This window comes from Janthinobacterium aestuarii (assembly GCF_046113285.1).
Classification (GTDB): domain Bacteria; phylum Pseudomonadota; class Gammaproteobacteria; order Burkholderiales; family Burkholderiaceae_D; genus Janthinobacterium.
On the sequence record NZ_CP142524.1, the window covers coordinates 57,672 to 288,357 of the forward strand.

Genomic DNA, 230,686 nt, shown 5'->3' on the forward strand with positions numbered 1-230,686 from the left:
AGGGCGATGCGGTCGGGGCTGGCGTTGATCACCTTGCGCAAGGTTTCCGTCATCGTGTCCAGGTTTTGCTTGGGCAGGCCGTAGATCAGGTCGATGCTGATCGAGCGGAAACCGGCGTCGCGCGCCGCCTGCATGATGGCCACCGTTTCCGCTTCCGGCTGGATGCGGTTGACGGCTTTTTGCACGTCCGCGTCGAAATCCTGCACGCCCAGGCTGATGCGATTAAAGCCTTGCGCGCGCAGGGAAAACACGCGCTCGCGCGACACGGTGCGCGGGTCGATTTCGATCGAATATTCGCCGTCTTCATCGGCAGCGAACTCGAAATGCTGGCGCAGGTGCGCCATCAGCTCGTCCATCTGCTTTTCGCTCAGGTAGGTGGGCGTGCCGCCGCCGAAGTGCAATTGCTCGATCTGGTTCATGCCGGCAAACAGCTTGCCCTGCATGGCGATTTCCTGTTTCAGGTAGCTGAGGTAGGTGGCGGCCTTGCTGCGGTCTTTCGTGATGATCTTGTTGCAGGCGCAGTAGTAGCAAAGGGTGTCGCAGAACGGCACGTGCACGTACAGCGACAGCGGACGGCGGCCGCCGCGCATGCGCAGGGCGGCCAGCGCTTCGAGGAAATTGCCGTAGCCAAAGTCGGCACTGAAACGGTCGGCGGTCGGATACGACGTGTAGCGGGGGCCGGACTGGCTCATCTTGCCGATGATGACCGGGTCGAATTCGACGACGGCGTCCAGGTCGGCGGAAGCACTGCTGAGGAGTGTAGGCATGATGTGTTTTGATGTCTTGAAAGGTTTAGGCGGCCAGGCGTTTCATGGCGGGTTTGCCGGCGTTCGCGGCGCCGCCCTTGCCGCCGGGCATGGCGACGCGGCGCGGTGGCGGCATCTTGCCGAAATTGAACAGGCTCACGGCTTGCGACAGGCTGGCTGCTTCTTCCGCCAGGCGCGTGGCGGCCGCGGCGGCTTCTTCCACCAGGGCCGCGTTCTGCTGCGTCACCTGGTCCATGTGGGCGATGGCCTGGTTGACCTGGTCGACGCCGATGCTCTGCTCGCGCGAGGCGATGGAAATTTCCTGCATGATGGCCGTCACCTGCTTGACGGAGCTGACCACCTGCTCCATGGTGGCGCCCGCGCGGTTCACCTGCAGCATGCCGGCGCCCACCTTGCCGACGGAAATTTCGATCAGTTGCTTGATGTCCTTGGCCGCCACGGACGAGCGCTGCGCCAGGTTGCGCACTTCGCCCGCCACCACGGCAAAGCCCCTGCCCTGCTCGCCGGCGCGCGCCGCTTCCACGGCCGCGTTCAGGGCCAGGATGTTGGTCTGGAAGGCGATGCCTTCGATCAGGCCGATGATGTCGACGATCTTCTTTGACGAGGTGTTGATGTCGTCCATGGTGGTGATCACTTCGGAAACGATCTCGCCGCCCTGCACCGCCACTTTCGAGGCGGCCACGGCCAGTTCATTCGCCTGCACCGAGTTGTCCGCGTTCTGTTTCACGGTCGACGAGAATTCCTCGATGCTCGACGCCGTCTCTTCCAGGCTGGCCGCCTGCGATTCCGTACGGCCCGACAGGTCCATATTGCCGACGGCGATTTGCTTGGTGGCCACGGCCATGGTTTCCACGTTGATGCGCACGTCGCGGATGGTGGCGATCAGGTTGCTGTTCATCTGTTGCAGGGCGCGCAGCAGCTGGCCCATTTCATCCGTGCTGTCCGTTTCAAAACTGCCCGACAGGTCGCCGGCGGCAATGGCCCGCGCGCCGTTCAGGGCCTTGCCCAGCGGCTTGAGCACGGACATGCGCAAGGTGTACCAGAGGAAGACGTTGATCAGGAAACCGAACAGGGTGGCGCCGAAGATGGCGTAATTGGTGATCTTGCCGCCGCTGGCGAACAGGCTGATGATGCACACCAGCAGCTGCAGGCAGTTGACGATGGAGGTGGCGGCCCAGATGCGCAGGTTGAGCGACATGTGCGTCAGGTTGTGCAGCAGGTGCGCCAGGCCCGGGCGCACGATCTGGCCATGCTTGATGACGATGTTGCCGCCTTCCTTGTTGCGGATGGCCGCGTAGGCTTCCTCGGCCGCCTTGACCTGGTCCTTGTCTGCCTTCACGCGCACCGACATGTAGCCGATGGTCTTGCCCGCTTCGCGGATGGGCGTGACATTGGCGCGCACCCAGTAAAAATCGCCGTTCTTGCAGCGGTTCTTGACCAGGCCCGTCCAAGGTGTGCCGGCCTGGATCGACGCCCACAGGTCGGCAAACGCCTCGGCCGGCATGTCCGGGTGGCGCACGATGTTCTGGGGCGAACCGAGCAGCTCTGCCTCGCTGAAGCCGCTGACCTGGCTGAAGTACGGATTCACGTAGACGATATTGCCGTTCATATCCGTTTTCGACACGATGGCCTGGTCGTCCTGGACGAGGACTTCACGGTTAGTCACTGGCAAATTTTGTCGCATGGTCGCGGCTTCCTGGTCGGTTAAATGAGCAATTGGTAAGTAAGACTTGCACGATTGCAAGAATGGAGATCAGTGTAAGGAGTCGCCTGCGCAAATTTATTGATGTAGATCAAAATCCTCCAGATTGGCTCGGGTAATTTGCCGCAGCTCTCAAGCCAGTCCCATTTCGTCCCGGCAGCTTTCCGTTTATAGTGCCAAATTGGCTATTTCTTTTGCTAATTGGCACTATTTGCCTTGGCGGCTTTCTTTGGATTCAGGAGACCCATGGGTTTATTCGATTTTTTCCGCAGCCCTCCCTCGCGCGATGCCTTTGCGCAGCTCGTCCTGCGGCAGATCGTCCAGGATGGCCTGGCATCCGACAGCCGCTATGAACGGGAACAGTTTCGCATCGTGTCGGGCAGCGACGACGGGCATGTTTTCAATCTGGACAATGCCTACCGCGACTATTGCGCCGCGCCGCGCAAGCAGCGTGCACACGTCGTGCAGCACTACCTGAGCATCTACTCGGCTCCCGGCGTGCCATCCAGCTTTGCCGACGCCCGCGCCAGCCTGATGCCCGTACTGCGCAGCCGCCGGCAGGGCGACCATCTGCGCCTGCTGGCGCAGACCGAGCCGCAGCGTCCTGCATTTGCCACGGCCTGCCAGGACTTCAGCGAGGATGCGGTCGTCATGCTGGCCTACGATACGGAAGCGAATATGGCCACCATCGGCCAGGCTACGCTGGCGCAGTGGGGCGTGACGTTCGAACAGGCGCTGGCGGCGGCCATGGACAATTTGCGTGACCGCACGGCGCACAGTTTCGTCGCGTTGGGCAACGGCTTGCTGCTGGGCGACTGGAACGACGCCTATGATTCTTCGCGCCTGTTGCTGCCGGACTTGCTGTACCGCGCCTGCGAAGGCGGCGAACCGCTGGTGATGGTGCCCACGCGCGGCCGCTTCCTGCTGGCGTCGTCGCACCATGCGGCAGGACAGCTGGCCATGGTGGCTCTGGCCGACCAACTGGCGCGCGACGAGGGGCGGCAGGTCTCGACCGCCCTGTATGGCGTGCGGGACGGGAAAATCGTCGCCTGCGAACCGGCCGATGCGGCCGTCGCCACGGCGCTGCGGCGTTTCCAGACGATCGTGCGCGCCGATCTCTACAACCAACAGAAGGAAGAGTGGGAGCAACTCAACACGAGCACGGGCGAAGATGTCTTCGTCGCCAGCTGCCTGCTGATCGAACGGCAGCCGGGCGAGCGCGTCGTTTCCGTGAGCAGCTGGGCCCGCGACGTGCATACCTTGCTGCCGCGCACCGATGTCGTGGCGCTCGAGGTGCGCGACGAGCATGGCGAGCGCAGCGGCAGCAAGCTGCTGGCGTGGGACGAGGCGCAAGCCATCGGCGGCGGCCTGATGGAGCAAATCGATTGCTACCCGGTGCGCTACCGCGTGCGCGCGTTTCCCGATGCGCAGTGCGTGGCGGCGGCGCCGGCCTGCGAGCTCTGAAGCCTGGCCGCTAATCCACGCCCGCCGTCAGCGGCCGCAAGCCGCCCACGGCGTAGCCTTGCGCATAGTCGATGCCCAGCTCGCGGATGACGGCCAGGGTGGCTTCGTCTTCCACGTATTCGGCCACCGTTTGCAGGCCCATCACGTGGCCCACTTCATTGATGGCCTTGACCATGGCGCGGTTGATGGCGTTGGTGGCGATGTCGCGCACGAAGACGCCGTCGATCTTCAGATAGTCGACGGGCAGGGCCTTCAGGTAGCCGAATGAGGAAAAGCCGCTGCCGAAGTCGTCGAGCGAGAAGCGGCAGCCCATGGCCTTGAGCTGGCGCATGAATACTTGCGCCTTGGGCAGGTTGGCGATGACGGCCGTTTCCGTGATTTCAAAACAGATTTGCTCGGGCGCAATCGCGAATTGCACGAACTGCTCGGTAATGTAGTCGTGCAAGCCCGTGTCAGCCAGCGACATGCCCGACAGGTTGACGGAATACAGGGCCGGTGCGCGGCGCCGGCTTTCGGCCAGCGCCTCGAGCGGCGGCAGGCTGTCGCGCACGCTTTCGATATGCGCGCAGACGGCGCGGATGACCCAGCGGTCGATGGGCAGCATCATGTCGTAGCGTTCGGCGGCGGGAATGAAGGCGCCGGGCAGTATCAGGTCGCCCTTGCTGTTGCGGATACGGATCAGCACTTCGTCGTGGTGTTCCTCGCGGTCGTGCAGGTGCACGATGGGCATGGCGTACAGGCGGAAATAATCGTGTGCGAACGCTTCGTTCAGACGCGAAATCCACAGCATTTCGCCGTGCCGCTGCGCCAGCATGACGTCCGATTCCTGGTAGACATGGATGCGGTTGCGGCCCTGCTCCTTGGCCAGGTAGCACGCCTGGTCGGCAGCGCTCAGCAGCTCGCTCATGGACTTGCTGTCCTGGTTGATTTCCACGATGCCGATGCTCACGCCCAGCTCGAAGCTGCGGTTATCCCAGGCGAAGCGGAAATCGCGGATGGACTGGCGCAGCTGTTCGCCGATCTGCCGCGCGTGATCGAGCGGGCAGTGGGGCAGCAGCACGCCCAGTTCGTCGCCGCCCAGGCGCGCCAGGATGTCGCTGTCGCGCATGCGCCCCTGCAGCATCTTGGCCAGCAGCTGCAGCAGCACGTCGCCGGCGCCGTGGCCGCAGGTGTCGTTGATGACCTTGAACTGGTCCAGATCCAGGTACAGCAGCGCATGTGTGTGGCCGTCCTGCTTGGCCGTGTGCAGGGTGCCGGCCACCAGATGTTCGAATTCGCGCCGGTTGATCAGGCCCGTCAGGGCGTCGTGCGTGGCTTGCCACGACAGCTGCTGGCTCAGCTTGCGTTCGTGGCTGACGTCGCGAAACACGACGACGGCACCGAGGACCTCGCCGTCGCGCGACCAGATGGGCGCGGCCGAGTCTTCCACGGCGATATGCCGCCCTTCGCGCGTGACCAGCTGCGCATGCGTGGAAATGCCGATGGCCTGGCGCTGGCGCAAGCACTTGATGGCCACGTGTTCGAGCGGCGCACCCGTGTGTTCATCGACGAGCTTGAGGGTTTCCCAGATGTCCAGGCCCTGCGCCAGCTCGTTGCTCCAGCCCGTCAATTGCTCGGCCACCCGGTTCAGGTAGCGCGTCTTGCCCTGAGGATCGGTGGTGATGACGCCATCGCCGATGGAGCTGAGCGTCACTTCGGCCAGTTCCTTGCTTTCGGCGATCAGAAGTTCGCGCTCCATGTGCTCGGTGATATCCCAGATGATGCCCAGGGTGCGTTCGGGATGCCCGTCGGCATCCATGAAAATTTGCGCCTTGGCCGCCAGCCAATGTTCGCTGCCGTCGGGCCAGACGACGCGGTATTGCAGGGCGTAGCCTTCGCGCCGGCGCACGCCGTCCTGCAGCACGGTCATGACCTTGTCGCGGTCGCTGGCGCGCACGCAGTCGAGAAAGGCGCGAAATGGCTGCGTCAGCGCGCGTTCTTCCAGGCCCAGCAAGGCAGCGCCCTTGGCCGACCAGCTGACCGTGCCGTCGATGACCTGGCCATCGACGATGCGCGAATCCCAGATGGCCATGTGCGCCGCCTCCAGTGCCATCTGCAAACGTTTCTGCTGGTCGCCCATCATCCCCTCCCGACATGGATACGGAGATAGACGGGGCGGTGGCGTTTAAGTTCCCGGCACGTCCTGCGGCGCGAGCGGCGTGGCGCGCGCCACGTCGCGCACGTTCTTTTGCACGGCCACGGCGGCGAAAAGGCTGAGTAAAAACGCCATGGCATAGAACCCTTTTTCGCTGTTTTGCAGGGTGGCGTTCCACAGGCCCACCGTCAGCAGCAGCAAGGCCAGCAGCACGGAAATCCAGCACAGGCCAAAGTAAATCCCCGTCACGGCGATGCCTTCGGCGCGGTCGCGCACGGATTTCTGCAGCGAGATGGCGGCGAACAGGCCGTACACGAGAATCGTGAAGTAATAGCCCTTCTCGTTGAGGGCCATGCTGGCGTTCCACAGGCCGGACAGGTAAGTGACGATGCCGATCAGCAATGCCGCCCAGGAAGCGCCGATAAAGGCGCTGCTGGGGCGTGGGGCGGGGGAAGTCTGCATAAGGTCTCCATGGGCAGCGGGCGCCGCCGGCATGGCCGGGGCGGCAGGCACGGATGCGCCTGCCGCCTCATCAGACCAGAAAGTTTATTTGCTTGGCTTGATCATGCGCAACAAAGCGGACACGGCGGTGACGCCGGCCAGCACCAGGCCGCCGGCGATCAGGCCGGCCACCGCATTGATCAGGCTGGGCGTGACGGCGGCCAGCACGGGGCCGATGCCGGCCACGCTGCCCACCGCTTCTTCCGCATGGTGCAGCATGGCGCTGGCCCACGGCCAGCCGTGCGTCAGGATGCCGCCGCCGACCATGAACATGGCCAGCGTGCCCACGACGGACAGGAATTTCATCAGTTTCGGCGCCGCCGACACGAGCATGCGGCCCAAGCCGCGCACGCCATCCATCAGCGCGCCGGCACCCTTGCGCGCGGACAAATAAAAGCCCGCGTCATCGAGCTTGACGATGCCGGCCACCAGGCCGTACACGCCCACCGTCATGATGATGGCAATGCCGATGACGACGGCCACCTGCTCGGCAAAGGTGGCCGCGGCCACAGTGCCCAGCGCGATGACGATGATTTCCGCCGATAAAATAAAATCGGTGCGGATGGCGCCCTTGATCTTGTCCTTTTCCAGGGCGACGAGGTCGACCTGCGGGTCGCGCAGCGCCTGCGCCAGCTCGGCCTTGTGGCTGTCGTCCGGATGCAGGTATTTATGGGCAATCTTTTCGAAGCCCTCGAAGCACAGATAGGCGCCGCCCACCATCAGCAATGGCGTGATGGCCCACGGCGCAAACGCGCTGATGGCCAGCGCGGCGGGCACGAGGATGGCCTTGTTCTTCAGCGAACCGACGGCGACGGCCCAGACGACGGGCAGTTCGCGTTCGGCGCGCACGCCGGCCACTTGCTGCGCGTTCAGGGCCAGGTCGTCGCCGAGCACGCCGGCCGTCTTCTTGGCGGCCACCTTGGTCATCAGGGAAACGTCATCGAGGATGCTGGCGATGTCGTCAAGCAGGGCCAGCAGGCTGGAGCCGGCCATCTCAGCGCGCTCCCATGGCGGTGGCAGGGAGTCGTGGAGCGAAGAAAGTGTTGTTTTTCATGATGTTATTCTTGGTTGTACGGCAAGGAAGTGTGTGACTGCGATCTTACCTCAGGGCGGGCCGGCAAGGCCGCACTGCGCGGGTTAAAATTGCTCATCATCACCATTTTTGGGACACCGCATGCACTTCGCCACCTGGATCACGTTTGTCATCGCCGCTTCCATCATCGCCGTCTCGCCCGGCTCGGGCGCCGTGCTGTCGATGTCGCACGGCCTGTCGTACGGGGTCAGAAAGGCCAGCGCGACGATTCTGGGCCTGCAGCTGGGGCTGCTGGTGGTGCTGGGCATCGCCGGCGCCGGCGTCGGTTCCCTGCTGCTGGCCTCGGAAGTGGCGTTCAATATCGTCAAGACGGTGGGCGCCCTGTACCTGATCTATTTGGGCCTGTCGCAATGGCGCGCCAAGGTGGCCGTCACGGGCGACCTGCATGCCGACGCCGTGGTGCCTTCCATGGGCCGGCGCGTGCTGACGGGCTTTCTGACCAACGTGACTAACCCGAAAGGCATCATTTTCATGGTGGCGGTGTTGCCGCAATTTATCAGCCCGGCAGCGCCGCTGCTGCCGCAGCTGCTGATCCTGGCCGTCACCATGTGTACGATCGATCAGATCGTCATGCACAGCTACGCCTTCCTGGCTTCCTCGATGCAGCGCTTTTTCCGCGATGCGCGCGCCGTGAAAAAGCAGAACCGCTTCTTTGGCGGCTTGCTGATAGCCGTCGGCGCGGCCCTGTTCTTCGTCAAGCGGGGCAGCCAGGCGGCAACCTGAACGAAGTCAATATGCAAACATTTGTAAGCCCGCTTGCGAGGTCCGTCGAATGCGGATGTAATCGGTGGCAATCATCCCTGTAAGTCCTGCCTGGAGCGCTGCCATGCGTCCGACCCTGACCCTCCCCTTCCTGCGCACCGTGTGCGCCGCGCTGCTGTCGTCGGCGTGCGCCTTCGCCCTGGCGCAGGACCCGCCCGCCCGCGTGGGCCGCATTTCCACCGTCGAAGGGCAAGTGCTGGTGCGCGCCGGCGATGGCGACGCGCAAAACGCCCTCTTGAACTGGCCCGTCACGACGGATAACCGCTTGAGCACCCTGCGCGGTGCGCTGGCCGAATTTCGCGTGGGGGCGGCCGCCGTGCGCCTCGATGGCGATTCCGAGCTGGAAGTGAGCGAACTCGATGACGACAGTTTCAAGCTGCACCTCAGCTATGGCACGGTCAGCGTGCGCGTGCGCAACCCGGACGCGCTGCGCGGCTTCGAGCTGACCACGGCCCAGGCCCGCGTGATCCTGACCCAGCCGGGCTGGGTGCGCATCGAGGCGGGGCGCCAGCCCGGCACCAGCGTCGTCAGCGTGCTCGACGGCGCGGCCGATGTGGATGGCGCGACGGGCAGCGTGACCTTGCGTGCCGGCAAGCGCGCCGAGTTGACGGACGAAGAATTGCGCACGGGCGCGGTGCAGCGCGTGGCGTTCGACCACTGGCCCGAAGCCTTGCCCGCCGCCGCGCCGGCCTTGCGCTATGTCACGGACGATACCACCGGCTATGAAGAGCTGGACCGCTACGGCGCCTGGCAGGAAGACGCGCAATACGGGCCCCTGTGGCTGCCGAGCAGCGTGCCGGCCGGCTGGGCACCGTACAGCGACGGGCGCTGGACGTGGATCGCGCCGTGGGGCTGGACCTGGGTCGACAATGCGCCGTGGGGCTATGCGCCCTCGCACTACGGCCGCTGGGTGCTGCTGGGCCACCGCTGGGGCTGGGCGCCGGGCCGCGAGCGCGTGCGCGCGCCCTGGGCGCCGGCCCTGGTGGGCTGGGTCGGCGGCAACCATTGGCAGCAGCACGGCCAGCGGCCGGGGCCCGGTATCGGCTGGTTCCCCCTGTCGCCGCACGACCGCTACGTGCCCGGCTACCGCGCCAGCGCGGACTATGAACGCCGCATCAACCGCGTGGCCGAGGGGCGCCGTTTCGTGGCGGGCGAACGCGAACGGCGCGAAGGCATGACCATGCTGCCGGGCGAGCGTTTTGGCGCCTCGCGCACGGTCGACGTGCCGCGCCGCAACCGCACCACCATGCCGCCGCCCGTCATGCAAAGCTTGCCGCTGAGCACGGCGCCCGCGCCGGCCGGCAACTGGCAGCGTCCCGTTGAGGCGCCGCGCGGCGACCGGGAGCCCCGGCGCGACTGGGGCAGCCGCCCTGGCCGCCTGCAGACGGACGACGGCCAGACGCACCTGGCGCCGCATCCGATGCAGCCGAACCGCCCGCCCGTGCCGGCCCAGCCGCAGCAGCCCCCCATGCCGGCGCAGCCCGTGATGCCGGCGATGCCGGTCTTGCCACCGGTGCATGACCATGTGGCCCGTCCCGGCTGGCGTGGCGAGGAGCGGCCCCGCGCCGACTGGCCCCGCGCCGAGCGTGGCCCCCGCCGCGAGGTGCTGCAGACGGCGCCGCCGCCCTCCCTGCCTGCGCCGCCGCCCGTGGCACAGCCGCGCCCTGCGCCGCCGATGCCGGCCCCTGCCGCCCGTCCGCCCCAGGAAGCGCGCAGCGCCGAGCGTCCCAATCCGCCCCGTGAACGCAACATTGAGCGCAACAACGAGCGCGGCGGTCCCGGCCGCAATGGCCGGATGCAGGAAGCGGAGCGCTGACGGCCGTGCCGTCTGTCGCGCCGTATCGACGTTCAAGCCGCGAAATGCGCAGTTCGTCACATACCGGAGGTAAAGCTGCCGTGGTTTGGCTACAGTACGGCCACTGCTTATCCTCCAAGTGACAGCATCGACTTTTCCGGCTATTTTGTCCAAACGAAATAGTTTTCGCCAGCTTACCCAGCTGGCTTTTTTTTTCCGCGCCCCTGGGGCCATGGCGGCCGGCGCAGGCGCTGCCAAAGTTGGCTACAATACGCCTTTATGCAGCCGCCGCGCGATAAGCGCTGCCTGTTCTGACCGGCACTGATTGGATTTCCCATGCAAACCACCCCACCGACCGAAGTGACGATTCCTCCCAGCGAATCGCTGATCGAATATCCGAGCGACTTTCCCATCAAGATCATGGGCCCGACGCATGTCGATTTCGCGCCGACCATGCTCGAGCTGGTCATCAGCCACGATCCGACCTTCCATGCGGGCCGCATGGAAGAGCGTCCATCGGGCAAGGGCAATTACACGGGCCTGACCGTGACCGTGCGCGCCATCAGCCGCGAGCAGCTCGACGCCCTGTACATGGCGCTGTCGGGCCACCCGATGGTCAAGATCGTCATGTAAGGCTGGCTGCCGCCACGCTGGCCCGGCTCTTCGTGAGCAGCCAGACGGCGGCAAAGGCGCCGCTGGCCGCCGCCGTCACCCACAGCAGCGGTTTTTCGCTGCCGTCCGTGATGGCGGCGATGACGGCGCCGCAGGCGGCCGTGATGGCCATCTGCACGAAGAAGAACAGGCCCGAGGCGCTGCCCGCCTGGGCGCCATACGGCTGCAGCACGGCCAGCTGGCAGGCGGGAATCGCCATGCCTACCGACACCATCACCAGCAGCATGGGCGCCACCAGCGACGCCACATGCTGCGGCGCCAACGTACCCGCCAGCAACAGGCTGGCCGCCCCCGCCACATTCAGCAGCACAGCCACGCCCAGCATGTGATCGGCGCCCAGGCGCGGTCCCAGCGCGCGGAACAGGCTCGACCCCGCGATATAGCCGCTCACCGTCAGCCCGAACACCAGCGCATACGCGCCAGGCGACAGGTGCATGCCCCTTTGCAGCAGCACGGACGATTCCGCGATGAAGGGGAAATACGTGCAATACACGCAGCCGATGGCCAGCGCATAGCGCAGGAAATATCTGTCGCCCAGCAGGCGGTAGTACAGCGCCAGGGTATTGCCCTGTGGTACGACGCTGGCCGGCTTGGTTTCCGGCACCCAGGCGGCGATCAGCCACAGCGACAGCGCACCCAGCAGGCACAGCACGCCAAATACGGCGCGCCAGCCGAATGCCGCGTCGAGCACGCTGCCGGCCAGCGGCGCCAGGATCGGCGACAAACCCATCGCCATCGATATTCTGCCCAGCATGCGCGCCTGCGTGGCGGGGTCGAAGCGGTCGCGCACCATGACCCGGCCGATGATGGTGCCGCTGCAGCCGCCGAACGCCTGCAGCACGCGTGCGGCGATCAGCACGTGCACATCGCTGGTGAAGGTGCAGACGATGCTGGCGAGCACAAAAATGCCCGTGCCGGCCAGCAGCACGGGTCGGCGTCCGTAGCGGTCGGCCAGCGGTCCGCAGGCGAGCATCGAGGCGGCGGAGCCGGCCATGAACAGGCTCAGGGTCAGTTGTAACTGGGCATCGCTGGCATGCAGGGCATCGGCCATGGCCGGCAGCGAAGGGAGATAGATGTCGATGCTGATGCGCGACAGGCAGACCAGCAGCAGCACGATGCCGCCCCAGGCCCATAAAGCGATGTGTTTCTGCATTGTTTTATACGATCCTTGCAAACGTGCGCCCCGCTGGCGCACCGGAACGATGAGAGTAGGTTGGTTGTGGTGTAATGCGAAGTGCCACTCATCAGAAAACTCATTGGACCACTTGGACGATCATCATGCCGCGAGGAAAATCACCGCACGCCCTGGACTTGCCTCGTCCCACCAGCTGGCTCGACAAGGCAGGCGTCAACAAGCAGGATGGCGCGTATGAAGCGCTGCGCTCGGCCATCCTGACGAAGATGCTGCCGGCGGGCAGCCGGCTGCCATCGAGCCGCACCCTGGCCGAACGGTGGGAGTTGTCGCGCGGCACCATCGAAACCGTGTTCGACCGCCTGCACGCGGAAGCGTATGTGACGCGCGTGCCCGGTTCCGGCACGCGCGTGTGCGCCGTGGTGCCGGAGCGCTTTTTGATGGCAGGATTTGCAGATACCGCCCCGGCCGCGCCGGCCAGCGTGCCCGCGCCCGCGTCGGACACGGGTGTGCGCGACGGCTTGCCCTTCGTGGCGCGGCGCGCCGACGCCAGCCTGTTTCCCATGGCAGCCTGGTCCAAGTGCGCCACGCGGGCGCTGGCGGCCGCCACGCCGGAGCAGCTGTGCAGCGCCGATCCGGCCGGCTTGCCCCAGCTGCGCCAGCAGATTGCCGACTTCCTCGCCAAGTACCGCGGCATCCGCTGCGACCCGCAAGATATCGTTGTCACGACCGGCATCCGCCACGCGATCGACTTGCTGGCGCGCGGCATCGTGCGCGATGGCGACAAGGTGTGCCTGGAAGAACCGGGGTACCCGGCCGCGCGCGCCCTGTTTGCCCTGGCCGGCGCCGTGCCCGTGGATATTGCCGTCGACGCCGAGGGCATCGATTGCGCCGCCCTGGCCGCGCACACGGACGCCTGCCTCGCGTACGTGACGCCGGCGCACCAGTCGCCGCTGGGCGTGACCATGTCCGTCACGCGCCGCCTGGCCTTGCTGGAATGGGCGAACGACAGCGGCGCCTGGGTGGTGGAAGACGATTACGACAGCGAATTCAATTACCACAGCGCGCCGCTGGCGGCCCTGAAGGCACTGGACCAGTACCAGCGCGTGATTTATTGCGGCAGTTTCAACAAGACCCTGTTTGCCGGCCTGCGCGTGGGCTTCATGGTGCTGCCGCCCGCCTTGCGCCCGCAGCTGCTGCGCATCGTGCAATTGACGGGCAGGTCCGTGGGCGTGACGGAACAGCTGGCGCTGGCCGCCTGGATGGAAGAAGGCGCCTTCGTGCGCCATCTGCGCCAGGCCAGGCTGGCCTACAAGGAGCGGCGCGACCTGCTGCTGGCCTGCCTCGAGCAGACGGCCCCCGGGCGTTACACGATTTCCGGCCAGCAGGCGGGCTTTCATTGCGTGCTGTGGCTGCCGCCCGATGGCGATGAACGGGCCTTTTGCGCGCGCGCGGCGCAGGAGGGTCTGGCGCTGCAGCCGCTCGGCGATTTTTGCCACAGCGCCAGGCTGGCGCCGGCCGTGCTGCTCGGTTACACGGCCTTGAGCCTGGCCCAGGTGCGCTACGCTGCACAAAAATTGGGCAGCTTGCTGCTGCCTTCTGGCAACGACGAGGCGCCCTTGGCTGAATGAAACGGCGGCCTGGCTTATAATCACGGCTTCGCCGCAGCGTCCGCAGGGCGCCGGCAGCTGATTACAGAATCTGTCATGACCACCACCCGCACCGAAACGGCGCTGATCCGCGAGCTGGGCCGCGTCGATTACGAGCCGACCTTTGCCGCCATGCGCGCCTTTACCGATGCGCGCACGACGGACACGCGCGACGAACTGTGGATCGTCGAACATCCGCCCGTATTTACTTTGGGCCTGGCGGCCGACCGCGGCCATCTGCTGGCCGGCGCCGAGAGTGTGCCCGTGGTGCAGACGGACCGGGGCGGCGAAGTGACGTTCCACGGCCCCGGCCAGGTGGTGATTTACCTGCTGATGGACTTGCGCCGCAACAAGCCGGGCGGCAAGCTGTATGCGCGCCAGTTCGTGCATAAAATCGAGCAAGCCATCATCAACGTGCTGGCGGCGTATAATCTCGCTGGCGAGCGCATCGATGGCGCGCCTGGCATCTATATTGCTGGCGGACCAGACAAGGGTGCGAAGATCGCCGCGCTGGGCTTGAAAGTGCGCGGCAACGGTTGCACCTACCATGGCGTATCGCTCAACGTGGCGATGGACCTGGCGCCGTTTTCCTGGATTAACCCTTGCGGCTATTCCGGCCTGAAGACGGCGGACATGCGCAGCATGGGCGTCGTGGCGCCGCTGGCCGAGGTGCAGCGGGCCCTGGCCCAGGAATTGACCGTATTACTCGATGTAAGCGAAGTAAACAGCGCCGCAGGCGCGCCTCAGGCAGCGGATGCCTGAGCAAACAAACCAACATGCCCGTCAAGGGCTTGCAGCCATGACTTCTGAGACCATTTCCAGCACCGCCCCCGCCGCTCCCGCCTACAACCCGAGCGAAAAGCAAAAAGGCGCCAGCAAGACTTCGCGCATCCCGATCAAGATCGTCCCGATCGAGCAGATCGAGCGCCTGAAAAAGCCGGACTGGATCCGCGTCAAGGCCGCTTCGGCTTCGACCCGTTTCTATGAAATCAAGGATGTGTTGCGCGAAAACAAGCTCGTGACCGTGTGCGAGGAAGCCAGCTGCCCGAACATCGGCGAGTGCTTCGGCAAGGGCACGGCCACCTTCATGATCATGGGCGACAAGTGCACGCGCCGCTGCCCGTTCTGCGACGTCGGCCATGGCCGTCCGGACCCGCTGGACAAGGAAGAGCCGGCCAACCTGTCGAAAACCATCGCCAAGCTGCGCCTGAACTACGTCGTCATCACCTCCGTCGACCGCGATGACTTGCGCGACGGCGGCGCCGGCCATTTCGTCGAGTGCATCCAGCAAACGCGCGCCCTGTCGCCGAACACCCGCATCGAAGTGCTGGTGCCCGACTTCCGTGGCCGCCTGGAAAAAGCCCTGGATCTGTTCAAGGATGGTTTGCCTGACGTCATGAACCACAACCTGGAAACGGCACCGCGCCTGTACAAGGAAGCACGTCCCGGCTCCGACTACATGCACTCGCTGAAACTGCTGAAGGATTTCAAGGCCATGTACCCGGACGTCAAAACCAAGTCCGGCATCATGGTGGGCCTGGGCGAGACGGACGAGGAAATCCTGCAAGTCATGCGCGACATGCGCGAGCACGACATCGACATGCTGACCATCGGCCAGTACCTGGCGCCATCGAACAGCCACCTGCCCGTGCGCCGTTACGTGCACCCGGACGTCTTCAAAATGTTCGAAGAGGAAGCCTATAAAATGGGCTTCACCCACGCCGCCGTGGGCGCCATGGTGCGCAGCTCGTACCACGCGGATGAACAGGCGCACAGCGCCGGCGTGGAATCGGCGCTGAATTTCTAAGCAGCTTGCGCCACATCAAAGCCGCCCGCGATAGCGTGGCGGCTTTTTTTTGCCTGATTGAGGTGATGTACAATATCCTGTACAATTATTGGCATGTACTTTCCATGGAGTGGTGGCACCGCATGAATATCCTGACTTTCAGCGAGGCGCGCGCGGGCCTGAAAAGCGTGATGGACGACGTCTGCAACGACCATACGCCTACGGTGATCACGCGCGTGAATGGCGAACATGTGGTGATGCTGTCCTTGTCGGACTACAACAGCATCGAGGAAACCCTGTATTTGCTGGGCACGGCAAAGAATGCCAGCCGGCTGATGGCGTCCGTGGCGCAGATCAAGGCGGGCAAGGCGCAGCCACGGGCATTGGCGCGGCATGAAAAACCGGAAGACTGAAAACAAGCAGCAGGCGCGCGCCGCCGTGCTGGCCTGGACCGATCATGCCTGGGAGGATTATCTGTTCTGGCAAGAGAACGACTTGAAAATCCTGCAAAAAATCAACGACTTGCTCGATGCATGCCTGGCCGATCCGTTCAAGGGCACGGGCAAGCCGGAACCGCTGAAAGGCGACCTGACGGGTTTCTGGTCGCGCCGCATCGACCGCCAGCACCGGCTCGTGTATCTGCCCGACGCGGGCTGCATCTACGTGGCGGCCTGCCGTTATCACTATGACGACAAATAGGCATTGCCCAGCCGTACCGTAACGCGGTACCGGACGTGACGCGGCTATACTGATCAATGATGTTTTAAAAACATGATTGACGGGGGAGCCATGGACGTACGCATCGACGCATCGTGGAAGGCGCGGCTGGAGGGGGAGTTTGCCCAGCCCTACTGGGAGCGCCTGGCCGCCTTCGTCAAGGCCGAATATGCGGCGGGGCCGTGTTGTCCTCCCGGTAAACTCATTTTTCGCGCCTTCGACCTGACGCCGTTCGGGCAAGTCAAGGTGGTGATCCTGGGGCAAGACCCGTATCACACGCCCGGTGCCGCCATGGGGCTGTGCTTTTCGATTCCCGAAGGCACGCCGCCGCAGCCGAGCCTGCAGAATATCTTCAAGGAATTACACAGCGACATGGGCGTGGCGCGCACGCGCACGGATTTGTCCGACTGGGCCGAGCAAGGCGTGTTCCTGCTCAACAGCGTGCTGACGGTGCGCGCCGGGGCGGCCGGTTCGCATGCAGCCAAGGGGTGGGAAAAGCTGACGGACAGCGCCATCGGCCACCTGTCCGCCGAGCGCGAACACCTTGTGTTCATCCTGTGGGGCGGCTATGCGCAAGCCAAGCGCACTTTGATCGACCCCGGCAAGCACCTGGTGCTGGCAGCGCCCCATCCATCTCCCTTGTCGGCCAGCAAAGGTTTCTTTGGCAGCAAGCCGTTCAGCCAGGCAAATGCGTATCTGCAGGCGCATCATCATGCCGAAATCAAATGGGGCAATGAGTAATGGTGACATTTTGTCTCCAATAAGGGTTGCTTTGTCCCCATCATGTACTATGCTCATTGGGATACCCGACGACACCCGAACAAACCCGACGACACGAGCTAAATAATGAGTGTGACTGAAGAACGCGGCCGTATTACGGCCAGGGTTTCCGGCTCAATTGCCGAGAAACTTCAAGAAGCGGCTGAGCTGACCGGCGCTACCTTGAATCAATTCCTCGTGCAAGCTGCATTGGAAAAGGCGGAAATGATCATCGATCGCGAATACCTGATCCGCTATTCCCGTCGTGACGCCGCCATGATGATCGATTTGCTGGAAAACCCGCAGGGGCCGAATGCGGCTTTGACGAAGGCTTTTGAAAATTATGCACAGAAAGTAGAGAATGGCGTACTTCGTGACAGCACTGAAAGCAATACATGATGTAACAAGGTTTCATTGCGGCACACCGGTATTGGATACGTGGTTGCAGACAATAGCAAGGCAGCATCAGCGGCATGGCGCATCGCGAACGTTCGCGCTGGTCGATGAAACTGATCCTACGGAAATTATTGGCTATTTTTCACTGGCGATTCGTACCATGACCCCCAAGGAGGCTATTCCCATCGCCATGATGAAGAAGTTGCCCAGCAACGTACCCGGCTTTACCTTGGCGCGGCTTGCTGTCGCGCAGCGGCATCAGCGTCGCGGCTTTGGCCGATTGCTGCTGGTAGCGGCCATGAAGCGTGTGCAATCGGTCGCAGCGGAGGTGGGCGGTTTTGCCCTGTTTGTCGATGCCAAAGAGCCGCAAGGCACGCAATTTTATCAACAGTATGGTTTTACGCCCCTCCCCGATGATCCGCTGACCATGCTGCTACCAATCGCCGATATTCCCCATTAAAACAGCATCCCGATAGACGCCACGAGATCGTTTCTTAACGGCAACCGACAGCGGCAGGCGTTGCTCCCTGCCGCTGTCTTCGCGCGTAACGGTGGTAACGGTTAAAAACTGGTGGACAGGCCGGCGTAGATGCTGCGGCGGGCGCCATACTGCGGCGCTCCCACGCCCACGCCGGAACCGTCGCGCAGCAAATACGACTTGTCGAACAGGTTGATCAGGGCCAGCCGTCCTTCCACCTTGCCCACCGGCGTGTTCTTCCACGTGTGCGTGAGCGCCGTGTTGACGGTGAAGTAACTCGGCAAATGGCCGGAATTCGGTGCGCCGCCCTCCGGCGTCATGCGCAGGCCGCTGCCGTAGAGGAAGTCAGCGCTCACTTGCGAATCGCCGAAGTGATAATGGCCGCCGCCCGACAGCGTGTATTTCTGGTCATGATCGAGGTAGACATAGTGGCTGCTGATGTAGTTCAACTCATCGGCGCCAAACAGGGCTTGCCCCGAATTGATGTTGCGGCCCTGCGCCTTTTGCGTGCTGGCGTTGAGGAACAGGCCCCAGTTTTTCTCGCTGTAGATGGCGGACAGCTCCAGGCCCTTGGCGTAGCCGTCCGCATAGTTGAACGGCGTCAGGATCAACGCCTGGCCGAACTGGCCTTCGTCGAGCAGGTTGTTGATCTTTTTATAGTACACATCGGCCGTCACGGTCAGCTTTGAATTGACCTGGTGGCTGATGCCGATATCGTAGTAATGCGTGCGCTCGGCCTTGACGTTGTCGGACCGGCCGATTTCCGGCGCATTCGTCGTGTTCGCATACAGGTCGATGCTGCCCTGGGCGGCCAGTTCCTGCGGCGGCGGCGTGAAGTAGCGCGAATAGCCGGCGTGCAGGGCCGTGCCCGGCGCGATCTGGTAGGCCAGGTTGACGCGCGGGCTCCATTGCTGTTCGCTCGTGTAGGCCGAGACCTTGTCGAAGCGGGCGCCGTAGTTCAGGGTCAGCGGCTTGCTGATGTGCCACTCATCCTGCAGGTAGACACTGGCCAGGGTGCCCGTCTTGCCGCTGTTGTCCAGAATGCTGACCGGCGTGGTGGAAGTTTGCGCGCCGTCCATGGCGGGGAAGACGGCCACCGTGTTGTCGCTCGTCGTTTTCTGGCGCGTGTAGGCCAGGCCCGCGCGCACGGTGTGGTCCTGGTGCAACTTGTAGCTGATGTCGAACTGGACACCGGAAGCGCTGTTCGCGCGGCGCGAGTCCGAGGCCACGCCGTTGTAGATCAAGTCGCCGATGGCGTCGGGCGTGAAGTGCAGTTCCGAATACTGGTGGAAGGCCGACACCTGGTAATTGACGTCGCCCAGGCTTTTTTGCAGCGACAGCACGAGAAAACGGTTCACTTCGCGCTGGTTTTCATTCAGCTGCGAGGAAGCGATGCTGGACGTGCCCGCCTGCGCATCGCTGTGGCCGGCCAAGCTGAATGCCGGCGCCTGGTCCGGGTTGTTCGGGATCTGGAAGCGGCCGTTATAGGTGCCGAACATGGCGCCCAGGCGGGTATTGTCATCGAGGAAATACGACAGGCTGCCGAACGATTTGTTCTGGCGCGTCTTGTCGTGCAGGGCGCTGCGCGTGGCTTGCGGGTTTTCCACGCCCAGTGCATTGCCCAGGTAGCTACCGGACAGGTAGTAATTGAACTTGCCCACGCTGCCGAAAAATTCGGCACTCGGCTCCACATGGTCGTGGCTGCCCACCATGATGCCGATGCGCCCGCCCGGCGTCATGCCGCCCTCCTTCGTTTCAATATCGACGATGCCGGCCGTGCGCAGGCCGAACTGGGCCGGCAAGGCGCCCGTCATGAAATCCGTCTTGTCGATCAATCGCGTGTCGATCGACTGGCCGAAGCCGCTGATGCTTTCGGGCAACTGCACGCCGTTGATGCGGTATTGTACGTTGGCATGGTCGTCGCGCACGTGCAGGGCGCCGGAGCCCTTCGAATCCTGCGACACGCCCGGCAGGCGCAGCAGCACTTCATTGAACGGCGTGTTGTCGCCCTGGCCCAGCATGTCGACCATGTGGCTGTCGATGCTGTAGATGGTGGTGCCGACTTTCGGCGACAGTTCGATGCGCGCGCTTTTCAGATGGGCGGAGGTGACTTCCACCTTTTGCATTTCCGGTGGGGCGGTATCGCTACTGGCTTCGGCAGGCTCGGCGGCATGGGCGGAAACGGTAAACAGGCTGGCAAGGGCGAGCGACAGCGCGCTCAGACGTGGAGTGTGTTGCATGGTAAACCTCGAAAATAGTCAACGCCAGGCGGCCCGGCGCGCATCAAAGCGCGGCAAGGGGCAGCCTGAAAAGGATAAAAACAGCGTGGGAACTACAGTGAGGCGGCAGGCGGGCCGCGCACGGGCGGCAGGACGAGGACGGCGACGGGCGCCAGGGTAGCGGGCGCGAGGGCCAGCAGGCGGTACGGCAGTAACTGGGCGGGCGGCTCGGCGATGGCCGGCGGCACGGCGATGTCGGCCACCTTGTCGATGACCGTGGCGCACAGCGCGCACTCTTCCGCGTCGAGCGTCGTCTTGTGCAGGTGCGAGGCGGCCGTCGACAGCAGGAACACGAGGGCCAGCGCACTGAACAGCGCCACGCACAGCTGCCACGGCGTGCGCGCGAGGGCGGACGCCGGGTAAGGCTTGCGGGATGGCTGGCGGGAAGACATGGGCGCATAGTAGCAAGAAAATCGCCGCGCTGTCAGCGCTTGTTGCTTGATTTGCGCCAGAGCGGGCTTACAAGGTGGCGCGCAGGTCGCGCGGCGACAGGCCGTAATGCTGGCGGAAACGGGCCGCGAAGCGCGATGGCGAGGCATAGCCGCAGGCGGCGGCGATGTCGCCGATGGGTAAGATGCCAGATTGTAATTCCTGCAAGGCCAGTCCCAGGCGTACGTCTTCCAGGATGGCGCGGAAATGGCGCTGTTCCAGGGCCAGCTGGCGGCGCAGGGTGGAGGCGCCCAGGTGCAGATGGCTGGCGACCTTGGCCACGCTCCAGTCGGCGCCCGGGTCCAGCAGCAGCACTTGCTGCACGCGCGCGGCCAGCGGATCGCGGCGGTCCAGCAACAGCGGGCCGCAATGGCCGCCCAGTGCCAGGGCCAGCAGCAAGCCTTCCGCCTGGTGCGCCAGCAGCGCGGGCGGTGTGCTGCTCGCCAGGCTGGCCGTCAGCTGGTCCCAGGCCAGTGCCGCGTGGGCATCGAGCGGCACGCACAGGCTGGCCGTGGCCGCCTGGCGCAGCTGGGTATCGACGAGGCCGCCATGGCGCGCGCGGAAACGGGCGATCAGGGCCGGCGAAAAACTCAGCACTTCCGCCCGGTAGCCTTGCGCGCCGGGCAGGTTGGCCACGCCCAGTTCCTGTCCGGCCGGCATCAGCACCACGTCGTGCGTGCCGGCGCGCGCCTGGCGGGCGCCCCATTCCAGCAGTTTCGTTCCTTGCCGCACGCGGCACAGGGCGCTCTGGAAGACGGGCACGCGGCGCAGGGTTTGCGCGCGGCGCGCCTCGATGGTGCCGTGGGCGATGCGCAGCTCGCTCAGGGCCACCGCTTCCATGTCATCTGCCATACAGTCCCGTCAGTTGTGCCTTGCCCAGCGCGTTGGCATTGAGCATGTAGCCGAGCATGGCGCCGCTGGCGTGCTGGTCCAGCGGCAGCTTGTCCGTTTTCAGCGCCCACACCGTGATCTGGTAGCGGTGGGCCTGGTCGCCCGGTGGCGGGCAGGCGCCGCCGTAGGCGCTGTCGCCGTAATCGTTGCGCCCTTGTACGGCGCCGGCTGGCAGGGTGGCGGTTGTCGTTCCCGCAGGCAAGGACGTGGTGCTGGTCGGCACATTGAATACGCTCCAGTGCCACCAGCCGCTGCCCGTGGGCGCGTCCGGATCGTACAGGGTGATGGCGTAGCTTTTCGTGCCGGCTGGGGCATTGCTCCACGACAATTGCGGCGACAGGTTGCCGCCCGTGCAGCCGAAGCCCTGGAACACTTGCGCGCTCGCCAGGCGCTGGCCGGGGGCGATGTCGGTGCTGGTGACCGTGAAATCGGCGGCGTGCGCGCCCAGGTGCAGAGCGAGGCCCAAGGTGGCGGCGAGGAAGCGGGAGGCGGTCATGGTTTTCCTTTCGATAAGTATAGGGGAAAGTGTATGCCGTGCAATATTTACCCGCGATGCCGATGCGCTCGCTGATGGTGCCGAAACGCTCGTTTTATCCTATTTCAGACGTTCGCATGAGCGTGTTGTGCGGTTTGCCGCTTTCTGACCGTGCATGATTTTCACTGTGGGGCTTTCATGCTATCGTTTCGCAGCCCAAATTTCCCAAAGTTTCCATGTCACAACGCTCGATCAAGTGGTTGCTCAGCAAACTGCACCTGTACGTGGGGCTGTGGTTCGGCGCCCTGTTCGTCCTGCTGGGCTTGACGGGCTCCGCCATCGCCTGGATGCCGGAAATCGACGCTTACCTGAATCCCAACTTGTTACAGGCGAGCACGCCCGCGCCCGGCCAGGTGTTCCAGGTGACGCCGCGTACGCTGCAAGCGGTGTTGGATGGGCTTACGGCCGACCCCTCCTACGGCAAGCCGAGCCAGCTCAATCCGCCTGCCGACGCGCGCGACGTGTACGTGGCCTCGTACCGCCAGCCAGGCAAGCCATCCCTCTTCAGCCAGGCCATCGTGCGCCAGGTGATGGTCGACCCCTACACCCTGCAAGTCAAAGGCGAGCGCGACTGGGGGCGCTTCGGCCTCACGCGCCCATTGCTGATGTCGGGCATGTTTCATTTGCACCGCTATGTATTGTCCGGCGACGCGGGCAAGACGATCACGGGCATTTCCGGCGTGGCCCTGCTGCTGATGGCCCTGAGCGGCATTTACCTGTGGTGGCCGCGCCTGCAGTGGACGGCGATCCGGCGCGCCTTGACCGTGTCGCATGGCGGCTCCTGGCCCCGTTTCAATTACACCTTGCACAAGGCGGCGGGCTTCTTTGCCGCGCCCGTGCTGGCCATGCTCGCCTTTTCCGGCATCTATTTCAATTTGCCGCAATTGATCGTGCCCCTGGTGGAGCTCGTGTCGACGGTGCCGGACACGGCAAAACTCAAGAATGTGCAGCAGGACGGCGCCGTGCTCGATGCAGGCCAGGCGATGGCCGCCGCGCAGCAGCTGTATCCGCAGGCACGCGTGTCGCGCATCGTGCTGCCGGCCAAGAAGGACCAGCCGTACGACGTGCGCGTGCGCCAGCCCGGCGAAATCGCCGAGGGCGACGGCGCCACGCGCATCACGCTGGACGCGCGCAGCGGCTTGCCCCTGCGCATACGCGATCCCTTGCGGGCGCCGGCCGGAGACGTTTTCCTGGGCTGGCAATTCCCCCTGCATTCGGGCCAGGCGTTTGGCGTGGCCGGGCGCGCCTTCATTACGCTGTTTGGCCTGATGCCCTTGCTGTTCCTGCTGACGGGGATGCTGGTGTGGTGGAAACGGCGGCGCGGCCGGAAATAAGCGGCGGCCAAACCGTTGCGGGGAAAGTTGCTATCATCATAGTATTTTCCGGCAGATCCGCTTTCCGGACTCACCCGCACAAGGACCAGCATGAGCAATCCCGACATCACCGTAGCAATGTTGAATGAACGCGGCACGGGCCGCCTGCCCGGCCACCTGGGTATCGTCATCACGGCCGTGGGCGACGGCCAGCTGACGGCGGAATTGCCCGTGTTGCCGCACCTGCTGGCGCCGAACGGCTACCTGCACGCGGGCAGCGTGGTGACCCTGGCCGACACGGCGTCCGGCTATGGCTGCATCGTCAACCTGCCCGAAGGCGCGACGAATTTCACCACCATCGAACTGAAATCGAACCACCTGGGCACGGCCCGCGAAGGCACGCTGATCTGCACGGCGAAAGTCGAGCACAAGGGCCGCAACACGCAAGTGTGGGATGCCGTGGTGAAAAGCAAGGAAACGGGCAAGACGATTGCCCTCTTCCGCTGCACGCAGATGATTCTGTATCCAAAGTAAGGTAAGCAACCCAAATCAACTGCCGGGGTCAGACCCGACGGGTCTGACCCCGGATTTTGCGTTAGGGTTAAATTTTTACCCAGTTACCTTTATACAAGATCGGTCCCGTCGGTCCGTCCGGATTCGGCGAACCGCCTTTCGGCTCCAGGGTGACGGCCAGCAAGGCCACGTCGTTGCCGAGGGCGCGCTGGGACAGGGCCAGTTTCACGTTGCCCTTGTCGGCGAGTAAACCCAGGGAGCGCGGGTTGCCGCTCTTCGGCACGGCCCACAGTTCCAGATCCTTATCACTTGGCACGGGCGCGTTGGCCACCATGCGCACCTCGAGCGCGCCGTGGCGGCTGTCGGCCGTCAGCAGCAATGCCGTTTGCGCCTTCTCGTCCGTCAGGCTGGCGACATAGCTGATCTGCGGCGCGTCCATCACGCGCGTGGCCACGACGATCACCAGCAGCGCGGCGATGGCACTCGACGCCATGCCCAGACCACGCCAGAACGACAGCGAATCGCGGAACAAGAACCAGCCGCCCTGCGGCTTCAGGTGCAGGCGCTGCTCGATCTGCTGCCACACGCGCTTGGGCGGCGCCACGGGCGTGGCGAATTCGGCCATCGGTTCCAGGCGCTGGCGCCATTCGGCCGTGATATTGCGCAAATCGGCGTCGTTGTGCAGCCAGCCTTCGAAACGCCGCCGCGCGCCCCCTTTCAGGGTGCCCAGCACGTATTCGGACGCCAGTTTCTGGCGCAGCGCGTCATTGCCGCGGATATTCATGATGCCTCCCGTTTCGCCAGGCACGTGCGCAGCCGTTCCAGGCTGCGGCGTATCCACGTCTTCACGGTGCCGATCGGCAGCGACATCTGCTGCGCCACTTCGCTGTGCGACAGATCGTGATAGAACGCCAGGGCGACCACCTGCCGGTGCAGCCCTTCCAGGGCGGACATGCAAAACGCCAGCGCCTTGGCATCACCGCTCATCTGCAGCGATTCGATCGGCGTGGCCTGGGGGTCCCGGAGTGCATTCATGACTTCGCTATCAAACTGTTCGGCATCGATTTCCACGGTATCGTCGCTGCGCCGCAGCACATCGAACGCCTTGTTGCGCACGATGGTGGCCATCCAGGTCATCGGCGCGGCCAGATGGCTCTGGTAAGCGGCGGCGTTGTTCCAGATGGCGACAAAACCCTCTTGCAAGGCTTCTTCTGCGAGCTCTTGCTTATGCAATATACGCAGCGCGAAGCCAAACAGTTTCGATGAGGTGGAGTTATATAGCTGGCGGAACGCCGTGGCGTCCTTGTTCCCGGTGGCAAGCAGCCAGGTTTTCAGTTGCTGCGGGTCGAGCGATTGAGCGGCTGGGGACACGGCTGGCCTTCACAAGGTGAATGGGATCACGCCTGGGAAGGTTATAACAGATTGACAACGCTTGGCAACAGGGTTTTGTGCCGTGTTATCCCGCGATGGCCGTTTCGAGCAACTTATGCAGTTCGGCAAATTCCGGCTTGCCCACGTAGCGCTTGAGGATCTTGCCCTGCTTGTCGAGCACGAAGGTGGTGGGCGTGAGGGCCACGTCGCCGTAGGCCTTGGCCGCTTCGCCCGTCACGTCGAGCGCCACCTTGAACGGCAGCTGGCGCGTTTCGGCGAAGTTCAGCACGTAGTTGGCCGGATCGTATTTCATGGCCACGGCCACGAACTCCAGGCCCTGCCCCTTGTACTTGTTGTAGGTGTCGATCATGTCCGGCATTTCCGCCACGCAGGTGGTGCACGAAGTGGCCCAGAAATTGACCATCACCACCTTGCCGCGCAGGCTGGCCGAGGTAATTTTCTCGCCATGGATGCCGTGGAAGGTCACGTCCGGCGCGCGTTGCCTGTCATTGAGCGACAGATAGCCGGCCGCCGCCACGCCCGCCACGAACACGGCGATGAGGGCTGGCTTGATCCAGGACTTGCTTGCGGAGGGCGAAGTGGACATGGCAAAGTTTCACTAATGTAGAGCAACGATGCGGCCATTATAGACGCATCGTCAGTCTGGCGCCGTAGGTCAAACGGCGGAGGCGTTTATTGCTGGACCGTATCGCTGACCGTGCTGGTCGTGCGCTGCTGCGGCGGATCGGGCTGCAATTGCTTCAGTTCCGCTTCCGAAATGTAGTCGAACAGCTTGACCACTTTCTGCACGCCGCCCACGCCGCGTGCCACGTCGGCCGCGACCGTGCCTTCGCGCTGGGTCACGCGGCCCATCAGGAAGACGGTGCCGTTTTCCGTGACGACCTTGAACGAGGCGGCCGAGATGGTTTTCATGTCGACCAGGCTGGCCTTGACCTTGGTGGTGATCAGCGCGTCGTTCGAGCGCGAGGTATAGCTGGCCGGTCCGGCGATGATCAATTCATTGGCCACCGATTCCACGCCTTCGATATTGCGCACTTCGCGCTCGACGGCATTTTTCATCGCCTCGTCGCGCACTTCGCCCGTCAGCAGGACGCGGCGGTTGAAGCTGGTGACATTCACGTGGCCCGCATCGCCGACGATGGACGGGATGCGCGCCTCGCCCTTGACGGCGATCGACTTGTCTTCGGTCTGGGCGCCCAGGGTGCGGCGGTCCGCCGCGGCAACGCCGCCCATCACCGCGCCGCCGACCATCAGTTCGATGCAGCCGGTGAGCGAGGTGAGCATGGCGCCGCACAGCAGTGCGGTGGCCAGCGGGCGTTGTACGCGTTTCCAGCCTGGGCCAGTACCGAATTTAGTCATTCACGTCTCCTCCGAATAGCGCGACGTCGATGCCGTCGCAGATGCAATGTATGGTGGTCAGGTGGACTTCCTGGATGCGCGCCGTGCGCTCGGCCGGCACGCAGATATGCACGTCGGCGTCCGTCAGCATCTTGCCGATGGCGCCGCCGTCCTTGCCCGTCAGCGCCACGACGCGCATTTCGCGCTCGAGCGCCGCTTCCACGGCGGCCATCACGTTGGCCGAATTGCCCGACGTGGAGATGGCCAGCAGGATGTCGCCGGCCTGGCCGAAGGCCTGCACCTGCTTCGAGAAGATCTCGCGGTAGCTGTAGTCGTTCGCCACGGCCGTCAGGATCGACGTATCCGTCGTCAGCGCCAGGGCCGGCAGCGGAAAGCGCTCGCGTTCGAAGCGTCCGACCAGCTCGGCCGCGAAATGCTGGCAATCGGCGGCGGAACCGCCGTTGCCGCAGGCGAGGATCTTGTTGCCGTTGGACAATGCATAAAACATCAGGTCGATCGCCTGCGCAATGGGTTGCGCCAGTACGGTGGCGGCCTGGATCTTGAGTTCGGCACTTTCGTGGAAGTGCGAGAGGATGCGTTGATTATTCATAGTCTGCCGATTATAGTGCAGGCGCGCGGCATGGCGGACAAGCACTGTTAAAAATGCTTACATATCGAGGATGTTCTTCAGCCAGCTGATGCGCCCGCCATCGATGGCCAGCGCGTCGAAGCGGCATGGCGGCACGGTTTTTTGTCCCAGCAGCCAGGTTTGCGCGGCCACCACCATGCGCCGCTGCTTGGCGGGCGTGATGCTGGCCAGGGCACCGCCGAAGGCCGCACTGCTGCGCAGCCGCACTTCGACGAAGACGACGGACGGCCCATCGCGCATGATCAGGTCCAGTTCGCCGCCCTTGCACAGATAATTGCGTTCCAGCAGCACCAAGCCTTGCAGCAACAGATACGCGAGCGCATCGTCTTCCCCCTGCCGTCCCCGTTCCCGTTTGTTCCAGAAGGGCGGCATGGCGGTGTCCTTATTGTACCGGCGGCATGGTGGCAGGTGTCGGCGGAGCCGGTGGCCAGGTGCCCAGCACGCCCTGCTGGTAGGTGGCGGCCTGTTCCGTGCGTTCGAACACGCTTTGATCATTCTCAAAGCGCACGGCCAGGCGGCCCGTCACGCCGTCGAGCGTGAATGGCGCGTTTGGCCGCAGCGCCACTTCGCGCGCCACGCGGAAGGCGTCGATGCCCAGCGCGTACAGGCGTTCCATGTCGGCCGTCAGGCGGGCGTCGGCCGGTTGCGGCGGTTGCGGATACACCATCACTTGCGGATGGTCGCGCCGCACCTGCCATGGCAGGTCCAGCAGGCGCGCGCCGTCGAGTTCGGGGCCGCTGGCGCCGCGCCCGGCGCCGGGGTTCAGTGACGAGGTGCCATACAGGGGCAGGTCGCTGCCGATGGCCACGCGCAGCTGGCGCGCCTGGTCGGCGTCGAGCGCGGCAAACAGCAGGCCCGGCGGCGTGGCGGCCAGGCGCGCGCGCAGCTGCACCAGCTCCGCATCGCTCAGGTAGCCATTCGTGGCCGTCAAGTCCATCGCATCGACCTTGCCGCCCTGGCGCAGCCATTCCTGCTTGAAGGCGGCGCTGATGCGGCGCTGCGAAGGCGAACCGGCCGACAGGATCAGCGCGCTGGCGCCCGGCTGTTCGCTGGCGGCCCAGGCGGCGACCTGGCGCGCTTCCGCCTCGATCGACAGGCCCATCACCAGCAGCTTGGCCGGCAGGCGCGCCTCGCCGCGGTTGTCCGGGTGGTTCAGGGCGATCGTTGGTTTACGCACCAGGTCGCTGTTCGCCACGGCCGTGACGGCCGAGCGCGACAACGGTCCGACGACGACGTCCTGTTCTTCCTGTGCCTGCGCAAATTTGTTCAGCACGTCGGTGCTGCCGTCGCCCGTGTCGATCACCGTCACTTCGAAGCCGCTGCGGTCGCGCTCATACGCGGCCATGAAACCGGCGCGCAGCAGTTCGGCGGCCGGGCCCAGGGACGCCGAGCGCAGCGGCAGCAGCAGGCCGATGTGGTGCAGATTGCCGTCGGACGGCGCCGGTGCCGTGGCGGCCGGCATGTCCTGCGGCGTGCCCGTTGCCGGCTTGGTGGCGGTGGGCGCCAGCGGCGCGCCGCTGCCGTCGTACGCGGTAATATCGGGCACGGCCACGGCAAACGTGACCGGTTCGGGCGCGGGCGGCTTGGGCGGCACGGGAGGCGGCAGCGGCTTCGGTGGCGGCAGCGCCCTTGTGTTAGATTCAATAGGCGCGCACAATTGCCCGGGCGCGTCGCAAGGCGTGCTGCAAGCGCTCAGCATGCCGGTCGCGGCACAAACAAGCAGTAACTTCACACTATTAGCAAGCATTCAACCTCCAAAATGACCGTACAAGAAATCAGTTCCATCGCCAGCCTGCCCATCATGACAGAGGCGGCGCACCAGGTCTATCCTATCGCAACATTGTATATAGTGGCCACGCCCATCGGTAATGTGACCGATATCAGCCTGCGCGCGCTGCACTTGCTGAGCCTTGCCGATGCCGTCGCCTGTGAAGATACGCGCAACACGGCGCACCTGCTGACGCGCTTCGGCTTGAACAAGCCATTGATTGCGGCGCATCAACATAATGAGCGCGAAGTGGCGCAGACCCTGATCGCGCGCCTGCAGGCGGGCGAGCGCATCGCCCTCGTTTCCGACGCCGGCACGCCCGCCGTGTCCGACCCCGGCGCGCGCATCGTCGACGCCGTGCGCGCGGCGGGACTGCGCGTGCTGCCCCTGCCCGGCCCGTCGGCGGCGATCACCGCCATCTCCGCCAGCGGCTTGTTGAATGACCAGTTCTACTTTGTCGGCTTCCTGCCAGCCAAGGCCAAGCAGCGCGAAAACATCTTGCACAGCCTGCGCGGCGTGACGGCGACCATGGTGTTCTATGAAGCGCCGCACCGCATCCTCGATTGCGCCACGGCCCTGGTGGAAGCGTTCGAGCCGACGCGCCAGGTGGTGTTCGCGCGCGAACTGACGAAACTGTTCGAGGAAATCCACCGCTGCCCCCTGTCGGAAGCGGAAAGCTGGATCCGTGCCGACGCGCACCGCGAAAAGGGAGAGTTCGTCGTCCTGCTGGAAGGCGCCACGCAAGCGCAGGACGCGGAAGACGTGGAAGCGGAACGCATCCTCAATATCCTGTTGGCCGAATGCAGCGTCAAGCAGGCGGCGAATCTGACGGCGCAAATCACGGGCCGCAAGAAAAACGCCCTGTATGAGCGGGCGTTGCAGTTGAAGGGGCAGGAATAAGGCGATTAGCTTGGCGGCTGGACATTGAGTGCACTTGCCGCCGCGAGCAATTGTTCCACATGCTCGATCAACTCGTCGACAAAGCCCTGCGTGACATCCAGCTCGCCCTCGTATTCGGCCAGGTTGCGCTTCTTGTGGGCCTGATTGAATAGCAGCCATTGCTGTGGCGTGAAACTCAGCGTGTGTTCCAGGCTTTGAAAGACGAGATAGCGGTTGTCGCTGCGATAACCATGTTGACGCAGCGCAGACAAGGCGGCAGCATGCGCGGCGTTACACGCGAGGTCGAAGCGGCTTTCCAGCGACAGTATCGGCTGCCTGACATCGTGCAGGCGCACGGTGGCCGAGCGCAGCAAGCCCGGCCGTTCGCGTGCGTCCGGTGGCTCAGCCTTGAGCTGGCCGATGCGCGCCAGGTTTGCCAGCGCCTGTGAGCTTGAGGAGGTCATCATTGGCCCCTTTGACAAAAATTTTGGGCTGTTCGAGGACGCGCACGGCGAACGACTTGCCGTCGTCTATTCTTTGCCGCCATTCTTCATGTGTGTACAAGGTGGGGTTGATGCTGCGCCCCAGTTGCTGCTGCGCTGGCTGCAGCGCTGCCAGCAACTGGGCATTCGATGCCATGTTGCCGATGACCATCAGGTCGATGTCGCTGTGCGCCTGTTCCGTGCCCTTGGCCATCGAACCGTACACAAACGCCAGGTCGACTTCCTGCCAATACGGTTGCAGGGCCACGCGCAGCACATCGGCGACGCCAAAGGTTTTCAGCACGATGCTGCGCAGCTCGTCGAAGATCGGCGCATCATGATTTGCCTGGTAATGCTTCTGGTTGCCCACTTTCTTGACGGTCACCAGGGCCGATTTCACCAGCTTGGCCAGTTCGCGTTGCACGGCGCCCGAGCCGATGGCCGCGAAGGCGATGATTTCATTCGCATAGAAAGAGCGCTGCGCCTGGCCAAAGAGCAAAGCCAGCACGCGTTGCTGTGTTTTGGAAAACAATGTGTCTGCATATATACCCATATTGGGTATGTTAATACCCAATATGGGTATAGTCAAGCAAGCCCTCACCACTTGCAACCGCTATCCTTCTTGTCGAGCAACATCAGCACGGGCGCCAGCAAGCCTGCGCCGGAATAGGCGGTGCGGCAATCGCCGCGCTTGCCTTGGGCGATGTCGCGCGCCAGCTGGGTTTCCGTTTGCAGCGGTTTGTCGGGGATTTGCCCCACGGCCGTGCCCACCTTTGACGGGTCGCGTTCGCCCGCCATCTTGCGCGCCGTCTTCCTGGCCGCTTCCATGTCGAACTTTGGCGTTTCCGCAGTTTCTTGCCTGAAGGTGTCGGGACTGGCCGCCGGCGTGGCTGGTGAGGCCGGTACGACCGTGATGGCTTGCGGGCTCGATGCTGGCGCCGTGGGCGCCGCCGGCGTTTCCCGGGCCGTGGCGAGTTTCGGCTTGCTGATGGGTTTTGGTTCGCGCTTCGGCTTGACGACTTCGACCGGCGGCGGGGGCGGCTTGGCCGCCAGCGGACGTATCCACACGGCGATCGATTCCACGCGCGGGGCCGTGTCTGGTGGAACAGATGGTTGCACGTGGCGCCACAGAGTGATCAATGCGCCATGCAGCAGCAAGGACACGGCGATGCCCAGCACGATGCCGCGGCGGTTCGGCACGGGCTGGCCGCCGCCGCTTCTTTCTATCCTGAACTCCATTGCCGTCGTCGCCTTCATGTCTGATCGGGAAAACTTGCAAACCCAGTGTCGCATACTTCAATCGTTTTGAAAAATACATGAGTCGCAGTGCCGCGCGTAAATAATTTACACAGAGTTTCACCTGACCCTTGACCGAAGTCGATACGGCCTGTATTATCTTGGTCTTCGGAGTGTGGCGCAGCCCGGTAGCGCACCTGGTTTGGGACCAGGGGGTCCAAGGTTCGAATCCTTGTACTCCGACCAAATTTGTAGAAAAAAACCCAAGAGTTTCGGCTCTTGGGTTTTTTTCGTCTGTACGGTTCGGGTAGGTCGACGTAGGTCGGATTAGCGCGCAAGCGCGTAATCCGACAACACCAGGATCATGGCCAACATTGTTGTCGGGTTACGCGCTACGCGCTAACCCGACCTACGCCGCGAGGCGTTTCGCCGCCAATGCATTGCCCGCTCGGCTGGAACCCTTGCGCCCCAGCTGCTGCGCAATGAACTGGCCCGCATCGACCACCAGGTCCAGGTCGATGCCGGTGGCAATGCCCAGTCCCTGCATCATGTACAGCACGTCTTCTGTTGCCACGTTGCCGGTGGCGCCCTTGGCGTAGGGGCAGCCGCCCAGGCCCGATACCGACGAATGATAGATCGCGATGCCCGTTTCCAGGCTGGCGTAGATGTTCGCCAGCGCCTGGCCGTAGGTGTCGTGGAAGTGGCCGGACAGGCCGCCCACGTGGAAAGCCGCGATGGCGCGCTGCATCACCGCCTGCGTCTTTCTCGGCGTGGCCACGCCGATGGTGTCGGCGATGTCGATCTCGTCGCAACCGAGGTCGCGCATGCGGCCCACCACGTCGGCCACGGCGTCGAGCGGCACGTCTCCCTGGTAGGGGCAGCCGAAGGCGCAGCTGATGCTGCCGCGCAGGCGCAGGCCGTGTTCCTTGGCCGCTTTCGCCACGCCTTCGAAGCGGGCGATCGATTCGGCGATCGAGCAGTTGATGTTCTTTTGCGAGAACGCCTCCGATGCCGAGCCGAAAATCACCACTTCATCGGCTTTTGCCGCCAAGGCGGCATCGAAACCCTGCATGTTCGGCGTCAGCGCCGAATAAATGGTGCCCGGGCGGCGCGCGATTCTCTCCATCACTTCCGCGCTGGTGGCCATCTGCGGCACCCATTTCGGCGAAACGAAGGACGCCGCCTCGATATTGGCGAAGCCGGCCAGGGTCAGGCGGTCGACCAGCTCGATTTTGACGGCGGCGCTGATGGTGTCTTTCTCGTTTTGCAGGCCGTCGCGCGGCCCCACTTCGACGATCTTGACCTGCTTGGGCAAACTGGTAGTAGGGTTCATCTCAATATCCTTGCAAACGGTTGACGATGCCGGCGACCACGTCTCCGGCGTGCAGGCGGCGCATCTTGGCGGCGATCTGCGCCACGCTTTCGCGGCGCAGGGTGGCGGCCGAAATATGCGGCGTGATGGTGATGCGCGGTTCTTGCCAGAACGGGTGCTGCTGCGGCAGCGGCTCGTTGCGGAACACGTCGAGGGTCGCCCCGGCGATATGCCCGGAGCGGATCAGGGTCAGCAGATCCGGTTCGGCCAGATGCGCGCCGCGCGCCACGTTGATGATGTAGGCGCCTGGCAGCAGCATCGACAGGCGCGCGCGGTCGAGCAGGTTGTGTGTGTCCGGCGTGAGCGGCAGCATGCACACGAGCACGCGCGTGCCGTGCAAGAAGGCTTCCAGCCCTTCCTCGCCCGCAAAGCATGCGACGCCATCGACGTGCTTGCGGCTGCGGCTCCAGCCCCGCAGGGGGAATTCGAACTGCGCCAGCGCTTGCAGCACGCGCGTGCCCAGCACGCCCATGCCCAGCACGCCGACGGGAAAATCCAGCTTGTCGAAGGCGGGCAGCGGCTGCCAGATGCCGGCGCGGCCCTGCGCCTCGTAATCGTCGAAACGGCGGAAGTGGCGCAGCACGGCGTGGCTCACATACTCGGCCATCTGCACGCCCATGCCCGCGTCGTCGAGGCGTACCAGCGGTACGTGGGCCGGCAGCGCATCGCCGAATTTCAACAGCGCGTCGACGCCGGCGCCCGTGTTGAAGATGGCTTTGACGTTGGCCAGCTCGGGCAGCATGGCGGCGGGCGGCTGCCACACGACGGCGTAGTCGCACGGTGGAGCCGCCTCGCCTTCGCGCCAGAAGTGGATGTCAGCTTCGGGCAGCAAGTCTTTAAAATCGGCGATCCACGCCGCTTCCTTGCCATCCGAACGTTGTAACAGGATGCGCATGTGCTTACCTTTATGCGGCAGCCTTGAAGGCCAGCAGCGGCGCGCCATCGGCCACCTGGTCGCCGACCGCATACAGCACGTCTTCCACCAGGCCGTCGTGCGGCGCGGCGATCGTGTGCTCCATCTTCATCGCTTCCATGATGACCAGCGGTTCGCCCTTCTTGACGTCTTGTCCTTTGTTCACCAGCACGGCGACGACCTTGCCCGGCATGGGCGCCGTCAGGCGGCCGCCCTCCGCTTCCACTTCGCCCGCATGCGCCATCGGGTCGCTGTAGTGCAGCGTATAGTGCAAGCCGCTGGTGAATACGTGGAACTGCTCGCCGTCGCGCAGCACCGTGCCGTGCACGGCACGCTCGCCCAGCTTGATGTGCAGCTCGTTGCCTGTGCGCGCCGTCAAGCTCAGGGGCTGGCCGTTGAACAGCCAGCCATCGGTCTTGTAGGCGATGCGCGCGGCATAGGTTTTGTCGTCGCTGGCCAGTGCGAATTCATCGGCGAACGACAGGCTGCGCCCCAGAGTGCTGTTGAGGCGCCAACCCAGGGCGTTGCCCCACGGGTCGGCGCGGTTGGCCGACTGCGCTTCGGCGGCCGTTTTTTCTTCCAGCAGCAGGGCGACGGATGCCAGCGCCAGGGCCGTGTCGGGTGCCGGCTGCAGGGCGGGGAACAGCGACGCCTGATTGCGCTCGATCAAACCCGTATCGAGGTCCGCGCTGGCAAACGCCTGGCCTTCGACCAGGCGCTTCAGGAAGGCGATATTGCTGGCCAGGCCGACGATCTGGTAGTCGGACAGCGCCTGCGCCATGCGCGCCAGCGCTTCGCGGCGGTCCGCGCCCCAGACGATCAGCTTGGCGATCATCGGGTCGTAGAACGGCGAGATGGCGTCGCCTTCGCGCACGCCCGAATCGATGCGCACGGCGGCGGGCACCAGCGTGCCGCCCAGTTCGAACGTCACGGCCGATGGCGACTGCATGTGGCGCACGGTGCCGATCGACGGCAAAAAGCCCTTTTCCGGGTTTTCCGCGTAGATGCGCGCCTCGATGGCGTGGCCGTGGATCGTCAATTCATTCTGTTTTTTCGGCAGCGGCTCGCCAAAGGCGACGCGCAATTGCCATTCCACCAGGTCGGTGCCGGTGATCATTTCCGTCACCGGGTGTTCCACCTGCAGGCGCGTGTTCATCTCCATGAAGTAGAACGAGCCATCCTGGTTGGCGATGAATTCCACCGTGCCCGCACCCACGTAGCCGACGGCCTTGGCGGCGGCGACGGCCGCCTCGCCCATGGCCGCGCGGCGGTCAGCCGGCATGCCCGGCGCCGGCGCTTCTTCCAGCACCTTCTGGTGACGGCGCTGCACCGAGCAATCGCGCTCGAACAGGTAGATGCAGTTGCCGAGCGTGTCGGCAAACACCTGGATTTCGATATGGCGCGGACGCGACAGGTATTTCTCGGCCAGCACATTGTCGTCGCCGAAAGAGCTGATCGCTTCGCGCTTGCACGAGGCCAGCGCGGCCTTGAAGTCGGCGCTGTTGTCGATGACGCGCATGCCCTTGCCGCCGCCGCCGGCCGAAGCCTTCAGCAGCACGGGATAGCCGATCTTGTCGGCCTGGTCGTGCAGGAAGTCCGCATCCTGATTCTCGCCGTGGTAGCCGGGCACCAGCGGCACGTTGGCTTTTTCCATCAGCGACTTGGCGGCTGATTTTGAGCCCATGGCGCGCATGGCGGATGCCGGCGGGCCGATGAAGACCAGGCCCGCCGCGTGGCAGGCGTCGGCGAAGTCGGCGTTCTCGGACAAAAAGCCGTAGCCGGGGTGGATCGCCTGCGCACCCGTGGCCAGGGCCACGGCGATGATCTTGTCGCCGCACAGATAGCTTTCCTTGGCCGGCGCGGGGCCGATCAGCACCGCTTCGTCGCAGACGGCGACGTGCTTGGCGTTGGCGTCCGCTTCCGAATACACGGCGACGGTCTGGATGCCCATGCGGCGCGCGGTAGCGGCGACACGGCAAGCGATTTCGCCGCGGTTGGCGATCAGGATTTTAGTGAACATGGTCTCTCTCTATTCTCTCAAAAAGGGGCAGCTGTCTCTTGTCATGGACGTTGTGTGCTGGCGTGTCGGCTTACGCGCTTTGCGCTAAGCCGACCTACGCATTGGTGAGGCGGTATTCGCAGGTCGGGTTAGCCGGCACGGCGTAACCCGACAGGGCTGGATCAGCAGCCGCACTTCTCTTTCTGTACCGATTCCAACATGGCGCCGCGCGTCTGCAAGCCCAGTTTATTCAACAAGACGCGGTCGTCTTCCGCTTCCGGGTTGTCGGTGGTGAGCAGCTTGTCGCCGTAGAAGATGGAGTTGGCGCCGGCCAGGAAGCACATCGCCTGCACGGCTTCGCCCATCTGGCGGCGGCCGGCCGACAGACGCACGCGCGCTTTCGGCATGGTGATGCGGGCCACGGCGATCGTGCGCACGAATTCGAACGGGTCCAGCGCTTCCAGGCCGAACAAAGGCGTGCCTTCCACCTGCACCAGGTGGTTGACGGGCACCGATTCCGGATACGGATTCAGGTTCGCCAGCTGAGCGATCAGGCCCGCGCGCTGCAGACGCGTCTCGCCCATGCCGACGATGCCGCCGCAGCACACTTTCAAGCCAGCTTCGCGCACGCGGCCCAAGGTATCGAGGCGGTCCTGGTATTCGCGCGTCGAGATGACGTTGTCGTAGAACTCGGGCGCCGTATCGAGGTTATGGTTGTAGAAGTCCAGGCCCGCGTTTTTCAGGCGGTCCGCTTGTCCTTCTTCCAGCATGCCCAGGGTGGCGCAGGTTTCCAGGCCCAGCGCTTTCACTTTGCTGACCATCTCTTCGACTTTGTCCATGTCGCGATCCTTCGGGCCGCGCCAGGCGGCGCCCATGCAGAAGCGCGTGGCGCCGTTGGCTTTCGCCTGGCGGGCCGCGTCGAGCACCGTGTCGATGTCGAGGATTTTCTTCGCTTCGACGCCCGTGTCGTAGCGGGCCGCCTGCGGGCAGTAGCCGCAGTCTTCCTCGCAGCCGCCGGTCTTGATCGACAACAGGGTCGCCAGTTCCACGTCGCCGTCGGGGAAGTTGACGCGGTGGGTTTGCTGGGCCTTGAACATCAAGTCATTGAATGGCAGGTCGAACAGGGCCAGCACGTCGGCGACGGGCCAGGTGGCCGCTTCCGGCACGGTGATGCGCGCCGCTGGGCGGTGCAGTTCGACGGTTTTTGCTGCTTCTTGGACGTGAGACATGTGATTCCTTCGTTTCTATTTTTGAATGCGTTTAAGTGTTGGGATGCTGCGCCGGCCAGTTGGGCAAGCCGGTGAAATCGAGATACGCCGCCGCCGCTTCCGCCGTGGGTTGCGCCAGGCGCGGCACCCTGCCCAGCAGCGGCGCCGGGATGCGCTCGATCAGCGCATCGATATTTTCGTCGAGGAAGCGCATTTCCACTTCCAAGGTGTTGGCGACCCAGCCGATCACCGTCAGGCCGCGCGCCTCGATGGCTTCCACCGTCAGCAAGGCCTGGCTGATGCAGCCCAGACGCATGCCGACCACGAGGATCACGGGCAGGTCGAGCTGCTGCGCCAGGTCGGCCGAGTCGAAACCTGGCGACAGCGGCACGCGGAATCCGCCCACGCCTTCGACCACGACCGCGTCCGAGGCGGCGGCGATTTCCAGGTAGGCGGCCAGGATGGGTACGGACTCGATGCTCACGCCTTCCAGCGCGGCGGCGATGTGCGGCGCGGCCGGTTCCTTCAGCATGTAGGGCGTGGTCAGGCTGCGCAGCATGGTGACGTTGCCGGCGGCGATCAGGCTGTCGGCGTCTTCATTATGCAGCTCGCCGTCGCGCATCTCGGCGCCGGCGGCCACGGGCTTCATGCCGCAGGCGCGCACGCCGCGCGCCACCAGCGCGTGCAGCAGGGCCGACGACGTCAATGTCTTGCCGATTTCCGTGTCGGTGCCGGTGACGAAACAGGCAAAGCGCGAGGGCAGGCCGATGGCTGCCGGCGCCGGCTGCACGGCCGGCGCCAGGTCCGCCAGCACTTCCGCCACGATAGGGTCATCAAGGCTCATGGCGAGTCCTTTCCAGGGTGTTGACTGCGTTGATCAATTGCGCCACTTCCTGCGCCGTATGGCCGGCCGACAGGGTCACGCGCAGGCGCGCCGTACCCGCTGGCACGGTGGGCGGGCGGATGGCGCCGACCCACAGGCCTTGCTTATAGAGTTGGGCGGCGATGTCCAGCATGTCCGCATTGTCGCCGATGATGACGGGCTGGATGGCGGAGAGCGATGGCAAGGCTTGCCAGCGCTGCAGCTGCAAGCCCTCGTTCCACTGCGCCACCAGCGCGGCCAGGTGCATCCGGCGTTGTTTTCCTTCTTCACCGGCGATGATGTCCAGGCTGGCCAGCAGCGCATGCGCGAGCGCGGGCGCGGCGGCCGTGGTGAAGATGTAGGGGCGGGCCTTCTGGATCAGCGTCTCGATCACGGCCTCATGCGCGCAAACGAAGGCGCCGCCCACGCCGGCCGATTTGCCCAGGGTGCCCACGTAGACCAGATACGGCGAATGCAGGTCGAAGTATTCCAGCGCGCCGCGGCCATTCTCGCCCAGCGCGCCGAAGCCGTGCGCGTCGTCGACCACCAGCCAGGCGCCATACTGCTCGCACAGGGCCAGCAGCGCGGGCAGCGGCGCCAGGTCGCCATCCATGCTGAAGACGCTGTCGGTGACGACGATTTTCGTTTTGGCTTTGCTTTCCGCCAGCAGGGCCGCCAAGGCGTCGAGATCCGCATGCGGATACACGCGCGTCTTGACGCGGGACAAACGCGTGCCGTCGATCAGCGAAGCGTGGTTCAGCGCTTCCGAGAAGATCTCGGCTTCGGCATCACCGGCCGCCAGGGCCGTCAGCACGGCTAAATTGGCCATGTAGCCGGTACAGAAATACAACGCGCGCGCCTGTTCCAGGTTGGCGCCGACAAACGCGGCCAGGCGCTCTTCCAGCTGTGCGTGGGCGCGGCTGTGGCCACTGATCAGGTGCGACGCGCCGCTGCCGGCGCCATACAGGTCGGCGCCCTCTTTCAGGGCATCGACGATGCGCGGATGCGCGGCCAGGCCCAGGTAGTCATTGCTGCAAAAGGCCAGCATGGCGCGCCCGTCCACCGTCAGGCGTGGCGCGCACGGCGTGTCGACGGTGCGGCGGCGGCGGATCAGGCTGCGCTCCTCCAGTCCTTGCAACTGCTGTTGTAATCGCGCGATCAGTTCCATCTCAGGCCCCGATCACATGATTGAAGACGGCCAGCGTCTGCTGGCCCAGGCCCGCGATTTCCTCGTCGTCGAGGATGTACGGCGGCATCAGGTAGACGGTGGAACCGATGGGGCGCATCAGCAGTTCGTGTTCCAGCGCCGTGCTGAAGAAGCGGCGCGAAAAGTCGGGCGCCGCATCGACCGCGTCAAACGCCCAGATCATGCCCTGCTGGCGGAAGTGTTTGACTTTTTCATGCTGCACCAGTGGCGCCAGGGCGCGCGTGATTTTCTCGGCGCGCACCCGGTTGCCTGCCAGCACATCGTCTTCCTCGAAAATCGACAGGGTCGCCAGCGCCGCGCGGCAGGCCAGCGGATTGCCCGTGTACGAGTGCGAATGCAGGAAACCGCGGCGCACGTCGGTGCTGTAGAACGCCTGATAAATATCTTCGCGCGTCATCACGAGGGACAGCGGCAGATAGCCGCCGCTGATGCCCTTCGACAGGCAGACGAAATCGGGCCAGATGCCGGCCTGTTCACAAGCAAAGAAGGTGCCCGTGCGCCCGCAGCCGACGGCGATTTCGTCGAGGATCAGATGGACTTGATAACGGTCGCACAGGTCGCGCACCAGCGACAGGTACAGCGGGTCGTGCATGGCCATGCCGGTGGCGCACTGCACCAGCGGCTCGATGATGATGGCGGCGATCTTGTCCGCTTTTTGCTGGAACAGCTGTTCGACTTCGGCGGCGGCGCGGCGGGCCACGTCCTGGGCGGACTCGCCCTCGGCCGCCTGGCGGAAGTCGGGCGACGTCACCGTCTGCGAGGCACGCAGCAGGGGGCCGTAGGCATCCTTGAACAGTGCCACGTCCGTAACGGCCAGGGCGCCGATGGTTTCGCCGTGGTAGCTGCCCTTCAAACAGACGAATTCCTGCTTTTCACCCTTGTCGCTGTTGCGCCAGGCGTGAAAACTCATTTTCAGGGCGATTTCCACGGCCGAGGCGCCATCGGACGCATAAAAACTGTGGCCAAGCACGCCGCCCGTCAAGGCGGAGAGCTTTTCCGACAGTTCGATCACCGGTTCATGCGTGAAACCGGCCAGCATCGCGTGTTCCAGGCGGTCCAGTTGATCCTTGAGTTCCGCATTGATGCGCGGGTTGGCATGGCCGAACAGGTTCACCCACCAGGAGCTGATGGCGTCCAGGTAGCGTCGGCCCTCGTGGTCATACAGCCAGGCGCCGCGGCCATGGCTGACGGGGATGAGGGGAACCGTCTCGTGATGCTGCATTTGCGTGCACGGATGCCACACGCTGCGCAGACTGCGTTCGACCCAGCCCGATTGTTTTTCTGCTTTCAAAACTGCTCCAATGATTTTCTTAGTCCATGAGCTTTGGACTATTAACTAGCCCATGAGCCAACCCGGCTTGCGCTTGTCGAGGAACGATTGCACGCCTTCGCGTCCCTGCTCCGAGGCGCGGATCTGCGCGATGCGCTCGGCGGTGTCCGCCAACAGCGCGTCATCGACGGGTTGGCCAACGATCTCGCGCACCAGCGTTTTCGCTTGCGCCACAGCGTGCGGGCTGTTGCCCGTCAGGGCTTTCAGTACCTCGGCGGTTTTCGCGTCCAGCGCGCTTGCCTCGACTACCTCGTGGGCAAAGCCGATGCGCAGCGCTTCCCGGGCGGAGAATCGCTCCGCCGTCAGGAAATAGCGGCGTGCCGCGTTTTCGCCCATGGCCTTGATGACATACGGTGAAATAGTGGCCGGGATCAGTCCCAGCCGCACTTCGCTCAGGCAGAAATGCACGTCTTCCGCAACCAGAATGATATCGCATGCGGCGACGAGGCCCATGCCGCCCGCATAGCAGTCGCCCTGGATCTTCGCCACCACGGGTTTCGGACACAGGTAAATCGTGCGCAGCATCTGCGCCAGCTGCAGCGCGTCGGCCTGGTTTTCGGCATGCGTATAGCCGGCCATTTTCTTCATCCAGTTCAGGTCCGCACCGGCGCAAAAGGCGGCGCCGTTCGCGGCCAGCACGATGGCGCGCACCATGTCGCTGCGCCCCAGCCCCTCGAAGGCGCGCGCCAGTTCGGCAATCGTCGTCTCGTTGAAGGCGTTGCGCACATCGGGGCGGTTCAGGGTCACGGTGGCGACATTGCCCTCGATGACCAGCTTTAAGGTTTCAAATTCCATGCTTTTCTCTCCCTTACATGCGGAATACGCCGAACTTCGTGTCCGGAATTTCCGCGTTCAAGGCGGCCGACAGGCCCAGGCCCAGCACCATGCGGGTATCGGCCGGGTCGATCACGCCATCGTCCCACAGGCGCGCGGTGGCGTAATACGGGTGGCCCTGGTGTTCGTATTGATCCTTGATCGGCTGCTTGAAGGCCGCTTCCTCGTCCGCGCTCCATGCGCCGCCCTTGCCTTCGATGCCGTCGCGCTTGACCGTGGCCAGCACGGAAGCGGCCTGGTCGCCGCCCATGACGGAAATGCGCGCATTGGGCCACATCCACATGAAACGGGGAGAGAACGCGCGGCCGCACATGCCGTAGTTGCCGGCGCCGAAGCTGCCGCCGATGATCACCGTGAATTTCGGCACGGCGGCCGTGGCCACGGCGGTGACCATCTTGGCGCCATTGCGGGCGATGCCCTCGTTTTCGTATTTGCGGCCCACCATGAAGCCCGTGATATTTTGCAAAAATACCAGCGGGATCTTGCGCTGGCAGCACAATTCGATGAAATGCGTGCCTTTCAAGGCCGATTCCGAGAACAAGATGCCGTTATTGGCGATGATGCCGACTTTGACGCCATAGATGTGCGCGAAGCCGCAGATCAGGGTGGTGCCGTAGCGCGCCTTGAATTCGTCGAAGTCGCTGCCGTCGACGATGCGCGCGATCACCTCGCGCACGTCGAACGGTTTGCGCGTATCGACGGGGATCACGCCATACAGTTCCTGCGTCGGGTATTTGGGTTCGACGGACTCGCGCAGCGCCATCTGCTGCGGTTTTTTACGGTTCAGGTTCGAGACGATGGTGCGCGCCAGCGACAGCGCATGCAGATCGTTCTGCGCCAGGTGGTCGACCACGCCGGACAGGCGCGTATGCACGTCGCCGCCGCCCAGGTCTTCGGCCGTCACCACTTCGCCCGTGGCAGCCTTCACCAGCGGCGGGCCGCCGAGGAAAATCGTGCCCTGCTCCTTGACGATGATCGACTCGTCGCTCATGGCCGGCACATACGCGCCGCCCGCCGTGCAAGAGCCCATCACGACGGCGATCTGCGGGATGCCCTTGGCGGACAAATTCGCCTGGTTATAGAAAATGCGGCCGAAATGGTCGCGGTCGGGGAAGACGTCGTCCTGGTTCGGCAGGTTGGCACCGCCCGAATCGACCAGGTAGATGCACGGCAGGTTGTTCTGGTCGGCGATTTCCTGGGCGCGCAAATGCTTTTTCACCGTCATCGGGTAGTAGGTGCCGCCCTTGACGGTAGCGTCGTTACACACGATGACGCATTCCTGGCCCGAGACGCGGCCGATGCCCGTGATGATGCCGGCGCTAGGGGCCGCATCGACGCCCTTGGCGTCCTGGTACATGGCGTAGGCCGCCATCTGGGAAAACTCGAGGAAGGGCGTGCCGGGATCGAGCAGCATCTGGACTCTGTCGCGCGGCAGCAGTTTTCCGCGCGCCAGGTGCTTGGCGGCCGCCGCTTCGCCGCCGCCGGCCGCGATTTTCTCGACCTTGTCGCGCAGATCGTCGACGATGGCTTGCATGGCCGCGGCATTGGCCTTGAAATCTTCACTGCGCGGATTGAGTTTGCTTTCGATGTGCGGCATTGCGGTTCCTTTTTATGATCGCCCGGTCTCTCGGGTCGCGCTATTCGGGAAAACTGCCGTCGAGATAAAACCAGCGCAGGGCACCACCGCCCTCGCCCGCCTCGCGCACGAAGCGGCTTACCTCATGCAGGCGGTGCGCGCGGCCGTTGACCTTGTAGCGGGCCACGAATTCGACGGTATCGCGGTGTATCTCTTCGGCTTGATCTGCTGATTCTGCTTTACGTTGACGTAAACGTAAAGCAGATTTTACCTCAAGTCCCAGCCAGTGGACTTTTTCTTCTTCGGCAAACAAGGCGTCGGCCGGACGGGTGCTGGCGTGCCAGGTGGCGCGCAGATACGCTTCGTCGCGCAAGGTGAACGCCGTGTAGCGCGAACGCATCAGGGCTTCGGCCGTGGGCGGCAAGGCATCGCCCGCGATATACGGGCCGCAGCAGCTGGCGTAGGAGGCGCCGCCGCAGGGGCAGGCGGACAATTTCGAAGGTGTGGGCATGCGCTGACGATATGCAACAGAAAAGAGGGAACAGGAAAGTTCCACAATTATCCGCCATAACGGCGGCGCCGGTCGCCGTTGCTGCCGCTGCGCCTACTTTTGCGGCGCGAGGAAGTCCAGCGCGAACGGCGGCGCCTTGCCGGCCATGAGATCGGCCAGGATGCGCGCCGTGCCGGCGGCAAAGGTAAAGCCCAGCGGGCCATGGCCCACGTTGAGCCACAGGTTGCCCACTTTGCTGGCGCCCACCAGCGGCGCGCTGTTCGGCGTGGCGGGGCGCAGGCCGGCCCAGGCCGTGGCCTGGTCGTAATCGGCGCCGTGCGGCATGGCTTCGCGCGCCAGCCGCGTCAGGCCGGCGATGCGGTTCCAATCGATGCTGTTGTCGGCGCCCACCATGTCGACCATGGCGGCCACGCGCAGGTCGCCGCCTATGCGCGCATACAGCACCTTGCGCTCGAAATCCGTGATGCTGATCTCGGGCGCCCGGTGCTGCGCGCGGATGGGCGCCGTCAGGCTGTAGCCTTTCAGCGGATACAGGGGCAGGTAGATGCCGGCCGTGGCGGCCAGGTCACGGCTCTGGATGCCGGCCGCCAGCACATAGTGATCTGCCTGCAACAGGCCCAGGCTGGTGTCGACGCCCGTGATCCTGCCCTTGTGCGTGAGGAGACGGCGCGCCTCGCCTTTCAAGATGAGCGAACAGTTCGGATGCTGCAATAAACGCGTTTCCAGGGCCAGGCAAAAGGCGTGGCAATCGGCCACTGCCTCGCCCTCGGTAAAGATGCCGCCCGCCAGCGCGCCCTGCAGGGCGGCCAGCGCCGGTTCGCGCTGCACGGCTTCCTGCGGCGACAAGACGATGCGCGCCTCTTCCGATTCGGGCCGCGCCACGGCACGCTGGAAGATGGCGGGCGAGCGGTAGACGATAAGTTTGCCCGCATCGCGCCAGGCATACGCCTCGGGCGGCACCGTCAGTTCCAGCTGCGCCATGCCGGCGCGGCTCCATTCCCCCAGCTGCAGCAGCTTGGCCGTCGTGCGGGCATTGCTGGCGCTGTTGCAATTACGCAAGAAACTGGCCAGCCAGCGCCATTGGCGCCAGTCCGCTTCGGGACGGAAGCGCAGCGGACCGTCTTTCTGCAGCAGCCATTGCAGGGCTTTGAAGGGCACGCCCGCGTCCGCCAGCGGGGCTACATAGCGATAGCTGAGCTGGCCGCCATTGCGGTAGCTGGCGGCGATCGCCACCTGTTCATTGCGTTCGAGTACCGTGACCTTGTAGCCGGCCTCGGCCAGCCACCAGGCCGATGTCAGACCGACGACGCCGCCGCCGATGATGATGACGTGTTGCTGCATGTTGCCTCGCTGCGTTGCGCTCCCATGGTGCGGGAGCATTCGATGAGAGCTTAGAGGCTGGCCATCACGGGAGCCAATGAAACATCATGGTGCAGCCATAACTTTCAGGAATGCACTGTTTTTGTGCAAATTATTCATTATTGCCAATCGCACCACGATACAAGGTGGTGAGTATCAATTCCTCGCTGCGCCCCATGGCGGAATACGCGCCCGGATAACGCTCGGGATCGCTGCCCGTACCGCCCACCAGCATCACCATGCCATTCCTGTGCTTGAAATCGAGCACGAAGGCGGAGACGAGGCCATACGCGTCGCCCAGGTGGCCCACGGCGGAGAAGCTGGCGCCCTCGACCAGGCCGTTGCCCTGCCCCGCCACGGCATCGAACTGCTGGTTGCCCAGGCCCCAGGCGCGGTACAAGCCCCGTTCGCTGTTGCCATTGCTGCCGTCCTGCGCCAGCTGCCATTGCCGGCCAAACATCAGGGCGATGCTGGCTGGCTGCAATAGTTGTTTGCCCTCATGGCGGCCACCGTCGAGCAGCATCTGCATGACGGTGCCCAGTCCCGCGGCGGAGATGCGCAAGCCGCCCGTGGGACTAAAGACGGTGGCGTTGCTGCCGATCACATAACGCGCGATGCCGGCAGGCGGATGCTGGTCAAAATCGTCGGCTTGCGCGATCCAGGGGCCGTGCGGCCGCCACTCTTCCGTCTCCAGCGTGCGCTTGCGGTACAGGGTGGCTGTGTCCGCCAGCTCTGCCTGAGAGAATGCCGCCGGATGGTAGCCGCCGCGCAACTGCAGGGGATCGAGCAGCAGGCGCCGCATCAGCAAGTCGAAGCGCTCGCCCGTGACTTGCTCCATCACCGTGCCGATCACGCCCCAGTTCAGGTTGGAATACGTAAAGTAGCGGCCGGGTGCCGCGCTGGAATCCCACATCGCGTCGCCGCCGGCCGTAAACACGTCACGCAGGCTGCGTTCCGGCCCCCAGGCATAGCCGCCCGCGTCGCGCAGCGAGGAAGTGTGACTGAGCAGGCTGCGCAAGGTCACGGGCCGCTGGGGAAAGTGCGGGTTGCGCAGGGAAAAGCCTAAATAAATGCCCACGTCCTGGTCCAGGCTCAGCTTGCCCTGCTCGAGCAAGCGCATCAGGCCCAGGGTCGTCATCATCTTCGATACGGAAGCGATGCGGAACAGGGTGTCCGGTGTTACCGGTAAATGATCCGCCGGGGTGGCGCCGATCTGCCGGTAGCCAAATTGCTGCGCATATGACACCTTGCCGTGGCGGATGGCCAGCACGGACAGGCTGGCCAGCGGGTGTGCCGGGTCGTCGACGATGGCGGACAGGGCCGCATCAAGCGCGCGCTGCCGTGCAGTGGGCGCGAGCTTGTCGGCGCCGCCACCCAGCGGTGCGGCCAGCGCGCTCCAGGTCGTGCCCAGCAGCAGCAAGCCCAGTAAGCCCGTCATTTTGTTGATCATGCTTTCCCTGTTTGACATCGTGTGGATGGCCCTCAGCATAGGGCGGGAAAGTCTTCGAGGCCAATGAAAATTGCTTATTTATCTATAATGCAAAGCTATAGCCACGGTAAAACATTGTTTTTTTAAGTGTATAACCGTTATTTATGGTCATTTTCCATTTATTCATGGGCGGACGGGATACGCGCAAGCGCCATCGCTATTACACTAGGAGGACAAGGAGAACTGTATGAGCCAGACCAGCGTAGAACTCAAGGTCGATTTAAATGACAATTCGCCTTTATATATGCAGATCGCCCGCAAGCTGAGCGATGACGTACGCAACGGCCGCTACCAGGTAGACCAGGCCCTGCCCTCTGAACGTACCCTGTCCGAACTGCTCGACGTATCGCGCGTGACTGCCCGCAAGGCCATCGACCAGCTCGTCGAGCAAGGCCTCGTGGTGCGCCGCCGTGGCTCGGGCAATTATATTGCCCCGCGCATCGAACAGCCGCTGTCGAACCTGTCGAGCTTTTCCGAACAGCTGCAGCAGCGCGGCTACCGTCCTGGTTCGCGCTGGCTCAAGCGCGATGTCGTCATCGCCAGCAGCGATGAACAGCTGAGCCTGGGCCTGGCGCAGAACACGAAAGTGGCGCGCCTGGAACGCTTGCGCCTGGCCGACGACGTGGTGATGGCGTATGAAGTGAGCGTCTTGCCGTTCAGCGTGGTGTCGGACCCGGGCGCCGTGGGCGACTCGCTGTATGCATACCTGAGCAACATCAAGAAGGCCCCCGTGCGCGCCCTGCAGCATATCCGCGCCATGAATGCGACGGCCGAGCTGGCCAAGCAGCTGGGCATCCCCGATGGCCAGGCCGTGCTGTTCATCACGCGCATCGCCTACCTGGAAACGGGCGAGGCGGTGGAACTAACGCATTCGTATTGCCGCAGCGACCATTACGACTTCGTGGCCGAGATGCGCCGCGCGCCGTAATAAGGCGGCCGCCACGATCCGCGTGCACCCATAAACTCCCGTTATGCCCGCCCGCCATCCTTTCATGGCTGATCTTGCTCGTTGGTATTAAACTGGTTTCACCTTCAACCATGTTCTGAAATCATGTTGAAAACTGAAACCCCGAGCCGGCGGCATCCGGATCTGGACCTGTATCCGGTGGAGCAACTGGTGGCGGCGCTGGTCGACGACCAGTTCTGGGCCGTCGAAGCCGTGCGGCTGGCCTCGCCGCAAATCGGGGCCGCCATCGCGGCCGCCCTGCCCCGCATCGCGGCCGGCGGACGCTTGCTGTACGTGGGCGCCGGTACGTCGGGACGTCTGGGCGTGCTCGACAGCGTTGAATTGACGCCCACGTTTTCCTGGCCGCCCGAGCGGGCCGTCGCCATTCTGGCCGGCGGCGCGGGCGCCATGTTCACGGCCGTGGAGGGGGCGGAAGATGATGTACAGCAAGGCGAACGCGATGTGCTGGCCCTGTTGCCGCAAGAAAATGATGTCGTGATCCTGCTGGCCGCCTCCGGCGCCACGCCGTACGTGCTGGGCGCCCTGCTGGCCGCGCGCAAGGCGGGCGCCTTGACGATCGGCATTGCCAACAATGTGGACGCCCCCGTGGCGCACGAGGCGCAATGCGGCATCGTGCTCGACACGGGCACGGAAGTCATTTCCGGCAGCACGCGTCTGAAAGCGGGTACGGCGCAAAAAATCACCCTGAACACGATTTCCAGCGCCCTGATGGTCGGTTTGCACAAAACTTACGGAAACTTGATGGTAGACTTGAAGCCGACCAACGCCAAGCTGATCTGGCGGGCCGTGCGTCTGACCATGCATGCCACCGGCGCCAGCGAGGTGCAGGCCAGGACCGTGCTGGAGCAATGCCACTATCACGTCAAGGTGGCGATTGTTGCCTTGATCAAAAAAATCAACACAAACCAGGCACAGGCATTGTTGGCCGGCGCGGGCGGCAGTGTGCGGGCGGCACTGGCGGCGTGATCCGATGGCGCGGCATTCTTCTGTCTGGGAGACCAAGAAGGATGTATGGAGCTAGTGAAACAACCCGCCCCGGCGCGTAAAAATAATCCGTGGCTGTGGATCCCTTCCCTGTATTTCGGCCAGGGCATCCCCTACGTAGTGGTCATGACCTTGTCCGTGATCATGTACAAGAATTACGGCTTTTCCAATACGGATATCGCGCTGTACACGAGCTGGCTGTACTTGCCCTGGGTCATCAAGCCCTTGTGGTCGCCCTTCATCGATATGTACCGCACCAAGCGTTTCTGGATCGTCGGCCTGCAGCTGGTGATCGGCGCCGCGCTGGCGCTGGTGGCCTTGACGACGTCCTTGCCCCACTTTTTCCAGATCAGTTTGGCCATCTTCTGGCTGATGGCCTTCAGTTCCGCCACGCATGATATCGCCGCCGACGGCTTTTATATGCTGGGCCTGGAAGAGCACCAGCAGGCGGCCTTCGTCGGCGTGCGCAGCACGTTTTACCGCCTGGCGATGATCGCCGGCCAGGGCGGCCTCGTGTATCTGGCCGGCTATCTGACGCATGCGACGGGCAATGTGCAGCTGGCCTGGTCCGTCGTGTTCGCGATTCTGGCGGGCCTGTTCATCGCCCTCTTCCTGTACCACTATTTTATCTTGCCGAAACCCAAGGACGACCGCCCCAGCATCCAGGACGCCGGCATTTCTCCGTTGCAAGAGTTCATCGCCACCTTTGCGGCCTTCTTCAAGAAGAAGGATATTGTCGTCATCCTCGGCTTTTTGCTGCTGTTCCGCCTCGGCGAAGCGCAACTGCTCAAATTGGCCGCGCCCTTCCTGCTCGACCCCGTCGCCAAGGGCGGCCTGGGCCTCACGACGGAACAGGTGGGCCTCGTCTACGGCACCATCGGCGTGATCGCCCTGACCCTGGGCGGCTTGCTGGGAGGCTTCATCATTTCCCGCTTCGGCTTGAAGCGTTGCCTGTGGATCATGGTGCTGTCCGTGCACTTGCCCGACCTGGTGTTTGTCTACCTGGCCAGCGCCTTGCCCAGCAACATTTATGTGATCGCGGGGGGCATTGCGTTGGAGCAATTCGGTTATGGCTTTGGTTTCGCCTCGTACATGTTGTACATGATCATGGTCTCCGATGGCGCGCATAAAACGGCCCATTACGCCATTTGCACGGGCTTCATGGCCCTGGGCATGATGTTGCCGGGCATGGCCAGCGGCTGGATCCAGCAAATGCTCGGCTACCAGCACTTCTTCATCTGGGTCTGCATCGCCACGATTCCCGCTTTCATCATGGCCGCGCTGGTCAAGATCGATCCTGAATTCGGCAAGAAGGCCGAGGCCTGATTCTTTTGAACCGTGCGCCCGCAAGGATGGCGGGCGCACAGTAAAATGCCCGCACCGATAGACCTGCGCTTTACCACTGCAAGGAATTGTTTTGTTGTCTACTTTCAAAAAACGCCTGGGCGCCACGGCCGGCGTGCTGGCCGCCTTGGCCACCGCCACATTGCTCAGCAGCTGTACCAGCACCAGAATGCCGTCCGCAGTGACGCCAGGCGAAGCGGGCTTGCCGGCCGTGCCGCCCGTGCAGCACATCACGGGCGAAGTGCCGCCGCCGGCGCCGCGCGAATTCCGCGCCGCCTGGGTCTCGACGGTGGCCAATATCGACTGGCCCAGCCGCAGCAATTTGCCTGTCGCCAAGCAGCAAGCCGAAGCGATCGCCATCCTCGACCGCGCCAAGTCCTTGAATCTGAACGCGATTGTGCTGCAGGTGCGCCCCAGCGCCGACACGATTTACCCCTCGCAACTGGAGCCATGGTCGGAATATCTGACGGGCAAGCAAGGCCAGCCGCCATTGCCCATGTATGACCCGCTGGCCTTCTGGGTGGCGCAGGCGCATGCGCGCGGCCTGGAATTGCACGCCTGGTTCAACCCGTACCGGGCTCGTCACGCGACGGCCAAGTCGCCGCTGGCGCGCGACAGTTTCGCGTCCACCAACCCCGCGTCCGTCAAGCAATACGGCCGCTACCTGTGGATGGACCCGGGCGATGCGGCCGCTTCGAAGCACACGACGGACGTGGTGCTGGACGTGGTGCGCCGCTACGATATCGATGGCGTGCACATCGACGATTACTTTTATCCATACCCGATCGACGCGCCTGGCGCCGGTGCGGGAGCCGAGACGGCCGCGCTGGACGCGGGCAATGGCGGCGCCAAGCGCGAACTGCCCTTCCCCGATGAGCCTTCCTGGCAGCAATATCTGCTGGCCGGCGGCGATCTCGACCGCGCTTCCTGGCGCCGCCAGAACGTCAACCAGCTGATCGAAGCTTTATATACCGGCATCCACCGCGAAAAGAGCTGGGTGCGTTTCGGCATCAGCCCGTTCGGCATAGGCCGTCCCGACCGCCGCCCTGCCGGCATCGTCGGCTTCAGCCAGTACGATAAATTGTATGCGGATGCGGAACTATGGCTGGCCAAGGGCTGGCTCGATTATCTGTCGCCGCAGCTGTACTGGCCCGTGGCGCAGGCGCCGCAAGCGTTTGGCGTGCTGCTCGACTACTGGCTGGCGCAAAATCCGTATGGCCGCCACGTGTGGCCCGGTTTATATACGAGCCGCATCGACAATTCCGCCAAGTCCTTCACGCCGCAAGAGATCATCAAGCAGATCGAAGTGACGCGCACGCGCCCCGGCGCGAATGGCCAAGTGCATTTCAGCATGGTGCCCCTGATGCAGAACCGCAAGGGTGTCAGCGAGCAACTCAAGGCGAGCGTGTATCAAAGCCCGGCCCTGATCCCCGCCACGCCATGGCTGGGCAAGGAAGCGCCGGGCACGCCGGTGCTGGCTTTGCGCCGCGATTCCAGCAGCCTGAACGTCAAATTGACGTCGGGCGGCGGCAAACCCGTGGCGCAATACGCCGTCTGGGCCCGCTACGGCGAAGACTGGCGTTTCACCGTGGTCACTGGCGTGCAGGCTGAACTGACCCTGGTTGATGATGCCATCGGTAAAGTCAATGCGGTGGTGGTCAGCGCCGTGGACCGCCTCGGCAATGAAAGCCCTCGCGTCACCGTGCGCGCACCGTTTACGGCCCCTGCCAAGTAATTGTTGAGCGTTCACCGCTAGTCCATAACCTGTAGGCATGAAACATGCGCAAGCTTTCATGCCTGCAAGCTTCGCTTGGCTTTACACTCATGCCATGATTTCCTTCCCTGCAACCAATACTGATACTGCCGTGCTCGGGCTGGGCATCGACGCGGGCGGCACGCAGACGCGCTGGGCCTTGGCCACCGCCGACGGCGCCATCGTGGCCGACGGCGCAGTCGAAGGCTTGTCTGCCTTGCAAATGGGCAGCGATGCGGGCCGCGCCGCCGTGCACGCCACGTTTGCCCGGCTGTGCCAGGCCGTGCTGGCCGTCGGCCAACCGCGTGCCGTGGTGGCGGGCTTGACGGGTTTTGGCGGCGACGATGTTGTGCTGGCGCAAACCTTGGCCAGCCTGCTGGTGCTGGATGCCGCTGACGTCAGCCTGGGCAACGACATTGAAATCGCCTATCGCGACAGTTTTGAACCTGGCGAAGGTTATCTGGTCTACGCTGGCACGGGTTCGATCGCCGCCTGGATCGATGTGGATGGCGGCTTTCACCGCGCGGGCGGGCGCGGCGTGCTGCTCGACGATGGCGGCGGCGGCTACTGGATCGCGCGCGAAGCCTTGCGTCACATCTGGCGCCGCGAAGACGAGGCGCCCGGCAGCTGGCACAGTTCGCCTATGGCCGAAGCCGTATTTGCGCAACTGGGCGGCAGCGACTGGTCGCTGTCGCGCGCCTTCATGTATGGCCAGGACCGGGGCGCCATCGGCCGGCTGGCGCTGGCCGTGGCCGCCAGTGCAGATGCCGACCCGCTGGCGCTGGACATCTTGCAGCGCGCGGGACAGGAACTGGCGCGATTGGCGCTGGCGCTGACGGCGCGCTACGGTCCCCGTCCCGTGGTGCTGGCAGGGCGCGCGGCGCAATTGCACCCGGCCATCGCGGCTGCCATGCGCGCCGCTTTGCCTGTATCGTTGATGATGGAGCAAAAAGTTGCCCGTTCGCATGAGGCCGCGGCCAAGCTGGCGGCCAGGACGGCGAGCCAGCGTATTGTCAAGTACTGACTATTTTATTAACCCGAACACGGATCTTTCATGAAAAAAATCGCCCTCGCCCTGCTGGTGGCACTGCTTTCCGCGTGTACCACGCCCGCGCCGCACCTCGACCATAGCTTGACGGCGCGCAGCCAGAGCCCGCGCGTGAAATTCATCGTCATCCATTACACGGTCAGCGACCTGCCCCGTTCGATCAAGATCCTGACGGAACAAGTAGTCAGCAGCCATTATTTGCTGACGGACACGGATAAGCCGAAGTTTTACGTGCTGGTCGACGAATCGCGCCAGGCCAATCACGCGGGTGTGAGTAACTGGAAGACTTATACACAGTTAAATGTCAGCTCGATCGGCATCGAGATCGTCAACCCTGGCTACAAGGACACGCCGGAAGGCCGCCTCTGGTATCCCTTCCCCCAGGCACAGATCGATGAACTGATTCCGCTGTTGAAAGATATCCAGGCCCGCTACAACATCGCGCCGGAAAATATCCTGGGCCACAACGAAATCGCCCCGCAGCGCAAGCAGGACCCGGGTCCGTTGTTTCCATGGCGCCAGCTGGCCGATGCGGGCCTGATCGTCTGGCCCGATGCCAACCGCGTGGCCGCGCAGCGCCTCATTTTTGAGCAGCAAGTACCTGATGCCGTCTGGTTCCAGAAAAAGCTGGCCCAGCACGGCTATGCGACGCCAAATACGGGCATATTCGATGAAGCGACGCGCAATGTGCTGATCGCCTTCCAGATGAAGTACCGCAATACGCGCTTTGACGGCATGCCCGACGGCGAGACGGCAGCCCTGCTGGAAGTGCTGACGACGCCGGCCACAGCTGTTGCAACAAAGTAGCATGGCCGTTCCAGCCCATGACTTTTTCTTATATGCTGAACATTACGGCCCAGGCGGCCACGGCAAGGTAAAGGAATAGCTCATGCGGCTGCGTCATATCGAAGTGTTTCACGCCATCATGCAAGTTGGCACCATCAGCGGCGCCGCCCAGGTCCTGCATATCTCGCAGCCGGCTGTGACCAAGGTCTTGCAGCATTGCGAGTTGCAACTGGGCATGCCGCTGTTCGAGCGCGTGCGGGGCAAGCTGTACCCGAAGCCCGAGGCGCACCGTTTGTTTGTCGAGACGGAAAAGCTCAACCGCGATTTATTGGGCATCCGCCGTCTGGCGGCCAGCCTGAAGGGCCACGCGGTGGAAACCATCCGTTTGGTGTCCACGCCGACGCTTGCCATCAGCGTCTTACCGTTTGCCATGACGGAGTGGCGGCGCGACTTTCCTCACACGCGTTGCCAACTGGCTACCCACCACACGGGCGAGATCGTCAATACCCTGCGCCTCGGTGAAGCGGACCTGGCCGTATCGCTGCAAGACCCGCGCCATCCGGGCATCGTGGCCGAGCCCATTGCGCAGGGTGTCATGACGGTCATCGCCCCGTCCGGCACCTGGCATGCGGCCGATTGCGGCACGCCTTTGACGGCGCATGGCCTGAACGGCGAGCTGATCGGCCATGCGGACAACGATCCGCTGGGCGAACTGGTGGTGGCCGCCTGCGAGGCGCAGGATATCCATCCCGTGTTTTCCACCGTGGTGCAGACGTATCAAATCGCCCGTTCCCTCGTGGAAGCGGGCGCCGGCATGGCCGTGGTCGACCCGTTTACGGCGGCGTCCGGCTCGCCCGAGCGGCTGCAGCGCCGTCCCTGGGCGCCCACCATTCCGATCCAACTGTATTTATTGACGGCGAGCCACTCGCCGCTGTCGCATGGCGCGCGGCGCCTGGCCGACAGCATTGGCGTGGCGGCGCGCAACTGCCTGGAAAGAGGAGTCTGATGTCTGTTGCAAGTTTGCAATTGGAAGCGGTCGGCAGCGACCCGCAATTTCGCCACCTGAGCAGCATCGCCGGCATCGGCGTCGACTTGCGCTATGCCACGCCCGACAATTTCGTCGGCCGCGACTTATACAGCCCCATCGATTGCGCCTGGCTGCACCGCGACGCCGCCGCCGCGCTGGAGCAGGCCGTGGCCTGGCTGGCCGCGCATCGCCCCGATCATCATCTCTTGGTGCTCGACGCCCTGCGCCCGCAGCGGGTGCAGCAGCAATTGTGGGATGCGCTGCAGGGAACGGAGTTACTTGGCTACATCGCCGAGCCGTCGCGCGGCTCCATCCACTCGTTCGGCATGGCGCTCGACATCACCATCGTCGGCCCGGACGGCCGGGAATTGGACATGGGCACGGGTTTTGATGATCTGAGTGAGCGCTCGCATCCTGCGCTGGAGCTTGTCTTGCTGGAAAAGGGGGAAATTACCGAGGAGCAAGTGGCGCACCGCCGCTTGTTGCGCGACGCCATGTTCCAGGCGGGCTTTTTTGGCATCAACAGCGAATGGTGGCATTTCGATTGCGGCGACCGGGTGCTGGTGCGCCAGACCTACACCCGGGTACTCTGATTAGAAGACCTTTAATCCCTTCAGCATCACGATCAGGATCAGCACGGGCGAGACAAAGCGCAGCAGGAACAGCAGCACGTGCGCCAGAGTTTGATTTTGCAACTGGCCATGATTGCTGATCGCCTCGATGAAATGCTGCTTGCCCCAGGCCCAGCCTGTAAACAAGGCAATCGCGATGCCACCCACGGGCAGGAAGATATTCGACGAGACGAAGTCGAACAGATCAAACATATTCAAATTGAATAGCTTGAAGTCCGCCAGGGTGCTGTTGCTGAGCGCGCACACGGAACCGAGCACGGCCAGCAGAAGCATGGTCACGATGGTGGACTTGGTGCGCGTCCAGCCGAAGCGTTCATGGAAAATCACCACGGGCACTTCCATCAGCGACAGCATCGCCCCCGTGGCAGCCACGGCGGCCAGGATGAAGAACACCACCATCAGCACTTGTCCCATGGGAATTTGCGAAAACACGGCCGGAATCGTGATGAACACCAGCGACGGTCCCGCGCTGGGGGCGAAACCAAACGTGAACACGGCGGGGAAGATGGCGATACCGGCCAGCATCGATACACCGAGGTCGGCCGCCATCACCCGCAAAGTGGTGACGGGGATATTCTGGTCATCGCGGAAATAGCTGCCGTAGGTCATCATCGTACCCATGCCGACGGATAATTTAAAGAAGGCTAGGCCCATGGCCGTCAGCACGACGGAAGCCGTCAGCTTGGAAAAATCAGGGCGGAACAGGAAAGCCAAGCCTTCGCCCGCCTTATCGAGCGACAGGCTCACCGCGCACAGCAACAGTAACAGCAGGAACAGCAGCGGCATCAGCTTCTTGGCGATCGCCTCGATGCCCTTGGTCACGCCCAGCATCAATATGCCGCCGATAAACAGCAGCACGCCCCATTGCCAGAACAGCGATTGCAAAGGATTGCTGATCAGCGAGGCGAAGGCCGCTTCCGTCACCAGTTTGTCGCTGCTCAAGATGGAGCCGTCGATGGCCTTGGCGATGTACGCAAATACCCAGCCCACGACTTCCGAATAAAACGCGACGATCAGGAAGGCGGCGACCATGCCGATAAAGCCGACCAGCCACCAGGGCTTGCCCTTCGGTGCCAGCTGTTCCATGGTGGAGATGGGATTGACTTTGGCGCGGCGCCCCAGGGTGATTTCCGCGATCATCACGGGCAGGCCTACCAATAAGGTGGCGAGCAGATAGATGAGCAGGAAGCCGGCGCCGCCATTGGCGCCTGTCAGATAGGGGAACTTCCAGATATTGCCGAGACCGACTGCGGAACCGAGGGTGGCGGCGAGCACGCCGAAGCCAGTGGTAAAGCCAGCTCGTTTCAGGGTCAGGCCTGATCCTTGAGCTTGTTGTTTCATGGTGAATCTTCTATGGTTCTATATATAGACAAGCGCCGTTTGGCGCGGAGGGGGCGAAATTGTAGCAGTTGGCCGCAAAAGCCCCGGAAAAGCCTTGCTTCCGCTGGGGCGCTTTGCTATAGTTCGCCTCCCCAATGAGACGCAGTCAAATGCGGCACTTGAGGATCACCGGAAACGGCGATGAGCAGGAAAAGAAGGAGTTGACGGATGTAGTGAAATGCTTCATACTCTTCCTTCTTCGCAGCTGACAAACACAACGCTTTGTCGATGGCGCGAAAGTAGCACCGAATACAGTTCTTTAACAATTAACAGTCGATAAGTGTGGGCATTTGATGCAAGTGCAGCGTCAATCTTCGGATTGGCGTCTAACTTAAAATATCAAATGTTCACAAGAAATAATGAAATAGGCGCTACGCAAGTAGTGGCCTGTCAGTTTTTTGAGTGAGCGACCCGTCAGCAATGACGGTGCCAATAAAATGGCAAAGTAACAGAGATTAAACTGAAGAGTTTGATCCTGGCTCAGATTGAACGCTGGCGGCATGCCTTACACATGCAAGTCGAACGGCAGCACGGAGCTTGCTCTGGTGGCGAGTGGCGAACGGGTGAGTAATATATCGGAACGTACCCTGGAGTGGGGGATAACGTAGCGAAAGTTACGCTAATACCGCATACGATCTACGGATGAAAGTGGGGGATCGCAAGACCTCATGCTCGTGGAGCGGCCGATATCTGATTAGCTAGTTGGTAGGGTAAAAGCCTACCAAGGCATCGATCAGTAGCTGGTCTGAGAGGACGACCAGCCACACTGGAACTGAGACACGGTCCAGACTCCTACGGGAGGCAGCAGTGGGGAATTTTGGACAATGGGCGAAAGCCTGATCCAGCAATGCCGCGTGAGTGAAGAAGGCCTTCGGGTTGTAAAGCTCTTTTGTCAGGGAAGAAACGGTGAGAGCTAATATCTCTTGCTAATGACGGTACCTGAAGAATAAGCACCGGCTAACTACGTGCCAGCAGCCGCGGTAATACGTAGGGTGCAAGCGTTAATCGGAATTACTGGGCGTAAAGCGTGCGCAGGCGGTTTTGTAAGTCTGATGTGAAATCCCCGGGCTCAACCTGGGAATTGCATTGGAGACTGCAAGGCTAGAATCTGGCAGAGGGGGGTAGAATTCCACGTGTAGCAGTGAAATGCGTAGATATGTGGAGGAACACCGATGGCGAAGGCAGCCCCCTGGGTCAAGATTGACGCTCATGCACGAAAGCGTGGGGAGCAAACAGGATTAGATACCCTGGTAGTCCACGCCCTAAACGATGTCTACTAGTTGTCGGGTCTTAATTGACTTGGTAACGCAGCTAACGCGTGAAGTAGACCGCCTGGGGAGTACGGTCGCAAGATTAAAACTCAAAGGAATTGACGGGGACCCGCACAAGCGGTGGATGATGTGGATTAATTCGATGCAACGCGAAAAACCTTACCTACCCTTGACATGGCTGGAATCCCCGAGAGATTGGGGAGTGCTCGAAAGAGAACCAGTACACAGGTGCTGCATGGCTGTCGTCAGCTCGTGTCGTGAGATGTTGGGTTAAGTCCCGCAACGAGCGCAACCCTTGTCATTAGTTGCTACGAAAGGGCACTCTAATGAGACTGCCGGTGACAAACCGGAGGAAGGTGGGGATGACGTCAAGTCCTCATGGCCCTTATGGGTAGGGCTTCACACGTCATACAATGGTACATACAGAGCGCCGCCAACCCGCGAGGGGGAGCTAATCGCAGAAAGTGTATCGTAGTCCGGATTGTAGTCTGCAACTCGACTGCATGAAGTTGGAATCGCTAGTAATCGCGGATCAGCATGTCGCGGTGAATACGTTCCCGGGTCTTGTACACACCGCCCGTCACACCATGGGAGCGGGTTTTACCAGAAGTAGGTAGCTTAACCGTAAGGAGGGCGCTTACCACGGTAGGATTCGTGACTGGGGTGAAGTCGTAACAAGGTAGCCGTATCGGAAGGTGCGGCTGGATCACCTCCTTTCTAGAGTTTGCACGAATCATGTAAATGATTCACGCATCAAATGTTCACACTTATCGGCTGTTAATAAAGAAGAACAGCATTTGGGGCTGTAGCTCAGCTGGTTAGAGCACCGTGTTGATAACGCGGGGGTCGTTGGTTCGAGTCCAACCAGCCCTACCAGTTTCTGTAGTCTGGAAATACCCATAGGGGGATTAGCTCAGCTGGGAGAGCACCTGCTTTGCAAGCAGGGGGTCGTCGGTTCGATCCCGTCATCCTCCACCAAAAGTTCAAACGTAAATCAGCGCAGATGGCGCCGGGATTTAGGTTTGGTCTTTTCGAGATCAAGTGCTGTATGTTCTTTAACAATCTGGAAGAAGTAAAGATTATTTATTGATCGGTTTGCCGTAAAACGCAGATCGATGGGTAATGATTGTATGTATCAACAAACAAGCAACAACGTTGTACTTTCTTATCCCTGTAGCGCTCTTTTCGTTTGAAAGAATGAAGAGGCTAACGTTATAGGGACAAGCGAATAAGTGCACATGGTGGATGCCTTGGCGATTACAGGCGATGAAGGACGTAGTAGCTTGCGATAAGCTGCGGGGAGTGAGCAAACACACTTTGATCCGCAGATTTCCGAATGGGGCAACCCACCCTTTTAGGGTATTGCATACTGAATACATAGGTATGCAAGGCGAACGCGGCGAACTGAAACATCTAAGTAGCTGCAGGAAAAGAAATCAACCGAGATTCCCAAAGTAGCGGCGAGCGAAATGGGAAGAGCCTGTACGTGATAGTCGGACCGATAACAGAATCCTCTGGAAATAGGAGCCATAGTGGGTGATAGCCCCGTATGTGAAATCGGACCGGTGGTACTAAGCGTACGACAAGTAGGGCGGGACACGTGACATCCTGTCTGAATATGGGGGGACCATCCTCCAAGGCTAAATACTCGTAATCGACCGATAGTGAACCAGTACCGTGAGGGAAAGGCGAAAAGAACCCCGGAAGGGGAGTGAAATAGATCCTGAAACCGTGTGCATACAAACAGTAGGAGCGGACTTGTTCCGTGACTGCGTACCTTTTGTATAATGGGTCAGCGACTTACATTCAGTGGCAAGGTTAACCAGATAGGGAAGCCGTAGAGAAATCGAGTCCGAATAGGGCGATCAGTCGCTGGGTGTAGACCCGAAACCAAGTGATCTACTCATGGCCAGGATGAAGGTGCGGTAACACGCCCTGGAGGTCCGAACCCACTAATGTTGAAAAATTAGGGGATGAGCTGTGGGTAGGGGTGAAAGGCTAAACAAACTTGGAAATAGCTGGTTCTCTCCGAAAACTATTTAGGTAGTGCCTCAAGTATCACCATCGGGGGTAGAGCACTGTTATGGCTAGGGGGTCATTGCGACTTACCAAACCATTGCAAACTCCGAATACCGATGAGTGCGAGCTTGGGAGACAGACGTCGGGTGCTAACGTCCGGCGTCAAGAGGGAAACAACCCAGACCGCCAGCTAAGGTCCCAAAGATTGGCTAAGTGGAAAACGAAGTGGGAAGGCTAAAACAGTCAGGATGTTGGCTTAGAAGCAGCCATCATTTAAAGAAAGCGTAATAGCTCACTGATCGAGTCGTCCTGCGCGGAAGATGTAACGGGGCTAAGCCAGTCACCGAAGCTGCGGATATCCTTTATTGGATATGGTAGGAGAGCGTTCTGTAAGCCTGCGAAGGTGTCTTGTAAAGGATGCTGGAGGTATCAGAAGTGCGAATGCTGACATGAGTAGCGATAATGGGGGTGAAAAGCCTCCACGCCGTAAGCCCAAGGTTTCCTGTTCAACGTTCATCGGAGCAGGGTGAGTCGGCCCCTAAGGCGAGGCAGAGATGCGTAGCTGATGGGAAGCAGGTTAATATTCCTGCACCGTCGTATGATGCGATGGGGGGACGGATCGCGGAAGGTTGTCTGACTGTTGGAATAGTCAGTTTCTGCTTCATAGAAGGCGCTTAGGCAAATCCGGGTGCGGAATTCAAGGGAGTGGGACGAGTGAATTTATTCACGAAGCAATCGGAAGTGGTTCCAAGAAAAGCCTCTAAGCTTCAGTCATACGAGACCGTACCGCAAACCGACACAGGTGGGCGAGATGAGTATTCTAAGGCGCTTGAGAGAACTCGGGAGAAGGAACTCGGCAAATTGGTACCGTAACTTCGGGAAAAGGTACGCCCCGGTAGCTTGACTGGTTTACTCCAGAAGGGTGAAAGGGTTGCAATAAACTGGTGGCTGCGACTGTTTAATAAAAACACAGCACTCTGCAAACACGAAAGTGGACGTATAGGGTGTGACGCCTGCCCGGTGCTGGAAGATTAAATGATGGGGTGCAAGCTCTTGATTGAAGTCCCAGTAAACGGCGGCCGTAACTATAACGGTCCTAAGGTAGCGAAATTCCTTGTCGGGTAAGTTCCGACCTGCACGAATGGCGTAACGATGGCCACACTGTCTCCTCCCGAGACTCAGCGAAGTTGAAATGTTTGTGATGATGCAATCTACCCGCGGCTAGACGGAAAGACCCCATGAACCTTTACTGTAGCTTTGCATTGGACTTTGAACCAATCTGTGTAGGATAGGTGGGAGGCTTTGAAGCGGGGACGCTAGTTCTCGTGGAGCCAACCTTGAAATACCACCCTGGTTTGTTTGAGGTTCTAACCTTGGTCCGTTATCCGGATCGGGGACAGTGCATGGTAGGCAGTTTGACTGGGGCGGTCTCCTCCTAAAGTGTAACGGAGGAGTTCGAAGGTACGCTAGATACGGTCGGACATCGTGTTGATAGTGCAATGGCATAAGCGTGCTTAACTGCGAGACTGACAAGTCGAGCAGGTACGAAAGTAGGACATAGTGATCCGGTGGTTCTGTATGGAAGGGCCATCGCTCAACGGATAAAAGGTACTCTGGGGATAACAGGCTGATTCCTCCCAAGAGTTCATATCGACGGGGGAGTTTGGCACCTCGATGTCGGCTCATCACATCCTGGGGCTGTAGCCGGTCCCAAGGGTATGGCTGTTCGCCATTTAAAGTGGTACGTGAGCTGGGTTTAAAACGTCGTGAGACAGTTTGGTCCCTATCTGCCGTGGGCGTTGGAAATTTGAAGGGGGCTGCTCCTAGTACGAGAGGACCGGAGTGGACGAACCTCTGGTGTACCGGTTGTCACGCCAGTGGCATTGCCGGGTAGCTAAGTTCGGAAGAGATAACCGCTGAAAGCATCTAAGCGGGAAACTTGCCTTGAGATGAGATTTCCCAGAGCCTTGAGCTCTTTGAAGGGTCGTTCGAGACCAGGACGTTGATAGGCTGGGTGTGGAAGTGCAGTAATGCATTAAGCTAACCAGTACTAATTGCCCGTACGGCTTGTCCCTATAACCTTAGCAGGTACAGAGGATAAGACGGTACAACGTTGCGTGTGTGTTGATACACCAATTCATTACCCCGATCTTTGCTTCTTCCAGATTCATGGCCTTGTCGTCCAACAGGAGACAAATGCCGGTACAAGTTATGCCTGATGACCATAGCAAGTTGGTCCCACCCCTTCCCATCCCGAACAGGACCGTGAAACAACTTTGCGCCGATGATAGTGCTGCAACCAGTGTGAAAGTAGGTTATCGTCAGGCTTGTTATTCGCAGTAAGAGTAAAACCCCGCCGGACTCCGGTGGGGTTTTTTTTCGTCTGGTGGTTTTGCGGGGCGCCGCGGGTGGTTGTCGGCTTACGCTGCGCTAAGCCGGCCTGCGCCGACCGACATCGACCAAGTCGGGTGGGCTGGATAAGCGTAGTGTTGTCGGATGACGGCCTGCGGCCTGATCCGACCTACGCTCATGTAAAGTTCAGTAGATACTGTTATCCCCGTCAAGCGGCGTGCAAGGCCGGATCAAATATTTTTCCCGACCTGAGCACGCCGAATGCCACGTGCACCAGCTTGCGCATCATGGCGCCGATGATCAGCTTGGGCGCTTTGCCGGCGTCACGCAGACGCTGACCGAAGCGCTTGCCCCAAGGCGTCTTATGCACTGCCACCATGGCCGGCATGTACAGTGCCTTGCGCAGGAAACTGTGGCCGACCTTCGACATGCGTGGCTTGCCACGCACGCTGGAACCTGACTCGTGCTGGCGCGGATCGAGGCCCGCAAACGCCACCGCCTGCTTGGCGCTGTCGAAGCGCTCAGGATTGGCGTAGTAGGACAGCAGCACGGGAATCGTGCGCTCGCCCAGGCCAGGGATGCTATCGAGCAATTCGCGCTTGCCGCGTAAATCCGGGTCGTCATCGATATGACGGCGGATCGCCAGGATCAGCGCCTTGATCTCGGCGTCGAGCCAGGCAATATGATCCTCGATACCCTGGCGTACCGCCGCGCGCGCCACTTCAAGCCGGTTGCTTTCCTGCTGGCGCATCGCTTGCAAGGCATCGAGGCGCAGCACCAGCGCGCGCAGCGATTGCTCGGCCGGCGATGGCGCCTGCCAGGGCTCTGGCTGGCGTTCATGGGCGAAGTCGGCGATCAGCTGTGCGTCGACCTTGTCGGTCTTGGTGCGCACCAGGCGTGAAGCGCTGAAGGCCTTGATCTGGGCTGGATTGATGACACTGACCACCATGCCAAGTCCAGCGAGATATTCGGCAACCCCTTCCCAATACGTGCCCGTCGCTTCCATGCACACCCTGGGGCTGCCGGCAGCATGCTTCAGCAGCCATGCGTGGAGCGCGGTGAATCCTTGACGGTTGTTCTCGACAACCTTGTTACGATGCTTGCCGTTGGGCAGGCGCAGCGCGCAGTCGAGCTTGGCCTTGGCAACGTCGATTCCTAAATTAAACATGCTGTGGTCCTCTTGCGATCTACCTTGCAAATGCGGGCTAACCGGCATGCCGGTGCCAAAGATACTGTCCGATCTTGACATGGAGGATGGGTAACTGGTGCGAGATCTACGGAGCTGGCTCGGGGCCTAAGGGCGGATACGGCATCCAGTTACCCGGTCTTGATATGCCTACCAAGATTTTGACAGCGGTCGATACCGTTCGCAATACCACGAACGGCATGAGGGGAATAATACAAGGTCGGATTAGCGTAGCGTAATCCGACAACAATGCCAGCCGATCAATTCGACCCTACGACCAGCCCTGGTGCAGTTGCCTGGCCGGCGCCACCCAATGCAGATGCAATGAATATGCCGCTTAATGCACCTGTAGAAACAGCTAGCCGGGTATTCCGAATGTAATTATCTGGTCGATTTGATGTTGATATAGCATTGAATAATGATAGTTCACACTTTCTTAGAATAAACCTTGCTGCCTTCGCATAGCTTTGCTATAGTTCGCCTCCCCAATGAGACGCTGCAGTTTGCGAAACAACGGGATCACTGGAAACGGTGAGGGTAGTAAAAAGAAGGTTGACGGATTTAGCGAAATGCTTCATACTCTTCCTTCTTCGCAGCTGACAAACACAACGCTTTGTCGATAGCGCGAAAGCAGTAACCGAATACAGTTCTTTAACAATTAACAGTCGATAAGTGTGGGCATTTGATGTCAGTGCAGCAGTGATCTTCGGATCGCTGTAAAACTTAAAATATCAAATGTTCACAAGAAATAATGAAATAGGATACTTCTTCGGAAGTAGCCTGTCAGTTTTTTGAGTGAGCAAATCTTTGGCAATGCCAAAGATTTGGATGGTAGTGATACTGTCCGACCTGTCAGAAATGACATTAAACAGAGATTAAACTGAAGAGTTTGATCCTGGCTCAGATTGAACGCTGGCGGCATGCCTTACACATGCAAGTCGAACGGCAGCACGGAGCTTGCTCTGGTGGCGAGTGGCGAACGGGTGAGTAATATATCGGAACGTACCCTGGAGTGGGGGATAACGTAGCGAAAGTTACGCTAATACCGCATACGATCTACGGATGAAAGTGGGGGATCGCAAGACCTCATGCTCGTGGAGCGGCCGATATCTGATTAGCTAGTTGGTAGGGTAAAAGCCTACCAAGGCATCGATCAGTAGCTGGTCTGAGAGGACGACCAGCCACACTGGAACTGAGACACGGTCCAGACTCCTACGGGAGGCAGCAGTGGGGAATTTTGGACAATGGGCGAAAGCCTGATCCAGCAATGCCGCGTGAGTGAAGAAGGCCTTCGGGTTGTAAAGCTCTTTTGTCAGGGAAGAAACGGTGAGAGCTAATATCTCTTGCTAATGACGGTACCTGAAGAATAAGCACCGGCTAACTACGTGCCAGCAGCCGCGGTAATACGTAGGGTGCAAGCGTTAATCGGAATTACTGGGCGTAAAGCGTGCGCAGGCGGTTTTGTAAGTCTGATGTGAAATCCCCGGGCTCAACCTGGGAATTGCATTGGAGACTGCAAGGCTAGAATCTGGCAGAGGGGGGTAGAATTCCACGTGTAGCAGTGAAATGCGTAGATATGTGGAGGAACACCGATGGCGAAGGCAGCCCCCTGGGTCAAGATTGACGCTCATGCACGAAAGCGTGGGGAGCAAACAGGATTAGATACCCTGGTAGTCCACGCCCTAAACGATGTCTACTAGTTGTCGGGTCTTAATTGACTTGGTAACGCAGCTAACGCGTGAAGTAGACCGCCTGGGGAGTACGGTCGCAAGATTAAAACTCAAAGGAATTGACGGGGACCCGCACAAGCGGTGGATGATGTGGATTAATTCGATGCAACGCGAAAAACCTTACCTACCCTTGACATGGCTGGAATCCCCGAGAGATCGGGGAGTGCTCGAAAGAGAACCAGTACACAGGTGCTGCATGGCTGTCGTCAGCTCGTGTCGTGAGATGTTGGGTTAAGTCCCGCAACGAGCGCAACCCTTGTCATTAGTTGCTACGAAAGGGCACTCTAATGAGACTGCCGGTGACAAACCGGAGGAAGGTGGGGATGACGTCAAGTCCTCATGGCCCTTATGGGTAGGGCTTCACACGTCATACAATGGTACATACAGAGCGCCGCCAACCCGCGAGGGGGAGCTAATCGCAGAAAGTGTATCGTAGTCCGGATTGTAGTCTGCAACTCGACTGCATGAAGTTGGAATCGCTAGTAATCGCGGATCAGCATGTCGCGGTGAATACGTTCCCGGGTCTTGTACACACCGCCCGTCACACCATGGGAGCGGGTTTTACCAGAAGTAGGTAGCTTAACCGCAAGGAGGGCGCTTACCACGGTAGGATTCGTGACTGGGGTGAAGTCGTAACAAGGTAGCCGTATCGGAAGGTGCGGCTGGATCACCTCCTTTCTAGAGTTTGCACGAATCATGTAAATGATTCACGCATCAAATGTTCACACTTATCGGCTGTTAGTAAAAGAAGAAACAGTAGTCGTAGAAGTTCCGCGTTGGGGCTGTAGCTCAGCTGGTTAGAGCACCGTGTTGATAACGCGGGGGTCGTTGGTTCGAGTCCAACCAGCCCTACCAGTAAGACCCGAGTCGTAGAAATATCCTGGGGGATTAGCTCAGCTGGGAGAGCACCTGCTTTGCAAGCAGGGGGTCGTCGGTTCGATCCCGTCATCCTCCACCAAGTACTTTGAAAGTGCAAACGTAAGCCAGTCAATAAGACTTGGGTTTAGGTTTGATCTTTTAGCGATCAAAGCTGTTTCGTTCTTTAACAATCTGGAAGAAGTAAAGATTATTTATTGATCGGTTTGCCGTAACAAGCGAATCGATGGGTAATGATTGTATGTATCAACAAACAAGCAACAACGTTGTACTTTCTTATCCCTGTAGCGCTCTTTGATTACCTGGTAATCAGAGGCTAACGTTATAGGGACAAGCGAATAAGTGCACATGGTGGATGCCTTGGCGATTACAGGCGATGAAGGACGTAGTAGCTTGCGATAAGCTGCGGGGAGTGAGCAAACACACTTTGATCCGCAGATTTCCGAATGGGGCAACCCACCCTTTTAGGGTATTGCATACTGAATACATAGGTATGCAAGGCGAACGCGGCGAACTGAAACATCTAAGTAGCTGCAGGAAAAGAAATCAACCGAGATTCCCAAAGTAGCGGCGAGCGAAATGGGAAGAGCCTGTACGTGATAGTCGGACCGATAACAGAATCCTCTGGAAATAGGAGCCATAGTGGGTGATAGCCCCGTATGTGAAATCGGACCGGTGGTACTAAGCGTACGACAAGTAGGGCGGGACACGTGACATCCTGTCTGAATATGGGGGGACCATCCTCCAAGGCTAAATACTCGTAATCGACCGATAGTGAACCAGTACCGTGAGGGAAAGGCGAAAAGAACCCCGGAAGGGGAGTGAAATAGATCCTGAAACCGTGTGCATACAAACAGTAGGAGCGGACTTGTTCCGTGACTGCGTACCTTTTGTATAATGGGTCAGCGACTTACATTCAGTGGCAAGGTTAACCGCATAGGGAAGCCGTAGAGAAATCGAGTCCGAATAGGGCGATCAGTCGCTGGGTGTAGACCCGAAACCAAGTGATCTACTCATGGCCAGGATGAAGGTGCGGTAACACGCCCTGGAGGTCCGAACCCACTAATGTTGAAAAATTAGGGGATGAGCTGTGGGTAGGGGTGAAAGGCTAAACAAACTTGGAAATAGCTGGTTCTCTCCGAAAACTATTTAGGTAGTGCCTCAAGTATCACCATCGGGGGTAGAGCACTGTTATGGCTAGGGGGTCATTGCGACTTACCAAACCATTGCAAACTCCGAATACCGATGAGTGCGAGCTTGGGAGACAGACGTCGGGTGCTAACGTCCGGCGTCAAGAGGGAAACAACCCAGACCGCCAGCTAAGGTCCCAAAGATTGGCTAAGTGGAAAACGAAGTGGGAAGGCTAAAACAGTCAGGATGTTGGCTTAGAAGCAGCCATCATTTAAAGAAAGCGTAATAGCTCACTGATCGAGTCGTCCTGCGCGGAAGATGTAACGGGGCTAAGCCAGTCACCGAAGCTGCGGATATTGTTCTGTGATTTATCACAGATATATATGGTAGGAGAGCGTTCTGTAAGCCTGCGAAGGTGTCTTGTAAAGGATGCTGGAGGTATCAGAAGTGCGAATGCTGACATGAGTAGCGATAATGGGGGTGAAAAGCCTCCACGCCGTAAGCCCAAGGTTTCCTGTTCAACGTTCATCGGAGCAGGGTGAGTCGGCCCCTAAGGCGAGGCAGAGATGCGTAGCTGATGGGAAGCAGGTTAATATTCCTGCACCGTCGTATGATGCGATGGGGGGACGGATCGCGGAAGGTTGTCCAACTGTTGGAATAGTTGGTTTTTGGCTCATAGAAGGCGCTTAGGCAAATCCGGGCGCGCAATTCAAGGGGTTGAGACGAGTGAATTTATTCACGAAGCAATCGGAAGTGGTTCCAAGAAAAGCCTCTAAGCTTCAGTCATACGAGACCGTACCGCAAACCGACACAGGTGGGCGAGATGAGTATTCTAAGGCGCTTGAGAGAACTCGGGAGAAGGAACTCGGCAAATTGGTACCGTAACTTCGGGAAAAGGTACGCCCCGGTAGCTTGACTGGTTTACTCCAGAAGGGTGAAAGGGTTGCAATAAACTGGTGGCTGCGACTGTTTAATAAAAACACAGCACTCTGCAAACACGAAAGTGGACGTATAGGGTGTGACGCCTGCCCGGTGCTGGAAGATTAAATGATGGGGTGCAAGCTCTTGATTGAAGTCCCAGTAAACGGCGGCCGTAACTATAACGGTCCTAAGGTAGCGAAATTCCTTGTCGGGTAAGTTCCGACCTGCACGAATGGCGTAACGATGGCCACACTGTCTCCTCCCGAGACTCAGCGAAGTTGAAATGTTTGTGATGATGCAATCTACCCGCGGCTAGACGGAAAGACCCCATGAACCTTTACTGTAGCTTTGCATTGGACTTTGAACCAATCTGTGTAGGATAGGTGGGAGGCTTTGAAGCGAGGACGCTAGTTCTCGTGGAGCCAACCTTGAAATACCACCCTGGTTTGTTTGAGGTTCTAACCTTGGTCCGTTATCCGGATCGGGGACAGTGCATGGTAGGCAGTTTGACTGGGGCGGTCTCCTCCTAAAGTGTAACGGAGGAGTTCGAAGGTACGCTAGATACGGTCGGACATCGTGTTGATAGTGCAATGGCATAAGCGTGCTTAACTGCGAGACTGACAAGTCGAGCAGGTACGAAAGTAGGACATAGTGATCCGGTGGTTCTGTATGGAAGGGCCATCGCTCAACGGATAAAAGGTACTCTGGGGATAACAGGCTGATTCCTCCCAAGAGTTCATATCGACGGGGGAGTTTGGCACCTCGATGTCGGCTCATCACATCCTGGGGCTGTAGCCGGTCCCAAGGGTATGGCTGTTCGCCATTTAAAGTGGTACGTGAGCTGGGTTTAAAACGTCGTGAGACAGTTTGGTCCCTATCTGCCGTGGGCGTTGGAAATTTGAAGGGGGCTGCTCCTAGTACGAGAGGACCGGAGTGGACGAACCTCTGGTGTACCGGTTGTCACGCCAGTGGCATTGCCGGGTAGCTAAGTTCGGAAGAGATAACCGCTGAAAGCATCTAAGCGGGAAACTTGCCTTGAGATGAGATTTCCCAGAGCCTTGAGCTCTTTGAAGGGTCGTTCGAGACCAGGACGTTGATAGGCTGGGTGTGGAAGTGCAGTAATGCATTAAGCTAACCAGTACTAATTGCCCGTACGGCTTGTCCCTATAACCTTAGCAGGTACAGAGGATAAGACGGTACAACGTTGCGTGTGTGTTGATACACCAATTCATTACCCCGATCTTTGCTTCTTCCAGATTCATGGCTTTGTCGTCCAACAGGAGACAAATGCCGGTACAAGTTATGCCTGATGACCATAGCAAGTTGGTCCCACCCCTTCCCATCCCGAACAGGACCGTGAAACAACTTTGCGCCGATGATAGTGCTGCAACCAGTGTGAAAGTAGGTTATCGTCAGGCTTGTTATTCGCAGTAAGAGAAAAACCCCGCCGGACTCCGGTGGGGTTTTTTTTCGTCTGGCGATTCCTCGCCACTCCTCCTCTTTTCAGCTACCCCCCTGCTACTTTGTGCATAAAATGCAACAGCTTTCAGTATTTATATAAGTGCTTATGTAAATGCTGTTACTATCGCTACATGAAACAAGGACTCGGAACACAACTACGCCACCTGATCGAACTGCTGGACGGCGCCGTCCAGCAAGCCTACGCGGACGCGGGCCTCGATTACCGGCCGCGCTACACGCCCGTGATGCGGGTGCTGGCGCAACAGCAGAGCGCGACCATCGGCCAGTTGGCCGAGCTGGCGGGCATCACGCAGCCGGCCGTCACCCAAACGGTGGCATTGATGAAAAAGGAAGGCTTGCTGCTGGTGGCAGCCGGTGGCGAGGATGGCCGCCAGCGTGTGGTACGCCTGAGCAGCCAGGGCGAGGCCTTGCTGCCCCATCTGCAGAGGTGCTGGCAGGCGACCAAGTGTGCTGCCGACAGCCTGGATGCGGAATTGGCATTTCCTTTATCCACATGCCTGGCGCAAGCCATCACGATGCTGGAACAGCGCTCATTTGGCGAGCGTATCCGCGATACAAGCAAGCAGCTAAAAACAACGCCCTGAAAACTATCTGAGGAAAGCGACGATGGACAATACCCTGAGCATGGCAACAAAAAAATCCCCTCTGGCCCGCCTGATGGCCTATCCCCTGGTGCAGATTGTGCTGGGCATGGTCCTTACCTTTGCCGGGATACCGCTGGTAATGGGCACCGCTTCCCAACTGGTGGAAAAGCCCTACCGCATCCTGTGGCCGCAGTTGCTGGCGGCGCTGCTCGTGTGGTGCGGCTACCGTTTCTATGTGCGGTGCATCGAGAAGCGCCAGCCGGCCGAATTGGCAATGCCGGGCATGGCGCGTGAACTGGGACGCGGATTGCTGCTCGGCGCCGGACTGGTCTTTCTCACCTTTGTCGTGCTGGCAGCGCTGGGCGTATATCAGTTTAGCGGCGTCAACGCCCCGAGCTTCATGTTGCTGCTGCCGCTGGCGGAACTCGTGCTGGTCGGCATGGCCGAGGAGATGATGTTTCGCGGCATCCTGTTCGGCGTGACGGCACGTGCGCTGGGCAGCAAGGCCGCCATCGTGATTTCATCGCTGGTGTTCGCCCTGGCCCATTTGCCCAATGCCGGTTTTTCGCTGCTGGCCATCGCCGCGATTGTCACCTATGGCGTGCTGCAGGCCGCACTGTACATGCGGACGCGCCGCCTGTGGGTGTGCATCGGCACGCATGTCGGCTGGAATTACTGTGTCAGCCAAGTGTTTTCCTCGACGGTATCGGGCCACGCGGCCACGGACGGCCTGCTGCGCGGCGAACTGGCGGGCAATGTCATGCTGACGGGCGGCGCCTTCGGTGTGGAAGCGTCGCTGGTGACGATCCTGCTAATCGGCGCTGTCGCCGCGTATGTGCTGCGCCTGGCGTTTGCCAGCGCACCACGCTAGGCCGCTACCGGCCTTATTGGCCGGCCACCACCGGCACGGCGCCGCTCCTGGCCACCCACTCGATCAGCGCATCGACGGCGGCGCGGCCATTGCCATTGCCCACCAAGTCGCTATTGATCATGGCGACCACCACGCACTGTTGATTATTCGCATCGGGCACGTAACCGGCGATGGCCACCACATTCTTTAATGTCCCCGTCTTGATGCGGGCCCGCGCGGCGGCCGGGCTGTTCAGCAGGCGCTTGCGCATGGTGCCGTCCAGCGCCACGATGGGCAGGCTGGATTGGAACTCGGGCGCCCACGGGCTTTGCTGCATCGCCTGCAGCACGCCGGCCATTTGCGCTGGCGCAATGCGTCCCGTGCGCGACAAGCCGGAACCGTTGTCGACCAGCATGCCCTGGGTATCGATATTGTGCCGCTGAAACCATTCCTGGATCACTTGCCGTGCCCGGCTGGCCGTGTCTTCCGGCGCAGCCATGGCGACGGGGCGGCTGCCTAGCCAGCCATCGCTTTGCAAGCTGCCCAAGCTGAGGAACAGGGTGCGGGCCAGGGTGTTGTCGGAGGTCTTGTTGATATCGCGCAAAACTTCCGGCAGGGCGCGCGCCACGTGGTCGGCCAGCATGCGCGTGCCGACCGGTTCGGCCGTCGGCGGCAAGCCCGTCAACGGCGCTTCGCGCACCGTGCCCGTGATCGTGCCGCCCAGGCGTTTCCAGGTGGCACGGAACAAGCGGTCCGCATAATCGTTGCGATCAAGCACATTGATGCTGGTGGCCTTGCTGCAATTTTGCGGGAAAGTACCGTGCAGTATCACTTGCAGTTTGCCGTTGGCATCGCGCCGGTATTCTGGCGGACGCCAGCCGTCCTCCCATCGCGCGCAACTGCCCTTGACCAGTTTCATGTCGCTCGTGATGCTGACGTTCTCGAGCGCCGGCTGCATCAGGATGCTCAATTGCCGGTCCGTCGAGTTCATATTGATATCGAGCAAATTGGTGTTCAATAACAAGGCATCGGGGATGACGTTGTAGCGGAACTCGGCCGACTCGTCGAACGGCGGCGCGCCGATGTCGGGCCGGGCCGGCTGGAACAGCTGGCGGTCCAGGATCAGGTCGCCCTTGATTTTCACGATGCCCTGGTTGCGCAGGGTTTGCAGCATGTGCGCCAGCACGTCCGCGTTGAAATCCGTGTCGGCGCCGCCGCGCAGGATCAGGTCGCCCTTCAGCACGCCATTGATGACGTCGGCGCTGGTGCGCAGCTCCGTGCGGCCGCGGAAGATGGGGCCCAGCTGTTCCAGGCCCACGGCCGTCGTCACCAGCTTCATGGTGGATGCGGGCTGCATGCTGCGCTCGGCCCCATGCGACAGCACGGTGGTGTTGCCGCGCAAGACGATGGCGCCCATGGCGTCTTCGGGGATATTCGCGCTGCGCAATAGCAGGCTGACGGATTCGGGCAATTGCGCCTGGGCATTCGACAAGCCGATGCCAGCCAGCAAGGCGGCGATGAGGATGGGACGAAACATGGCGCTCCTTAATGGAAAAAGACGTAGGCGACGAAGACAGCCGTGACCACGCCAGCCAGATCTGCGATCAGGCCGGCCGTAATGGCATAGCGCGTCTTGCGGATGCCCACCGAGCCGAAGTACAGGGCCACGATATAGAAGGTGGTGTCGGCCGAGCCCTGGAAGACGCAGGCCAGGCGGCCGACGAAGGAGTCGACGCCGTAGGTATTCATGGCGTCGATCATCATGGCTTTCGAGCCGGAACCGCTGAGTGGCTTCATCATGGCCGTCGGCAGGGCGGGCACGAAGTCCGTATTGATGCCCAGGTTGGCGAAAAACCAGTTCATGCCGCTCATCAGGAAATTGAACACGCCCGCGTTGCGGATGACGCTGATGGCCACCAGCATGCCGACCAGATAGGGAATCACGGTGATCGAGGTCTGGATGCCGCTTTTCGCCCCTTCGATGAAGGCGTCATACACGTTCACCTTCTTGCGCAGGGCGCCGATGATGAAGATGGCAATGACGCTGATCAACACCAGGTTGCTGACCACTTTCGAGACCAGCTCGATTTCCTGCTTCGTCAGGTACTGCGTGAAATACCAGATCATGGCGACGATGGCGCTCGTCATGCCGCCCATCCAGCCCAGCACAACCCTGTTGAGCAAGTTGATGCGCTGCTTGATGGATACCGTGATGATGCCGACCATGGTGGCGACATAGGTGGCGATCATGCACGGGATAAAGATGTCGGACGGATCGGCCGCGCCGAGGATCGAGCGCTGCGCCATGATGGCCAGCGGAATCAGGGTCAGGCCCGAGGTGTGCAGCACCAAAAACATGATTTGCGCATTCGTCGCCTCTTCCTTGTTCGGGTTCAAGGTTTGCAGGCTTTCCATGGCCTTTAAACCGAACGGCGTGGCCGCATTGTCCAGGCCCAGCAGGTTGGCCGAGAAATTCATCACCATGTGGCCCGTGGCCGGATGGTCTTTCGGAATTTCCGGGAAGATGCGCGAAAAGAACGGCGCGATGACTTTTGCCAGCCAGCCGACGATGCCCGCCTTTTCACCGATGTTCATGATGCCGAGCCACAAGGTCATCACGCCCGCCAGCGGCAGGGCGATATCCATCACGCCCATGCGCGCCGTTTCGAACGTGCCGTCGATGATGCGCTTGAAGATATCGGTATCGCCGAGAAACAGCCACTGCAGCACTGCGGCCAGGAAGCCAACGAGGAAAAAGCCGGACCAGATGTAATTAAGTGCCATATGCGATCAGTTCTGTATTTCGGGGAGGTGAAAAGGTGCTGCAAGCAAAGTATAGAGGCAGCCCGATACGAGTTGATGAAAGAATGCAGCAATCGCATGCCAAAAAGTTATAAGCTGGCAGCCTGTTTTCATTGGCGCCCCGTAGCTTGCCCGCGTAGTGTGGGGGATGTCTGTCGCTTATCGCTGTTCGTTACCCTTGTCTGCACTGGATCACTGATGATGTTTTTACGCAAAACCGCCTGCGCCGCCGGCCTGGCCCTGTTGACGCTGTTTACCGCGCCCGCCGAGGCCGCCACCGATGCCCGCGCGAACAAGACCCTGCACTTATTTTTAAGCACCAGCGAGACGGGCCTGGACCCGGCCGTGGCCTCGGACCTGGCCAGCCTGAATTTGATGGAAAACATTTTTGACCCCTTGCTGCGCTACGACTACCTGGCGCGCCCGGTACAGCTGCAGGGCAATACGGCGCGCGGCTTGCCGACCGTGGAAGACGGCGGCCGCATGTATACCTTTCACTTGCAGCCGGGTATTTTCTTCACCCCCGATCCCGCTTTCAAGGGCCAGCCGCGCGAAGTGACGGCGCAGGATTATGTGTACAGCCTGACGCGGCTGTATGACCCCAGCCTGAAGTCGCCGTGGCTGTTCTTGCTGGAAGACAAGCTAGTCGGCGACGCGGCCCTGAAAGCCAAATTCAGCTACGACACGCCGATCGCCGGCTTGCAGGCGCTGGACAAATACACCTTGCGCATCCGCCTGAACGCCATCGACCCGAACTTCCTGTTTTACCTGGCCATGCCGGCGACCGCCGTGGTGGCGCGCGAAGTGGCTGAAGCGTACCCGGCGGCAGGGCAGATCGGCAACCATCCCGTGGGCACGGGACCGTTCCTGGTGAAGGAATGGAAGCGCAGCGACAAGATCGTGCTGCAAGCCAACCCGACTTTCCGTCCTGCCGTGTTCCATACGGAAACCACTGCGCTGGCCGCCTTGCCGGCCGACGCGCGCGCCATCGCCGCCGCGCTGGAGGGGAAACGTTTGCCCCTGGTCGGGCGCATCGAGGTGCGGATCGTTGAGGAATATCAATCGCGCATGCTGGGATTCCTGAAAGGCGAATTCGATTACCTGGAGCAAGTGCCGGAATCGATGACGGACATGGTGCTGGAAAACGGCGCCCTGAAACCGGCATTGGCTGCCAAGGGTTTGCAGCTGACGCGCTTTCCCGTGCTGCAGACGTATTACATGTGGATGAATATGGACGATCCCGTGCTGGGCGGCATGAGCAAGGACAAGCTGGCCCTGCGGCGCGCCATCGCCCTCAGCTACAACAGCCGCGAAGACATCGCGTTATTAAAGAAAGGCCTGGCCTTGCCGGCGCAGTCGCCGCTGCCGCCCAACGTGCTCGGTTACGACAAGCATTACCGCAGCCCCGTCGGCTACGATCCGGCGCTGGCGCGCGCCCTGCTGGAGCGCTTCGGCTACAAGGCGGGGCCCGACGGTTTCCGCACGCAGCCCGACGGCACGCCCTTGATCCTCACCATGCACACGGAGCCGAGCACGGTGGGCCGGCTGCGCGATGAATTGTGGCGGCGCAACCTGAACGCCATCGGCCTGCGCGTGGAGTTTAAAAGCGACAAGAAGACGGAAATCATCAAGGCGTCGCGCCTGGGCAAGGTGCAGATGTTCGAGACCAATTGGATCGCCGACTTCCCCGATGGTGATAACTTTATGCAATTGTTGTATGGCGGCAACGTCGGCCGCGCCAACTATGCCCGCTTCAACTTGCCCGATTACAATAAACGCTATGAGGAGGCGCGCCTGCTATCCGATACGCCGCGCCGACGCAGTCTGTACTTCGACCTGTTTCAGCTGATCCACGCTTACACGCCGTGGGTGCTGCTGACGCATCCCATCTCTGCCGACCTGCAGCAACCGTGGCTAAAAAACTACAGGCGCCACCCCGTGGAATTCACGTCCTGGCGCTATCTGGACGTGGATAAAACCAAGGGCCGCCCCGCAGGCAAGTGACCACGTCGCTGAAAAGGGCATTCATTCCAAAAAGTTATGGTTAGGAAAGCATTTTTCATTGGCTGGGCCCGGACGCATCGCGCTACTCTGAAAATGAAAACAAATAAAGTAAAGCGCTGGCGTCATAAAAAAATGTACCGCGAGACAGACGCCGCGACCTTACAAAACAGCCTGGACTTGAGAACTCAAGTTTCGATTGCCCAACAAGGAGAGACCAGTGAAATTGAAGAAACTAGCGCAGTTGGTGGCATTGATGGGGGTGGTGGGGCCGGTGATGGCACAGGAAGCGGCGGAGCCAGCAATGCAACGGGTCGAAGTGACGGGCAGCAGCATCAAGCGCGTGGCCAAGGAAGGCGCGCTGCCGGTGCAAGTCATCACCTTTGACCAGATGGAAAAGCAGGGCATCACGACGGCCGAGCAACTGGTGCGCACCCTGTCGGCGAATGGCACAGGTGCCGAAAACATGACTTCGGGCAATAACGTGTTTGGCGCCGACGCCGACCGTCTTGCCGGTGGCGCCTCGTTCGCCTCGCTGCGCGGGCTGGGACCGGGCGCGACTTTGGTACTGCTGAATGGCCGCCGCGTGGCCACGCACGGTGCCAGTGGCCGTGCCGTCGACTTGAATTCCATTCCGCTGGGCGCAATTTCTCGTGTGGAAATCCTCAAGGATGGCGCCTCGGCCATCTACGGCACGGACGCCATCGGCGGCGTGATCAATTTCATTCTGAAAACCAATTACAGCGGCGTGGAAGCGTCCGTTTCCACCAACGATACGCAGGCAGGCGGCGGCGCCACGCGCCGCGCCTCGCTCCTGGCCGGCAGGGGTTCGCTGGAAGAAGACCGCTACAACATCATGGCCAGCCTGACCGTCGATAAAGCGCAACAGCTCAATGGCCGTGACCGCTCCTTCGTCAACGGCTACCAGCCGGGCCGTGGCCTGTCGCCCGACACCACGGGCACGCCATTCGCCAACCAGATGTCGGGGCCGGGCACGGCACTGCAAATCCCCAATCCTGATCCGACAAAACCAGGGACGTTTATTGGCGGTTACACCTTGCCTGGCGACCCGACGGTGTATCTGCAAGCCAATCCCCTGAGCTTCCAGGGCAAGTGCGACAGCATCGCCGGCATGTCGCAGTATCAGACGGCACTGTGGAAAGACGTGACCTCACCGCGCAGCACCACGCATTCGTGTGCGTATGATTACGGCGCCGACTATGTGCTGCAATTTCCCGTCGAGCGGGCCAATTTCCTGTCGCGTGGAACTGTCCAACTGGCGCCCGACCACCGCATGTTTGTAGAAGTGCTCGGTTCGCGCACCAAGGCCACGGCGATCCTGACGCCGATGCAGGTGCAGACGAGCATCGCCAACAAGGCCGTGTATCCGGTGGGCGGCGCGTATTACCAGGATTTATCGGCCTATATTCCCACGTTCGACAATACCAAGCCGATTGCCTACAAATGGCGCGCCAATGAGATCGGTAACCGCACGCAGGAAAACACCACCGACAATGCGCGCGTGCTGCTGGGTTTTGAAGGCAACTTCGGCAAGTGGGATTACAAGACCGGCGTTTCCTACGCACAGAGTACCACCAAGACCAAGCTGACAGATGGCTATTCCTACACGGACAAGTTATATGCGGCCTTGGGGACAGGGATCATCAATCCATGGGTGGGCGCCGGCCAGAGCCAGACGGAAGCGGCCAGGCAATTGATCGAATCGACCAAGTTCCGTGGCGACTTCCAGCATGGCAAGACGACCCTGACGCAGATCGACGGTTCCGTATCCGGCGAGCTGTTCCAACTGCCGGCTGGCGCCGTGGCGATGGCCGCCGGCTTTGATTTACGCCGCGAGGGCTACAGTTTTGGACAGGATGTCGATGCCAACCTGATTCTATTGGCGCCAGGAAATGCCGCCTTGAAGGATGTCAGTCGCAACGTCAAGGCCGTGTATGCCGAGTTGCTGGTACCCATCATGAAAGACCTGGAAATGCAGCTGGCCGTGCGTCGTGACGATTACAGCCAAGTGGGCGCCACCACGAATCCCAAGGTTGCCTTGCGTTACCAACCGGCCGAGTTCGTCCTGTTCCGCGCCTCGGCCAGCAAGGGATTCCTGGCGCCGAGTTTCGACCAGCTCTATTCAGGTGTATTGACGCAGGAATTGCCGAATGGTGTGAAAGATCCGGAAGGCTGTATCAAGCATCCCGGCGTGACCGAATACTGTTCCATTCCCCGCCTCATTTACACGACGGGCGGCAACCTGAACCTGAAGCCGGAGACGTCGAAGCAGGGCAGCGTCGGTATCGTCATCGAACCGGTGAAGGGTTACTCCGCCTCGTTCGATTACTGGGCCATCAATACCCAGGACCAGCTCCTGAAACGCACGCCGCAAGTCGTGCTGGCCAATTACCAGGCGCTGAACCAGTACATCTTCCGCAAACCCGATGGCACCATCGATTACGTGCAGGCGGGCTGGTTCAATGCGGGTGGCAGCCGCGTGCGCGGCCTGGACGTGAGCTTGCGCGGCGAAGGCAAGGTCCAGGATGCGAAATGGACTGCAACCCTGGACGGCACGTATATGGACAGCTTCAAGTTTGCCGAATACAAGGGGCAAGAATACAAGGAGCTGGTTGGCAACTTCTACACGCGTGATTTGTACTTGCGCTGGAAACACAATGCCAGCTTCAGCGTATCGCGCGGCGACTGGAGCGGTTTGCTCGTGCAGAGTTTTGCTTCCGGCTACAAGGACCAGGTACCGAATGATGGCAAGGGGACGCCGCCACCAGGTTTCAAATCCGATGTGTCCAGTTACACCACGTACAGCTTGTCGGGCACGTACACGGGCTTCAAAAATACCACCATCACAGTGGGTATCCAGAACTTGTTCGACCGCGACCCGCCATTCACTGCGCACAACGTGGATGACGTGGTGGGCGCCGGCTGGGACCCGCGCGTGGCCGACCCGCGCGGCCGCTCGCTGTCGTTCCAGCTGAAGTACAAGTTCATGTAAGGCGGTCATGCCGGCGGCGATCCCGTCGGCATGCTAACCTCGTGCGGCGGCGCCTGGCGTCGCCGTTTTTATTCCAGGAAAGGGCCGCATGTCCAGTCAGACCAATCTCAGCCGGCGCCGCTTCGGCGGCTTGCTGGCCGCCACCGTGGGGGCGGCAGGCACACCGGCGTGGGCGGCGGCCGCGCAAGGGAAGGACAAACGCATGCAACAGCACCACGCATTGATCAAACCGGCGCGCCTGCGCGACGGCGACCTGGTGGCCATCATCGCGCCGGGCGGTTTTACGGATGAGGAATCCATCGCCAAGGCCCAGCGCAATATCGAATCGCTGGGACTGCGCGCCAGTCTGGGCGCCAACATCCGCGCCGTGCACGGCAACTATGCGGGCACGGTGCAGCAACGCCTCGACGATCTGCATGCGGCGTTCGCCGATCCCGAGGTCAAGGCGGTGTGGGCCATCCGTGGCGGTTCCGGCTGCATTTCGCTGCTGGCGCTGCTCGATTACGCCTTGATCCAGCGCAATCCGAAAGTGCTGATCGGCTATTCCGACATCACGGCCCTGCATCTGGGCATCGCCAGCCAGACGGGCCTGGTGACTTTCCATGGGCCCGTGGCCTCGTCCACGTTTTCCGACTACACGGTGACGCAGCTGCGCAATGTGCTGATGACGCCGCAAGACAGCTACACGATACCGATGGCGCTGGACAACCACCGCCGCGCGCAGACGCAACCGAACTTCGCCATCCGCGCCGTGCATGGCGGCCAGGCGACGGGACGCTTGACGGGCGGCAACCTGTGCATGGTCAGCGCGCTGGCCGGCACGCCGTATGCGGCCGATTTCCGCGAGCATATCCTTTTCCTCGAAGAAATCAATGAAGTGCCGTACCGCATCGACCGCATGCTATGCCAGCTCGACTTGTCCATCGGTTTCAAGCACGCGGCGGCCTTGATGCTGGGCATCTTCGAGCATTGCGAGGCGGCCGAGGGCGACACGGCGCTGACCCTCGATGCTACCCTGGACCAGCATCTGCAGCCTTTGCGCGTGCCGGCCGTCAGCGGTTATTCGTTTGGCCACATCCGCCACCAGTTCACGCTACCGATGGGCATATTGGCGACCCTGGATGCGGACCGGCAAACCTTGACCCTGCTGGAGCCGGCCGTCTGCTAGCGTACGGTGCAGCGGGGCGATTGTCAGTATGCTAGTGTGATAAGGCGTGGCACGAGGCCGCGCCGTCTTCCTCACCGCATCCGACATGATCAACCGCCACGCCAGTACCTACATCCTCAGCCACCCGCTGGCCTTCGCGCTGCAGGTGCTCAAGGGTTTCCGCGCCAACCAGGGCTTGCTGCTGGCGGGTGCCGTCGCGTATTACTCGCTGCTGTCCATCGTGCCCCTGCTGATGCTGGTGGTGGTGGCCCTGTCGCACGTGATCGCGCAGGATGAATTGCTGCAAACAATCGGCCACTACCTGGAATGGCTGGTGCCGGGGCAATCGAAGGCCATCGTGGGCGAGATCGCGCATTTTCTCGACAACCGGGGCGTGATCGGCTGGCTCTTGCTGCTGACCATGCTCTTTTTCAGCTCGCTGGCGTTTACCGTGCTGGAAAACGCCATGAGCGTGATCTTTGTCCACCGCGTCGCCATCCGCCGCCGCCATTTCCTCATTTCCGCCGTGCTGCCGTATTGCTACATCCTGTGCCTGGGCGTGGGCATCTTGCTCATCACGCTGGTGGCGGGCAGCCTGCAGGTGATGGGCGAGGAAAGCGTGCGCTTTTTGCGTCATGACTGGGGCCTGGAAGGGGTGTCCGGCGTGCTGCTGTATCTGCTGGGGCTGGGTGGCGAAATCCTCGTGCTAAGCTCGATTTACCTGGTCATGCCGGTGGGAAGATTGTCGATCACGCATGCGCTGATCGGCGGCGTGACGGCGGCCCTGCTGTGGGAAATTGCCCGCCACGTGCTGGTCTGGTATTTTTCGACCTTGTCGCAGGTCAATGTCGTGTATGGCTCGATGACGACGGCCATCGTCGTCATGTTCAGCCTGGAAATCGGCGCCACCTTGCTGCTGCTGGGCGCGCAAGTGATTTCCGAATACGAAAGAGTGGCCCGTGGCGGCGAAGAAGACAAGCCGCTGGCGCTAAGGACTTGATTTAAGGTATGGCTTCAATCCATTGTTGCATTGCACAAAAAGCTGTGCTATACTCCGTTCAGTGATTGAGATTTGGCAACAAATTATCTCACCATCCAGTTTCAGCGCGGCGACCGACAGGTGTAATGTCGATGGCGTGACAGTGCGAAGAAATGGATTTTGTAATTCCGGATACGATGGTCGATTTTACACTTGGGGTCACCATGCAGATAGCATGGGAGTCCGAAAATCAGGAGGCACTTTGCAGATAGCACTGGCGTCCATGACACGATTAAAGCATTGGTAATACATTGGAACAAGCCCGCGTTTTAGCGGGCTTTTTTTCGTCCATCGTTGGCGTATGGGGTCAGACCCACAACAACGCTAACGCAAAGCTCCGCGCCAACGCATATGGCGGTCTGACCCCAGCTTTTGCCTGGGGTTTACAACGCCCGCGCAATCAAAATCTTCTGGATATCGCTGGTGCCCTCATAAATCTGGCACACGCGCACGTCGCGGTAGATGCGCTCGACGGGGAAATCGGACACATAACCATAGCCGCCGTGCACCTGGATGGCGTGCGAGCACACTTTTTCCGCCATTTCCGACGCAAACAGCTTGGCCATCGCCGCTTCCTTCAGGCAGGGCAAGCCCGCATCCTTCATGGCCGCCGCGTGGCGGATCAGCTGGCGTGCCGCCTCGATCTGCGTGGCCATGTCGGCCAGGCGGAATTGCACGGCCTGGTGTTCATAGATGGGTTTGCCGAAGCTTTCCCGTTCGCGCGCATAGCTCAGGGCCGCTTCATACGCGGCGCGCGCCATGCCCACGGCTTGCGAGGCGATGCCGATGCGTCCGCCTTCCAGGCCGGACAGGGCGATCTTGTAGCCTTGGCCCTCTTCGCCTATCAGATTTTCCGCGGGGATGCGGCAATTCTCGAACAGGATTTGCGCCGTGTCCGACGAATGCTGGCCCATCTTCTGTTCCAGTCCCGCCACGATGTAGCCGGGCATGTTCGTCGGCACCCAGAAGGCGCTAATGCCGCGCTTGCCGGCCGCCTTGTCGGTGACGGCCATGACGATGGCCACGTCCGCATACTTGCCGCTGGTAATGAACTGTTTCGTGCCGTTGATTACATATGCATTGCCATCGCGGGTGGCCGTGGTGCGCAGGGCGGAGGCGTCGCTGCCCGTATGCGGTTCCGTCAGGCAAAATGCACCGAGCATCGTGCCTTGCGCCAGCGGACGCAACCACTGTTCCTTTTGCGCATCATTGGCATACATCATGGCGATGCTGCACACGGGGCAATTATTTACGGAAATGATGGTCGACGTGCCGCCATCGCCGGCGGCGATTTCTTCCAGCACCAGGGCCAGCGATACGTAGTCGAGGCCGGCGCCACCGAGCGCTTCCGGCACGGCCACGCCAAAGGCGCCCAGCGCGGCCAGTTCCTGCAATTCTTCTTTCGGGAAATGATGTTCCTTGTCCCAGCGGGCCGCATTGGGCGCCAGGCGCTCGCGCGAAAAACTGCGCAGCGCTTCCTGGATCATCGATTGTTCTTCATTGAGTATCATGGGACGTCGTCTCGTTTGTTTTTATGGTGGATTCAGGGAATTACCAGGCGATGGGCTTGCCGTCGTAGTTGCGGAACACGGCCTTGTCCGTGGCCGGCAGGCTGGCCAGGGTGGCGCGGATGCCGGCGGCGCTTTCCTCGGGAGAAATATCGGCGCCGGCGCCGCCCATGTCCGTGCGTACCCAACCCGGGTGGAAAGCGACGCAGCTGACGCCTTGCGGGCCATGCACGAGGGACGTGTCGATCAGCACGGAATTCAAGGCGGCCTTGCTGGCGCGGTACAGCGAACCGCTGGGGTTGCCCCGCTCGCTCAGGGAGCCCATGTGCGAAGACAGCACGGCGAGTTTCCCCTTGGCGTTAGCCACCAGCGGCGCCAATATCGGCAGCAGCCGCATGGCCGCCAGCACGTTGGTGTGCATGACGAGGTCAAAATCGGCTTGCGCAGGAAAACCGTCGTGACGGGGGCCATACACGCCCGCGTTGAGGATGGCCACGTCGAGTTTTTCATCGTCGAGCTTCCAGCCCAGGCCGGCACAGCCTTCCACATCCGTCACGTCGAGCTGGTGCGCTTCCGCACCCAGTTGCTTGAGGGCCTCGCAGGCGTCCGGCGTGCGCGCCGTGGCGATCACTCGCCAGCCATCGTGGCGGTATTGACGGACGATTTCGTGGCCGATGCCGCGCGAGGCGCCGATGATCAATGCGGTAGGCATATGTTTTCTCCCTGAAAATAAAATGAAAGGCGCGCACCGTGAACCGCCGTGCGCGCCCGTGCTCAGGAACAGCTTATACCAGTTCGATCGCCATCGCCGTCGCTTCGCCGCCGCCGATGCACAGGGCCGCCACGCCGCGCTTGCCGCCGGTTTTCTTCAGGGCGCCCAGCAGGGTGACGATGATGCGCGCGCCCGAGGCGCCGATCGGGTGGCCCAGCGCGCACGCGCCGCCGTGGATGTTGATCTTGCTGTGCGGAATGTCGAGGTCGTGCATGGCGGCCATCGGCACGGCGGCGAACGCTTCATTGATCTCGAACAAGTCCACATTGCTGCTGCTCCAGCCCGTCTTGGCGTAGAGTTTTTTCACCGCGCCGATGGGGGCCGTGGTGAACTCGTTCGGCGCCTGCGCGTGCGTGGCGTGGCCGTGGATTTTCGCGATGACGGTGCAGCCGAGTTTTTTCGCCGTCGATTCGCGCATCAGCACGAGGGCGGCCGCGCCATCGTTGATCGACGACGACGAGGCGGCCGTGATGGTGCCATCCTTCTTGAAGGCGGCTTTCAAGGTCGGGATTTTTTCCAGGCGGGCTTTTTGCGGGCCTTCATCGATGCTGACGACGGTGTCGCCGCCGCGGCCGGAAACGGTGACTGGCACGATTTCCCATTCGAAACTGCCATCTTTGGTAGCGGCCTGCGCGCGTTTCACGGATTCGATGGCAAACGCATCCTGCGCTTCGCGCGTGAACTGGTACTGGCTGGCGCACTCTTCGGCAAACGTGCCCATCGAGCGGGCATTGCCCTTTTCGTCTCGGCTGTAGGCGTCTTCCAGGCCATCCATCATCATGTGGTCATAGATCATGCCGTGGCCGATGCGGTAGCCGCCGCGCGCCTTCGGCACCAGGTAGGGGGCGTTGGTCATCGATTCCATGCCGCCCGCCACCACCACGTCGGCGCTGCCGGCGAGCAAGGTGTCATGCGCGAACATGGTCGTCTGCATGGCCGAGCCGCACATTTTCGACAGGGTCACGGCGCCCGTGGAATCGGGCAAGCCTGCCTTGCGCAAGGCCTGGCGCGCGGGCGCCTGGCCCTGGCCAGCCATCAGGCAATTGCCGAAAAACACGTGCTCGACGGCATCCGGCGCCACGCCGGCCCGTTCGACGGCGGCGCGGATGGCCACGGCGCCCAGGTCGCTGGCGGTGACGTTGGCAAAGTCGCCCTGGAAGGCGCCCATGGGGGTGCGCGCGGCACCGACGATTACGACTGGATCATTCATGTTGGATCTCCGGTTGATGGGTGGGAAGGTGACTGCATACAAAAACGCAGGTGCTGCGGATATGGGAAGACGTCCTCGATATGGCCGTCTTCGATGCGCTGCTTGCGCGCCTGCCAGTAGGCGGCCGTCAGCAGGTCGGCATGGTGCTGTATGAAATATTTACGGATACGGGGATTGCCCAGCAGGAAGGTGCCGAATTGTTCGGGAAACACATCGTGCTTGCCGATGGGATACCACGGTTCGGCCGACATTTCTTCCTCCTCCGTGCGGGCTTGCGGGATGACGCGGAACTGGCAATCGGTGATGTACTCGATTTCATCGTAATCGTAAAAAACGACACGCTGATGACGGGTCACGCCAAAATTTTTATACAGCATGTCGCCAGGAAAAATATTCGCCGCCACCAGTTCCTTGATGGCGTTGCCATACTCGACGATGGCGTGTTCGACCAGGTCATCGCGGCCTTCCTTCTCGGCATTGCTCAGCCACATGTTCAGCGGCACCATGCGCCGCTCGATGTACAGGTGGCGGATGATGATCTGCTCGTGGTCTTCCTCGATCAGCGAGGGGGCGAACTGTTTCAGTTCGGCCAGCAGTTCCGCGGCAAAGCGGGCGCGGGGAAAGGCCACATTGGAATACTCGAGCGTGTCGGCCATGCGGCCCACGCGGTCGTGGTGCTTCACCAGCAAATACTTTTGCTGGACTTGCGCGCGCGTGGTTTCCTTGGGAGGAGGAAAGAAATCCTTGATCACCTTGAAGACATACGGAAACGACGGCAGGGCAAACACCAGCATCACGAGGCCGCGGATGCCGGGCGCGCTCTCGAAGTGGTCCGACGAGTGTTTCAAATGCTGCAGGTAGTCGCGGTAAAACAAGGTCTTGCCCTGTTTTTGCAGGCCCAGTATCGTATAAATTTCGCTGCGCGGTTTGCGCGGCAGTAAGCTGCGTAGAAATTGCACATAGGCCGACGGCACTTCCATATCCACCAGGAAGTAGGCGCGCGTAAACGAAAACAGCACGGCGATCTGCTGCTGCTCGAACAGCACCGTGTCGAGCACCAGCTTGCCGTGGCGGTTGTGCAGGATGGGCACGACGAACGGGTATTCGCGGTTGCCGTTGATGGCCTTGCCGACCAGGTAGGCGCCCTTGTTGCGGTAGAACAAACTGGTCAAGACCTGGAGCTGGTGGTTCGGCTCCAGCCGGTCGCCGCCGAACAGCTGCTGCAGGCGCGCTTCCACCTGGGCTACGTCGCGCTCCAGGTTGGCAAATGCGCAGTCCAGCTGGAAATTGCTCACCATGCGCGTCAGGGTGTCGCGCAAGCCATCCTGGCCCGGGTAATACACGCGGTAGGTGGGTGCGGGGTCTTGCGTTTCGATGTATTCCGTGGAAACGACGGGGCGCACGAAAATATAGTCGTTATTGAAATACGTGCGGTGCAGGATGTTGCAGCAGACGGAATTGAAGAAGGTTTCCGCCAGTTCCGGCTGCTTGTGTTCCGTCAGCATGCCGATGTAGTGCAGCTTGAGTTCGCGCCACACTTCGTCGCTCAACTCCGACTCTTCGTACTCATCTTCAAGCATCTGCACGCATTCCTGCACGCGCTTGTCATAGAAGTCGATGCGTTCGCGGGCCGCCGTCTGTGCCGCGCTCCAGGCGCCTTGCTCGAAATACCGCTTGGCTTGCTGGCTCGTTGCGCGGAACAGGCGGTAATGCTTGTCGAAGCCGTCGCGGATGGTGCGCGCGATATCGAATGCAATCTGGGAAGAGAGCAATTTGGGGAAGGCAATGTGCGTCATAGCTGTGCTCGCATGAATGGCTCCTCACCCAGTCGATCGCCGCGCGCCCGTGCTTACTTGGTTTCCGCAAACAGTTCGCGGCCTATCAGCATGCGGCGGATTTCGCTGGTCCCGGCGCCGATTTCGTACAGCTTGGCATCGCGCCACAGGCGGCCAGCCGGATACTCGTTGATGTAGCCGTTGCCGCCCAGCGCCTGGATCGCTTCGCCCGCCATCCAGGTCGCCTTTTCCGCACTATACAGAATGGCACCGGCCGCATCCTTGCGCAACTGGCGCACGGCTTCCGGCGTGGTGGCGCGGTCGCAAGCCTGGCCCACGGCGTAGACATAGGCCTTGCACGCCATCATGGTCGAATACATATCGGCCAGCTTACCTTGCATCAACTGGAATTCGCCGATGGGCTGGCCGAATTGCTTGCGGTCATGCACGTAGGGCACGACCAGGTCCATGCAGGCCTGCATGATGCCCAGCGGGCCGCCGGACAGCACGGTGCGCTCGAAATCGAGGCCCGACATCAGCACGTTGACGCCCTTGCCCAGGCCGCCGAGTACGTTTTCGGCCGGTACTTCGCAATCCTGGAATACCAGTTCGCCCGTGTGCGAGCCGCGCATGCCCAGCTTGTCGAGCTTTTGCGCGATGGAAAAGCCCTTGAAATTCTTTTCGATCAGGAAAGCCGTCATGCCGCGCGGACCCGCTTCCAGGTCGTTCTTTGCGTACACCACCAGCACGTCCGCATCGGGGCCGTTGGTGATCCACATCTTGGTGCCGTTCAAGACCCAGCGGTCGCCCTTGAAGTCGGCGCGCAGCTTCATGCTGACGACGTCCGAGCCCGCGTTCGGTTCCGACATGGCCAGCGCGCCGATGTGCTCGCCCGTGATCAGTTTCGGCAGGTACTTCGCCTTTTGCTCGGCCGTGCCGTTGCGCTTGATCTGGTTCACGCACAGGTTCGAGTGGGCGCCGTAGGACAGGCCGACGGAAGCCGAGGCGCGCGAGATCTCTTCCATGGCGATGATGTGCGCCAGATAGCCCATGCCGGCGCCGCCGTATTCTTCGCTGACGGTGATGCCGAGCAAGCCCATGTCGCCCATCTTGCGCCACAGGTCCATGGGGAACTGGTCGGTGCGGTCGATCTCGGCCGCGCGCGGCGCGATTTCGGCGGCGGCAAATTGTTGGATCGCTTCGCGCAGGGAGGCGATGTCGTCGCCGTGGTCAAAGGTCAAGCCTGGGAGATGGAGCATGTCGTCCTCGTCGTCGTTATAAGTGTGGCGGTCATGGGTGCCGGGTCAGTGAAGCTATGATACTCAGTTGTGACGTTTACGTAAACGTAAAGTGGCGCGCGCGGCAGGTGTGCGCCGCTTGCCTTGCTAGCTTGTTTGCGCCTTATCAAGGTTCAAGTCCGCCAGCATGCGCGCGCACGCGTCTTCATGCGCGCTGATTTCCGCCAGCGCCATTTCGATATCGATGCGCTGCTGCTCCAGGGTCTGCCGGTGCTGCGCCAGCACGCCCAGGAAGCGGTCCATCTGCGCGCGCGTGTCCTTCGGCGACTCGTACATGTCGACCAGGCTCTTGATTTCCGACAAGGCCAGGCCCAGGCGCTTGCCGCGCAGGGTCAGTTTCAGGCGGGTGCGGTCGCGCGGCGTGTAGACGCGGCTGCGGCCGCCTGCGCCTTCGCGTTTCGGGCTGAGCAAGCCCTGGTCTTCATAGAAACGGATGGCGCGCGCCGTGATGTCGAATTCCCGCGCCAGTTCGGTAATGGTATAGGTCGTCATGGGTGCGGGCGGTGTCGGTTGCATGGGTGGTCGGTCGTCAGATGGGATGCGGCGAGACAGGTGGTGGCAAAGTGCCGTTTACGTCAACGTCAATACTATTGTAGCGTGCCCTGCCCGTGCTGCAACAAAGAAAAAAGAAGGCGTAAAGGGAGAATTTGGCGAATCAGACAACAATTACTGAAAATAAATTGATTCTTCTTGCACAAACGCGCTTAAGATCGAGAGTTGGTGGCCAAGATGACACCAAAAAGAGCTTTCCTGGCATAACGGCGACATTCTTTTCGCTGCGATGGCAGTAAAATTTTTTAGGTGCAGATTCTTTCCAGTAGGCACGATCAAAAAACAACGTTTCACTATGAACACGTTGTTCATGTCGTTTCCATATTGGAAACAAAATGGCCCTTCTGAAAACTTTGTCTACAAGAAATTGTATGACATGGGCATTGCATGTATCGGTAGAGGAGGGCATTATCCGATACCGTACGTTGTAATGCCAAACCGAGGCTTTGAATCGTGCTGCAGTGCGAAAATCAAGGCTAGCCGCGAATTTGACCCGAAGCCACGCAGAATCGCAAGAGAAAATTCGGCCCACTTTTTGACCTGAAAAGCCCGGCCGGAGTGTTAATTGTTAATTGATACTCTTTTCAAATGTAACAATCTGTATGGTCATTCAAGAAACTGACTTTCATGTTACAACATGAAATAGTACACCTATGAATTCTTCTAACGAACGCGAAAGCTTCAGCCAGCGACTTCAGTTGGCTCTCAAAAACGCCCATTACTCTCCAGACAGCCCGACCAGACTGGCCCGGGAATTCAACATCCGTTTCGATGGACGCCCGATTACTGTGCATGCAGCTAGGAAATGGTTAGTAGGTGAAGCAATTCCCACGCAAGAAAAATTGCGCATGATTGCCCAATGGTTGGGCGTTCCCGCGGAATGGTTGCGTTTTGGCGGCCCGGAAAGCGCCACGCCGAATGGTGAAGCGGGCAGCGCTTTATCGCGCTTTGAGTCCGCCGATGTGAAATTAATTGCCGATTTGCAAAGATTAGATGAACATCATCGTCAAATCGCGCGAGAATTTATTCGCATGCTGGTGAGAGTCAACTACCAAAAGTAAGCATTCAGGCCCTCCCCGGCCGGCGCCGTCCGCCTTACGCTGGCGGCGCTCCCCCTGTCCTTTTATTTGCGCAAGGTCATACTGGAGACATGATTTTGCCGCACAATAAGACCTCGCATGTTGCGCTGCAGCGGAATTATTTGACAATAATCCCGTACGCAGCGGCGCAGCGGCCAATACCAGCGCATAATCACATCAGAAGCAGCCAGTTCATCCACTACGGAGCCGAGCATTTGAGCCGTCTTATGAAAAGTAACTACAGCAATACCGCGCAGCTGAAGGACTTGATGACCGTGCCCCCCATGACTGCCGCGCAACATGCGGAAGTGATGCGCAAACGGATCGCCCACCGCAGGATGGTTGAAGAAGCCAGGGATTTGAAGCAGGCCAGTGCTCATCAGTTCGACAAGAGGTGAGGGATGCCTGACCAAAGCTACTGCGCGTCGCGCTTTGCGGCCGGCGATGCTCACCGTGCTAGAGCACGGTTGCGCTTCTCGGCCACAAATCACTGCCGCTCGCTACGCTTTTGTCAGGCATCGTGACTTGGCAGGGGTTTCCCCGCCTATAAGTTGATTGCGTTGGTGATGTCAGGTTTCTGACGCTTTAAGGCCATTCCAGCGCGGTGCCAGGGCGTGCTCGATGCCGAGCAGGTCGATGACCCTCGCCACCGTATGGTCGACCATGTCCGCAATGCTGTGCGGGTGGTGATAAAAGCTCGGTAAGGGCGGGAAGATGATGCCGCCCATTTCGGTCACGGCCGTCATATTGCGCAGGTGCGCCAGGTTGAACGGCGTTTCGCGCACCATCAGGATCAGGCGCCGGCGCTCCTTGAGCACCACATCGGCGGCCCGCGTGATCAGATTATCCGACAAGCCGTGCGCGACGGCCGCCAGGGTCTTCATCGAGCACGGCGCGACGACCATGCCATCGGATTGAAACGAGCCGCTGGCGATCGACGCGCCGATGTCGCGCAGCTTGTGCACCACGTGCGCCTGCGCTTCGACGTCCTTGCGCCCCACGCCCGTTTCCTGGTGCAGGGTCAAAACAGCGGCATCGGACAGGACCAGATGCGTCTCGACGCCGGGGATGGCGCCGAGCAATTGCAGCAGCCGCAAGCCATACACGGCACCCGTGGCGCCCGTGATGGCCACGACGACACGGCGCGGCCGCTGCGTTTGGCTATCAGGCATCCAGCAGGGACTTCAGTTCGCCCGATTCAAACATTTCATTCATGATATCGGAACCACCGATGAACTCGCCTTTGACATACAGCTGCGGAATGGTCGGCCAGTTCGAGTAATCCTTGATGCCCTGGCGAACTTCCGGGTCATCCAGCACGTTGACGGTAGCGATGTTTTCCACGCCGCACGCTTTCAGGATCTGGATGGCGCGGCCGGAAAAGCCGCACTGCGGGAACTGGGCCGTGCCCTTCATGAACAGCACGACTGGCGTGTTCGTCACGGTTTCTTTGATCCAGGTTTGTACGTCGCTCATAGCTGCCTCTGATGGGTAAATAAATAGATGCCGTCATTTTATAAGAAAACGACGGCACGGGTATGCGCTCAAGTCATAAATCGGGCAAGTCAGCCACGTTGAGGCTTATAAGGTCTTGCCCAGGCAGGTCGATTGCGCCGCGCCCACGTATTTACCCCAGGCAACGACGGGTGTATAGCCGTGTTTGGCATAAAACGCCACCGCGCGGGTATTCACCACGCGGGTGGACAGGTGCAGGGCCTGATAGCCATGCCGGCGCGCCTGCGCCTCCACATGGGCCAGCAGGGCCGCGCCCACGCCTGTGCTGCCGGGGCGCGCATACATGCGCTTGAGTTCGCCTATGGAACTGTCCGGCTCGCCCAGCGGGCGCAGGGCGGCGCAGCCGAGCAGGGCGCCGCTGGCATCGCGGGCCAGGTAAAAGCCGCCGCGCGGCGTTGCCGCTTCGGCATCGAAGGAGGAACGGCCGCTGTCGCCGTTGATGCGCAGCAGCGCGTTCGACAATGCATCGAGCAGCAACTGCGCATCCGGGCTGGCGGCGTCCACCGCCAGGATGACAAGGTCATGCCCGGCGGCCATGGGCTTAACCGCGCAGCTTGGCGAAGGCGGCGGCCATGCTGCCGGCCGGCTCGGGCGCGTTGCGCGACTGCGACTGGTGCTGCGCCATGCTGCGGCGGTCGTTGCGGTCGCCACGCTGCTCGGGCTTGCTGCCCGCTTGCGGCGCGCTGTCCGTCAGGCGCATGGTCAGCGCGATGCGCTTGCGCTTCTCGTCGACTTCCAGCACTTTGACGCGCACCACTTGCCCGGCTTTCACCACCGTGTGCGGGTCCTTGACGAAGGTGTTCGACAGGGCCGAGATGTGCACGAGGCCATCCTGGTGCACGCCGATATCGACGAAGGCGCCAAAGGCGGCCACGTTGGTGACCACGCCTTCGAGAATCATGTCCGGGCGCAAGTCGCGGATTTCTTCCACGCCTTCCTTGAAGGTGGCGGTGGTAAATTCCGGACGCGGGTCGCGGCCCGGCTTTTCCAGTTCCTTCAGAATATCGGAAATGGTCGGCACGCCGAAGGTTTCATCCGCGTATTTTGCCGGGCTGAGGGTTTTCAGCAAGGCGGTCTCACCGATGACGGCCTTGATATCCTTCTTGATGTCCGCCAGAATCTTTTCCACCAGCGGATACGATTCCGGGTGGACGGCCGAGGCGTCCAGCGGGTTCTCGCCGCCCATCACGCGCAGGAAGCCCGCCGCCTGCTCGTAGGTCTTGTCGCCCAGACGCGGCACGGCCTTCAAGGCCGCGCGCGAGGTGAACGCGCCCTTCATGTCGCGGTAGGTGACGATGCTTTGCGCCACGCTGGCCGACAGGCCGGACACGCGCGCCAGCAGCGGCGCCGACGCCGTGTTGACGTCCACGCCCACGGCATTCACGCAATCTTCCACCACGGCATCGAGCGAGCGAGCCAGCTGGCTTTGACTGACGTCATGCTGGTACTGGCCCACGCCGATCGATTTCGGGTCAATCTTGACCAGCTCGGCCAGCGGGTCTTGCAGGCGGCGCGCGATCGAGACGGCGCCGCGCAGCGACACATCCATGTCCGGCAATTCCTTCGAGGCGAATTCGGACGCCGAATACACCGACGCGCCCGCTTCGGAGACGACGATCTTCGTCATCTTCGCTTCCGGATGCTGCTTGATCAAATCCTGTGCCAGTTTATCGGTTTCGCGCGAGGCCGTGCCGTTGCCGATGGAAATCAAGGACACATTGTGCTTGGCGGCCAGGCGGCCCAGGGTATGCAGCGAACCGTCCCAGTCGTTCTTCGGCTGGTGCGGATAGATCACGGCCGTGTCGACCACTTTGCCGGTGGCATCGACCACGGCGACCTTGACGCCCGTGCGCAGGCCAGGATCGAGGCCCATGGTGGCGCGCTGGCCGGCCGGCGCGGCCAGCAGCAGCGCTTTCAGATTGGTGGCGAAGACGTTGATCGCGTCGAGTTCCGAGCGTTCGCGCAGCGCGCCCATCAGTTCAGTTTCCAGGTGCATGAAGCTTTTCACGCGCCAGGTCCAGCGCGCCGTGTCCGCCAGCCACTTGTCGGCCGGACGGCCTTGCTGCTTGATGCCGAAGCGGGCGGCGATACGGCCTTCGCACGGATTGTGCGGCGCATCCCATTTCGGTTTTTCCGCTTCTGTGTCGAGGCGTAGGGTGACGTCGAGGATGCCTTCGCGGCGGCCGCGCAGCAGCGCCAGCGCGCGGTGCGATGGCACGGTGGAAATGGTTTCCGAGTAATCGAAATAATCGGCGAATTTTTCGCCTTCGTCCTGCTTGCCTTCCACCACTTTCGATTCGACGATGCCGTGTTCCTGCACGTATTCGCGCAAGGTTTGCAGCAGGGTCGCGTCTTCGGCGAAGCGTTCCATCAGAATCTGGCGCGCGCCGTCGAGGGCCGCCTTGGTGTCGGCCACGCCCGGGTTGTTGCCGTCGGCACTAGTAAACGCGTCGCGCAGGAACTTGCCCGCTTCCATTTCCGGCGTCAGTTCCGGGTTCTCCAGCAAGCCGTCGGCCAGCGGCATCAGGCCCGCTTCGATGGCGATCTGCGCCTTCGTGCGGCGCTTCTGCTTGTATGGCAAATACAGGTCTTCCAGGCGCGTCTTGTCTTCCGCGTGCATGACGGCGTCGAGCAGCTCGGGCGTCATCTTGTTCTGTTCCGTGATCGACGCCACGATGGCGGCGCGCCGCTCTTCCAGCTCGCGCAGGTAGCGCAAGCGCTCTTCGAGCAGGCGCAGCTGGATATCGTCGAGGCCGCCGGTCGCTTCCTTGCGGTAACGGGCGATGAAGGGCACGGTGGCGCCTTCGTCGAGCAGTTCGATGGCGGCGGCAACCTGCACCGGTTTGGCGGCAAGTTCAAGGGCAAGGCGTTGTTCGATAGTGGGCAGCATGGTTGTTTCCAGAGCGATCAAGCCTGGAATGATACGCAATCGGCGCGATTGCGCAATCTTGACAGCGCAAATGGACTGTGCGTTGACAAGCGCTTCAACGGGGCGGCAGCAGCGGGCTGGCGGGCGCGGGAGCCGGCGGCCTCTGCGGCGTGACGGACTTGCCAAAGGCATTGCCCATGCGGTGTTCGAGGGCGGCGCGGTTGTACAGCCCCAGCTGGTTCGATGGCCGCTGCATGATCGCTTCGGCGCCGGACAGGGCGGGCGGCGGCCGGTTCATGGTGTTGCTATTCGGCAATAATTTTTCATTCAGGCAAGACATCGATGGCGCGCGCTGGCCGTTCGCTTCCACTTCCACGCAGCCCTTTGGCGGCGCGGCGGCCTTCACGACGACGGTGTGCTCGTCCGCCTGCGCGGGCAGGGCGGCGCAGGCCAACAGCAACAGTGATAACAGGCGTGCCATGGCGGCTCCCGGAGCGGTGAATAAGCGTCCAGCATAGCAAGGTCATGTGTCGCGGCGATGACACAGAGCGGGACGCGGGCTGGCGCCATGTCATGCAGTTGTCATTTTATGAAGCTACCATCCTGCCATTCTGCAGACAACATTGCAGTCAAGACACTTCATGAGCAGGATTTTTCGTTGCGTCCCCTGGAAAATGACACTAAGCCACCGCCGCGCCGCAAGGGGCAATGCCCTGTCCGCCTGCTTGCTGATGACATTGATGACATTGATGACATTCGCGCGGCCCGCTGCCGGTGCGGATGGCGCTGATGCCAGCGCGCACTCTACCCTGCGCTTCGACTTGCCCGCCCAGCCGCTCGACGCGGCCCTGGTGGCGTTTGGCGAAGTGACCGGGTATTCCGTGCTCGTCAGCAGCCAGCTGGCGGCCGGCAGAGTGGCAGCGCCCGTGCGCGGCGACTACACGCCGGCCGAAGCGCTGCAGCGCCTGCTGGCCGGCACGCAGCTGGGCGCGCGCTTCAGCGGCAGCAATGCGTTTACCTTGCTGGCGCTGGCCGACGCCCCGGCAGCGCCGGCGCCCTTGCCGGCCCAGGCCGCTCCTGCCGCGCCACCGCTGCAGGGCTATGCGGTCATCCTGCAGCGTTCGCTCACGCGCGCCCTGTGCCGTTTGCATCCGGACGCTTTCGGCCGCTACCGCCTGGCCTTCCAGTTGTGGCTCGACGAGCGGGGCAAGGTGCGCGCCGTGCACGTGCTGGAAGCGAGCGGTGTGGAACAGCGCGACAACGCCGTAGTGCAGCGCCTGCGCAGCCTGCTGATGGACGGCGCGCCACCGGCGGGCTTGCCGCAGCCGCTGACGATCCTGTTGACGCCGCGGCCCGACCCAGCTGCCGATTGCGCGCCCTATCTGCCGGCCGGGGCGACTTGAGCATGTCGGACTTGCTGAAAGCCACCTTGCGCAAGCTGTTCCTGGAACGCTACGGACAGTTTCGCCGCCACCTGCAGCGCCGCCTGGGCTCGGAAGACCTGGCCAACGATGCGCTGCATGAAACATATTTAAGAGTGGAAAAGATGACCGCGCCCGAAGCGATCAGCTATCCGTCCGCATATCTGATGCGCATCGCCATCAACATTGCGGAAGATCAACGCCGTGACAATGCGCGCCTGCTCAGCCTTCCCGATATCGACGACTTGTACGAGATGGCCGACGAGCTGGCCGACCCGGCCCGCACCTTCAGCGCGCGCGCCGAACTGGAAGAACTGGAACGGGCCTTGCAGGAGTTGCCGAAACGCCGGCGCGCCATCGTCATCGCCGCCCGCGTCGACCAGTTGCCGCACCGCGACATCGCCGAACGCTTCGGCATTTCCGCCCGCACGGTGGAGAAGGAATTGCGCGCCGGCCTCGAACATTGCTGCGAGCGCATGGGACGCGATTTCATCCAGCGCTTCGGTCCCGGCGCGGGAAAAACGTCTAAACATCATGATTGAACAAGCGGAAGACGACATGAGTGTCATCCAGAAGGAAGCGCAGGCATGGGTCGTGCGCCTGGCCTCGGGTCAGGTCAGCGAACGCGATGCGCAAGTGTTTCACCACTGGTGCGCGCGCAGCCGCAGGCATGCCAACGCGTTTGCCGAGGCGCGCGCCGTGTGGGGCGCCATGGCGCCGGCCGCGCGCGCCGTCAAGCGGGCACAGGCGCCGGTGAATACGGCGCGGCGCGCCTGGCTGGGCGCCGGCGTGGCCGCCTCGCTGGGCTTGCTGGTGCTGCGCCCGCCGACGGACCTGTGGCCGGCCGTGGCGGGCCTGGCCGCCGACTACGCGACGGGCACGGGCGAGCAGCGCGAAGTGGCGCTCGATGGCGGCGTGCTGGTGCAGATGAATACGCAGACGCGCCTCGACGCGGCGCCCGTGCAGGACGGCGCCGCATCGCTGGTGCTGCTGGCGGGCGAGGCGGAATTCCAGGCCGGCCTGCGCGGCGCGGCGCGGGTGCGCGTGCAGGCGGGCGACGGCAGCGTGTCGGCCGGCAGCGCGCGCTTCAATATCCGCCTGTTCGGCCAGGAAGTGTGCGTGACGTGCCTGGCGGGCCGCTTGCGCGTGGCGCAGGCCGGCCACGATGCGGAACTGGCGGCGGGCCAGCAGCTGCGCTACCGGCCCGAGCATTTCGGCATTGCCCGCGCGGTGGCCAAGAGCGACGTCAGCGCGTGGCGCCACCGGCTGCTGGTTTTTAAACAAAGCACCCTGGCCGAGGTGGTGGACGAGGTGAACCGCTACCGTCCCGGCAAGCTGATCCTCAATGGCGACGCCTTGAAACAGACGCGCGTGCAAGCGAGCTTTTCGCTCGACCGCCTCGACGACGTGATCGCCCTGATCCAGGATGCGTATGGCGCGCGCGTGACGCGGCTGCCGGGCGGCATCGTGCTGTTCGGCTGAACCCCGTCTTGGCGCGCCAAGGCGGGGCGCCAATTATGACATTTTGATGACCTTTTGCAGTCCCGGACCTTGTTCCCTGTCAATGCTGCTGGAAGCCGCGAATCAGTGCCTGCCGCCCGCCCCGTGCGTGGTGCGCGCCGCCTCGCGATATCGGTCAGCAACGGAACATGAAAAGGGAATGTCGCCATGCAGCGAAGCAAGTCGGTCACGAAACACGCATCCTCCTCCGCCATGGCGGGCAACCGGACCGGTCTCCCGGTGCGTCTGAAACCGCTGGCGCTGGCCATCGCCATGCTGCTGCAGGCGGGCGGCGCGCAGGCGCAGCAGCCATTCAGCGGCGCCTGGTTCGCGGGCAAGGGTGCGCAGCAGGGCACGGCCGCCACCACGGGGCGCCTGCCGAATGGCCAGCCGGCTACCTCGCTGAACAATCCCCTGCTGCAGCAGCAAAAGGCCGAAGGCAAGCTGCAGCAATCGCTGAATAACCTGTTGCTGGCCGCGCGCGGCATCGCCGCCGAGCAGGCGGTGCAGGCGGCCGCGCGCCAGGCGGCGCTGGCGGCGGGCGGCGCGCCCGATGGCCTGGTCAAGGGCGGCTTGCAGGTCGACACGAACAGCCTGACGGCCGGCTGGCTCAATGCCCAGGGCCCCGTGCAGACCCAGGCCGACGGCAAGACCGTCGTGAAAGTCGTGCAGACGGATGACAAGGCGATACTGAACTGGGAAAGTTTTAACGTCGGCAAGAACACCAGCTTGCAATTCGACCAGAAATCGAACTGGTCCGTATTGAACCGGGTCAATGATCCGCTGGCGCGCCCCAGCCAGATCCAGGGCCAGATCAAGGCCGACGGCACGGTGATGATCGTCAACCGCAACGGCATCGTGTTTACGGGCAGCAGCCAGGTCGATACGCGCAACCTGGCGGCGGCCGCCATGGGCATGAGCGACAGCCAGTTCAAGAGCGGCCTGTACGGCAAGGCGCAGGGCACGGGCGCCGTACCGACCTTCGCGAATGACTTGCTGCTGGGCCAGAATACCTCAACGCATGGCAAGGCCGAGGCGGACGTCGTCGTCGCCGCCGGCGCGCGCATCGACACGCGCAAGCCGCAGACGGTGACGGAAGGCGGCGGCTACGTGCTGCTGGCCGGCCGCAGCGTCGACAACGCGGGTGCCATCACCACGCCGAATGGCCAGACCACCCTGGCCGCCGGCGACGCCATCATCGTGCGCCCGGGCCAGGGCACGGACAAGAACCAGTACTCGAGCACGCGCGGCAATGAAGTCGAGATGCTGCGCGTGGCGGACAGCAAGGCGGGCAGCGTCGTCAACAATGGGCTGATCCAGGCGGCCGGCGGCGACATCACGCTGAGCGGCAACACGCTGCGCCAGGATGGCGTGCTGCTGTCGAGCACCAGCGTCAACGGACGCGGCAGCATCCACCTGGCGGCGGCGGGCGAGAATGCCGGCGTCACCCTGGCGCGCGGCAGCGTCAGCGCCATTGTCATCGACGACAACGGCGCCACGGCGCTCGACGTGCAGCGCGATACCTTGCTGAAGGACACGGGCAAGGGCACGGACACGCCGCAGGACCGGCGCGACCAGTCGCTGGTGCGCATCGTCTCCGCTGGCAATGTCGAGTTCGAAGGCGATTCGCTGACCCTGGCCACGGGCGGCCAGGTGCTGGTCGACGCGGCCCGCCGCAGCCACGTGGCGCGCGACGCCGCCATCGACGTCTCGGGCGCCGTCGGCGTGAAGGTCGACATGAGCAGCAACAATGTGCTGATCAACGTGCAAGGCAACGAACAGCGCGACGCACCGGGCAGCCGCGACGCGAAATACCTGAACAACAGCGACGTGTGGGTTGACCGCCGCGACCTGGTGCTGGTGCCGGCCGGCACGAATGGCTACGCCACGGACCGCTGGTACACGGCCGGCGGCTTGCTGGAAGTGAGCGGCTACCTGAACACCAGCGGCCACGGCATCGGCGAATGGGCGGCCCAGGGCGGCACCGTCGGCTTTGGCGGCGGCGAAGTGGTGACGCAGGCCGGTTCGCGCATCAACATCGCCGGCGGCTCGCTCGACGTGCAGACGGGCATGGTCAAGCAGACGTGGCTGAAGGGCGCCGATGGCGCGATGTACAAGCTGAGCACGGCGCCCGGCGACAATTTGTACACGGGCCTGTACCGCGGCTATGAAAGCACGCATGCGCGCTGGGGCGCGAACACGACGGAAACGTACGCGAATGCCCTGATCGGCCCGCGCGAACGCCTGGAAAACGGCTATACGGTGGGCCGCGACGCGGGCCGCCTGATCGTGTCCACGGGCGCCGCCGTGCTCGAAGGCGATATCGACACCTCCGTCTTCCAGGGCGAGCGCCAGCAGCGCAAGCGCGATGACGGCATGGACAGCTACAAGCAGGCGCAGACGGCGGCGGCGCGTGCCGGTCAATTGATCGTTGGCAAAATGACGCCCGTCTTCGATCCGAAGGCGGGCCAGCTGCGCGACAGCCCGCAAGCCGTGCTGGAAAAGGTGCAAATCAGCAAGGTGGCGGGCATCGCCGATGGCCAGCTGCTGGGCGAAGCCTTGCCGGCCGCGCGCAGCAAGACCTTGCAGCTCGATGCGGACTGGCTCAACGGGCTGGAATTGGGTGCCCTGAATATCTACGCCTACGACAAGCTCGACGTCAATGCCGACGTGCGCGTGGCCGATGGCGGCGACATCGCCCTGCACGCCACCGACGTGGCCATCAAGGCGAATGTCAGCGCGCGCGGCGGCAGCATCGCCGCCGGCGACATCGTTTCGCGCTACCTGGCGGGGGCGGGCGACGTATGGGCTGAAGGCAAGCTGGTGCCGGACAACCGTCCCACGGGAACGGCCGGTGTGCGCGTGGCGCCCGGCGTGCGCCTCGATGCGCGCGGCCTGTGGAGCAACCTGGAACTCGACCCGGGCGCGGTCGCCGGTTTGCCGTATGTGAATGGCGGCAAGGTTACCCTGAAGAGCTCCGGCGGCATCGACCTGACGGGCGGCAGCGTCATCGACGTCTCGTCCGGCGCCGCCCTGATGGGCAATGGCAGCCTGCAGGGCGGGCGGGGCGGCGACATCACCCTGGCCGTCGACCTGCCGACGGAGAAAGCGCCGACGGGCGCCATGCTCAAGCTCGACGGCGAATTGCGCGGCCATGGCGTGAAGGGCGGCGGACGCCTGGTGATCGACAGCGGCGCGGCCGTCAGCATCGGCGGCAAGCTGCAGGGCGGCGACGTGCTGGCGGCGGGGACCGGCGCTGCGCCAGGCCTGCGCCTGGCCGATGAATTCCTGATCGCCCAGGGCGAGAAGATCCCCTTCGATCTTGCGCTCAGCACCAGCCTGATCAAGCCGGGCCAGGTTTTGAGCAAATCCGTGACGGCGGACGTGTCGGTGCAGAAACCGCTGGTGCTGGGAGCCGACCTGCTGGTGCCGTCAGGCGCCTATGTCGTCATCGCCGGCGGCACGTCTGTCTACCAGGGTTCCATCGTTCGCGCCGGCAGCGTGCTGACAGCCGTCAACAACCTGCCGGTCGGTTTCATGGTCTCGGCGGCGGTCTTTCCGAACGGCTTGCCGATCCCGCCGGTGACGACGCAGTATGCGGCCGGCAGCATCGCCACCGACGACCTGCGCGCGCCGCGCGGCATGCTGCTGCCGGCCGGCACGGTGCTGGGGCGCGACGTGACCGTCAAGCCGCTGCTGGCGCTGGACGCCAGCCTGTTCCAGAGCGGCTTTGCCGACTATGCCGTCACGGGCCGCGATGGCGTGGTGGTGGTCAAGGACGCGCACATCGACGTCACCATGCCCGTGCTGCGCTTTAATCCCGCCACCGGCCACACGGTGGCAGGCGGCACCGACCCGGGCGCCGCGCTGGAAGTGTGGACGCCGCCGCTGTACCAGGAGGATGCGCGCAAGGCCCGCTTGACGCAGCGTACCGGCGCCGACCTGTCGCTGACGGCCGGCAGCTCCTACGTGAAGGGCGCCCTGGCGGTGCAGGAAGGCGCCGCCATCAAGGTCGATCCGGGCCGCCAGATCAGCCTGACGGGCAATGATCAGATCACCATCGACGGCCGCCTCGACGCCTGGGGCGGCAAGATCGCCGTCCTGCCGGGCACGTTTGGCACGGGCAATGAGGTGGATGTGCCGAACGGCAAGGGACAAGCCACCTCGATCTGGATCGGTGACAAGGCCGTGCTCGACGTGGCCGGCCGCGCCACGGTCGCCACCGACATGCGCGGCGGGCGCTATGGCCGTGCCGACCAGGGCGGCAGCATCGAAATCGGCGCCCGCTACAAGGCCGATGCGGCCAGCGTCGACGCGGCCGATGCCTTTGTCGTCGTGCGTCCGGGCGCGCTGCTCGACGCCAGCGGCGCGCACGCCACGCTGGACTTGCCGCAGCAGGGCACCGTCAACGTGGCCGGCAACGGCGGTTTGATCTCGCTCAGTTCGTATAACGGCATCTTCGCCGACGGCACCCTGCGCGCGGCGGCCGGCGGCGCCGGGGCGGCCGGCGGCACCCTGGCGCTGGCGCTGGACACGCCCAATTATGGCAAGGTCAACCGCTACACCTTGCAAGGCGACAACGTGGACAACGCGGTGCGCGTGCCGCGCGAAATGCAGCTGGCGCAGGTGCAGGGCGAGAGCGCCTTGCCCGACGACTTGCGCGCCGGCCAGCAGGATGCGGCGCTGCGCTACGGCAGCGCGCGCCTGGGCGCCGACCGCGTGCAGGCCGGCGGCTTCGACAACCTGGCCCTGCACGTGAACGGCATGCTCAGCTTTGACGGCGACATCAATCTGTCGCTGGGCCAGAGCCTGCGCCTGAGCGCCTCCTCGCTGGGGCTGGCGCAGCAGCCTGTGCCCGATGGCGAGGACAAGGCGGGCAGCCTCGCCAGCCAGGTGCGCCTGGCGGCGCCGTATGTGCGCCTGGGGACGGCCGCGCGTGCGCAGAAGGATGACTACATCGTGCCCAATGCCGTGAAAGGCTCGAAGAACCTGGGCAAGGGACGCGGCATGCTGGGCGTGCCGCTGGTGGCCGAGGATTCCTTGCTGCAGATCGATGCGGGCATGCTCGACATCGCGGGCGAGGTCAACATGGGCACGCGCGGCACCATCGCGCAGAGCAGCGGCGCCGACCTGGTGGTCGAACGCGACGCCTTCGAGCAGCTGACCCTGAGCAGCCGCGGCGACATGCGCCTGTCGAACAGCGCCGCCCTGTACCAGCCCGGCAATGCCACCCTGGTCGCCGCGCAGATCTACCCGGCCACGGGCGACAGCGGCATGGTCACGGTGGGCCAGAAGAGCGGCATCGACGAGTATGGCAATATCCGCGTCACGCTCGATCCCCTGCGCACGCTCAATATCGGGCGCAGCGGCGACGGCGCCACGCCGAACCAGCCGTTCTCCGTGTTCGGCACCCTGAGCCTGGTTGCGCCCACCATCAACCAGCATGGCGTGCTGCGCGCGCCGCTGGGCCAGATCAACCTGGGCGCCGAAGGCTTTGAAGCCAATACGGGCCGCGTCAATCTGTTGCCTGGCAGCCTGACCTCGGTCAGCGCGAAAGGCTTGACGATGCCCTACGGCGGCACGCTCGATGGCTTGAGCTACCTGTATGACGGCAACGATGTCGTCTTCAAGGGCGTGGGCAACGGCCCGGAGATCGCCTTGACGGGCGCCGCCATCGACGTGCAGCAAGGCGCCGTGCTCGACATGTCGGGCGGCGGCACCTTGACGGGCGCGGCCTTCCTGGCCGGACGCGGCGGTTCCACCGACGCGCGCCTCAATCCGCTGGTACAGATGAAGCCGAATGGCGGTTTTACCTTGCCCGGCCTGAACACCAACCCCGTGTACGCCATCCTTCCCGGCGTGCAGCCGGACGTGGCGCCTTTGACGGCCGAGCAAGGCGCGGGCAAGCCCGCCGTGGGACGTCAGATCACTATCGGCGCGGGCGTGCCCGGCCTGGCGGCCGGCACCTACACCCTGCTGCCCTCGAATTTCGCCCTGCTGCCTGGTGCGTTCCGCGTGGAACTGAATGGCCTGGCCGGCGCCGTCGAGGCGGGCGGCACGGTGGCCATGCGCAATGGCTCGTATGCGACGGCGGCGCAGACGGGCGTGGCCGGCACGGCGATCCGCGACGTGGTGGCGCGCCAGGCCATCCTCACGCCGGCCGACGTGCTGCGCACCTATTCCCAATACAACGAGACGGGCTATGCCGCCTTCGCAGTGGCGCAGGCTACGCGCGACGGCGTGCCGCGCGCCGCGCTGGAGCGCGATGCCAAGGGCGTGCGCGTGCAGCTGATCGCCCCGTCCGTGCACAGCGTCAAGGACAACCATACGCCGTTGATAATGGATGGCAGCGCCCTGTACGCGCCGGCCGAGGGCGGCTTCGGCGGCTCCCTGCTGCTGGGCACGGGCAATCATGCGTCGACGCGCTACGAGGTGCTGGCCGACGGCACGGCGCCGCTGGCCGATTTCAATGGCGTCTCCGTGCATGCGTCACAGATCAATGCCTTCGGCGCCCAGCGCGTGGGCATCGGCGGCTTGCCGCGCGTGACCTACAGCGACTTTGGCACGGGCAGCAACCAGCGCGCCAATATTGCCGCCATCAAGGAATCGGCGGGCGGCATCGTGCTGCGCGACGGCGCCGTGCTGAAGGCGGCCGAAGTGTTTCTGGTGACGGCGAGAAAAGACGACGGCATCATCCTGGAGCAGGGTTCCGGCATCAATACGCTGGGCCGCGGCAAGGCGGCCTGGGATTCCCGCGACGGCTATGTGTACGAACCGATGGGCAGCGTGCTGGCCGTTTCGAACGGCTGGCTGGACATGCTGCCGGCCGCGCCGCCGTCGTCCGAATCGTATGGTCCCGGCATCATCGATATCGGCGCGTGTGCGAAGGCGGGCGGCGCCTGCGGCGGCAGCACCTCGCTGTATTCCGAGGGCACCATCGCCGCCGTGACGGAGCGCGCGTTTACCCTGCGCGACAACGTGCGCTACGGCACGCGCAACCTGGTGCTGGCGATGGGGTCGATCAATGTCGGCAGCGAGGCGTCGCTGGCCGACGCCAGCGCGCGCGGCGCCTTGCCGGACGGCCTGGCGCTGAACCAGGGCGTGCTCGACCGCCTGCTGCGCGGCGACACCAGCACGGGCGCACCGGCGCTGGAAAACCTGGGTTTGACGGCGCGCAATTCCTTCAATTTCTATGATTCGTCGCAGCTGTCGACCATCGATGCGGCCACGGGCAAGTCGTCGCTGTCGCGCCTGGTGCTCAACACGCCTGCCATCTACGGCTATGGCGGCACCGACGCGCTGGCGCGCATCCATACGGACACCCTCGTGTGGCAGGGCGCGACGAATGCGCCCGGCGCCGTCGTCGCCAATGGCCCCGGCACGGGCAGCGGCCGCCTGCAGGTCGACGCCAGGCGCATCGAATTCGGCTTCACGCCGGACAGCCGTCCCGACACCATCCACAAGCTGGACCGTCTGGTGCTGGGCTTCGGCCAGGTGGCACTGAATGCCAGCGAACAGCTGACGGCCAACAACAAGGGCAGCCTGTCCGTCTACCAGTCGCAAAGCGCGTGGGATACGGCCACCAATGGCTACCGCTACAGCGGCGGCGATTTGCTGATCAACACGCCGCTGTTGACGGGCGCGGCCGGCTCCGTCAACCGCATCACGGCGGGCGGCGCCGTCAAGGTGAGCACACCGGCCGGTGCCGCCGCCGCCACGCCGACGAATGCGGCGCTGGCCGGTGCCCTGGGCGCCGAAGTGGCCCTCAGCGGCAACAGCGTCAGCGTGGATACGGCGGTGATCTTGCCGAGCGGAAAATTGACCCTGTCGGCCGAGCGCGATGTATTGCTGGGTGACAAGGCCAAGCTGGACCTGGCTGGCCGCAAGATCGATTTCTACGACACCAGCAAGTACAGCTGGGGCGGCGACGTGATCCTCGACAGCCGCGAGGGCGATGTGCGTCAGGCGGCCGCTTCCGTGATCGACGTGTCGGCCGTGAACAACCGCGCCGGCAAGCTCAGCGTAATCGCCACGGGCGAGGCGGCCGGCACGGCCGACTTGCGCGGCAGCCTGCTGGGCGGCGCCAGCGGCAGCTATGACGCGGGCGGCACTCAGGTAGCCTACGCGGCGGGCGGCCTGGAGCTGCGCGCCCAGCATGTCGGCGATTTCGCCGGCCTGAACCAGCGCCTGAACACGGGCAAGGTATTCGGCAGCCGCGGCTTCCAGCTCAAACAGGGCAATCTGGCCATCGGCGACGAGCTCAAGGCGCGCGAAGTGAGCGTCTCCGTCGATGGCGGCAGCCTGACGGTGAACGGCCGCATCGACGCCAGCGGCGAACAGGTGGGCAGCATCCGCCTGGCCGGCCGCGACGGCGTGACCATCCAATCCGGCGCCGTGCTCGATGCGCACGGCACGGTGCTGCGCACGGACAGCTATGGCCAGGTGATCGAGGCGCCGAACCGCGCCGTGATCGAACTGGCCGCGCCTGGCGGCCGCCTGACCCTGGAAAACGGCGCGCGTTTCGACCTGCGCAGCGGTGACAAGGGCGGCAACTACGGCAGCATCGACCTGAACGCGCGCCGCCTGGGCGGCGCCACGGGCGACGACATCGACATCGACGCGGCCGGCGCGCTGAACATCGCCGGCGCGCGCACGATCAACGTCAATGCCTTCTGGCAATACAAGGATGCGCCAGCGGGCACGGGCAAGGATGCGGACGGCCGCAGCTACCAGGGCATCAACCAGGCTTACCTGAACGAGAAACACGGGGACAGCCAGGCCTTCATGGCCAATGCGCTGGCGAACGGCAACTTGATGAACAACAAGCTGCGCGGCTTGCGCGGCGACGCCAATGCTTTCCATTTGCGCCCTGGCGTCGAGATCGTCAGCGCCACGCCGGGCGGCGACCTGCATATCGATGGCGACATCGACCTGTCCGGCCACCGCTACGACGGCGTCAATCCGCTGGCGCGCCTGAGCGGCGTGTACGGCTCTGGCGAGGCCGGTGCGCTGGTGCTGCGCGCCGGCGGCAAGCTCAGCGTCTTTGGCAGCATCACCGATGGTTTCGATACCAGCGTCCTGCCCGTCACGATCGATGACAAGGGCTGGCAACTGGTGAAAGGCCGGCTGCCGTGGGGCGGCGAGGTCGTCGTGCCACAAGCGGGCCTGGTGACCCTGGCCGAAAACACCTATTTCAAATCGGGCACGAGCGTCAATTTCGCCGTGCCGATGAAAGCCATGGAGTTGCGCAGCGGTACCTTGCTGGCGGCGCGCGCCACCTTGACGGCGGAGCTGAACTTGCCTGCAGGCAGCGTGCTGGGCGGCGCCGTGCGCAATGCCGACGGCAGCGTGCTGTACGCGGCCGGCACGGTCTTGCCGAAGGCGCTGACCTTATCGAGCGGCATGCAGCTCGATGCCGGCCTGCGCCTGCCTGGCGCGGCCAAGGTGGCGGCCATGGTGTGGCCGGCGAACGTGGCCCTGCCTTTCCCGGAAGGCCGGCCGTGGGACGTGGCCGATGGCACGAATGCCGTCAATGGCGTGGTGCTGGCCTCGGCGCTGGCGCTGGACAAGGGCAGCGTGCTGCCCGCCGGCACCGTGGTCAGGCTGCCGGGCGACGTCACCATGGTGTCGCTGCGCAGCGCGGATGGCAGCGGAAGCCAGGGCCGCAACCTGGCGCTGGCGCCCATGCTGGCCCAGGGTTCGCAAGCGTGGTCGCTGCGCCTGGTGGGTGGCGCCGATACGGCGGCGGCCGACACGCGCGCGTTGAAGCCGCATGCGAAGGACGCCCATCTGATGCTGGCCGATGCGCATTACGGCTTGGGCGCGGTGACTTCCATCGTGCCGGGCACGGGTTCGCCGGCCAAATATATCTACAGCGAAGCGGCCATCGCCGAGGGCTACCCACCGGGCGCCGTCAATATCGAAGACTTTGGCAACGAGGAAATCATGCTGGAGTACTTTGCGCACTTGGTGATCAAGGTGGAGGAGGGCACGCCCCCCGTTGAGGTGATCAGCGTGGAGCCGGCGCGCCAGCCCCTGTTCAGCGTGCTGCGCACGGGCACGGGCGACCTCGATTTGCTCGCCGCGGGCGACTTCGACATGCGTTCGCTGTATGGCGTCTACACGGCGGGCACGCAGTCGGCCTCGCCGCTGGTCAATGGCAAGGATCTGTTCAACCTGCCGCGCGGCCTGAACGCCAAGGGCCAGCTGCTCGGTGCGCTGGGCACGGACTTTACGCCGTTTGTCGATGGCGGCAGCCAGAGCCTGTACCGCGCCTGGTATCCCGAGCACGGCGGCAATCTGCTGCTGCGCGCCCAGGGCGACGTCAAGGGCGATACGCTGGGCACCTCCACGCAACGCCGCGAGGATGCCATCGGCTGGCTGCGCGCGCAGCAGGACACCAGCGACATCGGCACCTGGCTGTGGCGCCAGGGCAGCGGCAGCACGGGGGGCGGCGTGCCGACGGCATGGTGGATCAATTTCGGCACCTATGTCGCGCGTCCCGAAGGCGTCGACCTGTTCTCGGGCTTGCCGGGGCTGTCGGGCTTTACGGGCATCGGCACCCTGGGCGGCGGCAATCTGCTGCTGCAGGCGGGCGGCGACGCCGGCATGCTGGCCTCGCGCGCCGATCCGGGCGGCGAGTTCGCGCCGCGCAGCCAGGGCCTGAACGTGGCCGTGGGCAGCACGGGCAGGGTGACGCCGGACGGCAAGCTGCTGCTGACGGGCGGCGGCGACCTCGATATCCGCATCGGCGGCGGGCTGAACCCCGTGGCCGAGGTGCGCAGCTTCGACCGCAACGGCGACTTCGCGAATGCCGATACGCGCTTCGAGCGCCAGTACCCCACGCTCAACAGCACCTTCACCAACCTGCGCGGCGCGCTGCGCCTGGAGGCGGGCGCCGTGGGCGGCATCGAATTGCGCTTCGACCGCGCCGATCCGACGGAATCGCGGCCGTACGAAACCTACACGGCGGGCACGGCGATCGCCAGCGGCGGGCCCATCCTGGTGCCGGGCGACAGCGGCGTGCGCATTGATGCGCGCGGCGACGTGGTGCTGGGCGGCGTGGCCGATGCGGGCCGCGTGAAGCAACTGGGCTATGGTTCGCCGTTCAGCTACCAGGGCGTGGAGCGCACGGGCGAAGGCTGGAGCTGGTTCTCGCTGTGGACGCCGGCCACGGCCATCGACCTGTTCAGCGCGGGCGGCAACCTGACGCCCACCTCGTCCTGGATCAATGCGATGGCCGGCGACAACCACGCGCCGACGGACGGGCGCTTCGTCATGCCGTCCGTGCTGCGCGCCGTGGCCGCCAGCGGCAGCTTGTACTACGGCAATGCCAGCCTGGGCAGGCTGGGTGATGGCGGCAAGGTGGACATGCCGCAAAACGGCGTGATCCTGGCGCCGTCGCCAGTGGCGCCGCAATTTGTCAGGACGGGCACGGGGCAGCTGGAAATGCTGGCCGCCGACTCCATCCATGCGGCCGGTTATCCGATCACGCCATCGGGCGCCGACCCGCGCCTGCTGCCGAATCCATTCAATCCGGGCTTCGTCGGCGCACTGGACAAGGTCTGGTTCGGCCTGCTGCCGCTGCATAACGTCAGCGCCGATGCGCTGGCGCCGGGGCCATTGAAATGGTTTGGTACGACGTCGAATGGCGCCAGCGATGCCAATCAGCAAGTGTATCCGCTGTTCAGCATGACGCCGCCGACGGTTTCCGACTATGTGCCGGCAGGCCAGATGCCTGCGCACTTCTATGCCAACAACGGCGACATCGTCGGCCTGCGCACGGGCGGCATCGTGTACCGGGCGAAGCTGAAGGGCGAAACGGGCCCGCTGGGCCTGTGGTACGAGGGCGGCGGCGCCGTGGCCGTGCGCGCCGGACGCGACATCGTCAACTCCGGCACGCCGCTGGGAACGGTCGAGAGCGTGCCGGACGGCGCGGCGGGATGGACCGGCCAGCCCTTTGCCAACAGTCCCGAGCTGCCGGAAAAGCCGGTCGTCTTCGGCAGCTCGTCGGCGCGCGGCAATCTGTTCGTGCACCGCCATGCCGATGACGTTTCCGTCGTCAGCGCCGGGCGCGACATCCGCTACAGCACCTTCTATGTGGCGGGGCCGGGCCAGCTCAATGTGAGCGCCGGGCGCGACCTGTACATGGCCGACAAGGCGGAATTGCGCAGCCTCGGCTCCATCGTCAATGTCGGCCAGGACAAGCGCGGCGATGGCGCCGGCATCAGCGTGGCCGCCGGCGTGGGCCGCAACGGTCCCGACTATGCGGCCTTCGCGGCGCGCTACCTGGACCCGGCCAAGCTGGCCGACCCAAGCAAGCCGCTGGCCGACCAGGCCGGCAGCGCCGTGTATGTCTACGGCGGCAAGCTGACCCTGGCCGACTGGCTGCGCGGCCAGTTTGCCTACAGCGGCGACGAGGCGGGCGCTGCCGCCTTCCTCGGCACGAAGCAGGCCGAGCTGGAGAAAGCCGGCCAGCAGACGGGCGGCGTGCGGCGCGACCTGGCGCGCGAATACGCGCAGGTCAGCCAGCTGCACCTGGTGAACTGGCTGACGACGCGCTTTGGCGGCGACAGCGGCCTGGGCATCCGCTACGACCCGGCCACCGATGCGCGCAGCTTCTTTGCCGCCTTGCCGAAGGAACAGCAGCAGGTGTACCTGAGCAATGTCTACTTTGCCGAGCTGAAGGCGGCCGGACGCGAGTACAACGATGCGGACGGCGCGCGCCGCGGCAGCTATCTGCGCGGCCGCGAAGCCATCGCCACCCTCTTCCCGGCGCAGGACAAGGCGGGCAAGAAGATCGAGTACCAGGGCGATCTGACGATGTTCAGCAGCGCGCTGTACACCGTCAGCGGATATGGCGGCGTGTTCACCAAGCGTCCCGTCGCGGGCGTGCGCTACCTGAGCCCGCAGGAATGGGCCGAGGCGGGCCGTCCCGACTACAACGTGCCTTACGTGACCGTCAATGATGCCGGCATCCACACGGATTTCGGCGGCGACATCGGCATCACGGTGCCGGGCGGCCGCGCGCTGATCGGCGTCGACGGCGGCTATGCGCCGGGCGAAGGCTCGGGCGTGCTGACGCAGGGAAAGGGCGACATCCAGATGTATGCGAAAGACAGCATCCTGCTGGGCCAGAGCCGCATCTTTACTACCTTCGGCGGCAACATCCTGGCCTGGTCGGCCACGGGCGACATCAACGCGGGCCGCGGCACCAAGTCCACCGTCGTCTACACGCCGCAGCGCCGCGCGTACGACAGCATCGGCCTCGTCAGCCTGTCGCCGAGCACGCCGACGACGGGCGCCGGCATCGCCACGCTCAATCCGATCCCGGAGGTGCCGCCCGGCGACATCGACCTGATCGCCCCGCTGGGCAGCATCGATGCGGGCGAGGCGGGCATCCGCGTCTCGGGCAACGTCAACCTGGCCGCCCTGCAGGTGGTGAATGCGGAAAACATCCAGGTGCAGGGCAAGTCCACGGGCGTGCCAACCGTCGCCTCGGTGAACGTGGGAGCACTGAGCAATGCCAGCGCGGCCGCGACACAGGCCGTGACGGCGGCGCAGGACGTGCTGCAGCGCGAACGGGCCGCCACGCGCCAGGCGCAGCCATCGTTGTTCACCGTGAAAGTGTTGGGTTTTGGCAACGAGCAGGCGGATGAGGGCGGCACCGGCAAGCAGCAGGGCGGCGAGCCGCACGCGTCCAGCTACCAGCCGGCCGGCGTGGTGCAGGTGCTGGGCGCGGGACCGTTGACGGCGCCGCAGCTGCAGGCGCTCACGCCGAACGAGCGGCGCGGACTGCAACCGTGAGTTTTATGAACATTTGATGACATTCGGCAGTCGCCGCGCGCGGCGGCTGTCTAGGCATCAGTAGATGAACATCAGCAACAAAAAAACGCCGGCCCAGCGCCGCAACACAGGGCAACCGTTTGATTTTAAGGTGAATGGAAGATGCGTGAAATGACAACCAAGGGCAGGGGCGTGCCGCCAGCGGCGCCTGCAACCGCCTTGACGATGCTGTGCCTGGCCATGCTGGCGCTGCCCGGCATGGCGCGCGCGCAGGATGCGGTGCCGGCGGCGGCCCCCGTGGCCGCGCCGGAACGGCAAGTGACGATCGAGGAATACCTGGTGCGCGGCAATACCGTGCTCGACGCCCGCGCCATCGAAGAGGCGGTCACGCCCTTCCTGGGGCCGGGCCGCACTTTGAAGGACGTGGAAGGGGCGCGTGACGCCCTCGTTGCTGCATATCAAGCCCGGGGCTACCAGTCCGTCTACGTGGACTTGCCGGAGCAGCAGGTGGAGCAGGGCGTGGTGGTGCTGCAGGTGAGCGAAACGAAGGTGGGGCGCTTGCGCGTGGTCGGCGCGCAATACAACTCGCCGCTCGACGTGCGCCAGCAAGTGCCGGCCCTGACGGAAGGCACGGTGCCCGACTTTACGCAGGCGCAAGTGGAACTGACGGCCCTGAACCGCGGTCCCAAGCGCCAGGTGATGCCGCTGGTCAAGCAGGGCAGCCTGCCCGGCACCATGGACGTGGACCTGAAAGTGGACGACAGCAGCCCGTGGCGCGCCAGCGTGGGCTTGAACAACGATTACAGCGCCGATACGAAGAAATTGCGTACCAGCATGTCGGTCGGCCACGACAATCTGTGGCAGCTCGGGCATAGCGCCACCATCAGCTTTTTCGGCACGCCGGGCGACCTGAACCAGACCAAGGTGTGGTCCGCCTCGTACGTGGCGCCGATCGGCACGCAGGGATGGAGCGTGGAAGCGACCGGCTACCAGTCGAACAGCAACGTGGCCAGCACGGGCGGCACCAGCGTGCTGGGCAAGGGCCATGCGCTGGGCATGAAAGTCAACTACACGGTGCCCAACAGCGGCATCTGGTGGCACAGTTTTTCTGCCGGCATCGATTTCAAGGATAACCAGGAAGCGCTCAAGCTCAATGGCACGGGCAGCAATATTCCGCTCAAGTACGTGCCCCTGAGCGTGTCGTATAACGGCTTTGCGCAGACGGAGGCGGCGACGTATGGCCTCGGCCTGTCGCTGGTGGCCGGCACGCGCGCTTCGTTTGGCTACGGCAGCGACAGCGCCGCCTACGACAACAAGCGCTACAAGGCCTCGCCCAGCTTCCTCGTCCTGAAGGGCGACGCCAACGCCACCTATACCCTGGGCAGTGGCGCGCAGCTGTACGGCAAGCTGGCGGGCCAGCTGGCCGATGCGGCGCTCGTGTCGGGCGAGCAGATGGCGGCTGGCGGCGCCAATTCCGTGCGCGGCTACCTGTCGGCCGAAGCGACGGGCGATTACGGCGTGTCCGGCACGGTCGAATGGCGCACGCCCCAGCTGACGTATTTCAGCCGCCTGGAAAATTGGCGCCTGTTCGCTTTTGCCGATGGCGCGCGCCTGCGCCTGCGCGATCCGATGATCGAGCAGAAAGACCTGTTCGGCCTGGCCTCCGTGGGCGTGGGCAGCAGCTTCCAGTTCCTGCGCTACCTGAATGGCCGCATCGACTTTTCGTATCCGCTGCGCGATGGCCCGCGCACGCACAAACACGTGCGCCGCATCAATTTCAACCTGTCGGCCAGCTACTGACGGGCCAGCTCAACAGCACTGCACTTTTTTAGACTTTTCTTCGGAGAATCACTGTCATGCAACGTTTTCTTTTTCTGCTCACGATCCTGGGCACGCTCGTTCCCGGCCTGGCGCATGCCTGGTGGCAGCCCGACTGGGCTTACCGCAAACCCGTCACCGTCGACGCCGGCCCGAAGGCGGGCGCCGTGGGCGGCGATCCCGGCCGCATCCCCGTGCTGCTGCGCTTGCATTCGGGTAACTTCAACTTCGAAGGCGTCAGCGATAACGGCGCCGACCTGCGCTTCGTGGCGGGCGACGATAAAACGGTGCTGAACCACCAGATCGAGCAATTCAATCCGCTCTTGGGCATCGCCCTGATCTGGGTCGACGTGCCGGCCCTGACGGCCGGTACGCCGCAGCAGCTGTGGATGTACTACGGCAATCCGAAGGCGCCCGCTTCCGGCAACGGCCAGCGTACGTTTGACCCCGACTACAGCCTCGTATATCACTTCAGCGAACCGGGCGTGCCCTCGCGCGACAGCACCGCCTACGGCAACCATGCCCAGACGGCCGTGCCGGCGCTCGACGGTTCCGTCATCGGCGCCGGCGCCCGCCTGGGCACCACGCCATTGATGCTGCCCGCCTCGCCATCGCTGGCGCTGGCCGCCGGCGCGCCGTTCACCTTTTCCGCCTGGGTGCGTCCGGACAGCCTGGGCGCCCAGCAAGTGCTGTATGCGCGCCGCGACGGCGCCAATGAATTGCTGATCGGCGTGGACCAGGGCGTGCCCTTCGTGCAGGTCAATGGCCAGCGCAGCAAGCCGGGCCAGCCTATCCAGGCCGCGCAATGGTCGCACCTGGCCGTCAAGGCCGACAAGAACAATGTGGCCCTGTACGTGGGCGGCCGTCCGGCCGTCTCGCTGGCCACCGCCCTGCCGGCATTCAGCACGGCCGCCTCGGTGGGTACCGACGCGCCGCCGGTCGCCGGTGGCGCCGCACTGGCCAACTTCACGGGCGCCATCGACGAGCTGCGCCTGTCGCGCACGGCCCGTCCCGACGCCCTGCTGCTGGCCGACGCCGTCTCGCAAGGCTCCGAATCGCGCCTGGCCGTGTTTGGCGCCGATGAACAACAGGCGGGCAAAAGCCATTTCGGTTTCATCATCGCCGCCATGCCGCTCGACGCGTGGATCGTCGTCGGCGTGCTGGGCCTGATGATGGTCTTGTCGTGGATCATCATGATCGGCAAGGGCCGCAGCTATGGCGCCATCTCGCGCGCCAATGCCCAGTTCATGCAGTCGTTCCACGAAGCGGCCGGCGCGCCGCTCGATCACCTGGCGCGCAACGGCAAGCTGAGCGCTTCCGTGAAGACGGATTCCTCGCTGTGGCGTCTGTATGACGTGGCCATCGACGAGATGCGCCGCCGCCACGACCGCGGCTACGACTTGAACGCCGTGTCGAACGCGACCATCGGCGCCATCCGCGCCGCCATGGATGGCGTGATGGTGCGCGAAAGCGAGCGCATGTCGAAACGCATGATCTGGCTCTCGACCACCATCGAAGGCGCGCCGTATGTCGGCCTGTTCGGTACCGTGATCGGCATCATGCTGGTGTTCGTCGTGGCGGCCATGGCGGGCGCCGTGGACATCAACTCGGTGGCCCCGGGCATGGCGGCAGCGCTGCTGTGTACGGCTGCCGGCCTGGGCGTGGCGATTCCCGCGCTGTTCGGCTACAACTGGCTGTCCTCGCGTTCGGACGCCATCGTTGCCGATATGGCCGTCTTCGTCGATGAATTCGCCACGCGTCTGGCGGAAGAGCAGGGCGACGGACGCCAGATGCGTCCCGCGCTGCATCAGGCGTGAGGGGCGCATAACCATGGCCACCTCCGCCAAGTTTACCCCCCGCAAGCGTAGCGGCGGCATCAACATCACGCCCTTCGTCGACGTGCTGCTGGTGGTGCTGGTGATCTTCATTTTGACCAGCAACGCCAGCATCCCCGGCATCAAGGTCGACCTGCCCAAGGCCAGCTCGGCCATGGCGCTGGAAAAACCGAAGACCAAGGCCATCACCATCGACAACGCGGGCCAGGTCTTCCTCGACGCCTATCCCGTCACCCTGCCCGAGCTGGAAGAGCGCTTGCGCACGGAAAAGGCGCTGACGCCCGACTTCCCCGTGATCGTGCGCGGCGACGCCGCCGTGCAATACGCGAAGGTGGTCGAAGTGCTTGACCTGCTGCGCCGCATCGACCTGAACCAGGTGGGCCTGGTGACCGGCAAGCCGGCATGAGGAGCGCAAGGTGAAGCGTGACGACATGATGAAGATGGCCGGCTCGGAATCGTCGGGCGCGGCGCAGTGGTGGCGCCGCTGGGGCGGCGTGGCCGGCGGCGCGCTGCTGGCCGCTGCGCTGGCCGCGCTGGTCTGGTATTTGCTGTCCGATACGGCGGCCACCAAGCGCGAAGTCGCGGCGCCGCCGATGCTGATGCTGCCACCGCCGCCACCGCCGCCGCCGGAACCGGAAAAATTGCCGGAACCGACACCGGACAAGGTGGTGCCGGAAGTGTCCGAGCCGGAACCGACGCCTGCCGACAAGCCCATGGATGACGCGCCGGAAAGCCCGTCGCCGGACAAGGGCGACCCCGTCACCATCGACGGCGCGGCGCAGGCCGGCAGCGACGCGTTCGGCATCCAGGCCGGGCGCGGCGGCGGCATGAGCGGTAGTGGCGGTGGCGGCGGACTCGGCGCGGGATCGTATGGCCGCTATGTCGCCAACGCGCTGCAGCTGGCGTTCGCCCGCGACCCGCGCACGCGCCAGCTGGCGTTCAGCGATATCCGCGTCGACCTGTGGCTCGATACGGAAGGCAGGGCGACGAAAGTGCAGCTGGTGCAAGGCACGGGCAATGCGCAGACGGATGAGCAGGTGCTGGCCATGGTGCGCGACTTCCGCGCCGATGAGCGGCCGCCGGCATCCCTGCGTTTCCCGGCCCGCGTATCCATTAAAGGCCGCAGGCCGTGAACACCCGACCAAACCTGCTGCGCGTTGTGATTTGCGGCCTGCGATGCTCACTGTGCATGCGCACAGCTGCGCTTCTCAGCCACAACTCACTGCCGCTCGCGACGGTTTTGTCAGGCGTTCTTTACGACATTCATTTTAATTTTTCCCGAAAGAAGCAATGAATTCCTTATTTTCTCCCCCACAGCGTGCGCGCCGTCTTCCGCTGGCGCTGGCCGCTTTCGCCCTGAGCGTGGCTGCGGGCGCGGTACAAGCGCAGGCACCGGCCGACAGCACCATGGTCAAGCTGATCCGCGGCCTGATCCAGAGCGGCGCCCTGAACAAGGATGCCGGCGAAGCCTTGCTGGCGCAGGCGCAGAGCGAAGCGCTGGCCGCGGCGCAAGCCCGTCCGGCCGCCGCACCGGCCGCCCTGGCGCAGGTGCAGCCTGGCGACGTGCGCGTGCCGTATATTTCGCAAACCGTGCGCGAGCAGATCCGCGACGAGATCAAGGGCCAGGTCATGGCCGAAGCAAAAGCGGGCGGCTGGGCGGCGCCGAATGAAACGCCGGCCTGGACCAAGCGCATCCGCCTGGAAGGCGACGTGCGCGCGCGCTACGAATCGCGCTATTACGACATGGCCAACAGCAATATCGAGATCGACTGGCGCTCGCTCAACAGCGGCAGCGGCTACGACGTCAATTCGAACAGCAACCTGGCCCTGCCGGCGTTGCTGAACACGCGCGAAGACCGCAAGCACTTGCTGCGCGCCCGTGCCCGCCTCGGTATCCTGGCCGACATTTCTGATACCACGCAAGCGGGCATCCGCCTGGCCAGCGGCAATGACGACAGCCCGGTATCGACCACGCAAACTCTCGGTGGCGGCCTGGGCAAGAAGAACATCTGGCTGGACCAGGCCTGGCTGTCCTACCAGCCCGCTTCGTGGCTGAAACTGACGGCGGGCCGCTTCGACAATCCATTCGTGTCCGGCGACGAACTGTTTTCCAGCGAACTCAATTTCGACGGCATCGCCGCCAAGGTGCAGCAGCCGGTCGGTGAGAGCAAGGACGTCACCGTGTTCGGCACCCTGGGCCTGATTCCGCTCGAGTATTCGTCCGACAATGCGCCTAGCCGCAGCCAGGCAAAAATGTCGAGCGAAAACAAATGGCTGCTCGGCGCGCAAGTGGGCGCGTCGTGGAAGATCAATAGCGACCACCAATTGCGTGGCGCCTTGGCCTATTACAACTTCCGCAACATCAGCGGCGAGTATTCGCAGCCGTGCGCGCTGTATGCGGGCGCCGATGGCTGCAGCACGGACTGGTCGCGTCCATCGAGTATGCAAAAGGGCAATAGCTTGATGTTGCTGCGCAATATCGCCCTGAATCCGCTCGATCCGGCCAACACGCCGCAGCCGCAATTCGTGGGCCTGGCGTCGAAATTCCGCCTGGCCAACCTGAATGCGCGCTGGGATAGCAAGGTCGCGGGCGGCACGGACTTGCGCATCGAAGGCGACTATGTGCGCAACATGGCCTACGACAAGAATGAAATGTGGGCGCGCGCCAAGGGCGGCATCATGAATAACTTCGGCGGCACGGGCGGCGTCTCGCAAGCCGATTTCAAGAGCGGCGGCAATGCCTACATGCTGCAGGCGACCCTGGGCAAGGCCAGCCCGGCGGCGCGCGGCGACTGGAACGTGCTGCTTGGTTACAAGCGCATCGAACCGGACGCCTTGCCTGACGCCTACAACGATTCCACCTTCCATCTGGGCGGCACGAATGCGCGCGGCTACTACCTCGGTGGCGCGTATGCGCTCGACAAGAATACCTGGCTGAACGGCCGCTGGACGTCGAGCCGCGAAGTGTTCGGTTCGGCACTGTCGATCGACACCCTGCAAATCGAATTGAACGCGCGTTTTTAAGGAGCCATGATGTTGATATCCAACAAAATGCGCCTGCCTTTATTGCTGTTGAGCTTGCTGGCCGCCGGCACCGCCCAGGCGCAGGGACAGAAGGGGCAAAGCATGGAAGAGCGTTTGCGCGCCGAGTTGCGCAATGTCACGGCGCAGCTGCAGCAGACGCGCGGCGAACTGGAAGCGCTGAAAGCCAAGGGCGTGCCGGCCGCCAAGGCGGCGCCCGCCGCCGCCGCGGCGCCTGCCAGCGATGGCGTGAAAAAGGAGCTGGCGCGCAGCCAGTCGCAGCTGGCGCAGGAACGCGCGCAGCGGGAAAAACTGGCCGCCGAGCAGCAGCGCAGCGCCGCCGCCGCACAGGAGGCAACCGCGAATTTGGCGCAGTACCGCCAGGCCGGCGAACGGCTGGCCGCCACGGGCAAGCAGATCGAAGCGGAGCGGGCGCGCCTGGACGGCGAAGTGGCGGTGCAGCGCAGTGCCCTGGCGCGCTGCGAAAGCAAGAATGCCCAGCTGTATGCGGCCGGGAAAGAGATCCTGCAAGCGTATGAAAGCCTGGACGTGCTGGACGTCATGAAAGCGCGCCAGCCGTTCGCCGCGCAAAGCCGGGTGAAACTCGAGCAAATCGCGCAGCAGTACGGCGACCAGCTGTACCAGGGCCGCTTTGATGCGCGTCAAACCGAAGCGGCAGCAACGCCGGCCGCGCCCGCGCCGGCACCCCAATAATTTTTACTTTTTGAAATGAATGGAATGACGATGGAAAACACGACTAGCTTGCTGACCACCCTGAATGCGGAACAAACGGCCGAGGCCATCAAGGCGGCCGGCTGCGCCGTCACCAGCATCGAACACGACGGTGTCGTGCGCCTGCACAGCGCCAGCCATGGCATCGGTTTCCAGGTGCTGTGGGGTAATGAAGCCGCGCCTGGCCAGTACGCGGACCTGACCCTGAGCTGCCCGCTGCGCGTGCAGGGCGGCGACTTGCCGGCCGGCTTGCTGGCCGAATGGCACCGCAGCAAGCGTTTTGCCCGCGTGGCCCAGCATGGCGATTTCGTCGTGCTGGAGATGGATGTGCTGGTCGCCGGCGGCGTCAGCAAGGAGTACCTGAATATCAATCTGCAACTGTGGACGCAGATGATGGGCCAGTTCTTCTTGTTTTTGCGCAACTTTACGCCGGCCGATACGAGCACGGCACCGGTAGTCGAGGCCGCCAGCGTGGCCGAAGAAGAAACTGTGCCGGCCTGATAAGCCCTCCACAGGCGGCGAAAAAAGGCCTATGACGGGCCTTTTTTGCCGTCAGCGGACCCCAAGTGTCGTATTAAATACTTATTTTTTAGGCATCGCGCATTAAAACTGCTCAAAGAGCGTGTGTGAATCAAGCCAGCAACGCCTGTATGGCGGATAATATTGCCTGTTGCCGATTTGGATACGACCTTTACACAAAAATGCGCCCCATGGATTTTACCCGCGAAGAAACCAGTGAAACCCCAGTTGCCCCGGCCAGCGCGCCGGGAGCGCCTTTGCCGTATGCCGTCGCCACCTGGCTGCAGCGGGTGGAGGCTGCCGCCCATCCGAAGGCCGTGCTGACGATTGCCGAGCCCGATCCCAAACTCAACCAGCACCGCCTGATCTACGTGCTGGCGCCCACCAGCGGCGGCCGCCACGTGGCCCTGTGCCTGTACAAGGCGCGGCTGCGGCCGAACGGCGATGTGGCGGCGGCGTCCCCCATCAGCGAAATCTTTTCCCTGCTGTCGGCGCCGCCCACGTTTTTGACGCCGGCCGACGAAGACCTCGTGCGTTTCTTCGTGGCCATGCGCAGCGGGCAGAATTCGCAGACGGGCAGCGCCACGGAGCCGAAGGGCAAGGTGGGTGCGGCCCTGCTGAAAATGCTGGCAGAGCAGGATAAATTGTTGTGGGCCAATTCCTGGGCCGACGTCGGCAATGGTCTCGTGTATCCATTGAAGGAAGGTCCCGTGCGTCCCGCCCGCCTGTTCTGGCGCGACGAAGGCAAGACCATGCGCCTGGGCTGGCAAGTGGACCCGCCGGAAGGCGCGAAGCACCATGGCGCCGACCAGATCGACTACATGCTGCCCACCGATCCGCCGTGGTACATCGACAATCTGTCGTGCGGCGTGCTGGAACTGAACCAGGGCGGCTCCGACATTTCCCTGGCCGACCTGCAGGCGCTGGTGGCGCAGGCGCCGCCCCTGAATGCGAACGACAAGGTGCGCGTGTCGCAACTGCTGCTGGCGCAAGGCTTGCAGCATCTGATGCCGCTGCCGCAACCGTTGCCGCAGCGCTTGCGCAAGGACGTGCCGGCGCAACCGGTGTTGCTGCTGGACAGCGCCATGCTGGCCGATGGCAGCCTGCAGCGCTGGAGCGACTTCGCCGTGCTGTCCTACGACTACGATGGCGAAAGAGTCTCGTTCGACCCGTCGCAGCGCGTGGTGCGGCAAGTGGGCGAGGTGACGGAAATTATCCAGAGAAATACGGTCGATGAAGCACGCGCGCTGGCCACCCTGGCCGAGCTGCAATTCAAGAAGCCGGGCTCCGCTCCCTTGAGCGGCTTGAAGGGCGCCTTGCTGCTGCCTTCCCAGGCGGAATGGCTGCGTTTTGCCGAGTCCGGCATCGACGCCTTGCTGGCGCAGGGCTGGATCGTGGAAAAGACGGCCAAGTACCGCTACGACGTGAGCGACGTGGGCGACTGGTACGCGGAAATCGATGACCAGGATCCGGACAGCGGCAACGCCTGGTTCGAGCTGGAACTGGGCATCGTCGTCAACCACGAGCGCGTGCCGCTGCTGCCCGTGCTGGTGCAGCTGATCCGCAACGCGCCCAACGATTTCAATCCGAAAGTCATCGAAGCACATGCGGACGATGACCAGATGCTGGCAACCTTGCCGGACGGCACGCGCGTCGCCCTGCCGTGGGGCCGCGTGCGTCCGATTTTGAACACGCTGGGCGAGCTGTATTTCAGCGACAAGATCAAGCGTGCCGTGCGCATGTCGACGCTCGATGCGGCGCGCCTGGAAGAGCTGGCGCGGGGCCTGGACATGCAGTGGACGGGCGGCGAACAGCTGCGCGCCATGGGCCGCAAGCTGAGCCAGTTCGGTTCCGTGCAAAAAGTGGCGGCGCCTGCGGGCCTGCAGGCAACCTTGCGCGATTACCAGGCCGACGGCCTGGCGTGGATGCAATTCCTGCGCGACCATGACCTGGCGGGCATCCTGGCCGATGACATGGGCCTCGGTAAAACCGTGCAAACGCTGGCGCATATCCTGGTGGAAAAGGAAGCAGGCCGCCTTACGCATCCGGCCCTCGTCATCGCACCGACGAGCTTGATGGGCAACTGGCAGGACGAGGCGGCCAAGTTCGCACCCAGCCTGAAGGTGTTGCTGCTGCAAGGCAAGGACCGCGCCCAGCAATTCGACCAGATCGACCAGTGCGACCTGGTGCTGACCACGTACGCGCTGTTGCCGCGCGACGAGGAAACCTTGCGCGAGCATGATTTCCACCTGGTCATTCTCGACGAATCGCATTACATCAAGAATACGCGCAGCAAGGCGGCGCAAAGCGCGGGCCTGCTGCGCGCGCGCCACCGCCTGTGCCTGTCCGGCACGCCGCTGGAAAATCATCTGGGCGAACTGTGGTCGCAATTCCACTTCTTGCTGCCGGGCTTGCTGGGCGACGAAAAGACCTTCAATACGCAGTTCCGCCACCCGATCGAGCGCCAGGACGATCCGCTGCGCCGCATGCTGCTGAACCGCCGCATCAAGCCCTTCCTGCTGCGCCGCACGAAGGACAATGTGGCCAAAGAGCTCCCGCCGAAGACGGAAATGGTGCGCAAGGTGGAATTGACGGGGCCGCAGCGCGATCTGTATGAAACCGTGCGTCTTGCGATGGATCAAAAGGTCCGTGAAGAAATCGACAAGAAGGGCGTGGCGCGCAGCCAGATCGTCATCCTCGAAGCGCTGCTGAAACTGCGCCAGGTCTGCTGCGACCCGCGTCTGGTGAAATCCTTGCCGGCGAAGAAGCAGTCGGCCGGTTCGGCCAAGCTGCTCGACCTGATGCAGATGGTGGAAGACTTGCTCGATGAAGGACGCAAGATCCTCGTCTTCTCGCAATTTACCAGCATGCTGGAATTGATCGAGGAAGAGCTGGAATCGCGCGACATTCCGTACGCGCTGCTGACGGGAGAAACGAAGGACCGGGGCGCGCAAGTGGCGGCCTTCCAGCAGGGCGCCGTGCCCATCTTCCTGATCAGCCTGAAAGCGGGCGGCGTGGGCCTGAACCTGACGGCGGCCGACACGGTCATCCACTACGATCCGTGGTGGAACCCGGCGGCGGAAAACCAGGCCACGGACCGCGCCTGGCGTATCGGCCAGGACAAGCCCGTGTTCGTCTACAAATTGATTGCGAAGGGCACCCTGGAAGAAAAAATCCAGCTGCTGCAGCAAAAGAAATCGGAGCTGGCGCAATCGATCCTGGCCGAAGGCGAATCGCAGAAGATGGCCCTCACGCAGGAAGACTTGCAGCAGATTTTCGCCCCGCTGGAAGATTAAGGGCAGCGCACGCTTATACTTGGCAATTCTTTCTTGCCAGGTATAACGCATGCTGCCCATTTTCCTTCTGCTGCTTGCCGGCGTCATCCTCATGGCGCTGCGCTTCGTCCAGTTGCGCCGCGCCCTGCTGCGCGCGCGCGCCGGCGAAGCGACGTTCCGCCTGCTGGCCGAACATGGGCGCGACGCGGCCTTCCTGCTCGACGCCACCACCCTCGAATTACGCTACATCAGCCCCGCGGCGCAACGCCTGACCGGTTACGACCAGGCAGCCTTGCGTGAACACGCGGCACGCCTGGCGGCGGACGTGCCGGCCCGGCTGCAGCGCTGGCGCGACGGCGACACCAGCCGTTTGACCCTGCTGCGCGAAGTGGAATTGCCGCACGCCGACGGCCGCCTGCTGGCGCTGGAAATCAGCTCGACCATCGTGCCCGCGTCGGCGAGGGAACGGGGCATCACCATCGTCGGCACGGTGCGCGACGTCAGCGCCGCCCACGCGCAGGAAGCCGAGCGGGAAAAGGAGCAGAAGCGTTTCGCCTCGATGCTGTCGCATGAATTCCGCACGCCGCTGGCCACCATCGACGGCGCCATCCAGCGCCTCGTCTCGACATCCCGAGACGCCGACGAGGCCACGCGCAAGCGCTACGTGAAAATCCAGGCGGCCGTCGACCGTTTGTTGGCCATGATCGACGACTATTTGTCGCCAGAACGCATGGCGGCCATCGGCCGCGAACGAGCGGCCGACGGCATCGCGCCGCTGGCCTTGTTGCAGCAGGCGGCCGCCACCGTGCCGGCCAGCCACCGCGTACAGCTGGAACTCGATGAAGACTTGCCGGCCCGGCTGCGTTGCGACGTGCCTGGCATGGCCCTGTGCCTGAAAATCCTGCTCGACAACGCGGTCAAGTTCAGCCCACCGGGCAGCAGCATCACCGTGTCGGGCAAGCTGGTGCCCGAAGGCGGCGTGGCGCTGTGTGTGCGCGATGCGGGGCCCGGTTTGCGGGAAGAAGAACTGGCGCAGCTGTTCGAAAAAGGTTTCCGTGGAACCGATGCGACGCATGCCGGTGCGGGCCTGGGCCTGTACATGGCGCGCGCCGTGGTGGACGTGCATGGCGGGAGTTTGCAGGGGCATAATCTGCCCGAAGGCGGGGCTATTTTCCGCATTTGGCTGCCGCTTCCTGGCTAGACTAGAAAAAAGTTGCTTCCGCTGAAGGCAACCGTGATAATTCCTTGACGTAAACCTATTGTGCCGTCCATCATGGTGCAGAAGTGAATGGCATGGTTTGCCCACGGTAGCTCACTAATGGAAGAATGGCGTTGCAATGACGAAAATACTGATCGTCGAAGACAATCTGGACTACGCCGAAGACATGGCGGAGTTTCTCGTTGAGCTCGAACACGAAGTGCATATCACCAGCTCCGCTGGCGGGATGTGGACGGCGTTGAGCCATGGCAATGTCGGGGTGGTCGTGCTGGACCTGGGCTTGCCCGATGAGGATGGCTTCAACGTCATCCCCCGCATGCGCCAGCTGTATCCGCAGATCGGTGTGCTGGTGCTGACGGGGCGTGTCGCCTTCGACAGCCGCATCCTCGGCTTGCGCCTCGGTGCCGACCACTATCTGACCAAGCCGATCAAATTCCCCGAACTGGCCGCCCACATCGAGGCGCTCGACCGCCGCGTCGGCCCGCAAGATCCCGTGCCCGAGCCGGGCAAGTGGACCTTGAAAGTAAGCGCTCGCCAACTTGAATTGATGGGCGCCGTCATCGCCCTGACGGAAAAGGAATTCAACTTCCTGCACCTGCTGACCATCAATACCCGCCCCGTGCCGCGCGACGTCATCGTGGCCGGCATGGGCGGCGAAGATCCCGATGCGGGCCGCCGCGTCGACATGCTCGTGTACCGCCTGCGCAAGAAAGCCAAGACCGGCCTGGGCCAGGACTTGCCGCTGCGCAGCGCGTATGGCGAGGGCTACAGCCTGTCGGCCAGTTTTAACCTGTCCTGACCGCCAGAGGCGGCCAGTAGCATGAAACGGCGATTCCTATCTGGCCTGTTGTTGATCGTTGCACTGGCCAGTGCCGCTCTCTGGCTGCGCAAGGAGTGGAAAATTGATAGTTGCCTCGATCATGGTGGTCGTTGGGACTACCAACTTGCCGCCTGCGAAGGTGCATAGTCTCCTGCAGGACAATTTAGGGACAGAGTCAATCGCTTTTTCCAGCATTTCAAATAAAACAGGGTCAGAGTCGCGTCCTGCGCTCGCAAGTGTGTAAAATCAAGGCCTTAGCCTTCACTTTTCGATTTTGCCATGGCCCGTTTGCCCCGCCTCATCATTCCCGCACTGCCCCATTACGTGATCCAGCGCGGCAGCAACCGCCAGAGCGTGTTCCAGGACGCAGCGGACTATGCCCAATTTCTGTCCTGGCTGAAAACGGGCGCGAAAATGTTCAAGGTGGCCATCCATGCCTACGTTTTATTGCCAGATCAGCTACATTTATTGGCGACGCCAGCCGATGCGACGGGACTGGGACAGCTGATGCAGTGGCTGGGGCGCTATTACGTGCCGTATTTCAACCAGAAATACGGCCGTGAAGGGGCGCTGTGGCAGGGACGCTACAAAACTTCCGTCATCGATCCCGACAATTTCTTCCTTACTTGCTGCCGTTACCTGGAATGCGTGCCCGTGCAAACGGGGTTGGCGGGCCAGGCGCTCGATTACAGCTGGTCCAGCTATGCCCACCATGCCGGTGTGCGGCCCGATCCCGTCATCACCGACCATGCGCTGTACTGGGCGCTGGGCAACACGCCGTTCGACCGCGAGGCGGCCTATCTGCGCCTGTTCGAGCAGGGACTGGGCAGCAGCGAGGTGAAAACCGTGGAACAGGCTGTTTTGAAGGGCTGGCCGCTTGGTTCCGACGCTTTCAAGCAGGCGCTGGAGCAGAAAATGCAGCGGCAAGTACTGCCCGCCAAGCGGGGCCGTCCCCGCAAAGTCGCGGCCGCAACGGACGCCAATTGAAAAGCATTCGCATTTAAAACAAAAAATGGTTTCTTTCTGACGTTTTATTGAAATGGCTTCGACTATGTCCCTATTAAATTTTTAGAGCGACGTAATCGAATTTAATTCGACTCCGACCCTAATTGTTCTGGTTGAGTTTTTTGTTGCGTTGCACTACTCTAGTTTTTCGATAGTCATATGCAGCGGAGAAGCCCATGAAAGCGCAAGGCCTGTACGACCCAGCCAATGAACACGATGCCTGCGGCGTCGGTTTCGTCGCCCATATCAAGGGCAACAAGACCCATTCGATCGTCGAACAGGGTTTGCTGATTCTGAAAAACCTCGATCACCGGGGCGCCGTCGGCGCCGATGCGCTGATGGGCGATGGCGCCGGCATCCTGATCCAGATTCCCGACCAGTACTACCGCGAAGAAATGGCCAAGCAGGGCGTGGAATTGCCGCCGCCTGGCGAATACGGCGTGGGCATGGTCTTCCTGCCGAAGGAACACGCGTCGCGCATCGCCTGCGAACAGGAAATCGAACGCGCCGTGCGCATCGAGGGCCAGGTCGTGCTGGGCTGGCGCAACGTGCCCATCGATACCGATATGCCGATGTCGCCCACCGTGCGCGCCAAGGAACCGGTCATCCGCCAGATCTTCATCGGCCGCGGCCCGGACATCATGGTCACCGACGCGCTCGAGCGCAAACTGTATGTGATCCGCAAATCGTCGGGCCACGCCATCCAGGCCTTGAAACTGCTGCACGGCAAGGAATTCTTCGTGCCGTCAATGTCGGCCCGTACCATCGTCTACAAAGGCTTGCTGCTGGCCGACCAGGTGGGCGTGTACTACAAGGACTTGCAGGATGCGCGCTGCATCTCGGCCCTGGCCCTGGTGCACCAGCGTTTCTCGACGAATACCTTCCCCGAATGGCCGCTGGCCCACCCGTACCGCCTGATCGCCCATAACGGCGAGATCAACACGGTGAAAGGCAACTTCAACTGGATGCGCGCGCGCGAAGGCGTGATGAAGTCGGCCGTGCTGGGCGACGACCTGCAGAAACTGTTCCCGCTGATCTATGAAGGCCAGTCCGACACGGCCTGCTTCGACAATGCGCTGGAACTGCTGCTGATGGCCGGCTATCCGATCGCCCAGGCGATGATGATGATGATTCCGGAAGCGTGGGAAAACCACACGACGATGGACGACAACCGCCGCGCCTTCTATGAATACCACGCGGCCATGATGGAACCTTGGGACGGCCCCGCCGCCATGGCATTCACGGACGGCCGCCATATCGGCGGCACGCTGGACCGCAACGGCTTGCGTCCGGCACGCTACATCGTCACGGACGACGACCTGGTGGTGATGGCGTCGGAATCGGGCGTATTGCCGATTCCCGAGTCGAAAATCATCCAGAAATGGCGCTTGCAGCCCGGTAAAATGTTCCTGATCGACCTGGAAGCGGGTCGCATCATCGACGACCAGGAACTGAAAAACACTTACGCGAACGCCAAGCCGTACAAGGCGTGGATCAACTCGGTGCGCATCAAGCTCGACGAGATCAAGCTGGCCGAAGGACAAGCGAAACAGGACCGCGCACAGGGCGAAAAAGCCCAGCCATCGTTGCTGGACCGCCAGCAGGCGTTCGGCTACACGCAGGAAGACTTGAAATTCCTCATGGCGCCGATGGCACTGGCCGGCGAAGAGGCGACGGGCTCGATGGGCAATGACTCGCCGCTGGCCGTCATGTCGAACAAGCTGAAACCGCTGTATAACTACTTCAAGCAATTGTTCGCGCAAGTGACGAATCCGCCGATCGACCCGATCCGCGAAGCGATGGTGATGTCGCTCGTGTCCTTCATCGGCCCGAAACCGAACTTGCTCGATACCAACAACGTCAACCCGCCGATGCGCCTGGAAGTGGCGCAGCCCGTGCTGGGCTTTGACGACATGGCGCGTCTGCGCAACATCAGCGCCCACACGGGCGGCAAGTTCAAGTCGTATGAACTCGATATTTGCTACCCGCTGGCCTGGGGCAAGGAAGGCGTGGAAGCGTGCCTGGCCTCGCTGTGCGCGGAAGCCGTCGATGCCGTGAAATCCGGCCACAATATTTTGATCGTCTCGGACCGCGCCATTTGCGCCGACCAGGTGGCGATCCCTGCGCTGCTGGCCACGTCCACCGTGCACCAGCACCTGGTGAGCAAGGGTTTACGGGCCTCAACCGGCCTCGTCGTGGAAACGGGTTCGGCCCGCGAAACGCACCACTTCGCCTTGCTGGCCGGCTATGGCGCGGAAGCCGTCCACCCGTATCTGGCCATGGAAACCCTGGCCGAGATGGCGCACGGCTTGCCCGGCGACTTGTCTGGCGACAAAGCCATCTATAACTACACGAAGGCGGTCGGCAAAGGCTTGATGAAGGTCATGTCGAAGATGGGCATTTCGACCTACATGTCGTACTGCGGCGCGCAAATCTTCGAAGCCATCGGCCTGAACAAGTCGCTGGTGGACAAATACTTCAAGGGCACGGCCTCGAACGTGGAAGGCATCGGCGTGTTTGAAGTGGCGGAAGAGGCGCTGCGCCTGCACGCGCTGGCCTTCGGCAACGATCCCGTGCTGGTCGATAAGCTCGACGCGGGCGGCGAGTATGCGTTCCGCGTGCGCGGCGAAGACCACATGTGGACGCCGGACGCGATTGCAAAGCTGCAGCATTCCACGCGCAGCAACAATTTCTCCAGCTATAAAGAGTACGCGCAAATCATTAACGACCAGAGCCGTCGTCACCTGACCCTGCGCGGCCTGTTCGAATTCAAGCTCGACCCGACCAAGGCGATCCCGCTCGACGAAGTGGAACCGGCCAAGGAAATCGTCAAGCGTTTCGCCACGGGCGCCATGTCGCTCGGTTCGATCAGCACGGAAGCGCACGCAACGCTGGCAGTGGCCATGAACCGCATCGGCGGCAAGTCGAACACGGGCGAGGGCGGCGAAGATCCGAACCGCTACACGCAGGAACTGAAGGGCATCCCGATCCGCCAGGGCGATACCATGGCGTCCGTCGTGGGCGCCGAGCAGATCGTCGTCGACATTCCGCTGCAGGAAGGCGATTCCATGCGCTCGCGCATCAAGCAGGTGGCGTCGGGACGTTTCGGCGTCACGGCCGCCTACCTGAACTCGGCCGACCAGATCCAGATCAAGATGGCGCAGGGCGCCAAACCGGGCGAAGGCGGCCAGTTGCCGGGCCATAAGGTGTCCGAATACATCGCCAGCCTGCGCTTTTCCGTGCCGGGCGTGGGCCTGATTTCGCCGCCGCCGCACCACGACATCTATTCGATCGAAGATCTGGCGCAGCTGATCCATGACTTGAAGAACGCCAATCCGCGCGCCTCGATTTCCGTGAAGCTGGTGTCGGAAGTGGGCATCGGCACGGTGGCCGCCGGCGTCACCAAGGCCAAGGCCGACCACGTGGTCGTCGCCGGCCACGACGGCGGCACGGGCGCCTCGCCATTGTCTTCCGTGAAACATGCGGGCACGCCGTGGGAGTTGGGTCTCGCAGAGACCCAACAAACGCTGGTCTTGAACGGCTTGCGCAGCCGCATCCGCGTGCAGGCCGACGGCCAGATGAAGACGGGCCGCGACGTGGTCATCGCCGCCCTGCTGGGCGCCGACGAGATCGGTTTCGCCACGGCGCCGCTGGTGGTCGAAGGTTGCATCATGATGCGTAAATGCCACTTGAATACGTGCCCGGTGGGCGTGGCCACGCAAGATCCCGTGCTGCGCGCCAAGTTCTCGGGCAAACCCGAGTATGTCGTCAATTACTTCTTCTTCGTTGCCGAGGAAGCCCGTCAATTGATGGCGCAGCTGGGCATCCGCACGTATGACGAGCTGATCGGCCGGGTCGACTTGCTCGACAAATCGAAGGCGATTTCGCACTGGAAGGCGCAGGGGCTGGACTTCTCGTCCATCTTCTACAAGCCGGAAACCCCGGATGGCCAGGCTTGCCGCCACGTGGAATTCCAGGACCATGCGCTGGAAAAGGCGCTCGACCACAAGCTGATCGCGCAAGCGCGCGCGGCGCTGGAAAAGGGCGAGCGCGTCTCCTTCATCTCGCCCGTGCGCAACTTGAACCGCACGGTGGGCACCATGCTGTCCGGCGAAGTGGCGAAGAAATACGGCCACGCCGGCTTGCCGGACGACACCATCCACATCCAGTTGCAAGGCACGGCGGGCCAGTCGGCCTGTGCCTTCCTGGCGCACGGCATCACGATCGACCTGGTGGGCGAGGGCAACGATTACGTCGGTAAAGGCTTGTCGGGCGGACGCATCATCGTGCGGCCCAATACCGAGTTCCGCGGCTGGGCCGTGGACAACATCATCATCGGCAACACGGTGCTGTACGGCGCCATCGCCGGCGAAGCGTTCTTCAACGGCGTGGCCGGTGAACGCTTTGCCGTGCGCAACTCGGGCGCCACCACGGTGGTCGAGGGCCTGGGCGACCATGGCTGCGAATACATGACGGGCGGCACGGTGGTGGTCTTGGGCAACACGGGACGCAACTTCGCGGCCGGCATGTCGGGCGGCATCGCCTACGTGTATGACCCTGCGGGGGACTTTGCCAGCAAGTGCAACACGGCCATGGTCAGCCTGGACAAGGTCGTGTCGGCAGCGGAACAGCATGTCGACCGCGACGCCTGGCACACGCAGCACCGCGACGGCGTACCGGAAGCGGACGAAGTCATCCTCAAGCGCCTGATCGAGCGTCACTTCAAGCACACGGGCAGCACCCGCGCCCGCGTCCTGCTCGACGACTGGGCTGCGGCGCGCGGCAAGTTCGTGAAAGTCTTCCCGAACGAATACAAGCGCGCGCTGATCGAGATGGCAGCGGACGCCGCCATGGAAGTGCAAGCCGTCGCCGCCTGAGCCAGCCAAGCTCATTGCCAAATGAATGACCAGGGAGCGGCCCGGCCGCTCCCCGCCAGCCAAATACAAAGGAAACATCGTGGGTAAAATTACCGGCTTCATGGAATTCAAGCGCCAGGACGAACACTATCTGGAGCCTGCCGCGCGTCTGAAGAACTACAAGGAATTCGTCTTGCACCTGTCGGACGCGCAAGCGACCGTGCAGGGTGCGCGCTGCATGGATTGCGGCATTCCCTTCTGCACCACGGGTTGCCCCGTGAATAATATCATTCCCGACTGGAATGACCTGGTATACCGCGGCGCCTACCGCGAAGCGCTCGATATCCTGCATTCGACGAATAACTTCCCGGAATTTACGGGCCGCATCTGCCCGGCGCCGTGCGAATCGGCCTGTACCCTGGGTATCCATGAAGATCCGGTCGGCATCAAGTCGATCGAGCATAAAATCATCGACATGGGCTGGGAGCACGGCTGGGTCACGCCGCAGCCGGCGAGTTTTAGCACCGGCAAGAAAGTGGCCATCGTCGGCTCCGGTCCTGCCGGCCTGGCGGCGGCGCAGCAGCTGGCGCGCGCCGGCCATGCCGTCACCGTGTTTGAGAAGAGCGACCGGGTCGGTGGTTTGTTGCGCTACGGCATCCCCGACTTCAAGATGGAAAAGTCGCACATCGACCTGCGCGTGAAACAGATGGAGGCCGAAGGCGTCGTGTTCCGCACCAGCGTGCTGGTCGGCAAGGATTTCCCTGCCAACGTCAACAACTGGGCCAAGGAAACCATTTTCCCGGAAGACCTGGAAAAAGAATTCGACGCCGTCATCATGGCCGGCGGCGCCGAGCAGCCGCGCGACTTGCCCGTGCCGGGCCGCGAATTGAAAGGCGTGCACTTCGCCATGGATTTCCTGCCGCTGCAAAACAAGGTCAACGCGGGCGACAAGCTCAAGGACCAGATCAAGGCGACGGGCAAGCACGTGGTGGTGATCGGCGGCGGCGACACGGGTTCCGACTGCGTGGGCACCTCGAACCGCCATGGCGCCGCCTCGGTGGCCCAGTTCGAACTGATGCCGCAGCCGCCGGAACAGGAAAACAAGCCGCTGGTCTGGCCGTACTGGCCGACCAAGCTGCGCACCTCGTCCTCGCACGAGGAAGGCTGCGAGCGCGACTGGGCCGTGGCCACCAAGCGTTTCGAAGGCAAGGGCGGCAAGGTGGAAAAGCTGATCGCCTGCAGAGTCGAATGGAAAGACGGCAAGATGAGCGAAGTGCCGAACTCGGAATTCGAGATGAAGGCGGATCTGGTCTTCCTGGCCATGGGTTTTGTTTCACCAGTACAACAAGTGTTGCAAGCGTTCGGCGTCGATACAGATGCGCGCGGCAATGTCAAGGCAACAACGGATGGCGCCGGCTGCTACCAGACCTCGGTGGCCAAGGTGTTTGCGGCCGGCGACATGCGCCGTGGCCAGTCGCTGGTGGTGTGGGCCATCCGCGAAGGGCGCCAGTGCGCGCGCGCCGTCGATGAGTTCCTGATGGGGGCATCCGTGCTGCCACGCTAATCAACGAGCAACTGTTCGTTTTTTTGACAGGGCCACGGCGCGGATTGCGGCGTGGCCCTTGTTATTTTAGTTATCAAGTGGACGGCCGTGAACGCCGGCGGATGGGGGCGCGATGCACAGGTCAAATTTCCACTACAATATCTGACTTTCGATTCATTAGTGTTGTATTCTTCCCCTTTACGGGGCTGTCCCAAGGGGTGTCTCAGCAGAGGTTGGCGTTTCTGCACTACAATACGCCATTAAAATAGTGAGCTTCGTCGTGCCAAATCTTGTTGAGATCCGTGATTTACACTTTGCCTATGGAGAACGTTCGATTTTATCGGGCCTTCAAATGGATTTCCCACGTGGAAAAGTTGTGGCCGTCATGGGTGGCTCCGGCAGTGGCAAGACGACCGTACTGCGCCTGATCGGCGGGCAGTTGCGCCCCAGTTCCGGTTCCGTGAATGTGGACGGCCAGATCGTGCATACGCTGGGAACCGACGAGCTGTATCAGCTGCGCCGCAAGATGGGCATGCTGTTCCAGCACGGCGCGCTGTTTACGGACCTGACGGCGTTCGAAAACGTGGCCTTCCCCCTGCGCGAACACACGGACTTGAATGAAGAGCTGATCCGCACCCTGGTGCTGATGAAGCTGCACGCCGTGGGTTTACGCAATGCGGCGCAATTGAAGCCGGCCGAGATTTCTGGCGGCATGGGCCGCCGCGTCGCGCTGGCGCGCGCCATCGCGCTCGACCCTGAACTGATCATGTACGACGAGCCGTTCGCCGGCCTGGACCCGATTTCCATGGGCGTGACGGCCAATTTGATCCGCAATTTGAACGATGCGCTGGGCTCCACGTCTATCCTGGTATCGCACGATGTGAAGGAGTGTTTCGCCATCGCTGATTACGTCTATTTTCTGTCATCGGGCAAAATTGTGGCGCACGGCACGCCGGCCGAGATGGCCGTGTCGACGCATCCGTACGTCAAGCAGTTCGTCAATGCCGAGGCCGATGGCCCCGTGCCGTTCCATTACCCGGGCAAGTCGCTGGCCGACGACCTGGGCCTGCATGCGGGAGCGGGCCGATGATCGCGCGTTTCCTCGCGTCGATCGGAGCATGGTTGCGCAATTCGGTACAAGACCTCGGCTTTGCCGTGCGTTCGTTCTTTATCATCATCGCCTCGTCGGGCGGCCTGTGGCGCCGTCCGCGCCTGGTGATCGAGCAACTGTTTTTTATCGGTAACCGCTCGCTGGTGATTACCGCCGTCTCCGGCCTGTTTGTCGGCATGGTGCTGGGTTTGCAAGGCTATTACACCTTGACCACGTATGGCGCCGAGCAGTCGCTGGGCTTGCTGGTGGCGCTGTCGCTGACGCGCGAACTGGGCCCTGTCGTCACGGCGCTGCTGTTCGCCGGCCGCGCCGGCACCTCGCTGACGGCGGAAATCGGCCTGATGAAGGCGGGCGAGCAACTGTCGGCCATGGAAATGATGGCCGTCAACCCGATCCAGCGCGTGCTGGCGCCCCGTTTCTGGGCCGGCGTGATCGCCATGCCGATCCTGGGCGCCATCTTCACGGCCGTCGGCATCATCGGCAGCTATCTGGTCGGCGTGGTGCTGATCGGCGTCGATGAGGGCTCGTTCTGGTCGCAGATGCAAGGCGGCGTGGATGTCTGGAAGGAAGTGGGCAACGGCACCATCAAGAGCCTGGTGTTCGGCATCGCGGTGACCTTCATTGCGCTGTTCCAGGGTTACCAGGCGCAGCCGACGCCGGAAGACGTGTCCGGCGCCACCACGCGCACGGTGGTCATTTCGTCGTTGATGGTGTGGTGGCTCGATTTCATGATGACGGCGTTGATGTTTAGCAAGTAATTGCCGATAGGCGACAAAATTATCGGCCTGGGCAGTGTTCTGCGCAGGTGGCGGCAAGTAAAAATTATTTAGGATTGTTTATGCAACGTAAATCTTTGGATGTCTGGGTCGGCTTGTTCGTCTTGCTGGGTGTGGCGGCATTGATGTTTTTGGCGCTCAAGGCCGGCAATATGAGCTCGCTGTCTTTCAGCAAGACGTATACCATTACGGCCAAGTTCGACAATATTGGCGGCCTCAAGCCGCAGGCGCCCGTCAAGGGCGCTGGCGTGGTGGTGGGGCGCGTGGCGGAGATCCGCTTTGACGACAAGACGTATCAGGCGCTGGTGAAACTCGATATCGAAGATGGCTACAAATTTCCGAAAGACAGCTCGGCCAAGATTTTGACGGCCGGTTTGCTGGGTGAGCAATATATCGGCCTGGAAGCAGGCGGCGATTTGGCGAACCTGGCAGAGGGCGACAAGATCGCCCGTACTCAATCGGCCACAGTGCTGGAAGACCTGATCAATCAGTTCATCTACAGCAAGGCAGCGGAAGGAAAGGACAGCAAATGAGCGAGTCGACCAAGAAACCCCAAGGCAGCCTGGCGCGTATCGGCCTGGCCATGGCCATCGCCGCCAGCGTGAGCGCCTGCGCCACCGGCACCAATCCGCGCGACCCGCTGGAAGGGTATAACCGCGCGATGTTCAAGTTCAACGATACCGTTGACCAGGTGGCCCTGAAACCGGTCGCCACGGCCTACAAGACGGTGACGCCGTCGTTCGTGCAAACGGGCGTGGGCAACTTCTTCGGCAACCTGGCCGATGTGTGGAGTGCCGTGAACAACTTGCTGCAAGGCAAGGGTGAAGCGGGCTTGCAAGACGTCGTGCGCGTCAGCATGAACTCGACCTTCGGCATCCTCGGCCTGATCGACATCGCGTCGCAGGCCGGCATTCCCAAGCATAACGAAGACTTTGGCCAGACCCTGGGCTGGTACGGCGTCCAGTCGGGTCCGTACGTGATGCTGCCGCTGCTGGGCCCATCGACCGTGCGCGACACGGTGGCCTTGCCGCTCGATATCGCGGGCGACCCATGGCGCTACAAGGATCCCGTCAATGTACGCAATATCGGCACGGTGACGCGCGTGGTCGACAAGCGCGCCGCGCTGCTCGACGCGACCAACCTGATGGAAGCGGCCGCGCTGGACCGTTATGAATTCATCCGCGACGGCTTCCTGCAAGCGCGTGAAAGCAAGGTTTTCGACGGCGATACGGACCGCCGCGACCGCAAAGTGCCAAAAAACGACACCAGCGATTACGAGCCGGAGTACGAGGCAAAACCGCAAGTTGCCAATGACGCGCCTGCGGCCACGGCCGCCGCCGAGGTGGCGCCAGCGGACCTCGTAACATCTGGTAGCAATACCGTTGCTTCCGAGGCCAGGCCCCAGGAGTAAACTCCCGTACAGAAACACCACGGCTGCGATCAACGCCAGCCGGTGCATAGCAACACCATGAAAGGTAGAACCATGAAATTGATGAAACAACTGCTGGCGATGGCGACCATCGCCTTTGCCACCGCCGCCCAGGCCGCTCCTGCTGTCGAAGCGCCGGACGTCTTGGTCAAGCGCATCAGCCAGGACGTGATCGACACGGCCAAGAACGACAAGGCCATCCAGGCTGGCGATATCAAGCGCGTCACCGAGTTGGTGGAAAGCAAAATCCTGCCTTACGTGGATTTCCAGCGCATGACGGCCCTGGCCGCCGGCCGCTTCTGGCGCGACGCCACGCCGGACCAGCAAAAGCAGCTGTCGGCGGAATTCCGCACCCTGCTGATCTACACGTACTCGGGCGCCCTGTCGCAGATCAAGAACGAAACCGTGGAATTCAAGCCGCTGCGCGCCGACCCGGCTGACACGGAAGTGGAAGTGCGTTCGCAGGTCAACGTGGCGCGCGGCGAACCCGTGCCCCTGAACTACCGCGTGGCGAAAACCCCGTCCGGCTGGAAGATCTATGACATCAACGTGCTGGGCGCGTGGCTGGTGGAAACGTACAAAAGCAGCTTCGCCAGCGAGATCAGCAAGGGCGGCATCGATGGCCTGATCAAGACCTTGCAGGCAAAAAACAAGGCCCTGGCCAGCCGTCCCGCTGCCAAAGCCAAATAATCGGCTATCATATAGCTCCAGACCAGCGCAGCCCGACGCCATGCCCGACTCTCTCGACACCTTGCAGTCCCTGACTTCCCTGACCGTGCACAATGCCACTTCGGCATTGGAGCAGGGTCTGGACGCCATCCGCTCGGGTCAGACCAAGTTCGACCTGCGCAACGTCAAGGCCGTCGATTCGGCCGCCGTGTCCGTCATGCTGACGTGGCAGCGCGCGGCGCAGGATGCGGGCGCCGTGCTGGAGCTGAAAAACCTGCCGAACAACCTGAAAAACCTCACCAAGCTGTATGGCGTCTGCTCGCTCGTCTCGAGCACGTTGACTGCCGACGACTGCGCCAGCGCCGGCGGCCACGCCGAACGCAGCCCGTCCGACCTGCATCATCATTGATCCTGTCCCACTCCCCGCATCAGCAGTAGCTTTCAAGCCGGCAGGCCAGCAGCGCCGCCGGATTGATCTCCAAGTGTTCCACGAATTTTCCAACTATAATTGACTGTTGCGCCGTCCTCGCCTGAAGGTGGCGCCCTGCACCGGCCTGCCGGCCTGGATGTCTCCGGCAACTGGCGCATCACACCAGACGCATTACACTTGAAACAAGCACATGACCGCAATTCAAATAACGAATGTAGAAAAGAGCTATAAATCGCTCAAGGCGCTGGGCGGCGTGTCGCTGGCCATCGAAGAAGGCGAGTTCTTTGGCCTGCTCGGTCCCAACGGCGCCGGCAAGACCACCCTCATTTCCATCATCGCCGGCCTGATACGCCCCGACGCGGGCACCGTCAAGATCCACGGCCACGACGTGGTCAAGGACTTCCGCAATGCGCGCCGCAACCTGGGCGTGGTGCCGCAGGAACTCGTGTTCGACCCGTTTTTCACCGTGCGCGAAACCTTGCGCCTGCAGTCCGGCTACTTCGGCCTGCCGAACAACGACAAGTGGATCGACGAGGTCATGGAAAACCTCGACCTGACCGGCAAGGCCGACACGAATATGCGCGCCCTGTCCGGCGGCATGAAGCGCCGCGTGCTCGTGGCCCAGGCGCTGGTGCACAAGCCGCCCGTCATCGTGCTCGATGAGCCGACGGCCGGCGTCGACGTGGAACTGCGCCAGACCCTGTGGAAGTTCATCTCGCGCCTGAACCGCGAAGGCGGCCACACGGTCGTGCTGACCACCCACTACCTGGAAGAGGCGCAAGCCATGTGCCAGCGCGTGGCCATGCTGAAAAGCGGGAAGGTGGTGGCGCTCGACACCATGTCGGCGCTGATCCGCCGCATCGCCGGCTCGCAGCTGCAGGTGCACCTGAAACACGGCAGCCTGCCGGCCGACCTGCAGCACCTGGTGCTGCACCCGGAAGAACAGCAGGCGCCGAACAAGTTCAGCTTGCGCGTCAACGAATACAGCGAAGTCGAGAAAATCCTCGCCCGCCTGCGCGAAGCGGGCGTCGAGATCGATGAAATGCAATTGCAACAAGCTGACCTGGAAGATATCTTCTTGCAGATCATGGATAAAGGTACCGTATGATTTCGACAGGATTTCGCACCCTCGTCTACAAAGAGACGCTGCGCTTCTGGAAAGTGGCGACGCAAACCGTGGCCGCACCCGTGCTCACGTCGATGCTGTACCTGCTGGTGTTCGGCCATGTGCTCGACGGCCGCGTCGAGCCGAGCCCCGGCGTCAGCTACACGGCCTTTCTGATTCCCGGCCTGGTGATGATGAGCGTGCTGCAAAACGCGTTTGCCAATTCCTCGTCCTCGCTGATCCAGTCCAAGATCACAGGCAACCTGGTGTTCGTGCTGCTCACGCCCCTGTCGCACTGGGAAATCTTCTCGGCGTATGTACTCGCTTCCGTCGCGCGCGGCCTGGCCGTGGGCTTTGGCGTGTTTGCCATCACCTGCTGGTTCGCCGACCTGTCGTTTGTCGCGCCGCTGTGGATCGTCATCTTCGCGTTTCTCGGCGCCGCCATGCTGGGCACAATGGGCCTGATCGCCGGCATCTGGGCCGAGAAATTCGACCAGCTGGCCGCCTTCCAGAACTTTTTGATCATGCCGGCCACCTTTTTGTCGGGCGTGTTCTATTCGATCCACTCGCTGCCGCCATTCTGGCAGACGGTATCGCACCTGAACCCCTTCTTCTACATGATCGACGGCTTCCGCTACGGCTTCTTCGGCGTGTCCGACGTCAGCCCGTGGCTCAGTCTTTCCATCGTCGCCGGCTTCCTCGTGATCCTGGCGCTGGCATCGATCCGCCTGCTGAAAAGCGGTTACAGATTGCGCCATTGATTACGGCACATCACATCACTACATTATTCAATATCAAGGACTTATCGTGACCACCACTCCAGAACTGATCCACGGCTACCTGTCGGCCGGCCTCGAATGCACGCACCTCGAAGTGGAAGGCGACGGCCAGCACTTCCAGGCCGTGATCGTCTCGCCCGCATTCGCCGGCAAGCGCCTGATCCAGCGCCACCAGATCGTCTACGCGGCGCTGGGCGACCGCATGCGCGAAGAAATCCACGCGCTGTCGATGAAAACCCTGACACCTGAAGAATTCCAAGGATAAGCACATGGACAAGCTCCTCATCAACGGCGGCAACCGCCTGAACGGCGACATCGCCATCTCCGGCGCGAAAAACGCCGCCCTGCCCATCCTGTGCGCGGGTCTCTTGACCGCGGGCGACCTGGACCTGACCAACGTGCCGCATCTGCACGACGTGGCCACCATGCTCAAATTGCTGGGCCAGACGGGCCTGAAAGTGCAGCAGGACGGCGACCGCGTGGTTCTCAACGGCAGCGCCATCGACACCCTGGAAGCGCCGTATGAGCTGGTGAAAACCATGCGCGCCTCGATCCTCGTGCTGGGCCCCATGCTGGCGCGCTTCGGCGAAGCCAAGGTCTCGCTGCCGGGCGGCTGCGCCATCGGTTCGCGCCCCGTCGACCAGCACATCAAGGGCCTGGAAGCGCTGGGCGCCGAGATCCGCATCGAAGCGGGCTACATCTACGCCAAGTGCGCCAAGCTCAAGGGCGCGCGCATCGTCACCGACATGATCACCGTCACCGGCACCGAAAATCTGCTGATGGCCGCGACCCTGGCCGAAGGCGAGACCATCCTGGAAAACGCCGCCTGCGAACCGGAAGTCACCGACCTGGCGCACCTGCTGGTGGCCATGGGCGCGAAGATCGACGGCATCGGCACCAGCCGTCTGGTGATCCAGGGCGTGGACGCCTTGCACGGCGCCTCGCACGCGGTGATCGCCGACCGTATCGAAACGGGTACCTTCCTGTGCGCCGTGGCGGCCACCGGCGGCGACATCACCCTGCGCAACGTGCGCACCGACATTCTCGACGCGGCGCTCGACAAGCTGCGCGCCATGGGCCTGACGATGACCTTCGGCGCCGACTGGATCCGTGCCGAGATGTCGGCCCGTCCGAACCCCGTCAGCTTCCGCACGACGGAATACCCGGGCTTCCCGACCGACATGCAGGCGCAGTTCATGGCCGTCAACACGATTGCCAATGGCGCCAGCCGCGTCACCGAGACGATTTTCGAGAACCGCTACATGCACGTGCAGGAAATGAACCGCCTGGGCGCCGACATCACCATCGAGGGCAATACGGCCATCATCGCCGGCGTCAAGCAGCTGCGCGGCGCGCCCGTGATGGCGACCGACCTGCGCGCCTCGGCCTCGCTGGTGATCGCGGCCCTGGCCGCCGACGGCGAAACGCTGATCGACCGCATCTATCACCTCGACCGCGGCTACGACCGCATGGAAGTCAAATTGTCGGCCGTCGGCGCGAACATCGTACGTATTAAATAACAAGGAACGAGCATGAACGGATCGAACAACGGCGACAGCTCCCAGCTGATCCTGGCGCTCTCGAAGGGCCGCATTTTTGAGGACACCATGCCGCTGCTGGAAGCGGCCGGCATCAAGGTGCTGGAAAACCCGGAGACTTCGCGCAAGCTGATTTTGGCCACCAACGATCCGAACGTGCGCGTCATCATCGTGCGCGCCAGCGACGTACCGACCTACGTGCAGTACGGCGCGGCCGATTTCGGCGTGGCGGGCAAGGACGTGCTGCTGGAACACGGCGGCGAAGGCCTGTACCAGCCGATCGACCTGAATATCGCTTCCTGCCGCATGTCGGTGGCGGTGCAGGCCGGTTTCGACTATGAAAAGGCCGTGCACCAGGGCGCGCGCTTGCGCGTGGCCACCAAATTCGTGCACACGGCGCGCGAGCATTTCGCCGCCAAGGGCGTGCACGTCGACCTGATCAAGCTGTATGGCTCGATGGAGCTGGCGCCGTTGGTCGGCCTGTCCGACGCGATCGTCGACCTGGTCAGCACGGGCAGCACTTTGCGGGCGAACAACCTCGTCGAGGTCGAGCACATCATGGAAATTTCGTCGCGCCTGGTGGTTAACCAGGCGGCATTAAAGCTCAAGCGCGAGCGCTTGCAGCCGATTATCGAGGCGTTTGAACGCGCCTCGCAAGCCTAGACACATTCAGTAGCAGAAAGCCGATTATGCCGATACAGATACGCAAGCTCGATTCAAGCCAGGAAGGTTTCCAACAATCGCTCGACACCTTGCTGGCGTTCGAGGCGGGCACCGATGCAGCGATTGAAACGTCGGTCGCAAAAATCCTGGCCGACGTGAAAACGCGCGGCGACGCCGCCGTCCTGGAATACACCAACCGTTTCGACCGCATCCCGCATGGCGGCGCGGCGGAAATGGCGGCCTTCGATATTTCGCAAGCCGAACTGCAGGCGGCCCTGAACGGCCTGCCGTCGGCCCAGCGCGAGGCGCTGCAGATCGCCGCCCAGCGCATCCGCGCCTTCCACGAACGCCAGCGCGAGGAATTGCGCGGTTTTACTTACACCGAGCCCGATGGCACGGTGCTGGGGCAAAAAATCACGCCGCTGGACCGGGTCGGCATCTACGTCCCGGGCGGCAAGGCCGCGTATCCGTCGTCCGTGCTGATGAACGCCATTCCCGCGCACGTGGCGGGCGTGGGCGAGATCATCATGGTGGTGCCGACGCCCGATGGCGTGAAAAACCAGATGGTGCTGGCCGCCGCCGCGATCGCGGGCGTGACGCGCGTGATCACCATCGGCGGTGCGCAAGCCGTCGGCGCGCTGGCCTACGGCACGCAGACGATTGCCGCCGTCGACAAAATCGTCGGCCCCGGCAACGCCTATGTGGCGGCCGCCAAGCGCCGCGTGTTCGGCATCGTCGGCATCGACATGATCGCGGGGCCTTCCGAAATCCTCGTGCTGTGCGACGGCACGACGGACCCGGACTGGGTCGCGATGGATCTGTTTTCGCAGGCCGAGCACGACGAACTGGCGCAGGCGATCCTGCTGTGCCCCGACGCGGCCTACATCGCGAAAGTGGAAGAGAGCATCGCCAGGCTGCTGCCGACGATGCCGCGCCAGGCCACCATCAGCACTTCGCTGGCCGACCGCGGCGCGCTGATCAAGGTGCGCAGCATGCAAGAGGCGTGCGAGATCGCCAATGCCATCGCCGCCGAGCACCTGGAAATCTCGGCGGACAACCCGCAGCAGTGGGCCGAGCAGATCCGTCACGCGGGCGCCATGTTCCTGGGCCGCTTTTCGTCCGAATCGCTGGGCGACTATTGCTGCGGTCCCAATCACGTGCTGCCGACGTCGCGCACGGCGCGCTTTTCGTCGCCGCTGGGCGTGTACGACTTCCAGAAGCGTTCGTCCATCATTCACGTCAGCGAGGCGGGCGCGCAAACCCTGGGCCGTGTCGCCGCCACCCTGGCGTATGGCGAAGGCTTGCAGGCGCACGCGCGCAGCGCCGAACTGCGTCTGAAGCCGCAGCCATGACGAATATGGCGGAGCGGCCGGACTGGGTCAACCGGGTCTATTGCGAAGATGCGCTGGCGGGGCTGGCGCGCATTCCCGATGGCTCGGTGGACCTGATCCTGACGGATCCGCCGTACAACCTGGGCAAGGATTACGGCAATGCCTCGGACCAGCAGTCGGTGGCCGACTACCTGCGCTGGACGGAACAGTGGATCGATTCGGCGCTGCCCAAGCTCAAAGCCAACGGCAGCCTGTATATCTTCCTCACCTGGCGCTATTCGCCGGAGATCTTCGTCATGCTGAAACAGCGCATGGCGATGATGAATGAAATCATCTGGGATCGCCGCGTGCCGTCCATGGGCGGCAGCGTGCGCAGCTTTTCATCGGTGCACGACACCATCGGCTTCTTCGTCAAGCGCAAGGATTACTACTTCGACCTTGACGCGGTGCGCATCGCCTACGACGCGGCCACCAAGAAGGCCCGTTCGCGCTCGATCTTCATCGGCGCCAAATGGCTGGAAGTGGGCTACAACCCGAAAGACTTGTGGAGCGTGTCGCGCCTGCACAAGGAACACCCGGAACGGGCCGACCACCCGACGCAAAAGCCGCTCGAAATCATCGAGCGCATGGTCAAGGCGTCGTGCCCGCCCGGCGGCGTGGTGCTCGACCTGTTCATGGGCAGCGGCACCACGGCCCTGGCGGCCAAGCGCTGCGGGCGCGATTTCGTCGGTTTTGAACTCAATCCCGACTACTGCGCCATCATCGAACAGCGATTGGCGGCCCTCGCGCAGGAGCTGGCCGAACCGGCCACATCGCCCGCGGCCAAGCCCGCCAAGGCGGCGAAAAAGCCGGCGGCGGTCAGAAAAACGGCTGCCGTGAAAAAGCCGCCCGCCGTGAAAAAAGCGCCGGCCCGCAAGGCGCGCAGCGCTAGCGTGCCGGAAGACGTCGTCATTTAGTCTCCATTTCATTTCATCAGGAGTGTTTGCAGCATGTCTTTCCTCGATCAGTTAATCAGCAACACCGTGCGCGCCGATGTGCGGGCCGTCAAGAGCTACCAGGTAGCCGATGCCAGCGGTTACATCAAGCTCGATGCGATGGAAAACCCGTATCCGCTGCCGCAGCATCTGCGCGAGGAACTGGGCGCGCGCCTGGCCGGCGTGGCGCTGAACCGCTATCCGCCGTCGTACGCCAGCCTGCAGGCGGCCATCTGCGCCAAACTGGGCGTGCCCGCCGGTTACGACGTCATGCTGGGCAACGGCTCCGATGAACTGATTTCCATCCTGGCCATGGCCTGCGCCCGCCAAGCGCCGGGCCAGCGCGCCGTGCTGCTGGCGCCCGTGCCGGCCTTCGTCATGTATGCGCGCTCGGCGCAGTTTGCCGGCATGGATTTTGTCGGCGTGCCGTTGAACCCGGACTTCAGCCTGGACATGCCGGCCATGCTGGCGGCCATCGAAGCGCACCGCCCGGCGCTGGTCTTCCTCGCGTATCCTAACAACCCGACGGGCAACCTGTTCGCCACTGCCGATATCGAAGGCCTCCTCGCCGCCCTGGGCGACACGGGCATCGCCGTCGTCGACGAAGCCTACGAGCCGTTCGCGCAGCGCAGCTTCATGGGCCGCCTGCCCGAATATGAAAACCTGGTGGTGATGCGCACCGTGTCGAAACTGGGCCTGGCCGGCATCCGCCTCGGCTACATGTCGGCCGCGCCGGCCTTGCTGGCGCAGTTCGAGAAAGTGCGTCCGCCGTACAATGTGAATGTGCTGACGCAGGCGGCGGCCGAATTCGCGCTCGAGCACCTCGACGTGCTCAACGCGCAGGCGGCTCTGCTCAACAGCGCGCGCGACGACCTGGCACGGCGCTTAGCGGAGCTGCCCGGCGTGACGGTATTTCCCTCGAAGGCAAATTTTCTTCTGATTCGTGTGGCAGATTCCGACGATGTTTGCGCAAAACTGCTTGCCCGCAGGGTTTTAATTAAAAATATGAGTAAAATGCATGCTGCGCTGGCCAATTGCCTGCGCATCAGCGTCAGCACCCCGGAAGAAAATTCCCTTTTTTACGATGCCTTCAAGGCATCCCTCGTTTAGCCTATCGCCAGAGCCTCCCATGAACCGCACCGCAGAAATCACGCGCAACACCAATGAGACGCAAGTTCGCGTCGCCCTCAACCTGGACGGCACGGGCCACCAAAAGCTCAATACCGGCGTGCCCTTCCTCGACCATATGCTGGACCAGATCGCCCGCCATGGCTTGATCGACCTCGATATCGAAGCGACGGGCGACGTGCATATCGACAACCACCATACGGTGGAAGACGTGGGCATCACCCTGGGCATGGCCGTGGCCAAGGCCATCGGCGACAAGAAGGGCATCCGCCGCTATGGCCACGCCTACGTGCCGCTGGACGAGGCGCTGTCGCGCGTGGTGCTCGATTTCTCGGGCCGCCCTGGCATCGAATACCACATCCCGTTTACGCGCGCCATGATCGCCGGCTTCGACGTCGACCTGACCCTGGAATTTTTCCGCGGCTTCGTCAACCACGCGGGCGTGACCTTGCATATCGACAACTTGCGCGGCACGAATGCCCACCATCAGTGCGAAACCGTGTTCAAGGCCTTTGGCCGCGCACTGCGCATGGCTGCCGAGCTCGACGAGCGCGCGGCCGGCATCATTCCATCGACCAAGGGCAGCCTGTGAGCGCCGCTCTCGCTATATTGTAGATTCCGGGATCAAACATGAATAAAATTGTGGTGGTGGATTACGGCATGGGCAATCTGCGCTCGGTGGCGCAGGCGTTGCGTGCCGTGGCGCCAGACGCCGATGTGCGCATTTCCGGTGTCGCTGCCGACATCGACAGCGCCGACCGCATCGTCTTGCCGGGCCAGGGCGCCATGCCCGACTGCATGCGCAGCCTGCGCGAATCGGGCGTATTGGAGGCGCTGCTGCGCGCCGCCGACAGCAAGCCCGTGCTGGGCGTGTGCATCGGCGAGCAAATGCTGTTCGACGGCAGCGAAGAGGGCGATGCGGCCGGCTTGGGCTTGCTGCCAGGCAAAGTCGTGCGCTTCCAGCTCGACGGCCAGGTGCAGGAAGACGGCTCGCGCTTCAAGGTGCCGCAAATGGGCTGGAACCAAGTGCGGCAAACGGCGTCCCATGTCATGTGGGATGGCATCGCTGACAATGCGTATTTTTACTTTGTGCACAGCTATTTTGCTCAACCTCAAGAGGCGGCGCACACGGTGGGCGAGACTGTCTATGGTGCGCCGTTCGCCTGCGCCGTCGCCCGTGATAATATTTTCGCGACACAGTTCCACCCTGAAAAAAGTGCTGCCGCTGGCTTGCAGCTGTACAAGAACTTCGTTCACTGGCAACCTTAACGTTGGCTTTCCGGCTTTTTTTCCGCCTCTCACTCACTTTTAAACCACACTGACCATGCTGCTCATTCCCGCCATCGACCTGAAAGACGGTCACTGCGTACGCCTGAAACAAGGCGATATGGAACTTGCCACCGTATTTTCCGAAGACCCGGCCGAGATGGCCCGCCATTGGCTGATGCAGGGCGCGCGCCGGCTGCACCTGGTCGACCTGAACGGCGCCTTTGCCGGCAAGCCGAAGAACGAAGGCGCCGTGAAAGCCATCCTGAAAGCCGTGCAGGATTTCGCCGTGGAAAACGACATCGAGGAAATCCCCGTGCAGCTGGGCGGCGGCATCCGCGACCTCGACACCATCGAGCGCTACCTCGACGCCGGCATCACCTACATCATCATCGGCACGGCGGCCGTGAAAAGCCCCGGCTTCCTGCACGACGCCTGCGGCGCCTTCCCGGGCCACATCATCGTCGGCCTCGATGCCAAGGATGGCAAAGTGGCAACCGATGGCTGGAGCAAGATGTCGGGCCACGAAGTGATCGACCTGGCGAAAAAATTCGAAGCCTACGGCGTCGAGTCGATCATCTACACGGACATCGGCCGCGACGGCATGATGGGCGGCATCAATATCGAAGCCACCGTCAAGCTGGCGCAAGCCGTCAAGATCCCCGTCATCGCCTCGGGCGGCCTGCACAATATCGGCGACGTGGAAGCGCTGTGCGCGGTCCAGGCCGAAGGCATCGAAGGCGTGATCTGCGGCCGTTCCATCTATGAAGGCACGATCGACCTGGCGCAAGCGCAGGAACGCGCCGACGAACTGACCGACGCCGCCGTTTAAGCCTGCCCGGCCGGGGCGCGCCTGCGCGTGTCCTGGCCTGGCGACAATCTGGAACCCATCATGCTTGCAAAACGTATCATCCCCTGCCTCGACGTGACCAATGGCCGCGTCGTCAAAGGCGTCAATTTCACGGAATTGCGCGACGCGGGCGATCCCGTGGAAATCGCCCGCCGCTATGACGAGCAGGGCGCCGACGAGATCACTTTCCTCGACATTACCGCTTCGAGCGACAACCGCGGCCTGATCTTCGACATCATCGAAGCGGTGGCGTCGCAAGTGTTCATTCCGCTGACCGTGGGCGGCGGCGTGCGCGTGGTGGAAGACGTACGCCGGCTGCTCAATGCGGGCGCCGACAAGGTCAGCATCAACACCTCGGCCGTGACGAACCCCCAGCTCGTGTTTGAGGCATCGCAAAAGCACGGTTCGCAATGCATCGTCGTCGCCATCGACGCCAAGCAGGTGTCGCCCGGCAAGTGGGAAGTGTTTACCCATGGCGGACGCACGGCCACGGGCCTGGACGCGTTCGAATGGGCGCGTAAAATGGAAAGCCTGGGCGCCGGTGAAATCTTGCTCACCAGCATGGACCGCGACGGCACCAAGGTGGGCTTCGACCTGGGCCTGACGCGCGGCGTGTCCGACGCCGTCAGCATTCCCGTGATCGCCTCGGGCGGCGTGGGCGGCTTGCAAGACCTGGTCGACGGCATCAAGGTGGGCCGGGCGGACGCCGTGCTGGCCGCCAGCATCTTCCACTATGGCCAGCACACGGTGCAGGAAGCCAAGCAGTTCATGGCGCAGCAGGGCATTCCCATGCGCCTGGCGTAAAGTACATACAAGCAGGATAGAAGAACATGCAAAACGGAACCATCGTAGCAAGCAATGCCAAGTGGCTGAAAAAGGTCAAATGGGACGAGCACGGCCTGGTGCCCGTGATCGCGCAGGAAGCGGGCAGCAATGACGTGCTGATGTTCGCCTGGATGAACCGCGACGCGCTGGCGCGCACGGTGGAGCTGGGCGAAGCCGTGTACTGGAGCCGTTCGCGCAAGAAACTGTGGCACAAGGGCGAAGAATCGGGCCACACGCAAAAGGTGCTGGAAATCCGCCTCGATTGCGACGAAGACGTGGTCTTGCTGAAAATCGAGCAAGCCGGCGGCATCGCCTGCCATACGGGCCGCCATTCGTGCTTCTTCCAGAAGTTCGAAGGCGACGAGAAAACGGGCGAATGGCAGATCACCGACCCCGTCCTGAAAGACCCTGAGACGATTTACGCGGAAAGCAAGAGCAAATGAGTGAAACCCTGAAGCGCCTGGCCGCCGTGATCGAATCGCGCAAGCTGGCCAATGGCGGCGACCCCGCCACCTCGTATGTCGCGCGCCTGTTTGCCAAGGGCGATGATGCCATTTTGAAAAAAATCGGCGAGGAAGCGACGGAAACGGTGATGGCCGCCAAGGATGCGCGCCGCGACAACGACCCGTCGAAGGTCTTGTACGAATGCGCCGACCTGTGGTTTCACTCGCTGGTGATGCTGGCGCAGTTCGACCTGACGCCGCAGCAGGTGCTCGACGAGCTGGCGCGCCGCGAAGGCCTGTCCGGCCTCGAGGAAAAGGCGGCGCGCAAGGACGAGCTGCGCGACGCCGGCGAAACAGACAAACACTGACCTACTGGAGCGTGCGTGGATAACTGTATTTTCTGCAAGATTGCTGCAAAACAAATTCCTTCGACCATCGTGTATGAGGATGACGACTTGCTGGCCTTCAAGGACATCAACCCGGCCGCCCCCGTGCATCTGCTGTTGATCCCGAAGCGCCACGTGGCGACCCTGTCCGATTGCGATGACAGCCATACGGAAACGCTGGGCAAGCTGCTGCGCCTGGCGCCGAAACTCGCCGCCGAATTTGGCTGCGCCGTCACCTATGACGCCGATGGCACGCCTGCCGGCGGCTTCAAGACCATGATCAACAGCGGCCCGAACGGTGGGCAAGAGGTGTATCACCTGCACATGCATGTGTACGGCGGTCCCCGTCCCTGGCGCGGCCAGCACTGATTTCGCCGTGCGCCGGGTTCGCGTGTATACTACCGGCATTGGTTGACGCTATTCGGGCACCGTCCCGCAAGGAGAATGTGATGGGTTCATTGAGTATTTGGCACTGGGTGATCGTTCTGGTTATCGTGATGCTGGTCTTCGGCACCAAGAAACTGGGCAATATCGGCGGTGATATCGGCAAGGCCGTCAAAGGCTTCAAGGATGGCGTCAAGGGCGACGATGACGCGCCGGCAGCCAATACCCCTCCTGCTGCGCCATCGCAAGTGGCCGACAAAAGCACCATCGACGTCGAAACGAAAGAGAAAAGCAAGTCCTGATAGCGTGGCGGGGCGCTTGCCTCGTCCGGTAACAGCCTTGTCCGCTTATGATCGATCTCGGTCTCTCTAAAATCGCCATCATCGGCGTGGTTGCGTTGATAGTCATCGGCCCTGAAAAGTTGCCGAGAGTGGCGCGCATGGCCGGCACCCTGTATGGCCGCGCGCAACGCTACCTGAACCAGGTGAAATCCGAAGTCTCGCGCGAAATTGAAATGGAAGAGCTGAAAAACCTGCAGAAGGAAGTGCAGGAGGCGGCCCATTCCGTCAAGCAAAGTGTGGAGAAATCCATGCATGGCGTGGAAAATTCGATTTCCGGCAACCTGGCCGAGGTGGAAAACGCCTGGCGCGGCGATTCCAGTTCGTATGAGGGGCATCACGACGCCCATGAAGCCATGCTGCGCGCCACCAACGATGACCTGGCCCGCAAGGCGCGCGAATTCCGCCGCAAGAAACTGGTGCGCAATTCCGCCATCCCTGGCTGGTACAAGCAGCGCCATGGCGGCAAGCTGCACGTGCAGTCGGCGGCCGCCCGCGTGGCGCGTTTCCGTCCGCGTGCCAGTTCCTCCTCCTTTTACTCATGAGTAGCAAATCTCCGGTGGAAGAAACCTTTATCTCGCATCTGGTCGAGCTGCGTAACCGCCTGGTCAAGGCGTCGATCGGCATCGCCGTCGTCTGCGCCGTGCTGTTTTACTGGCCCGGCCCTTCGCATATCTACGATTTCATTGCCGCGCCGATGATCGCCTCGCTGCCGGCCGGCTCGAAAATGATCGCCACCGGCGTCATCTCGCCCTTCCTCGTGCCGATGAAAGTGACGCTGGTGATCGCCTTTATCGTCGCCTTGCCCTGGGTGCTGTACCAGATGTGGGCGTTTATCGCCCCCGGCCTGTACACGCATGAAAAGCGTTTGATCGCGCCGCTGGTCATCTCCTCGTCGCTGCTGTTCATGGCCGGCGTGGCCTTCTGCTATTTCTTTGTGTTTGGCCGCGTGTTTCACTTCATCAGCGACTTTTCGCCGTCGTCGATCGCGGTGACGCCGGATATCGAAAACTACCTCGATTTCGTCATGTCGATGTGCCTGGCCTTTGGCGCCACGTTCGAAGTGCCCGTGGTGGTGGTGATCCTCGTGCGCATGGGGCTGGTTTCCATCGCGAAACTCAAGGAAGTGCGCCCCTACATCATCGTCGGCGCCTTCGTCATTGCCGCCATCGTCACGCCGCCGGACGTGGTCAGCCAGTTCTCGCTGGCCATCCCGATGTGCCTGCTGTTCGAGCTGGGCCTGCTGGTGGCGCCCATCTTCGTCAAGGCCACTCAGGCGCCGGAAGAGGCGTCCTAGACGCTTTACTATACTCGCAAGCAAAAGCCGCTGACCTCCCCCGGGAGCAGCGGCTTTTTTGTTGCCAGGAAAGTGAGTGCGCGCTTACTGCAGCATCAGTTTGCTGAGGATGCCCAGGTTGAGCAGGATCAAGGTGCTCATCATCCAGTAGACGTGTTTCATGTCGGCGCCATGGCGCAAGTCCAGGCGTTCCAGGCGGGCGTCGAATTTTTGCTCCAGGGCGTCAATTTTGGTGTCGAGCCTGAGCTCCAGCGCATCGATCTTCACCTCCAGGGCGCCCACCTTGGTATCGACGTTCTGCGACACCAGCTTGATTTCCCCCAGCAGATTGCGCTCCAGTGCCGCCAGTTCGCCATGCACGACGACGGCCGAGCCCAGTACCTCGCCCAGGGCCGTGGCATGGGCTTCCGCCTGCTGCGTGGGCACGCCCGCCGAGGCGAGGCGTTTGGCGTAATCGAGGGTGTCGAACTGGATGGGCATATGCATGGACGCTCCTGAACTCACCCTAGCAGAAAAATCGGCAATTGCCAGTGAGGAGTGCGGTGGCGCCTGCCTTCCCGTCAGCTTAATGGACAGGGACGCTGGCGGTTTGCGATGGCGCAAACGCATGCAAAAAGGGCGCCGCAGCGCCCTTTGCAAGCTGACGGCGAGCGCCGCTTAATTCATCAGTTCCTTGATGACTTTGACGGGGGCACTGCCGTAGCTGAGGAATTGCTCGTGGAAATCCTTCAGCACGAACTTGTTGCCCAGCGCCTGCTTGCGCTGTTCGCGCAAGTCCATGATTTCGCTGTAGCCGCTGAAATAGCTGGTCAGTTGCACCGAGCTCAACTGCACGCGGCGCCATTTTTCCGTCGCTTCACGCTTGGTCTGGAAGGCCTGGCGCGTCAGCAGGTCGAGCGCTTGCGCTTCCGTCATGCCCAGCACGTGCACGCTGTAGTCGAGGATGGTGTTGGTGACGCTGCGCAAGTTCCACTTCGAATACATCAGCCACATTTCCGGCGCGTTGTTGCCATAGCCCGATTCGAGCATCATGCGCTCGCCATACACGGCCCAGCCTTCGATCATGGCGCCATTGCCGAAGATCGATTTGACCAGCGACGGCGACTTGTTCGCGTACACGAGCTGCGTGTAGTGGCCGGGGATGGCTTCGTGGATGTTCAGGATCTGCAAGATCCAGTGGTTGTACTCGCGCAAGCTGCTTTCCGCCTGTTCCGGCGTTTCGCCGTCGAGCGGCGTCACGTTGTAATAGGTGCGGTCCTGCGGACGGTAGGGGCCGGGCGCCTCGATGCTGGCGCCGGCCACGCCGCGCTGGTAGGCGGGTGTTTCACGCACGACCAGAGGCTTTTTCGGGTCCATCGTCAGCAGGTTGTGGCTGGTCACCCATTCCTGCAATTCCGGGATCTGGCGGCGGATTTCCGGCACGAAGTCGGCGGGGGCCACGTGCTTGCTGGACAGCTTGTCGATCACCATGCCGATCTTCGCCGTGCGGTCCGCCGGCTTGGCCGTGCTGCCCATGGTTTTCACCCACAGCTCGTCGGACAGGCTATCCATGTGCTCGAGCAGCTTTTCGCGCGCTGCCAGGGCTTTCTGGTACATCTGCTCGGCGCTCACGCTGGCCTGGATATCGTAGGCGAATTTCTGTTCATATAAATCTTTGCCGATGCGGAAGGAGCGCGCATTGCCGTTCTGCGCCAGCGCGGCATCCTGTTCCGTCAGCCAGGCCGCATAGCCTTGCACGGCCGTGCGGGCCGCGGCGATGCGCGCGTTGTACAGCTGCTTTTCCGCCGGCGTCAGGATGGAACCCTGTGCCGTCTTGTTCAGGTCGTCAAGCACGCTGAGCACGCCGGCGCTCTGGGCGATGGCCAGCTGCGTGTGCTCGCGCGTGGGGTTGACGATGCTGGCGCGGGCGGCCGCATAGTATTGCGGCACGCTGGCGATACGCTTGAGCAAGGTGCGCAGGCGCTGCGGCTGGGCCGCGTATTCCGTGTTCAGGATGAAATCGATGGAGCCGGCCACGTTGTACTGGGCGGGATTCCATTCGAATTCGCGGAAGGTGGTCAGATACCAGCGGTCCGACTGCAATTTATTCGTCAGCAAGGCCAGGTCGGTGCGTTGCTTGTCCGACATCTTGCCGGCATTCAGCTTGCCGAATTTGCCCAGCCATTCTTCGATGAAGGCCAGCTGCTTCTGGCGGCTGGCCGCGTCGGGAATGCTCAGGTTGGCGGCGCCATCGTACTTGCCGACCGAAATCGCGCTTTCCGGGTCCAGGCGCCACAGGGCCGTGAGGAACTGGCCGCTGAGGTTATTCATGGAGCGGTCGCTGCTGTTCTCGCTGGCGACGGCCGCGACCGTCGCTGCCGTGGCCGCCGTGACGACGGCTGCTTTCTTGCCGACGGTTTTTTTCTTGCTGCTGCTGGTGCCGGCCTTGCCGCTTTTTTGCGGTTTCTTGGCGGCGCTGGCCGGTGTCAGGGTAAAAGCCATCATCAATGCGGCGAGCGCAACTTTATTTTTGATCAGCATAGTTTATCTCTTGAATATTTTGCTGTTTGTTGGTATCAGAAAATAATAAACTGATAATATAAGTAACAAACAACTATTGAAAGGTTGGCCTTGCTTGCCTGGGCGGCCCAAAGATTAGCATTAATTGCCGCCGCTGCGCAGTTTTTTGCGCCGGGAGCGCGCGGCGCTAGACGACGATGGCGCTGCCGCGCAGCAGGTCCTGGTGGCGCGCATTGATGGCCGCCACGGCATCCTTGCCGCGCGCCATGCCGGTGGCGTGGATTTCCGTTTCCTGCGTGTAGCGCTGGCTGACGCGCACCGTGTAGGACTGGAACAGCCAGCTCCAGAAGTTGGTTTCATAGACGGCTTCATCCATGTCGCGCCATTTGACGCCCGTCAGTTTCTTTTTCCACGGCAAGATGCCGGACGCCAGCCACACGCCCGCCTCGTCGTAGTACAGCTGATAGCTGCGGATGGTCAGCAGGCGGTAGCCGACGATCAGGGCCGAGCCGATCAGCACCACGAAGGCGGCACGCGCGTTGTACTTGAAGGCCAGCGGCAGGGCGGCAAAGAACAGCAGCACGGCGATGATGAAGGTGCTGACATAAGCGGTCCAGGATTTGCCGCACAAAAAGGTGGCGCGCTGGCCGGCGCTGGTGGCGATATAGTCGGTCATGGCGTGGCATCAAAACAGGGAAAAACGATCATCGCATGGAACGCGGCTTCCCCGTGCATTTTTTCAAGCTCATCGCTTCAACCCCTCCTGCAGCATGCCCAGCATGTCACTGGCCGACATGCGCGCGGCCGCATCACTGCCTTCCAGCAGACTGTCGGCCAGGTCGCGTTTGTGCTGGTGCAATTCGACGATGCCTTCCTCGATCGTGTGTTTCGCCACCAGCCGGTAAATGGTGACGGGGCGCAATTGCCCCATGCGGTGGGCGCGGTCCGAGGCCTGGTCTTCCACGGCCGGGTTCCACCACGGGTCCATGTGGATCACGTAATCGGCCGCCGTCAAGTTGATGCCCATGCCGCCCGCCTTCAGGCTGATCAGGAAGACGTCGCCATCGCCCGCCTGGAAGGCGTCGACCCGGCGCTTGCGCTCCTGCATGGGCGTGCTGCCGTCGAGATACTGATAGCTGACGCCATGCTGCTCCAGGTGCTTGCGGATGAGTGTCAAATGGTCGACGAACTGGCTGAAGACGAGCACCTTGTGGCGGTTTTCCAGCAAGCCCGAAAGCAGCTCGGCGAAGGCGGCCAGCTTGCTGCTGGCCAGGCCCAGTTCCGGCGCCACCAGTTGCGGATTGCAGCAGGCGCGGCGCAGTTTCATGATCTCGGCCAGGATCTGGATGGCCTTTTTCGAGGCCGGTCCTTCCACCATGGCCAGCTTTTCCAGCGCTTCGCGGCGCAAGGATTCGTACAGTGCCGTTTCCTGCGGCGACAATTCCACTTCCAGCACGATTTCCGTGCGTGACGGCAATTCCGACAGCACTTGCGTTTTTGTCCGGCGCAGGATGAACGGCGCGATCAGGCGGCGCAGCCGCAGGCGCGCGCCGGCCGCCGCCCGCTTGTCCTGATCCTTTTCGATCGGTCCCGCAAAGCGCAAATTGAACTGGTCCAGGGTGCCCAGCAAGCCCGGGTTAATAAAACGGAACAGATTCCACAGTTCGCCCAGGTGGTTTTCCAGCGGCGTGCCGCTGGCCACCATGCGGAAATCGCCTTGCAGGGCCATCACGGCTTGCGAACGCTTGGTGGCGCCATTCTTGATCGCCTGCGCTTCGTCGAGCACGATCGTATGCCAGCGCACGCCGGCAAACATGGTGGCTTCCTGCTGCAGCAAGCCATAGCTGGCCACCACCACGTCGAACGGCTGCAGGGTGTCGAGCATGTCGGCCCGGTCGCCGCTGCCGAACAGTTTGACGTTCAAGGTGGGCGCGAAGCGCTGCGCTTCGCTGATCCAGTTCATGCACACGGACGTGGGGGCGACGACGAGGGTGGGGCCGTTCGGCGCGCGCGCGAGGATCAGCGCCAGCGCCTGCAAAGTCTTGCCGAGTCCCATGTCGTCGGCCAGGCAGGCGCCCACGCCCCAGTGCGCCAGGCGCGCCAGCCATTGGTAGCCGGCCAGCTGGTAGTCGCGCAAGTCCGCCTGCAGGGTGCTGGGCAGCTGCGGCTGATAATCGTCGAGGGCGCGCAGGCGCAGCAGGTGTTCGCGCCACAGTTTGTCGGCCTTCACGCCGCCCGCATCGTTGGCCAGCTCTTCCAGCGCAAACGCGGCCAGCGGGTGGATGTGCACGCCATCGGGATGCGCTTCGCCATACGCAGCCAGTTCCGACAGGCGCCGGTGCAGCTCGTCGCTGAGCGCGAGGAACTGGTTGTCGCCCAGGGCCACGAAGCGGCTTTTATTGTTCTGCATCAAATCGAGCAGGGCGCGCAAATCCATCACCTTGTCTTCATCGATCTGCACTTCGCCGCTGGCGGCAAACCAGTCTTTTTCGCTCTTGATATTCAGGCGCATCTGGCCGCTGTCGATGCGCTTCGACACGCGCATGGTTTCGCCTTCGGGCCACGCCAAGACCATGCCGGCGGGGTCGAGCGCTTGCAGCTCCACCAGCAATTGCAGGCCCAGCGCTGGCTGGCCCAGCAGCCATTCGCCATGCTCTTCTTCCGCCTCTTCCAGCACCAGACATTTTCCGATCAGCTGGCGCTGCGCTTCGCGTTCCGCATTCAGGTCGCGCCGCGCTTGCACGGCACGCCCTGCCACGTCGGCAAACACGCTTTCGGCGCCGCTGCCCGGTGCGTAATAGGCGCCGTTGTCGAGCAGCGGGCGCACGAGAATTTGCATCTTCAACCCCTGCTGGTAGGGCAGCAAATGCACGTGCAGGCGGTGGTCGGCCGTGATCGCTTCCGCGTCGCCGGCGCCGCCGCCGATATCGGACTGCACGGTGACCATGGTCGAGATGGCGCCGATGGCCTGCATCACCTGTTTTTCCGCATGCAGGGGCACGGACAAGCCCAGGCCCACGATGGCGCCGATGCGCCGGTGTTCGTCGAGGATGTGCACCACGCGCAAGCGCGTCGGCGTCTCGCGCTGCACCACCACGTTGCTGCCGCTGTCGGGCAGCGGCGGCTGCATGCCCAGCCACAGTTGCCCTTCGTGCGACTTGATCAGGAGCTCGGGCGCGCCGGCGATCAGTTCCACGCGCGTGTCGGGGTGATCGAGCCAGAAGACGAGCGGGTGGCCCACCAGCAGCACGGCGGCCTTGTCCAGCTCGATTTCATAGCGCGGTGCCGACGAATAATATTGTTTGAACGGCGCGATGCTGCCGGCCGCGCGCGCGTCCTGCGGCGTGAGGAAATCGATGTCGCCCGCCTCTTCGGCCAGGCGTTTGAGGCCCATGGCGCGGCCCTTGCTCCAGCCGCCCCGCGCGTCGCGTTTCTGCTCGCGCACTTCCACGGCCGTGAGGCCGAAGCGCGGGTCGAACGCCACCAGCCACACGAGGCGCGAGACGCCGCCGACGGCTTCGGCGGGCGCGTTCTGCTGCAGGTTGATCAGCGCGCTCAGCTGGCGCTGCCACGCTTCCTGGCGCTCGAACCACGGCGCCATGTCCGTCAAGCCGTGCTGCGCCCGTTTTGCGGTGGCATAGCGCTCCTGGTCCGGCTCGCTCATCAGGCCCAGCAAGCCGGCCGCCTGCGCGGCAATCAGGTCGTAGCCGGCCGCGTCCGCTTGCTGCACCAACAGGCGCAGTTGATCCTTGCGCTCGCTCAATTGCGGCAGGGCCAGCCAGTAGTACAGCAAGGCCTGGAACAGCTGCGCCTGCAGTCCCGTTTCCCAGCTGCGCGTGGGGATCGCATCGGCTTGCAGCACGCCGGCGCGCACCAGGCGCAAGGTATTGAGTTGCTGGTAGACGATGCTGTCGTGGTTGGGCTGCGCGTGCAGCGTGATATCGAGGTAGGTCTCCGCACTTTTCAGCAGCTTGGCGTCGTTGCCGCGCAGCAAGGCCAGCACGTACAGGTGGCCGCCGATGCCCGTAAAGCACAGCTTGCGCTTGCCCGTTTCCTTGCGCAACCCTTTCAGGGCCGTTTCAAAGCCCGCCACGGCGTGCGCATGTTCGCCGCGCAACAGGGCGATGCTGCTGTCGACAAACAGTGCCTGCGGCCCCTGCTGGCCCGCCAGGTAGCGCGCGGCCGCGTCGAGTTCGCCGCACAGCAGGGCGTCTTCGGCCAAGGCCAGCGCCAGGGCGGCGCCGATATGGTCGCCGGCGGCCGCCTGGCGCGCGTGGTGCGCGCGCGCGTAGGTACGGATGGCGTGCGCCGTGGCCGGTTCGCGCGGGGCGTTGCCCAGCAGCACGGCGAGGATGTCGTCCTGCAGTTGCGGCATGACGAAAGACAGCATTTCCGGCTCGAACGGCCGGCCGAAGATCTCGATCAGCGGATGCAGCTGTTGCGCTTCATAGCACGCCATGCAGGCGGCCAGGATGGCGGCCACGTGGCGCACCTCGTCATTGCGCAAGAGGGCGATGCGCAGGCGCGCCACGCCTTGCCGGTAGCTGCGCAATTCCACATAGCCATCCCAGTTGCGCCGCACGGGGTTGATCAGCTCGATGGCCTGGCACAGGTCGCGGAACACCAGGTGCTCGATGGCGGCGCGCATGGCGGGCCAGCGCAGCTTCGCTTCGCAGGCATAGCCCCGTCCCACCACTTCGGACGCCAGCGCGTGCCGCGTCAAATGCTGCAGCATGCCCGTGACGGTGAGCAGGGCAAACGGCGTGCCGTCCGGCTCGACGACGTTGGCGCGCTGCAAGTGTTCATACACGGCATGCTTGCCCACGGGTTCGCCCGCGATGGCCAGCAAGGCCAGGATCATCTGTTCGTGCTGCTCCAGGGCGGAGAACTCGTCCAGCAGATGTTGCTCTACATTCGGTTCGCTCATGCGGGCAAGTTGGCGATATGCACGGGCGGCTCGCCGGCCGTCACGGGCAGGCCGAATACGCGCTGGTAGAAATACAGTTCCGCGTCGAGGGTGCGCACGATGTTTTCCGCCTTGCGGAAGCCGTGGCCCTCGCCTTCGAGCGGCACGTAGGCGACGGGCACGCCGCGCGCCTGCAGGGCGTCGACCATCAGCTGCGACTGCTGCGGCGGCACCACCTTGTCATCGAGGCCCTGGAAGAAGATCATCGGGCGCGACAGTTTATCCGTATGGTGGATGGGCGAGCGCTCGCGGTACAGGGCCTCGGCTTGCGGCTGGGGGGCGATCAGGTAGTCGGTGTAGCGCGATTCGAACTTGTGCGAATCGTCGTCCAGACCCTTCAGGTCGGATACGCCATAGTAGCTGGCGCCGGCCTTGAAGACGTCGTGGAAGGTCAGGGCGCACAGGGTCGTCAGGCCGCCCGCGCTGCCGCCGCGGATGATCAGGCGTTCCGGGTCGGCCAGGCCCTCGGCGGCCAGGTAGCGGGCGCCGGCGATGCAGTCTTCCACATCGACGATGCCCCATTGCCCGCGCAACGCGTCGCGGTATTCGCGGCCGAAGCCGCTGCTGCCGCCGTAGTTGACGTCGAGCACGCCGATGCCGCGGCTGGTCCAGTACTGCGTCGCCAGCTTCAAGGTATTGCTGGCCATGCTCGTGGGACCGCCATGACTGATGACGATGACGGGGGGTAATGTTCCCTGGGGCGCCTGCACGTCGTCATTTTTCGGCGGATAAAAGAAGGCGTGGGCCGTGCGGCCATTGCTGCTGGTAAAACTCAAGCTGCGCGGCACGGACAGGTACGCCAGCGCGGGCAAGGCCGTGATCGACTGCGCCAGCACTTCCAGTTCATGGTTCGACAGGTCGATGCGCGCCAGTTCCAGCGCGATGGTGGGACTGCCGCCGAGCAGCGCGACGAAGCCGGGCCCCACGCGCAGTTCGCGGATTTCCTGGTACGGGTGCGGTATCGGTTCCAGTTTGGCCGCCGTCACGTTCAGCTGCGCCAGGTAGCTGATGCCGGACTGGATATACGTGCAGACGATCTCGTCGTCGGACAGAAAACCGTACATGCTGCCGCCGAAGGTCCAGTGCGGCGTGGCAAATTCCGCTTCCATCGGGCACAGCGCCTCGATGTCGGCGCCATGCAGGCGGTACAGATTCCACCAGCCGCTGCTGTCGGAAACGAAGTGCAGCAAGCCGTTCGGCGACCATTCCGGCTGGCAAATCGACTCGCGCGCGCCGCCGGCGATCAGGCGGGGCGAACCGAGGCTGCCGTCCGCCTGCACGTCGGCCAGCCACAGTTCCGTGCCTTGCCACGGCAGGCGCGGGTGGTCCCAGCTGATCCAGGCGAGCTGGCTGCCGTCCGGCGACAAACGCGGCGCCGCATAAAAATCGTGGCCACGCGCCAGCACCGTTTCGTGCCCGTCGAAGCCGACGGCCGCCAGGCAGTTTTCCGGCTGCGCATGGCCCTCTGCCGGATGCTGTTCGCGCACGGCGATCAGGCGGGCACGGGCCGCATCGACGACGAAGTCCGCGTGGCGCGTATTGCCGCCCGTGGTGAACGCTTCGGGCGCGGCGTCGCCGGCCACGCGGTACAGGCAATTGTCGGCGAAATGCGAGAAATACACGGTATCGCCGGCCACCGCATACGCGCCGCCGCCGTATTCATGCACGCGGGTGCGCACATTGAAGGGCGCTGGCGTGAGTTCATCGACACGCGCGCCGCGCTGGCGCAGCAGGGTGTTGCGGCCCGCCTCGCTGGCGCGCCCGGCCAGCCAGAACACGTCGGCGCCATCCGCTCCCCCGAGGGCCAGCTGCGTCAGCGGCGAGGCGCCGGCGGCGACGATGGCCGCGCTGATCGGCGATGGCCAAATGCCATAAGGGGTGCTGGATGCGGTCGAGGTCATGCGGGCTCCGTGTCGTGGTGGGTAGAGGGGCCTCCAGGCGGCGTCAGGCAGCGCGGCGGCGTTCATCATCATAATGGAAGGGCAGGCACAACGAAAGTCATCGCTGTGCGTGGCAAATGCTGCAAAGCGGCACCGGAATCAATGAAATGGCGGCGATTGGATGCGATAATACCGCTTCTCCAAGCTCGATTGCCTGCCATGCCACAATTTGCTCCGCTCCAGAATGACACTTTCCTGCGCGCCCTGCTGCGCCAGCCGACCGAGCACACTCCTGTCTGGCTGATGCGCCAGGCAGGCCGCTACCTGCCCGAATACCGCGCCACGCGCGAGCGGGCCGGCTCCTTCCTGGGCCTGGCGAAGAATCCCGATTACGCAACGGAAGTGACCTTGCAGCCCCTGGAGCGTTTCCCGCTCGACGCGGCCATTTTGTTTTCCGACATCCTGACGGTGCCTGACGCCATGGGCCTGGGCCTGTATTTCGCCGATGGCGAAGGGCCGAAGTTCGAGCGCCCGCTGCGCACGGAGCAGGACGTGAAGGCCTTGCAAGTGCCGGACCTGGCGTCGCTCGACTATGTGTTCAAGGCCGTCACGCAAATCCGCACGGAACTCAATGGCCGCGTGCCGCTGATCGGTTTTTCCGGCAGCCCGTGGACCCTGGCGTGCTACATGGTGGAAGGCGGCGGCTCGAAAGAGTTCCATACCATCAAGAAGATGCTGTACAACCGCCCTGACCTGATGCACCACATCCTGGCGATCAACGCCACGTCCGTGGCGCAGTACCTGAATGCGCAAATCGACGCCGGCGCGCAAGCCGTGATGATCTTCGATTCCTGGGGCGGTGCGCTGGCCGATGGCGCCTACCAGGAATTCTCGCTGGCCTACATGCAGCAAGTGGTGGCGCAGCTGAAACGCGACAAGGATGGCGTCAAGATTCCCGCCATCGTGTTTACCAAGGGCGGCGGCCAGTGGATCGAGCAGATCGCCGACATCGGCGCCGATGCCGTGGGCCTGGACTGGACCGTCAACCTGACGCGCGCGCGCCAGCTGGTGGGCCATAAAGTGGGCTTGCAGGGCAACCTCGACCCTGCCATCCTGTTCGCCAGCCCCGAGCAGATCCGCGCCGAAGTGGCGAAAGTGCTCAACGCCTTCGGCGCGCCATCGGCTGGTACGGGCCACGTGTTCAACCTGGGACATGGCATTTCCCAGTTCACGCCGCCGGAATCCGTGGCAGCGATGGTGGAAGCCGTGCACAGCATGAGCCGCGCCATGCGCAGCGGCCAGTAAGTCGTCATTTTCCCCTGGCGCAGGGGCAGAAAAGGCAGGCTTTCCAACGGAAGCCTGCCTTTTTCTTTGCTGCGCCTTAGCAAGACATACCGACTTATGCACAATTTTTTTTGCTGCGGAAATAAGAGGCAGTGTCAAAGCCATGCCCGGGGGCGATTTGCAAGTGATTGATTATTAAGGAATAAAAAATTCATTGACTAGCGGACTTTGTTGCTATTGATAAGGTTATTCTTTCGTCCGCTTGCCTTATTCCTTCATTGTCCACAAAGTTATCAACAGATTCTGTGGATAAAATTGAAAAGTATTTTGTTAACCGATACTTAGCGCCGATGTTCAGGTTTCACCTGAAGTGCATGTTGCAGCGCATGATAATTGAACAATGTTTCGCCGTCCGTCAGGTAAAAACGAACGCTTGCCCGGCAATTGTCAATTTTGCTGCATGCCGTCCGTGTTTTTGCCGATCGGACGCCTCAAAATGGTGCCGATTTCTGTATAAATACATTACAAATGGCTCAGTTATGCACAGCGGCGGAAATGTCCTGTGGATTTGTGGCCGCCCGGGCATCAATTTTTAAGCCATTGATTTTAAATGATTAATTTTTCTTGCGTGCCGCTCTTGACGGCAGTCGAAATTTTATGTCCACATTTTTCTGAAAGTTAATTTTGCTTTGTCCACAAAGTTATCCACAGAATTTTCTTCAGGCACGAGAGTACGCCGTCCCGTCCGTCGTTAGGCGTTTGACGGATGAAACAAGTATCATGGCCCGCTGGCTTGATGCCGGACATCCCGCCGCGCCATCGCCCCTGCGGCGCGCTTTTTTATTGAGATAGGCCCTACCCCCATGTCGCAGTGCATTTTGACGTCGTGCATCCTGAAAATCGCGCTCGACACGCCCTTGAACGCCTTGTTCGACTACCGCTGGACAGCGGCGGCGGATACGGGCGCTGCCGTGCCGCTGCCGCAAGTGGGGCAGCTGGCGCTGGTGCCATTCGGCCGGCGTGAAGTGATGGGGCTGATCGTCGGCGTGTCCGACAGCACCGATGTGCCCGCCGCGAAATTGAAGGACGTGCTGGCCGTGCGCAGCCAGCTGGCGCCGCTGTCGGAACAGTGGCTGGCGCTGGCCGCCTTCGCCGCCGATTACTACCAGCGCCCGCTCGGTGAAGTGGCCTTGCCGGGTTTACCGAAGAATTTGCGCGTGCTCACCACCGTGGCGCTCGACCGCGCCATCAAGAAGCTGGGCAAGCTGGCCGACGCGCATGACGGCACGCCGCTGAACATGCCTGCGCTCAATGCTGCCCAGCAAGAGGCGGCGGACGCCATCGGCGGCGCGCAGGGTTTCAAGCCGACCCTGCTGTACGGCGTGACGGGCAGCGGCAAGACGGAAGTGTATCTGCAGGCGTGCGCCCAGGTGCTGGCGCGCGAGGACGATGCGCAAATCCTGATTTTAGTGCCGGAAATCAACCTGACGCCCCAGCTGGAAGGCAATATCCGCGCGCGTTTTCCCGGCGTCATGCTGGCCACCCTGCACAGCAGCCTGTCCGAAGGCGAGCGCATGCTGCACTGGCTGGCCGCGCACCAGGGCCAGGCGCGCATCGTGCTCGGCACGCGCTTGGCCATCCTGGCGTCCTTGCCGAAACTCAAACTGATCGTCATCGACGAAGAGCACGATCCTTCCTACAAGCAGCAGGAAGGCTTGCGTTATTCCGCGCGCGACCTGGCCGTGTGGCGCGCCTGGCAATTGCAGATTCCCATCGTGCTCGGTTCGGCCACGCCGTCGCTGGAAAGCTGGCACCACGCGCAGACGGGGCGCTACCGCAAGCTGGAATTGCGCGAGCGGGCCGTCAAAAATGCGGTCTTGCCGCGCGTCAAGATCCTCGACATGGAGCGCGACAAGCCGAAAGACGGCCTGACCTCGCATCTGGTCGCCGCATTAAAACTGCGCATGGAGCGCGGGGAGCAGTCGCTGCTGTTCCTGAACCGGCGCGGCTATTCGCCCGTGATCTGCTGCGAATCGTGCGGCTGGATCAGCAATTGCACGCGCTGCACCTCGTTCATGGTGCTGCACAAGCCCGAACACCGCTTGCGCTGCCACCATTGCAGCTTGGAATTGCGTATTCCCCGCCATTGCCCCACGTGCGGCAACGTCGACTTGCAGCCGCTGGGACGCGGCACGCAGCGTGTGGAAGAGGGCTTGCAGCAATTGTTTCCCGAGGCGCGCATTTTACGCATCGACGCCGATTCCACGCGCAAGAAGGGCAGCGCGCAGGAAGCGTTCGACACCGTGCACCGGGGCGAAGTCGATATCCTGATCGGCACGCAGATGGTGGCCAAGGGCCACGATTTCAAAAAGCTGACCCTGGTCGGCATCCTGAACCCGGACACGGCCCTGTTTTCCCAGGATTACCGGGCCAGCGAACGCCTGTTCGCCCAGCTGATGCAGGTGGCGGGCCGCGCCGGACGGGCTGCGCAGACGGAAGGTGGCAGCGTCAGTGAAGTGCTGATCCAGACGCGCTATGCGCGCCATCCGCTGTACGACGCCGTCGTCAACCACGATTACGACCATTTCGCCACGACCTTGCTGGAAGAGCGGGCGCAGGCGGCGCTGCCGCCGTATCTGTTCCAGGCCCTGCTGCGTGCCGAGGCGCCCGAGCTGGCCACGGCCATCGAATTCCTGCAGGCGGCGAAAGAGTGCATGGAACACTCGCAGGTGACCATCAACGACCCGATTCCCATGAGCATGACGCGCGTCTACAACGTGGACCGCGCCCAGCTGCTGCTGGAATCGCCTTCGCGGCCGGCCTTGCAGGCGTTTTTGAAGGAATGGTTAGCGGAGTTGCGCGCCATGAAGACGCGCGTGAAATGGTCGCTGGAAGTGGACCCGCTCGATATTTAAATTACTGCAGGTAATCGCGCGCCGATTTGACGATCTGTTCCGACAACAGCTTGGTAAACGGCGTGTCCAGCGTCCACGCGTGCCAGCTCAGCGGCACGTCCAGGGTGCTGCCCGGCAGCAGGTCGACGAGCCGGTCCGTCGCCAGCGCCTGCGCGGCCAGGCGCTGCGGCATCAGGCCGTAGGCCAGGCCATCGAGCACGCAGGCGCGGCGCGTCGCTTCGACCGGCAAGGTATGGTGCGGAAACGGTTCGCGCATGCTCAATTGTTCAGCGAGGAAACGCGCCAGCAAGCCGTGCTGGCCCACGACGGCGGGCGCCAGTTGCACCGCCTCGGCAATAAAACCGTCGCCGAACCAGTGGCCCGCAAACACGGGCGTGGCCACGCAGACATAGCGCAAGGTGCCCAGCGGCGTGACGCTGGTGGCGGCCGCCGCGTCGAGCGCCGTGCCGGATTCGGCCGCCACGCAGCCGAACACGGAGCCGTCGCGCACCATCTGCAGGGCGCTGTCGCTGTCGGCCAGGCGCACGTCGAGTTGGCAGCGCGGTGGTGCCAGCAGGGCGGACAAGGTGTCGGGGAACCACGTGGCCAGGCTGTCGGCATCGATGGCGATGGCGATTTCCGGCATGCTGACGCTGTTGCCCAGGTCGATGTCGAGCGATGCTTCCATCAGCTTGACGTTGCGGTGATGCACGATCAATCGCTGGCCCAGGCCCGTCGGCACGGCTGGCTGGCCACGGATGATCAGCAAGCGCCCGCTGGCGTCTTCCAGCGCCTTGATGCGCTGCGAGACGGCCGACTGGGTGATGCCCAGCGCCAGGGCGGCCTTGTCGAAACTGCCATGGCTGGCCACGGCGTCCAGCACGGCCAGCGCGCGATAATCGAGTGATCCCATTAGCTCAGCTTATAAATTTTAGAATTGATTAGTTATACTAATACACATATTGCAGCAAAGTAAAACCTTATTTTCGGCAAACGGGTAGTATCGAACGCTGTGAGCAATCTGACGCGGAGATAAGTAGCACGATGAAAACGATACAAGTGGATGTAGCCGTGATCGGCAGCGGCACGGCCGGCATGACGGCGCACAAGGCCGCGCGCATGCAGGGCAAGCGCGTGCTGATGATCGAAAGCGGGCCGTACGGCACGACGTGCGCGCGCGTGGGCTGCATGCCCAGCAAGCTCCTGATCGCGGCGGCCGAGGCGGCCCATGCCGTGGCTGCCGCGCCCGCTTTTGGCGTGCATCCTGGCCCCGTGCGCATCGACGGCCGGCAAGTGATGGCCAGGGTGCGCAGCGAGCGCGACCGTTTTGTCGGCTTCGTGCTCGACGGCGTCAACGCCATCCCCGAGGAAGAAAAACTGCGCGGCCACGCCCGCTTCATTGCGCCGGGCAAGCTGCAGGTCGACGAACATACGCTTGTCGAAGCGGCCAGCGTGGTGATCGCCACCGGTTCCACGCCCATCGTGCCGCCCGAGTGGCAGGCGGCGGGCGAGCGCGTCATCACGAGCGACGCCGTGTTCGAATGGACGGACTTGCCAAAGTCAGTCGCCGTGGTCGGCAGCGGCGTCATCGGTCTGGAACTGGGCCAGGCGCTGGCGCGGCTGGGCGTGCGCGTGACCTTGTTTGCGCGCGGCAATAAAGTCGCGCAGCTGACGGACCCGCTGGTGCTGCGGGAGGCCGATGCCGTGCTGGCGCGCGAACTCGATATCCGTTTCATGACCCAGGTCGCGCACATGGCAACAACGCCGGACGGCGGCGGCATCGCGCTGACCAGCCGCGATGATGCGGGTCAGGAAAAAACCGAGCAGTTCGAGTACGTGCTGGCCGCCATCGGCCGCCGTCCGAACGTGGACAAGATCGGTCTGGACACGGCGCAAATCGAGCTCGACCGCCACGGCATCCCCCTGCATGACCCGCACACCATGCAGTGCGGCACCAGCGCCATCTTCATCGCGGGCGATGCCGACAACGCCTTGCCGCTGCTGCCCGAAGCGGCCGACGAGGGCCGCATCGCGGGTGACAACGCGGCGCGCTTTCCCGACGTCAAACCGGGCTTGCGCCGCACGCCGCTGGCGATTGCTTTCACGGAGCCGCAGATCGCCACCGTGGGCGCCACCTACCAGCAATTGTGCGTCAGTCACGCGGGCCGCTTTGCCGTCGGTGCCGTGTCGTTCGGCAACCAGGGCCGCAGCCGCGTCATGCTGCAAAACCAGGGCATCTTGCGCGTGTATGCGGAATTCGGCAGCAAGCGCTTTCTCGGCGCCGAGCTGATCGGCCCACGGGCGGAACACCTGGGCCACTTGCTGGCCTGGGCATGCCAGGCGCAGCTGACGGTGCCCGCCATGCTCGACATGCCGTTTTACCACCCCGTCATCGAGGAAGGCGTGCGCACGGCCTTGCGCGAACTGGCGCTGCACCTGGAAAAAGACCCGGAACACGCACCGGGCTGCGCCGACTGCTCGCCTGGCGTCTGATGCAATTTTGATATTTATACAATTTTGTAGACAAGCGCACATGATTGCGCGATCATCGCTGCCACATTGAAATATTGATTAAAAGCAAAAAACATTTCAATTGGCACATGCCGCTGATGCCAGGATGGTAAAAACAAGCGGGTGCAGGCGATGATGGAGACGATGTGAAAATTCGGCGCATTTACGCGGGAGAACTCGCCCTGGGCGTGGCCCTGCCCTGGGACGTGCATGGCGAAACGGGCGGCTTGCTGGCCAGGCTGGGCCATGTCATCAGCAGCGAAAACCAGATCGCATTGCTGCTGGCGCGCGGCGTCATCGCCGATACCAGCGCCGACGTGCCGCGCACGGCCACGGAAGCGCCATCGGCCCTGCGCATGCTGAACCTCGTCACGGCAGGGCTGGCCCTCGTCTTGCCGGTCATCGCCGCCGGGCAGGCGGGCAGCCACCTGTCCCTGGCGCCGCTGGCGCAACTGGTGGAAGAGGCCGTTGTTCTGGATGCCGACGTGGCGCTGGCCTGCATCCTGCACAACCAGAGCGCGGGCGACTTTGCCGTGCGCCACAGCGTCGACACGGCCGTCATCACGGCCCTGCTGGCGCGCGCGCTGAAACTCGACGACGCCGTCGTGCGCAGCGTGCTGCTGGCCGCGCTGAGCATGAATGTGGGCATGCTGGAACGCCATGCGGATTTCCAGCACAAGGCGGGCCCGCTGGACGCGCAGGAACGCGCCTATTTGCGCGCCCATCCGCAAGCCGGTGTCGACTTGCTGCGCGCGGCCGGCGTCACGGATGCCGTCTGGCTGCAGGCCGTGCTGCAGCACCATGAAAATATCGATGGCAGCGGCTATCCGCTGGGCACGCAAGGCGAGGCGATCGGCATCGGCGCCCGGCTGATCATGCTGGCCGACCGCTATTGCGCGCGCGTCTCGAAGCGCAGCTACCGCCAGCCTTTGCTGCCGAACGTGGCCTTGCGTGAAATGTTGATGGCCGACAAGGCCACCCTGGATGCGCCGCTGGCGTCCCTGCTGGTGCGCGAGCTGGGCATCTACCCGGTCGGCACTTTCGTCAAATTACTCAATGGGGAAATCGGCGTCGTCACGCGCAAGGGCTTGAATGCCACCACGCCCCACGTGCAGTCGCTGGTCGGCCCCCGCGGCGCGCGCCTGGACGTGCCGCTGCGGCGCGACACGCGCGTGGACTTGCACGCCATCCGCGAAGTGCTCAGCGCGGAGCAGGCGGGACTGCAATTTCGCCCCGACCAGTTATGGGGCCGCAGCGCACGAATTTAGCGCGGGAGCTTAATTCAGCAGACCTGCATCGAGCCGTCCCTCGAGCGCCAGCTCGCGCATGATGCGCACCGTGTCGATGTCGGACTCCTTGTAGGCCGAGCGGCGGAAGTCGTCGTACAGGGCGTTGGCCGCATCGGTGGCCGCGTCGTGGCCGTCGTCGTACTGGAAGCGCACCCACAGGCTCGCTTCGTCGGGCATCTCGATGGTCATGACCAATGAAGAGGCGCTGATATCCTGTTGCGCCGGCACTTCGTAACGCACCTGCAGTTGCGGCACCAGCACCACCTTGTCGTTGATGACCAGTTCGCCATAGCGCAGGCTGCGCGCGAAACCGGCGTCGCAGCGCTCGCTGATTCGGCACTCATCGAGGTGCGGCACGAACAGCTTCGGCGACTCGGCGCGCAAGACGAGGCCGCGCCACACTTGTTCCAGGGTCAAGGTGTCGATCAGCGGATTCAACGGATCATTGATTTCAATCAGGTGTTCAAATTTCATGGGACTGCCATTCGGTAAGTGGGCGCGCACGGGCGATATAGGCGGAATGGTACTCCAGGCGTGGCATCGCCGCACGCATTGCATCGGCCAAGATGGCGGCATATGGCGATATATCAATGCCATTGCCTGTTTTTCAGGCATGGTCCGGCATGCAAATAGGCTGCGCGACGCTGTTACAATGGGCTGCTGTTCCCTGCGGAAATACCCTGATGTCCAAAGCACCACAGTTCGGTCTGAATGCGCCCCAAAGCGAAGCGGTTACCTACCTCGACGGCCCCTGCCTCGTGCTGGCGGGCGCCGGTTCGGGCAAGACGCGCGTGATCACGCAAAAGATCGCCCATCTGATCGAAGACCGGGGGTATGACCCGCGCACCATTGCCGCGCTGACCTTCACCAACAAGGCGGCGCTGGAAATGCAGGAACGCATCGCCAAATTATTGAAACAGCCGCGCCAGGCCAAGCAGTTGACGGTGTCGACCTTTCACTCGCTGGGCGTGAAAATCCTGCGCCAGGAAGCCAATGGCGTGGGCCTCAAGGATCGCTTTTCCATCATGGACAGCGACGACTGTTTTTCCCTCGTGCAAGACCTCGCCATTACCACCGATAAACAGGTGATCCGCGGCATCCAGAATGCCATGTCGCTGTGGAAAAATGGCCTGATCGATCCGGACATGGCGCTGGCGCAAGCCAAGGATGAAGATGAAGCCAACGCGGCGCGCATCTACCGCAGCTATGTGGCCACGCTCTCCGCCTACCAGGCCGTCGATTTTGACGATCTGATCCGCTTGCCCGTGGAACTGTTCCGCAACAACGGCCCTGTGCGCGACAAGTGGCAGCGCCGTTTGCGCTATCTGCTCGTCGACGAATACCAGGATACGAACACCTGCCAGTACGAACTGGTCAAATTGATGGTGACGGGCATCGGCAAGAAGCCGATGTTTACGGCCGTGGGCGACGACGACCAGGCGATCTATGCGTGGCGCGGCGCCACGGTGGAAAATTTAAAAACGCTGGAAACGGATTTCCCCGATTTGAGGGTGATCAAGCTCGAGCAGAATTACCGCTCCACCATGCGCGTGCTCAATGCGGCCAATGCCGTCATCGGCAACAACCCGAAACTGTTTGAAAAGTCGCTGTGGTCGGAACACGGCCTGGGCGAGCCGATCAAGGTGCTGGGCATGCAGACGGACGAGCAGGAGGCGGAGCAGGTCGCCATCATGATCTCGGCCGACCATTTCGAGCGCAAGAACAAATTTTCCGATTACGCGATTTTGTACCGGGGCAACCACCAGGCGCGCATCATCGAGCAGTGTCTGCGCAAGGAGCGCATCCCGTACACGATCTCGGGCGGCCAGAGTTTTTTTGATAAGGCCGAGATCAAGGACATCATCAGCTACCTGCGTTTGCTGGCCAACGAAGACGACGACCCGGCCTTCATTCGCGCCGTGACGACGCCGCGCCGTGGCGTGGGCCAGTCGACGCTGGAGGTGCTGGGCGCATTCTCGGGGCAGTGGCAGTGCTCGCTGTTCCAGGCCGTGTTCAAGGGCGGCATCGAGGCCAAGCTGACGGATCGCCAGCTGGGACCGCTGCGCGACTTCTGCAACTTCATCAACGACCTCGAGTCGCGCGCCAGCCGTCCCGGCGCTGCCGGCAGCGGCGACAACGCGGCCGAAGTGCTGGACGACATGATGAAGGAAATCCACTACGAATCGTATCTGTATGACGCCTTCGAGGAACGGCAAGCGCAAAGCAAGTGGCAGAACGTGCTCGAATTCGTCAACTGGCTCAAGGAACGGGGCAGGGGCGGCAAGGACCGCGATGGCGAAGAAAAGAACGTGCTGGAACTGACGCAGATGGTGGCCCTGATGACCATGCTCGAGGGCAAGGACGAAGAGCAGGACGCCGTGCGCATGTCCACCCTGCACGCGTCGAAAGGGCTGGAGTTTCCGCACGTATTTCTCGTTGGCGTGGAAGAGGGGATCTTGCCGCACAAGGGCGATCCTGACGCGCCGGCCGAAACCATCGCCGCGCGTATCCAGGAAGAGCGGCGGCTGATGTATGTGGGCATCACGCGCGCGCAGCGCACCTTGCACGTCACCTGGTGCAAGAAGCGCAAGCGGGCGGGCGAGCAAGTCCATTGCGACCCGTCGCGCTTCATCAAGGAAATGCAACTCGACGTGGGCGATGCGGTGCCGACGGAGGCGGAAGTGATTTCGCCGAAAGAACGCCTGGCGCGCATGAAGGCCTTGCTGGCCGCGCCGAAGGCTTAAGCAGCGTTCACGCTTCCACGGTGCTGTCGGGCGTGGTTTTGGGCACGATGGCCAGCTGCATGCCCAGCGCATCGAGCATCTTCAAAATGGTTTCAAAGCGCGGCTTGCTGCCTTCGCGCAAGGCTTTATATGCGCCTTCGCGCGTGATGTCGGCCCGGGCCGCCACCTTGCCCATGCCGTACGCGCGCACCACGTCGTTCATGGCCGACTGGAACAGTTCGGCATTGCCGGTGGCGACGATTTCGCTCATGTAGGCGGCCACGGCGGCCTTGCTGGTCAGGTGTTGCGTCGGATCAAATTTGCTCAGGCCTAAGGCTTCCAGGTCGTCGAGGTCGAAGGTGTCATGGTCGATATGTTGGTTCATTTCTTTCGTGCTCCTGTGGATGCCGCCGCCGCTTTCTTCAGGGCCGCTTGCCGGGCTTTCAAGTCCTTGAGTATCGCTTGCGCCTGTTTGATGTCGCGCTGCTGGCTCGATTTGTTGCCACCCAGCAGCAGCAAGATCAGGGTGCCCAGGTTGGTTTCGTGAAAGTACACGCGCCAGCCGGGTCCCGTCTGTAAAAAACGCAGTTCGCACACGCCTTCGCCCACTGGCCGCCAGTCGCCCTTCTTACCGTGCTGTAAGTGCTTGATGCGCGCATCGATGGCGGCCGCCGCCACATCGTGCAGGGAATCTTCCCAGCGCCGGTATTCGGCCGTCTTGCGCGTATCGATCAGCACTGGTTCTGGTGGCGCTGGTGTGTTCATTGTAATCGTTTGTTCTCATTCGTCAAGCGGCTTGAGCCCATCCAGGAAGAATAAACAGAAATCGGGGCCCGTCCGGCGGCGAATGGAGGGAGTTTGTCCTGGCTCACGCCGTTGCGGCGGTAGAATGCCGCTTTCAGTCAGGAATCACCGAGAGCACCATGGACAATGCAGAACAGATGGAAACACGTTTCGTCGATATCGAAATCAAGCTGGCGCAGCAGGAAGATCTGGTCGAGTCGCTGAACCAGATGGTGTACCAGCAGGGCAAGCGCATCGACCAGCTGGAAGCGATGCTGCACAAGCTGGGCGAGCATGTGCGCGACGGGGCGCAGCAGGCGAATGGCGGGCTGGTCAACGAACGTCCGCCGCATTATTAAATCGGCATCGTAGTGCGGGGCGCATGAAAACCGTTCATTACTGGCAGGCGCGCTACCACCGGTAGTTGCTGGTGACGCAAGTGTGTCAGGCTGTTATTATTTCAGGCTGGCCCGCGACACAATCGCGGCTCTCTTGCGTTCCTTGAAAGAAGACATGACCCGTCCTACAATGCTCGTCATCGCCGCCAGCCTGATGCTGGCGCCAGCCGCCGCCGCTTTTGCCGCCACCGCCGCTACCACCGTGCCCGCCGCTACCGCCGCCTTGCCCGCCTCGAACCCGTTTGCGCAAGCGAGCAGCCTGCCATTCCAGTATCCGCCGTTCGACAAGGTGCAGGACGCCGACTACGCGCCCGCCTTTACGGCAGGCATGGCCGCCAACCTGGCGGAAATCAACGCGATTGCGAATAACAAGAAAGCGGCCACGTTCGACAACACCATCGTCGCCATGGAACGCTCGGGCCAACTGCTGAGCCGCGTGCGCACCGTGTTTTCCGTGATGTCCGGTTCCAACACGAATGACACGATCCAGGGCCTGGAACGCGAACTGGCGCCGAAGATGGCGGCCCACAGCGACGCGATCATGCTCAACGACAAGCTTTTCCAGCGCATCGACACCCTGTACGCCAAGCGCGACAAGCTGGGTCTGGATTCGGAATCGAAACGCCTGCTGGAACGCTACCACACCGATTTTGTCCGCGCCGGCGCCAAGCTGTCGGCGGCGGACAAGGAAAAGCTGCGCGCCTACAACGGCCAGCTGGCTGCCCTGTCGACCAAGTTCGCACAAAATGTACTGAAGGAATTGAACGCTTCGGCCGTCGTCGTCGATACGCGCGAAGAACTCGACGGCCTGTCGCCGGCCGCCATCGAAGTGGCTGCCGGCCTGGCCAAGAAGCGCGGCCTCGATGGCAAATACGTGATCGCCCTCGTCAACACGACGGGCCAGGCGCCGCTGTCGCTGCTGACCAACCGCGCCGTGCGCGAACGCATCATGGCGGCATCGCAAGCGCGCGGCAGCCGTGGCGGCGAGTTCGACAACACCGAGGAAGTGCTGGCACTGGCAAAGCTGCGCGCCGAACGTGCCGCGCTGATGGGCTACCCGAACTACGCGGCCTACTCGCTGGAAGACCAGACGGCGCATGACACCACCGCCGTGAACGCCCTGCTGGGCGAGTTGGCGAAGCCGGCCGTCGTCAACGCGCGCCGCGAAGCGGACGATATCCAGAAGGTCATCGATGCAGGCAAGGGCGGCTTCAAGGTAGGCGCCGCCGACTGGGCCTTCTACAGCGACAAGGTGCGCGCCGAACGCTACAACTTCGATGAGACGCAGTTGAAACCGTACTTTGAAATGCACAGCGTGCTGACCAAGGGCGTGTTCTTTGCCGCCGGCAAGTTGTACGGCCTCACTTTCAAGCAGCGCACCGACTTGCCCGTCTACACGTCCGACATGCTGGTCTACGACGTCTTCAATGAAGACGGTACGCAACTGGCCATCTTTACGCTCGACCCTTACGCGCGCAGCAACAAGCGCGGCGGCGCCTGGGCGAATGCCTATGTGGGCCAGTCGACCTTGCTGAACCGCAAGCCGGTGATCGCGAATAATCTCAACATTCCGAAACCGGAAGCGGGCCAGCCGACCCTGATGACGTTTGACGAAGTCAACACCATGTTCCACGAATTCGGCCATGCGCTGCACGGCATGTTTTCGAACGTGAAATACCCGCGCTTTGCCGGCACCAGCGTGCCGCGCGACTTCGTCGAATACCCGTCGCAAGTCAATGAAATGTGGGCGCTGTGGCCGGAAGTGCTGCAAAACTACGCCAAGCACTACCAGACGGGCGCGGCCATTCCGGCCGAACTGCTGGCCAAGGTGACGGCGGCAGACAATTTCAACCAGGGCTATAAAACCACGGAATACCTGGCCTCGGCCCTGCTGGACCAGCGCTGGCATCAGCTGACCCCGGCACAGATCCCCACCGACGTGCTGGCGTTTGAAAAAACCGCCTTGACGGAAGCGGGCGTCGATTTCGCCCCGGCGCCGCCGCGCTACCGCACCACGTATTTCTCGCACGCGTTCGCGGGCGGCTATTCGGCCGGTTACTACGCGTATCTGTGGTCGGAAAAGCTCGATGCCGACACGGTCGAGTGGTTCAAGGAAAACGGCGGCCTGACGCGCAAGAACGGTGACTGGTTCCGCAATCAACTGCTGTCGCGCGGCGGCAGCGCCGATGCGCTCGACATCTACCGCAACTTCCGCGGCCGCGATGCGAAGATCGAGCCGCTGCTGGAACGCCGTGGCTTGAACGGCAAGTAATAGGGTGATTCCGGCGTCAAGGCCGGGTCAATGAAAAAATGGCTGCCAAGCAATTGGCGGCCATTTTTATTTGGGGATTTTGCCTGTAAACCGTGGTAAACCGCGCATTTGGCGTGCTGCACCACAGGATCGCCCATGTTGGATGACGCCTGTGTGACAGGCTGCTATGATCTGCCACTGGCCCGCGACGCGATCGCGGTTCTTCCCCGCGCTTCCTGAAAGATGTCATGATCCGTCCACAACTGCTCGTCATCGCCGCCAGCGTCATGCTGGCCCACGCCGCCCCATCCGCCATGGCCGCCGCCGCGAAATCCGCACCGGCCGTCGCCATCAGCGCCCAGAACCCCCTGCTCAAAGTGAGCCCGCTGCCGTTCCAGATGCCGCAGTTCGGCCTGATCAAGGATGGTCACTATGCGCCGGCGTTTGCCGAAGGCATGAAACGCCAGCTGGCCGAAGTCAATGCGATTGCCAACAACCGCCAGCCGGCCACGTTCGAGAACACCATCGTGGCCCTCGAGCGCACGGGACAGCTGCTGCACCGCGTGCAGAGCATCTTCAGCAACATGACCTCGACCAATACCAATGCCGTGCTGGAAGCGGTGGAAGTGGACGTGTCGCCGAAACTGGCCGCGCATGGCGACGCCATCACGCTGAACCCGAAACTGTTTGCCCGCATCGACACCCTGTACGCCAAGCGCGACAAGCTGGGCCTCGATGCCGAATCCCTGCGCCTGCTCGAGCGCTATCACACGGATTTCGTGCGCGCCGGCGCCAAGCTGTCCGATGCGGACAAGGAAAAACTGAAAGCCTATAACGCCGAGCAGGCGGGCCTGGAAACGGCCTTCGCGCAAAACGTCCTGAAGGAAACGAATGCCAAGAGCATCGTCGTCGACACCCGTGCCGAGCTGGCCGGCATGACGGACAGCGATATCGACACGGCTGCCGCGGCCGCCAAGGAACGGGGCTTGACGGGCAAGTTCGTCATCGCCCTCGTCAACACCAGCGGCCAGCCGCCGCTGGCCGTATTGACGGATCGCAAGACGCGTCAGCGCCTGATGGACGCGTCGCTGAACCGCGGCAGCCAGGGCGGCGAGTTCGACAACCGCGCCATCGTGCTGAAATTGGCCAAACTGCGCGCCGAACGGGCGACCTTGCTCGGTTACGCCAACTACGCCGCGTACTCGCTGGAAGACCAGACGGCCAAGACCACGACGGCCGTCAATACCCTGCTGTCGGAACTGGCGAAACCGGCCGTCGCGAATGCGCGCCGCGAAGCGGCCGACCTGCAGCAAGTGGTCGATGCGGAAAAGGGCGGTTTCCAGGTGGCAGCGGCCGACTGGGCCATCTACACGGACAAGCTGCGCAAGCAGCGTTTCAATTTCGATGAAAACGAGCTGAAACCGTACCTGGAACTCAACAGCGTGCTGAACAATGGCGTCTTCTTTGCCGCCAATAAGTTGTACGGCATCAGCTTCAAGGAGCGTAAGGACTTGCCGGTATACAACCCGGACGTGCGCGTCTACGACGTTCTGGATGCCAACGGCAAGCCGCTGGCCCTGTTCATCGCCGACTTCTATGCGCGCGGCAACAAGCATGGCGGCGCGTGGATGAATGAATATGTGTCGCAATCGTCACTGATGGGCACGCATCCCGTCGTCGCCAACCAGTTGAATATTCCGAAGCCGCCCGCCGGCCAGCCGACCTTATTGACGTTTGATGAAGTGACGACCATGTTCCACGAATTCGGCCATGCGCTGCACGGCATGTTTTCGAACGTGAAATACCCGCGCTTTGCCGGCACCAGCGTGCCGAGCGACTTCGTCGAGTACCCGTCGCAAGTCAATGAAATGTGGGCCGTCTGGCCGGAAGTGCTGCAAAACTATGCCAAGCACTACCAGAGCGGCGCGGCCATGCCGCAGGAATTGCTCGACAAGGTCACGGCGGCGAAGAAATTCAACCAGGGTTTCATGACGACGGAATACCTGTCGGCGGCCTTGCTGGACCAGCGCTGGCACCAGCTGGCGCCAAGCCAGATCCCGACGGACGTGCTGGCCTTTGAAGCGGCATCGTTGAAAGACGCGGGTGTCGACTACGCGCCCGTGCCGCCGCGCTACCGCACCACGTATTTCTCGCACAGCTTCTCGGGCGGCTACTCGGCCGCGTATTACGCCTACCTGTGGTCGGAAAAGCTGGACGCGGAATCGGTCAACTGGTTCAAGGAAAACGGCGGCCTGACGCGCAAGAACGGCGACTGGTTCCGCAGCAAATTGCTGTCGCGCGGCGGCAGCGTCGATGCGCTGCAGCTGTTCCGTGACTTCCGCGGCCGCGACGCCACAGTGGAACCGCTGCTGGAACGCCGGGGCTTGAACGCCAAGTAAGACGTCCTCATCAGAAGCTTGCGTTGCGTTGACATGGCGCACGCAAGCTTTCCGTGCCGGCGGCGTAGAATTGAGTAAGATGTAAACAAGAAGGCAGTTGAAAGAGTATATGAGTCAGCAAGATTTGAATGGCATTACCCTGGAAGGTATCGTGACGCGCCTGCACGCCCACTACGGCTGGGACGGCCTGGCCAAGCACATCGATATCAATTGCTTCATCAGCGATCCCAGCATCAAGTCGAGCCTGAAGTTTTTGCGCAAGACCCCGTGGGCCAGGAGCAAGGTGGAACAATTGTTCCTGGACACGCAATTTACTGACTGACAGGAAAAAACATGGATAGCAAACTCAAGGAATCGCTGCAACAGCTGCATTCGACACTGGCAAGCAGCGGTCCCGTCGATGAAGAACTGCATGGTTTGCTGCAAAAACTCGATGTCGACATCAAGTTGCTGATGGAAAAGCGCGCCGCGCAGGAGCAGGAAGAAGAGTCGACCACGTATGGATTGGCCGAGCGCAGCCAGGAATTGTCGGCCAAGTTTGCCGTCAAGCATCCGAAACTGGAGCCGGCGCTGCGCGAACTTGGCGAGATTCTTGCCAATATGGGGATCTGATGTAACCCGGGGAAAAGCTGGGGTCAGACCCCCGAAGGGTCTGACCCCAAGGGCCTTCTTTCCCCAAGTGATTGAAAAATAAACGTTTTTTGTACTGAAATCCAACAGTAAAAAGCAGGCCGTCAGGTTGGAAATGGCCAATTCCGGTACAATCCGTACCCTATGAGCTCCCCTACCAATTTATTTGCGACCGTTCCCAAGCGGTCTGCCCGCGCTGCCGTGGCGCCTTTCCTGCCGATGTCGCGTGCCGAGATGGACGCGCTGGGCTGGGACCAGTGCGACGTCATCCTCGTCACGGGCGACGCCTACATTGACCATCCGAGTTTCGGCATGGCCCTGGTCGGCCGCCTGCTCGAAGCGCAGGGTTATCGCGTCGGCATCATCAGCCAGCCCGACTGGCTGTCGGCCGACGCCTTCCGCATCCTCGGCAAGCCGCGCCTGTACTACGGCATTACCGCCGGCAACATGGATTCCATGGTCAACCAGTACACGGCCGACCGCAAGATCCGCTCCGACGACGCCTACACGGCCAATGCCGAACCGAATAAACGCCCGGACCGCGCCGTCACCGTGTACGCCCAGCGCGCGCGCGAAGCGTATTCCGACGTGCCCATCGTCATCGGCAGCATCGAAGCGTCCTTGCGCCGCATCGCCCATTACGATTACTGGTCGGACAAGGTCCGCCGTTCCGTCTTGCCCGATTCCAAGGCTGATTTGCTGATTTTCGGTAATGCCGAGCGGGCGCTGGTCGACCTGACCCATCGCCTGGCCGCCGGCGAACACATCAAGGATATCCGCGACTTGCGCGGCACGGCCTTCATGGTGCCGGCCGGCTGGCTGCCCGGCGACGACTGGGGCGTGCACAATTCCACCCGCGTCGACGTGCCCGGCAAGATCGACCCGCACTACAGCCCGTACGAGATGGTGCAGGAAGACAAGACCGCCTGCGCCACGGAAAACGCCTCCAAGTCGGCCGAAGTCATCAAGCCCATCCGCATCATGAGCCGCGAAGAGCGCCTGGCCATGGCCAAGGAAAAGCACGACAAGACGGTCGTGCGCCTGCCCGCCTACGACGTCGTCAAGGATGACCCCGTCATGTATGCGCACGCGTCGCGCGTGTTCCACCTGGAATCGAATCCCGGCAATGCGCGCGCCATGGTGCAGGCGCACGGCGAGCGCGACGTGTGGCTCAACCCGCCGCCGCTGCCGCTGGCCATGGACGAGATGGATGGCGTGTACGACATGAACTACGCGCGCGCCCCGCACCCGAGCTATGGCAAGGCGCATATCCCCGCCTGGGAAATGATCCGCTTTTCCGTCAACATCATGCGCGGCTGCTTCGGCGGCTGCACCTTCTGCTCGATCACGGAACATGAAGGCCGCATCATCCAGAGCCGTTCGGAACCGTCGATCCTGCGCGAAATCGAGCATATCCGCGATAAAACCAAAGGCTTTACGGGTACCATTTCCGATATGGGCGGCCCGACGGCGAATATGTACCGCCTGGCCTGCAAGGAAAAAGAGATCGAAGTGTCGTGCCGCCGCCTGTCCTGCGTGTACCCGTCCATCTGCGTGAACCTGGGCACGGACCACAGCAAGCTCATTTCCCTGTACCGCAAGGCGCGCGCCATTCCCGGCATCAAGAAAGTGCTGATCAGTTCGGGCTTGCGCTACGACCTGGCCGTGCGTTCGCCCGAGTACGTGAAGGAACTGGTCACGCACCATGTGGGCGGCCTGTTGAAGATCGCCCCTGAGCACACGGAAGAGGGCACCTTGTCGAAGATGATGAAGCCCGGCATCGGCGCCTACGACGAATTCAAGGAAATGTTCGACCGTTTTTCGCTGGAAGCGGGCAAGAAGCAATACCTGATCCCGTATTTCATCGCCGCCCATCCGGGCACGACGGACCTGGACATGCTGAACCTGGCCCTGTGGCTGAAGAAAAACAATTTCAAATTGGACCAGGTACAGACCTTCATGCCCACGCCGATGGCCATGGCGACCACCATGTACCACACGCGCAAGAATCCGCTGCGCAAGGTGACAGCCGACTCGGAAGTGGTGGAAACGGCGCGCAGCGGCAAGATCCGTCGCACCCATAAAGCGTTCCTGCGCTACCAGGACCCGGCCAACTGGCCGATCTTGCGCGAAGCGCTGGTCAACATGGGCCGTGGCGACTTGATCGGCAATGGCGACAAGCATCTGATCCCCGCCTGGACGTCGTCGGAATCGGGCGGCCTGGCCGCAGGCGAACGCAGCCGCCAGACGCATGGCGCCGGCACGCCGGACAAGTTCAAGGTCACGCCGGGCAAGAACCGCATCGCCCTGGGCGGCACGGCAGCGGCGCCCAAAGCGTCGGCCGCCGAGTCGAAAGTGCGTCCATCGATTCTGTCGACCATCAAGACGAAGGCCAAGCCGGCCGCCGTGCCGATGGGCCGTGGCAGCAAGCCGCCAGCCAAGGGCGGCCATGCCGCGCCGGCACGGGGTGGACGCAAGTAGATAGTCTTTGGCCCTCGGGCTTTGAAAAACCCGGCAACGCGTACTGCGTTGCCGGGTTTTTTGCTATGGGCGCACCAAGATGGGGCGGCAAACCGCCGTGGCGGCGGGATTTTTACCAATATTTAAAAATTGAATAGAGCAAAAAGCAATTTTCCCTTGTGGCAACTTGGTGTTTGAAAATATACTCGTTGGATATTTAGCCGTACGGCAACAAAGCTGCCTTTCTGGCAAGCGCCAGCGTACGCGACTCCCAGCGTTGATATGAAAAGAGATGCCAATTGAAATGCCTTTCCTGCCAAGCCGAGAATAAGCCGGGCGCCAAATTCTGTTCTTCCTGCGGCACCACGTTTGCCGCCGCCACGACCGCCGCCGCTGCCGTGCCGGGCAAATCCTGTGGCCAGTGCGGCCATGATTGCAAGCCCGATGCCAAGTTCTGCCCCAAATGCGCATTCAGCTTTGCTGTGGCGCCAGTGCTGCCGCCAGAACCTGTTGCGGCACCTGTGCCGGCGCCGATTCCCGAACCAGTGAGTGTGGTCGTTCCTGAGCCCGCTCCAGTGGCAGAAATGGTCGCGCAAGCTGTTCCGGAACCCGTTCCCGTCTTCATCCCGGAGCCGGTCGCGCCACCGCCGCCACCGCCGCCACCGCCCGTGCTGGAAAAGCGCCGTGCCGATCCTGCACCCGCACCCGCACCCGCACCCGTACTGGAACCCGCACCAGCGCCAGCTCCCGTGGCCGACACGCCAAGTGACAGCCCAGCGGCGGGCAGCCGCATGAAACTGATCGCTGCAGCCGTCGCCGCAGTAGTACTGCTGGGCGGTGCGGGCGCTTACTATTTTCTCTCAAGCAAGGCGGCTGCACCGGCGCCGGAAGCTGTTCCAGTCTTGCCCGCGCAGGCGGAACCTGCGCCTGCCGCCGAGCAGCCGCTGGCCATCAGCGACCCGGCGCTCGACGGCGCGACGGCGGCCGAGCCTGCCGTTGCGCCTGCTGCGCCCGCCCCGGCTGTCGCAGCGCCCGCCCCCGAGCCGGTGCCCGCACCCGCCCCGGCCCCGGCTGTGGAAAAACCGGCTCCCGTCGCTGAAAAGCCGGCCAAACCGGTCAAGGTGATACCGCCAGCGGCGCCTGTCAAACAGACTAGCGGCCTGGAAAGCGTGATCACGGACAGCCTGTCGGAAGCGAGCCACTGCATGAGCCAGCGCAAGTACGACTGCGCCATTGCCAATGCGAATGCCGTGTTGCGCATGGACACGGGCAACCGCCATGCGCTCGACATCAAGCGCAAGGCGAAGGAAGCGCAAGACAAGGCGCTGTCGCAAATCCAGATCGAGTAAGCCGCGCGGCTTGCCTTCCCCCTATTTTTGATCTTTCCGGAGAATAACGTGAAAAACTTGAAACAAATTGCCAAGCCCATGGTGGCGCTGCTGGTCGTGTCTTCGATGCTGGCCGGTTGCGCCGCGCCAGGCGGTCCTGGCGCCACGGGCAATACCACCACCGCCGGCACGGAAGCGGGCAGCGGCGAATGCAATACGGCCATGCTGGCCGGCATCGGCGCCGTCGTGGGCGGCTTGCTGGGCGGCGGCAACAATACCGTGCGCGGCGCGGCACTGGGCGCCAGCCTGGGCGCGCTCGCCTGCGTGGCCCTGAATTATCAAAGCCAGCAAGTCAAGACGTCGCAGCAGGTACAGGCCGACTACAAGGTGGCCAACAAGGGCAAGCTGCCCGAGCAGTCGACCCTGGTGAAGTACGAGACGGGTTTTACGCCATCGTCCGTGCGTCCGGGCCAGAAGGCGCAGACCAATTCGTATATCGAAGTGGCGGCCGGCACGCGCGATCCGAACCCGCTGGTGGAAGAGGAATTGAGCCTGTACAAGCCCAATGGTGACTTGATCAAAACCGTGCGCAAGGTGGTCAGCAGCAATAACGGCAGCGGCGCCTACAAGGGCGGCTTCTCGATTCCCATGCCTGAAGGCGTGCCGCAGGGCATTTACCCGGTACGCACGGCCCTGTACCTGAATAGCAAGCGCGTCGGCGGCCAGGACGTCAAGCTGCAGATCGTCCAGCGCCAGGCGCCTGCGTCCGACCTGCAACTGGCCCGCGCTTACTGACACTGATTGCCACGGGGCGGCCATGCCGGCCGTTCCGTTCCCCGATTTACCCCCATCCAGGCTAGACATGACCATTTCCACAGAAGCATCTAAACCTCTTCCCTTTTCCTCCGCGCTCGGTTCGCTGATCGAAGCGACCGACGCCATCAAGAATTTCCGCGCGATTGCCCTGCTGGCCCTGACCTTTATCGGCGCCGTGCTCGTCGGTGGTGTACTGACGATGCTCGCCGGCAGCATGAGCAGCGTGCTGCTGGGCTTCCTGGGCGGCCTGATGGCCTTCCTCGTGATGTTTTACGGCTCCAACGCCGTCGGCATCCTGCTGATGCGCGATGCCCAGGGCCAGCCTGGCTTGAGCCTGGTGGATGCCGTGCTCGTTTCGCTGTACACGAGCCACCGCCTGATCGCGGTCGTGTTCCTGGAATTTCTGATCGTGCTGGCGGCCATGATCGCCATCGCCATCATTTTGTTCGTCTGCAAGATCCCCGTGCTCGGTCCCGTGCTGTACACGCTGGTCTTCCCGTTGTCGGCCATTGTGCTGGGCGTGCTGGTGTTTGCGCTGTTTTACGTGATGCTGCCGCTGGCCGGCCCCGCCGCGTGGTCGGGCGCCACCGTGTTCCAGATCATTGCCCGCCTGAACCTGATCGTGCGCACCAAGCTGGTGTCGGTGATCCTGCTGGAAGTGCTGCTGTTCCTGATTACGACGTTTGTGGCGCTGCTGATCTTTGGCGTGGTCGGTACCGGCGTGTCGCTGACCAGCGGCATGTCGGCTGGCATCCTGGGCCTGGGCGGCCAGATGAATATGTATTCCCTCGCTTCGGGTCTGAGTGGCGGTTCCGGCTACATCATCGCAGCGGGTCTGGGCGGCGGCTTGCTGATGGCGGTCGCGGCTGTGGTGCCCGGCCTGATCTTTACCAAGGGCGTGTGCATCATTTACCTGAACGCCACGCGCAATGTCGATTTCAGCGCCTCGGAAGCGAGCCTGAACGACGGGCTGGCCACGGTCAAGAAGAAAGCCGAAGAAGCGCGTGAACGCGCGCGTGCCCTGGCCGAACAGGCCGCGGCACCTGCCGCACCGGCCGCTGCGTCGGTTGACAGCCTGCATTGCCCGAGCTGCAAGGCCCCGGTCGCGTCCGATGACGTGTTCTGCGGCGAATGCGCGCATAAACTCAAGTAAGGCAGACCATGGCGCAATTCTGTAAACAGTGCGGCACCGCCCACGCGCCCGACGCGCGCTTTTGCGACGAGTGCGGCAAGGCCGTCAATGCCGCGCCAGCCCCATCACCGGCACCCGCGCCGGCCGCGACACCGGCGCTGTCCGGCGTGAAGCGGCGACACGTCGTCATCGCCGGCGGCGCGCTGGCGGCGGTCATCGTGGCCGGCGGCGCCCTGGCGTGGCTGCTGGCGCCGGAAGCGGCGTCGGCCAGCAGTTTTGGCCGCGCCATCGATGCCCACCTGGCGGCCGACGAGGCGGCGCGCGACAAGCTGCTGTGCTTCACCAACTTGCCGTACCAGAAGGAAGAAATCCGCGTGGCGTCGTACGACAGTTCCACTCGACAATGGCTCGATATCCTCGTGCGTGGCGGCTTGTACAACGCGCCCGTCGAACAAAGCAGCGGCGGCTGGCTGGCGCAATCGCAATTCGTCTATGTGCTGGCCGCGCCGGGCAAGGCCGCCTTGCGCGGCGACAAGCTGTGCGTGGCCAAGGGCGTGAAAGTGGCCAAGGTCAGCGGCTACGAGCAGGTGCGCGAGATGGGCGGGCAGCCGACGGCGATGGCCACGGCCACCCTGGCGCTGAGCGATGAGGCGGCATGGCTCGTCAAGTCGCCGGACCGCGCGCAGATCCTGCAACGCTTGCCGGGCGGCGGCCTGGAAGTGCAACTGCCGCTGGCGCTGGTCGACAAGCAATGGCAAGTCACCGACCGTGCGCAACTGCACCAGGCCGCCATGGCCATGGCGGGCGCCATGCGCAATGCCTCGGGTGCGCAAGAAGCGGGCATGCTGGACAAGCTGAAAAGCCTGTTCCGCTTTGGCGGCCACCCGCTGGTGGGCAAATGGAAGGGCTCGACGGGCAAAATCCTGGAATTTACAAAGGACAGCATTATCGAGAACGGCAACGCAAGCACGGCCACGTTTGCCACCGAAGGCAATGTCGTGACGATCGTCTCGGAAGAGGGGGGCGGCATGGCCATGCAGATCAGCCTGAGCAACAGCAACAACGTGGCCACGCTCACCGTCGGCGGCATGCCGGTCGCGGTGCTGCAGCGCGTGCGCGATTAAGCGTCGGGCAGGCGGCAGCGTGCCGCCTTGCCTCATTCCCGAAGCCCGGCCCTGCCGGGCTTTTTTACGCCCGCCAGGCGCCGGTGCCTCCGTCAATTTATCTTGACATCAAGATAGTTCGCGCCCACACTGGCTTTTTATCTTGATGTCGAGATAGTACATGTCCGCCTTTTCTGTCCGCCCCGCCTGGGGCGATATTCTGCTCACGGCGCTGGCGCCCCTGATCTGGGGTTCCACGTATATCGTCACGTCCGAACTGCTGCCGCCGGACCGGCCCTTCACGGCGGCCCTGATCCGCGTGCTGCCGGCCGGCCTGCTGTTGCTGCTGATCATGCGGCGCCTGCCCGCGCGGCGCGACTGGGGCCGCGTGCTGATCCTGTCGGCGCTCAATATCGGCGTGTTCCAGGCGCTGCTGTTCGTGGCCGCCTACCGCCTGCCCGGCGGTCTGGCGGCCGTGGTGGGCGCCATCCAGCCGCTGCTGGTGATGGGTCTGGCCTGGGGCGTGGAAGGGCGCCGTCCGGCCCGCCTGGCCTTGCTTGCCAGCGTGCTGGGCGTGGCCGGCATGGCCGTTTTGTTGTTGTCGCCGCGCACGGTGTGGGAACCCGTCGGCATTGCCGCCGCGCTGGGCGGCACGGCCTGCATGGCGGCCGGCACTTACCTGACGCGGCGCTGGAAGCCGGACTTGCCCGTGCTGGCGCTGACGGGCTGGCAATTGCTGCTCGGCGGCCTGATGCTGGCGCCCGTCGCCTGGCTGGCCGACGCCCCGTTGCCGGCGCTGTCCTTGCAGCAAGTGCTGGCCTACGCCTACCTGTGCCTGGCCGGCGCGCTGCTGGCGTATGCCTTGTGGTTTCGCGGCATCGCCCGCCTGTCGCCCGTGGCCGTCTCCTCGCTGGGACTGCTCAGTCCCCTGATGGCCGTCGTGCTGGGCTGGGCCTTGCTGGGCCAGGCCATGACGGGCTGGTCGATGCTGGGCTTGCTGCTGGTACTGGCCAGCGTGCTGGCGGTGCAGTGGGCCAGCGCCCGTCCCGCAACAAACGCCTGACTTCCGCGCATTTCCCCTCGGCAGGCCGATCGCATCGGCCTGCCCGTTTCCCTCTGAGCGTCCCCTTTTTGCTGCACCGCACATACTGTTTTGCTTGCACTGATATGGGGCATTGAGGCACTATTCGCTTCGCGCAAACGTTTGCGCGCAACGAATTTCCTAAAAAGCATGCAGTACACGTGCTTGACCAACAACTCTGGAGACGCTCATGACATCCCGTATTCGCCTGAAAATGATTGCCGCCGCTGTCCTGGTATGTGCTTTGCCCGCCGTGCCGGCCATGGCGCAGACGCCTGCCAAACCGAAGGTGGCGCTGGTGATGAAGTCGCTCGCCAATGAATTTTTCCTGACCATGGAAAATGGCGCCAAGGCGCATCAGAAGGCCAATGCCGCCAAGTACGACCTGCTGTCGAACGGCATCAAGGATGAAACGGATACGTCGAGCCAGATCAAGCTGGTCGAGCAAATGATCGTCTCGCGCGTCAACGCGCTGGTGATCGCCCCGGCCGATTCGAAAGCGCTGGTGCCGGTGCTGAAAAAAGCCATCGACGCGGGCATCATCGTCGTCAATATCGACAACAAGCTCGACGAGGGCGCGCTGAAAGAGAAGGGCATCACCGTGCCGTTCGTCGGCCCGGACAACCGCAAGGGCGCCAAGGTCGTCGGCGACTTCCTGGCCAAGCAGATCAAGAAGGGCGACCCCGTCGGCATCATCGAGGGCGTGTCCACCACCTATAACGCGCAGCAGCGCACCCTGGGCTTCCAGGACGCCATGAACGCGGCCGGTGCCAAGGTCGTCAGCGTGCAGTCGGGCCAGTGGGAAATCGCCCCCGCCAATACGGTGGCCGCCGCCATGCTGAACGCCAACCCGAATATCAAGGCCTTGCTGTGCGGTAACGACAACATGGCCATCGGCGCCGTGTCCGCCATCAAGGCGGCCGGCAAGACGGGCAAAGTGCTCGTCGTCGGCTACGACAACATCAACGCCATCAAGCCGATGCTGGCCGATGGCCGCGTACTGGCTACCGCCGACCAGTTCGGTTCGCAGCAAGCCGTGTTCGGCATCGACACCGTGCTCAAAGCGCTGGCGCAGAAGAAGAAACAGGCCGATCTCGGTGGCGTCATCGAAACCAAGGTCGAACTGGTCGCCAAGGGCGCCAAGTCCTGATCGTCTGATCCCGCCGGGGCCAGCGTCCGCGTCTCTGCCTGAGGCTGCGGCGCTGGCCCCGCCGCCTTTTTCCGCGGAGTTTTATCATGCCCACCGACATCCTCCCGGCGCCATCAGCCGCCATCCCTCTATTGACCCTGGATAACATCGGCAAGTCCTATGTCGGCCCCGTGCTGGGCGGCGTGGGCCTGCGTTTCGCCCCCGGCCAGGTACTGGCGCTGACGGGAGAGAACGGTGCCGGTAAAAGCACCCTGTCGAAGATCATCTGTGGCCTGGAGCAAGCGACCACGGGCACGATGCTGCTCGACGGCAAGCCCTACCAGCCCGCCTCGCGCGGCGCAGCCGAGGCGCTGGGCATCCGCATGGTGATGCAGGAACTCAATTTGATTCCCACCCTGTCGATCGCGGAAAACCTGTACCTGAAAAACCTGCCGCAGCGCTTCGGCTTCATCGACCGCACGCGTCTCGAACGCGACGCGCGCGAACAGATGGAGAAAGTGGGCCTGGGCGGCCTCGATCCGTGGACCCTCGTGGGCGAACTGGGTATCGGCCACCAGCAGATGATCGAAATCGCGCGCAATTTAATTGGCGCCTGCCGTTTGCTGGTGTTAGATGAGCCGACGGCCATGCTGACGCACCGCGAAGTGGAATTGCTGTTCCTGCAAATCGAACGCCTGAAGGCCGACGGCGTGTGCATCATCTACATTTCCCACCGCCTGGAAGAACTCAAGCGCGTGGCCGACCGCATCGCCGTGCTGCGCGATGGCCAGCTCGTGTGCGACGACGATATCGCCGGCCACTCCGCCGCCGACCTGGTCAGCCTGATGGTGGGCCGCTCGGCCGACGATGCCGTCGACCTGAGCGGCCGCACCTTAGGGGCGCCGCTGCTGCGCGTGCGGGGCTTGGCGCGCGGCAAGGTGGTCAACCCGACATCGTTCGACTTGCGCGCCGGCGAAATCCTCGGCATCGCCGGCCTCATCGGCTCGGGCCGCACGGAATTGCTGCGTTTGATCTTCGGCGCCGACCGCGCGGACGCGGGTGACGTGTTCCTCGGCGACAGCGAAGTCCCTGCCGCCTTGCACTCGCCGCAGGCGGCCGTGCAGGCCGGCATCGCCATGATCACGGAAGACCGCAAGGGACAAGGTTTGTTGCTGCGCCAGTCGATCGCCGTCAACACGACCCTCGCCTCGCTCGACACGGTCAGTGGCGCTGGCTGGCTCAACGACGCGGCCGAAGCGACGGTGGCCGACGACTATATTCAGCGCCTGGGCATCCGTTCGCGCAACAGCGCGCAAACGGTGGCCGAGCTGTCCGGCGGCAACCAGCAAAAGGTCGTGATCGCCCGCTGGCTGTACCGCGACTGCCCCGTGATGCTGTTCGACGAGCCCACGCGCGGCATCGATATCGGCGCCAAGTTTGATATTTATCAGGTGCTGGCCGAACAGGCGCGCCAGGGCAAGGGCCTCGTCATCGTCTCGAGCGACTTGCGCGAACTGATGCTGATCTGCGACCGCATCGCCGTCATGAGCGCCGGCAGCATCGTCGACACCTTCGAGCGCGGCGCCTGGAGCCAGGACGCGCTGCTGTCGGCCGCCTTCTCCGGCTATTTGACCCCCAACTCCACTCCAGCTGCGGCCTGATCCGCCGGAAAGATTCCCATGACCACCCACTCCTCTCCTTCGTATCTGCAGCGCAGCCTGGCCGACCTGAAAAACTATGCGGGCCTGATCGGCGCTTTGCTCGCCATGTGCGTGCTGTTCTCGTTTGCCAGCGAAAACTTTTTTACTTTGGCTACCTTGAGTACCCTGTCGAACAACATCCCGACCCTGGTCGTGATGGCGGTCGGCATGACGTTCGTGCTGATCATCGGCGGCATCGATTTATCGGTCGGTTCCGTGATGGCGCTGGCCGCGTCCGTGCTGTCCTTGGCCGTCGTGCACTGGGGCTGGCCCGTGTGGAGCGCGGCCCTGCTGGGCATGTTCGTCGCCGCCCTGTGCGGCGCGACGACGGGCCTCATTTCCGTCGGCTGGCGCATCCCCTCGTTCATCGTGTCCTTGGGCGTGCTGGAAATGGCGCGCGGCATGGCGTATCAAGTGACGAACTCGCGCACGGAATACATCGGCAGCGCCGTGGACGGCATCAGCTCGCCGATTGCGTTTGGCCTGTCGCCCGCCTTCATCGCCTCGATCGCCATCGTCGTCATTGGCCACCTGGTGCTCACGCGCACGGTGCTGGGACGCCACTGGATCGGCATCGGCACGAATGAAGAAGCCGTGCGTTTGTCCGGCATCAACACAAAACCGTCGAAAGTGCTGGTCTTTGCCTTGATGGGCTTTCTTGCCGGCGTGGGCGCGCTGTTCCAGGTGTCGCGCCTGGAAGCGGCCGACCCGAACGGCGGCGTGGGCATGGAATTGCAGGTGATCGCCGCCGTCGTGATCGGCGGCACGAGCCTGATGGGCGGACGTGGTTCCGTCATCAGCACGTTTATCGGCGTATTGATCATTTCCGTGCTGGAAGCGGGCCTGGCGCAGGTGGGCGTGTCGGAACCCGTGAAACGCATCGTCACGGGCCTGGTGATCGTCGCCGCCGTGGTGCTCGACACTTACCGCCGTCGCGGCGAGCGTTCATAATACTGGCCCATGGCAACCATCAAGCAAGTGGCGCAGGCGGCGGGGGTGTCGTTTACCACCGTCTCGCACGTCCTCAACAATACCCGCCCCGTCAGCGACGAGGCGCGCCGCGCCGTGCTGGCGGCGGCGGAGGCACTGCATTACGTGCCCAGCGCGCTGGCGCGCTCCTTGCGCAGCCGCAGCACGGGCACCATCGGCCTGATCATTCCGAACAATACGAACCCGTATTTCTCGGAAGTGGCGCGCGGCATCGAGGACAGCTGCTATGCGGCCGGCTACAGCGTCATCTTGTGCAATTCCGATGACGATCCCGCCAAGCAGCGCGACTACCTGAACGTGCTGCTGACCAAGCGCTGCGACGGCCTGATTTTGTCCGCGCTGGCCGACAGCGATGGCGAATTGCTGCGCAAGATGAAAGTGCCGGCCGTGCTGCTCGACCGCGCGCCCAGCGACCTGGCCATCGATGCGGTGGCCGTCGACAACCGCGCCGGCGGAGCCCTGGCCGCGCGCCATTTGCTGGAGCTGGGGCGCCGGCGCCTTGCCTGCATCGCCGGTCCCCGCGAAGTGAGCATTTCCAATGAGCGCATCGCCGGCGCGCGCAGCGCCATGGCGGACGCGGGCGTGGTCCTGGCCGACGCCCTGTGCCGCCACAGCGATTTCACGAGCGCGGGCGGCTATGCGGCCGCGCTGGACTTGCTGGCGCTGCCGTCAGGCCAGCGTCCCGACGCCTTGTTCTGCTGCAATGATTTGATGGCTTTTGGCGCCCTGCGCGCCGCCGCCGAGCGCGGCATTGCCGTGCCGGCGGAACTGGCCGTCGTCGGCTTCGACGATATCGACCTGGCCAGCTTCGTGCATCCGGCCTTGAGCAGCGTGGCGCAGAACACGCGCGAGCTGGGCCACATCACGGCCGCCTGTCTGCTGGCGCGCATCGCCGACCCCGCCTTGCCGCGCCAGCAGCGCAGCATCGCACCCGCACTGCACGTGCGCGGCTCCAGCGTGGCCGCCACCGTACCTTCTGCTGTACCTACTTCTTCTCCTGCAACTGAACTGATGGGAATGACATCATGATCGTGGTTATCGGCAGCATCAATATGGACCTGGTCTTGCGCGTGCCGCGCATGCCCCTCCCCGGCGAAACCCTGACGGGCGGCGCATTTAGAACTATTCCTGGCGGCAAGGGCGCCAACCAGGCCGTGGCCTGCGCGCGCCTGAGCGGCAAGGTGGCGGGCGCCCAGCAAGTGGCCATGGTCGGCTGCGTGGGCGACGACGCCTTCGGCGCCACCCTGCGCGCGGCCCTCGTGGGCGACGGCATCATCGACAGCCACGTCACCACCTTGCCGGGCGTGGCGTCCGGCATCGCCTCGATCCTCGTCGACGACAACGGCCAGAACAGCATCGTGATCGCCGGCGGCGCCAACGATCTGCTCAGCCCCGCGCACATCGACGCGGCCAAAGAACTGATCGAGCAGGCGGACATCGTCGTGCTGCAGCTGGAAACGCCGATGGCCACCGTCGTGCACGCCATTAAACTGGCCCGCTCGCTGGGCAAGACCGTGGTGCTGAACCCGGCCCCGGCGGCCAGCTTGCCGCAAGGCGTGCTGGAACTGGTCGACTACCTGATTCCGAATGAAATCGAAGCGGCCATGCTGGCCGGCGTCAGCCCGGAAGGCGCGGACGCCAAGGCGCTGGCGGCCGCGCTGCAAAAGCTGGGCAGCGACAACGTCATCATCACCCTGGGTTCCAAGGGCGTGCATGCGGCCCTGTATGGCGGCGATTTCACCTTTCCGGCCGAAGCGGTGCAAGCGGTCGACACGACGGCCGCCGGCGACACCTTCATCGGCGGTTTTGTGGCGGGCCTGGCGTCCGGCATGGACGAGGCGGAAGCGATTCAACAAGGCCAGCGCGCGGCTGCCTGGAGCGTCACCAAGCCCGGCGCGCAAACCTCGATCCCCCACTTGCACGAGCTGTTCTAACGATACCACGCCCATGAAAAAATCACCGTTGCTCAATATCGCACTGTCGCAACTGATCGCGTCGCTCGGTCATGGCGACATGCTCGTCATCGGCGACGCGGGCTTGCCGTCGCAGCCGGGCGTGCCCCTGATCGACCTGGCCCTGACGCGCGGCATTCCCGGCTTCATCGATACCGTCAATACGGTGTTGAGCGAAATGCAGGTGGAATACCATTTGCTCGCCAGCGAACTGCCGCAGCATAATCCGGCCATGGCGGCCCAGGTGGCGGCCTTGTCCCTGCCCGATGCGCGCCAGGTGACGCACGAGGAGTTCAAGCAATTGAGCAAGGGCGCGCGCGCCATCGTGCGTACTGGCGAGTGCAGTCCGTATGCCAACATCATTTTGGTCGCCGGCGTCGTGTTCTAGTGCAAATAATGGCGACATTGTTTGCCAAAAACATCAACGCTATTGTTCTCACTGAAATAATTATCCAATGGCAAAAGGGGCGGCTACAATAGCCTTACCCCTGCCAGCTCGGCAGCTTCCTGTGGTGTTCCGCCATGCCGATGAAAGCCCCCGATGCTTTCCGCTTTGTCTTGCCGCTCGCCGGCAGGCTGGCGCGCGGCTGGCGCGGCCTTTTCTTCCTGCTGCTGTGTCTGGCAACACAAGCCCGGGCGCTGGAGCCCGTCTCCCTGCAGCTCAATTTCACGCACCAGTTCCAGTTCGCCGGCTATTACGCGGCCATCGAGCAGGGCTATTACCGCGAGGCGGGACTCGACGTGACGCTGCTCGAAGGCAGCGGCGCGCCGCGCGCCGAGGCGGCCGTGCTGGCGGGCCAGGCCGAATATGGCGTGGGCAACAGCACCTTGTTGCTCAGCCGCCTGGCAGGCAAGCCCGTGGTGGTGCTGGCCGTCGTGTTCCAGCATTCGCCCAGCGTGCTGTTGATGCGCCAGCAAGGCGGCGCGCCCGACGTGCGCAAGCTGGCGGGGGCGCCCGTGATGATAGGCGCGCCCGCCGACGTGGCGTCTGCATCCGATGAAGTGTCGCTGTTCCTGCGGAAAATGAGCGTCGCGCCGCAGCAGATGCGCCACTTGCCGCCCAGCTACCGGGTCGAGGATTTGATCGAGGGCAAAGTCGATGCGATTGCCGCGTATTCCACCAACGAACCGGACTATCTGGACCGGGCGGGATTTCCCTATTACCAGTTTACGCCGCGCACGGCTGGCATCGATTTCTACGGCGACAACCTGTTTACCAGCGAGCGCGAACTGCGCCGCCATCCCGAGCGCGTAAAAGCGTTCCGCGCGGCCAGTTTGCGCGGCTGGCAATACGCGATGGCGCACCGCGAGGAAATGGCGCAATTGATCCATCTCAAATACAGCCAGCGCCACGACCGCGCGCACCTGCTGTACGAGGCGCAGCAGATGGAGCTGCTGCTGCAGCCTACGCTGGTGGAGCCGGGCTACATGAATCCCCAGCGCTGGCAGCATATCGCCGATACGTATGCCGCTATGGGCGTGCTGCCGCGCAATGCCACGGACAGCCGCGCCTACCAGGGTTTTTTGTATCGCCCCGTGCCAGGCGCGGACCTGGGCTGGCTGTACCTGTCGCTGGGCGTGGCGGGCAGCCTGTTGGCCGTGTCGGCCGCCTTTCATTTCAGCAATCTGGCGCGCGAGCGCCGCCGCACCGAGGACACCATCCGGCAAGGGGAATTGCGCTTTCGCACCATGTTCGAGCAGGCGCCCATGGGCATCGCCCTGATCGATACCGTGAGCGGACAGTTTCTGGATATCAATCCGCGCTATCTGGCCATCGCCGGGCGCACGCTGGAGCACATGAAGCAGACGAGCTGGATGGAAATCAGCCATCCCGACGACGTGGCGGGCGAGCAGGCGCACGTGGCGCAGCTGCTGGCGCGGCGCATGCAGGGTTTTCGCCACGCCAAGCGCATCGTGCGTCCCGATGGCGGCGTGGTGTGGGTCGACGCCTCGGTGACGGCCATCGCCACGGCGCGCCATGGCGGCCCGCACCACCTGTGCATGCTGGAAGACGTGACGGACAAGCGGCAAACGGAAGCGCTGATCTGGCAGCAAGCCAATTTCGATACCCTGACGCAATTGCCGAACCGGCGCATGTTCCACGAGCGCCTGCGCCTGGCGCTGGCCCAGGGGCGGCGCGACGCAAGCCGCGTGGCCATCCTGTTCATCGACCTCGACCATTTCAAGGAAGTCAACGACACCCTCGGCCACCACCAGGGCGATATCTTGCTGATCGAAGCGGCGCGGCGCATCCGCGTGGGCGTGCGCGAGACGGATACGGTGGCGCGCCTGGGCGGCGATGAGTTCACGGTGATCCTGTCCGACCTCGACGACCTGCAGCAAGTCGACCGTATCGCGCGGCAAATCCTCGACGGCTTGCTGGCGCCGTTCCTGCTGGGACAGGAGCAGGCCTTCGTCTCCGCCTCGATCGGCATCACCCTGTATCCGGACGATGCGGGCACGATCGAGGACTTGCTCAAGCATGCGGACCAGGCCATGTATGTGTCGAAAGGCGCGGGGCGCAACCGCTACAGTTATTTCACGCCGGCCATGCAGGTGGCGGCCGTCAACCGCATGCGCATGGGGGCGGACTTGCGCGCGGCCCTGCACGAACAGCAGATGCAGCTGCATTACCAGCCCATCGTCGAGCTGCGTAGCGGCAAACTGGCCAAAGCGGAAGCCTTGCTGCGCTGGCACCATCCGCAGCGGGGCGTCGTGTGCCCGCCCGATTTCCTGGCGCTGGCCGAGAGCAGCGGCTTGATTGTGGAGATCGGCGACTGGGTGCTGCGCACGGCGGCCGCGCAGCTGCGGAGCTGGCGTGCCCAGGGCCAGGCCATCGGCTTGCCGGGGCTGCAGCTGTGCCTGAACCAGTCGTCACTGGAATTGCAGCGCGAAGTCGAGGCGCCCGGCACCTGGCTGCGCCAGCTGCTGGCGCTCGATGTGCCGCCTTCGGCCATCGTGCTCGACATGCGCGAAGATGTGCTTTTACCTAGCGGCAATAGCATGGCGCCACGCCTGCAGCACTTGCGCGAGGCGGGCTTGCAGATCGCCCTCGACGACTTCGGCAGCGGCCATGCCTCGCTGACGCAATTGCAGCAGTGCGGCATCGATTACCTGAAGCTCGACGGCGTGCTGGTGCGCAAGCTGGCGCCCGGCGCCAGCGAACTGGTGCTGTGCGAAGCCATCGTCACCATGGCCCACAAGCTGGGTTTGCAGGTCATCGCCGAAGGGGTGGAGACCGAAGAGCAGCGCGCACGGCTGCTGGAGATCGGCTGCGATTTTGCGCAAGGCAAGCTGTTTGCGCCGCCGCTGGCCATCGACGCGTTCGACGCGCTGCTGCACGCCCGGCGGCCTTTGCATCCTTGAAACGGGCGCGTCCGCCACCAGATTTCACGCAAGCCTGCGGGACGGGGCTCCCGGCCCGAACGGGCTTATACTCGACGGGCTGGCGCCTGCGCCCGGCATTGCTGTCACGGGTCCTGGACCTGGTGCGCAGGCAAACCTTATTCCATTCACTCAACTCGAGGTGACCTCATGGGCATTTTCAGCAATATCTATAACAAAATCTTCCACCATTCATCCGACGCTGCCCCGGCAGCCACGCCAGCCGCCGCTACCGAAGCGCCAGCGGCAGCCGCACCGGCGGCAGCGCCTGCACCGGCCGCCGCCGTGCCGGTCGTCGACGTGGAAGTGGTGCTGGTCGACCTGGCCAGCAAGAACGCGGAAAAACTCAATTGGCGCACGTCCATCGTCGACCTGATGAAACTGCTTCAACTCGACAGCAGCCTGGCCGCGCGCAAGGAACTGGCGCAAGAGCTGCATTTCACAGGCGACACCAACGATTCGGCCAGCATGAATATCTGGCTGCACCGCCAGGTGATGATCAAGCTGGCGGAAAACGGCGGCAAGGTACCAGAAGAGTTAAAGAACTAGGAATGAAACACCTGGCGGCGGCAGGGGTATCCACTGTCACCGCTATCCAATCCCGTGGGAACTGCCTATCATGGAGTTCCCATGGCGTCATGATAGCTAAAACCAATTGAAACTATTGTGACAATCAATTTTGAATATGGGTTAAAACCCCTTACACTAGAGTCTTACTGATTCACCACACGAGAGGAAATGACATGTCGCTGATCAATACCCAAGTTAAACCATTCAAGGCAACCGCATACCACAATGGCAAATTCGTCGACCTGACGGAAGCGTCGCTGAAAGGCAAGTGGTCGGTATTCGTCTTCTACCCAGCCGACTTCACCTTCGTTTGCCCAACCGAACTGGAAGATCTGGCCGATCACCACGCCGAGTTCCAGAAGCTGGGCGTCGATGTCTACGGCATCTCGACCGATACCCACTTCGCGCACAAAGCCTGGCACGACACTTCGGACGCCATCAAGAAAGTGCAATACGCACTGATCGGCGACCCGACCGGCGCCCTGTCGCGCAACTTCGAAGTCATGATCGAAGAAGAAGGCCTGGCACTGCGCGGCACCTTCGTCATCAATCCGGACGGCTTCATCAAAGTGCTGGAAGTGCATGACAACGGCATCGGCCGTGACGCATCGGAACTGTTGCGCAAAGTTAAAGCCGCCCAGTACGTGGCGAACCACCCAGGCGAAGTGTGCCCGGCAAAATGGACGGAAGGCGCCGCAACGCTGACCCCATCGCTGGACCTGGTCGGCAAGATCTAAGTCTCGATGCACGACGTAGCAAACAAGTAGTTACCGCGATGCCGGACCGGGCGTCCGGCCCGGCATTCGCCTAAATATTTGTAAAGGAAGAAAAAATCATGTTAGATGCAACCCTCAAAACCCAACTGAAATCCTACCTGGAAAAAGTGGTGTATCCGCTTGAGCTGGTCGCTTCTCTCGATGACAGCGCAAAAGCCCGCGAGATGAAGGAATTGCTCCAGGAGATAGTCCTGTTGAGCGACAAAATCACGCTGGTCGAGCGCCTTGACGCTGGCGTACGGGTTCCGTCGTTCAGCATCAACCGTACCGGCTCCGACATCGGCGTGCGTTTCGCCGGTGTGCCGCTGGGCCACGAATTTACCTCGCTGGTGCTGGCGCTGCTGCAAGTGGGCGGCCACACCATCAAGTTCGACGATGCCGTGATCGAGCAGATCCGCAACCTCGACGGCGATTACGAGTTTGAAACGTTTATTTCGCTCTCCTGCCATAACTGCCCGGAAGTGGTGCAGGCCTTGAATGCCATGGCCGTGATCAACCCGCGCATCAAGGTCACCACCATCGATGGCGGCGTGTTCCCGCAAGAAGTGGAAGAACGCCAGATCATGGCCGTGCCGATGATGTTCCTCAATGGCCAGCATTTCGGCCAGGGACGCACGAATGTCGAGGAAATCCTTGCCAAGCTCGACACCAACGCCGGCGCCCGCCAGGCGGCAGCGTTGAGCAAGAAAGACGTGTTTGACGTGCTGATCGTCGGCGGCGGCCCCGCCGGCGCGGCAGCGGCGATCTACGCTGCCCGCAAGGGCATCAACACGGGCGTGCTGGCCGAGCGTTTCGGCGGCCAGGTGCTCGATACCCTGGCGATCGAAAACTTTATTTCCGTCAAGGAAACCGATGGTCCGAAGTTCGCCGTGGCGCTGGAACAGCACGTCAAGGAATACGACGTCGACATCATGAACACGCAGCGCGCCGCGAAATTGACTCCAGGCAAGCTGATCGAGATTGAAACGGCGAATGGCGCCGTGCTGAAAGCCAAGACCGTCATCCTGGCCACCGGTGCCCGCTGGCGCGAAATCAACGTGCCGGGCGAGAAGGAATACCGCAACCACGGTGTCGCCTACTGCCCGCACTGCGATGGTCCCTTGTTCAAGGGCAAGCGCGTGGCCGTGATCGGCGGCGGCAACTCGGGCGTGGAAGCGGCGATCGACCTGGCCGGCCTCGTGAAACACGTGACCCTGATCGAGTTCGGCGCGGAACTGCGCGCCGATGCGGTGCTCCAGCGCAAGCTGCACAGCCTGCCCAATGTGACCGTGATTACGTCGGCGCAGACCACCGAGATTCACGGCGACGGCAAGATCGTCAATGGCCTCAGCTACACGGACCGCATCAGCGGCGCGTCGAACAAGGTTGAACTGGAAGGCGTCTTCGTGCAAATCGGCCTGGTGCCGAACACGGAGTGGCTCAAAGGCACGGTCGCCCTGTCGCGCCACGGCGAAATCGAAGTCGATGCCCGCGGCCAGACCTCGATCCCCGGTGTGTTCGCGGCCGGCGACGTCACCACGGTGCCGTACAAGCAGATCATCATCGCCACCGGCGAAGGCGCCAAGGCAGCTTTGTCCGCCTTTGACCACCTGATCCGCTCGGATGACGAGGAAGTGGTCGACGAGTCCGCAGCGAAAGAAGCATTGACGGCGTAACTCTTCACGCTGAAAAAAAACCGGAACGGCCGCGAGGCCCTTCCGGTTTTTTTATGCGTTAAAGAAACTTAGCTGCCCGCGTACAGGGGATTGGCGGCTACGTACACTTGAATGCCGTCGACGGCCATGTCCTTCGGCGCGATGTCGCTCAGGGCGAATGTCGCTTGATGGTTAAAAGTTTGCACGTGCCACGTAAAACGCTGGCCGGCGCGCGCGATGGTGACGGTTTCGCCGTGCGTGACGTTGATGTGGCGCGTGTCGGGCTGCAGTTCGATGCTGCGCTGGGCGGCGGCGTGGGGCGCGCTGCTGCCATAGTCGGCGGCCGTGCCCGTGGGGCCGGCGGCGAGGGCCGAAGTGGTGCAGGTGGTGATAGCGGCGCACAGGATGGCCAGGGCGCTGCGGTGGATGTTCAACATGATTTCTCCAAGAATAAGCCGGGCGCGGTGAATAACCGTGCCGTGTTGTTGTCGTGGCTGCACCGGGATCGCCGGTTTTTGCAACACGGCATCCTAAGCGGTTCTTGCTGATCTGCAAAGCTGTATTTCCTGTCTATATTTCCACCGTCGCCGCCAGCGGCACGTCCGGCGCCAGATGGCTGGTCAGCACGATGCACTGGCGCGCCAGGCGGGCCGGGTCGGCCAGTCGCTGGCGCAAGTACGCCATGGCGGCCGCGTCGAGGCCATTGAACGGCTCATCGATCAGCAGCAGGCGCACGGGCAAGGCCAGTGCCAGGGCCAGCTGCAGTTTTTTATGCTGGCCCAGGGACAGGGCGGTGATGCTTTGCTGTAAGGTCTGCAGCAGGGAAAATGCGCTCAGTTCGTCGTTCAGCAGGGCCTGGTCGCTGCCCGGGTACAGGGCCAGGTGCAGGTCGAGAAACTCGTGCACTTGCAGCCAGGGCAGGGCGGGCGCATCGCCGCCGCAATAGAAGGCCTGGGCGCGGTAGGCCAGCGGCATGAAGCCGCTGTCGATTTCGTTCAGGCGGATGGCGCCGCGCGCGGGCAGCAGGGCGCCGCCCGCCAGCTTCAGCAAGGTCGTCTTGCCGGCGCCGTTCGCGCCGCGCAGCCAGGTGACGCCGGGGCCGAATTGCCGGTTGAACCCCTGGAACACGCTGTGCGTGGGGAAGTGAAAATCGAGGTGCTCGATATACAGCACGGAAGAAGGCAGGTTCAATTCCATAATTCGCTTCCGATGGCGCTCAAGGCAAGGATGGACAGGACGACGAGGGCGACCCTGCCGCGCGCCGTCAGGCGGGGCAGGCCGACGATGGCCAGCAGGGCGACACTGGCGGTGAGGGCATACACGCTGGTGACGCGCTGTTGCAAGGCGGCGGGATCGGTGGCGTACAGCAAGACAGCACCGGCCAGCAGCACGGCGAAGGCGGGCAGCAGGCTGGCCGCGCAGGCCAGGCGCAGCAAGGGCGCGCTGGCCAGCGGCCAGGCGTTCAGCGCTGGGCGCAGCACGGCGATCTGCTCGCGCACGGCCTTGTCGCCCCGGTCCGTCACAATGACCAGGCTGGCGCTGGCCAGCAAACCGAGCAGCGGCGCGGGCAGCAGGGGCGCGCGCAGCAGCCAGGCCAGCATGCTGGCGCCCGCCGTGGCCAGCAAGACGCTTTGCTGCAGGCCGATCACATTCTCATTGCGCCAGAACGGCAGCCAGAACAGCTGGCGCCACAGGAACAGGATAGGCCAGCGGGGCCGTTGCGGCACATAGGCCGTCATCGTGGGCGGGCGCGCCCTTTGTGCGGGGCGCGGCGCGCGCAGGCGTTGCGCCACGATGAGCGTCGTCAGCAGCCAGGCCAGCAGCCAGGCACCGGCGGTGGCGGCAATGCCGGCCGCCGCAATGGGGCGCAGCCACGGCGGCGACTGCAGCAGCCAGATGCCGGCCGAGACGGCATACGCAAGGCCCAGCGGCAGCATCAGCAGGCCGGCGACGGCGATATCGGCTTGCCAGCGCAGGCGCGGCGGCAAGGGGAGCTGGCGCAGCCAGACGGCGGTACTTGCCGGCAGCAGCCGTTTGCGCAGCAGCCAGGCGGGCAGGCAAGTGAGGACCGTCTGCGTGACGATGATACTCAGTGCGGCGGGCCAGGGCTGGCTCACGGCGAGAAAGCCGGGCAGGGCGATGACGCTGAGCAGGCCCAGCAGGACGGGACCGGCCAGGAAAAAGAAGATTTCCATGGAACTCGTCAGGCTGGCGGCAAATTGCAGCAAAGCATGATGGGCCAGGCGCAGCCGCAGGGCGATATAGGGAGGAGTACTACGGGGCAAGCGCATGCGGGCAGGGGCGAAGTCAGGGTAGCGCTGATTCTAGTGCATTTGCTGTTTCAGAATGGGAAAAGCCCTTCGGTTCCAGGAACCAAAGGGCTTTTCTTTTATTGGCGGAGCGGACGGGACTCGAACCCGCGACCCCCGACGTGACAGGCCGGTATTCTAACCAACTGAACTACCACTCCAAGCTCGTATGATCTGTGTTGCTGATCCATGAAGCACTGGATAATTTTCTGTATTGGTGGTGGGTGCTGAGAGGCTCGAACTCCCGACCTACGCCTTGTAAGGGCGCCGCTCTACCAACTGAGCTAAGCACCCGCATACCCAGAAAACTATCCCGACGTTTGTCACCACGTCTGGAAGAGGCACTATTATAGGGGGCGCTTTCGTGCTTGTGCAACTATTCTTGAGGGGGAATGGCAGTTTTTTTGCTGAAAAGCGCAAAAATGTTCAGGGGAGCGGGTAATGACGTGTTTTTGGCTTCTGAAATGGGAAAAGCCCTTCGGTTCCACGAACCAAAGGGCTTTTCTTTTATTGGCGGAGCGGACGGGACTCGAACCCGCGACCCCCGACGTGACAGGCCGGTATTCTAACCAACTGAACTACCACTCCAAGCTCGTATGATCTGTGTTGCTGATCCATGAAGCACTGGACAGTTTTCTGATTTGGTGGGTGCTGAGAGGCTCGAACTCCCGACCTACGCCTTGTAAGGGCGCCGCTCTACCAACTGAGCTAAGCACCCGTTGCTTGTCTCAGAAAACCATCCCGACGTTTGTCACCACGTCTGGAAGAGGCGCTATTATAGGATGGCTAAAATCCTTCTGCAAGCGCTTTTTTCACATTATTGCGTGATGTTCCACTGCGACAGCATCCACGCCATGTTGAAGGCGTTTTCGGCGATGGCGTTGTAGCGGCCCGACGCGCCGCCGTGGCCGGCGCCCATATTCGTTTTCAGCAGCAATGGATTGCCGTCCGTCTTGTACGCGCGCAGCTTGGCCACGTATTTTGCCGGTTCCCAGTACATGACCTGGCTGTCGTTCAGGCCCGTCGTCACCAGCATGGCGGGATAATTCTTGCGCGCGATGTTGTCGTAGGGTGAGTAGCTGAGCATGTAGTCGTAGGCCGCCTTCTGGTTCGGGTCGCCCCATTCCAGGTATTCGCCCGTCGTCAGCGGCAGGCTGGCGTCCATCATGGTGTTCATCACGTCGACGAACGGTACGGCCGCGTGCACGGCGTGGAACAGCTCGGGACGCATGTTGACGACGGCGCCCATCAGCAAGCCGCCGGCGCTGCCGCCCTGGATGATCAGGCGGTTCGGGCTGGTCCATTTTTCGCGCACCAGGTAGTCGGCGCTGTCGATGAAGTCATGGAAGGTGTTTTTCTTCTTCATCAGCATGCCGTCTTCATGCCACGCTTCGCCCATGTCGGTGCCGCCGCGGATATGCGCTTGCGCATAGATGACACCGCGTTCCAGCAGGCTGATGCGGCTGATGGCAAAACTGGCTTCCGTCGAGATGCCATACGAGCCGTACGAATACAGCAGCAGCGGCGCGGAACCGTCGAGCTTGACGCCCTTCTTGTATACGACCCACAGCGGCACTTGCACGCCATCGCGCGCTGTCACCCACAGACGCTGCGTCGTGTAGCGGCTGCCGTCAAAGCCGCCGACGATTTCCTGCTGTTTCAGTACTGTGCGCTGTCCATCCTTCATGCTGACGTCGATGACGGTGGGCGGCGTAACGGGCGACTGGTAAGACATGCGAAATTGCGTGGCCGAAAACTCGGGTGTGCCGACGGACGTGGCCAGATAGACGGGGTCGTCGAACTGCACGGTTTTCCAGTTCTTTTGCGCAAAATCAAGGATGCGCGCGCGGTTCAGGGCGCGGGCCTTTTCCATCACCACCAGATAGCCCTGGAAGACGTCGATGGACTGGATCACGGCATCCTTGTTGTGCGGCACGACGGGTTTCCAATTCTTCGGCTGAGGGGCGGTGACCGGCGCGCTGACGACGCGGAAATTCTTCGCATCCTTGTTGGTCAGAATATACAGCTGGCCGTCGCGGTGCTCGACGACGTAGCGGTGGCCTTTTTCGCGTTTCAGCACGCTCTGGAAACTGCCTTCCGGCTGGCTCGTTGGCAGCAGCAGCACTTCGGTCGTATCCGTGCTGCCCGAGGTCAGCACGAAGAATTGCTTGTCATGCGTACGGTCCACGTGGATGGCGAACTGTTCCACCGGCTCGTGGTAGACCTGCTGCGGCATGCCGCCCAAGGCCAGGCGGAACAAGCGGTCAGCGCGCTTGGTGGTGGCGTCTTCCTGCGTCAGCATCAGGGTGGCGTTGTCGGCCGCCCAGGCCAGGGATGTGACGCGCGGCATGCTGTCGCCCAGCAACTTGCCCGTCTTCAAATCCTTGACATGCAGCGCGTACTGGCGGAAACCCGTCGTGTCGGTGGTGTAGGCCAGCAATTGTTCGTTCGGGCTGATGGCAAACGCGCGCACGGCAAAGAATTTGTGACCTTCGGCCAATTGATTCTGGTCCAGCAGAATTTCTTCAAACGCCAGCGCATCGTAGGCGCCGTTCTTGCCGACGGCGCGGCGGCAGTGAATCGGGTATTGCTTGCCCGCTTCCACGCGCGTGTAATAGTAGAAATTGCCCTGGCGCGCAGGCACGGACAGGTCCACTTCCTGCATGCGGCCCTTGATTTCCGCAGTCAGCTTGTCGGTCAGCGGCTGGATCGGGGCCGTGACGGCCGCCGTATAGGCGTTTTCCGCATTCAGGTAGTCGATCACGGCAGGATCGGTCTTCTTTTGCAGCCAGCGGTAGTCGTCCGTAACCACGGTGCCGTGGCGCGTTTCCTGCCAGGCCGTCTTGGCGGCGACCGGCGCGGTGGCGGCGGCATCGGCGGCCAGCGCGGATGGCGCCAGCGTGGACAGCAGGATGGATGAGCAGACGGCCAGGCGGCGCAAAGCTTGATGTGCTGTAGACAAGGCAACTCCTTTTATAGTCGTGTCAGGATTGTAATCTTGCTATTGAGAAAAGCAACTGCGGAGCGCGTGCGTTTCAACTTGCATCCATGGGCATTTCCAGCGATACTGTATATAACTACAGTATCCCGCCGCGAGGTGTCCTTGACCACATCTGCCCCTACATTGCCTGAACCGCGCCGCTGGATAGCCCATCTGGACATGGATGCCTTTTTCGCCTCCGTGGAACTGTTGAAATATCCGGAATTGCGCGGCGAAGCCGTCGTCATCGGCGGCGGGCGCTTGCAGCAACCGGTGCTGCAGGAAGACGGCACGCGGAAATTCGCGCGCATGCGCGACTACGTGGGGCGCGGCGTCGTCACCACCTCGACCTATGCGGCGCGCAAGTTTGGCGTGTTTTCCGCCATGGGCATCATGAAGGCGGCGAAACTGGCGCCCGACAGCATCCTGCTGCCGGCCGATTTCGAGGCTTACCGCGAGTATTCGGCCCGCTTCAAGCAGGCAGTGGCCCAGCTGTGCCCCATCATCCAGAACGTGGGCATCGATGAAATCTATGTCGACCTGACCGAATACGGCGAGCAGGCACCGGCCATGGCGGCGCGCCTGAAGGCGGCCGTGTTCGAGGCGACGGGCCTGTCGTGCTCGATCGGCCTTGCGCCGAACAAATTGCTGGCAAAAATCTGTTCCGATCTGGAAAAGCCCGACGGCCTGACCATTTTGTCGCCCGAGGATGTGGAAACGCAGGTCTGGCCCTTGCCGGCGAAAAAGATCAACGGCATCGGCCCGAAAGCCACGGCCAAGCTGGAAGCGCTGGGCATTATCACCATCGGCGAGCTGGCGCGGGCCGACATGGCCATGCTGCGCACGCAGTTCGGCGACCTGTACACGGGCTGGCTGCGCCAGGCGGCGCTGGGCATCGACGAGCGGCCCGTGCAGACGAGCCGGGAAACCAAGTCCGTCAGCCGCGAAACGACGTTCGAGCGCGACTTGCAGGTGGTGCGCGACCGCGCCACCCTGTCGGAAAAGCTGGAAAGCCTGTGTACGCGCGTGGCGGGCGACCTCGACAAGCAGTCGCTGGCGGGGCGCACGGTGGGCATCAAGCTGCGCTTCGAGGATTTCAGCACGGTCACGCGCGATATCACCCTGCCCAGCGCCACGGCGGACGCCGCCGCCATCCTGCGCGCCAGCCGCGACTGCTTGCGGCGCGTGCCATTTGAAAAGAAAATCCGCCTGCTGGGCGTGCGCATCTCGACCTTGTCCGATCCGGCCGTCGTGACGCGGCAGGCACCAGCCCAGGCGGAGCTGTTTCCCGCCCTGTAGCGGCGTTTCCTACAAGATACATACCGCGCCAGACGGCGCTTTTGACGGCATTTTCACGTCGAAAGTGTAGAATGGCGTTCCCCTGGCACTACTGAAACAAACGGAAGACAAAAACTATGTGGTTCAAGAATCTTCAGATTTACCGCCTGCCCGCACCGTGGGCTTACACGCCAGAACAACTGGAAGAGGCCTTGTCCTCGAACAAATTTACGCCGGCGACCAGCATGGATCTGATGCGCCAGGGCTGGGATACGCCACGCCCGAACGGCGGCCTGGTCCACGTGGTCAACAAGCAAATGCTGATCTTGCTGGGCACGGAAAAGAAACTGCTGCCGGCCACCGTCATCAACCAGGTGGCCAAGGCCCGTGCCGCCGAGATGGAAGAAGCGCAAGGCTTTGCGCCTGGTAAAAAGGCCATGAAGGAATTGAAGGAACGCGTGGCCGACGAATTGTTGCCGCGCGCCTTCAGCATCCGCAGCAACGTCTGGACGTGGATCGACCCCGTCAATGGCTGGCTGGTGGTCGATGCCGCCAGCCCGGCGAAAGCCGATGAAGTCATCAAGCTGCTGCTGAAAGCCGTCGACAAACTGCCGCTGGAAAGCCTGCGCGTGCAGCGCTCGCCCGTGGCGGTGATGACGGAGTGGCTGCAGGCGGACGACGCGCCGGCCGGTTTCACGGTCGACATGGATACGGAATTGCGCGCCACGGGCGAGAGCAAGGCCACCGTGCGCTACGTGCGCCACACCCTGGAAGCGGACGATGTGCGCCGCCACATCGCGGCCGGCAAGCAGTGCACGCGCCTGGCCATGACGTGGAACGACAAGATCTCGTTCGTGCTGACGGAGTCCTTGGCCATCAAGAGCGTCAAGCCGCTCGACGTGATCAAGGAAACGGAATCGAGCACGAAGAACGACGAAGAGCGTTTCGACGGCGACGTGATGCTGATGACGGGCGAGCTCTCCAAGCTGATGGCCGACGTGGTCGAAGCATTGGGCGGCGAAGCGACGGCGTAACAGCCGTCATGCTGGTACGAAAAGGAGCTGCGGCTCCTTTTTTTTCGCCTGTGCAATTTGCCGGCGCATAAAAAAAGCGCCTTGCACGGTGAAGTGCAAGGCGCTTTCGGACAAGCTAATTCAACACGTCAAATTAGAACTTGTAGTTGCCGGTGACGTAGAACGAACGCATCATCGGATCGGCGTAGCGTGGGTCGAAACCGATCTGGTGGCCCGACGAAGCGCGCAGCGACAGCGGCGGTGCACGGTCGAACAGGTTTTTGATGCCTGCGCGGATCGTGGTTTGCTTGTCAAAGGCGAAACGTGCTTGCCAGTCGAACGTGGTGTACGACGGTACTTGCAGGCGGAAGTTTTTCTCTTCTTTTTGGGTCGCCAGGTTGTACACGGTAGCGGGAGCATCGGTGTAGCCGTTACGGTAGTTGACCGTGACCGTGTTGCTCAGGCGGCCCGTGTCCAGGGTCGTCGTCAGCTTCATCAGGTTGCGGAACGTGACTTCGTTGGTGTCGCCGAAGAAGTTCATGTTGCTGGTGAACACATTGTCGCTACCGGCTTTGGTGTAGTTGGCGTGCAACATGTGCGTACCGCTCAATTGGGCGGTCAGCTTGCCGAAAGAAAACTTGTGGTTGGCGGACAGATCCCAGTCGATACCACGGTATTCCTTCTTGCCGATGTTGACCGACAGTTTCTTGAACGCGTAGTAAGCGATGCCGGTCGATGGTTCGATGTATTCACCGAAGCTCGATGCATACTTGACCGGATCGGCAAATGCTTGCTCTTCGGATACTTCCGACACGGCATTGCGCAATTTCACATCCCACAGGTCGGCGCCGAACGAGAATGCCGAGCTAGGCTCGACACGGAAGCCCAGGGTGAACTGCTTCGATTTTTCCGATTGCAGATCCGGGTTGCCTTGCGATACCGCGTTGTATTGCGTTGCTTCCGCGCGGCACAGTGCGTTACCTGGGTATGGGCAGTCAAATTTCTTGGCGGTAAAGCCGGCGTTGACCAGTGGCTGAGCGATGTCCAGCATGCTTGGCGCCTTGAAGCCCGTGCCGTAGGAACCGCGGATCAGCACGGTCTGTACCGGCTGCCAGCGTGCCGATACCTTGTAGGTATTGGCGCTGTCTTTTTTGCCGACAGTTTTGTTGTTCAGCTTGTCATCGATCGCCTTGACAGCATCGTAACGGCCGCCGACGGTCATTTCGAACGACTTGGTCAGCGGTGCCAGCAACTCGACGAAGGCGCCGTAGGTGTCGCGGCTCATGTCGTAGGCTGGCTTGGTGTTGAAGCTGTAGATGTCGTCGCCGGTGGCGCCTGGCGATTGCTCATACGTATAGGTGCGGTAGTCGCCGCCGATACCCAGGCTGGCCTTGCCGCCTGGCAGGCTGAACAATTCACGCGAGCCGTGCGTGTCGATGCCGCGCATCGTGGTCGATGCGGTGCGCACGGAGCCGACGAATTGCGCGCCAGCGACCTGTGCTTGCACGGATGGCTTTTGTGTCGCAGCAAAAGGATTGAAGTCCGGATTGGCCAGGATATTCTTGAATTCCTGGCTCTTCTGGTAACCGCCCGTGTAGCGCTCGTCGATCGAGTTTTGCGACCAGGTCAGGCCGCTTTCGAAGTTCCACGCGCCCAGTTCGCCTTCCACACCGACGACCATGTGTTTGGTTTCGGTGATGGTGTTGCTGGCACGCAGGCCGAAGTCGGTGCTGCGGTAGTTGGCCGTCACGGATTTGACGTCGGCACGTTGCGCTGGCGTCAGGTAGGGCGACACATAGGTGTTGTACAGCGCGCTGTCCTTGGCGATTGCGATCGGGATCGGATTGGCGGCGATACGCGCCGTCAGGTCGTAGCGCGAGTAGGCCAGTTCGGCGAATGCATTCAGGTTGTCGTTCAGCTTGTACGTCGCTTTGGAGAACAGGCTGTCGCGTTTCGATTGCGGTACGATTTCCACGGTGGAACCCGTGTCGAAGCCGCAAGCGCGTGCATTGGCGGTGGTGACGTCGAAACCTTCAGGGCAATTGCCATTTTTAGCCAGGTAAGGCGAAAACGCGGTCGATGGCGCACCGCTCTTGTAGGCAACCGTGGCGCCTGCTGGCGAAGCCGATGTGCTGGTGCGGTCCCAGATGTAGTTATTGCCGTTGCGGCTGAACGGCACGTACGAGGTAGCGGCGAACGTGCGGTCGGTGGCGCGCAGTTTCGATTGCTCGTCATGGCGGTACGACAACAGCACGTTGAAACGGTCTTCGTCCAGGTCGCCGAAACCGTAGGTGACGCTGGTGTTCCAGGCGTTGCCGCCCTTGTCTTCCGGACCGCCGTAGGTGGCTTCCAGGGTGGCGCCTTGCTGGTTTTTCTTCAGGATGAAGTTCAGTACGCCGGCGATGGCGTCCGAGCCGTACAGTGCCGAAGCGCCGTCGGTCAGGATTTCGACGCGTTCAACGGCGCTCATCGGAATGGCGTTCAGGTTGACCGTGGTGCCGGAACCTTGTGGCGCGATGCGGCGGCCGTTCAACAGCACCAGGGTGTAGGTTTCGCCGATACCGTGCAGCGAAGCACTGGTATTGCCGCCCGAGTCGGAACCGGCGGCGACGGCGCCGATGGTGAAGCCTTGCATCGCTGGCAAGGCCTGGATCAGGTCGGCAACCGAAGTGGCGCCCGATTTGGCGATCGCTTCTTGCGACAGGCGCTGTACAGGCAAGGCGCCTTCGACAGCGATACGCTTGATGCTCGAACCGGTAATTTCAACTTTTTGAATTGCTTCGTCCGCCATGGATTGGCCGGAGAACAAAACGCTGCCTGCCAGGACGGTCAGGGCCAGGCGTACGCTGCGTACGCCAATCTTTTCTTTAAATGCCATTGTAACAATTACTCCGTAGTAGTTTTAATAACGACAAGCAGTACACGAGCACCGTTCTGGTCATCGGGTAGATGCCCAGCGGTGCTCGTGTACGGTAGGCGGAACCACGTCGGTGGGAGGTGGATGACTACTTAGCGCAATATTGTTATAAATGCACTTTTGACTTGTCGAGGCAAACATTATGTCGTCTCAGCAAGAAAAAATGCACCTCAACCGTGTCGGATTTGGCAATAAATTCGAGATACTGAAGAATATTTGATTTAAATGTTAAATATAGATTTTATATTTATAAATATCTGCGTTTTTAAAAATGATCAATGGCGTTTTTTTGCAACATAAAATTATTGTATTGGCAATTCGATGTTTTGCCAGCAATAATTAGATGAAAAATGTTGTATTGCAGAATTTATGCAAAGTAAAAAAAATGTAAAAAAAAGCCCGCTGAAAGCGGGCTTGTCGAGGTGCTGCAGAGTGGAAATCAGGCGCTGTGCTTGCCTGTTTTTCTGCGGCGTGCCATGAAGCCGACCAGGCCGAGACCGGCCAGCAGCATGGCGTATGTTTCCGGTTCAGGCACTGCGGCCACCGGTGAAGCGAAAGTACCGGTAAAGGTAGAGTAATTGCCATACTGGTTGCTGGCAGATTGTGCAGTAGCGGCGCCATAGCCGAAATAGGTGCTGATGCCGACCATGTTGGCGCCGACGGCAACATTGCTCAGGGTAATGCTGAAGTTGGCGGTCGAGCCTGGCGTGTACACGGACTGCGTATATTGGCCCCACCAGGTGTAGGCCGCGTAGCCCGATGGCGCCACCAGGTTTTGCGAGCCGTCGCCGCCCAGATCGAGCTGGGCGCTGGCACCTTGCGACCAGAAGCCGGGGGCGCCGTTCAGTGGCGCAGGGGCGGTGGAACCGACCAGCGTGGCGGAGACAGGAACGAAAATCGTGAAACCGTCCAGGCCCGTCTGGCCGCCGATGCCCTGGTTATTGTTCAAGACGCTGTAATCGAAGGTCCACGTGTTCGCGCCTGCGGCCGTGGCCGATGCCGTTACCGTATATTCATTGGTGAGGCTGGTCGTCGCGTGGGCGGTGCCGCTCAGCGCAAACGCGGCGGCAATGGCGCCCAGTTGGAACAGTTGTACAGCCGATTTGCGCTTGGTCATGAGGAATTCCCGAAAAAGGGGTTAGTCGATGAGCCAAATATAGCATTGAAGCATGAAAAATAATTGTAATTATGAACAAATATATTGCTCTTTTGCTTGCAATATTTCCACGCGGGAATTAATGTGGGTATTCCTTATCCTCGTAGAAATATTGCCATGCCATTTTGTTGTTGCGCTGCGACGTTGCCGCAGTACAATTGCATCACAGCGGCTGAAACACCCCGGCGGCGCGGTTCTTTTGCACATTGTCCCATGCAAATATCTGGCCATTCATGGCCACGTAGACGCCGGCTGGCAAGGTTTGCGCCACGCCGCAGGCAAAGCCCAGGTTGAACAGGGCATCGGAGTTGTCGATTTCGTAGGGAATCATGGCGCCCGTCAAAATGACCGTTTGCTGCAGGTTCGCCGCGCCCAGCACTTGCGCCGTTTCGCGCATGGTGTCGGTGCCGTGGATGATGACGATGGCTTTTTCTTGTGCCGCGCGGCACGAGGCGAGCACGCGCTGGCGGTCCGCATCCTGCATGTCGAGCGAGTCCAGCAGTGGCAATTGCTCCAGCGCCACGGGCGCCGTCATGCGCGCGCGGGCAATCGCTGCCGGCAAATGACTGTCGGAAAAGCCCAGGGTACCGTTCAATTCGTTGTAGTGCTTGTCGAAAGTGCCGCCGGTGGCGAGTATGCGCAATGTCATGATGTGGTCACGATGTCAGTGGAGAATGACGCGCATGATATCGTGGATTGCCGCCCTTGCGTGAATGACGCTGCGGATGGGACGGCGTGCTTGCCGCCTGCGCTTGCGCCGCATCTGGAAAATTTGGCCATCTGTGAGTACACTGGTTTCTTTGTCTGCCAGCCACCCCCGACTCCGTATGAAAGCGCTCGCTCCCGGCACCGTCATTTTTCACCGCCACCGCGGTTACGGGGTGATCACGTCCGTCAATTTGCTGACGGGCTGGATCGCCGCCCGTTTCGGCAGCGAAGCGCGGACCCTGGACCTGAACCTGTCGACCGACGACGTGCAGTTTGCCGATGGCGAAGCGATCCTGTTTCGCCGCGCGCCGCCCGACCGCATGCCGCACGCGCGCCTGATGGCCATGGTGCGCGCACTGCACCAGGCCGGCTATCAAAAACTGTATCTGTATTCCTGGCCCAAGCCATCCGGGCTGCACTGGCGCTGGCATTTGTTTACGGGGCCGCGCGACTGGATGCAGCGTCCCTGGCGCGAAGGCTGGTATGGCTCGGGCGCCGATTACAACGTCAATCCCGTGATGGGCTGGGGAGACTCTCCCGGCGCTTCCACTGGCGAGCTGATCGATGCCCTGGCCCGTTTCGATCCGCAAGGCCTGGCACAGGCGCTGGGGCGCGACGACGACCATAGCGAGTGGTTTGGCCGTGTCTGCGACGCTTTATTACCCCATTATATGTACAGCCTGGACATGCAGCGCGCGCCAGGCGAACCCTTGCAAGACATGCCGCCCGTGCCGGTCGTGGCCGTGCGCGCCGGCGTGGCGCCGTACAGTGGGCCTGATATTCCCTGGCCGCCCGGCTGGACCGGCCTGTGGCGCGGCCGGCACGTGCTGTCGGCGCCCGCCATCCGCATCACGGGCGAGCCCGACCTGATCAAGGGCTTTCAGCGCTCCTGAGGGGCTTGGCGCGCATGCTGCAATGCTTCGGGATTGAGCAGGCGCGTGCATTGATTCTGCGTAAAATCGACGATGTTTTGCAAGGCGTAGCGGAAATACAGCTCATAGCTGTCACGCTCGACGTAGCCCAGGTGTGGCGTGGCCAGCACGTTCGGCAGCAGCAGTAGCGGCGAGCCTGGCGGCAGCGGCTCGTCCGTAAACACGTCGAGCGCGGCGGCGCCCGGATGCCCCTGTGGCAGCGCCGCTTCCAGCGCGGCATCGGCCACCAGCTCGGCGCGGCTCGTGTTGACGAACAGGGACGTCGGCTTCATGCGCGCCAGATCCTCGCTTGTGACCAGGCCGCGTGTCTTGTCGGACAGGCGCAGATGCAAGCTCAGCACGTCGGCCTGTTCAAAGAACGCCGCGCGCGATTCTGCTGCCGTGTCGCCGGCCGCCACGGCCGCTGCGCGGCTCGCTTCGCTGCCCCACACGAGGATGGTCATGCCGAAGGCGCGGCCATAGCCGGCGATCAATTGGCCGATCTTGCCGTAGCCCCAGATCGCCAGGGTGCGCCCTTTCAATACCGTACCGAGCGTGTTGTGCTTTGGCTCCAGCGACGACGTCTGCCACAGCCCCTCCTGCAAATGTTGCGCGTACGGCACGATCTTGCGCTGCGCCGCCATGATCAGCGCCCACGTCAGTTCGGCCGGCGCCGTGGGCGAGCCGATGCCTTCCGCGATGGCGATGCCCAGCTCGGTGGCGGCCGCCACATCGATGTGTCCGCTGACCTTGCCCGTTTGCGAAATCAGTTTCAGGTTCGGCAGTTTCGACAGCAAGGCACGGTTGAAACTGCTGCGTTCGCGGATCAGCACCAGCGCGTCGAACGGCGCCAGGCGGATCGCCAGCTGGCCCAGGCCCCGCGCCGTATTGCTGAACACTTTGACCTCGTGGCCGTCGAGCAATTGGAAACAATCGAGGCCGCGCACGGCATCCTGGTAATCATCGAGTATGGCAATTTTCATGGTGGATGGCCGATTTTAGTAAGGATTTGGTAGGGAAATAACAGGATACGGGAAATGCTGAATAGCCTACTACATTAGTCAAGCTATTCTCCTACATTTTTGCGAGAATAGCCGTTACGCGGGTGTACAATCGCCGGCACTTTTGAAGCTTCGTGATTATAGTGATAGCGCAAACTGTTCCTGCATCCCGGGAGCATGATCCAGGTAAATGCCGCTGGCGCGAACGCCGCGGCGGACACGACACCAGAGCCCTGCCCGCGTGAACACACCGCCCGCAGTGAGCCGCAGCCACCTCTCAACGATGCTGCCTGTCTTGCCGGAACGACCAGAATTTCTTTTATTGGTATTGGAGGTAATATGAATCAGCCCGTCATGGGTGGCGTCGCCGCACTCAACGTCCCAGCTTATATTAAACAACAGAAACTGATCAACTGGGTGGCCGACATTGCCGCGCTGACCAAGCCAGACCGCATCTACTGGTGCGATGGTTCGCAAGAAGAGTACGAGCGCCTGTGCGCCGAGATGGTTGCCAGCGGCACCATGAAAAAACTGAATGCCGACAAGCGCCCGAATTCCTACCTGGCCTGCTCCGATCCGAGCGACGTGGCCCGCGTCGAAGACCGCACGTATATCTGCTCGGCAACGAAAGAAGCGGCCGGCCCGACGAATAACTGGACCGAGCCTGGCGAAATGCGCCACACCCTGAATGGCCTGTTTGACGGCTGCATGCGCGGCCGCACCATGTACGTCGTGCCATTCTCGATGGGCCCGCTGGGTTCGCCGATCGCCCACATCGGCGTGGAACTGTCCGATTCGCCGTATGTCGCCGTCAATATGAAGATCATGACCCGCATGGGCCGTGCCGTGTACGACGTGCTGGGCACCGATGGCGAATTCGTGCCGTGCGTGCACAGCGTGGGCGCGCCGCTGGCGGCCGGCCAGCAAGATGTGAAATGGCCGTGCAACAGCACCAAATACATCGTGCATTTCCCGGAAACGCGCGAAATCTGGTCCTTCGGTTCCGGCTACGGCGGCAACGCCTTGCTGGGCAAGAAATGTTTCGCCCTGCGCATCGCCTCGAACATGGGCTACCAGGAAGCGCAAGCGTCCGGCAACAACCCGGGCTGGCTGGCCGAACACATGCTGATCCTCGGCGTGGAATCGCCGGCAGGCAAGAAGCATTATGTGGCGGCAGCGTTCCCGTCGGCTTGCGGCAAGACCAACTTCGCCATGCTGATCCCGCCGGCAAGTTTTAACGGTTGGAAAGTAACCACCATCGGCGACGATATCGCCTGGATCAAGCCGGGCGCGGATGGCCGTTTGTATGCGATCAACCCGGAAGCGGGCTACTTCGGCGTGGCGCCGGGCACCAACGAAAAAACCAATTACAACTGCATGGCGTCCATGCGCGACAACACGATTTTCACCAACGTGGCGCTGACGGACGATGGCGATGTCTGGTGGGAAGGCTTGACCAAGGAAGCACCTAGCCACCTGATCGACTGGCAAGGCAAGGACTGGACGCCGGCGTCCGGCACCAAGGCCGCGCACCCGAACGCACGCTTCACGGTTGCGGCAACGCAAAACCCCGTGATCGACGCGGCCTGGGACGATCCGGCCGGCGTGCCGATCTCGGCCTTCATCTTCGGCGGCCGCCGCTCGACCACCGTACCGCTCGTCACCGAAGCGCGCAACTGGGTCGAAGGCGTGTACATGGCCGCCACCATGGGCTCGGAAACGACGGCTGCCGCCGTGGGCCAGATGGGCGTCGTGCGCCGCGATCCATTTGCCATGTTGCCGTTTATCGGCTATAACATGAGCGATTACTTCCAGCACTGGCTGGACATGGGCGTCAAGGTGGGCAAAGTCAACGCGGCGGCCCTGCCGAAGATCTACTGCGTCAACTGGTTCCGCACGGACGAGGCAGGCAAGTTCGTCTGGCCTGGCTTCGGCGACAACATGCGCGTGCTGAAATGGATGCTGGAGCGCATCGAAGGCAAGGCGGGCGGCGTGGAAAACCTGTTCGGCACGACACCGCAGTATGGCGACCTGAACTGGGATGGCTTGCCATTCACGCAACAACAATTCGACACCATCACCTCGATCGACAAGGCCGCGTGGGTGGAAGAATTGAAATTGCATACGGAATTGTTTGAAAAACTCGCGTATCATCTGCCGCAAGAATTGGCAGATCACAAGGCTGCGCTGGAAAAGCGGCTGGCTGAGTAAACGTTTAGTAGTGGGGGAGAAACACGCCGGCAAAGACTGGCGTGCGATAAATGACACGCCGGCAATGACTGGGGTGCTATCAAAGAGAAACGGCGCGGATTGCATGAGCAATCCGCGCCGTTTTTTATTGCCGGTATAATAATTGTTCTATGGAAATTATTGATGTCATGCCTGCCCAAAAAATGAAAAACACGCTCATCATTATTAGCACCGTGGCTGCCTGCCTGCTCGGCAGCGGCGCTCATGCCGACCACCGCCAGGATTGTGAAAGTGCGGACTATGCCAAGCGATATGACGACACATTTGCTGCAGGCATGAAGAACAATGTCGAGCGCCTCAGGCAGCAGCAGGCCGCACATCAAAAAAAGCTGGACGGCATGGTGGCTGCCTTGAAACAACGCGGCGTGTGGTCGGACGACGACTCCGTGACGTTCTTTACGAATATATGGGCGGATGAGAGCGGGAAGGCTGTGGAGGCTGGCCGGAAGAAGGCGACCGAGCGATGGAAGATTCAAGTGCTGACGGTACAGTCCTGGGATGCCACCATGAGCGACCACCCAGCGCAGAAGACGCGCGGCATGTGTTTGCTTGCTCCCCGTGTACTTGATGAGGCCGTTGTCTTTTATGATGCGCTGGAAAAGGTCTGGAGCTATATGGAAATGAAAGTTGCGGAAGTCGCCAAGGACAAAAACGTGACCCTGCCGGCATTGCCGTAGACTCGGGAATAAAAAACGGCGCGGATTGCATGAGCAATCCGCGCCGTTTTTTATTGCGCTGCTGTTGTTACTGCTTGAGCAGCGGTCCCAGGTACTTGCCTGTCACGCTGGCAGGATTGACGGCCACGTCTTCCGGCGTGCCGCTGGCGATGATCTGCCCGCCGCCGGCGCCGCCTTCGGGACCCAGGTCGACGATCCAGTCGGCCGTCTTGATGACGTCCAGGTTGTGCTCGATGATGACGAGCGTGTTGCCCTGGTCGCGCAGGCGGTGGATGACTTTCAGCAGCAAGTCGATGTCGTGGAAGTGCAAGCCCGTCGTCGGTTCATCGAGGATGTACAGAGTGCGGCCCGTGTCGCGCTTGGACAGCTCCAGCGACAGTTTCACGCGCTGCGCCTCGCCGCCCGACAGGGTGGTGGCGCTCTGGCCCAGCTTGATGTAGCCGAGGCCCACGTCGAGCAGGGTTTGCAGCTTGCGCGCAATCAAGGGGACCGGTTTGAAGAATGCATGCGCCTCTTCCACCGTCATGCCCAGCACTTCCGTGATGTTCTTGCCCTTGTATTGCACTTCCAGCGTTTCGCGGTTGTAGCGCTTGCCGTGGCACACGTCGCACGGCACGTAGACGTCGGGCAGGAAGTGCATTTCAACCTTGATCACGCCATCGCCCTGGCACGCTTCGCAGCGTCCGCCCTTCACGTTGAACGAGAAGCGGCCCGCGCTGTAGCCGCGTTCCTTGGCCGTCGGCACGGTGGAGAACAAATCGCGGATCGGCGTAAACAAGCCGGTGTACGTGGCGGGATTCGAGCGCGGCGTGCGGCCGATCGGTGCCTGGTCGACGGAAATGACCTTGTCGAAATGTTCCAGGCCGCTGATCGATTCGTGCGGCGCCGGTTCCGTCTGCGAACCGTACAGATGGCGCGACAGGGCCGGATACAGGGTATCGTTGACCAGCGACGATTTGCCCGAGCCGGACACGCCCGTGACGCACGTCATCAAGCCCACCGGCAAGCTCAGCGAGACCTTTTTCAGGTTGTTGCCCGTCGCGCCAGTAATCACCAGCTGCTTTTCCGGGTTGCTCGCATGGCGCTTGGCGGGCACGGCGATCTTCAGCTTGCCGTTCAGGTACTGCGCCGTCAGCGATTTCTTGTTTTTCAGGATGTCTTGCAGGGTGCCTTCGGCGATGATCTCGCCGCCGTGCACGCCCGCGCCGATGCCCATGTCGACGATGTAGTCGGCCGTGCGGATGGCGTCTTCGTCATGCTCGACCACCAGCACGCTGTTGCCGATGTCGCGCAAGTGTTTCAAGGTTTCGATCAGGCGGTCATTATCGCGCTGGTGCAAGCCGATCGACGGCTCATCGAGCACATACATGACACCCGTCAAACCGGAGCCGATTTGCGATGCCAAACGGATGCGTTGTGCTTCGCCGCCGGAGAGCGTGTCGGCGCTGCGGTCCAGGGAAAGGTAATCGAGGCCCACGTTGTTGAGGAATTTCAGGCGCGAAATAATTTCCTTGACCACGCGGTCGGCGATCTCTTTCTTGGCGCCCGTCAGTTTCAGCTTTTCAAAGAATTCCAGGGTCTCGCGCAGCGGTTTTCCCGCCACTTCATAGATGGCGCGCTGCTGCTTGCCGGTGCCGACCTTGACGAAACGCGCTTCCACGCGCAGGCGCGCCCCATCGCAGGACGGGCAGCATTTTTCATTGATGAACTTGGCCAATTCTTCCTTGACGGCCATCGAGTCGGTCTCGCGGTAGCGGCGCTGCAGATTGTTGACCACGCCTTCGAACGTGTGTTCCTTGATGACGGTGCGGCCCCGTTCGTTGACATAGCTAAACGGAATCACTTGCTTGCCGGAACCGTACAGCACGGCTTGCTGTGAATTCAAGTCCAGCTGCTCGAACGGCATGTCCAGGTCGAACTCGTAATACGCGGCCAGGTTCGACAGCATCTGGAAGTAAAACTGGTTGCGGCGGTCCCAGCCCTTGACGGCGCCCGAGGCCAGCGACAGGTTCGGGAACGCGACGATGCGTTTCGGGTCAAAGAATTCAATGTGTCCCAGGCCGTCACACTCGGGGCAGGCGCCCATGGGGTTGTTGAACGAGAACAAGCGCGGTTCCAGTTCCTGCAGGGAATAGCCACACACATTGCAGGCGAACTTGTTCGAGTAAACATGTTCCTGGGCGGTATCCATTTCGTAGGCAATGGCGCGGCCGTCGGCCAGGCGTAGGGCCGTCTCGAAACTTTCCGCCAGGCGTTGCTTGATCTCCTGGTTCACCTTGACCCGGTCGATGACGACGTCGATCGTGTGTTTTTCCGTTTTCTTTAATTTCGGGAGGTCATCGACTTCATAGATCTTGGCCGCATGCGTGCCGCTCTGCACGCGGAAGCGCACGAAGCCCTGCGCCTGCATCTGCTCGAACAGATCCACGTGCTCGCCCTTGCGGTTGGCGACGACGGGCGCCAGTATCATCAGCTTGGTGTCTTCCGGCATGGCCAGCACGGCATCGACCATTTGCGATACGGACTGGGCGGCCAGTGCGTTTTCCGGATGATCGGGGCAGTAGGGCGTGCCCACGCGCGCATACAGCAGGCGCAGATAATCGTGGATTTCCGTCACGGTACCCACCGTCGAGCGCGGGTTGTGCGACGTTGCCTTCTGTTCGATGGAGATGGCGGGGGATAGCCCCTCGATCAGGTCGACATCGGGCTTTTCCATCAATTGCAGGAACTGGCGCGCGTAGGCCGACAGCGATTCGACATAGCGGCGCTGGCCTTCCGCGTACAGGGTATCGAAGGCCAGCGAAGACTTGCCGGAGCCGGATAAGCCGGTAATCACGATCAGCTTATTGCGCGGCAAATCGAGATTGATATTCTTGAGGTTATGCGTGCGAGCGCCGCGAATGCGGATCTGTTCCATGTGATTGCCTTGCTTTCAGTGAGTGGTGCGGCCGGCGCATTGTGCCTGGGTGCAGATGAGGAGCCACAACGGGTCAACCTGTAACTATAGCCGGGTTTTGCTCTGCATGCCTGAGGCGTCCATGGGCGGATTGCGCCGCCGGGCGAACGTGCCCTGACAAAGTTTGATGCAGATGCGTACTGACGTTTGAATACTGTATATAATACCAGTATTCAAGTTTCTTGTTTTCCTCTGCCGTGAAAAAAACGTGCCACCGCACGGGAGATGGCGTCCGCCAGAAAGCGGGTGCTTTGCGTCGCGTGGTCGCTTATAATCCTCGTTTAGTACACTAAACTAACGCGCGGGACACCGGCTCCCGCTGCAGTTCATCAGGAGTTATTCATGGCATCAGTCAACAAAGTCATCATCGTCGGCAATCTGGGCCGTGACCCGGAAATCCGCTACATGCCTAGCGGCGACGCGATCGCCAACATCGCCGTGGCCACTTCGTACAAATCGAAGGACCGCAACACGGGCGAACAAAAAGAATTGACAGAGTGGCACCGTATCTCGTTCTTCGGCCGCCTGGCGGAAATCGTCGGCCAATACCTGAAAAAAGGCTCGTCCGTCTACGTCGAAGGCCGTCTGCAAACCCGTAAATACACGGACAAGGACGGCGTCGAGAAGTACGCAACCGACATCATCGCGGAACAGATGCAAATGCTGGGCGGCCGTTCCGGCATGGGCGGCGACGCCGGCGGTGGCGATGACAGCTACGGTGGTGGCGGTGGCGGCGGTTACGACGCCCCGGCCCCGCGCCAGGCGCCTGCCCCGCGTCCAGCTCCGGCACCGGCGCCACGCCCGGCACCGAAGCCAGCGCCGAACTTCTCGGATATGGATGACGACATTCCGTTCTAAGCACGTCGTTCTGACGCCTGGCGTCAGACACTGTCGATAAAGAGCCTGCTTCATCCGTGAAGCAGGCTTTTTTTATGCGCACCGGTGGTAGAAGGCAATCCCGGGTCGCATTGTTCCATTCGGCAGCAAGAAGCGGATGGCGGCGCTGTCCCGATGCTGGTCTGATGGTGTTTTTGACGACGCCGGAGAACAGCATGGATTTTCGCATTACGGGGCTGTCGCCCGAGCCCTTTCTGCCCTTTTTTTTCCTATCCGATGCCGAGCTGGCGGCGCTCGGCATGCGGCGCTACGTGGTTGACCAATACCCCGGATTTCCTGACCGTATAACGCTGGAGGACGCCCCGCTGGGTGAGACCGTGCTGTTGTTGAACCATGTGTGCCAGCCCGCCATGACGCCTTACCGGGCTTGCCACGCCATTTTTGTCCGCGAGGGCGCCACGCAAGTGTACGATGCCATCAATCAAGTACCGGAATCGATGCGGCGGCGTTTGTTGTCGCTGCGTGCCTATTGCGCCGACGGCATGATGCTCGATGCCGATGTGGTGGAAGGCACCGCCATCGAGGCCGTCATTGCACGACTATTCGGCAATGCGGACGTCAGTTATATCCACGTCCACAATGCCAAGCGGGGCTGTTATGCGGCCCGCATCGACCGCGCGGACTCCCTTGCCTAATCGCGCAAGCCCATCTCCAGACTGTAGCTGGCTACCGCATTCCTGCGCGCCGCGTTGCGCATCAAATACACCTGCACCGTGTACTCGCCATCGGCTGGCAGTTTCGCCTGGTAACTGTTGCCGCTGGTCGAGCCGATAAACAGGGCTTCCTCCTGGCCGGCCTGGCGGATGTTGAAGTAATTCGACGCCTGATTGGTTTTCAGCTTGACGCTGAGGGTCTGGCCGGCCTTGCCTGTCAGCGTATATTCGGCCGTGGCGTAGCCCTTGATCTTGCCTTTCACGCTGTACGCGGCTTTGCCTGCCGTCAATTCCACTTTTTCCTTGTGCACAGGGTCGGCGCTCCAGGCGGGCGTGGCAAACACGAGGGCCGCCAGCAGCAGGCCGTGGCAAAGGGACAGGTGACGACGCAGCATATGGCATTTCCTTTGAACGTGGATGAATAAGCAGACGGTGGCGATGCCGTCCATGTTACGCCAGCGGTTGCCATGCGCCTGTACGGCAGCGCGCGTATGGCCAGTTCGAGGACGGTTTTTTCACCTTTCTTGACCTATGTAGTTTTTCTGGCCGCGCACGTTTCAAGATGCGGCGAAATACGATTTTCGGGTAGGCTGAAGCGTCTCTTCGATGCGGAACTGGCTGCGGGCGCCGCTGCGCCGGACCGGTTTTGCAGCTCTTCTTCCCTGTATTGAAAGGAACGCAGAATGGGTATTTCCGGAAAAGTCGCGCTGGTCACGGGTGCCGCGCAAGGTATCGGCAAGGCCATCGCCTTGCGCCTGGCCAAGGATGGCGCCGATATCGCGTTGATCGACCTGCACCAGGAAAAGCTGGACGCGGCCGCCGCCGAAGTGCGCGCGCTGGGGCGCCGCGCCGTCACCTTCATTGCCGACGTGTCGCAGCTCGATCAGGTGAGCGCGGCGGTGGCGTTTGCCGAGCAGGAACTGGGCGGCTTCGACATCATCGTCAACAACGCCGGCATCGCGCAAGTGCAGCCGCTGCTCGACGTCACGCCGGAAGAGGTCGACCGCATCATGCGCATCAATGTGCAAGGGACGCTCTGGGGTATCCAGGCGGCCGCCAAGACCTTCAAGAAGCGCAAGCAGAAGGGCAAGATCATCAATGCCTGCTCCATCGCCGGGCATGACGGCTTTGCTCTGCTGGGCGTGTATTGCGCCACCAAGTTTGCCGTGCGCGCGCTGACGCAGGCGGCGGCCAAGGAACTGGCGGCCGACGGCATCACCGTCAACGCGTATTGCCCTGGCGTCGTCGGCACGGACATGTGGGTCGAGATCGACAAGCGCATGGCCGAAGTGACAGGCGCCGAGCTGGGTGCGACGTATAAAAAATTTGTGGACGGCATCGCGCTGGGACGCGCCGAGACGCCCGATGACGTGGCGGGACTCGTTTCCTTCCTGGCAGGGCCTGACGCCGATTACATGACGGGCCAGGCGCCGCTGATCGATGGTGGTCTCGTGTACCGTTGAGGTATTGACCGCGCAGAAAAAACAGGCCGCGCTGTCACCGATAGCGCGGCCTGTTGGCGTGGCAATGCAGCGCTGGAATGCAGCAGGGGGTGGTGCTACACTCGCTATTTTCAGCGACGCCAGGCGTCGGAAAGACGGGACCATGCCAGTCGCACAGAACATGATATTACGCGCCGTTGCGCCCGGCGAAGAAGGGGTGCTGGCGCGGCTGTTCCAGCTGTACTGCTATGAGAATACCGCCTGGAGCGGTGAAGACGTGCTGGCCGATGGCCGCTACGATGTGTGCGATGCCGGGCTGGCCGAGTATGTGCATGCGCCCGCGCATACTGCCGTCTGGATCGAGGTCGATGGTGCGCTGGCGGGCTTTTTCATCACGGAGCCTGGCGTGGCGGGCAAGCTGCCGGTGCAGGAGTTCAGCGACTTCTTTATTTTGAAGAAGTACCGGCGCCGGGGCGTGGCGCTGGAAGTGGTGCGCCGCGTGCTGCTGGGCAGCGAGCAGACGTGGCTGGTGGCGACGTTCCGCGCCGATGCCGCTGCCTGCGCGTTCTGGCGGCAGGCATTTGCGCGCCTGCCGTTTGCCAGGATCGAGGCGTACGAGGATCCGGACTTGCCGCAGTTCCAGCTGACTTTGCTGAAACCGGCGGCCTGAGCCGGTTTAGAAGCGTACTTTCACATATGCTGACGGTCCCGTCAGGCGGATGTTCAGGTCGGCGTCGCGTTCGCTGTCGCGGTGCAGCTTGATTTTCGAGATGCCGTAGTCGGCCACGAAACCGATATTCTTGAACGGGAACCACTCCACGCCGATATTGCCGCCGTAGATGTGGCCGTTGATGCGCCCGCCATTTTTCTTGATGCCCGACGCTTCCGCATACATGCGCAAATCCGGCGTGAAGGCATGGCGCCAGCCCACTTCCAGCAGCGGCGCAAACGCGTGCTCGCCGATGGAATCGCGCGCCGTGGCTGTTGCGCCATTGACGACGCCGGTGGCCGTGCCGTTCAGGTTGGCATGGTAATAGGCGGCGCCCAGGCCGATGCCCAAGGTGTCGTTGCCGCTGCCGAGCCACCATTTATAGGCCAGCTTGGCCAGGTCCAGCTTCAGATCGGCATTTGCCGTGGCCGTTCCCGTGACGGGCTGGCCATTGATGATGGTCTCGCCCGTCAGGCTTGGCGTGTAGGATTTGTCGTAGCGGTAGTAGTCGAATGCCAGGCCATGGCGGTCGCCGATCAGCAAGTCCGCCTTGATGCGCGGGATGGTCGTATGGCTTTGTTTCGATTCGGGCGCGTCGATGCGGCCAAATTGCGTGTCGGCGCCGATATTGATGCGCGGATCGGCGGAAAACGCCCCCACCGAGATGCTGACACGGTCCAGCGTGGGCGATGGCTCGGCCCGTGCAGTGGCGGCCGCCGTGGCAATGCCCAGCACGCCCAGCATCATGGCGCCGCGCAAGGCGAGGTGGTGCGGGCGTGGTGGGGACAGGCGGGTGGACACGGACATGACAGACATGGGGTAACTCCTCAAAATAAAGTGAAAACTGTCGCGACGTTTTGGGCAACAGTGCAATGAGGAAATGGTAGCAATTGTTACTTTTGAATTACGTAGCCGCACGGCGCAAATTACCGTCGGATTTGTCCTACCGTATGTAAGTCCTGGTTAGAGGAGAGGAAAACGATGCAAGCAATCATCGAGCTGGCGACACCGCGTTTGCTGCTGCGCCAATGGCGCGACAGCGACTTGGCGCCATTCGCGGCGCTGAATGCCGATCCCCGCGTGATGGCATATTTCCCGGCCGCCCTGTCGCGCGACGCCAGCGACGCTATGGCGCGGCGCTGCAGCGGATTGATCGCCGGGCGGGGCTGGGGTTTATGGGCGGTAACCTTGCGTGAAAACAATGCCTTCATCGGCATGACGGGGCTGCATAGCCCCGACGCGCAATTGCCGTGCTCGCCATGCGTGGAAATCGGCTGGCGTCTGGCGTTCGATTACTGGGGAAAAGGTTACGCGCAGGAAGCGGCGCACGCCGCCCTGCAGGTTGGTTTCGAGCGTTTGCAACTGCCGGAGATCGTCTCGTTCACGGCCTTGCCCAACGTGCGCTCGAGCACCCTGATGGCGCGCCTGGGCATGCGTCGCGATGCTGCCACCTTCGAGCATCCGGCCCTGCCGCCAGGACACGCATTGCGCACCCATTGCCTGTATCGTCTGACGCGCGCAGAATGGGGCGTACAGGAGGGAACATGAGAATCGCCGCCATTTCCGATATCCACGGCAACCTTGATGCGCTGGAGGCCGTGCTGGACGACATCGCCCGGCGTGACGTGGACGTGACCGTCAATCTGGGCGATATCGTCTCGGGCCATCTGCAGCCGCGCGCCACGGCGGCGCGCCTGATGGGGCTCGGCTTGCCCACCATCCGCGGCAACCACGAGCGCCAATTGTTCGGCGACCCGGCCCGCATGGGCGTGTCCGACGCTTTTGCGCGCGCGCAACTGCTGCCGGAGCAACTGGACTGGATCGCGGCGCTGCCCGCCACCTTGCGCTTGCGCAAAGACGTGCTGCTCGTGCATGGCACGCCGACAAGCGATCTCGTGTATTTTCTCGACAGCGTCACGCCGCAAGGCAGCCGCGCCGCCACGCCGCAGGAGGTGGCCGAACGGGCCGGCGATGCCGACGCGGCCTTGATCCTGTGCGGCCACACGCACATGCCGCGCCAGGTGCGCCTGGCCGATGGGCGGCTGATCGTCAATCCGGGCAGCGTCGGCTTGCAGGCCTACGACGACGACCACGGCTATCCGCACGTGATGGAAAACGGCACGCCGCACGCGCGCTTTGCCATCGCCGAACAGGGGATGGACGGCGCCTGGACGGCGCAGTGGCACGCCGTGGAATATGACTGGGAGCAGGCGGCCCGGCTGGCGCTGGCCAACGGCCGGCCCGACTGGGTCACGCCCTTGCGCACGGGATTCGTCGGGCCGCCTGATGTTGCTTAGCAGCTTGGGGCGCGCGTGATGGGCACGGGCACCAGTTCCGTCTTGCCGTCCTTGGCGATCACCCGGTTGATGCTGATGCTGCAGCGCTTGCCTTCCCACGAGAACGCCGCTTCGTAATCTTCGCCCGCGCGCGGCGTGAAGGTGATGTCGCCACTGCAGCTGGGCGAGACGGTTTCATAGTTGATGCCGTTGACCACATAAAATGGCGAAACGTCCTGGAAGCCGATACGCAGGCTGCTTGGCTTGTCGGCTGGAACTTCGTATTCGCGGAAATAGGCTTTCGAGAAAATCCCATCCTTGCGCGACAGGTTTTTCGACGTTTCCGTCTCCGGGATGCCCAGGCTGGTATTGCTGACACTGCCGATCAGGGAACCGAAGGCGGAACTCATGCCGCCACTGGCCTTTTCCACGCCATCGCTGAACATGCCGCGGATGCAGCTGCTGTCGCGGTACAGGAAGGCCGTGGCGCCATTCTGGCCGAACAGGCGCAGGCGGCTGATGGCCGATGTTGCCGGCGCCGCTGGCACGCTGGCCGCTTCGGCGGCGGGTGCTTCGGTGGTGGCGGTATCCTGGGCAAAACTGGCGCTGCAGAGCAACAGGGAAAAGAGGAAAGCAGGTTTTTTCATTGGTTTTAAAAATTATCAAAAAGAAACAATATATACCATTAGGCAATATTTTGTTGCTTTTTTGAATCGTTTCGCCTCCCTCCAGACGCCTAGCGGAATTCTTCCGCCACCAGGTTGTACTTCTGCATCTTGTGATACAAGGTTTGTTTCGGCAATCCGAGCACCGTGCTCACTTCGCTGACGTTGCCCGCATATGCGCGCAGTTCCTGTTCGATCAGGGCGCGTTCGAAGCCGTTGACTTGCTCCGCCAGCGACAACGGACTGGGCTGGGCGCTCGCCAGCAGGCTCGAGGCGCCGCCGGCGATGCCGAGCACGAAGCGGTCGGCGATATTGCGCAATTCGCGCACATTGCCGGGCCAGGAATGGGCCATCAGGTTGCGCATCTGGGCGCTCGAGACGACGGGCGCGGCGCGGTTGTAGCGGGCGGCGGCAGCCAGCACGAAGTGTTCGAACAGGATGGGAATATCCTCGCGCCGCTCGCGCAGCGGCGGCAGATGCAGCACGATCAAATTCAAACGGTAATACAGGTCGCTGCGGAATTTCTGCTGCTGCGACAAGTCTTCCAGGTCCAGCTTGGCCGCCGCGATGACGCGCACGTCGACGGGCGTGGGCACGTTCGAACCCAGGCGCTCGATATAGCGTTCCTGCAGCACGCGCAGCAATTTGACTTGCAGGGACAGGGGCAGGCTTTCGATTTCATCGAGGAAGAACGTGCCCTGGTCCGCGTGCTCGATCTTGCCCACCTGCCGCTTGGCCGCGCCCGTAAATGCGCCCGGTTCGTGGCCGAAGACTTCGCTTTCGAATATGCTTTCAGGAATCGCACCGCAGTTGACGGCGACGAAGTTGTGCTTGCGGCGGTGGCTGAAGTCGTGCAGGCAGCGTGCCACCATTTCCTTGCCCGTGCCCGTATCGCCATAGATCAGCACGTCGGCCGGTTCGTCTGCAACGTCGAGTATCAGGCGTCGTATGTCGCGCATCGCCACGGAATTGCCCAATAAACGTGCTTCGATGCCGCCGCCGTCCTCGAGCTGGCGGCGCAGGCTGTGCACTTCCAGGGTCAGGCGCCGGGTTTCCAGCGCACGCATGATGACGTCGACCAGCTGGTCGGACGAATACGGTTTTTCGATGAAATCGTAGGCGCCCGTGCGCATGGCGTGCACGGCCATGGTGATGTCGCCGTGGCCCGTGACGAGGATCACGGGCAGGTTGGCGTCGAGCGTCTTGACCGCTTGCAGCAATTCCAGGCCGCTCATGCCGGGCAGGCGCACGTCGCTCACGACGATGCCGGGGAAATCGGGCGTCAGCAGTTTATAGGCCAGTTCGGCCGAGTGGAAGGCCAGCACGTCCAGGCCGGCCAGTTGCAATGCCTGCTCGCTGCCTTCGCGTACGGTGGGGTCGTCTTCGACCAGCAAGACCTTCAAGCCGTCAAACATGTTTTTCCTCCTGCGTTGCAATCTGTAGTTCGATGGTGAAGATGGCGCCGCCGCCCGGGGCGTTTTCGGCGCGCAGCACGCCGCCGAACTGGCGCGTGATCTGTTCGGAAATGGCCAGTCCCAGTCCCAGGCCCAGCCCTTGCGGTTTGGTTGTGAAGAACGGTTCGAACAGGTGTTCATACACTTCCGTCGACAGGCCCGGCCCTGTGTCGGCCACGTGGATCAGCACGTGCTCGGGCGTGCATTCGACGGCCACGCGCAGGCTGCGCACCTCGCTGCCGTTCATGGCGTCGAGCGCATTGGCGTACAGGTTCACCAGCACCTGCTCGAGGCGGTTGCTTTCGCACATGGCGAAGATGTCCTCGGGCGGCAGTTGCAAAGTAAAACGCACATTTTCCACCTGCAGCCGGCGTTCGACGAGGAACAGGGCGTTGCTGATCGCCGTGGGAATCGAGACGGAGGTCAGGCTGGTCGTCGATTTGCGCGCAAAGATCTTCAATTGCCCCGTAATGGTCCCCATCCTGGCCGCAATTTGCGAGATCTTCGCCAGGTTGCGCCGCGCGTCGTCGAGCCGGCCCCGCTCGAGCAGAATGACGGCATTGTCGGACATGGTGCGCAGCGCCGTCAGCGGCTGGTTCAGTTCATGCGTGATGCTGGCCGACATCTGTCCCAGTACGGCCATCTTGCCTGCTTGGAAAAGTTCATTCTGCGTGATGTGGAGTTTCTGTTCGGCCTTGCTGCGCACCTCGATTTCCTGGCTCAGGCTTTGCGTCATGGCGTTGAGTTCCGAGGTGCGCTCCTCGACCATGGCTTCCAGGTTGTCGTAGGCATGCTGCAAGTCTTCGCGGGCGCGCAGTTTTTGCGCCACGGCCGCGCGGCGCTGGCGCAGGTAAAAGAACAGCAGCATGAAAAAGCCCAGCAGCACGCACGAGAAGGCGGCCGCCGCGCGCGCACTGGCTTTCGCCTGCGCCAGGTCGGACAGGTAAATGAAGGTCCAGCCTTGCGGCGACTTGAGCTTGATCTGCGTCATGACGCTCGAGCTGGTCTTCGGTGGCGTGTCGGCATGTTCCTGTTCGCGTACGCTGATCACGCGCGCGCCATTGCCCAGCTGGCGGTCGGAAACGAAGGGAATGGCTTCCAGCTGCTTCGAGTAATACTGGCGCGTGCGGTTGAGTTCTTCGACGACGGCGGGCGACAGCGGCGCCAGGGTCTTGTACTTCCAGTCCGCCATGGAACTGAGGAAGATCACGCCGTGCTCGTCGGCCAGCATGACCTTGTCGGCGCCCTGTACCCAGCGTTTTTCCAGGGTTTCCAGGTTCACCTTCACCGTCGCCAGGCCCAGCATGTGGCCATTCTGGTAGATGCCGTGGGCAAAGAAGTAACCGGGCTCCAGCCGCGTCGTGCCCACGCCATAAAAGCGGCCCGGCGTGCCGCGCAAGGCATCCTGGGCGTAGGGGCGGAACGAGATGTTGTCGCCAATAAAGCTGTCCGGCCCCTGCCAGTTGCTGGCCGCCCGCGTGTTGCCGTCGAGGTTGCTGATGAAAATGGTCGAGGATTTCGCCTGGGCATTCATCTGCTCGAGGTAATGGTTGACGGTGTCGACCAGCACCGGGTCTTCCGGGTGTTGCAGCAGGCGGATCACGTCGCGGTTCAGTTCCAGGGTCTTGGGCAGGAAGTCGTATTTCTCCAGCGCGTTTTCCAGGCTGCTCACATACACTTCGAGGCGCTGCGCGCCGCTTGCCTGCAGTTTGCCGATGGCGATGCGTTCCGTCCAGAAATACACGAGCCAGACGGTGGCCAGGCAGGCGGCCAGCACCACGCCCCAGGCCAGCGTTTCGCGGCCCGACCGTTGCGACAGGCGCTGGCGCCAGGAAAGGGTGGGTTTGTTACTGCTATTCATAAAATCAGCTGCCAACTTGCAAGAACCCACAGTATCGCATCTTGATGTGTCTCAACATAAAAAAAGCCGCCGGACATGCATCCGGCGGCCTGCGCTAGCGTGAGCCGCGATTAGAAGGTATGACGCATACCGAGGTTGAAACCGCTGTTGCCGGTGCCATTGTCGGTGGCGTTGCCGACGACGAAGGTGGCGCCGTTCTTGTTGCTGATGTGGCCATAGCCGGTGTACAGGTCGGTGCGCTTGGACAGGGAGTAGAACGCGCCGATGGCCCACTGCTGGGCATCACGGTTCAGGTTGCTCTTGTCGTTGTGGCGGATGTACGAGGCGACCAGCTTGGTGGCGCCGAACGGGGCGCTGAAGCCGACGAGGATGTCGTTGCTCTTGCTGTTGTCGAGGGCACGGTTGTCGGCGTAGCCGAAGTTGCCTTGCAGCACGCCAAAGTCGTAGCGCGTGGCCAGCAGGGTGTTGCGCGTTTGCTGGGTCGCCAGCGCATTTTCCTTGCGGTGGTGCGTCAGGGTCACGTTCAGCGGGCCATCGATGTAATGCACGGCGCCGCCCATGCTGCGGTTTTTCGCGTTGTCGCCGGCCACTTCGCCGAAGCCGTACGCCAGGTCGGCCGACAGTTTGCTCCAGGTCGGCGTGCTGTATTGCACCATGTTATCGACGCGGATATTCGTCACCATCAGGTTCGACGCCGTGCCGGCCAGGCCGATGACAAACGGATCGGCCACGTCGCGCAGGGCCAGGTAGTACGGCGAGTACTGGCGGCCCAGGGTGACGGCGCCGGCGCTGCCGGTCAGCCCGACATACGCCTGGCGGCCGAACAGCAGGCCGCCCTGGCCCGAGGTGCCGGTGTCGATATTGAAGCCGCTTTCCAGCACGAAGGTGGCGGCCAGGCCGCCGCCCAAGTCTTCCTTGCCTTTGAAGCCGATGCGCGAGCCCGAGGCGACGCCGGAAGCGACGCGGTTCAGGCGGTCTCCGGCCGCATCCTTGTCGAACACCAGGCCGGCGTCAGCCACGCCGTAGATGGTCACGCTCGATTGGGCCATGGCGCCGGTGGAGGCTGCGCCGAGGGTCAGCAGGGTAAACAGGACTTTTTTCATGAAAATCTCTCTAATAAGTTGGAATGACTACCGATCGCACTACCTGACTGCTTGTTACTCAACATGGACAACAAATAAATAGCCCGCTTGTGGCGGGCCATGGCGCTATCAGGCTTTGCTAGCGTGATCCGCTTCGCCCCAATGGCTTTCCGTGTTCTGGTTGGCCGCGTTGGCCGCGGCTGCTTCTTCCTCGGTGGCCAGGCCACCTTCCCACTTGGCGACGACGGCCGTGGCGACGGCATTGCCGACCGCGTTGGTGGCCGAACGGCCCATGTCGAGGAACTGGTCGACGCCCATCAGCAGCAGCAGGCCCGCTTCCGGAATATTGAACTGGTTCAGGGTAGCGGCAATCACCACCAGCGAGGCGCGCGGCACGCCGGCCATGCCTTTCGAGGTCAGCATCAGCAGCAGCAGCATGGTGATCTGCGTGCCGATCGACAGGTCGATACCGTAGGCTTGCGCGATGAACAGCACGGCGAAGGTGCAGTACATCATCGAGCCGTCCAGATTGAAGGAGTAGCCCATCGGCAACACGAAGCTGGAAATCTTGCGGTCCACGCCGAACTGGTCGAGCGCCGTCAGCAGTTTTGGATAGGCCGCTTCCGAGCTGGCCGTCGAGAATGCCAGCAGGAATGGTTCGCGGATCAGGCCGACGAGCTTGAAGATGCGCGGGCCGATGACGACGAAGCCGGCGCCGATCAGCAGGGCCCACAGGCACATCAGGCCCAGGTAGAAGCCGCCCATGAACTTGGCAAACGTGACCAGCACGCCCAGGCCGTGCGTGGTGATGACGGAGGCCATTGCCGCGAACACGGCCAGTGGGGCCAGGTTCATGATGGTGCCGGTGATGCGCAGCATGACTTGCGCCAGCTGGTCGACGACGGCCGTCAGGGTCTTGCCCGATTCGCCCAGGCCGGCCAGTGCGCCGCCGAAGAAGATCGAGAACACCAGCACTTGCAGGATTTCATTGTTGGCCATGGCCTCGATCGGCGATTTCGGCACCAGGTGCGTGAAGAAATCTTTCAAGGTGAAGGCGGCCGTTTTCAGATTCGTTGAAGCGTGTACGTCCGGCAATGGCAAGCCCAGGTTGGTACCGAGCTGCATCAGGTTCGACAGCACCATGCCCAGCGCCAGCGAGACCAGCGAGGCGACGACGAACCAGCACATGGCTTTCAGGCCGATGCGGCCGGCCGTCTTGCCGTCGCCCATGTGGGCGATGCCGACCGTCAGGGTGGAGAACACCAGCAGCGCAATGATCATCTTGATCAGGCGCAGGAAGACGTCGGTGACGATGGAAATATTGCCAGCGATTTGCTTGCTCATGTCCGCATCGGGGAAAGCGGAATGGCATCCATAACCGACGGCAATGCCGAGGATCATGGCAATCAGGATGTACAGGGTTAATGGCCGTTTCTTTTTCATTATGACTCCTCCGGTGAAACGCCGCTGTGAGCGGATTATTGATTGCGAGCAACTCAAGCTTGGAGTCAATATTTCTCAAAAACAAGCCCTTGCGTGCCAGCGATTATTTGCAGCAAAACCTGTACATAGCAAAGGATATGCCTGAAATGGGAATTTGGAACCTAACTTCTTAAGTTGTTGATTTGAGGAAGCTTTTTTGTTGCTTAGATGTTGCAACTTTGCACGTTTGCGCGAAATATTGGACGCGCAAGCGCATCGCTGTATGACTTTTCATACGCTAGTCGCGGCAGGGCGGCGGTGCGCCAAAAAGACAAGATTATCAGGACAATAAAAAAGCCCCTCCGAAGAGGGGCTTGATGTGACGCGATGCGTGTTCTCTAGATGTTAGAACTTGATATTCGCCGTCAGGCTGAACGAACGGGGCTGGCCGGGCGTGTAGCGGAAGCCGGACTTGTTGATGGCCGCCACATAGGTCTTGTCGGCCAGATTGTAGGCGTTCAACTGCAAGTCGAGGTTCTTGTTGACGGTGTAGGTTGCCATGGCGTCGAAGACCCAGTAGGCATCCACGCGGGCCGGCGTACCGACGGCGCCATCGGTGCCGCGCAGCATTTCACCCACGTAACGCGCGCCGCCGCCGATCTTCAGGCCGAAGGGCAGGGTGTACGAGGTCCAGCCCGTGAACGCCTGTTTCGGCGTGTAGCTGAGGTTATTGATGCCGCTGGCCGTGACGACCTTGCCCGACTCGACCTTGGTATTCATGCGCGTGTAGCCGGCGCTGACCAGCCAGTTCGGCATGATCTCGCCCACCATGCCGATTTCGACGCCCTGCACGCGTTTCTTGCCATTCTGATAGTAGATCAGGTCGACGGGATCTTGCTCTACTTCATTTTTCACGTCCGTCTGGTAGACGGCGGCCGACAGCGACAGTTTTTGTTTCAGGAAATCCCACTTGGTGCCGATTTCCTTGGTGGTGGTTTCCTGCGGATCATACATCGGATTTTGCGCGCTGCTGGCGCCCGTGCTCAGCGTGAAGTTGGTGCCCGGCGGCGCCTTCGAGGTGGCCCACAGCGCATACACGCTGCTGTCCGGCGTCGGCTTGTACATGGCCGAGATCTTGCCGTTGGCGAAGGTGTCGTTCAGGGTGATGTGAACAGGAATAGGCGTGCCTACCGGCAGTTTTTGCACCTGGCCTGCGGCGACGGCCGTCTGCAGGGTGACGGAGTCATAGCTGGTGTTGAAATGGTCGAAGCGCACGCCGCCGTTGAAGATCCATTTGTCGCCGAACTTGATGGTGTCGAAGACATAGGCGCTTTGCGTGTTGACTTCGCCTTGGCTGTAGGCGCCGCTGCGCACGGGCTGGTAGCCGGTGACGGGGTCGCGCGGGTTCGGATGGTACAGATTGGCGTCCGGCATGGTGCCCAGGCTGGCAGGCACATAGCTGTAGTTGGTCTGCTTTTCGCTGGTGAATTCGGCGCCGGCCACCACGGAGTGCTTGAGCACGCCCGTATCGAATTGCGCGCTGACCACGGTCTGGTTGGTCAGAATCGTGTTTTCCTGATCCTTGACGGTGCGCAGCGAGCGCGCCAGGGTCCAGGTCGACGGATCGGTGGCCACCGGCGTCTTCAGGTTGGCGGTGCTGCCCATGAAGGCCGTCAACAGGTAATCCTGCTTGGTCTTGCCGTAGCGCGTGGTGTTCTGAATCTGCACGTTGGGCAAGAAATCATGATCGATGCGCAAGGTGCCCATGTCGGCCTTGACCTTGTCGTGGTCCGCGGTGGAACCGTAGAAATTCTTTGGATCGACCTTGGCGGCGCTATTCAGGAAGGTGCGGATGACCTTGTTCGTCGGCGTGATACTGTCCGGCGTGCTGTAGCCGGGCAGGCCGATGGTGGGCACGAAGCCGTCGGGCACGTTATTTTGATCCACGTGCAGGTAGCTGGCCGTGATGCGCGTCGGCTTGCCGATGCCGAAGGTGACGGTAGGCGCGAAGGCCCAGCGCTTGTTCTTGACTTCGTCGCGCGCCGGATTGCCGCTGTCCTGCGTCATCAGGTTCAGGCGGAAAGCCGTGCCGGAATCGGCGTCGATGATGCGGTTCCAGTCGGCCGTGGCGCGTTTCTGCTTGCCGCTGCCGGCCGTCAGCAGCGAATTGAACTTGTTTTCCATGGTGGCCGTCTTGCTGACCAGGTTGATCGAACCGGTGGGCGAACCGCGGCCGCTGTCCGTGCCCGCCGGGCCCTTCAATACGTCGATCTGTTCGATGTTGAATACGTCGCGCGAGATGGAGCCCACGTCGCGCACGCCATCGACATAGATGCTGCCCGAGGCATCGAAGCCGCGCATGTAGACGGCGTCGCCCGTGTTCGTGTTGCCGTTTTCACCGAGGAAGAAGGTACCGACGCCAGGCGTGTTGCGCAGCGCGTCCGTCAGGGTCAGCGCGCCTTGCTGTTCGATCAATTCCTTCTTGATCACGACGATGGTTTGCGCCGTGTTGACGAGATCTTCCGTGTATTTCGGCGACGAGGCTTTTTCAGCCTTGAAATCATTTTCCTTCGAGCCCACGACCTTGATTTCGTTCAGGGTTTGCTGCGATGCCGGGGCACTTTGGCCGGCGGGGTCGGCCGCCTGGGCGGCGACGGGCAGCAGCATCACGGCCAGGGCGGCGCCGATGTGCTGGTTGAAACGGGTTGGGGCGTGTTTGCGGCTCTTGATTGCCATCTTGCTCTCTCGATAAGGTCAGGGTAGTGGTTCCTGGCTGGCTCTGCGCCGCAGTGCTTGGGCACGCGGGCAAGTGGCTGGCGATGGAGACGGAATAGGCGGTATTGTAATAACTGGGCGCTATTTCGTAAATGAGAATCGTTATCAGTATCGTTTACGCAACGGATTAGACTTAGCGCAAAAAAAACACGCGCATGGCTTATGAATGCTTGCTTTGCAGTCCGGGCGCTGCTATGCGCGCAAGCGTTTGGCAGCGGGAGTATGATGAGCAACCTTTACAAATTTCTTCCCCGCACATGCTGCACACGCCCCTTGCCTTCGTCCCCCTGATCGACACGCCCGAACCGGCCCCGGCCGCCACCGAGACGCTGACATTCGTCTTTCACCGCGGGCGCCTGCTGTTGCGTATGCCCGGGCTGACCCTGCCCACTGCCGCCGAGGCGGCCGTGCTCGATATCGACCTGAGTCGCGCCCAGCCCGTGGGCTGGTGGCAGGGCCGCTATTGTCAGACGGTCTGGACGGATGCGGAGTTGTTGCCCGCCGATAGCGGCTTGGCGTATCACGGCATGCGTTCGCTGTTCAACGCCGTCGACGATGACTTCCTGGGCCTGGCCAGCCGCGCCGTG

General features: G+C 62.4%; 183 protein-coding genes, 9 tRNA genes, 6 rRNA genes and 1 pseudogene (2 of these 199 only partly in view). 121 read left to right on the forward strand and 78 right to left on the reverse strand.

Annotated elements, in window-relative coordinates; genetic code table 11:
• Positions 1–767 carry the 5' portion of an oxygen-independent coproporphyrinogen III oxidase gene (hemN, locus tag OX462_RS00255; RefSeq protein WP_099408217.1) on the reverse strand. 682 nt of this gene lie to the left of the window's left edge, so 767 of the gene's 1,449 nt are visible here — the first part of the coding sequence; it begins with the start codon at positions 765–767; its stop codon lies off the left edge, out of view.
• Between the two features lie 25 nt (positions 768–792).
• On the reverse strand, positions 793–2,451 hold the full coding sequence (locus OX462_RS00260) for a methyl-accepting chemotaxis protein (RefSeq protein WP_070223242.1): 1,659 nt from the start codon (positions 2,449–2,451) through the stop codon (positions 793–795).
• A 264-nt stretch (positions 2,452–2,715) separates the two neighbouring features.
• Here OX462_RS00260 and OX462_RS00265 point away from each other — a divergent pair, with 264 nt between their 5' ends.
• On the forward strand, positions 2,716–3,933 hold the full coding sequence (locus OX462_RS00265) for a DUF1444 domain-containing protein (RefSeq protein WP_409027522.1): 1,218 nt from the start codon (positions 2,716–2,718) through the stop codon (positions 3,931–3,933).
• Between the two features lie 10 nt (positions 3,934–3,943).
• On the opposite strand, the gene OX462_RS00270 is transcribed toward OX462_RS00265, so the two are convergent.
• The 3 genes from OX462_RS00270 to OX462_RS00280 all read right to left on the reverse strand — a co-directional run bounded on the left by OX462_RS00270 (position 3,944) and on the right by OX462_RS00280 (position 7,561).
• Positions 3,944–6,025, reverse strand: coding sequence for an EAL domain-containing protein (locus OX462_RS00270; protein WP_409028790.1), 2,082 nt, complete (start codon positions 6,023–6,025; stop codon positions 3,944–3,946).
• A gap of 72 nt (positions 6,026–6,097) precedes the next feature.
• The gene (gene yiaA, locus OX462_RS00275; protein ID WP_409027523.1) at positions 6,098–6,529 is read right to left on the reverse strand and encodes an inner membrane protein YiaA; all 432 of its coding nucleotides are present in this window, start codon (positions 6,527–6,529) and stop codon (positions 6,098–6,100) included.
• Between the two features lie 84 nt (positions 6,530–6,613).
• Entirely contained in the window at positions 6,614–7,561 is a 948-nt protein-coding gene (locus tag OX462_RS00280) for a DUF808 domain-containing protein (RefSeq protein ID WP_409027524.1), read from the reverse strand.
• Positions 7,562–7,742: 181 nt separating this feature from the next.
• Here OX462_RS00280 and OX462_RS00285 point away from each other — a divergent pair, with 181 nt between their 5' ends.
• The 3 genes from OX462_RS00285 to OX462_RS00295 all read left to right on the forward strand — a co-directional run bounded on the left by OX462_RS00285 (position 7,743) and on the right by OX462_RS00295 (position 10,851).
• Positions 7,743–8,384: a LysE family transporter gene (locus OX462_RS00285; RefSeq protein WP_121670756.1), complete on the forward strand. Its 642-nt coding sequence runs from the start codon at positions 7,743–7,745 to the stop codon at positions 8,382–8,384.
• 103 nt (positions 8,385–8,487) lie between these two features.
• Positions 8,488–10,239 carry a DUF6600 domain-containing protein gene (locus tag OX462_RS00290; RefSeq protein ID WP_409027525.1) on the forward strand — a complete coding sequence of 584 codons (1,752 nt, stop codon included), beginning with the start codon at positions 8,488–8,490 and terminating at the stop codon, positions 10,237–10,239.
• Positions 10,240–10,554: 315 nt separating this feature from the next.
• Complete coding sequence (locus OX462_RS00295) at positions 10,555–10,851, forward strand: DUF493 family protein (RefSeq protein WP_070257888.1); 297 nt, start codon at positions 10,555–10,557, stop codon at positions 10,849–10,851.
• Here the strand turns inward: OX462_RS00295 and OX462_RS00300 are convergent.
• Positions 10,844–12,043 (reverse strand): multidrug effflux MFS transporter, encoded by a 1,200-nt coding sequence (locus OX462_RS00300; protein WP_409027526.1) that lies wholly within the window; start codon positions 12,041–12,043, stop codon positions 10,844–10,846. The genes OX462_RS00295 and OX462_RS00300 overlap by 8 nt on opposite strands.
• Before the next feature lie 125 nt (positions 12,044–12,168).
• On the opposite strand from OX462_RS00300, the gene OX462_RS00305 reads away from it, so the two are divergent.
• From OX462_RS00305 to OX462_RS00340, 8 genes are all read left to right on the forward strand, one after another.
• A complete protein-coding gene (locus tag OX462_RS00305; RefSeq protein WP_409027527.1) occupies positions 12,169–13,653 on the forward strand; it encodes a MocR-like pyridoxine biosynthesis transcription factor PdxR in 1,485 nt (494 codons plus the stop codon).
• Positions 13,654–13,728: 75 nt separating this feature from the next.
• Positions 13,729–14,433, forward strand: coding sequence for a lipoyl(octanoyl) transferase LipB (gene lipB, locus OX462_RS00310; RefSeq protein ID WP_409027528.1), 705 nt, complete (start codon positions 13,729–13,731; stop codon positions 14,431–14,433).
• Between the two features lie 37 nt (positions 14,434–14,470).
• Positions 14,471–15,478, forward strand: coding sequence for a lipoyl synthase (lipA, locus tag OX462_RS00315; protein WP_070223223.1), 1,008 nt, complete (start codon positions 14,471–14,473; stop codon positions 15,476–15,478).
• Positions 15,479–15,600: 122 nt separating this feature from the next.
• A complete protein-coding gene (locus tag OX462_RS00320; RefSeq protein ID WP_070223351.1) occupies positions 15,601–15,870 on the forward strand; it encodes a type II toxin-antitoxin system Phd/YefM family antitoxin in 270 nt (89 codons plus the stop codon).
• On the forward strand, positions 15,851–16,156 hold the full coding sequence (locus tag OX462_RS00325) for a Txe/YoeB family addiction module toxin (RefSeq protein ID WP_070223221.1): 306 nt from the start codon (positions 15,851–15,853) through the stop codon (positions 16,154–16,156). Before OX462_RS00320 ends, OX462_RS00325 begins: the two co-directional genes overlap by 20 nt.
• Before the next feature lie 90 nt (positions 16,157–16,246).
• On the forward strand, positions 16,247–16,915 hold the full coding sequence (gene ung, locus OX462_RS00330; protein ID WP_070223219.1) for a uracil-DNA glycosylase: 669 nt from the start codon (positions 16,247–16,249) through the stop codon (positions 16,913–16,915).
• Between the two features lie 105 nt (positions 16,916–17,020).
• A complete protein-coding gene (locus OX462_RS00335) occupies positions 17,021–17,332 on the forward strand; it encodes a type II toxin-antitoxin system TacA family antitoxin (RefSeq protein ID WP_071650246.1) in 312 nt (103 codons plus the stop codon).
• Complete coding sequence (locus tag OX462_RS00340; protein WP_162995799.1) at positions 17,307–17,789, forward strand: GNAT family N-acetyltransferase; 483 nt, start codon at positions 17,307–17,309, stop codon at positions 17,787–17,789. Before OX462_RS00335 ends, OX462_RS00340 begins: the two co-directional genes overlap by 26 nt.
• A 101-nt stretch (positions 17,790–17,890) precedes the next feature.
• On the opposite strand, the gene OX462_RS00345 is transcribed toward OX462_RS00340, so the two are convergent.
• The 4 genes from OX462_RS00345 to OX462_RS00360 all read right to left on the reverse strand — a co-directional run bounded on the left by OX462_RS00345 (position 17,891) and on the right by OX462_RS00360 (position 21,902).
• Positions 17,891–20,047, reverse strand: coding sequence for a TonB-dependent receptor (locus OX462_RS00345; protein WP_409027529.1), 2,157 nt, complete (start codon positions 20,045–20,047; stop codon positions 17,891–17,893).
• 92 nt (positions 20,048–20,139) lie between these two features.
• Entirely contained in the window at positions 20,140–20,478 is a 339-nt protein-coding gene (locus tag OX462_RS00350) for a hypothetical protein (RefSeq protein WP_070223211.1), read from the reverse strand.
• Positions 20,479–20,545: 67 nt separating this feature from the next.
• Positions 20,546–21,367, reverse strand: a complete 822-nt coding sequence (locus OX462_RS00355; protein WP_409027530.1) for a helix-turn-helix transcriptional regulator — start codon at positions 21,365–21,367, stop codon at positions 20,546–20,548.
• Positions 21,357–21,902, reverse strand: coding sequence for a YbhB/YbcL family Raf kinase inhibitor-like protein (locus tag OX462_RS00360; RefSeq protein WP_409027531.1), 546 nt, complete (start codon positions 21,900–21,902; stop codon positions 21,357–21,359). Before OX462_RS00360 ends, OX462_RS00355 begins: the two co-directional genes overlap by 11 nt.
• Positions 21,903–22,117: 215 nt before the next feature.
• Between OX462_RS00360 and OX462_RS00365 the strand changes: the two genes are divergently transcribed.
• Together OX462_RS00365 and OX462_RS00370 are read left to right on the forward strand one after the other, a co-directional pair.
• Entirely contained in the window at positions 22,118–23,275 is a 1,158-nt protein-coding gene (locus OX462_RS00365) for a PepSY-associated TM helix domain-containing protein (protein WP_409027532.1), read from the forward strand.
• Between the two features lie 90 nt (positions 23,276–23,365).
• Positions 23,366–23,788, forward strand: a complete 423-nt coding sequence (locus OX462_RS00370) for a PaaI family thioesterase (RefSeq protein ID WP_409027533.1) — start codon at positions 23,366–23,368, stop codon at positions 23,786–23,788.
• A 67-nt stretch (positions 23,789–23,855) separates the two neighbouring features.
• Here OX462_RS00370 and OX462_RS00375 read toward each other — a convergent pair whose 3' ends face one another.
• From OX462_RS00375 to OX462_RS00405, 7 genes are all read right to left on the reverse strand, one after another.
• The gene (locus OX462_RS00375; RefSeq protein ID WP_409027534.1) at positions 23,856–24,551 is read right to left on the reverse strand and encodes an anti-sigma factor; all 696 of its coding nucleotides are present in this window, start codon (positions 24,549–24,551) and stop codon (positions 23,856–23,858) included.
• A complete protein-coding gene (locus OX462_RS00380) occupies positions 24,548–25,138 on the reverse strand; it encodes a sigma-70 family RNA polymerase sigma factor (RefSeq protein WP_070288964.1) in 591 nt (196 codons plus the stop codon). Before OX462_RS00380 ends, OX462_RS00375 begins: the two co-directional genes overlap by 4 nt.
• A gap of 85 nt (positions 25,139–25,223) precedes the next feature.
• Positions 25,224–25,745, reverse strand: coding sequence for a peroxiredoxin family protein (locus OX462_RS00385; RefSeq protein ID WP_409027535.1), 522 nt, complete (start codon positions 25,743–25,745; stop codon positions 25,224–25,226).
• Between the two features lie 86 nt (positions 25,746–25,831).
• A complete protein-coding gene (locus OX462_RS00390; RefSeq protein WP_070223194.1) occupies positions 25,832–26,518 on the reverse strand; it encodes a BON domain-containing protein in 687 nt (228 codons plus the stop codon).
• The gene (locus OX462_RS00395; protein WP_034752465.1) at positions 26,511–27,107 is read right to left on the reverse strand and encodes a phosphoheptose isomerase; all 597 of its coding nucleotides are present in this window, start codon (positions 27,105–27,107) and stop codon (positions 26,511–26,513) included. The genes OX462_RS00390 and OX462_RS00395 overlap by 8 nt, the downstream gene beginning before the upstream one ends.
• A gap of 57 nt (positions 27,108–27,164) precedes the next feature.
• The gene (locus tag OX462_RS00400) at positions 27,165–27,518 is read right to left on the reverse strand and encodes a YraN family protein (protein ID WP_409027536.1); all 354 of its coding nucleotides are present in this window, start codon (positions 27,516–27,518) and stop codon (positions 27,165–27,167) included.
• A gap of 10 nt (positions 27,519–27,528) precedes the next feature.
• A complete protein-coding gene (locus tag OX462_RS00405) occupies positions 27,529–28,740 on the reverse strand; it encodes a penicillin-binding protein activator (protein WP_409027537.1) in 1,212 nt (403 codons plus the stop codon).
• Positions 28,741–28,905: 165 nt separating this feature from the next.
• On the opposite strand from OX462_RS00405, the gene rsmI reads away from it, so the two are divergent.
• Positions 28,906–29,814: a 16S rRNA (cytidine(1402)-2'-O)-methyltransferase gene (rsmI, locus tag OX462_RS00410; protein ID WP_070288967.1), complete on the forward strand. Its 909-nt coding sequence runs from the start codon at positions 28,906–28,908 to the stop codon at positions 29,812–29,814.
• 5 nt (positions 29,815–29,819) lie between these two features.
• Here the strand turns inward: rsmI and OX462_RS00415 are convergent, their stop codons facing one another.
• From OX462_RS00415 to OX462_RS00425, 3 genes are all read right to left on the reverse strand, one after another.
• Positions 29,820–30,260: a hypothetical protein gene (locus OX462_RS00415; protein WP_409027538.1), complete on the reverse strand. Its 441-nt coding sequence runs from the start codon at positions 30,258–30,260 to the stop codon at positions 29,820–29,822.
• On the reverse strand, positions 30,196–30,807 hold the full coding sequence (locus OX462_RS00420; protein WP_409027539.1) for a nucleotidyltransferase domain-containing protein: 612 nt from the start codon (positions 30,805–30,807) through the stop codon (positions 30,196–30,198). The genes OX462_RS00415 and OX462_RS00420 overlap by 65 nt, the downstream gene beginning before the upstream one ends.
• A 65-nt stretch (positions 30,808–30,872) precedes the next feature.
• On the reverse strand, positions 30,873–31,532 hold the full coding sequence (locus tag OX462_RS00425; protein ID WP_070312659.1) for a hypothetical protein: 660 nt from the start codon (positions 31,530–31,532) through the stop codon (positions 30,873–30,875).
• Between the two features lie 148 nt (positions 31,533–31,680).
• Here OX462_RS00425 and OX462_RS00430 point away from each other — a divergent pair.
• Positions 31,681–31,757: transfer RNA gene (locus tag OX462_RS00430), tRNA-Pro, on the forward strand.
• Between the two features lie 163 nt (positions 31,758–31,920).
• Here OX462_RS00430 and OX462_RS00435 read toward each other — a convergent pair.
• From OX462_RS00435 to OX462_RS00490, 12 genes are all read right to left on the reverse strand, one after another.
• On the reverse strand, positions 31,921–32,844 hold the full coding sequence (locus tag OX462_RS00435) for a hydroxymethylglutaryl-CoA lyase (protein WP_070312658.1): 924 nt from the start codon (positions 32,842–32,844) through the stop codon (positions 31,921–31,923).
• A 1-nt stretch (position 32,845) separates the two neighbouring features.
• Positions 32,846–33,778, reverse strand: a complete 933-nt coding sequence (locus OX462_RS00440; RefSeq protein ID WP_409027540.1) for a 2-hydroxyacid dehydrogenase — start codon at positions 33,776–33,778, stop codon at positions 32,846–32,848.
• 10 nt (positions 33,779–33,788) lie between these two features.
• Positions 33,789–35,816 carry an acetyl/propionyl/methylcrotonyl-CoA carboxylase subunit alpha gene (locus tag OX462_RS00445; protein ID WP_409027541.1) on the reverse strand — a complete coding sequence of 676 codons (2,028 nt, stop codon included), beginning with the start codon at positions 35,814–35,816 and terminating at the stop codon, positions 33,789–33,791.
• Positions 35,817–35,977: 161 nt separating this feature from the next.
• Positions 35,978–37,024 (reverse strand): biotin synthase BioB, encoded by a 1,047-nt coding sequence (gene bioB, locus OX462_RS00450; RefSeq protein WP_070223174.1) that lies wholly within the window; start codon positions 37,022–37,024, stop codon positions 35,978–35,980.
• A 31-nt stretch (positions 37,025–37,055) separates the two neighbouring features.
• Positions 37,056–37,847, reverse strand: a complete 792-nt coding sequence (gene bioD / locus OX462_RS00455; RefSeq protein ID WP_099408242.1) for a dethiobiotin synthase — start codon at positions 37,845–37,847, stop codon at positions 37,056–37,058.
• Positions 37,837–39,033: an 8-amino-7-oxononanoate synthase gene (gene bioF, locus OX462_RS00460; protein WP_409027542.1), complete on the reverse strand. Its 1,197-nt coding sequence runs from the start codon at positions 39,031–39,033 to the stop codon at positions 37,837–37,839. The genes bioD and bioF overlap by 11 nt, the downstream gene beginning before the upstream one ends.
• A 1-nt stretch (position 39,034) precedes the next feature.
• Positions 39,035–40,363, reverse strand: a complete 1,329-nt coding sequence (gene bioA / locus OX462_RS00465; RefSeq protein ID WP_409027543.1) for an adenosylmethionine--8-amino-7-oxononanoate transaminase — start codon at positions 40,361–40,363, stop codon at positions 39,035–39,037.
• A gap of 45 nt (positions 40,364–40,408) precedes the next feature.
• Entirely contained in the window at positions 40,409–41,197 is a 789-nt protein-coding gene (locus OX462_RS00470; RefSeq protein WP_070312651.1) for an enoyl-CoA hydratase/isomerase family protein, read from the reverse strand.
• 13 nt (positions 41,198–41,210) lie between these two features.
• The gene (locus OX462_RS00475) at positions 41,211–42,833 is read right to left on the reverse strand and encodes a carboxyl transferase domain-containing protein (RefSeq protein WP_070312650.1); all 1,623 of its coding nucleotides are present in this window, start codon (positions 42,831–42,833) and stop codon (positions 41,211–41,213) included.
• Positions 42,834–42,873: 40 nt separating this feature from the next.
• On the reverse strand, positions 42,874–43,323 hold the full coding sequence (locus OX462_RS00480; protein WP_409027544.1) for a YchJ family protein: 450 nt from the start codon (positions 43,321–43,323) through the stop codon (positions 42,874–42,876).
• A gap of 93 nt (positions 43,324–43,416) precedes the next feature.
• Positions 43,417–44,703, reverse strand: coding sequence for a D-amino acid dehydrogenase (locus tag OX462_RS00485; RefSeq protein ID WP_409027545.1), 1,287 nt, complete (start codon positions 44,701–44,703; stop codon positions 43,417–43,419).
• A 91-nt stretch (positions 44,704–44,794) separates the two neighbouring features.
• Positions 44,795–46,132 carry a serine hydrolase domain-containing protein gene (locus OX462_RS00490; RefSeq protein WP_409027546.1) on the reverse strand — a complete coding sequence of 446 codons (1,338 nt, stop codon included), beginning with the start codon at positions 46,130–46,132 and terminating at the stop codon, positions 44,795–44,797.
• A gap of 226 nt (positions 46,133–46,358) precedes the next feature.
• Between OX462_RS00490 and OX462_RS00495 the strand changes: the two genes are divergently transcribed.
• The 8 genes from OX462_RS00495 to OX462_RS00530 all read left to right on the forward strand — a co-directional run bounded on the left by OX462_RS00495 (position 46,359) and on the right by OX462_RS00530 (position 54,673).
• On the forward strand, positions 46,359–47,099 hold the full coding sequence (locus OX462_RS00495) for a GntR family transcriptional regulator (RefSeq protein ID WP_070312647.1): 741 nt from the start codon (positions 46,359–46,361) through the stop codon (positions 47,097–47,099).
• A gap of 123 nt (positions 47,100–47,222) precedes the next feature.
• Positions 47,223–48,104 carry an N-acetylmuramic acid 6-phosphate etherase gene (locus tag OX462_RS00500; protein ID WP_070223161.1) on the forward strand — a complete coding sequence of 294 codons (882 nt, stop codon included), beginning with the start codon at positions 47,223–47,225 and terminating at the stop codon, positions 48,102–48,104.
• 45 nt (positions 48,105–48,149) lie between these two features.
• The gene (locus OX462_RS00505; RefSeq protein WP_409027547.1) at positions 48,150–49,448 is read left to right on the forward strand and encodes an MFS transporter; all 1,299 of its coding nucleotides are present in this window, start codon (positions 48,150–48,152) and stop codon (positions 49,446–49,448) included.
• Between the two features lie 91 nt (positions 49,449–49,539).
• Positions 49,540–51,201: a glycoside hydrolase family 10-like protein gene (locus OX462_RS00510; protein WP_409027548.1), complete on the forward strand. Its 1,662-nt coding sequence runs from the start codon at positions 49,540–49,542 to the stop codon at positions 51,199–51,201.
• 94 nt (positions 51,202–51,295) lie between these two features.
• Positions 51,296–52,243, forward strand: a complete 948-nt coding sequence (locus OX462_RS00515) for a BadF/BadG/BcrA/BcrD ATPase family protein (RefSeq protein ID WP_409027549.1) — start codon at positions 51,296–51,298, stop codon at positions 52,241–52,243.
• Between the two features lie 30 nt (positions 52,244–52,273).
• Positions 52,274–53,074, forward strand: coding sequence for an N-acetylmuramoyl-L-alanine amidase (locus tag OX462_RS00520; protein WP_121670730.1), 801 nt, complete (start codon positions 52,274–52,276; stop codon positions 53,072–53,074).
• An 82-nt stretch (positions 53,075–53,156) separates the two neighbouring features.
• Positions 53,157–54,059: a LysR family transcriptional regulator gene (locus tag OX462_RS00525; RefSeq protein ID WP_070223151.1), complete on the forward strand. Its 903-nt coding sequence runs from the start codon at positions 53,157–53,159 to the stop codon at positions 54,057–54,059.
• On the forward strand, positions 54,059–54,673 hold the full coding sequence (locus tag OX462_RS00530) for a M15 family metallopeptidase (RefSeq protein ID WP_070288991.1): 615 nt from the start codon (positions 54,059–54,061) through the stop codon (positions 54,671–54,673). Before OX462_RS00525 ends, OX462_RS00530 begins: the two co-directional genes overlap by 1 nt.
• Here OX462_RS00530 and OX462_RS00535 read toward each other — a convergent pair whose 3' ends face one another.
• Entirely contained in the window at positions 54,674–56,053 is a 1,380-nt protein-coding gene (locus tag OX462_RS00535) for a sodium-dependent transporter (protein WP_070223147.1), read from the reverse strand. It lies immediately after the preceding gene.
• Positions 56,054–56,549: 496 nt separating this feature from the next.
• Between OX462_RS00535 and OX462_RS00540 the strand changes: the two genes are divergently transcribed.
• The 5 genes from OX462_RS00540 to rrf (OX462_RS00560) all read left to right on the forward strand — a co-directional run bounded on the left by OX462_RS00540 (position 56,550) and on the right by rrf (OX462_RS00560) (position 61,709).
• A 16S ribosomal RNA gene (locus OX462_RS00540) occupies positions 56,550–58,080 on the forward strand.
• Positions 58,081–58,162: 82 nt separating this feature from the next.
• Positions 58,163–58,239, forward strand: a tRNA-Ile gene (locus tag OX462_RS00545).
• 26 nt (positions 58,240–58,265) lie between these two features.
• A tRNA-Ala gene (locus tag OX462_RS00550) sits at positions 58,266–58,341 on the forward strand.
• Between the two features lie 240 nt (positions 58,342–58,581).
• Positions 58,582–61,457: ribosomal RNA gene (locus OX462_RS00555) — 23S ribosomal RNA — on the forward strand.
• Between the two features lie 139 nt (positions 61,458–61,596).
• Positions 61,597–61,709: ribosomal RNA gene (rrf, locus tag OX462_RS00560) — 5S ribosomal RNA — on the forward strand.
• Together the 16S, 23S and 5S rRNA genes with 2 tRNA genes alongside form the textbook arrangement of a ribosomal RNA operon.
• A 233-nt stretch (positions 61,710–61,942) precedes the next feature.
• On the opposite strand, the gene OX462_RS00565 is transcribed toward rrf (OX462_RS00560), so the two are convergent.
• Entirely contained in the window at positions 61,943–62,902 is a 960-nt protein-coding gene (locus OX462_RS00565; RefSeq protein WP_083289991.1) for an IS110 family RNA-guided transposase, read from the reverse strand.
• Between the two features lie 895 nt (positions 62,903–63,797).
• On the opposite strand from OX462_RS00565, the gene OX462_RS00570 reads away from it, so the two are divergent.
• The 7 genes from OX462_RS00570 to OX462_RS00600 all read left to right on the forward strand — a co-directional run bounded on the left by OX462_RS00570 (position 63,798) and on the right by OX462_RS00600 (position 70,515).
• Positions 63,798–65,328: ribosomal RNA gene (locus OX462_RS00570) — 16S ribosomal RNA — on the forward strand.
• 100 nt (positions 65,329–65,428) lie between these two features.
• Positions 65,429–65,505: transfer RNA gene (locus tag OX462_RS00575), tRNA-Ile, on the forward strand.
• A gap of 27 nt (positions 65,506–65,532) precedes the next feature.
• A tRNA-Ala gene (locus OX462_RS00580) sits at positions 65,533–65,608 on the forward strand.
• Positions 65,609–65,854: 246 nt separating this feature from the next.
• Positions 65,855–68,744, forward strand: a 23S ribosomal RNA gene (locus OX462_RS00585).
• Positions 68,745–68,883: 139 nt separating this feature from the next.
• Positions 68,884–68,996, forward strand: a 5S ribosomal RNA gene (gene rrf / locus OX462_RS00590).
• Between the two features lie 174 nt (positions 68,997–69,170).
• On the forward strand, positions 69,171–69,644 hold the full coding sequence (locus tag OX462_RS00595; RefSeq protein ID WP_070221725.1) for a MarR family winged helix-turn-helix transcriptional regulator: 474 nt from the start codon (positions 69,171–69,173) through the stop codon (positions 69,642–69,644).
• A gap of 22 nt (positions 69,645–69,666) precedes the next feature.
• Positions 69,667–70,515 carry a CPBP family intramembrane glutamic endopeptidase gene (locus OX462_RS00600; protein WP_409027550.1) on the forward strand — a complete coding sequence of 283 codons (849 nt, stop codon included), beginning with the start codon at positions 69,667–69,669 and terminating at the stop codon, positions 70,513–70,515.
• A gap of 13 nt (positions 70,516–70,528) precedes the next feature.
• Here OX462_RS00600 and dacB read toward each other — a convergent pair whose 3' ends face one another.
• Positions 70,529–72,031 (reverse strand): D-alanyl-D-alanine carboxypeptidase/D-alanyl-D-alanine endopeptidase, encoded by a 1,503-nt coding sequence (gene dacB / locus OX462_RS00605; RefSeq protein ID WP_409027551.1) that lies wholly within the window; start codon positions 72,029–72,031, stop codon positions 70,529–70,531.
• An 8-nt stretch (positions 72,032–72,039) separates the two neighbouring features.
• Positions 72,040–73,278, reverse strand: coding sequence for a spore maturation protein (locus OX462_RS00610; RefSeq protein ID WP_409027552.1), 1,239 nt, complete (start codon positions 73,276–73,278; stop codon positions 72,040–72,042).
• Between the two features lie 216 nt (positions 73,279–73,494).
• On the opposite strand from OX462_RS00610, the gene OX462_RS00615 reads away from it, so the two are divergent.
• From OX462_RS00615 to OX462_RS00630, 4 genes are all read left to right on the forward strand, one after another.
• Complete coding sequence (locus tag OX462_RS00615) at positions 73,495–75,300, forward strand: ABC transporter substrate-binding protein (protein ID WP_409027553.1); 1,806 nt, start codon at positions 73,495–73,497, stop codon at positions 75,298–75,300.
• A 217-nt stretch (positions 75,301–75,517) separates the two neighbouring features.
• Positions 75,518–78,310, forward strand: a complete 2,793-nt coding sequence (locus OX462_RS00620; protein ID WP_409027554.1) for a TonB-dependent receptor — start codon at positions 75,518–75,520, stop codon at positions 78,308–78,310.
• An 88-nt stretch (positions 78,311–78,398) separates the two neighbouring features.
• Positions 78,399–79,478, forward strand: coding sequence for a S66 peptidase family protein (locus tag OX462_RS00625; protein WP_409027555.1), 1,080 nt, complete (start codon positions 78,399–78,401; stop codon positions 79,476–79,478).
• Between the two features lie 85 nt (positions 79,479–79,563).
• Positions 79,564–80,457 carry a YihY/virulence factor BrkB family protein gene (locus OX462_RS00630; protein ID WP_070221731.1) on the forward strand — a complete coding sequence of 298 codons (894 nt, stop codon included), beginning with the start codon at positions 79,564–79,566 and terminating at the stop codon, positions 80,455–80,457.
• Positions 80,458–80,879: 422 nt separating this feature from the next.
• On the opposite strand, the gene OX462_RS00635 is transcribed toward OX462_RS00630, so the two are convergent.
• The 6 genes from OX462_RS00635 to OX462_RS00660 form a co-directional block, all read right to left on the reverse strand.
• Positions 80,880–82,007 carry an acyl-CoA dehydrogenase family protein gene (locus tag OX462_RS00635; RefSeq protein ID WP_409027556.1) on the reverse strand — a complete coding sequence of 376 codons (1,128 nt, stop codon included), beginning with the start codon at positions 82,005–82,007 and terminating at the stop codon, positions 80,880–80,882.
• Between the two features lie 40 nt (positions 82,008–82,047).
• Entirely contained in the window at positions 82,048–82,716 is a 669-nt protein-coding gene (locus OX462_RS00640; protein ID WP_070221733.1) for an SDR family oxidoreductase, read from the reverse strand.
• 73 nt (positions 82,717–82,789) lie between these two features.
• The gene (locus OX462_RS00645; RefSeq protein ID WP_070221734.1) at positions 82,790–83,986 is read right to left on the reverse strand and encodes an acetyl-CoA C-acyltransferase; all 1,197 of its coding nucleotides are present in this window, start codon (positions 83,984–83,986) and stop codon (positions 82,790–82,792) included.
• Positions 83,983–85,782, reverse strand: coding sequence for a bifunctional isocitrate dehydrogenase kinase/phosphatase (gene aceK / locus OX462_RS00650; RefSeq protein ID WP_409027557.1), 1,800 nt, complete (start codon positions 85,780–85,782; stop codon positions 83,983–83,985). The genes OX462_RS00645 and aceK overlap by 4 nt, the downstream gene beginning before the upstream one ends.
• 53 nt (positions 85,783–85,835) lie before the next feature.
• Positions 85,836–87,020 (reverse strand): isovaleryl-CoA dehydrogenase, encoded by a 1,185-nt coding sequence (locus OX462_RS00655; protein WP_070260712.1) that lies wholly within the window; start codon positions 87,018–87,020, stop codon positions 85,836–85,838.
• A gap of 126 nt (positions 87,021–87,146) precedes the next feature.
• Positions 87,147–87,551 carry a MerR family transcriptional regulator gene (locus OX462_RS00660; protein WP_046683171.1) on the reverse strand — a complete coding sequence of 135 codons (405 nt, stop codon included), beginning with the start codon at positions 87,549–87,551 and terminating at the stop codon, positions 87,147–87,149.
• A gap of 713 nt (positions 87,552–88,264) precedes the next feature.
• On the opposite strand from OX462_RS00660, the gene OX462_RS00665 reads away from it, so the two are divergent.
• Complete coding sequence (locus OX462_RS00665) at positions 88,265–88,672, forward strand: hypothetical protein (protein WP_034753756.1); 408 nt, start codon at positions 88,265–88,267, stop codon at positions 88,670–88,672.
• A gap of 62 nt (positions 88,673–88,734) precedes the next feature.
• On the opposite strand, the gene OX462_RS00670 is transcribed toward OX462_RS00665, so the two are convergent.
• The 6 genes from OX462_RS00670 to OX462_RS00695 form a co-directional block, all read right to left on the reverse strand.
• The gene (locus tag OX462_RS00670) at positions 88,735–89,070 is read right to left on the reverse strand and encodes a hypothetical protein (protein ID WP_162995524.1); all 336 of its coding nucleotides are present in this window, start codon (positions 89,068–89,070) and stop codon (positions 88,735–88,737) included.
• Positions 89,071–89,259: 189 nt separating this feature from the next.
• Complete coding sequence (locus OX462_RS00675; RefSeq protein WP_409027558.1) at positions 89,260–89,862, reverse strand: UbiX family flavin prenyltransferase; 603 nt, start codon at positions 89,860–89,862, stop codon at positions 89,260–89,262.
• The gene (gene grxD / locus OX462_RS00680; protein ID WP_034753766.1) at positions 89,855–90,166 is read right to left on the reverse strand and encodes a Grx4 family monothiol glutaredoxin; all 312 of its coding nucleotides are present in this window, start codon (positions 90,164–90,166) and stop codon (positions 89,855–89,857) included. Before grxD ends, OX462_RS00675 begins: the two co-directional genes overlap by 8 nt.
• Positions 90,167–90,271: 105 nt before the next feature.
• Entirely contained in the window at positions 90,272–90,742 is a 471-nt protein-coding gene (locus tag OX462_RS00685) for a GNAT family N-acetyltransferase (RefSeq protein ID WP_409027559.1), read from the reverse strand.
• A gap of 4 nt (positions 90,743–90,746) precedes the next feature.
• Complete coding sequence (locus OX462_RS00690; RefSeq protein ID WP_070221739.1) at positions 90,747–93,095, reverse strand: Tex family protein; 2,349 nt, start codon at positions 93,093–93,095, stop codon at positions 90,747–90,749.
• A 94-nt stretch (positions 93,096–93,189) separates the two neighbouring features.
• On the reverse strand, positions 93,190–93,555 hold the full coding sequence (locus tag OX462_RS00695; RefSeq protein ID WP_409027560.1) for a hypothetical protein: 366 nt from the start codon (positions 93,553–93,555) through the stop codon (positions 93,190–93,192).
• Between the two features lie 259 nt (positions 93,556–93,814).
• On the opposite strand from OX462_RS00695, the gene OX462_RS00700 reads away from it, so the two are divergent.
• The 41 genes from OX462_RS00700 to tatC all read left to right on the forward strand — a co-directional run bounded on the left by OX462_RS00700 (position 93,815) and on the right by tatC (position 148,145).
• Positions 93,815–94,477 carry a secretin and TonB N-terminal domain-containing protein gene (locus tag OX462_RS00700; protein WP_175444818.1) on the forward strand — a complete coding sequence of 221 codons (663 nt, stop codon included), beginning with the start codon at positions 93,815–93,817 and terminating at the stop codon, positions 94,475–94,477.
• A 2-nt stretch (positions 94,478–94,479) separates the two neighbouring features.
• Complete coding sequence (locus OX462_RS00705; protein WP_070221741.1) at positions 94,480–95,037, forward strand: RNA polymerase sigma factor; 558 nt, start codon at positions 94,480–94,482, stop codon at positions 95,035–95,037.
• Positions 95,038–95,053: 16 nt separating this feature from the next.
• A complete protein-coding gene (locus OX462_RS00710; RefSeq protein ID WP_409027561.1) occupies positions 95,054–95,977 on the forward strand; it encodes a FecR family protein in 924 nt (307 codons plus the stop codon).
• Between the two features lie 186 nt (positions 95,978–96,163).
• A complete protein-coding gene (locus tag OX462_RS00715; RefSeq protein WP_409027562.1) occupies positions 96,164–109,801 on the forward strand; it encodes a filamentous hemagglutinin family protein in 13,638 nt (4,545 codons plus the stop codon).
• Positions 109,802–109,942: 141 nt separating this feature from the next.
• Positions 109,943–111,580 carry a ShlB/FhaC/HecB family hemolysin secretion/activation protein gene (locus OX462_RS00720; protein ID WP_409027563.1) on the forward strand — a complete coding sequence of 546 codons (1,638 nt, stop codon included), beginning with the start codon at positions 109,943–109,945 and terminating at the stop codon, positions 111,578–111,580.
• A gap of 56 nt (positions 111,581–111,636) precedes the next feature.
• Positions 111,637–113,415: a DUF2341 domain-containing protein gene (locus OX462_RS00725; RefSeq protein ID WP_121670715.1), complete on the forward strand. Its 1,779-nt coding sequence runs from the start codon at positions 111,637–111,639 to the stop codon at positions 113,413–113,415.
• 13 nt (positions 113,416–113,428) lie between these two features.
• Complete coding sequence (locus OX462_RS00730; RefSeq protein ID WP_034753784.1) at positions 113,429–113,839, forward strand: ExbD/TolR family protein; 411 nt, start codon at positions 113,429–113,431, stop codon at positions 113,837–113,839.
• Between the two features lie 10 nt (positions 113,840–113,849).
• A complete protein-coding gene (locus OX462_RS00735; RefSeq protein WP_409027564.1) occupies positions 113,850–114,566 on the forward strand; it encodes an energy transducer TonB family protein in 717 nt (238 codons plus the stop codon).
• A 157-nt stretch (positions 114,567–114,723) separates the two neighbouring features.
• Positions 114,724–116,457, forward strand: coding sequence for a putative porin (locus OX462_RS00740; RefSeq protein WP_409027565.1), 1,734 nt, complete (start codon positions 114,724–114,726; stop codon positions 116,455–116,457).
• Positions 116,458–116,463: 6 nt separating this feature from the next.
• Positions 116,464–117,168, forward strand: coding sequence for a hypothetical protein (locus OX462_RS00745; RefSeq protein WP_409027566.1), 705 nt, complete (start codon positions 116,464–116,466; stop codon positions 117,166–117,168).
• Between the two features lie 30 nt (positions 117,169–117,198).
• Positions 117,199–117,687 carry a YbjN domain-containing protein gene (locus OX462_RS00750; RefSeq protein ID WP_227742071.1) on the forward strand — a complete coding sequence of 163 codons (489 nt, stop codon included), beginning with the start codon at positions 117,199–117,201 and terminating at the stop codon, positions 117,685–117,687.
• Between the two features lie 209 nt (positions 117,688–117,896).
• On the forward strand, positions 117,897–121,001 hold the full coding sequence (locus OX462_RS00755) for a DEAD/DEAH box helicase (RefSeq protein ID WP_409027567.1): 3,105 nt from the start codon (positions 117,897–117,899) through the stop codon (positions 120,999–121,001).
• A gap of 49 nt (positions 121,002–121,050) precedes the next feature.
• On the forward strand, positions 121,051–122,181 hold the full coding sequence (locus OX462_RS00760) for a PAS domain-containing sensor histidine kinase (protein WP_409027568.1): 1,131 nt from the start codon (positions 121,051–121,053) through the stop codon (positions 122,179–122,181).
• 136 nt (positions 122,182–122,317) lie between these two features.
• The gene (locus OX462_RS00765; RefSeq protein ID WP_034753797.1) at positions 122,318–122,998 is read left to right on the forward strand and encodes a response regulator transcription factor; all 681 of its coding nucleotides are present in this window, start codon (positions 122,318–122,320) and stop codon (positions 122,996–122,998) included.
• Positions 122,999–123,298: 300 nt separating this feature from the next.
• On the forward strand, positions 123,299–124,006 hold the full coding sequence (locus OX462_RS00770) for a transposase (protein WP_070313402.1): 708 nt from the start codon (positions 123,299–123,301) through the stop codon (positions 124,004–124,006).
• A 194-nt stretch (positions 124,007–124,200) separates the two neighbouring features.
• A complete protein-coding gene (locus OX462_RS00775; protein WP_070290323.1) occupies positions 124,201–128,901 on the forward strand; it encodes a glutamate synthase-related protein in 4,701 nt (1,566 codons plus the stop codon).
• A gap of 79 nt (positions 128,902–128,980) precedes the next feature.
• Positions 128,981–130,444, forward strand: a complete 1,464-nt coding sequence (locus OX462_RS00780; RefSeq protein WP_070219665.1) for a glutamate synthase subunit beta — start codon at positions 128,981–128,983, stop codon at positions 130,442–130,444.
• Positions 130,445–130,703: 259 nt separating this feature from the next.
• Positions 130,704–131,513, forward strand: coding sequence for an ABC transporter ATP-binding protein (locus OX462_RS00785; RefSeq protein WP_070219703.1), 810 nt, complete (start codon positions 130,704–130,706; stop codon positions 131,511–131,513).
• A complete protein-coding gene (gene mlaE, locus OX462_RS00790; protein WP_070219663.1) occupies positions 131,510–132,292 on the forward strand; it encodes a lipid asymmetry maintenance ABC transporter permease subunit MlaE in 783 nt (260 codons plus the stop codon). The genes OX462_RS00785 and mlaE overlap by 4 nt, the downstream gene beginning before the upstream one ends.
• Positions 132,293–132,372: 80 nt before the next feature.
• Positions 132,373–132,843, forward strand: coding sequence for an outer membrane lipid asymmetry maintenance protein MlaD (mlaD, locus tag OX462_RS00795; protein ID WP_070219660.1), 471 nt, complete (start codon positions 132,373–132,375; stop codon positions 132,841–132,843).
• Positions 132,840–133,721, forward strand: a complete 882-nt coding sequence (locus OX462_RS00800) for an MlaA family lipoprotein (RefSeq protein ID WP_070313399.1) — start codon at positions 132,840–132,842, stop codon at positions 133,719–133,721. Before mlaD ends, OX462_RS00800 begins: the two co-directional genes overlap by 4 nt.
• A 72-nt stretch (positions 133,722–133,793) precedes the next feature.
• Positions 133,794–134,429 carry an MlaC/ttg2D family ABC transporter substrate-binding protein gene (locus tag OX462_RS00805; RefSeq protein ID WP_070219656.1) on the forward strand — a complete coding sequence of 212 codons (636 nt, stop codon included), beginning with the start codon at positions 133,794–133,796 and terminating at the stop codon, positions 134,427–134,429.
• A 40-nt stretch (positions 134,430–134,469) separates the two neighbouring features.
• Positions 134,470–134,817, forward strand: coding sequence for an STAS domain-containing protein (locus OX462_RS00810; RefSeq protein WP_034753819.1), 348 nt, complete (start codon positions 134,470–134,472; stop codon positions 134,815–134,817).
• Positions 134,818–135,028: 211 nt separating this feature from the next.
• Positions 135,029–135,946 carry an ABC transporter ATP-binding protein gene (locus OX462_RS00815; protein ID WP_070290317.1) on the forward strand — a complete coding sequence of 306 codons (918 nt, stop codon included), beginning with the start codon at positions 135,029–135,031 and terminating at the stop codon, positions 135,944–135,946.
• Positions 135,943–136,704, forward strand: coding sequence for an ABC transporter permease (locus OX462_RS00820; RefSeq protein ID WP_070290316.1), 762 nt, complete (start codon positions 135,943–135,945; stop codon positions 136,702–136,704). The genes OX462_RS00815 and OX462_RS00820 overlap by 4 nt, the downstream gene beginning before the upstream one ends.
• Positions 136,705–136,750: 46 nt before the next feature.
• Positions 136,751–136,987 carry a BolA family protein gene (locus OX462_RS00825; protein WP_034753824.1) on the forward strand — a complete coding sequence of 79 codons (237 nt, stop codon included), beginning with the start codon at positions 136,751–136,753 and terminating at the stop codon, positions 136,985–136,987.
• A 4-nt stretch (positions 136,988–136,991) separates the two neighbouring features.
• Positions 136,992–138,242, forward strand: coding sequence for a UDP-N-acetylglucosamine 1-carboxyvinyltransferase (murA, locus tag OX462_RS00830; RefSeq protein ID WP_070290314.1), 1,251 nt, complete (start codon positions 136,992–136,994; stop codon positions 138,240–138,242).
• A 12-nt stretch (positions 138,243–138,254) separates the two neighbouring features.
• Positions 138,255–138,923 (forward strand): ATP phosphoribosyltransferase, encoded by a 669-nt coding sequence (gene hisG, locus OX462_RS00835; protein WP_070219646.1) that lies wholly within the window; start codon positions 138,255–138,257, stop codon positions 138,921–138,923.
• Positions 138,924–138,949: 26 nt separating this feature from the next.
• Positions 138,950–140,275 (forward strand): histidinol dehydrogenase, encoded by a 1,326-nt coding sequence (gene hisD / locus OX462_RS00840; protein ID WP_070219644.1) that lies wholly within the window; start codon positions 138,950–138,952, stop codon positions 140,273–140,275.
• 5 nt (positions 140,276–140,280) lie between these two features.
• Complete coding sequence (locus tag OX462_RS00845) at positions 140,281–141,210, forward strand: DNA-methyltransferase (RefSeq protein ID WP_070290375.1); 930 nt, start codon at positions 140,281–140,283, stop codon at positions 141,208–141,210.
• Positions 141,211–141,243: 33 nt separating this feature from the next.
• A complete protein-coding gene (gene hisC / locus OX462_RS00850) occupies positions 141,244–142,338 on the forward strand; it encodes a histidinol-phosphate transaminase (protein WP_070290312.1) in 1,095 nt (364 codons plus the stop codon).
• A 19-nt stretch (positions 142,339–142,357) separates the two neighbouring features.
• Positions 142,358–142,948, forward strand: coding sequence for an imidazoleglycerol-phosphate dehydratase HisB (gene hisB / locus OX462_RS00855; RefSeq protein WP_070313396.1), 591 nt, complete (start codon positions 142,358–142,360; stop codon positions 142,946–142,948).
• Between the two features lie 38 nt (positions 142,949–142,986).
• Positions 142,987–143,625, forward strand: coding sequence for an imidazole glycerol phosphate synthase subunit HisH (gene hisH, locus OX462_RS00860; protein WP_071650181.1), 639 nt, complete (start codon positions 142,987–142,989; stop codon positions 143,623–143,625).
• A gap of 55 nt (positions 143,626–143,680) precedes the next feature.
• The gene (gene hisA / locus OX462_RS00865; RefSeq protein WP_070219639.1) at positions 143,681–144,454 is read left to right on the forward strand and encodes a 1-(5-phosphoribosyl)-5-[(5-phosphoribosylamino)methylideneamino]imidazole-4-carboxamide isomerase; all 774 of its coding nucleotides are present in this window, start codon (positions 143,681–143,683) and stop codon (positions 144,452–144,454) included.
• A 60-nt stretch (positions 144,455–144,514) separates the two neighbouring features.
• Positions 144,515–145,276, forward strand: a complete 762-nt coding sequence (hisF, locus tag OX462_RS00870; protein ID WP_070290307.1) for an imidazole glycerol phosphate synthase subunit HisF — start codon at positions 144,515–144,517, stop codon at positions 145,274–145,276.
• A 26-nt stretch (positions 145,277–145,302) separates the two neighbouring features.
• Complete coding sequence (hisI, locus tag OX462_RS00875) at positions 145,303–145,740, forward strand: phosphoribosyl-AMP cyclohydrolase (protein WP_070219635.1); 438 nt, start codon at positions 145,303–145,305, stop codon at positions 145,738–145,740.
• On the forward strand, positions 145,737–146,108 hold the full coding sequence (locus tag OX462_RS00880) for a phosphoribosyl-ATP diphosphatase (protein ID WP_034753849.1): 372 nt from the start codon (positions 145,737–145,739) through the stop codon (positions 146,106–146,108). Before hisI ends, OX462_RS00880 begins: the two co-directional genes overlap by 4 nt.
• Positions 146,109–146,123: 15 nt before the next feature.
• Positions 146,124–146,495, forward strand: a complete 372-nt coding sequence (locus OX462_RS00885; protein ID WP_409027569.1) for a histidine triad nucleotide-binding protein — start codon at positions 146,124–146,126, stop codon at positions 146,493–146,495.
• A gap of 80 nt (positions 146,496–146,575) precedes the next feature.
• The gene (gene tatA, locus OX462_RS00890) at positions 146,576–146,812 is read left to right on the forward strand and encodes a Sec-independent protein translocase subunit TatA (RefSeq protein ID WP_046683197.1); all 237 of its coding nucleotides are present in this window, start codon (positions 146,576–146,578) and stop codon (positions 146,810–146,812) included.
• 47 nt (positions 146,813–146,859) lie between these two features.
• Entirely contained in the window at positions 146,860–147,393 is a 534-nt protein-coding gene (tatB, locus tag OX462_RS00895; protein ID WP_070290303.1) for a Sec-independent protein translocase protein TatB, read from the forward strand.
• Positions 147,390–148,145, forward strand: a complete 756-nt coding sequence (tatC, locus tag OX462_RS00900) for a twin-arginine translocase subunit TatC (protein ID WP_035823092.1) — start codon at positions 147,390–147,392, stop codon at positions 148,143–148,145. Before tatB ends, tatC begins: the two co-directional genes overlap by 4 nt.
• Positions 148,146–148,229: 84 nt before the next feature.
• Here the strand turns inward: tatC and OX462_RS00905 are convergent, their stop codons facing one another.
• The 5 genes from OX462_RS00905 to OX462_RS00925 all read right to left on the reverse strand — a co-directional run bounded on the left by OX462_RS00905 (position 148,230) and on the right by OX462_RS00925 (position 157,511).
• Positions 148,230–148,631 (reverse strand): hypothetical protein, encoded by a 402-nt coding sequence (locus tag OX462_RS00905; protein ID WP_409027570.1) that lies wholly within the window; start codon positions 148,629–148,631, stop codon positions 148,230–148,232.
• 171 nt (positions 148,632–148,802) lie between these two features.
• Entirely contained in the window at positions 148,803–150,662 is a 1,860-nt protein-coding gene (locus OX462_RS00910) for a DUF885 domain-containing protein (protein WP_409028712.1), read from the reverse strand.
• Between the two features lie 169 nt (positions 150,663–150,831).
• Positions 150,832–151,320 carry a hypothetical protein gene (locus OX462_RS00915; protein WP_070311998.1) on the reverse strand — a complete coding sequence of 163 codons (489 nt, stop codon included), beginning with the start codon at positions 151,318–151,320 and terminating at the stop codon, positions 150,832–150,834.
• A gap of 69 nt (positions 151,321–151,389) precedes the next feature.
• Positions 151,390–155,571 (reverse strand): DEAD/DEAH box helicase, encoded by a 4,182-nt coding sequence (locus OX462_RS00920; RefSeq protein ID WP_409027571.1) that lies wholly within the window; start codon positions 155,569–155,571, stop codon positions 151,390–151,392.
• Positions 155,568–157,511: a dipeptidyl-peptidase 5 gene (locus OX462_RS00925; RefSeq protein WP_409027572.1), complete on the reverse strand. Its 1,944-nt coding sequence runs from the start codon at positions 157,509–157,511 to the stop codon at positions 155,568–155,570. The genes OX462_RS00920 and OX462_RS00925 overlap by 4 nt, the downstream gene beginning before the upstream one ends.
• Positions 157,512–157,709: 198 nt before the next feature.
• On the opposite strand from OX462_RS00925, the gene hemE reads away from it, so the two are divergent.
• Positions 157,710–158,795 (forward strand): uroporphyrinogen decarboxylase, encoded by a 1,086-nt coding sequence (gene hemE / locus OX462_RS00930; RefSeq protein ID WP_070312001.1) that lies wholly within the window; start codon positions 157,710–157,712, stop codon positions 158,793–158,795.
• Between the two features lie 842 nt (positions 158,796–159,637).
• Positions 159,638–161,689: a primosomal protein N' gene (locus OX462_RS00935; protein WP_409027573.1), complete on the forward strand. Its 2,052-nt coding sequence runs from the start codon at positions 159,638–159,640 to the stop codon at positions 161,687–161,689.
• Between the two features lies 1 nt (position 161,690).
• On the opposite strand, the gene OX462_RS00940 is transcribed toward OX462_RS00935, so the two are convergent.
• Positions 161,691–162,581, reverse strand: coding sequence for an ArgP/LysG family DNA-binding transcriptional regulator (locus tag OX462_RS00940; protein ID WP_409027574.1), 891 nt, complete (start codon positions 162,579–162,581; stop codon positions 161,691–161,693).
• Positions 162,582–162,712: 131 nt separating this feature from the next.
• Between OX462_RS00940 and OX462_RS00945 the strand changes: the two genes are divergently transcribed.
• Together OX462_RS00945 and OX462_RS00950 are read left to right on the forward strand one after the other, a co-directional pair.
• Positions 162,713–164,161, forward strand: a complete 1,449-nt coding sequence (locus OX462_RS00945) for a dihydrolipoyl dehydrogenase (protein WP_409027575.1) — start codon at positions 162,713–162,715, stop codon at positions 164,159–164,161.
• A 164-nt stretch (positions 164,162–164,325) separates the two neighbouring features.
• Entirely contained in the window at positions 164,326–165,447 is a 1,122-nt protein-coding gene (locus OX462_RS00950; protein WP_227742070.1) for an HD-GYP domain-containing protein, read from the forward strand.
• Between the two features lie 9 nt (positions 165,448–165,456).
• Here OX462_RS00950 and OX462_RS00955 read toward each other — a convergent pair whose 3' ends face one another.
• A complete protein-coding gene (locus OX462_RS00955; protein ID WP_070219615.1) occupies positions 165,457–165,942 on the reverse strand; it encodes an SRPBCC family protein in 486 nt (161 codons plus the stop codon).
• A gap of 209 nt (positions 165,943–166,151) precedes the next feature.
• Here OX462_RS00955 and OX462_RS00960 point away from each other — a divergent pair, with 209 nt between their 5' ends.
• Complete coding sequence (locus OX462_RS00960) at positions 166,152–168,212, forward strand: UvrD-helicase domain-containing protein (RefSeq protein ID WP_070219613.1); 2,061 nt, start codon at positions 166,152–166,154, stop codon at positions 168,210–168,212.
• Positions 168,213–168,219: 7 nt separating this feature from the next.
• On the opposite strand, the gene OX462_RS00965 is transcribed toward OX462_RS00960, so the two are convergent.
• Together OX462_RS00965 and OX462_RS00970 are read right to left on the reverse strand one after the other, a co-directional pair.
• Complete coding sequence (locus tag OX462_RS00965; protein ID WP_070219611.1) at positions 168,220–168,576, reverse strand: addiction module antidote protein; 357 nt, start codon at positions 168,574–168,576, stop codon at positions 168,220–168,222.
• Positions 168,573–168,956 (reverse strand): type II toxin-antitoxin system RelE/ParE family toxin, encoded by a 384-nt coding sequence (locus OX462_RS00970; RefSeq protein WP_240453484.1) that lies wholly within the window; start codon positions 168,954–168,956, stop codon positions 168,573–168,575. Before OX462_RS00970 ends, OX462_RS00965 begins: the two co-directional genes overlap by 4 nt.
• 158 nt (positions 168,957–169,114) lie before the next feature.
• Here OX462_RS00970 and OX462_RS00975 point away from each other — a divergent pair, with 158 nt between their 5' ends.
• The 22 genes and pseudogenes from OX462_RS00975 (at position 169,115) to ahpF (ending at position 194,728) form a co-directional block, all read left to right on the forward strand.
• Complete coding sequence (locus OX462_RS00975) at positions 169,115–169,333, forward strand: SlyX family protein (RefSeq protein WP_070290273.1); 219 nt, start codon at positions 169,115–169,117, stop codon at positions 169,331–169,333.
• Between the two features lie 154 nt (positions 169,334–169,487).
• Positions 169,488–171,644, forward strand: coding sequence for a M3 family metallopeptidase (locus tag OX462_RS00980; protein ID WP_409027576.1), 2,157 nt, complete (start codon positions 169,488–169,490; stop codon positions 171,642–171,644).
• Positions 171,645–171,871: 227 nt separating this feature from the next.
• Complete coding sequence (locus OX462_RS00985) at positions 171,872–174,022, forward strand: M3 family metallopeptidase (protein WP_409027577.1); 2,151 nt, start codon at positions 171,872–171,874, stop codon at positions 174,020–174,022.
• A gap of 109 nt (positions 174,023–174,131) precedes the next feature.
• Positions 174,132–174,344, forward strand: a complete 213-nt coding sequence (locus OX462_RS00990; protein WP_070219603.1) for a VF530 family protein — start codon at positions 174,132–174,134, stop codon at positions 174,342–174,344.
• A gap of 11 nt (positions 174,345–174,355) precedes the next feature.
• The gene (locus tag OX462_RS00995; RefSeq protein WP_070219601.1) at positions 174,356–174,634 is read left to right on the forward strand and encodes a DUF4404 family protein; all 279 of its coding nucleotides are present in this window, start codon (positions 174,356–174,358) and stop codon (positions 174,632–174,634) included.
• Between the two features lie 237 nt (positions 174,635–174,871).
• Entirely contained in the window at positions 174,872–177,133 is a 2,262-nt protein-coding gene (locus tag OX462_RS01000; RefSeq protein ID WP_070290369.1) for a YgiQ family radical SAM protein, read from the forward strand.
• 278 nt (positions 177,134–177,411) lie between these two features.
• Positions 177,412–177,519: pseudogene (locus OX462_RS01005) on the forward strand (zinc-ribbon domain-containing protein); the annotation flags it as partial.
• 168 nt (positions 177,520–177,687) lie between these two features.
• Positions 177,688–178,461 (forward strand): hypothetical protein, encoded by a 774-nt coding sequence (locus tag OX462_RS01010; protein WP_240453481.1) that lies wholly within the window; start codon positions 177,688–177,690, stop codon positions 178,459–178,461.
• A gap of 48 nt (positions 178,462–178,509) precedes the next feature.
• A complete protein-coding gene (locus tag OX462_RS01015) occupies positions 178,510–179,235 on the forward strand; it encodes a hypothetical protein (protein WP_070219459.1) in 726 nt (241 codons plus the stop codon).
• 67 nt (positions 179,236–179,302) lie between these two features.
• A complete protein-coding gene (locus OX462_RS01020; protein WP_070288829.1) occupies positions 179,303–180,409 on the forward strand; it encodes a zinc ribbon domain-containing protein in 1,107 nt (368 codons plus the stop codon).
• Between the two features lie 8 nt (positions 180,410–180,417).
• A complete protein-coding gene (locus OX462_RS01025) occupies positions 180,418–181,512 on the forward strand; it encodes a zinc ribbon domain-containing protein (RefSeq protein ID WP_070288830.1) in 1,095 nt (364 codons plus the stop codon).
• A 160-nt stretch (positions 181,513–181,672) separates the two neighbouring features.
• Positions 181,673–182,554, forward strand: coding sequence for an EamA family transporter (locus OX462_RS01030; protein ID WP_070288831.1), 882 nt, complete (start codon positions 181,673–181,675; stop codon positions 182,552–182,554).
• 208 nt (positions 182,555–182,762) lie between these two features.
• Positions 182,763–183,722, forward strand: a complete 960-nt coding sequence (locus OX462_RS01035) for a sugar ABC transporter substrate-binding protein (protein WP_070219455.1) — start codon at positions 182,763–182,765, stop codon at positions 183,720–183,722.
• Between the two features lie 86 nt (positions 183,723–183,808).
• Entirely contained in the window at positions 183,809–185,362 is a 1,554-nt protein-coding gene (locus OX462_RS01040) for a sugar ABC transporter ATP-binding protein (RefSeq protein WP_070288832.1), read from the forward strand.
• Positions 185,363–185,380: 18 nt separating this feature from the next.
• The gene (locus OX462_RS01045; RefSeq protein WP_070219453.1) at positions 185,381–186,352 is read left to right on the forward strand and encodes an ABC transporter permease; all 972 of its coding nucleotides are present in this window, start codon (positions 185,381–185,383) and stop codon (positions 186,350–186,352) included.
• Between the two features lie 9 nt (positions 186,353–186,361).
• Positions 186,362–187,420 (forward strand): LacI family DNA-binding transcriptional regulator, encoded by a 1,059-nt coding sequence (locus tag OX462_RS01050; protein WP_409027578.1) that lies wholly within the window; start codon positions 186,362–186,364, stop codon positions 187,418–187,420.
• The gene (gene rbsK, locus OX462_RS01055; protein ID WP_409027579.1) at positions 187,417–188,325 is read left to right on the forward strand and encodes a ribokinase; all 909 of its coding nucleotides are present in this window, start codon (positions 187,417–187,419) and stop codon (positions 188,323–188,325) included. The genes OX462_RS01050 and rbsK overlap by 4 nt, the downstream gene beginning before the upstream one ends.
• Before the next feature lie 13 nt (positions 188,326–188,338).
• The gene (gene rbsD / locus OX462_RS01060; RefSeq protein ID WP_070312229.1) at positions 188,339–188,731 is read left to right on the forward strand and encodes a D-ribose pyranase; all 393 of its coding nucleotides are present in this window, start codon (positions 188,339–188,341) and stop codon (positions 188,729–188,731) included.
• A gap of 134 nt (positions 188,732–188,865) precedes the next feature.
• Positions 188,866–191,709 (forward strand): EAL domain-containing protein, encoded by a 2,844-nt coding sequence (locus OX462_RS01065; RefSeq protein WP_409027580.1) that lies wholly within the window; start codon positions 188,866–188,868, stop codon positions 191,707–191,709.
• A gap of 168 nt (positions 191,710–191,877) precedes the next feature.
• Complete coding sequence (locus OX462_RS01070) at positions 191,878–192,276, forward strand: DUF3597 domain-containing protein (protein ID WP_070219448.1); 399 nt, start codon at positions 191,878–191,880, stop codon at positions 192,274–192,276.
• A gap of 194 nt (positions 192,277–192,470) precedes the next feature.
• A complete protein-coding gene (gene ahpC / locus OX462_RS01075; RefSeq protein ID WP_070219447.1) occupies positions 192,471–193,034 on the forward strand; it encodes an alkyl hydroperoxide reductase subunit C in 564 nt (187 codons plus the stop codon).
• A 98-nt stretch (positions 193,035–193,132) separates the two neighbouring features.
• On the forward strand, positions 193,133–194,728 hold the full coding sequence (gene ahpF, locus OX462_RS01080; protein WP_070219446.1) for an alkyl hydroperoxide reductase subunit F: 1,596 nt from the start codon (positions 193,133–193,135) through the stop codon (positions 194,726–194,728).
• Between the two features lie 68 nt (positions 194,729–194,796).
• Here ahpF and OX462_RS01085 read toward each other — a convergent pair whose 3' ends face one another.
• The 8 genes from OX462_RS01085 to OX462_RS01120 form a co-directional block, all read right to left on the reverse strand.
• A complete protein-coding gene (locus OX462_RS01085; RefSeq protein ID WP_409027581.1) occupies positions 194,797–195,144 on the reverse strand; it encodes a CzcE family metal-binding protein in 348 nt (115 codons plus the stop codon).
• Between the two features lie 133 nt (positions 195,145–195,277).
• Entirely contained in the window at positions 195,278–195,904 is a 627-nt protein-coding gene (locus tag OX462_RS01090; protein ID WP_070288839.1) for an ABC transporter ATP-binding protein, read from the reverse strand.
• On the reverse strand, positions 195,895–196,992 hold the full coding sequence (locus OX462_RS01095) for a hypothetical protein (protein ID WP_254679458.1): 1,098 nt from the start codon (positions 196,990–196,992) through the stop codon (positions 195,895–195,897). The genes OX462_RS01090 and OX462_RS01095 overlap by 10 nt, the downstream gene beginning before the upstream one ends.
• Before the next feature lie 108 nt (positions 196,993–197,100).
• Positions 197,101–197,177 (reverse strand) — tRNA-Asp (locus OX462_RS01100).
• A gap of 57 nt (positions 197,178–197,234) precedes the next feature.
• A tRNA-Val gene (locus OX462_RS01105) sits at positions 197,235–197,310 on the reverse strand.
• Between the two features lie 217 nt (positions 197,311–197,527).
• Positions 197,528–197,604: transfer RNA gene (locus OX462_RS01110), tRNA-Asp, on the reverse strand.
• Positions 197,605–197,658: 54 nt separating this feature from the next.
• Positions 197,659–197,734: transfer RNA gene (locus OX462_RS01115), tRNA-Val, on the reverse strand.
• Positions 197,735–197,833: 99 nt separating this feature from the next.
• Positions 197,834–199,978 (reverse strand): S9 family peptidase, encoded by a 2,145-nt coding sequence (locus tag OX462_RS01120; protein WP_409027582.1) that lies wholly within the window; start codon positions 199,976–199,978, stop codon positions 197,834–197,836.
• A 162-nt stretch (positions 199,979–200,140) separates the two neighbouring features.
• Between OX462_RS01120 and dinB the strand changes: the two genes are divergently transcribed.
• Together dinB and OX462_RS01130 are read left to right on the forward strand one after the other, a co-directional pair.
• Positions 200,141–201,295, forward strand: a complete 1,155-nt coding sequence (dinB, locus tag OX462_RS01125) for a DNA polymerase IV (protein ID WP_409028713.1) — start codon at positions 200,141–200,143, stop codon at positions 201,293–201,295.
• A gap of 116 nt (positions 201,296–201,411) precedes the next feature.
• Entirely contained in the window at positions 201,412–202,308 is an 897-nt protein-coding gene (locus OX462_RS01130) for a recombination-associated protein RdgC (RefSeq protein WP_034754435.1), read from the forward strand.
• 133 nt (positions 202,309–202,441) lie between these two features.
• Here the strand turns inward: OX462_RS01130 and OX462_RS01135 are convergent, their stop codons facing one another.
• The 3 genes from OX462_RS01135 to OX462_RS01145 form a co-directional block, all read right to left on the reverse strand.
• Positions 202,442–205,165, reverse strand: a complete 2,724-nt coding sequence (locus tag OX462_RS01135) for a TonB-dependent receptor (RefSeq protein WP_070224810.1) — start codon at positions 205,163–205,165, stop codon at positions 202,442–202,444.
• 478 nt (positions 205,166–205,643) lie between these two features.
• Positions 205,644–206,321 (reverse strand): PEPxxWA-CTERM sorting domain-containing protein, encoded by a 678-nt coding sequence (locus OX462_RS01140; RefSeq protein WP_409027583.1) that lies wholly within the window; start codon positions 206,319–206,321, stop codon positions 205,644–205,646.
• Between the two features lie 202 nt (positions 206,322–206,523).
• A complete protein-coding gene (locus OX462_RS01145) occupies positions 206,524–207,009 on the reverse strand; it encodes an asparaginase domain-containing protein (RefSeq protein WP_034781194.1) in 486 nt (161 codons plus the stop codon).
• A 178-nt stretch (positions 207,010–207,187) separates the two neighbouring features.
• Between OX462_RS01145 and OX462_RS01150 the strand changes: the two genes are divergently transcribed.
• Positions 207,188–207,961: an L-asparaginase gene (locus OX462_RS01150; protein ID WP_409027584.1), complete on the forward strand. Its 774-nt coding sequence runs from the start codon at positions 207,188–207,190 to the stop codon at positions 207,959–207,961.
• Here the strand turns inward: OX462_RS01150 and OX462_RS01155 are convergent.
• Positions 207,949–208,962: a D-2-hydroxyacid dehydrogenase family protein gene (locus OX462_RS01155; RefSeq protein WP_409027585.1), complete on the reverse strand. Its 1,014-nt coding sequence runs from the start codon at positions 208,960–208,962 to the stop codon at positions 207,949–207,951. The two genes, OX462_RS01150 and OX462_RS01155, sit on opposite strands and share 13 nt — an antisense overlap.
• 357 nt (positions 208,963–209,319) lie before the next feature.
• Between OX462_RS01155 and OX462_RS01160 the strand changes: the two genes are divergently transcribed.
• Positions 209,320–211,191: a phosphoenolpyruvate carboxykinase (GTP) gene (locus OX462_RS01160; protein WP_409027586.1), complete on the forward strand. Its 1,872-nt coding sequence runs from the start codon at positions 209,320–209,322 to the stop codon at positions 211,189–211,191.
• Positions 211,192–211,340: 149 nt separating this feature from the next.
• Positions 211,341–211,907 (forward strand): hypothetical protein, encoded by a 567-nt coding sequence (locus OX462_RS01165; RefSeq protein WP_409027587.1) that lies wholly within the window; start codon positions 211,341–211,343, stop codon positions 211,905–211,907.
• 67 nt (positions 211,908–211,974) lie between these two features.
• Here OX462_RS01165 and uvrA read toward each other — a convergent pair whose 3' ends face one another.
• The gene (uvrA, locus tag OX462_RS01170) at positions 211,975–214,824 is read right to left on the reverse strand and encodes an excinuclease ABC subunit UvrA (RefSeq protein ID WP_070312201.1); all 2,850 of its coding nucleotides are present in this window, start codon (positions 214,822–214,824) and stop codon (positions 211,975–211,977) included.
• Positions 214,825–215,205: 381 nt separating this feature from the next.
• Between uvrA and ssb the strand changes: the two genes are divergently transcribed.
• Complete coding sequence (ssb, locus tag OX462_RS01175; RefSeq protein WP_034754418.1) at positions 215,206–215,721, forward strand: single-stranded DNA-binding protein; 516 nt, start codon at positions 215,206–215,208, stop codon at positions 215,719–215,721.
• 194 nt (positions 215,722–215,915) lie between these two features.
• A complete protein-coding gene (locus OX462_RS01180; RefSeq protein WP_070292010.1) occupies positions 215,916–216,395 on the forward strand; it encodes a DUF1203 domain-containing protein in 480 nt (159 codons plus the stop codon).
• Here OX462_RS01180 and OX462_RS01185 read toward each other — a convergent pair.
• A complete protein-coding gene (locus tag OX462_RS01185) occupies positions 216,392–216,808 on the reverse strand; it encodes a hypothetical protein (protein WP_409027588.1) in 417 nt (138 codons plus the stop codon). The genes OX462_RS01180 and OX462_RS01185 overlap by 4 nt on opposite strands.
• 288 nt (positions 216,809–217,096) lie before the next feature.
• Between OX462_RS01185 and OX462_RS01190 the strand changes: the two genes are divergently transcribed.
• Positions 217,097–217,876, forward strand: a complete 780-nt coding sequence (locus OX462_RS01190) for an acetoin reductase (RefSeq protein ID WP_409027589.1) — start codon at positions 217,097–217,099, stop codon at positions 217,874–217,876.
• 142 nt (positions 217,877–218,018) lie between these two features.
• Complete coding sequence (locus tag OX462_RS01195) at positions 218,019–218,525, forward strand: GNAT family N-acetyltransferase (protein ID WP_162995795.1); 507 nt, start codon at positions 218,019–218,021, stop codon at positions 218,523–218,525.
• A 6-nt stretch (positions 218,526–218,531) separates the two neighbouring features.
• On the opposite strand, the gene OX462_RS01200 is transcribed toward OX462_RS01195, so the two are convergent.
• Entirely contained in the window at positions 218,532–219,380 is an 849-nt protein-coding gene (locus tag OX462_RS01200; protein WP_099411336.1) for a porin family protein, read from the reverse strand.
• 165 nt (positions 219,381–219,545) lie between these two features.
• Here OX462_RS01200 and OX462_RS01205 point away from each other — a divergent pair, with 165 nt between their 5' ends.
• Together OX462_RS01205 and OX462_RS01210 are read left to right on the forward strand one after the other, a co-directional pair.
• Positions 219,546–220,112 (forward strand): GNAT family N-acetyltransferase, encoded by a 567-nt coding sequence (locus OX462_RS01205; protein WP_409027590.1) that lies wholly within the window; start codon positions 219,546–219,548, stop codon positions 220,110–220,112.
• Positions 220,109–220,861, forward strand: a complete 753-nt coding sequence (locus tag OX462_RS01210) for a metallophosphoesterase family protein (RefSeq protein WP_409027591.1) — start codon at positions 220,109–220,111, stop codon at positions 220,859–220,861. Before OX462_RS01205 ends, OX462_RS01210 begins: the two co-directional genes overlap by 4 nt.
• Here OX462_RS01210 and OX462_RS01215 read toward each other — a convergent pair.
• The 6 genes from OX462_RS01215 to OX462_RS01240 all read right to left on the reverse strand — a co-directional run bounded on the left by OX462_RS01215 (position 220,858) and on the right by OX462_RS01240 (position 230,060).
• Positions 220,858–221,487: a hypothetical protein gene (locus OX462_RS01215; protein WP_409027592.1), complete on the reverse strand. Its 630-nt coding sequence runs from the start codon at positions 221,485–221,487 to the stop codon at positions 220,858–220,860. The genes OX462_RS01210 and OX462_RS01215 overlap by 4 nt on opposite strands.
• An 89-nt stretch (positions 221,488–221,576) precedes the next feature.
• Positions 221,577–222,920, reverse strand: coding sequence for a sigma-54-dependent transcriptional regulator (locus tag OX462_RS01220; RefSeq protein WP_070224796.1), 1,344 nt, complete (start codon positions 222,918–222,920; stop codon positions 221,577–221,579).
• Positions 222,913–224,820 carry a sensor histidine kinase gene (locus OX462_RS01225; RefSeq protein WP_121670678.1) on the reverse strand — a complete coding sequence of 636 codons (1,908 nt, stop codon included), beginning with the start codon at positions 224,818–224,820 and terminating at the stop codon, positions 222,913–222,915. Before OX462_RS01225 ends, OX462_RS01220 begins: the two co-directional genes overlap by 8 nt.
• Before the next feature lie 110 nt (positions 224,821–224,930).
• Complete coding sequence (locus OX462_RS01230; protein WP_409027593.1) at positions 224,931–225,923, reverse strand: porin; 993 nt, start codon at positions 225,921–225,923, stop codon at positions 224,931–224,933.
• 108 nt (positions 225,924–226,031) lie between these two features.
• A complete protein-coding gene (locus tag OX462_RS01235) occupies positions 226,032–227,345 on the reverse strand; it encodes a dicarboxylate/amino acid:cation symporter (RefSeq protein ID WP_070224793.1) in 1,314 nt (437 codons plus the stop codon).
• A 384-nt stretch (positions 227,346–227,729) separates the two neighbouring features.
• Positions 227,730–230,060: a catecholate siderophore receptor Fiu gene (locus OX462_RS01240; protein WP_409027594.1), complete on the reverse strand. Its 2,331-nt coding sequence runs from the start codon at positions 230,058–230,060 to the stop codon at positions 227,730–227,732.
• 296 nt (positions 230,061–230,356) lie between these two features.
• On the opposite strand from OX462_RS01240, the gene nudC reads away from it, so the two are divergent.
• A protein-coding gene (nudC, locus tag OX462_RS01245) for an NAD(+) diphosphatase (protein ID WP_409027595.1) crosses the window boundary here: on the forward strand, positions 230,357–230,686 show its 5' end (the start). Its footprint extends 510 nt past the window's final position; only the first 330 of its 840 coding nucleotides appear in the window; its start codon is at positions 230,357–230,359; the stop codon falls past the right edge of the window.

Excerpts from the sequence above, each read along its gene's own strand:
- OX462_RS00970 (WP_240453484.1), bottom strand. The coding sequence starts at position 168,956 with ATGAACACACCAGCGCCACCAGAACCAGTGCTGATCGATACGCGCAAG.
- OX462_RS00820 (WP_070290316.1), top strand. The coding sequence starts at position 135,943 with ATGATTTCGACAGGATTTCGCACCCTCGTCTACAAAGAGACGCTGCGC.
- OX462_RS00730 (WP_034753784.1), top strand. The coding sequence starts at position 113,429 with ATGGCCACCTCCGCCAAGTTTACCCCCCGCAAGCGTAGCGGCGGCATC.
- dacB (WP_409027551.1), bottom strand. The coding sequence starts at position 72,031 with ATGTTTCGTCCCATCCTCATCGCCGCCTTGCTGGCTGGCATCGGCTTG.
- OX462_RS00375 (WP_409027534.1), bottom strand. The coding sequence starts at position 24,551 with ATGAATATCCGCGGCAATGACGCGCTGCGCCAGAAACTGGCGTCCGAA.
- OX462_RS00500 (WP_070223161.1), top strand. The coding sequence starts at position 47,223 with ATGTTGAAAACTGAAACCCCGAGCCGGCGGCATCCGGATCTGGACCTG.
- OX462_RS01020 (WP_070288829.1), top strand. The coding sequence starts at position 179,303 with ATGACCATTTCCACAGAAGCATCTAAACCTCTTCCCTTTTCCTCCGCG.
- OX462_RS00705 (WP_070221741.1), top strand. The coding sequence starts at position 94,480 with ATGTCGGACTTGCTGAAAGCCACCTTGCGCAAGCTGTTCCTGGAACGC.
- OX462_RS01065 (WP_409027580.1), top strand. The coding sequence starts at position 188,866 with ATGCCGATGAAAGCCCCCGATGCTTTCCGCTTTGTCTTGCCGCTCGCC.
- OX462_RS00710 (WP_409027561.1), top strand. The coding sequence starts at position 95,054 with ATGAGTGTCATCCAGAAGGAAGCGCAGGCATGGGTCGTGCGCCTGGCC.
- OX462_RS00390 (WP_070223194.1), bottom strand. The coding sequence starts at position 26,518 with ATGACTAAATTCGGTACTGGCCCAGGCTGGAAACGCGTACAACGCCCG.
- rbsD (WP_070312229.1), top strand. The coding sequence starts at position 188,339 with ATGAAAAAATCACCGTTGCTCAATATCGCACTGTCGCAACTGATCGCG.
- OX462_RS00470 (WP_070312651.1), bottom strand. The coding sequence starts at position 41,197 with ATGGAATTTGAAACCTTAAAGCTGGTCATCGAGGGCAATGTCGCCACC.
- OX462_RS00920 (WP_409027571.1), bottom strand. The coding sequence starts at position 155,571 with ATGAGCGAACCGAATGTAGAGCAACATCTGCTGGACGAGTTCTCCGCC.
- OX462_RS01195 (WP_162995795.1), top strand. The coding sequence starts at position 218,019 with ATGCCAGTCGCACAGAACATGATATTACGCGCCGTTGCGCCCGGCGAA.
- OX462_RS00750 (WP_227742071.1), top strand. The coding sequence starts at position 117,199 with ATGGAAAACACGACTAGCTTGCTGACCACCCTGAATGCGGAACAAACG.
- OX462_RS00980 (WP_409027576.1), top strand. The coding sequence starts at position 169,488 with ATGACCCGTCCTACAATGCTCGTCATCGCCGCCAGCCTGATGCTGGCG.
- OX462_RS00635 (WP_409027556.1), bottom strand. The coding sequence starts at position 82,007 with ATGATACTCAATGAAGAACAATCGATGATCCAGGAAGCGCTGCGCAGT.
- OX462_RS00675 (WP_409027558.1), bottom strand. The coding sequence starts at position 89,862 with ATGCCTGATAGCCAAACGCAGCGGCCGCGCCGTGTCGTCGTGGCCATC.
- OX462_RS00925 (WP_409027572.1), bottom strand. The coding sequence starts at position 157,511 with ATGACCTCGACCGCATCCAGCACCCCTTATGGCATTTGGCCATCGCCG.
- OX462_RS00685 (WP_409027559.1), bottom strand. The coding sequence starts at position 90,742 with ATGGCCGCCGGGCATGACCTTGTCATCCTGGCGGTGGACGCCGCCAGC.
- grxD (WP_034753766.1), bottom strand. The coding sequence starts at position 90,166 with ATGAGCGACGTACAAACCTGGATCAAAGAAACCGTGACGAACACGCCA.
- OX462_RS00915 (WP_070311998.1), bottom strand. The coding sequence starts at position 151,320 with ATGACCGACTATATCGCCACCAGCGCCGGCCAGCGCGCCACCTTTTTG.
- ahpC (WP_070219447.1), top strand. The coding sequence starts at position 192,471 with ATGTCGCTGATCAATACCCAAGTTAAACCATTCAAGGCAACCGCATAC.
- hisH (WP_071650181.1), top strand. The coding sequence starts at position 142,987 with ATGAATAAAATTGTGGTGGTGGATTACGGCATGGGCAATCTGCGCTCG.
- OX462_RS01235 (WP_070224793.1), bottom strand. The coding sequence starts at position 227,345 with ATGAAAAAGAAACGGCCATTAACCCTGTACATCCTGATTGCCATGATC.
- OX462_RS00520 (WP_121670730.1), top strand. The coding sequence starts at position 52,274 with ATGAAAAAAATCGCCCTCGCCCTGCTGGTGGCACTGCTTTCCGCGTGT.
- OX462_RS00305 (WP_409027527.1), top strand. The coding sequence starts at position 12,169 with ATGCCGCGAGGAAAATCACCGCACGCCCTGGACTTGCCTCGTCCCACC.
- OX462_RS00745 (WP_409027566.1), top strand. The coding sequence starts at position 116,464 with ATGATGTTGATATCCAACAAAATGCGCCTGCCTTTATTGCTGTTGAGC.
- OX462_RS00320 (WP_070223351.1), top strand. The coding sequence starts at position 15,601 with ATGAATATCCTGACTTTCAGCGAGGCGCGCGCGGGCCTGAAAAGCGTG.
- OX462_RS00945 (WP_409027575.1), top strand. The coding sequence starts at position 162,713 with ATGAAAACGATACAAGTGGATGTAGCCGTGATCGGCAGCGGCACGGCC.
- OX462_RS00425 (WP_070312659.1), bottom strand. The coding sequence starts at position 31,532 with ATGAAGGCGACGACGGCAATGGAGTTCAGGATAGAAAGAAGCGGCGGC.
- OX462_RS00810 (WP_034753819.1), top strand. The coding sequence starts at position 134,470 with ATGCCCGACTCTCTCGACACCTTGCAGTCCCTGACTTCCCTGACCGTG.
- OX462_RS00615 (WP_409027553.1), top strand. The coding sequence starts at position 73,495 with ATGATGTTTTTACGCAAAACCGCCTGCGCCGCCGGCCTGGCCCTGTTG.
- OX462_RS01215 (WP_409027592.1), bottom strand. The coding sequence starts at position 221,487 with ATGAAAAAACCTGCTTTCCTCTTTTCCCTGTTGCTCTGCAGCGCCAGT.
- OX462_RS01225 (WP_121670678.1), bottom strand. The coding sequence starts at position 224,820 with ATGAATAGCAGTAACAAACCCACCCTTTCCTGGCGCCAGCGCCTGTCG.
- OX462_RS00800 (WP_070313399.1), top strand. The coding sequence starts at position 132,840 with ATGAGCGAGTCGACCAAGAAACCCCAAGGCAGCCTGGCGCGTATCGGC.
- OX462_RS00640 (WP_070221733.1), bottom strand. The coding sequence starts at position 82,716 with ATGCCTACCGCATTGATCATCGGCGCCTCGCGCGGCATCGGCCACGAA.
- aceK (WP_409027557.1), bottom strand. The coding sequence starts at position 85,782 with ATGACGCACATTGCCTTCCCCAAATTGCTCTCTTCCCAGATTGCATTC.
- bioF (WP_409027542.1), bottom strand. The coding sequence starts at position 39,033 with ATGGAACTGATCGCGCGATTACAACAGCAGTTGCAAGGACTGGAGGAG.
- OX462_RS00325 (WP_070223221.1), top strand. The coding sequence starts at position 15,851 with ATGAAAAACCGGAAGACTGAAAACAAGCAGCAGGCGCGCGCCGCCGTG.
- OX462_RS01155 (WP_409027585.1), bottom strand. The coding sequence starts at position 208,962 with ATGAAAATTGCCATACTCGATGATTACCAGGATGCCGTGCGCGGCCTC.
- lipB (WP_409027528.1), top strand. The coding sequence starts at position 13,729 with ATGACCACCACCCGCACCGAAACGGCGCTGATCCGCGAGCTGGGCCGC.
- OX462_RS01040 (WP_070288832.1), top strand. The coding sequence starts at position 183,809 with ATGCCCACCGACATCCTCCCGGCGCCATCAGCCGCCATCCCTCTATTG.
- OX462_RS00720 (WP_409027563.1), top strand. The coding sequence starts at position 109,943 with ATGCGTGAAATGACAACCAAGGGCAGGGGCGTGCCGCCAGCGGCGCCT.
- hisG (WP_070219646.1), top strand. The coding sequence starts at position 138,255 with ATGAACGGATCGAACAACGGCGACAGCTCCCAGCTGATCCTGGCGCTC.
- OX462_RS01035 (WP_070219455.1), top strand. The coding sequence starts at position 182,763 with ATGACATCCCGTATTCGCCTGAAAATGATTGCCGCCGCTGTCCTGGTA.
- hisF (WP_070290307.1), top strand. The coding sequence starts at position 144,515 with ATGCTTGCAAAACGTATCATCCCCTGCCTCGACGTGACCAATGGCCGC.
- OX462_RS00495 (WP_070312647.1), top strand. The coding sequence starts at position 46,359 with ATGAGCCAGACCAGCGTAGAACTCAAGGTCGATTTAAATGACAATTCG.
- OX462_RS00335 (WP_071650246.1), top strand. The coding sequence starts at position 17,021 with ATGAGTGTGACTGAAGAACGCGGCCGTATTACGGCCAGGGTTTCCGGC.
- tatB (WP_070290303.1), top strand. The coding sequence starts at position 146,860 with ATGATCGATCTCGGTCTCTCTAAAATCGCCATCATCGGCGTGGTTGCG.
- OX462_RS00995 (WP_070219601.1), top strand. The coding sequence starts at position 174,356 with ATGGATAGCAAACTCAAGGAATCGCTGCAACAGCTGCATTCGACACTG.
- OX462_RS01140 (WP_409027583.1), bottom strand. The coding sequence starts at position 206,321 with ATGACCAAGCGCAAATCGGCTGTACAACTGTTCCAACTGGGCGCCATT.
- hisA (WP_070219639.1), top strand. The coding sequence starts at position 143,681 with ATGCTGCTCATTCCCGCCATCGACCTGAAAGACGGTCACTGCGTACGC.
- OX462_RS00765 (WP_034753797.1), top strand. The coding sequence starts at position 122,318 with ATGACGAAAATACTGATCGTCGAAGACAATCTGGACTACGCCGAAGAC.
- OX462_RS00595 (WP_070221725.1), top strand. The coding sequence starts at position 69,171 with ATGAAACAAGGACTCGGAACACAACTACGCCACCTGATCGAACTGCTG.
- OX462_RS01135 (WP_070224810.1), bottom strand. The coding sequence starts at position 205,165 with ATGGCATTTAAAGAAAAGATTGGCGTACGCAGCGTACGCCTGGCCCTG.
- murA (WP_070290314.1), top strand. The coding sequence starts at position 136,992 with ATGGACAAGCTCCTCATCAACGGCGGCAACCGCCTGAACGGCGACATC.
- OX462_RS00755 (WP_409027567.1), top strand. The coding sequence starts at position 117,897 with ATGGATTTTACCCGCGAAGAAACCAGTGAAACCCCAGTTGCCCCGGCC.
- mlaD (WP_070219660.1), top strand. The coding sequence starts at position 132,373 with ATGCAACGTAAATCTTTGGATGTCTGGGTCGGCTTGTTCGTCTTGCTG.
- OX462_RS01000 (WP_070290369.1), top strand. The coding sequence starts at position 174,872 with ATGTCGCGTGCCGAGATGGACGCGCTGGGCTGGGACCAGTGCGACGTC.
- OX462_RS00760 (WP_409027568.1), top strand. The coding sequence starts at position 121,051 with ATGCTGCCCATTTTCCTTCTGCTGCTTGCCGGCGTCATCCTCATGGCG.
- OX462_RS00365 (WP_409027532.1), top strand. The coding sequence starts at position 22,118 with ATGTCACAACGCTCGATCAAGTGGTTGCTCAGCAAACTGCACCTGTAC.
- hisI (WP_070219635.1), top strand. The coding sequence starts at position 145,303 with ATGCAAAACGGAACCATCGTAGCAAGCAATGCCAAGTGGCTGAAAAAG.
- OX462_RS00270 (WP_409028790.1), bottom strand. The coding sequence starts at position 6,025 with ATGGCACTGGAGGCGGCGCACATGGCCATCTGGGATTCGCGCATCGTC.
- OX462_RS00655 (WP_070260712.1), bottom strand. The coding sequence starts at position 87,020 with ATGCTCCATCTCCCAGGCTTGACCTTTGACCACGGCGACGACATCGCC.
- OX462_RS00295 (WP_070257888.1), top strand. The coding sequence starts at position 10,555 with ATGCAAACCACCCCACCGACCGAAGTGACGATTCCTCCCAGCGAATCG.
- OX462_RS00280 (WP_409027524.1), bottom strand. The coding sequence starts at position 7,561 with ATGGCCGGCTCCAGCCTGCTGGCCCTGCTTGACGACATCGCCAGCATC.
- ung (WP_070223219.1), top strand. The coding sequence starts at position 16,247 with ATGGACGTACGCATCGACGCATCGTGGAAGGCGCGGCTGGAGGGGGAG.
- OX462_RS00645 (WP_070221734.1), bottom strand. The coding sequence starts at position 83,986 with ATGAATGATCCAGTCGTAATCGTCGGTGCCGCGCGCACCCCCATGGGC.
- OX462_RS00525 (WP_070223151.1), top strand. The coding sequence starts at position 53,157 with ATGCGGCTGCGTCATATCGAAGTGTTTCACGCCATCATGCAAGTTGGC.
- OX462_RS00880 (WP_034753849.1), top strand. The coding sequence starts at position 145,737 with ATGAGTGAAACCCTGAAGCGCCTGGCCGCCGTGATCGAATCGCGCAAG.
- OX462_RS00815 (WP_070290317.1), top strand. The coding sequence starts at position 135,029 with ATGACCGCAATTCAAATAACGAATGTAGAAAAGAGCTATAAATCGCTC.
- OX462_RS01220 (WP_070224796.1), bottom strand. The coding sequence starts at position 222,920 with ATGTTTGACGGCTTGAAGGTCTTGCTGGTCGAAGACGACCCCACCGTA.
- OX462_RS00350 (WP_070223211.1), bottom strand. The coding sequence starts at position 20,478 with ATGTCTTCCCGCCAGCCATCCCGCAAGCCTTACCCGGCGTCCGCCCTC.
- OX462_RS00485 (WP_409027545.1), bottom strand. The coding sequence starts at position 44,703 with ATGCTCCCGCACCATGGGAGCGCAACGCAGCGAGGCAACATGCAGCAA.
- OX462_RS01165 (WP_409027587.1), top strand. The coding sequence starts at position 211,341 with ATGGAAATTATTGATGTCATGCCTGCCCAAAAAATGAAAAACACGCTC.
- OX462_RS00770 (WP_070313402.1), top strand. The coding sequence starts at position 123,299 with ATGGCCCGTTTGCCCCGCCTCATCATTCCCGCACTGCCCCATTACGTG.
- OX462_RS01085 (WP_409027581.1), bottom strand. The coding sequence starts at position 195,144 with ATGTTGAACATCCACCGCAGCGCCCTGGCCATCCTGTGCGCCGCTATC.
- OX462_RS00530 (WP_070288991.1), top strand. The coding sequence starts at position 54,059 with ATGTCTGTTGCAAGTTTGCAATTGGAAGCGGTCGGCAGCGACCCGCAA.
- OX462_RS00415 (WP_409027538.1), bottom strand. The coding sequence starts at position 30,260 with ATGATGACCTCCTCAAGCTCACAGGCGCTGGCAAACCTGGCGCGCATC.
- OX462_RS00905 (WP_409027570.1), bottom strand. The coding sequence starts at position 148,631 with ATGCATATGCCCATCCAGTTCGACACCCTCGATTACGCCAAACGCCTC.
- OX462_RS00990 (WP_070219603.1), top strand. The coding sequence starts at position 174,132 with ATGAGTCAGCAAGATTTGAATGGCATTACCCTGGAAGGTATCGTGACG.
- OX462_RS01045 (WP_070219453.1), top strand. The coding sequence starts at position 185,381 with ATGACCACCCACTCCTCTCCTTCGTATCTGCAGCGCAGCCTGGCCGAC.
- OX462_RS01145 (WP_034781194.1), bottom strand. The coding sequence starts at position 207,009 with ATGACATTGCGCATACTCGCCACCGGCGGCACTTTCGACAAGCACTAC.
- OX462_RS00960 (WP_070219613.1), top strand. The coding sequence starts at position 166,152 with ATGTCCAAAGCACCACAGTTCGGTCTGAATGCGCCCCAAAGCGAAGCG.
- bioB (WP_070223174.1), bottom strand. The coding sequence starts at position 37,024 with ATGTCTCACGTCCAAGAAGCAGCAAAAACCGTCGAACTGCACCGCCCA.
- OX462_RS00805 (WP_070219656.1), top strand. The coding sequence starts at position 133,794 with ATGAAATTGATGAAACAACTGCTGGCGATGGCGACCATCGCCTTTGCC.
- OX462_RS01200 (WP_099411336.1), bottom strand. The coding sequence starts at position 219,380 with ATGTCTGTCATGTCCGTGTCCACCCGCCTGTCCCCACCACGCCCGCAC.
- OX462_RS01160 (WP_409027586.1), top strand. The coding sequence starts at position 209,320 with ATGAATCAGCCCGTCATGGGTGGCGTCGCCGCACTCAACGTCCCAGCT.
- OX462_RS00935 (WP_409027573.1), top strand. The coding sequence starts at position 159,638 with ATGTCGCAGTGCATTTTGACGTCGTGCATCCTGAAAATCGCGCTCGAC.
- OX462_RS00480 (WP_409027544.1), bottom strand. The coding sequence starts at position 43,323 with ATGCCCACACCTTCGAAATTGTCCGCCTGCCCCTGCGGCGGCGCCTCC.
- OX462_RS01090 (WP_070288839.1), bottom strand. The coding sequence starts at position 195,904 with ATGGAATTGAACCTGCCTTCTTCCGTGCTGTATATCGAGCACCTCGAT.
- OX462_RS00715 (WP_409027562.1), top strand. The coding sequence starts at position 96,164 with ATGCAGCGAAGCAAGTCGGTCACGAAACACGCATCCTCCTCCGCCATG.
- OX462_RS00505 (WP_409027547.1), top strand. The coding sequence starts at position 48,150 with ATGGAGCTAGTGAAACAACCCGCCCCGGCGCGTAAAAATAATCCGTGG.
- OX462_RS00300 (WP_409027526.1), bottom strand. The coding sequence starts at position 12,043 with ATGCAGAAACACATCGCTTTATGGGCCTGGGGCGGCATCGTGCTGCTG.
- OX462_RS00695 (WP_409027560.1), bottom strand. The coding sequence starts at position 93,555 with ATGGCACGCCTGTTATCACTGTTGCTGTTGGCCTGCGCCGCCCTGCCC.
- OX462_RS00985 (WP_409027577.1), top strand. The coding sequence starts at position 171,872 with ATGATCCGTCCACAACTGCTCGTCATCGCCGCCAGCGTCATGCTGGCC.
- OX462_RS00265 (WP_409027522.1), top strand. The coding sequence starts at position 2,716 with ATGGGTTTATTCGATTTTTTCCGCAGCCCTCCCTCGCGCGATGCCTTT.
- tatC (WP_035823092.1), top strand. The coding sequence starts at position 147,390 with ATGAGTAGCAAATCTCCGGTGGAAGAAACCTTTATCTCGCATCTGGTC.
- OX462_RS00940 (WP_409027574.1), bottom strand. The coding sequence starts at position 162,581 with ATGGGATCACTCGATTATCGCGCGCTGGCCGTGCTGGACGCCGTGGCC.
- OX462_RS00725 (WP_121670715.1), top strand. The coding sequence starts at position 111,637 with ATGCAACGTTTTCTTTTTCTGCTCACGATCCTGGGCACGCTCGTTCCC.
- bioD (WP_099408242.1), bottom strand. The coding sequence starts at position 37,847 with ATGAGCCTTGATGACCCTATCGTGGCGGAAGTGCTGGCGGACCTGGCG.
- OX462_RS01070 (WP_070219448.1), top strand. The coding sequence starts at position 191,878 with ATGGGCATTTTCAGCAATATCTATAACAAAATCTTCCACCATTCATCC.
- OX462_RS00440 (WP_409027540.1), bottom strand. The coding sequence starts at position 33,778 with ATGCGCATCCTGTTACAACGTTCGGATGGCAAGGAAGCGGCGTGGATC.
- ahpF (WP_070219446.1), top strand. The coding sequence starts at position 193,133 with ATGTTAGATGCAACCCTCAAAACCCAACTGAAATCCTACCTGGAAAAA.
- OX462_RS01150 (WP_409027584.1), top strand. The coding sequence starts at position 207,188 with ATGAAAGCGCTCGCTCCCGGCACCGTCATTTTTCACCGCCACCGCGGT.
- OX462_RS01230 (WP_409027593.1), bottom strand. The coding sequence starts at position 225,923 with ATGAAAAAAGTCCTGTTTACCCTGCTGACCCTCGGCGCAGCCTCCACC.
- OX462_RS01180 (WP_070292010.1), top strand. The coding sequence starts at position 215,916 with ATGGATTTTCGCATTACGGGGCTGTCGCCCGAGCCCTTTCTGCCCTTT.
- hemE (WP_070312001.1), top strand. The coding sequence starts at position 157,710 with ATGCCACAATTTGCTCCGCTCCAGAATGACACTTTCCTGCGCGCCCTG.
- OX462_RS00625 (WP_409027555.1), top strand. The coding sequence starts at position 78,399 with ATGTCCAGTCAGACCAATCTCAGCCGGCGCCGCTTCGGCGGCTTGCTG.
- OX462_RS00955 (WP_070219615.1), bottom strand. The coding sequence starts at position 165,942 with ATGAAATTTGAACACCTGATTGAAATCAATGATCCGTTGAATCCGCTG.
- OX462_RS00630 (WP_070221731.1), top strand. The coding sequence starts at position 79,564 with ATGATCAACCGCCACGCCAGTACCTACATCCTCAGCCACCCGCTGGCC.
- OX462_RS00475 (WP_070312650.1), bottom strand. The coding sequence starts at position 42,833 with ATGCCGCACATCGAAAGCAAACTCAATCCGCGCAGTGAAGATTTCAAG.
- ssb (WP_034754418.1), top strand. The coding sequence starts at position 215,206 with ATGGCATCAGTCAACAAAGTCATCATCGTCGGCAATCTGGGCCGTGAC.
- OX462_RS00975 (WP_070290273.1), top strand. The coding sequence starts at position 169,115 with ATGGACAATGCAGAACAGATGGAAACACGTTTCGTCGATATCGAAATC.
- hisD (WP_070219644.1), top strand. The coding sequence starts at position 138,950 with ATGCCGATACAGATACGCAAGCTCGATTCAAGCCAGGAAGGTTTCCAA.
- OX462_RS01025 (WP_070288830.1), top strand. The coding sequence starts at position 180,418 with ATGGCGCAATTCTGTAAACAGTGCGGCACCGCCCACGCGCCCGACGCG.
- OX462_RS00845 (WP_070290375.1), top strand. The coding sequence starts at position 140,281 with ATGGCGGAGCGGCCGGACTGGGTCAACCGGGTCTATTGCGAAGATGCG.
- OX462_RS00385 (WP_409027535.1), bottom strand. The coding sequence starts at position 25,745 with ATGTCCACTTCGCCCTCCGCAAGCAAGTCCTGGATCAAGCCAGCCCTC.
- OX462_RS00665 (WP_034753756.1), top strand. The coding sequence starts at position 88,265 with ATGAATTCTTCTAACGAACGCGAAAGCTTCAGCCAGCGACTTCAGTTG.
- OX462_RS00660 (WP_046683171.1), bottom strand. The coding sequence starts at position 87,551 with ATGACGACCTATACCATTACCGAACTGGCGCGGGAATTCGACATCACG.
- mlaE (WP_070219663.1), top strand. The coding sequence starts at position 131,510 with ATGATCGCGCGTTTCCTCGCGTCGATCGGAGCATGGTTGCGCAATTCG.
- OX462_RS00260 (WP_070223242.1), bottom strand. The coding sequence starts at position 2,451 with ATGCGACAAAATTTGCCAGTGACTAACCGTGAAGTCCTCGTCCAGGAC.
- OX462_RS00285 (WP_121670756.1), top strand. The coding sequence starts at position 7,743 with ATGCACTTCGCCACCTGGATCACGTTTGTCATCGCCGCTTCCATCATC.
- OX462_RS00600 (WP_409027550.1), top strand. The coding sequence starts at position 69,667 with ATGGACAATACCCTGAGCATGGCAACAAAAAAATCCCCTCTGGCCCGC.
- hisB (WP_070313396.1), top strand. The coding sequence starts at position 142,358 with ATGAACCGCACCGCAGAAATCACGCGCAACACCAATGAGACGCAAGTT.
- OX462_RS00290 (WP_409027525.1), top strand. The coding sequence starts at position 8,488 with ATGCGTCCGACCCTGACCCTCCCCTTCCTGCGCACCGTGTGCGCCGCG.
- OX462_RS00370 (WP_409027533.1), top strand. The coding sequence starts at position 23,366 with ATGAGCAATCCCGACATCACCGTAGCAATGTTGAATGAACGCGGCACG.
- OX462_RS01185 (WP_409027588.1), bottom strand. The coding sequence starts at position 216,808 with ATGCTGCGTCGTCACCTGTCCCTTTGCCACGGCCTGCTGCTGGCGGCC.
- OX462_RS01050 (WP_409027578.1), top strand. The coding sequence starts at position 186,362 with ATGGCAACCATCAAGCAAGTGGCGCAGGCGGCGGGGGTGTCGTTTACC.
- OX462_RS01190 (WP_409027589.1), top strand. The coding sequence starts at position 217,097 with ATGGGTATTTCCGGAAAAGTCGCGCTGGTCACGGGTGCCGCGCAAGGT.
- OX462_RS00740 (WP_409027565.1), top strand. The coding sequence starts at position 114,724 with ATGAATTCCTTATTTTCTCCCCCACAGCGTGCGCGCCGTCTTCCGCTG.
- OX462_RS01205 (WP_409027590.1), top strand. The coding sequence starts at position 219,546 with ATGCAAGCAATCATCGAGCTGGCGACACCGCGTTTGCTGCTGCGCCAA.
- OX462_RS00515 (WP_409027549.1), top strand. The coding sequence starts at position 51,296 with ATGATTTCCTTCCCTGCAACCAATACTGATACTGCCGTGCTCGGGCTG.
- OX462_RS01030 (WP_070288831.1), top strand. The coding sequence starts at position 181,673 with ATGTCCGCCTTTTCTGTCCGCCCCGCCTGGGGCGATATTCTGCTCACG.
- OX462_RS00700 (WP_175444818.1), top strand. The coding sequence starts at position 93,815 with ATGACATTGATGACATTCGCGCGGCCCGCTGCCGGTGCGGATGGCGCT.
- OX462_RS01240 (WP_409027594.1), bottom strand. The coding sequence starts at position 230,060 with ATGGCAATCAAGAGCCGCAAACACGCCCCAACCCGTTTCAACCAGCAC.
- hisC (WP_070290312.1), top strand. The coding sequence starts at position 141,244 with ATGTCTTTCCTCGATCAGTTAATCAGCAACACCGTGCGCGCCGATGTG.
- OX462_RS00400 (WP_409027536.1), bottom strand. The coding sequence starts at position 27,518 with ATGCCGCCCTTCTGGAACAAACGGGAACGGGGACGGCAGGGGGAAGAC.
- yiaA (WP_409027523.1), bottom strand. The coding sequence starts at position 6,529 with ATGCAGACTTCCCCCGCCCCACGCCCCAGCAGCGCCTTTATCGGCGCT.
- OX462_RS00435 (WP_070312658.1), bottom strand. The coding sequence starts at position 32,844 with ATGAACCCTACTACCAGTTTGCCCAAGCAGGTCAAGATCGTCGAAGTG.
- uvrA (WP_070312201.1), bottom strand. The coding sequence starts at position 214,824 with ATGGAACAGATCCGCATTCGCGGCGCTCGCACGCATAACCTCAAGAAT.
- OX462_RS00395 (WP_034752465.1), bottom strand. The coding sequence starts at position 27,107 with ATGAATAATCAACGCATCCTCTCGCACTTCCACGAAAGTGCCGAACTC.
- OX462_RS00535 (WP_070223147.1), bottom strand. The coding sequence starts at position 56,053 with ATGAAACAACAAGCTCAAGGATCAGGCCTGACCCTGAAACGAGCTGGC.
- rsmI (WP_070288967.1), top strand. The coding sequence starts at position 28,906 with ATGACCGTACAAGAAATCAGTTCCATCGCCAGCCTGCCCATCATGACA.
- OX462_RS00565 (WP_083289991.1), bottom strand. The coding sequence starts at position 62,902 with ATGTTTAATTTAGGAATCGACGTTGCCAAGGCCAAGCTCGACTGCGCG.
- OX462_RS00965 (WP_070219611.1), bottom strand. The coding sequence starts at position 168,576 with ATGAACCAACATATCGACCATGACACCTTCGACCTCGACGACCTGGAA.
- tatA (WP_046683197.1), top strand. The coding sequence starts at position 146,576 with ATGGGTTCATTGAGTATTTGGCACTGGGTGATCGTTCTGGTTATCGTG.
- OX462_RS00355 (WP_409027530.1), bottom strand. The coding sequence starts at position 21,367 with ATGGCAGATGACATGGAAGCGGTGGCCCTGAGCGAGCTGCGCATCGCC.
- OX462_RS01130 (WP_034754435.1), top strand. The coding sequence starts at position 201,412 with ATGTGGTTCAAGAATCTTCAGATTTACCGCCTGCCCGCACCGTGGGCT.
- OX462_RS00360 (WP_409027531.1), bottom strand. The coding sequence starts at position 21,902 with ATGACCGCCTCCCGCTTCCTCGCCGCCACCTTGGGCCTCGCTCTGCAC.
- lipA (WP_070223223.1), top strand. The coding sequence starts at position 14,471 with ATGACTTCTGAGACCATTTCCAGCACCGCCCCCGCCGCTCCCGCCTAC.
- OX462_RS00490 (WP_409027546.1), bottom strand. The coding sequence starts at position 46,132 with ATGATCAACAAAATGACGGGCTTACTGGGCTTGCTGCTGCTGGGCACG.
- OX462_RS00775 (WP_070290323.1), top strand. The coding sequence starts at position 124,201 with ATGAAAGCGCAAGGCCTGTACGACCCAGCCAATGAACACGATGCCTGC.
- OX462_RS00345 (WP_409027529.1), bottom strand. The coding sequence starts at position 20,047 with ATGCAACACACTCCACGTCTGAGCGCGCTGTCGCTCGCCCTTGCCAGC.
- OX462_RS00445 (WP_409027541.1), bottom strand. The coding sequence starts at position 35,816 with ATGTTCACTAAAATCCTGATCGCCAACCGCGGCGAAATCGCTTGCCGT.
- OX462_RS00610 (WP_409027552.1), bottom strand. The coding sequence starts at position 73,278 with ATGGCACTTAATTACATCTGGTCCGGCTTTTTCCTCGTTGGCTTCCTG.
- rbsK (WP_409027579.1), top strand. The coding sequence starts at position 187,417 with ATGATCGTGGTTATCGGCAGCATCAATATGGACCTGGTCTTGCGCGTG.
- OX462_RS00690 (WP_070221739.1), bottom strand. The coding sequence starts at position 93,095 with ATGCTGCCCACTATCGAACAACGCCTTGCCCTTGAACTTGCCGCCAAA.
- OX462_RS01210 (WP_409027591.1), top strand. The coding sequence starts at position 220,109 with ATGAGAATCGCCGCCATTTCCGATATCCACGGCAACCTTGATGCGCTG.
- OX462_RS00670 (WP_162995524.1), bottom strand. The coding sequence starts at position 89,070 with ATGAGCACTGGCCTGCTTCAAATCCCTGGCTTCTTCAACCATCCTGCG.